Below are 230,686 nucleotides of genomic sequence, written 5' to 3' on the forward strand. Positions count from 1 at the left end.
GTCGGGGATGTCGTAGAACGTGGGATGGCGGTACACCTTGTCGGCGCTGGGCTCGAAGAAGGGATCCTTCTCGTCGCGGGTGGAGGCGGCGATGTGCTCGGAGCGCACCACCCACAGGGAGACGCCCTCGTTGCGGCGGGTGTAGAGGTCGCGGGCGTGGGTGAGGGCCATCTGGTCGTCGGCGGCGTGCAGCGAGCCGACGTGGACGTGGTTCAGCCCGCGCTTGCCGCGCACGAAGACCTCGTACAGCGGCCAGTCGCCCCTGTCCGCGCGGGCCGTACCCGCGTCGTTCGTGCGGGTCGCACCCGCGTCGTTCGTGCGGACCGTGCCACCGTCGCCCGTACGGGCCGCGCCTTCGCCGCTCGTACCGGTCGTGCCGCCGTTCATGCCGCCGTCCCCTTCCGGGCTCGTTCGCTCTGCCTGGCCGCGTGGGCGGTGGCCGCCTCACGGACCCAGGCACCTTCCTCGTGGGCGGTCCGTCGCCGCTCCATCCGCCGCTCGTTGCACGGTCCGTCGCCGGTGATCACGCGCTTCAGCTCGGCCCAGTCGGGGGTGCCGAAGTCGTGACGGCCGCGCTCCTCGTTCCAGCGCAGCTCGGGGTCGGGCAGTGTCACGCCGAGCTTCTCCGCCTGCGGGACGGTCATGTCGACGAAGCGCTGCCGCAGCTCGTCGTTGCTGTGCCGCTTGATCTTCCAGGCCATGGACTGCGCGGAGTTGGGCGAGGCGTCGTCGGGCGGCCCGAACATCATCAGCGAGGGCCACCACCAGCGGTTGACCGCGTCCTGGACCATCTCGCGCTGGGCGTCGGTGCCGCGCATCATCGTCAGCAACATCTCGTAGCCCTGCCGCTGGTGGAAGGACTCCTCCTTGCAGATCCGCACCATGGCGCGCGCGTACGGCCCGTAGGAACTGCGGCACAGCGGCACCTGGTTGCAGATCGCCGCGCCGTCCACGAACCAGCCGATCACCCCCACGTCGGCGAAGCTCGCCGTCGGGTAGTTGAAGATCGACGAGTACTTCTGGCGGCCCTCGATCAGCCGCCGGGTCAGGTCGCCACGGTCCGCGCCCAGGGTCTCGGCGGCCGAGTACAGGTACAGCCCGTGCCCCGCCTCGTCCTGGACCTTGGCGAAGAGGATCGCCTTGCGGCGCAGCGAGGGTGCGCGGGTGATCCACTCGCCCTCCGGCTGCATGCCGATGATCTCCGAGTGCGCGTGCTGGGCGATCTGCCGGACGAGTGTCTTCCGGTAGCCCTCGGGCATCCAGTCGCGCGGCTCGATCCGCTGGTCCCGCGCGATCGTCGCCTCGAAGTGCTCCAGCAACGCGTCCCGGGTGTCCGGGTCCGCTTCGGCGCCCTGGGGCGTCGCCCCGGTGGAGTCTGTCGTCGTCATCGATACCAGCTTCCCAACCGACCATTCGTTCGGGACCAGTGTGACGTGATTCGAGCGGGCAGGCAAGACCCGCTCGACCCCTTCCCGCGATCAACGCGTTCTTGACAGGCCGGGACCACGCTGGATTTGATGGCGGTGACACACAGCAACCGAATGGTCGGTCGGCTCACGGGGCGGTGGGCACGAAGGAGTCGTGATGAGCAGCAGCCTGGGCGAACCACTCCCCCGCGACCTGCTGGACGAGGGCGAACGGCTCATCCCCGAGCGACTGCGGGAGCTGCAGCTCGACCGGCTGCGGGCGACTCTGCGGCACGCGTACGACCACGTCGAGCTGTACCGGAGGAAGTTCGACGCGGCCGGGGTCGGCCCCGACGACTGCCGCTCGCTCGACGACCTCGCCCGCTTCCCCTTCACCACGAAGGCCGATCTGCGGGACACCTACCCCTTCGGCATGTTCGCGGTGCCCATGTCCGAGGTGCGACGCGTGCACGCCTCCAGCGGCACCACCGGGCGCCCCACGGTCGTCGGCTACACGGAGAACGACCTCTCCCGCTGGGCGGACGTGGTCGCCCGCTCGATCCGGGCCGCCGGGGGCCGCCCGGGGCACAAGGTGCACATCTCCTACGGCTACGGCTTGTTCACCGGGGGCCTCGGCGCGCACTACGGGGCCGAGCGCGCCGGCTGCACGGTGATCCCGGCCTCCGGCGGCATGACCGCCCGCCAGGTCCAGCTCATCCAGGACTTCCGCCCCGAGATCATCATGGTGACCCCGTCCTACATGCTCACGTTGCTGGACGAGTTCGAGAAGCAGGGCGTCGACCCGCGCTCCACCTCCCTGGAGGTGGGCGTCTTCGGGGCCGAGCCGTGGACGGAGGAGATGCGCCGGGAGATCGAGGAGCGGGCGGGCCTCCACGCGGTCGACATATACGGGCTGTCGGAGGTGATGGGCCCGGGTGTCGCTCAGGAGTGCGTGGAGACCAAGGACGGCCTGCACATCTGGGAGGACCACTTCTACCCCGAGGTGGTCGACCCGCTCACCGACGCCGTCCTGCCCGAGGGTGAGGAGGGCGAGATCGTCTTCACCTCGCTCACCAAGGAGGCCCTGCCGATCATCCGATACCGCACCCGGGACCTGACCCGACTGCTGCCCGGCACCGCCCGCCCCGCGTTCCGCCGGATGCGCAAGGTCACCGGCCGCTGCGACGACATGATCATCCTGCGGGGGGTGAACGTGTTCCCCAGCCAGATCGAGGAGATCGTGCTGCGCACGCCCGATGTCGCCCCGCACTTCCAGGTCCTGCTGACCCGACGGGGCCGCATGGACCAGATGACGGTCCGGGTCGAGGCCCGGCCGGGCACGGGCGCCGACCGCCGGGAGGGGGCGGCCGCGGCGATCGCCCGGGCGGTCAAGGACGGGGTGGGCGTCACGGTGGAGGTGACGATCGTCGACCCGGAGACGCTGGAGCGCTCGGTCGGCAAGCTCAAGCGGGTGAAGGACCTCCGCGAGGCCGGCGACTCACCGGGCTGACGGCTCCGGGCCGGGGGCGGCCTCGTCCCCGCCGGGGTGAGGGGCGGCCGGGTTGTGCGTTCGGGAGCGGGTCCGGTGGGCGCTGGTCGCGCAGTTCCCCGCGCCCCTGAAAAGCAGGGGCTGCGCCCCGTGCTTCTCGGGCCCGCAGGGCCGTCGTCCTCGGGCCCGCAGGGCCTGGGCTTCCCGGCCCGCTGGGCCTGGTGCTTTCAGGCCCAGCGGGGCCTGGGCTTTCAGGGGCGCGGGGAACTGCGCGACCAGCCCCCACCGGACCCGCACCCGACCCACGACCGAACCCACCCCCGCCCCGCCCGACCCCCTCACTCAAAGCCCCCGGTGCACCACATGACCGCCCGTCACGGTCAACCGCACCGGTGCCTCGGCGACCTCGTCGGCCGGTGCTTCGACGGGGTCGACCCCCAGCGCGGTGAGGTCGGCCCGGAAGCCCACCGCGATACGACCCGAGACGTCCGCCTCCCCCGCGGCCAGCGCCGCGTGACTCGTGCAACCCTCCAGCGCCTGCGTCCCGGTGAGCCCCGCCCCACAGGACGCCGCGCCCCGCGGCGCGCGGGCCGTGGCCAGCACGGCCCGCGCGTCGAAGTGGGCGATGGGCCAGTCCGACCCGAGGGCGACGACCGCGCCGGCGTCCCGCAGATCGCGCAGCCGCCAGGCCCGGACCGCTCGCTCCGCGCCGAGCCGCAACGACCACTCGTCGGACAGGTCGGCCCGGGTGTAGTCGGTGTGCGGGGGCTGCATGGAGGCGATGACCCCCACCTCCGCGAACCGCGCCACCAGCTCGTCCGGCACCGACTCGATGTGCTCCACCCGGTGTGCGAGCCGCCCGCCGGGCCCCAGCGAGGCGACGGTGTCGAGGACGTGCCGCACGGCGGCGTCGCCGATCGCGTGGGTCGCCGTACGCACCCCCGCGCGGTGCAGGTGCCGTAGCGCGTCGCTGTAGGCGGCGGGGTCGGGCCAGAACGCGTCGGTGCCCTGGCCGTGGCAGTCGGGGTGGTCCAGCCAGGCGGTGCCGCCCTCCACGGTGCCGTCCATGAAGAACTTCACGCCGCCGACCCGCCAGTGCCGTCCGCCCCTGCCCTGGAGCCCGACGAGTTCCGCGAGGTCGTCCGCGTCGGCGCCGGGCATGCACCAGGGGGCGAAGCGCAGCCGGAGCGGCAGTACCGACTCCTCGGCGACCGCGCCCACCAGGTCGAGGTCGCCGAGGTCCATCACATGGGCGCCGGTGAGGCCGGTGGCGGCCATCGCGCCGAGCAACTCGGCCAGCCGGGCGCGTCGTTCGGCGTACGAGGGCCGGGGCATGACGAGCTGGACGAGTTCCATCGCGGCGTGCTCGACGAGGTGGCCGGTGAGCCGTCCGTCGGCGTCGACGGCGATGTGCGAGCGCTGCGTGAAGGCGCGCGGTCCGGTGATGCCGGCGGCCTTGAGGGCCGCCTCGCTGACGAGGGCCGAGTGGCCATCGTACAGGCGCAGGAACGCGGGGGCGCCGCCCAGGACGTCCTCGACGAGGGCACGGTCGACGGTCCGGCCGGCGAAGACGTTGTGGTCCAGGCCGTAGCCGACGACCCAGCCGTCCACGCGCTCCCCCTCGGTGAGCGCGGCGCGCAGTCCGTCGAGGTCGGTCACGGCGGTGAGGTCGACGCCGGTGGCCATGTCCAGGCCCCACACGGGGTGGCTGTGGCTGTCCACCAGGCCCGGCACCAGTGGGCCGCCGCCCAGATCCACGGTCTCGGTGCCCGGTCCGCGCCAGTCCCGGACGTCCGCGTCCTCGCCGACGGCGGCGATCAGGCCGTCGCGGACGGCCACCGCGGTGGCGTAGGGCCGCCGTGGGTCGAGGGTGCGGACGTGGGCGCCGGTGATGACGAGGTCGGCGGTGGGCATGGAGAGGTCTCCTGGCGGTGGTGGCGGTGGTGGTGAGGGGCGGCGGTCGGCTGGGGCGGCGGGGTCAGTCGCCGGCGGCTGCCGGGGGCTCGGCGGCGAAGTTCGCGTAGACCTCGGGCCGGGCCCGGCGCAGCCACCGGGCGAGAACGAGGCCGATGACGAGGACCGTCGGGACGAGGGCCGCCAGCAAGGTGTTGACCGTGGTGGAGGCGCCGGTGAACTGGTCGAGGTGGCTGACGACCAGGGTGAGGGCACCGGCCAGGAGTACCGCCGCGACCACGGGGGCCACGACCGTGCGCAGGACGCCCTCGGAGTGGGTGACCCGCCGGAAGTAGAAGGGCACGGCGAGCGCGGCGAGCAGTTGCAGCAGCATCAGGGCGAGCATGCCGGGGGTGTTCACCCACAGGAGCAGCTGCATGTAGGGATCGGCGCCGGCCGCGGCGAAGGCCAGGACGACGAGGGCGCCGAGCACGGTCTGGGCGATCCCCGCGACGTACGGGGAGCGGTGGCGCGGGTGGACGCGGGCCAGGGCCTTGGGGAGGATCCCCTCCTCGGCGAGGGCGAGGCCGTAGCGGTTGATGGCGTTGTGGAAGGCGAGCAGCGAGGCGAGGACGCTGGTGACGATGAGGACGCGCATCAGGTCGGCCGCCCAGGGGCCGACGTAGGTCGTGATGGCGGAGAAGAACAGGGCCGCCGGGTCGGCGCCGGCCGCCGCCATGACCTGGGCGTCGCCGAAGGCCTGGATGACGGTCCACACGATGAAGGCGTAGAACAGACCGAGGAAGCCGATGGCGAGGTAGGTGGCGCGAGGTACCGTGCGGGCCGGGTCGCGGGCCTCGCGGCGGTAGATGACCGTGGACTCGAAGCCGGTGAACGCGGCGAACGCGAAGGCCAGGACGGCCACCATGCCGGAGACCATGACGTTGTCCGGGGCGAAGGAGGCGACGGAGAGGCCGTCGGCGCCGCCCTTGATCAGCACTCCCCCGGCGAGCAGCACCAGGATGCCGGTCTCGGCGACGAGCAGGACGCCGAGGAGTTTGGCGCCGAAGTCGATGGACCGGTAGCCGGCCCAGCCGATGAGCAGCAGGCCTACGAGGGAGACGGGGAGCCACGGGATGCGCGTGCCGAACAGGGCGTCGGCGGTGTCCCGGGTGGCGGTGCCGAGGAGACCGTAGACGCCGATCTCCATCCCGTTGTAGCCGACGAGCGCCAGGAGCGCGGCGCCGATGCCGGCCCGGCGGCCGAGCCCCCGGGTGATGTACGCGTAGAAGGCACCGGCGCTGCGGACGTGGCGGCTCATGGTCGTGAAGCCGACGGCGAAGACGGCGAGCGTGAGCCCCGCGAGGAGATAGCCGACGGGGGCGCCGATGCCGCCCATCAGGATGGCGAGCGGGGCGACGCCCGCCATCACCGTGAGCGGGGCGGCGGCCGAGACGACGAAGAAGGCGATGTCGGTGGTGCCGAGGGTGCCGGAGCGCAGGGACGGCGCGGGAGTGGAGGACGTGCTTCCGGCCGGGACGGCGGCGGTCGCGTCGGGGGTGACGGTCATGGGGGAAAGCCCTTCTGCTGCGGGCGGGGAGACGGGGGTGGCGGGCCGTGCGGGATGACCGGGGGCCGCAAACCTAAAGGCTTTCGGTTTTCGCAATGTAGCCTTCACTCGGACTGCTGGGAAGACCCCGGAGGGGACGGACAAGATGGGTAGGCCGCGCACACCCCTGCTAGACAGGGAGCGCATCACCACCACCGCGCTGGAACTTCTCGACGCGCAGGGTGAGTTCAGCGTGCCGCAGATCGCCCGGCGACTGGGGGTGCAGACCGGTTCGGTGTACCACCATGTGGACGGCCGGGACGGCATCGTGGAACTGCTGCGCGAGCGCGTCGCGGCGGGCATCGACGCGAGTGCCCTCGACCTCCGGCCCTGGGACGAGGCCCTGGAGGCGTGGGCCCGCTCCTACCGCGCCGCCTTCGCGGCCCACCCCCGGGCCATCCCGCTGCTGACGACCTCACCGGTACGCGCCCCCCGCGTCCTCGAACAGTACGAGCGCGCCGTCACGCTGCTCCTCGACGCGGGATTCCCCCTCCCGGACGTGATGCCGGTGCTGGTCGCGCTGGAGAACGTCGTCCTGGGCTCGGCGATGGACCTCGCCGCACCCGTGGCCATGTGGGAGATCACCGACGAGTCGACCGCTCCGCGCCTGGCCCGGGCCCTGGACGCGGTGGGCGACGGTCGCGCCGACGCCGCCTTCGAGTTCGCCCTGGACGGGTTCCTCGCACACGCCCGGCGCAGGCTGCGGGCGGCCGCCGAGGTGTGACGGGACGTGTTCCGGGCCGGGCGCCGTACGGCGAAACTCCCGTGCGCCGCCTCGCACACCTCTGCGATCATCCCGCAATGACGCAGAGCCTCGCATCGCTGGTCATCCGGCACACCCACCGCGTTCCCGCCCCCGACGGGTCCGCCGGCGACGGCGCCGCGGCCGCGCGGCAGTTCGACGCCGTCCTCATGGACGTGGGCTTCAAGCTCTCGGCCGAGCTGCTGGAGCGGCTGTCGGGGCTGTCCGGGGCCGCCGTGCTGCACACCGCCCGGCGGACGCTGCGCACCGTGCGCGAGATGGTGGGCGACCACGTCCGCCACAACTCCTACTTCATCGACTTCCCGGCGAACGTGCCGGACACCGAGGAGTTCTGGACACGGTGCGTGGTGCGGGCCCTCGGCGACGAGAAGTCCCGCGAGAGTGTGCTGACGCAGCTGGCGAACGGGGTGCTGGACCTGCTGAGCCTGCCCACGTACGGCCGCTACCAGCACTCCTACGAGGAGATGCTGGCGGCCCAGGACGAGCTGATCGCCGCGGCCGGCGACCGGGTGACCGTCCTGCACGCCGGCCGCGACCTGGACGCCGAACTCACCGACCTGTACCTGGCCCTCGCGGGCAGCACCACCCCGCTGGGCGAGGAGCACCTGGGTGACCTCGCGCTGCTCGCCGGGCGGTGCGCGCTCGGCCCCCAGCCGGAGCGGATCCCCGTGCGGGAGAACCGGGCGGTCGTCAACGAGGCACGACTCGGCGCCGGCGCGGACCTCCTCCTGGACACCGTCACCGATGTGCTGCGGCTGGCCTGCGCGTTGTCGGGCGGCGATGTGACGCTGCAGGAGCCGACCCGGTTCCGGGCCCTGTCCCGTCCGGCGCGCCGGGCCCTGCTCGCCGGCCTGGACGCCGTGGTCGCGGCGAACCCCGCCAAGCTCGCCGATGTGCACGCGCACCGCGAGCCGTTCAAGCGGCTCGGTGAGCGCCTCCACCCGCACGAGTACCCGCGCTGGCCGCACGCCGCCGACGTGTTCGCCGTCGCGCGGGGCGAGAAGGAGGCACGGTCCTTCGGCAGCCGTGCCGAGCAGCTGCTCGGCGCGGGTGACGTGCCCGGCGCGGTGAAGCTGCTGGAGTCCGCGCCCGGCAGGCTGTTCCGCGCCCTGGACCTGCTGCTGCGCGCCGCCGCCGACCAGACGGAGCGGGACGCGGTGGTGGCCGCCGCGGTGCGCGGCGCGCCCGCGGTCTCCGGCCGGGTCGTGCTGTCGGTGCGCGAGCACTTCCACAACCGGGAGCGGGAGAGCGAGAAGCCGCGCATCTTCGTCAACCGCCGGGGCCGCGCCTGGGTGACCCCGGACCGGCGGCCACCCGTACCGGCCGCCGACCGCGACCGGCTCATCGCCGCCCTCGACGCCGAGATACGCCGCCGCCTCCCGGCGCCCGGCCGGCTGCTGGTCGACCCCGACATCCTCGACGTGGCGCTGCCGCTCAGCGGCCGGGCGACCTCCGCCGGGCTCGGAGTGCTGCCCCGGGGGTCGGTCTCGGCGGTCGAGGGCGAGCTGCTGCGGTTCTTCGTGTACTGGAAGGAGACCGAGCGGCGGACCGACTACGACCTGTCGGCACTGCTTCTCCGGTCCGACTACGACGTGGACGAGTGGCTGTCCTACACCTCCCTCACGGCCGTCGGGGGCGAGCACTCGGGCGATGTCACCGAAGCGCCCGAGGGGGCCTCGGAGTTCATCAACCTGTCCCTGGACCGGGTCCGGGCCGCCTACGTCGTGCCGCAGGTCAACATCTACGCGGGCGAGGGCTTCGAGGAGGTCGAGGAGTCGTTCTTCGGGTTCATGCTGCGGGACGGCGAGCAGAAGGGCCGGCCCTTCGAGCCGCGCACGGTGCGGATGAAGTCGGAACTGCGCGGAGTCGGCCGGGTGGCGCTGCCGCTGGTGTTCCGGCGCGGGGACGACGGCCGGTGGGGCGCGAAGTGGCTGCACCTGTATCTGAAGGGCATCTCGGAGGCCAACAGGGTCGAGGAGAACCAGGTGTCGGTGTCCAAGGTGGTGCGTGCCGTCGTGGAGCGCGAGCAGCTGACGGTGGGCTATCTGATCGACCTGATGTCCGACGGTGACACGGTGATGGACCTGTGGGACGGCCGGTCGGTCCCGGAGGAGCCCGTGACCTACCTCGGCCTCGAACGGCCCGAGGGGCTGCACCCGGACTCCCGGGTCGTCACCCTCGGAAATCTGCGCGACCTGATCCCGGGCTGAGTGCTAGCGTTGGCCGCGGCGAGGCCATGGAGGGGCTTCCTTCTCATTCACTCCAAATGATTCAAGTCCCTTCGCTCTCCTCGCCACCGACCTCGAACCGGGGGGCGCCCGCGCGGCGCCTCCCGGTTTTCGTGTGTCCGCGGCTCGCCCTGTCGAAAATCGGCACGACCTGGGCCCGGTCCCGCTGGTAGCGTCGCTCGCGGCGAGGCCATGAACGGGCTTCCTTCTCCTCCGCCGTGCGAGCGGCTTACATGTGATGAGTCCTTTCGCCCTCCTCGCCCTCGACGACGCTCCGGTCGGCGCCCACGCTCATCGCGCGTGCGCCGACCGAGCCGTTGTCAGGGCCTGTCCCGCGTAGAGGTCGGCGGTAGGGGATCCCACCCTGGCCACGAGGCCCGGAATTGCCGCTCCGGTGGTCCGGGCGCACGCTGGAACGAGGAGGGGGTGGCGGACAGTGGGCGCCGGAAGAAGGGCGCGTGGTCATGCCCTCGCTCAAGCATCTCGTCCGGGAGACCGGTCGCGTCGTGTGGTCGTGGCCACCGACGGGAGCGCGTCGGTGGCGGCGCGTCGCACGGCTTCTCAGGGCCGCGCTCAGTGCCGGCGCGGCCTTCGTGCCGATCGCCGCCGCACTGGTCGCGCTCGCCGTGACGGGGGTGGTCCACGACCTGTCCGGGAAGTGGTCCCTGGCGGAGTGGGTCACGCTCGTCCTGGCCCTCCTGCTCGTCATGCTGGCGGTCAGCAGGCGGCCGTCGCGTCCCGTGCGGATCCTGTCGTTCAAGAACCTGGTCGCCGGGGACGACGTCGGCGAGCTGGACAAGGTGGCGGCGGGCTTCGCCGAACTGCTGCACAGCGAGATCGAGCGGATCTCCGAGCTGGTCAGACAGGAACCGTTCATCACACCCGCCGATGTGCTCAACCCGGCCGGTGAGCGGGGCGAGATGGTGCTGCGGTCGTCGACGCGGGTGCCGTTCAAGTCCGGTGTCGCGGCCACCGGACTGCACGGGGACATCAAGGAGACGGAGATCGGCACCGTCGCCCTGGGCCCGCTCCAGCTCCAGGTCGGCACGCTGCTCACGCTCGTGGAGCGCACCTTCGGCCGCACCCTCCAGGGCTCGCTGGTGGAGGCCGACGGGGTCCTGCGGGTCGTCGCCTCGCAGTCCGGGCACGGCGGCCGCACCTGGTCCGCGCAGACGGACATCGCCTCCGGTGACGTACGCCGGGCCAGTGCCTCGCTCGCCCGTGAACTGGCCCACCGCATCGAACTGGAGCGGCCGGGGGCCGGGGAGTCGGGGGCGGACGTAGACAGTTTCCAGCGGCTGGTGGACGGGCTGGAGAGCTATCAGCGGTTCCAGCGGGAGGGGCTGCTGCATCATCTCGACGCGGCGGAGGAACACTTCCGCGCGGCCCTCTCGCACAGCCCCGGCTACGCGGCCGCCTATCACAACCTGGGCCTGGTCTACCGTGAGCAGCGCCGGATCCGCACCGACATCGGGCTCCGGGCGTCCACGGTGGTGCGCAGCGCGGCCACGCTGATGTGGCAGAAGGCGGTCGCCCTCGACCCGGCCCTCGCTCCCGCCCGGGTCCAACTCGCCCGGGCGGCCCTCGAACAGGCGGAGCATCCGGACGTCGACGCGGCCAAGCGCGCCGAACTCCTCGACCAGGCCGCCCAGTCGGCCCGCAGTGCTCTGCGGCAGTCCTGCGGCGGCCATCCCATGGACGGCGCCCTCGCCGCGTACTGGCTCGGCGTGGCGCTGCTGCAGCAGGAGGCGGACCTGGGCCGGGCGGACGCGGCGCGGGCCTCGGAGCCGACGGGCATGCCGGAGCCCGGACGGGAGGCCGGGCCGTCGCCCAGCGGGGAGGCGGGACGGACGGACGCGCGGAGCCGGGCCGACACCAGGGTTCGGGAGGCCCTCCGCCTCTTCCACCGCACCGAGCGGGACCTCGTCGACGAACGGGCCCGCCGACTGGTCCTGGACGGCGACGAGGCGGCGGTGCGGCCGTTGACGGAGCGGATCGCCCATGTGGTCGCCATGCGGTCCGAGTGCTGGTTCCGGCTGGCCCGTGACGCGGACGACCGGGCGGGACGCCGCGCCCGCGGGAGGGCGGACCGATGCCTGCGTACGGCCATCCGCTGGGCCCCCGACATGGCCGAACTGCACGCGCTGCGGGGCCGCATGCTGCAGAAGCACAACCGCGAGGGTGCGCTCTTCGCCTGTCTGGAGGCCATCCAGCGGGACCCGCAGAACCATCACGTGGCCGTCCGCGACGTCGGCCTGTTCGCGGCCGGCTCACCGGACGCCGGAGACACGCACGAGCTGGCCACCGCCCTGTTCACCGTCGCCGCGCACCAGCATCCCGACGACGCGGAGGCCTGGCTCCTGCTGGCCGTCAACCAGATGTTCTGGCGGGGCGACAGCGCGGCCGCCCGGGCTCTCGCGGGCATGGCGCTGGCCCTTGAGCCCTGCCGGGAGGACGTACGCCGGATCGTGAACGCGTACTGGCCCTCGACCGACGGATCCGGCGGCGCCGACCGCAAGCCGTTCGTCCTGCGCTGGGCACGGGCCTGGGCCCACGCCCGGGAGGCCCAGCAGCACTTCGACGAGGCCGGCCTGCGGGAGGCGCTGTCGGAGATCGAGTCGCTGCGGGGCGCGCCGGGGTCGTCCGCGCCCGAAGTGTCCCTGGCCGCACGGGAGATCGGGCTGCTGCACTGCGCGCTCGCGGGTCTGATCCGGCCCTCGGACCGGCAGCGCCGTCACTGGGCGGCGGCGGTGGCGGAGCTGACCCGGGCGGTCCGGGAGGGGCTGCCCGCCGGGCTGGAGACCCCGCCGCAGTGGAACGTCGAGCTGGGCGACGCGCACGCGGCCCTCGGCGACTCCCTGGCCGACGCGGAGCACCGCGCTCCAGCCGCCGGTCCGAGCTACCGGGACGCGGTCGGGCAGTACGACCTCGTTCTCGACCGGCCGCCGAAAACGGTCTGTCCTCGGTACCGTTCGGGCCGCCGCGGCCAGGAGAGGCTGACCGTGCTGTCCGCCGAGCCGCCGGACCTGCCCACCAGGGCCCGGGCCCTGGCGGGGCGCGCTGCGGTGTTCGTACGGCAGCGGCGGACGAGCGAGGCGGTGCGGGACTGCCGGGACGCGTTGAAGCTGGCGCCCCTGTACGCGTATCCCCGCTTCACCCTGGCACGGCTGTACCGCGACCACCGGGCGCAGTACGACCTCGCCGAGGAGACGCTGTTGCGGCTGATCGAGCTGCTCCCGGCCGGGGAGCAGCGGGACCAGGCGCGTCTGGAACTGGCCGTCACCCATCGGGGGCAGGCGGAGACCTCGCAGGACGACGAGCGCGTGGAGCTGCTGGAGCGGGCTCGGGAGGAGTTGGTGGACGCGACGCGGGAGGCCTCGCTGAGCGCGGACCTGGAGGCGCGGATGCACGAGGAGCTGGCCAACGTCCTGGATCTGCTGGGCCGTTCGGACGACGCGATCGTCGCCCTGCGCTCGATCGGCGGCTCGGTCCGGCAGCCGGGCGCCGGCCGGCACCATGAGTGGATCGCCCATCTGATCGCCGGCCGTGAGCAGCCGTGGGAGGTGGAGCAGGAGCTTCTGGAGGCCCAGGACGCCTGCGCGGCCCGGCTGACCGCGTACCGCGGCACGGACGAGGAGGCTCCACTGCGGGCCGCACTGGTCATCCTCACGGCACGGCTCGCCATGTTCTACGCGGAGCAGGGCATCCGGCTCGACGAGGCGCGTCTGCTGGCGGAGGGGGCGCTGAAGAGTGCGCGCCGGGTGCTGGAGCCGAGCCGGATGGCCGTGTGCGAGGACGCCTGCGGCTGGGTCGCGTTCCGGCAGGGACGCCTCGACGAGGCCGTCGACCTTCTGGAGGACGCCGTCGAACACTCCGGCGGCCACGCCCAGCAGTGGGCCCACCTCGCCCAGGCCCTGGAGGCCCGCGACGATCCCGAGGGCACCGACCACGCCCGCGACATCTGGCAGCAGATCGCCGAGCAGTTCCCCCACAGCGAGACGGCCGAACAGGCCCACCGCCACCTCGACCTGCTCGCCCAGGGCTGAGCGACCTCGCCGCGTAGGAGGCGTCAGGGTTCCGAGGTCTCGGACTCCAGTGCGGCCCGGGTCGTCTCGCCGTACACCCCCGACTCGTCCTCCAGGAGGACGCGGGTCAGCTGGTAGCCGCGGACCACGCTCTGGACCTCGCGGTCGTAGTCGCCGTCCGCCTCGCCGTCGTAGAGGCCGAGCTGGCCCAGACGGAGCTGGAGTTCGGTGACCTCCGCTCCCTGGTCGCCGAGGCCGAGGACGGGCGGCTTTCCGGCGGACGCGGTGGGTGCGGGGACGCCGGTGGCGGTGGCGTCGCTGTCGGACGGGGTTCTGCTGGGGGTGCCGGAGCCGGTGGGGGTGGCCGGACTCTCGGTCGGGGTCGCTTCCGGCGAGGCGGACGAACTCGCGGACGGGGACGCGGACGGGGACGCCGAGGACACCGTGGGGGACGGGGGCGCCGAGGACGAGGGCTCCGCGCCCGCCGCCGCCTCCGGGAGGTCGGCCCTGATGTCGCCGGGGCCCGAGCCGTCCCGCGAGGGGGCCTCGTAGGAGAAGAGGCCGCCGATGGTTCCCGCCGTCATGAGGACGGCGGCCGCCGCGACGCCCACCCCGGCGGCCGGCAGCGCGCGGCGGCGCCGCCGTTTGCCCCGGGCGGGGGCGACCGGAGGCTCCTCCTCGGCGGCCGGCACGAGGTGGGGCTCGGTGGGAGTGGTCGGCGCCTGGGGCGGCTCGGTGGGGGTGGTCGGTGCCGGCGTGTCGTCGGCCGCCGGGGCGTCCGGCCGCGGTTCGTCCTCGCCGACCTTCACGAACGGTCGTATGCGGACCGGGTCGAAATCCTCGGCGGCCTCCGCCTGTGCCGTCCGGATGTCGCGGTGGGCTTCCGACGCGAGCCGGCCGCAGGAGCAGGCCGGGGTGCCGTCCGTCGCGCGGGGCGTACCGCACTGCGGGCAGGCAGGGGCTGTCGGTTCACTCACGCGTGGTCCTCTTCGAGCGGCTTCCAGAGTTTAAACAGATCTTCTGCACAGAATCCCCAAGACTTGCTTGAATCACAAACTTCTCGCCGGCCAAGTGCCGTTACGTGGCCGCGAGTTCACGTAGGTCTTCCTGTGCCAGGACTGGTGCGCGACCCGGTGCTCGGTGTGTCATGCCTCTGACATCAACCCGGCGTGCCGGAGCGGAAGGAACCCCGTGAGTCTGTCCCGTCCCCAACCCCGTCCTCGTTCGCGCCCCCGCGCGCACGCCCGCGCCCTGTGCGCGGCCGCCGCACTCGCCCTGGGCGTGCCCATGGCGCTCCCGGGCCCCGCCGCAGCCGCGGTTCCCGCGTACTCGGTCTATCTGCAGAACTCCGTCACCGGTCTCAACGCGGCGGACAGCGACGGTACGGTCGTCGCGCACAACCCCAAGGGCAACGAGGACCACCAGCAGTGGACACCGGTCGCCGTCGGCGGCGGCCACCAGTTGCGCAACGCCGACGAGTCGGGGATCTGCCTCGGCCGCGACGGCACCTCGGCGGTGACGGCCGCCTGTGGCGCGGACGGCACCACCTGGACCGTCACCGAGGCCGCGAGCGGCACGTACACGATCGGCGTGCCCGGCACCTCGCAGTACCTGACGGGCGTGTCCTCGGACTCCTCCCTGGTCCGGGTCGGGTCGAACGGGGACCAGGCCCGCTGGTACCTCACGCCGGTCGCCCCCGCCACGTCGGCCATGCCGTCCCCCGGCACCCGGACCCTCGACCAGGTCACGTTCCTCACCTCCCACAACGCCTTCGCCAACGGCGCCGACGGCAACTTCGCCTCGTTCCCGGTCAGCCTCTTCCCCAACCAGTCGCGCGGAGTGAGCCGTCAACTCACGGACGGGGTGCGGGGGTTCATGCTGGACGCGTACACCGTGTCGGGGCAGGCCGTGCTCTGCCACAACAGCTGCGACGGCGTCGGCAGTCCGGTTCCGCTCGCCACCGACCTCCGGCGCACGGTCGACTTCCTCAAGGCCAACCCGGGCCAGTTCGCCACCGTCTTCCTGGAGGACTACACCTCCTCCGACGTGCTGAAGGCGTCGCTGGCCTCCGTCGGCGGTCTGTCCGACGTGCTGTACCGGCCGGACCAGGAGGGCGTGGCGACCAGCGGCTGGCCGACCATGGCGGACCTCGCCGCGCGGGGCAAGCAGCTGTTGATCTTCAGCGACCGCACCCGCGCGAGCGACGTCTCCGCCGGATACGCCACCCGCGACACCTTCGGGGTGATGTACCAGCGGGAGTGGACCGTGGAGAACTACTGGTCCATGGGCGGCGGGCTCGGCGGCTCCGACTGGTCCTGCTACAGCCGCTGGGGCACGAGCAGGCCCCTCACCACGGACTCGGCCGCCTTCCACCCACTGTTCGTCATGAACCACTTCCGCGACTACACCATCAGCGGCACGGCCGAGACGGACAACGCCAAGCTGGGCAACCGCGCGCAGAACTTCTGCACCCCGGCCGCGCGCAAGAAGCCCAACTACCTCGCCGTCGACCGCTACGAGCTGGGCTCGCCGTCACCGCTCACTACGGTCGGGAACCTCAACACGTACGTCCTCGCGGCGGGCCAGTAGCCGTCGTCCCGGCAGACGGCGGTGCATCTGCGGACGGTCCTCCGCCGACCGTCGCCGGGACAGGTGCCGGACCGTCCTGCGGGGCATCGTGCGGATGCCCCGCAGGACGGGCAGGTGGCTCCGGGACAGCTTCGCCCGCTCCCCGCCGCCCGCGATCAGGGCGTTGACCGACGCCATCGGGTCACCGCCGGCCGACCGCGCCACCAGCGCGCCGACCACGAGAGGAACGAGCACCACCGCGAGGGCCGAACCGGTGGCGGCGGCCGTGGCGGTGACGTTGCGGAGGGGGCGAGGGCGCGAGGGGGGCGTGTCCATGCAGACAGTGCACCAGCGGCCGGTGGTCCGGGGCATCGGGCCTCGTACTCAGTCGCCCCGGCCGACGTACTCAGGACCGCGTGTCCTCGGACGTCCTCGGGCCCGCGTGTCCTCAGGCGTACTCGGGCCCGTGCCTTCTCAGGCCGCCGCCACGTCACCTCTCTCCGCCGCCTCATGGTGGATCGGCGTCCCCGACCCGGTCAGCGGGACGCCCGTCCCGCCGCGCCGGGCCGCGACGATCTCCGCCGCGATGGACAGGGCCGTCTCCTCGGGCGTACGGGCGCCGAGGTCGAGCCCGATCGGGGACCTGAGCCGGGCCAGCTCCCGTTCGGTGAGGCCGGCTTCGCGCAGGCGCCGTTCACGGTCGGCGTGTGTGCGGCGGGAGCCCATCGCCCCCACGAACGCGACCGGCATCCGCAGGGCCGCCGTGAGCAGCGGGATGTCGAACTTGGCGTCGTGGGTGAGCACGCACAGGACCGTGCGCCGGTCGGTGGCGGTGCGCCGCAGGTAGCGGTGCGGCCAGTCCACCACGATGTCGTCGGCCTCGGGGAAACGGGCCCGCGTGGCGAAGACGGGGCGGGCGTCGCACACGGTGACGTGGTGGCCGAGGAACTTGCCCGCGCGCACCAGCGCCGCCGCGAAGTCGATCGCCCCGAACACGATCATGCGGGGCGGCGGCACCCGTGTCTCGACGAGGAGGGTGAGGCCGCCGGGGCAGTGCGATCCGTCCGCCGACAGCTCGACGGTGCCGGAGCGTCCGCCGTCCAGCATGGCCCGTGCCTCGGCGGCGGCCGTCCGGTCCAGCTCGGGGTGCCCGCCGAGACCGCCCTCGGCCGCCCCGTCGTACGCCCGGTCGCCGGCCCCGTCGGCCCGTACGAGCAGGGCCTGTCCGAGGAGTTCGGCCGGGCCCCGGACGACGCGGGCGAGAGCCGTCCGCTCACCCCGGGCGGCGGCCGAGAGGGCGGCGCGCAGCACGGCTCGGACCGGCGACCCGGCGGTGACGGGGGTGACCAGGATGTCGATGACGCCGCCGCAGGTCAGGCCGACGGCGAACGCGTCCTCGTCGCTGTAGCCGAAGCGCCGCAGGACGGTCCCGCCGTCCGCCAGGGCCTGGCGGCACAGCTCGTACACCTCGCCCTCGACACAGCCGCCGGAGACCGAGCCGACGGCCGTGCCCCGGCTGTCGACGGCGAGGGCCGCGCCGGGGCCGCGCGGGGCGCTGCCGCTCACCGCCACGACGGTGGCGACGGCGAAGTCGCGGCCCTCCTCGGCCCACGTGCTCAGCTCGGTGGCCGCGTCAAGCATCCCGGCCCGCCGTCAGGACGCGGTCGGGCCGGATGGGCAGATGGCGGTGGCGTACGCCCGTGGCGTGCCGGACGGCGTTGGCGACGGCGGCGGCCGCGCCCACGATGCCGATCTCGCCGATGCCCTTGATGCCCACGGGATCGTCGGGGTCGAGGTCCTCCACCCAGTCGGCCTCGACGGCGGGTACGTCGGCGTGCGCGGCCACGTGGTATCCGGCGAGGTCGGCGCCGTAGTGGCCGCCGGACGCCCGGTCGCGTACCGCCTCCTCGTGCAGGGCCATGGAGATGCCCCAGATCATGCCGCCGACGAGCTGGCCGCGGGCGGTGAGCGGGTTGACGATCCTTCCGGCCGCGAAGATGCCGAGCATGCGGCGCACGCGGACCTCGCCGGTGGCGGGGTCCACGGCCACCTCGGCGAACTGGGCGCCGTAGGAGTGGCGTTCCTTCTGGGCGAGGGCGCCGATGGCGGCGGTGGTGTCGGAGCGGACGGTGATGCCCTCCGGCGGGATGTCGGCGCCGAGGGCGAGGCGTTCCCTGACGTCACGGGCCGCAAGGGTGACGGCCCAGGCCCAGGAGCGGGTTCCCATGGAGCCGCCGGCGATCATGGCGGGTCCGAAGTCGCTGTCGCCGATCCGTACCCGGACCTGCTCCGGCGCGACCTCCAGCGCGTCGGCGGCGACCAGGGTGAGCGCGGTGCGGGCGCCGGTCCCGATGTCCGCCGCGTTGACCCGCACGGTGAAGGTGCCGTCGGCCTCGGCGGTCACAGCCGCCGTGGACGGTGCGGCGCCCGCGCCGAAGGAGGCCGCCGCCGTGCCGGTGCCGAGCAGCCAGCGGCCCTCGCGGCGCATCCCGGGACGCGGGTCGCGGTCGGCCCAGCCGAACCGGCGGGCGCCCTCGCGGAAGCAGGCGCGCAGGTTGCGGCCGGCGAACGGCAGCCCGGAGACGGGGCCGCGCTCGGGTTCGTTGCGGATCCGCAGTTCGATCGGGTCGATGCCCAGCTTCTCGGCGAGTTCGTCGATCGCCGACTCCAGCGCGAACGAGCCCGGTGCCTCGCCGGGCGCGCGCATCCAGGTCGGGGTCGGCACGTCGAGCCGTACCACCTTGCTGGTCGTGTGGTGGGCGTCGGCGGCGTACATGACGCGGGCCGGTCCGGCGGCCGGCTCGATGAACTCGTGCACGGTCGAGGTGAGGCTCTGCGAGCGGTGCTCCAGGGCGCGCAGCCGTCCGTCGGCGTCGGCGCCGAGCCGGACGCGCTGGGCGGTGGGACTGCGGTAGCCGGCGAGGGAGAACATCTGACGCCGGGTCATGACCACCCGGACCGGGCGCTGCAGGACGGTCGTGGCCATGACGGCGGCGACCTGGTGCGCGCGGACGCCCTTGCTGCCGAAGCCGCCGCCGACGTGCTCGGAGCGCACCCGTACCGAGGCCGGGTCGAGGGAGAACAGGTTGGCGAGTTCGCCCGCGACCCACATGGTGCCCTGGTTGGAGTCGAGGACGTCGAGCCGGCCGCCGTCCCAGCGGGCCGTCACCGCGTGCGGCTCCATCGGGTTGTGGTGTTCCTCGGGGGTGGTGTACTCGGCGTCCACGACCACGGCGGAGGCCGCGAGTTCGCCCTCCAGGTCACCCTTCTCGATCACCGCGGGGCCGAAGGCGTCCAGCGCGTAGGCGTCCGGGTGGTCGGCGGCGAACGCGATGTCGTGCGTCTGCCGGTCGTAGTGCACGACCAGCGCCTCGGCGGCCTCCCTGGCCTGCTCGGAGGTCTCGGCGACGACGAGCGCCACCGGCCAGCCACGGTGCGGCACCCTGTCGTGCTGGAAGACGGCGGTGGTCGGGTCGGGCTTCGACCCCATGAGACCCGCGTAGTCGGTGTCGAGACGCGGGGCGTTCTCGTGCGTCAGGACGGCGAGCACGCCGGGCATGCCGAGCGCGTCGGCGGTCTCGATCGAGCGGATCCGGCCGCGGGCCACGGTGGACAGCGCGAGCCAGCCGTGGACGAGTCCGGTGAAGGGGATCTCCCCCGCGTAGCGGGCGGCGCCGGTGACCTTGTCGCGGCCTTCGACGCGGGTGTGCGCGGTGCCGACGGCGCCCTGGTGCGCCGTGGGGGCGGTGGTCATCGGGAGGCCTCCTCGGTGAGTTCGGACAGGACGGCCACGACGAGGTTGCGCATGAGCGTCACCTTGTACCCGTTGTGCGGCAGCGGTGCGGCCGCGGCCAGTTCGGCGTCGGCGGCGGCCGCGAAGGACTCGGCGGTGGCCGGGGTCCCGGTCAGCACATGCTCGGCCGTGCGGGCCCGCCACGGCCGGGACGCGACCGCCCCGAAAGCCAGCCGCACCTCGTGCACGAGGCCGTCGCGGACGTCGAGCGCGGCGGCGATCGAGCCGATGGCGAAAGCGTACGAGGCGCGTTCACGGACCTTGCGGTAGCGGGAGTGCGCGGCGACGGGGGCGGGCGGCAGGACGACGCCGGTGATCAGTGCTCCCGGCGGCAGGGCCGTCTCGATGTGCGGGGTGTCGCCCACCGGGAGGTAGAAGTCGGCGAGCGGCGACTCGCCGGGCCCGTCGGCCGTCTCGTACGTCACCACGGCGTCGAAGGCGGCCAGGGCCACCCCCATGTCGGAGGGATGCGTGGCCACGCAGTGCCCGGAGGCGCCGAGGACCGCGTGGTTGTGGTGCTCGCCCTCGATCGCGGGGCAGCCGCTGCCGGGCAGGCGCTTGTTGCAGGGCTGGGTCACGTCGGCGAAGTAGCCGCAGCGGGTGCGCTGCAGGAGGTTGCCGCCGACGGTGGCCATGTTGCGCAGCTGACCGGACGCGCCGGCCAGCACCGCCTGGGCCAACGCCGGGTAGCGGCGGCGGACTTCGGGGTGCGCGGCGAGGTCGCTGTTGGTGACGGTCGCGCCGATCCGCAGTCCGCCGTCCTCGGTGGACTCGATCCCGTCGAGGGGGAGTTCGCGGACGTCGACGAGCCGGGCGGGCCGCTCGACGCCGGTCTTCATCAGGTCGACGAGGTTGGTGCCGCCGCCGAGGAAGCGGGCCTCGGGGTCGGCGCCGAGCAGGGCGACCGCGCCGGAGACGTCGTACGCCCGCTGGTAGTCGAACTCCTTCACGCCACGGTCTCCTTGGTGTTCGCGGTGCTGTCGGCGGCGGCGCGGGCGACGGCCTCGACGATCGACACGTAGGCGCCGCAGCGGCACAGGTTGCCGCTCATCCGCTCGCGGATCTCCGCGGGGGTGAGCGGTGGCGCTCCCGCCTCGGGGCGGACGTCGTCGGTGACGGCGCTGGGCCAGCCCGCGGCGTGTTCCTCGATGACCGCGATGGCCGAGCAGATCTGGCCCGGGGTGCAGTAGCCGCACTGGAAGCCGTCGAGATCGAGGAACGCCTGCTGCACGGGGTGCAGTTCGTCCCCGTCGGCGACGCCCTCGATGGTGGTGATCTCGCGGCCCTCGGCCGCGACCGCCAGCTGCAGGCAGGAGACGCTCCGGCGTCCGTCGACGAGGAGGGTGCAGGCACCGCACTGTCCCTGGTCGCAGCCCTTCTTGGTGCCGGTCATGTCGAGGCGCTCGCGCAGGGCGTCGAGCAGGGTGGTGCGGTGGTCGACGGAGAGCGTGTGCTTCTCGCCGTTGATGTTCAGGGTGATGGCGCTGTACGTCGAGGAGGTGGCTGGGGACATGGTCAGCCTTCTTTCGCGTATCCGGAGCATGTCGGAGGGACTCGCTCCGGCAGGCGGTCGAGTCATGGAGAGGGACAGCGGGGGTGCCCACGCCGGCCTCGCCGACGCTACGATGACACAAACGGACAGCTGTCCTCTCCGAAAAAACCTAATGGACAGTTGTCCGCTTAACAAGAACGGGTTTCGGCCAGGACCCGCGAGGAGGTGCTGTGGAGCGGAAGAGGGATGCTCCCCTGCGCTCGGACGCCCAGCGCAACCGTGAGCGCATCCTGGCGGTCGCCCTGACCGAACTGACGCGCAGCGCGGACGCGCCGTTGAGCGGGATCGCCAGAAAGGCGTGCGTCGGACAGGGCACGTTCTACCGGCACTTCCCCACCCGGGAGGCCCTGGTCCTGGAGATCTACCGACACGAGATGCGGCTGGTCGCCGACTCCGCCGTCGAACTGCTCGCCACGCGCGCGCCGGACCGGGCGCTGCGCGAGTGGATGGACCGGTTCGCCCGGTTCGCCATGACCAAGGCCGGCCTCGCGGACGCGATCCGCCAGGCCACCAGCCGCCCCGACGGCCCTGACCGGCCGGCCCACACGCCGGTGACCGACGCCGCCGAACTCCTGCTTCGCGCGGGCGAGAAGGCCGGGACCGTCCGCCCCGGAGTCACCGCGGACGATTTCTTCCTGGCGATCGCCGGCCTCTGGCAGCTCGACCCCCAGACCGACTGGCAGCCACGCGCCGCCCGCCTCCTCGACCTCGTCATGGACGGGCTGCGCACGGGGGCCGCGAGCCCGGAGCGTCGAGCACGGCCCGGTTCACCCGGACGACGCACGCGACCGTGACGCCGGCGGACCTCCGCCGGGTCACGGGCCAGCGGCTCACGGGTGGGGGAACGTGCGGTACGGCGCCGGTGGCGAACATGTGGTGCCCGCACGGTCACGCACGGGCCGGTGATGGCGATGGTGGCGCCGACCGGCGATGACGCCTAGGGGCGAGGACGAGCTGTCCGCTGCGCCGGCTACGGCTCCGGGTGGCCGCGCATGTGCGCGCGAAAGGACCAGGCACGGCTCCGGGTGACAGCGCATGTGCGCGCGAAGGACCGGGCACTGCCGAGCGCGCGCCCCGTCAGAGCGGCGCCGCACCGCTCGCGGACCGCAGGAACACGGGCGCCGCAACCCGGGCACCGGCTCCGGCCCCCTTGCCTACGACGGCGAGGGGACAGCCACGTCGGCACTCGCGAAGGACGGGCGCCCCCCGAAGCACCGTGCTCCGTCGCAACCGCGCCGCTCGCGGGCCGCAGCAACACGGACGCCGCAACCCGGCCGCCGGCCACCCCGCCTGCGACGGCGACGGCGACGACGCCTGCGACGGCGACGACGACGGACAGACACGTCGGTGCTCGCGGATCGCAGGACACCGCGCCGGAATCCGGCCGTTCACCGCCGAGCCCGCAGGAAGCGAGACCGCGTGCGCGCTCACGAACGAAGTCGGCGTCCGCCGACGTGCGGAATCCCTCAGAACCGCGCCGCGCCCCCACCGCCCCCGGACCGCAGGAACACCGAACCCCGGCAGCAACCCGCCCGCCACCTCCGCCCGGCGAACCCGCCCGCCACCTCCGCCCCGACAGTCGACACCGCGTCGGCGCTCACGAACGGACCGGCGCCGCCACCGCGCCACCCTCCCTCAGAACCGCGCCCCCACATCCGCACCACCCGCCGGTCGCAGGAACGGTGACGTCGGGATCGAGCCGTCCGCCGTCCGGGGGCCGGTGATCGTCGTCGCGTCCGTGCTCGTGAAGGACCAGGTGCCGCCAAGGTTCCAGGAGTTGCCGCTGCCGCCGGAGTTCGAGCCCAGCGAGACGTTCGTGCCGTTGGCGACCGCGAGGTTCTTGGTCAGTGTGCCGTCGGCGTCGGCGAAGTCGAACCCGGTGCCCTTGTTGCGCCACGCCGTGCAGCGCTCGGCCAGCAGCGCACCGGGGTTGGCGTTGTCGATGAACCCCCCGGCGGAGTTGTCCCACGCCGCGCTGTTGCGCACGACATGCCCCGCGGGCGGGTCTTCGTCACCGCCGCCGCCGAGCTTGAAGCCGTTTCCGTCACCGGTGTAGTTCGGCAGGCTCCAGCGGTTGTAGCCGTTGCCGTGGGTGACGCTCGCCTCGACCGTCACCGGCGAGAGGAACTCCCAGAAGTCCAGCCCGTCGTCGGCGTTGTTCCACAGCCGGGCCCCGCGCACGACGTTGCCCGTCCCGGAACCCTCCTTGATCGCCAGGCCGTCGGCGCTCTCACCGTTCTTGCGCGGATCCCGGTTGCCGTAACTGTCCAGGTTGATGATCTGGTTGGCACTCGACGCACCCTGGAGGTGCAGGCCGGACTCGTAGTTGTCGCGCGTGACCAGCCGCTCGAAGACGTTGCCACTGGTGTCCACGCCGAAGATCCCGTACGGCCCGTTGGCGATCTCCAGTCCGCTCAGCCGCCAGTACTCCCCCTCGATGTGGATCGCGCCCCGCTGGGCCCGGGGGATGCTGGAGCCGACCGCGCCGGGGGTGTACGGCATCCCCTCACCGTCGATGACGACCCGCTCGCCGTTGTAGTTGCCGAGCCGGATGGGCTGGCTCGCCGTGCCGCTCTTGAGCAACTGGATGCTCGCCGTCGGCGCGTAGGTTCCGCCCCGGATCAGGATCGAGTCGCCCGCCTGCGCCAGGTCCACCGCCCGCTGGACGGTCCGCAACGGGGCCGCCAGGGTGCCGGCGTTGCTGTCGTTGCCGTTGGTCGCCACGTAGATGTTGCCGACGGCGTGCGCGGCCGGGGCGGACAGGGCGAGCAGGCCGCCGGCCAGGACGCTCAACAGGCTTACGCACGCGGTGAATCGCTGTGGACGCATGGGTCGTCTCCCGGGCAACCGAAGGGGAAAGCGCTTTCCGAGCCCGGACGCTAAAGCCGTTGCCCCGAGCACGTCAATAACCATGCACATGATCGACGTTCGCATTCTTGAACAGACCGAGAGCGAGAAAGCGGCATCACGATCGACGCGAACCCCGGCGGAAGATGTGCACGCAGCCGTCTTGACGCGTAAATGACAACGATGGCATGTTCACCTGGGAGCGCTCCCATCTCACGTCAGGGAAGGGACCATCCATGCGCAGCACCCCTCACTCCCCCTTACGGCACTTACCGCTTCTCGGCCTGCTGGCCGCCCTGCTCGCCTCCCTCGCACTGACCCTCGCGCCACCTGCCGCGGCCGGGCCGGCGACCGCCGAGACCCTCGCGGCCCCGGTACGCGTCATGCCGCTCGGCGACTCGATCACGGGTTCGCCCGGCTGCTGGCGGGCGGTGCTGTGGAACCGTCTGCGGAGCGCCGGCTACACGGACCTCGACTTCGTCGGCACACTCGGCACACAGGGCTGCGGGCAGGAGCACGACGGCGACAACGAGGGCCACGGCGGCGAGCTGGTGACCAACGTGGCCGACCAGAACCTGCTGCCCGCCCGACTGTCGGCGACGCGCCCGGACATCGTTGTCATGCATTTCGGCACGAACGACGTGTGGAGCAGCATCGCCCCGGACCGCATCCTCTCCGCGTACACCAAGCTCGTCGGCCAGATGCGGGCCTCCAACCCGCACATGCGGATCCTCGTCGCGCAGCTCATCCCCATGAACCCCGACAGCTGCCCGGGCTGCGCGCAGCGTGTCGTGGACTTCGACGCCCGGATCCCCGCCTGGGCCCGGGCGACGAGCACCGTCGACTCACCCGTGACCGTGGTCGACCAGTGGACCGGGTTCAGCACGGCCACCGACACCTACGACGGGGTCCACCCGAACTCCGCCGGCGACGACAAGATCGCCGCTCGCTGGTATCCGGCGCTGAGCGCGGTGCTGGACGCGGGGGTGCCGGGTGATCCGGGCGATCCCGGTGACCCCGGCGATCCGGGCGGCGGCCGGCCCACGTGCGGCGCGGTCTTCCGGGCCACCAACGTCTGGCAGGGCGGCTACCAGGGCGAGGTGACGGTGACGAACACCTCCACGTCCACCGTGACGGGCTGGACCGTGACGGTCGTGCCGGCCGGCGGGGCCCGTCTCACCCAGGTCTGGAACGGGACCTCGGCCACGGCGGCCGACGGCACGGTCACGGTCACCAACGCCTCGTGGAACGGCACGCTCGCACCGGGCGCGAGCGCCACGTTCGGGTTCGTCGCCACGACGCCCACGACGGCCGGGACGCCGTCGGCGACGGTCGGCTGCACGGCACGGGCGACGGCCACCTCGTAACCATCGGCCGGTCGGCGACACCACCGGCGGACCGCCGACCGACCACCGGCCGACCGCCCCGGACCACCGGCCGACCACTGCCCCACGACCGGCACCGGCACCGGCACCAGCCCCCAGGCGCTCTCCCCTGCCCCACCTCCCCCCACCTCCCCTCCCTGGAGCCGCCATGAGATCCCGTAAGCGCACGACCGCCCCCGCCCGGGTCCCCCGTGCGGCCACCCTCGCCGCCGCCCTCCTCGGCCTGCTGCTCCCCCTGTTCGTCCTCGGCACGCCGGCGCACGCGGCGCCGCCCGGATTCCGTATCGAGAACGGCCGGCTGCTGGAGCGCTCCGGCAACGACTTCGTGATGCGTGGCGTGAACCACGCCCACACCTGGTACGCCGACCGGATCGGCTCGCTCGCCCACATCAAGGCCAAGGGCGCCAACACCGTTCGCGTGGTCCTCTCCAGCGGGGACCGGTGGACCCGCAACGACACGGCCGACGTGGCGAACGTCGTGACGCAGTGCAAGCGGAACCGGCTCATCTGCGTCCTGGAGGTGCACGACACCACGGGCTACGGCGAGCAGAGCGGGGCGGTCACGCTCTCCCGGGCCGCCGACTACTGGATCGGGGTGCGGAGCGCGCTGACGGGTCAGGAGGACCACGTCATCGTCAACATCGGCAACGAGCCGTACGGCAACGACAACTACGCGGGCTGGACCGCCGACACCAAGGCCGCGATCCAGAAGTTGCGCGCCGCCGGGTTCGGCCACACGATCATGGTCGACGCCCCCAACTGGGGCCAGGACTGGGCGTTCACGATGCGCGACAACGCGGCCTCCGTCTTCGCCGCCGACCCGGACGCCAACACGATCTTCTCCATCCACATGTACGGCGTCTTCGACACGGCGGCGGAGGTGAACGACTACCTCAACCGGTTCGTGGCGGCCAGACTGCCCATCGTGGTGGGCGAGTTCGGGCACGACCACTCGGACGGCAACCCCGACGAGGACGCCATCCTCGCCACCGCCCAGCGACTCGGCCTCGGTTACCTCGGCTGGTCCTGGAGCGGCAACGGCGGCGGTGTCGAGTACCTGGACATGGTCACCGGCTTCGACCCGAACCGGCTGACCAGCTGGGGTCAGCGCCTCTTCAACGGCGCGAACGGCATCGCCGCCACGTCCAAGGAGGCCGCGATCTACGCCTCCTCCGGCGGCGACACCACTCCCCCGACGGCCCCGGGCACCCCGACCGCCTCCGTGGTGACCTCCTCGTCCGCCACCCTGACCTGGTCCGCCGCCACCGACGCGAGCGGTGTCACCGGCTACGACGTGGTCCGGGTCAACGGCGCCACCGAGACCGCCGCGACCACCACGACCGGCACCTCCGCCACGCTCACCGGGCTGGCCCCCGCCACGTCCCACACCTTCGCCGTGTACGCGCGCGACGCGGCCGGCAACCGCTCGGCGCGCTCGGGAACGGTGAACGTCACGACCGCCTCCGGCGGTTCCCCGGCGGCCTGTGCCGTCGGCTACCGGGTGACGGGCGAGTGGTCCGGCGGCTTCCAGGGCGAGATCGTCATCCGCAACACCGGCGCCTCGGCCGTCAACGGCTGGACCCTGCGCTGGACCTTCCCCGACAGCCAGCGCGTATCGAGCCTGTGGGGCGGTACGGCGGCCCAGTCCGGCGCGGCCGTCACCGTCACCGCCGCCTCCTACACCGCGACCGTCCCGGCCGCCGGATCGGTCACCCTCGGCTTCACCGCGAGCCGTGGCAGCACCAACCCGGCGCCCACCGCGTTCACGCTCAACGGGGCTGCCTGCTCGACGACTTGACCCCAGTGCCCACTGCCCTGCCGGGCCCGGCCGCTCAACCCGGGCCCGGCCCGACCCCGCCCTTCAGCCGCTCCAGGTCGGAGGGCCGCACCTGGATGGCCAGGACGGCGATCAGCGCCGCGACGACGGTGAAGATCGCGGCCATGACGAAGGCGGCCGAGACGCCCGCGGTGAGCACCTCGTCGGACCAGGGCTGCGGAAGCTGCCCGGTCTGTTCGAACCGCAGGCGCTCGGCCGGCGTCGCCTGCGACAGGAAGTCCGGGATCTGCTCGGCCGCCTCGTTGGTGCTGGCCGTGCCGTACATCGTGACGAGGATGGACAGGCCGAGCGAACCCCCCACCTGCTGGGTGGCGTTGAGGAGTCCGGAGGCCGCGCCGGTCTCGGCGTTCGGGACGTCGGAGAGCGCCATCAGGGTCAGTGAGACGAACTCCATGCCCATGCCGAGGCTGAAGACGAGCATCGGGCCGAGGACGCTGCCGGCGTAGGTGGAGTGGACATCGGTCAGGGTCAGCCAGCCGAGACCGGCCGCCGCGAGGATCGCGCCCCCCACCATGAACGGTTTGGGTCCGTACACGGGCAGGAACCGCGAGGCCAGCCCGGCGCCGACCGCGATGACGGCACTGACCGGCAGGAACGCGAGGCCGGTGGCCAACGGGCTGAAGCCCAGCACGTTCTGGGTGAACAGCGTGAGGAAGAAGAACATGCCGAAGATCGCGGCCGCCAGGCACAGCATGATGCCGTACGTTCCCGCGCGGTTGCGGTCGGCGAACATGTGCAGGGGCGTGATCGGCTGCCGGGAGCGCTTCTCCACCAGCACGAACGCCACGAGGAGCACGACGGCACCGGCGAACGAGGCCAGGGTGAGCGGGTCCCGCCAGCCCTCCTGCGCGGCCCGGATGAAGCCGTACACCAGGCACACCATGCCCAGGGTGGAGGTCAGGGCTCCGGTGATGTCGAAGTGCCCGGGGGTGCGCTCGGACTCCTTGATCCAGCGCGGTGTCGCCAGCACGATCAGCAGTCCGATAGGCACGTTGACGAACAGCACCCACCGCCAGTTCAGCCACTCCACGAGCACGCCGCCGGCGAGCAGCCCGATCGCGCCGCCGCCCGCCGAGACCGCCGCGAACACCCCGAACGCCCGGTTGCGTTCCGGCCCTTCACGGAAGGTCGTACTGATCAGGGCGAGGGAGGTCGGGGACGCGATGGCGCCGCCGACACCCTGGAGGGCGCGGGCGGCGAGGAGTTGGAACTCGTTCTGGGCGAGGCCGCCGAGGAGCGAGGCCAGCACGAACAACAGCACGCCGAAGATGAAGACCCGGCGCCGGCCGAGGATGTCACCGGCCCGGCCGCCGAGCAGCAACAGTCCGCCGAAGGTCAGCGTGTACGCGTTGACCACCCAGGCGAGGCTCGTCGTCGAGAAGTCCAGCGAACGCTGGATGTCCGGCAGGGCGATGTTCACGATGGTGATGTCCAGCACCACCATCAGCTGACACGAGGCGATGACGAACAGTGCCATCGCACTCCCGCCACCACCCTTTTCCTGGGTGGTGGTGCGAGCTGGGGAAGTCGGCTGAGGATTGCTCATGGCGTTTCGCAAAGGCAGGGTCCGGTGAACGGTTCCGTCCACCGCCGCGTTCACTGTTCGACCGTACGCCGGTGCCCCGGGGGTCACCACTCGGACGTCCGCGGCTGCTCGGACGCGGCGGACCCGGAAAAACAGATGCGGGATCGGGCCGGGTGGCGTTACGGTCCCCGCGATGACTACTCACTCCATCGACAGAACGGGGGTCCCGTCCGAGCAAGGTGAGTGCTGATGCTCACTGATGCTTCGCACGGGGATTCCCGCCTTTCCCTCTGGTTGCGCGTGCGCGAGTTCGCCGTGCCACCCTCCATGGTCGAGACCGCGACCGCTCGCCGTGCCGTCGGCGACTGGGCCGGTGCGTGCGCCGCCGCGGGCGTCGACGTCGACCTCGACCTGCGTGCCCTGGCGCGCGGCCACGGCCGGGAGTTGGCGTCCCGCGTACGGGCCGATCTCCGCCACCTGGCTCCGGACCTGCTGCGCTGGCACATGCCGAGGATCGCTCCCGACGGGCTGCTGCGGCCGGGCCTGACCCTGACGCTGGCCCGGTACCCGGTGGCCGGGCGTGACTGCCCGTCCTCCGTGCACCTCGTGGCCCGGACTCCGCCCGCCTGGGCGGACGCCGGGCAGCGGATCAGTCTCGCGGTGTGGGACGGGTCCCGCTCCGACCCCGGTGCCCGCGCTCATCCGCATCCGCGCCCCAGTCGCCGGTACCGGCTCGATCTGCACCGCCACCTGTGGGACGCGCGCAGGGTGGCCGAGCTGCGCGCTCGTTCCGCAGCGGATCGGCCGCCTGGGCCGCGCCCGCCGGGGCCGGATGTGGGGGGAACGCCCGCCGCGGAACTCGGCTGCGCCGTCGAACGGTGGGCGGAGGAGGCGGCGATCGTGCTGCGCGCCGAGGGGCGGTCCGCGGGGACCGTTCTCGTACGGTGCGGCGCCCGGCGCCGGCTGCTCCTGGACCTTGCCGTGGACCCGGACCCGGACCTTGTCCTGGGCCGGGGCTCGGGAGTGGGCGAGGGGCCGGACGTGGACGCCCGCGCGGGGCTCGGCGACGGCGGCGGGTCGCCCTCGTACTCGCTGCGGATCACGGCCGCGTCCGGCGACGACGGAGCCTTCACCTCGTTGCCGGTCCTGCCCGACGCCGCGACCTGGACGCCGCCCGACCTGGAGCTGCTCCGTGCGGGCGCGCTCGACGCCGGGCGGCTGCATCCGCTGGTCGCGTCGGCGCTCGTACCGGATCACGTACGGTCCGGGCCCGGCGAGGCTCCGGACCTTGCCGGCCGGCCGCGCATCGTGGAGTGCCGGGGAGAGCGGCACCGGATCGGGCTGGTCGGCGGGTCGCTGGTGGCCCTGGACCATGACCCGGCCGAGCTTCGGCGGGAGGAACTGCTGGTCCGGCTGACCGGTACTCCCCTCCCCTGTCTCCGGGCCATCGACGAGGCGCACCGTCGCCCGGACTGTCTGTCCGGCGTACGCGAACGCCTGGACCACGGGGACATCGCCGGTGCGCTGGCCGTCGTCGAGGGGCTCCTCGGCCCCGAGGCGGTACTGCGCGACGGACCGTTGCGGGACGAGCTGGAGTCGGCCGCGCGACGGCGGATCGTCTACGGCCTGTACCGGTCCGGTCTCGCCGATCCCCTCCCCCGAGGCGCACGCGCCGAGACCGGCCGCCGCCCTCCCCGCCACCGCCGCCCCCGCACCGCGTCCTTCTTCTGACCGGGACCCGTGGCCCACTCCCGCTCCCTGGCCGCACCCACCGAAGCCTTCGTGCCCCCTACACCCCCAAGGTGACCCCCTATGCCCACATGCACGCCGTTCGCCCTGCCCACCACCGTCTCCGAGCCCTCCGCCCCCGGTCACCTCACTCAACTCGACGTCGCGGCTGACCTGTTGAGCCTGTTGCGGACCACGACCACCGAACCGCGCCCCGACGCCCAGCTGGAGGCACTGACACTGGCCGTCGCCGCCGACCTGCCCGTACTGCTGTGGGGCGAGCCGGGGATCGGCAAGACCGCGGCGCTGACACAGCTCGCCGCCGCCCTGGACCTTCCGCTGACGACCGTGATCGCCAGCGTGCACGAGCCGTCCGACTTCTCGGGCCTGCCGATCGTGGGGGACGACCCGGCCGAGCAGGGAGTGCCGATGGCCCCGCCGGACTGGGCGGTGCGGCTGGTGCGCGCGGGCCGGGGGCTGCTGTTCCTGGACGAGCTGTCGACGGCGCCGCCCGCCGTCCAGGCCGCGCTGCTGCGCCTGGTGCTGGAGCGGAGGATCGGCGCGCTGCGACTGCCGCCCGGCGTACGGATCGTGGCCGCCGCCAACCCCCGGTCGTCGGCGGCCGACGGGTGGGAGCTGAGCCCGCCGCTGGCCAACCGGTTCGTGCATCTGCAGTGGACGCACGACCACGAGGTCGTCGTCCGGGGTCTCGGGGGGACCTGGCCGCGGGCCACGCTGCCGCGGCTCGCACCGGAGCGGCTGGCGGAGGCGGTGGACTTCGCCCGGCGCGCGGTGTGCGCGCTGCTGGCCGCCCGGCCCAAGCTCGTGCATCAGTTGCCCTCCAGCGAGAGCCGCCGGGGCGGGGCGTGGCCGTCGCCCCGGAGCTGGGAGATGACGCTGCATCTGATCGCCTTCGCGACCGCCGCCGATGTGTCGCGCGATGTGCTCTCCCAACTGGTGCGGGGCACCGTGGGCGACGGTCCGGGTCTGGAACTGCTGGCCTCTCTGGACCGGCTGGACCTGCCGGATCCGGAGACGCTGCTCGCCGACCCGGCGGGGGCGGACCTGCCCGAGCGGGGGGATCTGCGGCAGGCGGTGCTCGACGGCGTGGTGGCGGCGGTCCGTTCCCGCCCGGAGAAGGACCGCTGGGACGCGGCGTGGGCGCTGCTGGTGCGGGCGCTGGAGACCGGGGCCCCGGATCTGGTGGTCGTTCCCGCGACCACCCTCGCGTCACTGCGCCGCGACGACTGGGACGTGCCGTCCGCGATCGAGAACCTGGCCGGCGTGGTCACCCTGTCCCGGCGCGCGGACGAGGCAGCCGCCCGCGCCAAGAAGGCGAACGGGGCGCGCCGTTGAGCGCCGACACGGGTGAGGGGGCGACCACGGGCGTGGGTGCGGTGGCCGGCGACACGGGTGCGGGCGACGGTGGCGCTGGGGCGGGGACGAGCACCGGCGCCGATGCGACAGATACCGGCACGGGGATGCGGACAACCACCCCCACCGGTGCGACGAACACGAGCACGCGGACAACCACCCCCACCGGTGCGACGAACACGAGCACGCGGGCAACCACCCCCACCGGTGCGACGAACACGGGCGTCCCCACGCCCCCGCGTTCCGCGCCGAGCCCCCGCGCAGCCGGCCCGCGGGGGCTCGACTTCGACAAGCTCTACGCCGCCCGGCTGCAGGCGGCCCGGGCCCGCCCCTATCTGGCGTCGGCGTTGTTCGCGCTGCACGTCGTCGAGTGCCGGCGGGTGCCCACCATGGGGGTCGACCGGTACTGGCGGTGTTACGTCTCCCCGGACTTCGTGGACCGCAGGCCGGTCGAGGAGCTGGCCGGGGTGTGGGTGCACGAGGTGTCGCATCTTCTGCGGGACCATCACGGGCGCAGCGACCGGGTCGCCAAGGAGCGGGGGCTGTCCGGCCCCGGGGAGCGGCTGCGGATGAACATCGCCGCCGACTGCGAGATCAACGACGACGCGTTCGGCGACGGACTGGTCAAGCCCGAGGGCGCCGTCGATCCGGCGTCCCTCAGGCTGCCCGAGGGACAGCTGATGGAGGACTACCTGCGCCGGTTCCAACTGGGCCCGCGGACGGGCGAGTTCGCGTGGCTGGACTGCGGCAGTGGCGCCGACGGTCTGGAACGGGAGTGGGAGCTGGGGGCGGACGGGGCGCACGGCCTGAGCGAGCAGGAACGGGACGCGGTCCGGTTCCGGGTGGCGCGGGGCATCACCGGCCGGCCGGGGTCGGCGTCGGCGGGCTGGAAGCGCTGGGCGGAGGAGGCGTTCCATCCGCCCCAGCCGTGGCGGGAGTTGCTGGGCGCGGCGGTCCGGTCCGCGGCGTCCGCGCCCGGCGCGGGTGAGGACTACAGCTACGGCCGGCCGTCGCGGCGCTCGGCCGGCGTGCCCGGCACCGTGCTGCCGAGCCTGCGTCGCCGGCCGCCCCATGTCTCGGTGATCATCGACACCTCGGGGTCGGTGAGCGACGCGGAACTGGGCAGCGCGCTCCTGGAGGTCGCGGCGATCTCCCGTGCGGTGGGCGGCCGACGGGACCTCGTCACCGTCGTCCCGTGCGACGCGGCGGCCCGGATCGCCCATCCGCTGTGCAAGGCGGAGGGCATTCCCCTGCTGGGCGGCGGCGGTACGAACCTGCGTGCGGGATTCACCAGGGCGCTCCGCAGCCACCCGAGGCCCGACGTCATCGTGGCCCTCACCGACGGGCAGACCCCCTGGCCGGCCTCCCGGCCACCGTGCCGGACCGTGGTCGGTCTGTTCCCCCGGCATTCCCGACGCACCACGTGGAGCGAGGACGACCCCGACTACGTACCGCACTCGCCCCCGGCCTGGGCCCGCGTGGTCGAGATCGGATGATCCCTGGCCCCGACCGCCACCCGTCGCACCGCACCGACCTCACACATGACAATGAAAACGGTTATCGATAAGGTGGGCATGTCAAGCCGGGCGCCTCCTCTGCCGGAGGCGTCGTCGGGCTGCCCTCACGCCTGAACGCACCGCACGAAAAGGGGAGCCGTGGCTCATCTGTTGGTGGTCGAGAGCTGGGTCGGATCGATGAGCAGACTGCTGCCACGGGCCATCCGTGAAGGCGGACACGAGTTCACGTTCCTCACCCGCGACCTGCACCACTACCTGCGCTCGGCCCCCGAGGGCACGGCCCATCCGCTGCTCGGCGCGCGGAACGTGGTCACGGCCGACACCAACGACCTCGACGCCCTCCTCCCGGAGGCGGCGCGTCTGCACGCGGTGTTCGGCTTCGACGGGGTGATCTCCTCCTGCGACTACTACCTGCCGACGGTCGCCCGGATCGCCGGCCATCTCGGACTCCCGGGGCCCGACCCGCGGGCCGTCGCGGACGCCTGCCGCAAGGACGCCACCCGCCGCGTCCTCGCCGACGCCGACGTGCCCGGCCCCCGGTTCGCCCTCCACGAGGAGTGGGGCGATCTCGCCCGCGCGGCACGGGAGATCGGCTATCCGCTGGTCGTGAAGCCGGTCGACCTGTGCGCGGGCATGTACGTGCGGCGCGTGGACGACGAGAGCGAACTGGCCGCCGCGGTGGCCGCGTTGGCGGACTTTCCACTGAACGCGCGCGGGCAGCGCCGGGTGCCCGCCGTCCTCCTCGAAGAGCTGCTGACCGGTCCCGAGGTGAGCGTCGAGACCGTGTCGCACGCGGGGGCCGTGCACGTCGTGGGCGTGACCGACAAGAGCGTCGGCGGGGCGCCCGCGTTCATCGAGACCGGGCACATGTTCCCCGCCGCCCTGACGGGCGCCGACGCCGAGGCCGCCGAGCAGACCGCGCTGAACGCCCTCAAGGCACTCGGGCTGACCGACGGCGTCGTGGCCCACACCGAGATCAAGCTGACCCCGGCCGGCCCGCGCGTGGTCGAGGTCAACCCCCGGCCCGCCGGGAACCGCATCACCGAACTGATCCGCCATGTCACCGGCATCGACCTCGCCGCGGCCGCCGTGGAGGTCGCCCTCGGCCGTGCGCCCGATCTGCGGCGCCGGGAGACCGGACTGCGCAGCGCCGCCGTCGGCTTCCTCGTACCGGACACGTCGGGCACCCTCGAAGCACTGGACGGCGGCCCGCTCGCCGACCGGGCCGGTGTGCTGGAGGTGCGGCTCGCCGAGCCCGGCCGACAGGTCCGATCGGCCGGCAGCAACAACGAGTATCTCGGCCATGTCATGGTGGGCGACCCGGCCGGGTCCGGCGCCCGCGATCAGGTCGAGGCGCTGTTGGCCGAGCTGCGCGACGGGCTGGTGATCCGGTGACCGCCGTCGCGCCGGCGGCCGGCGCCGCCACGACGAACGAGAACCTGCTGGAGCGTGCTCTCGCGGGTGAACTCGGCCCGGATCCACGGACGTTGCGTGTCTCGGTGGCGTTCGTGACGCGGCAGGCGGCGCGGCACGACGGACGGGGCACCGGCTACCGGAACGAGGTGCTCAGTCTGCGGCTCGGCGGCGCCGTGGGGTCCTGCGCGGTCGAACCCGGCGCCCTGCCCGACGCGGCGGTCGACGACTGCGCCGGCGCCGATGTCGCCCGGCTCCTCGCGCATCCCCTGCTTCCGGTGCGGGTCGCCGCGCTGGACGCCTATCTGATGCACGTCCGCCCGCACACACCGGAGCACGGGGCACACCCCTACCCCCTGCCGGCCGGTACCTCGCTGGAGAAGTCACGGGCGCGGGCGCGGGCCGTCGTCGAACTGATCGATCTGCCGGCGGGCGCCACCGTGCTCGTGGTCGGGGTCGTCAACTCCCTTCTGGAGGCCCTGCGTTCGCGCGGACTCCGCTCTGTGCCGTGCGACCTCAAGGGCGGCGTCACGGAGTGGGGGGAGCCGGTCGTCACCGACGCGCTCGCGGCCGCCGGCTCCTGTGACGCGCTGCTGGTCTCCGGGATGACCCTGGGCAACGGAAGCTTCGAGCCGCTGCGGCGGCACGCCCTGTCGCGGGGCAAGCAGTTGGTGATGTTCGCGCAGACCGGCAGTGCGGTGCTGCCCCGGTTCCTCGGTCACGGCGTGAGCGCGGTGTGCGCGGAGCCGTACCCCTTCTTCTGGCTGGACGCGGGACCGGGCACCCTGCACCGCTACCGCCCGGACGCGGCGGGCCCCGTCCGGGGTACCTGTCCGCAGGCCGGAGACCGCCCATGACGTCGACGACCGTCCTGCGTACCGTCGCCCGCCCGGAGTTGCTGTCCCTCGTCGGGCGGACGCCCCTGGCGCGCATCACCGCCGACCTGCCCGGCCCGCAGCCGGGGTTCTGGGCCAAGCTGGAAGGACTCGCCGCCGGCGGTATGAAGGCGCGGGCCGCCGTGTCCATGCTCCTGGGCGCCCGGGAGCGCGGTGCACTGCGGCCCGGCGCCCCCGTGGTGGAATCGACCTCCGGCACGCTGGGCATCGGGCTGGCCTTCGCCGGACAGGCGCTCGGCCATCCGGTCGTCCTGGTCGGCGACAGCGAACTGGAGCCGTCCATGCGGCAGTTGCTGCGCTCCCACGGCGTCCGGCTGGAGCTGGTGGACCGCCCGGCGGCCATCGGCGGCTGGCAGGCGGCCCGCCTCGCGCGGCTGCGGGAACTGCTCGCCGTACTGCCCGGGGCGTACTGGCCCGACCAGTACAACAACCCCGACAACACCGCCGGATACGCCTCGCTCGCCGCCGAGATCGCCGTCCAGCTCGACCACGTGGACGTCCTGGTGTGCAGCGTCGGCACCGGCGGCCACAGCGCGGGCATCATCGGCCCGCTGCGGCGGCACTGGCCCGCGCTGCGCCTCGTCGGCGTCGACTCCACCGGCTCGACGATCTTCGGCCAGCCGGCCCGGCCGAGGCTGATGCGCGGCCTGGGCAGCAGCATCCACCCGCGCAACGTCGCCTACGACGCCTTCGACGAGGTGCACTGGGTCGGCCCGGCCGAGGCCGTCGACAGCTGCCGCCGCCTCGCGCGGGGCAGCTTCGTCAGCGGCGGCTGGAGCACCGGCGCGGTCGCGCTGGTCGCCGCCTGGGCGGCCCGCGTCCACCCGGGCGCCGTCGTCGCCACCGTCTTCCCGGACGGCCCGCACCGCTACCTCGGCAGCGTCTACGACGACGACTTCGCCACCGCCCACGGCATCGACCCGGCCTCCGCCGCCGTCCGCCCCGTCGAGATCCCGCATCCCGGCGCGGCCGAGGCCGTCGGCTGGGTCCGGTGCGGCAGGGTCCGCGACCCCCTTGAGGTCCCCCGTCCGGAGGAGAGACTGTGAAGGTCACCCGGCGCACCGTGCGCCTCGCACTCGCCGAGCCGTTGCGCATCTCCCGCTCCACCATGTCCGCACGCGACGCGGTGTGGCTGACCGTCGAGGACGACGACGGGCGGCACGGCCACGGCGAGGCCGTCACCAGCGTCTACCACGGCCTCGACGCCGACACCCTGGGACGGCTGTTCGCGGACGCCGCCGCCGGCCTCGGCCGCTTCCGCGATCCGGAGAGCGCGCTGGAGGCGCTGCGCGCCGGTGAGTGGGCCGCTCCCCCGGAGACCGCGCCGGCCGTGACCGCCGCCGTCGGCGCCGCACTCCTCGATCTGGTCGGCAGGCGGGCGGACAGCCCCGTCCACCGTCTGCTGGGCGCCCCGTCCGCTCCGGTGGCCGCGACCGCCCGGACCATCGGCATCACCTCGCCGTCACGCGCCGGGGCCGCGGCACGCCGACTGGCCGCGAGCGGCTTCGAGATCGTCAAGGTGAAGGCCGGCGCCCCGGACCCGGAGGAGGACATCGAGCGCGTCCGGGCCGTCCGGACCGCCGCGCCCCGGGCCCGGCTGCTCCTGGACCCCAACGGCGCCTGGACGTCGGCACAGGCCGAGGCCCTGCTGCCGCGCTTCGCGGACCTCGGGGTGGAGGCCGTCGAACAGCCCCTCGTGCCCGGCGATCCGGAGGCGCTGGCCGCCCTCGCGGAGCGCTCGCCGCTGCCCGTCATCGCCGACGAGGACGCCGTGGGGCTCCAGGACGTGCGGCGGCTGGCGGGACGGGTGCACGGCGTCAACGTCAAGCTCGCCCAGTGCGGCGGCGTCCACGCGGCCCTGCGGATCGCCGAGGCGATCGAGGGCAGCGGCACCGAGCTGATGCTCGGCTGCCTCACCGCCAGCACCCTCGGTCTCGCCCCCGCCGTCCACCTCGCCGACCGGGCCCGCTGGGTGGACCTCGACGGACACCTCCTGCTCGCCGCCGACCCCTGGACCGGAATCGGCGGCACCGACGGCTGCGTACGCACAACCGGCCTGCCGGGGCTGGGAGTTCGGCTTCGCGCCACCGACAAGGGCGCCGAAGCGGACGGACGACGCGACGGAACGGGGGAGATACGCCGTGCAGACGTGGCATGAGATACGCCGCTTCCCCTTCGCCGTCCGACTCCTCCTGGTCAACCAGCTCGGCGTGAACATCGGCTTCTACCTCCTGATCCCCTACCTCGCCACCCACCTCACCGAGAACCTGGGCATGTCGGCGGCCGTCGTCGGGATCGTCCTGGGGGTCCGCAACCTCAGCCAGCAGGGCCTGTTCCTCATCGGCGGCTCCGCCTCGGACCGGCTCGGCGCACGGGGTGTGATCATCGCCGGCTGTGCGCTGCGGACCGTCGGCTTCGCGCTGTTCGCCCTCGGTGACGGACTGCCCGTACTGCTCGCCGCCTCAGTGCTCAGCGGGCTCGCCGGGGCGCTGTTCAACCCTGCGGTGCGGACGTATCTGTCGCAGGAGTCCGGGAAGCGCAAGGCGGAGGCGTTCGCGCTGTTCAACGTCTTCGCGACGACGGGCGCCCTGATCGGGCCACTGCTGGGCAGCGCGCTGCTGCTCGTGGACTTCCGCACGTCCGCGCTGACCGCCGCCGGGATCTTCGCGGCCCTCACCGTCGCGCAGGCCCTCGTCCTGCCCGCGCGGAAGGTCGAGCCGAGCGGCGGCGGAGTCCTCGGGGACTGGCGGGAGGTGCTCGGCAACCGCGCCTTCCTGGCGTTCGCGCTCGCCATGGTCGGCATGTTCACCCTGGAGAACCAGCTGTACCTGCTGCTGCCCGCCGGGGCGCGGGAGGCCACCGGCTGGGACGGTGCGGCCGGGCTCGTCCTCCTCGTCGGCACGCTCGCCAACCTCGCGCTCCAGCTGCGCATCACCCGATCGCTCACATCGCGCGGAGACAGGGCGCGTTGGATCGGTGTGGGACTCGTCGTGACGGGCCTGGCGTTCCTGCCGCCGGCCGTGGCGACCGGTCTCGGGGCCTCGGGACGGCTCGCCGCCGTGCCCGTCCTGCTCGCAGCGCTGCTCCTCCACCTCGGCCTCATGGTCGCCTCGCCGTTCGTGATGGAGCTGATCCCCCGCTTCGGACGCCCGGAACTGACCGGAACGTACTTCGGCGTCTTCTACGTCGTCTCCGGCATCGCCGCGGCCGTCGGCAACGCCGCCGTCGGGTGGGCCATGGACGCCGGCAGACACGGCGGCCACGCCTGGCTGCCCTGGGCGTGCTGCGCCGTGTTCGGTCTCGTCTCGGCGGCCGGCGTCGGTTGGCTGCACCGGCAGGGGGCCTTGCCCGCGCCCCCGGTCGCCGCCCCCGCTCCGGTCGGTGAGAGGAGCAGCGCATGACGCACGCCAACCTCCTCACCGACAACCCCGAGCTGTACGAGGCCCGCTTCCCCGATCCCGGGCGGCTGGCCGGGCGCTGGGCCGAGGACTGTCTGCGGCGCCACGGGGCCGGGCCGCGCGTCCTGGACATGGGCTGTGGCACCGGGCGCGACGCGGCCCACCTGCACCACGCCGGCCGTAAGGTGACCGCGGCCGACCTGTCCGAGGCGATGCTCGCCCACGCCCGGGCCCGACACCCCGGGCCGGCGTACGTGCGGGCCGATCTGCGCGGCTTCGACCTGGGCCGGGCCGCCTTCGACGCGGTGGTGTGCCTGGACAGCTCGCTCCTGTACTGCCACACCGCCGACCAGCTCGACGGCTTCCTCTCCTCCTGCCGCCGGGCGCTGTCGGCCGGTGGACTGCTGGTCGCGGAGATGCGCAACGGCGCCTACTTCCTGGGCCGCACCGATCTGCTCGACACCCCGGCCGTCCACGCCTTCACCTGGCAGGGCACCGCCTACCGGTCCACCACCACCCTCACCGTGGACCGCACCGCCCAGCTGCTGTGCCGTACCCGCGTCTGGACTTCGGACGGCGGCGCTCCGCCGTCCGAACAGCGGTCCGCCTGGCGGCTGTTGTTCCCGCAGGAGCTGCGCCACGTCCTCGCCACGCACGGCTTCGAGGTGCTCGAACTGCACGACGGGCCGGGCCCGCGCACCGAACCACCGTGGCAGGACGGCCGGTTGCCCGGCAGCACGGCGGACGCCGACCGGCTGCACGTCGTCGCCCGGCTCTCCGCCGCCCGCTGACCCCTCCTCCCCCTCACACCCAAGGAACCCTCATGCACGACGAACGCTTCCCCGGCCTGCGCCGACGCGGCTTCCTCGCCGCCACAGGAGCCGCGACAGGTGCCGTCGCACTCGGCGCGCTCGCCCTGACGGGATGCGGCGCCGGCGACGGTACGGACGCCGGGGCGGGCGGCGGTGACGGCAGACCGAAGCGCGGCGGGCGGCTGCGCGCCGCGTTCGCGGGCGGCGGCGCCGGTGAGACCCTCGACCCGCACAGGGCCAACCTCTTCGCCGATGTCGCCAGAGCCAAGGCCCTGTTCGACAAGCTCGCCGACTACGGCGCCGACCTGTCGGCGCGGCCGCGCCTCGCGGTGAGGTGGGAGTCGAACAAGGCCCTGGACCGCTGGCGGGTCACCCTGCGCGAGGCAGCCTTCCACGACGGACGGCCGGTCACCGCGAAGGACGTGCTGTTCAGCTACCGCCGTATCGCCGATCCCGGGAAGGCGTTCCGCGCGAAGGCGTCCCTGGAGCCCATCGACCTCGACGCGAGCCGGGCGACCGGTGAACGGGCCGTCGAGTTCGTGCTGAAGCGGCCGACCGCCGAATTCCCCAACGTGCTGGCGGCGTTCGGCGCGTACATCGTCCCCGAGAACACCGCCGACGCCGACTTCGACCGGAAGCCGGTCGGCTCCGGCCCCTTCCGCTTCGTGTCCTTCGCCCCCGGCCGCTCGGCCGTCTTCCGCCGCCACGACGGCTACTGGGAGGGTGCCCCGCACCTCGACGAACTCGAATTCGTCGTCGCCAACGAGGAGTCGGCCCGGGTCAACGCGCTCCTGGGCGGCCAGGTCGAGTACGCCCACGAACTGAACCCCGCCACCGCCCGCGCCCACGAGGGGAAGGGACAGATCGAGATCGTCCGGCTGCGCAACAGCGCCATGCAGGCGTTCTGCATGAAGACCGACCGGGCACCGTTCGACGACAAACGGGTGCGGGAGGCGTTCTTCCTGATCGCCGACCGTCAGGAGCTCGTCGACGGCGCCCTGTCGGGCGCGGGCGTCGTCGGCAACGACCTTTTCGGCAAGGGCTACGAGTACTACGCCGCCGGCCTCCCGCAGCGCGAGCAGGACCTCGACCGGGCCCGCGCACTGCTGAAGCGGGCCGGCGCCGAGAAGCTGAGGGTCACGCTGGACACCTCGGCCGTGGCCGCCGGATTCACCGAGGCGGCCGGCATCTTCCGCGACCAGGCCGCGAAGGCGGGCGTCACCGTCGACGTCAGGATGGGCAGCAAGGACTCGTACTGGAGCGACATCCTCGACTCCGGCACCCTCTCCTGCTACCGCTCCGGCGCCATGCCCATCGAGGCGCACATCTCGCAGCGGCTGCTCACCGACTCCACCACCAACGCCACCCACTGGCGCCACAAGGACTTCGACGCGCTGTACCGGCAGGCGCAGTCCACCCGGGACAGGACGGAGCGAACGGCGCTCTTCGAGCGGATGCAGCGCCGACTGTACGCCGAGGGCGGCTTCCTGATCTGGGGGTTCGCCGACTGGATCATCGGAACGGGCAGGACCGTCAAGGGGGTTGAGACCAAGGCCCCCGCCAACACCCTCGACTGGGCACGCTTCGACAGGGTGTGGCTGGCGTGACGACGAGCGCCACGAAGGGGCGCGGGGAACCGCGCGACCAGCCACGACGGCGCAGCACCCGCCCGGCGCTCCCTCTCCCCTTCGTGGCCCGGCGCCTCCTGCTCGGCGCAGCCCAGACCGTGGCCGTCGTGCTGCTGGTCTTCACGCTCACCGAGGCGTTGCCGGGCGACGCCTCGGTCGCCCTGGCCGGCGACCAGCCCGACCCGGCGCGCATCGCCGCCATCCGCGAGGCGATGCACCTGGACCGGCCGGTGCACGAGCGGCTGGCCGACTGGGCGCTCGGCCTGGTGCACGGCGACTTCGGTACCTCCCTCACCTCCGGCCGCCCGGTCGGCCGGTACATCGCCGACGGCTTCGGCCCGACCCTGCTGCTCGCCGCGCTCACCGTGGCTCTGCTCGTGCCGATCGGCTTCGGGCTGGGCGTGCTGGCCGCCCGGCACGAGGGCGGGCCCGTCGACCGGGTGGTCAGCTCCGTGACGCTCGCCGTGTACGCGGTCCCCGAGTTCGCCCTCGGAGTGCTGCTGGTGACGCTCTTCGCCCTGCGGCTGGACTGGCTGCCGCCGACCGCCGTCGGCTACGGCACCGACCTGCTCGGCCATCCGGCCGCGCTGGTCCTGCCCGTCCTCGTCCTGCTATCCCGGCCGGTCTGCTCCCTGGCCCGCCTGGTCCGCGCCGGCATGGTGGACGCCCTCGCCTCCCCGTTCGTCGCCCACGCCCGCCGGTACGGCGTCCCGGGCGCCCGGGTCCGCTACGCCCACGCCCTCCCCCATGCCCTCGCCCCCGCCGCCCAGCAACTCGCCCGTACGGTCGACTGGTTGCTGTGCGGTGTCATCGTCGTGGAGGCCCTCTACGTGATCCCCGGACTCGGCACCGTCCTCCTCAACGCCGTCGCCGAACGCGATGTCCCCGTCGTCCAGGGCCTCGCGGTGGTCTTCGGCGTCCTGACCGTCGTGCTCAACCTGGGCGCGGACGTGGTCGCCCGCCGGCTGGCCCCCCGGGCGGGGGTGGCGGCATGACACCGGGCACGGACCCCGGCACGGGCGTCGTCGCCCGCGCCCGGCGGCGTACGGGCCGGTTCGCGCTCGGCGTCGCGGTCATCGCCGTCCCTCTCGTGCTCGCCCTCCTGGGACCGGTGTTCGCGGGAGAGCCGGGGGCACGGGCCACGTCCTTCACGCTCGGCGGCGGACACCGGCTCGGCACGGACTTCGTGGGCCGGGACGTGTGGCGGCAGGTGCTGCACGGAGGCCGGCCGGTCGTGCTGACCGCGCTCGGCGCCGGAGCGCTCGCCTATCTCGTCGCCCTGCCGGTCGGTCTGCTCGCGGCGCTGACGCACCGCCGCCGGCTGGAGGAGCTGCTGATGCGGCCCCTGGACGTCCTGATCGCCGTGCCGTCGCTGCTGCTGATCCTGCTGGTCGCGTCCGTGCTCACCCCCGGAGCCGTCGGCCTCGCGCTCCTCGTCGCGCTGGTCAACGTGCCGGACGCCGCCCGCCTCGTGCGCGCCGCCGCCACCGAGGCCGCCGCCCGGCCGGTCGTCGAGGCGCTCCGCCTCCAGGGCGAGACCTGGTGGCGTACCGCTGTCGGCTATGTGGGCCGCAGCATCCTGCGCACCCTCGGAGCCGACGCCGGCACCCGGCTCACCGGTGTTCTGTACCTGGTCGCCACGGCCGCGTTCCTCGGTGTCGGGGCGGCCCCGGACGCCGCCGACTGGGCGGTCATGGTCGACCGCAACCGTACGGGTCTGTTCGTGCAGCCGTGGGCCGTGGTCGTCCCCGCCCTGCTGATCGTCGCGCTGACCACGGGCACGAACCTCCTCGTCGACGCGGCGCTGGAGAAGCCGGGTGGGCGCGCCGGGCGCCGTGAGCGCGCCCGGGTTCCGGCACCGGTTCACGTACGGAAGGAGCGACGGTCGTGAACCGGCACGCCGACGGAACCAGCCGGGTCGCCCCGGACCCCCTCGCCGAGATCACCGGCCTACGGGTCGAGGTGGGCGGCCGGGCGATCGTCGACGGGGTGGATCTGCGGGTGCTGCCCGGGCGGATCACCGCGCTGGTGGGCGCCTCGGGCAGCGGGAAGACGACCACCGGACTGGCGCTGCTCGGCGAGTACCCGCCCGGCGCGCGCGTCGCCGGCGAGGTCCGCCTGGCGACCGCAGGCCCGGTCGGATACGTGCCCCAGCATCCGGCGGCCGTGCTCAACCCCGCCCGCAGGATCAGTGCCCTGCTCACCGACATCGCCCGTGCCCAGGTGCGCCGACTCCCCCGGCGCGCCCGCCGGGCAGCCGCCCGGGAGCGCGTCCTGCGCGCCCTGGCGGATGCGCAACTCCCCGACGGTGCCGTCCTGTTGCGCCGCTACCCGCACCAGCTCTCCGGCGGCCAGCAGCAACGCGTCGTCCTCGCCCAGGCCCTCCTGCTCGGGGCCCGGGTCGTGGTAGCCGACGAACCGACCACCGGCCAGGACACGTTGACCAAGCGCCTGGTCGTCGCACAACTGGCGGCGGTCGCGGCGCGCGGCATCGCGATCGTCCTGCTGAGCCATGACCTCGACGTCGTACGCGCGCTGGCCGACGAGGTCCACGTCATGCGTGCGGGACGGGTCGTGGAGTCGGGTCCCACCGCGCGGGTGTGGGCGGCGCCCCGGCACGAGTGGACCCGGCAACTCCTGTCCGTGCGAGCGTGGTTCCCGGAGACAGGGCAGGCGCCCCGGGCGGGCGAAAGCACGGCCCCGCGCGCGGGCTCCCACGCCCCGAACGCCCGGACAGCCGACGCGCCCGTGCTGCGGGTACGCGATCTCACCGCCCGCCACCGCGACGGCTCGCGAGGCACGGCGGCGACCGTGCATGTCAACGAACTCGCCCTGTACTCAGGAGAGTTGATGGCTGTCGTGGGCCGGTCGGGCAGCGGCAAGACCACGCTCGCCCGCTGTCTCGCCGGGCTCCACCGGGACCTCGACGGCGAACTCCTCCTCGACGGCACCCCGCTGCCGCGCAGCCTGCGCGATCGCGGCCGGGGACAGCTGGCGGCGGTGCAGTACGTCTTCCAGGACGCCCGCGCCGCCTTCGACGAGCACCGGCCGGTACTGCCCCAGATCGCCCGCACGGCGGTCCGGCTGCGCGCGGTGGACGCCGGGGCCGCCGAAACGCAGGCGCTGACGACCACGGCAGGTCTGGGTCTCCCCCCGGAGCTGGTGCGCCGTCGCCCCGCCCGGCTCTCGGGCGGCGAACTCCAGCGAGCGGCCCTGGCCCGCGCCCTCCTCGCCCGTCCTCGCGTCCTGATCTGCGACGAGATCACCTCGGGCCTGGACGCCGTCACCCGGCGCGACATCCTCGACGTCCTCATGGGCCTGCTCGGCGACGGCGAACGTGCCGGCCCGGCTCTCGTCCTGATCACCCACGACCTGGACACCGCCGCCGTCGCCCACCGCATCGCGGTCATGGACGCCGGACACCTGGTCGAACAGGGCCCCGCCCGACAGCTCCTCACCACCCCGCAACACGCCTTCACGGCCCGACTGGTGGCCGCGGCACGCTGGGAGGCCGGTGCCGCGCGCTGACACCCGGCAGGCGCGGACGCGCGCCGTGCCGAGGGCTCACCCGCGACAGACCACCGCACACCGCCGCCCCGCTCCGGCCCCGTTCGCCCCGGGACAAAGGGGTCGGCTTCGTTCGCGGCATCGCGCCCGGCCGGCCGCCGAACCTCCACCCCGCCCCTGAGCCGCGAGCCGTCACCCCGCCCCTGAGCCGCGTCACGGCCCGCACTCGGCCTGCCACGTCGGCGGGTTCCGGCGGGGCGCCCGCCGTTCCGGTCGGGGCCGGGGTTCCGGTCGACCGGGACGGCACCCGCCCCCGCGGGGTTCAGACGATCTCGACCAGCAGGTCTCCGCCCTCCACCTGCTGGATCTTGTTGATGGCCAGCCGGGACACCCGTCCCGCCTTCGGGACGGTGATGGTGGCCTCCATCTTCATCGCCTCGATGGTGGCGACCGTCGCGCCCGCCGCGACCTCGTCGCCCTCGGCGACGGCGAGGGTGACCACGCCGGCGAACGGGGCGGCGACATGGCCGGGGTTCGAACGATCGGCCTTCTCGGTGGCGGGGATGTCGGAGGAGGCGGCCCTGTCTCGGATCTGGATCGGCCGGAGCTGGCCGTTCAGGGTGGACATCACCGTGCGCATCCCGCGTTCGTCCGCCTCGCCGACGGCCTCCAGACCGATGAGGAGCCGCACACCGGGCTCCAGGTCGACCGCGTACTCCTTGCCGGGGCCGAGACCGTAGAAGAAGTCCTTGCTGTCGAGGACGCTGGTGTCGCCGTAGGTCTGGCGGTGGGTCTCGAACTCGCGGGTCGGGCCGGGGAACAGCAGCCGGTTGAGGGTCGCGCGGCGGTCCTTCTCCAGTCCGGCGCGGTCCTCGGCGTCCAGGTCCTGGACGGGCTTGGCGTCGGCGCGGCCCTGGAGGGCCTTGCTGCGGAAGGGCTCGGGCCAGCCTCCGGGCGGGGTGCCCAGCTCGCCGCGGAGGAAGCCGATGACGGAGTCGGGGATGTCGAACCGGTCCGGCGTGGCCTCGAAGTCGGCCGGGGTCACTCCGGCGCCGACGAGGTGCAGGGCGAGGTCGCCGACCACCTTGGAGGAGGGGGTGACCTTCACCAGGTGGCCGAGGATGCGGTCGGCGGCGGTGTACATCGCCTCGATGTCCTCGAAGCGGTCGCCGAGGCCGAGCGCGACGGCCTGGGTGCGCAGGTTGGAGAGCTGGCCGCCGGGGATCTCGTGGTCGTAGACCCGGCCGGTCGGGGAGGCGAGGCCGGCCTCGAAGGGGGCGTAGATACGGCGGACGCTCTCCCAGTAGGGCTCCAGGTCGCCGACGGCCCGGAGGTCGAGGCCGGTGGGGCGGTCGGAGTAGTCGGTCGCGGCGACGATCGCCGACAGCGACGGTTGCGAGGTGGTGCCCGCCATGGACGCCACGGCCCCGTCGACGGCGTCGGCGCCGGCCTGGATCGCGGCGAGGTAGGTGGCGAGCTGGCCGCCCGCGGTGTCGTGGGTGTGGATGTGCACCGGCAGGTCGAACTCGCGGCGCAGTGCGGTCACGAGCTTGGTGGCGGCGGGGGCGCGCAGCAGGCCCGCCATGTCCTTGACGGCCAGGACGTGGGCGCCCGCCTCGACGATCTGCTCGGCCAGCCGGAGGTAGTAGTCGAGGGTGTAGAGCTGCTCGGCGGGGTTCGATAGGTCGGAGGTGTAACAGAGGGCGACCTCGGCGACGGCTGTTCCGGTGGCCCGTACGGCGTCGATGGCGGGCCGCATCTGGCCCACGTCGTTGAGCGCGTCGAAGATCCGGAAGATGTCGATGCCGGTCTCGGTGGCCTCCTGGACGAAGGCGTCGGTCACCTCGGTGGGGTACGGCGTGTAGCCGACGGTGTTGCGGCCGCGCAGCAGCATCTGGAGGCAGATGTTGGGGGCGGCGGCGCGGAAGGCGGCCAGGCGCTCCCAGGGGTCCTCGGCGAGGAAGCGCAGGGCGACGTCGTAGGTGGCGCCGCCCCAGCACTCCAGGGAGAGCAGTTGCGGGAGGGTCCGGGCCACGACGGGGGCGACGGCGAGCATGTCCTTGGTACGGACCCGGGTGGCGAGCAGCGACTGGTGGGCGTCCCGGAAGGTGGTGTCGGTGACGCCGATGGTCGGCGACTCGCGCAGCCAGCGGGCGAAGCCCTCCGGGCCGAGTTCGACGAGCTTCTGCTTCGAGCCGGCCGGAGGCTCGGCCGCGGCGGGCGTGGGCCTCGGCAGCTTGGTCGCCGGGTCGACGAGGTCGGGGCGGGGGCCGTTCGGCTTGTTCACGGTCACGTCGGCCAGATAGGTGAGCAGCTTCGTGCCACGGTCGGCCGAGTGGCGGGAGGTGAGCAGGTGCGGGCGCTGCTCGATGAACGACGTGGTGACGTTGCCGGACTGGAAGTCGGGGTCGTCGAGGACGGCCTGGAGGAACGGGATGTTGGTGGAGACGCCCCGGATGCGGAACTCCGCGACCGCGCGGCGGGCCCGGTTGACGGCGGTGGTGAAGTCCCGGCCCCGGCAGGTCAGCTTGACCAGCATGGAGTCGAAGTGGGCGCTGATCTCCGTACCGGCGTGGGTGGTGCCGCCGTCGAGGCGGATGCCGGAGCCGCCGGGCGAGCGGTAGGCGCTGATGCGGCCGGTGTCGGGCCGGAAGCCGTTGGCGGGGTCCTCGGTGGTGATACGGCACTGGAGGGCGGCGCCGCGCAGGGTGACGGTCTCCTGGGACAGCCCGAGGTCGGCCAGGGTGGCCCCGGCGGCGATCCGCAGCTGGGACTGGACGAGGTCGACGTCGGTGACCTCCTCGGTGACCGTGTGCTCGACCTGGATGCGCGGGTTCATCTCGATGAAGACGTGGTTGCCGTCGCGGTCGAGGAGGAACTCGACGGTGCCCGCGTTGCGGTAGCCGATCTCGCGGGCGAACCGGACGGCATCGGCGCAGATGCGGTCGCGCAGGGCCGGGTCGAGGTTCGGGGCGGGCGCCAGCTCGATGACCTTCTGGTGGCGGCGCTGCACCGAACAGTCGCGTTCGAAGAGGTGGATGACGTCGCCGTGGCCGTCGGCGAGGATCTGCACCTCGATGTGGCGTGGCTCGACGACGGCCTTCTCCAGGAAGACGGTGGGGTCGCCGAACGCGGAGGCGGCCTCGCGGGACGCCGCCTCGATGGACTCGCGCAGCGTGGCGGGGTCCTCGACACGGCGCATGCCGCGTCCGCCGCCGCCGGCGACGGCCTTGACGAAGACGGGGAAGCCGATGCCGTCGGCGGCGCGGACCAGTTCGTCGACGTCGGTGGAGGGCTCGGAGGAGCCGAGGACCGGTACGCCGGCGGCGCGGGCGGCGGCCACCGCGCGCGCCTTGTTGCCCGTCAGCTCCAGGATGTGCGCGCTGGGGCCGACGAACGTGATGCCGGCCTCCTCGCACGCCCGGGCCAGTTCGGGGTTCTCGGACAGGAACCCGTAGCCCGGGTAGACGGCGTCGGCTCCGGCCAGGCGGGCGGCGCGCATGATCTCCTCGACGGAGAGATAGGCCCGCACGGGGTGGCCCGGTTCGCCGATCTCGTAGGCCTCGTCGGCCTTGAGCCGGTGCAGCGAGTTGCGATCCTCGTGGGGGAAGACGGCGACCGTCCGCGCGCCCACTTCATAGCCTGCGCGGAACGCGCGGATCGCGATCTCGCCGCGGTTGGCGACCAGTACCTTGCGGAGCATTCCGGATCCCTTCGGCCTGCCTGGTGAGGAACACCATGGTCGCGGCTATGCGGCCGACGTGCCATGAGAGTCCCGTCACGGACAGGTGATCGGAGGTCTGGCCCATGTGACAGGGCCATGGTCAGCCGGCCACCGTGAACTGGCTGCCCGTCTTCTCGCCGTCGTCGGTGACCGCCGCGGCCACACAGCGAAAGACGCGCACTCCCTCGTCCCACTGCGCGGCCGACGGCGGGATGATGTCGACGTTCCAGTCCTTCGCGACATCACGGCCGCCGGCGGTCATCGTCGCGGCCATGACCTTCTGCGAGCACAGCGCCTTGACGTCCGGGTGCTTGATCAGGTCACGCGCGTTGTTCGTCATGCCGTCCTTCGGCAGCGGGGCGATCGCGAAGGTCTCCCAGACGTGCTTGGTCCGGCAGTCGGCACGGCTGACGGTGACGATGCCGGAGATGTCGACGATGCCGCTCCAGCACTCCGGGCCGGCGACGCATCGGCCGCCCACCCCGCCGACGTCCGTGGCGGGGCAGTTCTCCGCCGTGGTCGCCACGCCGAACCCCGAGGCCCCCGCGCCCTCGGCGGTGGCGTCGGCGGACGGCGGGGCGGTGGCGGAGGAGCCGCCCGCCCCGGCGTCGGGCTCGTCGTCGTTCTGGTACGTCACCACGGTGACCGAGACGCTCACGGAGACGGCCACGGCCGCGAGCACGGCGATCACCGCCGGCCGGCGCCGCGCCGCCTTCCGCCCGCCGTCACCGTCACCACCGTCGGGTCCGGGTACCACGGTCGTACCGCCACCGCCGGGCGGCGCGACCCCGTACGGCGGCATCGTCGTGGGCGGGGCGCCCCGGTACGGGGGCGCGGTCGTGGGCGGCGCGCCCGGGTGCGACGGCGCCGTCGTCATACCGGGCGCCGGGCCGAACCCACCACCACCGCCCGCTCCTCCGCCACCGCGCAGGTCCACGGTGTCGAGGTCGACCGCGGCCAGCGCGTCGCGGAAGGCGCCCGCGTCGGACAGACGGCCGGCTGGGTCGGGCGCGAGGGCGTGCCGGAGTGCGGCGTTGAGGGCGGGCGGCAGTCCGGGCAGGTCGGCGTAGGGCCAGGTGTGGCGCACGATCAGTTCGGCGAGGCTGAGCTGGGTGCCGTCCTCCGGGTGGTGCGGCGGGCGGCCGCACAGCAGGGCGTGGACGGTCGCGGCCAGGGAGTACACGTCGCCGGCCGGGCTGGGTTCCGCCATGCGGAAGGCCTCGGGCGGCGCGTACGCGGGGGTCAACGCCTCGCGGGTGACGGACAGTTCACGTCCCGGGCGCGGCATGGCGGCGAGACCGAAGTCGGTGAGGGCGACGCCTCCGTACCGGTTGACCATGACGTTGCCGGGCTTGATGTCCCGGTGCAGCACTCCGGCGGCGTGGGCGGCGGCCACCGCGTCGGCGAGGCCCACGCCGATGTCGCGGGCCTCCTTGAGCGGGAACGCGCCCTGCCGGTGCAGCCGGTCGCCGAGGGAGCCGCCGGGGCACAGTTCCAGCACCATGTAGGGGCGGTTGTCGGGGAGGACCCCGGCGTCGTACACCGGGACCACGTGGGGGTGTCCGGACAGCTGCCCGGCGGCCGTGACCTCGCGCAGGAAGCGCTGTCGGTCGCGTGGTGTGGACAGCACCCTGCTGTCCACCTTCAGCGCGACCTCCCGGCCCACCGCCAGTTGCCGGGCCCGGTACACCGTGGCGAATCCGCCCCGGCCCAGGGTGTCCTGGATCTCGTAACCGGGCAGGTCCGTTCGTTCGGGCCCCATGGTGCCGTACCCCCAGCGCACAGCCCCGGTCAGGACGTCCGACCGAGGTGAGCCGAGACTCTAGCCGAGCCCGGTGGCACCGGGACGCGGGGTTCGTCCACGGGCGCGGAGAGCCGGCTGAACGAGCTGTTCGACCTTATTAAAACGTTTCATTCCTCAGGTATTCACTGCCGCCCCACCTATTGACCGGATTCGACGCGGAACTCTAACCTCCGGGCAATCGCGTTGAAACCTTTCACGACTCCTCCTCTCAGCAACCGGCCCCTCGACCGAAGGTATGCACCATGGCGCAGGACTTCTCCCGGCGAAGACTCCTCCGGTTCAGCGGCGCCGCGGCGGCCTCCGTCGTCCTGGCCGGCCCCCGGGCCTTCGCCGCCGACGGCCCGGTGGACATGGCCCTGACCGCGGAGGAGGCGCTCGTGCCGACCGGGATGCTCACCGACCTGCTGCCGCGGGCGCTCGCCACGGACGCCGGGCGCGACCCCCGCTTCAGCTGGCAGGTGCCGGACTTCCGCGAGGGCACCGTGCAGCGCGCCTACCAGCTCCAGGTGGCGACCACCCCGGGCGGGTTCGAGGACGACGAGCTGCTGCTGTGGGACTCCGGCAAGCGGGACTCCGCCGACTCCACGGCCGTGCCGTACGGCGGACCGGCGCTGAAGCCCCGTACGGCCTACTGGTGGCGGGTCAGAAGCTGGAGCAACAAGCGCTCCGCGTGGTCGGAGCCCGTCCTGCTGGCCACGTCGGTCGAGGACGAGTGGGAGGCGAAGCCCCTCTGGGCGCCCGCCGGGCCGGTGATGACCGACGGCACGCTCACCGTCCGCGTGAAGATCACCGCCGTGGCGGCCGGGCTGTGGTTCCGGGCCGCGAACACGTCCGACAACTACATGTGGCAGCTGCGCGCGGGCACGACCGGGCTGCTGCGCAAACACGTCTGCGTGAACGGCACCTACACCGTGCTCGGCGAGGTGCGGCTGCCGTTCGCGGTCACCGCCGGGGAATGGGTGGACCTGGGCGTCACCATGACGGGCGCCACCTTCACCACCACCGTGAACGGCACCGTCGTGGACACCACCACCGACAGCCGCTACGCCTCCGGCAACGTCGGCCTGCGCAACGGCGGCACCGAGTCGCAGACCTACGACCGGGTCACCTTCACCGCCGCCGACGGCACGGTCCTCCTCGACGACGACTTCGCCTCCGACAGGGGCACCTTCGCCACCGGCACGGTCTCCGGCGGTGTCCTCACCTTCCCCACGGGCGCGTCCTCGCTGTCCTCCTACGGCACCGACGACACCTGGGCGCTGCTGCGCCACGAGTACGACACGAAGGCCGGCAAGGAGATAGCCGCCGCGATCCTCTACGTCGCGGCCACCTCCCCCGACCCGGCCCGGCAGTACGTCGCCAAGGTCTGGAGCAACGGCACGACCGTCGGGTACGCCTCCGTCCGCTCCGGCACCGGCACCGCCTACCAGGCCTTCGACGTGACCTCCACCCTGCGGGCGGACGGGAAGGCCAACGCGCTGGCCGCGCTGTGCTGGACCACCTCGCAGCAGAAGTTCCTGGCCCAGCTGGAGATCACGTACACGGACGGCAGCCGGTCCACCGTCGCCTCCGGGGCCCACTGGAAGGCCCGCCGCCAGGCCGGTCTGCTGCCCTCCAGGGGGAGCGCGGGCAGCAGCTACTACACCGTTCCGCAGGAGTACTGGGACCTGCGCCGCGAGCCGGTGGGATGGACGAAGCCCGGCTTCGACGACGGCGACTGGCTGAGGCCGGCGGTCCGCCCCGCGATCGGTGATCTCGTGCCCGCGCTGATCGAGGCGATCCGCCCGCACGAGGTCACCCCCGCCTCGGTCACCCGCGTCGCGGACGGCCGCTGGCTGGTCGACCTCGGCCGGGAGATCGTCGGCGGACTCGCCCTGCAGATCACGGGCAGCGCGGGCGACACCGTCGAGGTGCGGCTCGGCGAGGAGTTGAACACCGACGGCACGGTCAGGTACCAGCTGCGCGCCACCAACACCTACCGCGAGGTGTGGACCCTGCGCGACGGCGAGCAGCGCTTCGAGCACTGGGGCTACCGCGGCTTCCGCTGGGCCGAACTGCGCACCACACTCGACCTGTCGAAGGCGGTCGTCACCGGTCGCGCCTGGAAGCTCGACTGGGACGACTCGCACGCCTCGTTCCGCAGCTCGGACGCCGGTCTGGACCGGGTCTGGGAGCTGTGCCGCTACTCCATCGAGGCCACCCGCGGCGATCTCTACACCGACACACCCACCCGCGAACGGGGCCCCTACGAGGGCGACGCGCTGATCAACCAGCTCTCCGAGTACGGCGTCCAGCGCTCCTACGCTCTCGCCCGCTGGTCGAACGACTACCTGGTCCGCAAGGGCACCTGGCCCACCGAGTACCGGCTGATGTGCGCGATCTCCGCCTGGGAGGACTATCTCGCCACCGGCGACGACCGGCAGCTCGCGAAGGACTACGACCTGCTGACCGCGAAGAACCTCACCTCCCACCTGGACTCCGAGGGGCTGGTCCGCAAGGCGCCCGGCAACACCAGCCAGGACCTCGGCGACCTGGTCGACTGGCCCGCCGCCAGCCGGGACGGCTATGTGTTCACCCACGTCAACACGGTCGTCAACGCCTTCCAGTACGCGGCCTTCACGGCTCTCGCGCAGTGCGCGGCGGCCCTGGGCAAGAACGCCGACGCGACCACCCTGCGCGGCCGGGCCGACACCCTCGCCACCACGATGCGCGCCACCCTCCTCGACCGTGCGGGCGGGCGCTTCCTCGACGGCGTCGGCACCACCCACAGCGCCCAGCACGCGACCGCCTTCCCGGTGGCCCTCGGTGTCGCGGACGGACTGGACGAGGCGGTGCTGGCCAGGCTGGGCGACACCCTCGCGGCCGGCGGCACGAAGGTGAGCGTGTACGGGGCGCAGTTCCTGCTCGACGCGCTGTTCCGGCTGGGCCGCTCCGACGCCGCCCTCGCCCTGCTCACCTCCACGGCGACCAACTCGTGGCTGCACATGCTGGACGTGCTCAGGGCCACCGTCGTCACGGAGGCGTGGGACCCCGCGCTGAAGTCCAACATGACGCTCTCCCACGCCTGGGCGTCCGCGCCCGCCAATGCCGTGGCCCGCCACATCCTCGGCGTGCAGGTCAGCGAGCCCGGCGCGGCGGGGTTCCGGATCCGGCCGAGGACGGGGTCGCTGACCGAGGTCGACGGCACGGTGCCCTCGCTGCGCGGGCCGGTGTCGGTCCGGGTGCGGCGTTCCGCGGACACGCACACCACCCTGGTGACGCTGCCGCCCAACTCCCGGGCCGTACTGGAGGTGGAGATCGGGGACGCCTCCCCCAAGGCGTACCGGGTGAGGGCGGCCACCCCGCGCGGCGAGGGCAGCGCGAACGTCGAGTCGTTCACCGACCTCACGGGCACGGTGCTGCGGATCGGCCTGATCGGTTCGGGGACGACCGAGGTGCGGCGGAAGACCTCCTGAGCAGGGCTCGTGAGCGTTTTCACTGGGTGGAAGTGACCGATTACCCGGAACGCGAGCCCCCGCTGAGCTAGCCTCAGCATTCTTGGGGGCGAACTGACGTACGCCAAAAGTCATTTCGGGGGTGTTGTGTCAGACCAGCGGCCGGTTCCGCCATCATCGACGGCGGACAGGGCTCCGGCGCTGCGGCAGGCGGGTGCCCTGCCGCTGCGCCCCGGCGACCCGGACCGTATCGGTCCCTATGTGCCGCTCGGGCTGCTCGGCAGCGGCGGCATGGGGCGCGTCTATCTGGCACGCCCCGCCGACGCCGGGCCCGACCTCGTCGCGGTGAAGGTGATCAGGCCCGAGTACGCGGAGGACGTCCGGTTCCGCCGCCGCTTCGAGCAGGAGGCGGCGGTGCACAGCCGGGTGCGCACGCCGCGCATGCCGCGCCTGGCCGGCACCGGCTTCCGGGACGAACTGCTGTGGATGGCCACGGAGTACCTGCCGGGACTCGATCTGTCGGCCGCCGTGGACGAGGACGGCCCCCTGTCGGCCGCCGCAGTGCGGCGGCTGGTGGCGGAGCTGGGGCAGGCGCTCGCCGACCTCTCCGCCGCGGGGATCGTGCACCGGGACCTCAAGCCGTCCAACGTCCTGCTGTCCGCCCAGGGCGCGCACGTCATCGACTTCGGCATCGCGAAGGCCGCCGACGCCAGCGCGATCACCGGCACGGGCAACCGCGTCGGCACACCGGCCTACATGTCGCCGGAGTATCTGCGGACCGGCGAGTGCGACACGGCCTCGGACGTGTTCTCCCTGGCCTGCACCCTGGTCTTCGCGACGACCGGCCGCGCCCCGTTCGGCGACGGTACCGGCGTGGACGTCATGCACCGGGTGGCGTTCGAGGAACCCAATCCGGACGTGCTCGCCGAGATCGCGACCGCCGATCCCTCGCTCGCCTCCCTGCTCGCCGCCTGCCTGGCCAAGGAGCCCGGCCGGCGGCCGACGCCGGGGCAGCTGATCGAGGCGGCCGCCTCCGAGTCCTGGGGCGCGGAAGCGGTCGCGTACGACTTCCCCGACGCCGGGGCGACCGGTGAGGCCGAGCCGTCCGGGACGTTCGACTGGCCCGAGCCGCTGGCCGCCCGCGTGCTCGCCCGGCAGCGGGCGTGCGAGACGTTGCGCCGGGTCCCCCTCGAACAGCCCGGTCCCGGACCGGTGGCGAAGCCGTCGGCGGCGGTCGCGGCCGACGCCTCGCCGGGTCCGTCCCCCGAGGACGCCTCGGCCCAGCCGTTACGGCCCGCTCCGTCCCGCGGCCGGGCCCGCCACAGGCGGGTGCTGATCGGCGCCGCCGGTCTGGCCGCGTGCCTGGCGGCCGCCGGGGCCGTCCTCACCCTGCTGAGCCCCGCCACGACCGAGGCCTCGCCGCGCAGGGGCACGACGACGTCCGCCGACGCCCGGCCCGGCGACTCCGTGTCGCTGCCGCCGTCCAAGGGCTCCGGCCGTGCGGGCGCCGCCCCGGACGGCGGATCGGGGGCCTCGGAGGTGTCCGGCAGGTCCGGCGAGGACGAGCGGACCCCTGCCGACGGCACGCCGCGCGCCGACTCGTCCGCCCCCGGTTCCGGGAACGGCTCCGGGACCGGCGCCGACGACGACCCGGGAACCGGTGCCTCCGCGCCCGCCCCGAACAGCAGCGCGCCCACCGAGACATCGCCGTCCCCGAGCGAGGTGGCCACCGAACCCGGGTCCCCGGCCTGGCTCACGGACTGCACGTACTACTACGGCAACGGACGCACGAAACTGGGAGACAGCAACAAGCGTGTCCGACAGGCACAGTGCATGCTCTCCAAGCGGGGCTACGGCCTCGGACCCGGCGGCGTCAGCGGCACGTTCGACGACGGGACGAAGGCCGCCGTGGAGAGCTTCCAGCGGGAGAAGGGTTTGCTGGTCGTCGACGGCGTCGTACGACCGCGGGTCTGGAAGGCGCTGCGCTCGACGGAGTGAGCCGACGAGTGGAGTGGGCGGAGCCGCGAGACCGGGCCGCTCAGTCGACGAACAGGCCGCGTTCAGCGGCCCGCGCGTCGAACTCCTCCAGCCGGGCCTGGGCCTGCGGGAGGGCGTCGCACATCGCTTCCAGGAGCACCTGGCCCAACAGCATGGGCGCGCCGACGGTGTCGAACACCAGGCCGGTGCCCACGGCGGCGGGGAGCAGTACGTCGCTGTGGGCGGCGACGGGGGCGAAGGTGCCGTCGGCGACGGTGACCACCGTGAGCCCGGCGGCACGGGCGTGGGCGAGGGCGTCGAGGAGTTCGCGCGGATGGCGGGGCAGCGCGAAGCACAGCAGCGCGCTCGCCCCGGCCTGCCGGGCCGCGTCGATGCGGTCCGCGAGCAGGGAGCCGCCCTCGTCGAGCAGCCGTACGTCGGTGTGGACCTTCGCCGCGAAGTAGGCGAAGCTCCGTGCCTGCGCGGCGGAGGCACGCAGCCCGAGCACCGGCAGCGGCCGGGAGACGGCCAGCAGACGGCCCGCGCGCTGCACGGGCCCGGGGTCCGTGAGCAGGGACGCCAACTGCCGCAGGTTGTCGATCTCGGCCTGCACGGCCCGTTGGTAGGGATTGGCGGGCCGGCCGTCGACGTCGTGCCCGGCGGGTGCGACCGCCCGCAGCCGGTCGCGCAGGGCCGGATAGCCGTCGAAGCCCAGGGCGACCGCGAAGCGGGTCACCGAGGGCTGGCTGACGCCGGCCAGCCGGGCCAGCTCCACGCTCGACAGGTAGGGGGCGTCCGCCGCCTGCCGGACCAGGCAGTGCGCGATACGGCGCTGCGTCGGGGTGAGCCGGCGTCCCTCGAACAGCTGCTGCAGCCGCGCCGCCGCGCCGGTTCCGCCGTGTTCGCCGGTGCCGGTTGCGCCGGGTCCCTCGGTGTCGACAGCGTCCGTCATCGGGTCTCCCGGCCGGTCGTCGTGTGCGGAGCCCTCCCCTGCCCGGCGGGGACGTCGATGCGTGGTGCCGGGCAGGGGCGGGGGCGGACGGTGTGGGTGCGGCCGAGGATCCTCAGCCCGCGAGACCGGCGGAGGTCAGCCAGTCCTTGGCGACGGTGTCGGAGTCCTCCTTGTCGTTGCTGAGCCTCTTCATCATCTCCAGCAGGTCCCCGGTGGTGAGCTTGGCGGAGACCGCGTTGAGCGCGTCCTTGGCCTTGTCGTTCACCGCGTCCTTGTAGACGAGGGGCGTGACGTTCTGCGAGGCGAAGAGGTTCTTCGGGTCCTCCAGGACCACCAGCTTGTCCGCGACGATGGCGGGGTCGGTGGTGTAGAGGTTGGCGGCCTGCACCTTGCCGTCCTTGAGCAGCTTCACCAGGGTGGTCTGGGCGCCCGCGTCGAGCGGCTGGAACTTCCCGAACTCGACGCCGTAGACCTTCTTCAGGCCCACGCCGCCCTGGACGCGGGTCTTGAACTCCGACCCGGCCCCGAGGGTCATGTCCCCGGCGACCGGCTTGAGGTCGGCGAGGGTCTTGAGCTTGTACTTGGCCGCGGTCTCGGCGGTGACCGTCACCGAGTCCTTGTCCTCGGCCGCCGCGGAGTCGAGGATCTCCACCGACGAGGGGAGCTTCTCCTCCAGTTCGGCGTTGATGTCCTCGGTGCTGGTCGCGGTGCTGTTCTTGTCGACCGCGACCGTCAGCAGGGCGCCGTTGTACTCGGGCAGGACGCCTATGCCGCCCTTGACCACCTGGTCGTAGTAGACCTCGCGGGCGCCGATGTCGAACTTCCGGGTCACCTTCAGGCCCTTGTCCTCCAGGGCCTGCGCGTAGATCTCGGCGAGCAGCTGGTTCTCGGGGAAGTTGGCCGAGCCGACGACGATGGCGTTGCCCCCGCCACCACCGCTGTCGCCCGCCAGCGGGTTGTCGTCGCTGTCACCGCCACCGCCGCAGGCGGTCAGTGTGAGCGCGGTGATGAGGCCGAAGGCGGCGCCTCTGTACATGCCTCGCATGGGTCGTTCCTCTCTCGGAGCCCGGAAGCTCGAAAACTCAAGATCAGGTTCTGGATCAGGGTCAGGATCAGGGGTCAGGATTCGGTATGCGGTGTCGGGGTTCAGGACCTGCTCGCCGTGGTCCTCAGCCCCGGTGAGACGACCACGCGTCGCAGCGCGGTGAACCCTAGCTGCACGACGAGCGCGAGGGCGACGACGACCGTGGAGCCGCCGATGACCAACTCGTAGTCGTTGCGGGAGAGTCCGTCGACGATGTAGCGGCCCAGGCCGCCGAGGCCCGGGTAGGCGGCGACGGTCGCGGTGGCCACGACCTGGATCGCGGCGACCCGCAGTCCGAGGAGGATCAGCGGCAGCGCCATCGGCACCTCGACCCGCGTCAGGATCTCCCACTCGGTCATGCCGACCCCGCGCGCGGCGTCCCGGGTGGCGGGGTCCACGCCCCGTACCCCTTCGAAGGTGTTGATGAGGATCGGCGGCACCGCGAGCGCGATCAGGGCGACCAGGACGGGTGCGGTGCTCAGCCCGGCGAGGGTGACCACGAGGACGACCAGGCCGAAGGTCGGGATCGCGCGGGCGAGGTTCGCCACGGTGGCCACGGCGAAGGCGCCACGGCCGGTGTGCCCGACGAGCAGACCGAACGCCAGCCCGACGACGGCGGCGAACAGCAACGACAGCCCGCTGTAGGTGAGATGCTCCAGCAGCCGCCGCGGGATGCCCTCGTCTCCGTGCCACTGTGCCGAGGACGTCAGCCAGTCCCCCACGAGCCGCATCTGGTTCAGGAAGTCGTTCATGCCGACGTCACCTTGTTCCGGGACCACGGGGTGAGCAGCCGCTGCGCGAGGACCAGCAACGCGTCGGTGGCGAGTGCGAGCAGCATGATCAGGACGATCGCGGTGACGATCGGGGTGGGGAAGTCGAGCTGGAGGCCGCGGGTGATGTAGTAGCCGAGGCCGCCCTGCCCGATCAGCTGGCCGACGGCGACGAGGCTGATGGAGGAGACGGCGGCGACGCGTACGCCGGCGATGACGACGGGGACGGCGATCGGCAGCTCGACCTGGACGACGCGGCGCACGGCGCCGAACCCCATCGCGGTGGCCGCGAGCCGTACCGGTTCGGGGACCGAGGCGAGGCCGTCGACCACGTTGGGGACCAGGACGGACAGGGTGTAGAGCGTCAGCGGGATCATCACCGTCCGTTCGGTCAGCCCGGTGTAGCGGACGAAGACCATGAACAGGGCGAGGGACGGGATCGAGTACAGGATGTTGGACACGGTCAGCACGGGTGGGTAGAGCCAGCGGAAACGGTGGCACAGGATGCCGAGCGGCACGGAGACGAGCAGCCCGAACAGCACCGGCAGCAGGCCCAGTCTGAGGTGGATGCCGGTGTATTCGGCGAGTTCGGCGGTGTGATCGGCGATCCACCCCCACCGGACCAGCGGTTCGCCGTCACTCATCGCTCACCGCCGCGCGGGCGTCGGCGGGGGCCGTCCTGCCGGCGGACGCCGTGGACGCGGTCTCGGCCGCCTCCGCGGCGGTGACCGCGCCGGCGGACAGTTCGTAGGCGTCCGCGACGCCGACGACCACGCCCCGCGCGTCGACCGCCACCGCGAGGCGGGCGGGTGACAGGAGGGCGGAGTCGAGGGCGGCGCGGGCCGAGTCGCCGTCGAGGCCGAAGGTGTGGCCGAGGGGGGCCAGGGACACGTCCGCGAGGGTGCCGGTGGCCGGCAGCGCGTCGGTCGCGGCCCAGCCGAGCGGCCGTCGGGCCTCGTCGACGACGAGCACCCAGGGGGCGTCCGCCCTCCGGGCCTCGGCCACGGACGAGCCGACCGGCAGCACCGGGCCGTCGCGCAGCGGCAGTTCGGCCGCGTCGACGAAGGAGAGCCTGCGGATGCCCCGGTCCTGGCCCACGAAGTCGGCCACGAACTCGTCGGCGGGACGGGCGAGCAGCCGCTCGGGGCTGTCGAACTGGGCGAGTTTGCCGCCGGTGCGGAACACGGCGATGTTGTCGCCGAGTCTGATCGCCTCGTCGATGTCATGGGTGACGAACACGATGGTCTTGTGCAGCTCCTTCTGCAGCCGGATGAACTCGGCCTGCAGCTCCGCCCGCACGATCGGGTCGACCGCGCTGAACGGTTCGTCCATCAGCAGCACCGGCGGGTCGGCGCCCAGCGCCCTGGCCACCCCGACCCGCTGCTGCTGCCCGCCGGAGAGCTGGTTCGGGTAGCGCTTGGCCATCTCGGCGGGCAGGCCGACCAGTTCGAGCAGTTCCGCCGCCCTGGCCCGCGCCTTCTTCCGGCCCCACCCCAGCAGCAGCGGAACGGTGGCTATGTTGTCCAGGATGGTGCGGTGCGGGAACAGTCCCGCGTGCTGGATCACGTAGCCGATGCCCCGGCGCAGCTCGGGCGCGTTGACCTCCCGGATGTCGCGGCCGCGCAGGCTGACCGTGCCGGCGGTCGGCTCCACCATGCGGTTGATCATGCGCAGGGTGGTGGTCTTGCCGCAGCCGGAAGGACCGACCAGGACCGTGATGCCACCTTCGGCCAGCTCCAGGGACAGATCGTCCACCGCTGTCGTGCCGTTCGGATACTTCTTGCTCACCGCGTCGAATCTGATCAAGACTGCCCCTTACCCGACTGCATATGGTCATGCAGAGTTGTCGGTGACTGAATGACAGTCAATGGAATTCCGTGAACGGCACGTTACGTTCACACCAAGCCATCCCCAAGGCGCCCGAGTTATCGCTATATGTGAACTTTGGCCCTCTTGATAATGAGGCGGGCGAGTGAGGGGAGACACCCGATGCGGGGCGTGACGGGGGCACGGGACGGCGAGCGGGCGGCCTCCGGCGCGCGTAGGGTCCGGGACGAGGTCCTGCGTTCCTGCGGCGCGCGATCAGGGAAGTTCTCTCCCGCCCGGACGACGACCGGCCGTGCGGGATGGACGTGGAGACGGTGTGCCGCGCCATCCTGGACTCCGACGGCGTCCGGAGCGGACCGCGCGCCCTGACCGGGGAGGCGTCGACCATGGCGGAAGGAGCGGCATGACCAACTGCGACGTGCACCAGCACCTGTGGACCCCCTCGCTGGTGACGGCCCTGCGGTCCCGCCGCGAGCCGCCGTACCTGGACGGCTGGACCCTGTTCCTCGACGGCGAGCCGCCCTACGGCATCCCGCCCGCCGACCACGACATCGCCCTGCGTACGGAACTCGCCGGAACCGACGGCCTCGGCCGGGCCCTGGTCTCGCTCTCCTCGCCGATCGGCGTGGAGTGGCTGCCCGCGACCGAGGCGCGCCCCCTGCTCGACGCCTACCACGAGGGCTCGGCCGCGCTCCCCGAACCGTTCGGCGCGTGGGCCGCCGCCTGCGTGCGGGACATCGACGCCAAGGTGACGGCCCAGGACCTCGACCGGGGCTTCGTCGGCCTCCAGCTCCCGGCGGACGCCCTCGGGGACGCGGCCGGTTACGCGCGCTGCGCCCCGCTCCTGGACCTCCTCGAAGAACGCGGCCTCCCGCTGTTCGTGCACCCCGGACCCGCGCCCGGCGGCGCCGAGGGGCCCGGCTGGTGGCCCGCCATGGTCCCCTACGTCCAGCAGATGCACTCCGCCTGGTTCGCCTTCCGCGCCTACGGCCGTCCCCGCCACCCCCGGCTGCGGGTGTGCTTCGCCCTGCTGGCCGGGCTGGCCCCGCTGCACGGCGAGCGCTTCACCGCGCGGAGCGGCGGGGCGGACGCCGGGGCGGACCCGGACGTCTTCGTCGAGACGTCCTCCTACGGTCCGACGGCCGTCGAGGCCGTGGTCCGCGCCCTCGGCGTGCGGGCCGTCGTCCAGGGCTCCGACCGCCCCTACGCCGAACTTCCGCAGCAGCCCGGCTTCGGGCTGGGCGGGGCCGCGGCGTACGCGTTCCGTATCGCCAATCCCCGGCGGCTGCTCACCGGGGAGGGCGGCTGACCCGGTGGGCGTCCGTCAGCGGCCGGAGCGGATCAGTCCCCTGAGATAGCGCCACAGCGAGGAGCGCTGCCGGGCGGACACGTCCGGCGTCACCGTCCCCGCCGTGTCCCCCTCGCCGGCCCCGGCCGCCGCCGGGTACACCGCCGGCGGCTGCTCCTGCGGCGGCACCAGTTCGTAGCGCACGGGCAGCGAGCGCAGACCCCGCATGAAGGGCGAGGAACGCCAGGGCAGTTGGTCGACGGGCAGCGCGAGGTCCAGGTGGGCGAACCGCTCGAACAGCCGGCCCACCCCGACCGCGGCGACCGTGGAGGCGAGTTCGCGAGCCGGGCACTGGCGCGGGCCCGCGCCCCAGGACAGATGGGCCCGGGTGCTGACGGTGGCGCCGCGTCCGACGTTGCCGGCGAAGAGCGGGTCGGCGTGCGCCGCGGCGGAGGACACCCAGACCGGGTCGCCCGCGCGGATCGTGTAGTTGCCGAGCCGGGTGTCCGCGGCCGCGAACCTCGGCACGAAGTTCACCAGCGGCGGCTTGCGCATGACCACCCGGTTCATGGCCTCCCGGACCATGCCGGCGGACAGGCTCGCCCGCACGCTGTCCTCGCCCGAGAGGACCTCGACGACCGTGTTGGAGATGAGGATGCCGACGTGGTCGGACGTCATGCCCAGCAGCATGAACAGCTCACGGGCCAGCTGGTCGAGCGAGAGGTCGGGGTGGGCGGCCAGCAGGTAGGAGGGGAAGTCCTCGCCCGGCGTCTTCAGCTTCAGCTCCGCCAGCTCCGCCAGCGCGCCCAGCAGCCGGTCCAGGGCGGGCCCCGCGTCGGGTCCGGCGTCCAGGACCCGCCACATGTCCATCAGGGCGTCGTCGCCCTGGGAGCCGGGGAAGCCGAGCAGATGGCTGGCCACCATCAGGGGCAGGGGCCGTGCGAACTGCGCGGACAGGTCCGCCAGTCCCGTGCCGCCCGCCTCGCCCATCAGGGTGATCAGCTCGTCGGCGTAGGCGGTCACGGCCGTCTTCAGCCGCTTCGTCTGGGGGTTGCGCGGGTCCTGGAAGGGCTTGAGCGCCTGGTCCCACGCCGTCCGCAGCGACCGGTAGCCGGGGCCGCCCTGGATCAGCACGTGGTTGACCTCCAGGGAGGGTCCGAGCGGCCAGTCGGCCGGAACCCTGCCCTCGGTCCTGGCCCGCCAGTTCTCCAGCCCCTTGGGCCAGCCCGCGTCGTCCTGGAGCACCTGGAGCGACTCCCGGTAGCCGAGCACCAGCCAGGCGGGTACGCCCAGCAGGTCGACCGGCGCGACCGCGCCGTGCCGCTGCCGCAGCCGCTCGTACACCAGGGAGGGGCGCGTCTCGTAGTCCCGGGTCAGCAGCGGTTCGGCGGACATCGCCTCCAGCCCCGCGCCGTCCAGTTCCACGGACACACCCTCGCCCGACCGGATTTCCCTCATCATGCCGCCCGCCCCTCCGACACTCCCCGTACCGGCCCACCTTCAGCCGGTAGCCGGAACGTGGGGACCCTACCCCAGGGTCACTTCCGGGGGAACGCCGGGCATCACCACTCACAGCTTCACACCGGTGACGCACCGCCCCGCGGCCGGCGGCGCCACGGCCACCCGTCACCTCCCGGCACGGGCCGCCTCGACGAACTCCCTGATCAGAGCGGGGTCCTTGACGCCTCGGCGCTGTTCCACGCCGCTGGAGACGTCGACGCCGAAGGGGTCGGTCGCGGCGACGGCGTCGCGCACGTTCTCCGGGGTGAGACCGCCGGCGAGGAGCCACCTCTCCCCGGCGGTCGCCTGCGGTCCGCGCGCCCAGTCCCAGGCGATGCCCGAGCCGGGGACGGGCGCGTCGAGGAGGAGCATGTCCTCGCCGAACTCCCCGCAGCGCGGCACCGAGTCGCCGAACGCGGCGGCGCGGATCAGGGTCCGGCCGTCGGCCGCCAGGGCCTCGTAGTAGGCGCGGTCGTCGGGGCCGTGCAGCTGGATCGCCCGGATGCCGGACTCCTCGGCCAGGGCCCGCACGTCGTCGAGGGGTTCCTGGCGGAAGACGCCGACCGTCAGGACGTGCTCCGGTACGCGGCGGCCCAGCCGGGCGGCGGTGGCGGCGTCGATCCGGCGGGGGCTGGCCGAGAAGACGAAGCCGATGGCGTCGGCGCCCGCCTCCACGGCGGTGTCGACGTCCTGCTCGGTCCTCAGGCCGCAGATCTTGACGAAGAGGGAGTCACTGGAGTTGCTCACGCCCCCAGCCTGCCGCATCGGCGGCGCCGCGGGCACGGCGACCACCCCGTGCCGCACCTCGCGCTCGGTCAGCGCCAGGCTCCCGACAGGCGCCGGGTGACGACCGCGCTGAGCGTGCGTACGCCCCGCGTGGAGCCCGGGTCGATGCCGGTGAGCTCCCGCACCCGGCGCAACCGGTAGTCCAGGGTGCGGGAGTGGACGTTGAGGGCGGTCGCCGTGGTGCCGCGGTGCATGTCGTGGCGGTAGTACGCGTCGAGCGTGATCAGCAGGTCCGGACCGGAGTCCAGTCGGCGGGCCAGTGCGCGCAGCCACGCGTCGACGAACGGCATGTCCGCGACGGCGAGTTCGACGAAGACGTCGGCCAGGGTGTACGGCCGCGGCCGGGCGGAGGCGGGCCGCGGCGGGGCCGTCCGGCTGATCCGCCGTGCCCTGTCCAGGGCGTCGCCCGGCTCGGCAGACGGGGCGACGGCGGTGCCGACGGCGCAGGGGCGGCCGAGGGCGAGGGCGAAGTCCCGCACGACATCCGGCAGATGGTCGGGGACGAGGTCGGGCAGGAGGCCGGGCACGGTGGGCGGCGGCACGCCCTCCTTCGCCGCCGCGTCCGTGGGCAGGGGCACCAGCGCGATCAGCTCACCGCCGCCGTCGTCGGCCCTCGGGCCCCACATGACGGGCGTGCGGTGAGCCTTCACGAGGGTCTCGATCCCGTTTTCCAGGAATCGGTCGACAAGGGGGGCTTCGGCCAGCCGGAACACCGTCACCACACAGTATTCGGGCAGTTCCATGTCCACGGCGACAGCGAGTTCCGCCGCTATCGGATCGCCGTTCAGTAATGACCGGGCCAGCAGGGCGACCTGCTCGGTGTACGGCATTCGGCGGCGCAGTACGCGTACGAATCCCTCGCGGTAGGCGCCGATGCCCCGCTCGCCCTGCGGGGCGAACCAGGTCATCATCCGCATGAGTTCGTCGACGCCGCCGCCGCGCTGGGCCTCGGTCGCCTCGTTGATCTCGCGCAGCATGAGCGCGGTGTGCACCCGCAGCACCTGCTGCCGCGCGTCCAGCGACATCCCGGCGCCCGCCCGCGACTCCCCCATCGACGCGATGCAATCAAGATCGCCTTCGGTCAACTCGCTTTTGTGCGGCGAGAGTTCGACCGTGCGCTGCCGCAGCCACAGCGCGTGTTCCAGCGTCTCGTCCCGGGCCCGGGGGTCCCTTTCCAGGAACCCCAGCTCCGGTATCTCGCGCGTGTACGTCTCTACCTCGCGGCGGGCGTTGGTCGACGCCCGGCGGGCCAGTTCGGCGAAGAGGCTCCCCATGCAGGCGAGCATGTCAGGCAGGGCGAACGGGCCGACAGACGACTTCCGGACGGCGTTCGTCACTCCTCATAAAACAGCGGCAAGTATGCCCACAGGGTTTTTGTCACTGTGCGCAAATTTCCCGGATCGGGGCGTTCCCCTCCCGGCTTCCGCTTGTGGAGGAGTCGTAAAGCGGCCTTAATGAGAACCGCGTACGGGCCCGTGGGGGAAGCGCGGGGCAACTATTCCGGGGCGGCTCCGGAAGCTCGGCTATCGGTACGGGCCCGGGTACGAAATTCCTCAGCCGGGCGCCCCGCAACGGCGCCCGCTCGAACGGGAGGGCAACCCGATGAAAGCAGGCACGAGAAAGAGAATCACGGCTGCGCTGGCGGTCGTGGTCACGTCGACGGCGCTCATGCTCGGCATGCCGGGCACCGCTTCGGCCGCCCCCGCCGCCGTCCCCAGCCTGCGCGCGTTCGGGATCAGCGGCGACGGCACCCTCATGGCCACGTTCACCACGGACCGGCCGGACGTGCTCAACTGGGTGCGGGTCATCACCGGCCTCAGCGGCGACACGGCCCTGGTCGGCATCGACTTCCGGGTGCAGGACGGCCTGCTGTACGGCGTCGGCAACAAGGGCGGCATCTACACCATCAAGACCCCGCCGGCCACCCAGGACGTCGTGGTGACCAAGGTGTCCCAGCTCCAGTACGCCCTGCACGGCACGCAGTTCGGCGTCGACTTCAACCCGGCCGCCGACCGCCTCCGCGTGATCAGCGACAACGGCCAGAACCTGCGCCACAACCTGGGCGACCACACGACCATCCAGGACGTGAACCTCACCACCCCGCCGGTCGAGGGCACGACGAAGGGTGTCACCGCCGCCGCGTACACGAACAACGACCTCAACGGGGCTACGGCGACCACGCTGTTCGACATCAACACCAACAGCGACCAGGTCGTCATCCAGTCCCCGGCCAACAACGGCACGCTCGCCCCGACCGGCAGCCTCGGCCTCGACGCCCAGCTCAAGGCCGGCATGGACATCTACAGCACCCTGAGCGGCGGCAGGACGGTCGACAACGCCGCCTTCGCCTCCCTCACCCCGAGCGGGGCCAGTACCCCCTCGCTGTACAGCGTCAACGTCTTCACCGGCGAGGCCGCCTTCATCAAGCAGTTCCCGCTGAACATCACGGACCTGGCCATCAGCCTCACCGGCTCCTGACCTCCCGCACGATCCCACCCTCGCCGCGGCCCGGCCGACACCGGACCGCGGCGCGTCCGCGTCCCGGTCTCCCCTGTGCTTCTACACGTCCGTGGAGGGCGATCATCGCCCTCCACGGCGCATGTACGTACGGAAGTCAAGGAGTTGACGCCACGATGGTGTTCAAACGACTGCTCGGTTCGCTCGGTGTGGGCGGCCCCACGGTCGACACGGTTGTCGAACCCGGGGGCGGTCCGCCCGGGGGCCACGCCGACCGGGCGGGTCCAGCTGCGGGGCGGTGACACCGACTTCGAGATCGAGCACCTGGCCCTGGAGCTGGTGGCGCGCGTCGAGGCCGAGCACGAGGAGGGCGAGAGCGAGGGCGCCGTCGTCTTCGACCGGACCGCTGACGAAGGGCTGACCGGTCTACTGACCGGTCACCGCATCTTCTCCAGGTCGAGGTCCGAGCCGACGACCAGGGTCACCACTCCCGCGGCGGCGTCCGCGGACCGGGTGGCCCTGGTGTCGGGCAGCCGGGAGGCGAGCACCTTCGCCTGCTTGGTGAGACCGTCCGGGTAGGCGACCGTGGTGGCGTCGGTGTTCTCGGGCGCGTTGCCCGTGCCGACGACGGTGAACCCGGCCACACGCAGCTTCTCGGCGACGGCGGCCGCGCGGCCGGAGACCCCGGTGCCGTTGAGGACGCGCACGCGCACGGTGGACGCGTAGATCAGGTCGTTCCTGGCCTGGGCCTGCAACCGCTTCTTGTCCACCTCCTTGTCGTTGGCGAGGGAGGTGAACAGGTCGGCGGCCTGCGGGTACTGCCAGACGACGTTGGCCCTGTCGGCGGGGACGTCGGCCTCGCGCGGGTAGTTGGGGACGGTCAGGAAGCTCAGCCGGTCGCTCGGGATGCCCTTCAGTTCGGAGGCGAGATCGTAGATGGGGTCGATGCCGTCGAGATCCTCGTCCGTGGTCAGGGACTTGGTGGCGGACTGCAGGAAGTCGTAGAGCGCCGTGGGGCTCGTCAGCTTGGACTTGGCCTTCGCGGCCAGGGTCTCCATGAACTCCTGCTGGCGGCCGATGCGTCCGATGTCGGAGCCGTCGCCCACGGCGTAGCGGGTCCGCACATAGCCGAGCGCCTTCTCGCCCCCGACGGTCTGGCAGCCCGCGTCCATGTCGAGGAGGGCGTCCTCGTCGTGGATGGCCCGCTCGGGACAGACCTCTATGCCGTCCAGGGCGTCGACCATCCCCTTGAAGCCCTGGAAGTCGATGGACATGAAGTTGTCGATCCGCAGGCCGGTGTTGTCCTCGACCGTCTTGATCGAGCAGGCTGCGGCGCCGGCCACCTCACCGCCCGAACCGCCGATCGCGAACGCCTCGTTGATCTTCGCCAGATGCGGACCGGAGGTGCCGCCGTCACCCTTCTCGCACGCCGATATCTCGACCCATGAGTCACGCGGGAACGACACCACGGTGGCCCATTCGCGGTTCGCGGGCAGGTGCAGCACCATCAGCGTGTCCGACTGCATGGTCGTCAGGTCCTTGCCGTACTTCGCGTTCGCCCCGTCACGGCTGTCCGAGCCGACGACCATGATGTTCTTCGAGCCCGGACTGAGGTTGGCCGGCCGGTCCCCGCCGAGCTTGCCGTCGATGTCGGCGCCCTTGATGTTGTTGTCGAGGTCGTTGTAGACCCAGGCACCGACGCCTCCGGCACCGAGGACGAGCACGGCCGTGGTGCCCGCGAACCAGCTCACCGCCCGGCCCCGCCGCGTCAGCCGCGTCCCCCCGCCTCCGGCACCCGCGCGCCGCCTTCCCGTACCGCTCACCGGCCTTCCCCCGCCTCGGCCGCATCCGGCCGGTCGACTGCCCCCTGGACGTCCGGACTGTGTGATCACCGAACCCGCAGGACTCTACATGCATGTAGATATACGGATCGGTGCCGCACACGTCTCATCACGCCCCGCGGTCACGAACGTCACAGAGGCGTCGCAGCGTACAGAATGAGGGTCATCGACACGGCCGAGTTGGCCGATGACGTCGCCGAGAGCGCCGCCCCGACGGCCGCGCCCCACGCGGCCAGCCCCACCGAGGTGAACACCGGCGGCCGGCTGCGGGCCACGGGTGCGGGGCCCAGCAGCGCCGCCACCCGGCGCGGCACCGGCCCCGACGCGGCGAAGCCGGCGAGCGTCACCACCGGTGAACCGGCCGACACGAGCGCGGTCTTGCGATCGCGCGCGCCACCACCCGGCGGCTGCCGACCGTGTGCGCCGCGTCCTCGTCCGCCCAGCGCTCCGCCGTGTACGACACGGCCGTCCGCAGGGGCCGCAGGAACGGGTTGGCGCGCGCCAGCCGGACGGCCACCAGCAACCGGTGGTGAAGGGCGGCGAGATGGGCCCGCTCGTGGGCGAACAGCGCCCGCCGCTCGGCCGGTTCGAGGCAGGCCGGCAGGGCCGGGGTCACCACCACCCGGTCGCGGTCGCCCCCGGGCAGCGCGTACGCGTAGGGCGCCGTGTCGGGCACTACGGCCACCTCGGTGTCCGGCAGTCCGGCCAGGGCCCGGTGGGCGCGGCGGCGTGTCCGCCGGTGCCGCCACAGCGTGCGGGCGCAGGCCGGCAGGACGGCGAGGAGCGCCGGGATGGCCAGCCGCCCGGCGACCTCGTCGTAGCGACCGCCGCGCGCACCTCGGGGTCGGACCAGCCGCCGGGCAGCGGGTTGCCGGGCAGTCGGGCCGTGCCGACGACCATCAGCAGGCCGAGGCGGACGGTGCTGCACACCGCCGTGACCACGGCCACGCCGGTCAGCAGCCGGGTGGCGGTGCGCGGATGCAGCCGCTGCTCGGCCAGCAGCGCGATGGGCCACGCGATCAGCGGCAGGACCCGTGGCAGGATGACGAAGACCCCCATGCGGCCTCAGTCGTCCCCTTCGGCCCTCGCCCGCCCGAGCAGCTCGCGCAGCAGGCGCTCGTCGTCCGGCTCCAGGGAGGTGACGAAGCTGGCCAGTACGGCCTCGCGGTCGCTCTCGCCGTCGAGGACCCTGCGCATCCGGTGCGCGGCCAGGCCCGCCTGGTCGGAGGCCGGGGTCCACACGAAGGAACGGCCGGAGCGCTCCCGGGTCACCGCGCCCTTGGCCAGCAGCCGGGTCAGGATCGTGATCACCGTCGTGTAGGCGAGGTCGCCGCCGAGGCGTTCCTGCACCCACCCCGCGCTCTCGGGGGCGCGCGCCTCGCGCAGCGCGGACAGGACGAGCGCCTCCAGCTCACCCTGCCCCCGCCGCCGGGGACGCTGCTGGTCCGTCACGCCCTGCCTCCTCGCCGCCGGCCGATCGATCCGCGTCGCGTTCTCTACAGAATTGTAGAAGGAGGATTGCCGAAACACCTCCACTCTCCTTCTACAGTGCTGTAGATTTCGAGTCGCGGCAGTCCGCCGGGGCATCGGGCGGTGCCGCAGGATCCGCAAGGTCTTCAAGACCCCCGAGTTCTCAAGAAGGAGTCCACCGTGGGAGTTTCCCTGTCCAAGGGCGGCAACGTCTCGCTCAGCAAGGCCGCACCGGGCCTGACGGCCGTCCTGGTCGGCCTGGGCTGGGACGTGCGCACGACCACCGGCACCGACTACGACCTCGACGCGTCGGCGCTGCTGCTCGACGCCTCCGGCAAGGTGCTCTCCGACGGGCACTTCGTCTTCTACAACAACCTGACCAGCCCGGACGGTTCGGTCGAGCACACCGGGGACAACCTCACCGGCGAGGGCGAGGGCGACGACGAGTCGGTCAAGGTGAACCTCGCGGCCGTGCCGGCCGAGGTCGACCGGATCGTCTTCCCGGTCTCGATCCACGACGCCGCGAACCGGGGCCAGAGCTTCGGCCAGGTCCGCAACGCCTTCATCCGCGTGGTCAACCAGGCGGGTGGCACCGAGATCGCCCGCTACGACCTGTCCGAGGACGCCTCCACCGAGACGGCGATGGTCTTCGGCGAGCTGTACCGCAACGGCGCCGAGTGGAAGTTCCGCGCCGTCGGCCAGGGGTACGCCTCCGGGCTGGCCGGGATCGCCGCCGACTTCGGCGTCAACGTCTGAGGAGGCCGGGGTGACGGGGCCGTATCCCCCGACCGGCCTCCGCCCCGAGGACCGGGCGGACTTCGAGGCCGTGCTGTGCCGGGCGCTGGACACCCCGCAGATCCGGGACGCGCTGCGCGCCGACCCGAGCGGTCTGGCCGAACGGCGGCTGCGGGTGCGGACGTCGGCGGACGCGGACGCGATCGTGGCGGCGGCGCGCGGCGAGTACCGCGCGTATCTCACCGCACTCGTCTCCGCCGCCGACGAGGACGCGAACGGGGCCGGGCGGTGCGAACAGCGGTCCGCAGACGCCGGGTTGCTGCCGCTGCTGGCGGTGCTCACGCCGTCCCTGGCCGCCTGCTCCGCCGCGGTCGTCCTCGTCCTCGGCTGCCTCCTGCGACTGATCGGAGTGCGGGGCACGCTGCCCGGCTCGCTCCTCGCCGCCGGATGGACACTCGCGCTCTTCGCGGCCACGAGTGCCCTCGTCGCCCTCGCCGCGCTGCTCCGCACGGCGCTGCGCGGCCCCGGCGGCCCGGCCGAACCCGCCCGGCCGGAACAGGCGCGACTGGTGTGGCAGCAGGCCCTGTTGCACCGCGGCATGCTGCCACACCTGCGTCGCTGCCTGCGGGAGGACCCCTCCCTCAGCGAGGCGAGTCCTCCTAGTCGTCCCGCTTGACCACGCACAGGGCCCAGATGATGAACGCCGAGAAGGCGATCATCACGATGGACCAGACGGGGTAGTACGGCAGGGACAGGAAGTTGGCGATGATGATGAGCCCGGCGATGGCGACGCCGGCGACGCGGGCCCACAGCGACGCCTGGAACAGGCCCAGGCTGACGAGGACGGCCACGACACCGAGGGCGAGGTGGACCCAGCCCCAGCCGGTGAGGTCGAACTCGAAGACGTAGTTGCGGGTCGAGACGAAGACCTCGTCCTCGGCGATGGCCATGATGCCCCGGCAGATGCCGAGGACACCCGCGATCATCAGCATGATGGCCGCGAAGACCGTCAGTCCCTCCGCGAAGGGATGTGACCGCTTGGTCGCGTGCATGTGCCCGGAGTGTGTGGCGGTCATACCGCTGCCTCCATTCGGTTTCGTGCGGTTGCGTGCGGTGTCGTCGGGGCCTCAGCGCGCGGCGGCGGACGGGCCGACGCCCGTTCCCGCCGAGGCGCCGTGACCGCTGAGGACCAGTTCCTTGGCGCGGCGGAACTCGTCGTCCGAGATGTCGCCGCGCGAGCGGATCTCGGACAGCCTGGCGAGTTCGTCGACGCTGCTGGGCTGTCCGCCGCCGCCCTTGGCCGTCTCCCGGATGTAGGAGTCGAAGGCGGCCTGTTGCGCACGTGCCTGGGCCACCTCGCGACTGCCCATGTTCTTGCCGCGGGCGATCACGTAGACGAACACACCCAGGAACGGCAGGAGGATCGTGAGAACCAGCCAGCCCGTCTTGGCCCACCCGCTCATGTCGTCGTCGCGGAAGATGTCGACCACGACCCGGAAGAGCAGCACGAACCACATGATCCACAGGAACAGCAGCAGCATGGACCAGAAGACGCTCAGCAGCGGATAGTCGTACGCGAGGTACGTCTGACCACTCATGTCTCTCCTCCGTTCCGGACGTTCGCCCGGCAGGTCTGCCCCGCCGTCCTCGGCGCGCCCACGGCACCGCACTCGGCGCCGATCTCAGGGTGCCCGGTGCGAGGGCGGGCGGCCTCACCCCGGGAGGGTGAGACCGGCTTCCTCGGGGGCCGGGTCCGCCGCCGCGGCGACCATCGCCACCAGCGCCAGCACGACCACGACCAGGACGGCGACGAGGACGACCGCGCCGACCGTCGGGTGGTTCCACAGGATGAGGGCCAGGGCGCCGGCCCCGAGGACGATGCCGTTGGTCCACCGGGGATGGGCGGCCAGCAGGCGTCCGGCCCGCCCGGTGCTCAGCCCGGCACCGCGCAGCGCCCGCCCGGCCTCCGTGGTGCCGTGCCCGGCCAGGGTCCGCACCCGGCGGGCGACCCGTCCGGGGCCGTAGAGATAGGCGGCGAGGGCCGTGGCCAGGAAGACCACGAGGAGCGTGCGGGCGCTGTCGCGCAGGAAGCGCAGGAAGGTGTCGAAGATGGCTCCGGCGGCGTCCGGTGGCAGCGTCGCGGACGGCACGGCGTCCAGATAGACGCGCCGGACGACGGCCAGCGCGACGAGCAGGACCGCCATCATCACACTGATGCCGAGTGCCGTGATCAGCACCATCACCCGGTGGCCGGGCGCGGTCCACACCGCCAGGGCGGCGAGTGCGACGGTGATGACGGGCAGCCAGGTGCCGAGGATGTTCAGCAGCCTCATGGCGTCCTGCGCCTTGCCCAGTTCGTCCGTGTGGAACAGCGTGACCGTCCGGTTGCTGTCGGGGATGGCGGCGGCCTTGTCGAAGCCCGCGTCGACGAGCCGCCGGCGTACGTCGTCCACGACGGCGCCGACGTCGAGCTGGATCGTGTCGCCGGTGGCCCGCAGGGCGCCCTCCCGCTCGCCGGTGAGCATGTGCACCACCGCCGCGTGCGCCTGCCGGTTCGAGGCCTCCCAGGTCCGCCGGAAGATCTCGCTCTCCACGACCCGGGTGACGTTGCGGTCGACGACCGTACGGACCACGGACCGCAGCGGGCCGTCGAGGGACCCGGCCCCCGCCACGACCTGCGCCGGCGCGCCGTTGTCGGAGAGCACCTTGGTGAGGGCGTCCGTCACCGCCTTGACGTCCACCTTCTTGACCACCTCGTCGGTCAGCCGGTCGATCACGACCTGCTGGACGGCCGGGTCGGACGCCAGTGGGGCGACCGTCTCGACATAGCGGTCGGTGTCGGCGACCGTCTCGTTCACCCAGGCCGCGACGACGGCGAGGGGAGCGAGGAGCAGGGTCACCACCAGCAGCACGGCTGCGCCGGCCTTGCGCAGCCGCCGGTGCCGTACGCCCGCGTGCCGGCGCAGCCGCTCGTACTCGGCGCGCTCCTCGGCGCTCAGCACATGACCGGTTCCGTCTGTGCTCCCGCCTCCCGAAGGCGCCGGTACGGAATCCTTGCCCATGGTCATGACTCCACCTCCTCCTCGGTCACGCGGGGGGTCCGGCGGTCGCCTCGTGCGCGCTCGTCAGGCCCGCCCGGTGCAGGGCGGCCCGCCAGGCGAGGGCGACCGCCGCCTCGGCCAGGCCGAGCAGCACGAGCCACAGGCCGAGCAGCCGGGTCAGCGCCGTAGCCGACTCGGTCGGCAGGGCCAGCACCACGATCCCCGCGACGATGCCGAGCACCGCGGCGACGAGGACGAACCCGCGGTGGGGAAGGTCCTTGGCCGCGAGGGCGGTGTGCAGGGTGAGAATGCCGCTCGCCAGCCAGACGATCCCGACGATCAGGGAGAGCGCGGCGATGGTCTGCAGCGGGTTCCGCAGACAGAGCACTCCGGCCAGGACGCACAGCAGCGCCAGCAGCAGTCCGGAAAGCCGCTCACCCGCTTCGTCCCGGGCGAAGACGCCGACGAATCGGAACACGCCGATCGCCAGCAGGTACAGGCCGATGAGGACCGCGAGGACGTGCAGGGTCTCGTCCGGCCAGACCAGGACGATGACGCCCGGGACCAGCGTGGCCAGTGCCGCGCCGAGGATCCAGGTCCAGGACCGGCCGACCCGCCCCAGTGTCTCCGCCGGGTCGCCCGGGGCGCCGGGCGCCCCACGGGGTGGGGCGGCCGTTCCGCCGGGCCGGTCGGCGCTTCCGCCGGGCCCGGAGCCCGTCCCGGTACGCGGTGCCGGGCCAGATGACTCGGTCATGGCTCCTCCTCGCGGCCGAGCGGCCGTTTCGGCACCGTCGGCGCGCGACGGTGTGCGGTGACCTCAGAGGGTCAGCGTCCCCGCGCCCGCACCCCGGCCGGATCACCCTCGGCGGGTGATCCCCGCGAATCGGATGCAGGATGAGGAGGGAACTACGCCCGTCCGGCGGTGCAGGAGGTGTGGGTCATGACCGTATCGAGCGCATTCACGGCATCACTGTCCGTGACCGAGCGGGCGGAGTACGGCCGGAACGCGCGCAAGCGCGCCTCGCGGTCCTGCCATGGCTGGTTCGAGGCGGACGCGGACGCGGGACGGACCGACCCGATCGAGGTGATCGAGCGTCAGTCGGCCACGCGGCTCCAGGAGTTGGTCCCGATCCGCTACGGCCGCATGCTCGAATCCCCGTTCCGCTTCTACCGGGGCGCGGCCGCCATCATGGCGTCGGACCTCGGCTCCCTGCCGAACAGCGGCCTCATGGTGCAGCTCTGCGGTGACGCCCATCTGCTCAACTTCCGGCTGCTCGCCTCACCCGAACGCCATCTCGTGTTCGACATCAACGACTTCGACGAGACGCTGGCCGGGCCGTTCGAGTGGGACGTGAAACGGCTGGCGGCCAGCTTCGTGATCGCGGGCCGGGCCAACGGCTTCTCCACCCACGAGCAGAACAAGGCGGTGCGGACCTGTGTGAAGGCGTACCGGCGGCGGATGCGCGACTTCGCCGGCATGCCCACGCTGGACATCTGGTACGCGCAGGACGACGCCGACCGGCTGCGGGAGCTGATGGCCTCCTTGATGGACAAGCGGAGCCGACGCCGGACCGCCGAGGCGGCCACGAAGGCGCGGACGCGCACCCACCTCCAGGCCTTCGAGAAGCTCACCCGGATCACGGCCGAGGGACGGCTGATCACCCCCGACCCGCCGCTGATCACCCCGCTGCGGGACCTGTTGGCGGACCCCTCCGGGGACGGGCAGGAGAAGGAGCTGCGGAACGTCCTGGACCAGTACGTCCGGACCCTGTCGTCGGAACGACGGCATCTGCTGCGCCACTACCGCGTCGTCGACATGGCCCGGAAGGTGGTGGGCGTCGGCAGCGTCGGGACGCGCTGCTGGATCATTCTCCTGCTCGGCCGGGACGACACCGACCCGCTGCTGCTCCAGGCGAAGGAGGCGCAGCAGTCCGTCCTCTCCGCCCAGCTCGGCGGCGACCGCTGGGACAACCAGGGCCGCCGGGTGGTGTCGGGGCAGCGGCTGATCCAGACGACCAGTGACATCTTCCTGGGCTGGACCCACGTCGTCGGTCTCGACGGGCGCGAACGGGACTTCTACGTACGGCAGTTGCGCGACTGGAAGGGTATCGCGCGGCCCGAGACCTGGGATCCCGGCATGCTGCGGCTCTTCGCGCGGGTGTGCGGGGCCAGCCTGGCGCGGGCCCACGCCCGCTCCGGCGACCCGGTCGCCATCGCCGCCTACCTGGGCGGCAGCGACCGCTTCGACCGCGCGCTCGCCGAGTTCGCGCAGTCCTACGCCGACCGCAACGAGCGGGACTTCGACGTGCTCCGCGTCGCCGCGCACACGGGCAGGGTCCACGCGGAGAGCCTTTGACGGTCACTCCTCACTCCGGGTCTCGGCTCACTCCGGGTCGCGTCTCACTCCGGTTCGCTCCGGCTCACTCCGGCTCACTCCGGCAGTTGGCGCATCTCCAGGACCCGTAGGCCGAGGGACTGGCAGCGGGCCAGCAGGCCGTAGAGATGCGCCTCGTCGACGACGTGTCCGAACAGGACGGTGTGGCCGGACATCTCGACATGGTCCAGCTCGGGGAAGGCGCCGGTCAGCGCCTTCGACAACCTTCCGTCGACGCGTATCTCATAGCGCATGAGCGGTCGTCCTCATGGCCGGTGTCGGGCGGGCTGCGCCCCTTCTCCTGCGATCGTGCGTCCCGGAGCGTCGGCCGGGCCTCACCCCGGGAAGGTGAGAGTCGGTGGGTCGGTGAGTGTCGGTGGGACGGTGAAAGTCGGTGGGACGGTGAAAGTCAGTGGGTCAGATAGAGCTTGAACGCGATGATCAGAAGACCGAGCACCAGATTGACCGAGGCCGTCACGGCGACCAGCCCCCATGAGGCGTCGGCCCGGCGGGCAGCCGCCGCGGACCAGCCGACCTGTCCCGCCACCGCCACCGCGATCGCCAGCCACAGTGCGCCCGGCACGTCGAGGCCGAGGACGGGACTGAGGGCCACGGCGGCGGCCGGTGGAACGGCGGCGTTGACGATCGGCCACTCGTCGCGGCACACCTCCAGCACGATCCGGCGATCCAGCCCCCGCCGCGACAGCCGGGCTCCGAACAGCTGGGCGTGCACGTGCGCGATCCAGAACACGAGACCGGTGAGCAGCAGCAGGAGGACGATCTCCAGGCGGGGATAGGACCCCAGGGTGCCGACGCCGATGAGCACGGAGGACGCGAGCATGGATCCGTAGACCCCACCGGTGTAGTCGGTGCGGGCCCGGCGCGTGGCGCCGCGCTCGTCACGGGTCGTGGCGGATGCGGGCCCGGTCGCGGACATCGTCCCGGTCTCCTCTCGGTGGCGGGTGCTTCGTCGCGCGTGGGAGTCGCCGTCCTCGGTGGCGGTCTCAGTCGTCCTGGTGGCGGTCCCAGTCGTCCGGTGGCGGTCTCAGTCGCCGTCCCGGCGGGTCGAGCCGGGTGCCGCCGCCGGGGTGCGTCCGGAGCCGCCGCCCGTGCCCGGCGGTGGCGTACGGTCCTTGCGTCCGGTCGGCAGCCGTGGCGTGACCAGGAACGCGGCGAGGGTGATGCCGCCGGTGGCGAGGATGGCCGCCTTGAGGCCGTTCAGCTGGGCGGACGCGTAGGAGTCGGCGAGCGCGTCGACCTCGGACGGCGGCAGCCCGGCGCGCTCGGCCGCCGTGCGCACCTGCTCGGTGGGGACGAAACTGATCCCGGCCTGGAGCGCGACACTCGTCTGCTGCCGGGCCTCCTGCGACAGCCTCGGGTCGTCCTCCACCTGCGCGGTGAAGGCATGGGCGAGGGACCCGATGAGCAGCGATCCGATGAGCGCGGTGCCCAGCGCGGACCCCAGGTTCTGCGCCGTGAACTGCAGCCCGCCGACCTCGCTGCGCTCCTCCTCCCCCGCGCTGGACTGCACGACGTTGCCCAGCTGCGAGGCGAGCAGCCCCATGCCCACGCCGAGCAGACCCATGGCCAGGGCGAACTGCGTGTCGTCGATGACGGGGTCGATGGTGGCCAGCAGCCACACGATGGCCACCGCCAGGGTCGCCAGGGCCAGCCGCACCACCCGGCGCGGGCCCGCCCTGCGCCCCAGCCGGGAGGCGACCAGGGACGCGGCCAGCATGGTGATGGACACCGGGAGCAGCCGCAGCCCGGTCTGGAAGGCGTCGAATCCCTGCACGACCTGCAGATAGAGCGGGATGGTGAAGAACAGCCCGAGCAGGATGAGGTTCTGGCACAGCAGGGCCGACAGCCCGCTGCGCAGCGCGGGCCTGCGCAGCAGGGGCAGGTGGACCAGGGGGTCGGTGCCGTGGGCGGTCCGCCGGTGCTCCCAGTGCACGAAGGCGACCAGGACGAGCGCTCCGGCGCCGATGACGAACAGGGTCGGGGCGAAGCCCATGACGGTGAAGGGCGGGTTGCGGGGCTGCACCCAGCCCCAGGTGCTGCTCTGCAGCACGCCGAGCACGCCCAGCGCGAGTCCGGCCGCCGACAGCGCGGCGCCCACGCCGTCCATCGCGGGACGCGGGCCGGTCCGGGGTGCCTCGGTGATCGCGCGGCGGAAGCACAGGACGGCGACGACGACCACGACCTCGCCGGCGAAGACCAGCCGCCAGGTGAGGTACGTCGTCACCCAGCCGCCGAGCAGCGGGCCGACGGCGATGCCCGCGCCCGCCAGTCCGCCGATGACGCCGTAGGCGACGGCCCGGTCCCGCCCTCGGTAGGACTCGGCGACGAGCGCGGCCATGGCCGGCAGCACCATGGCCGCGCCGAGTCCCTCGATGACCGACCAGCCGAGCCCGAGGACCCACAGCGTGGGCGCGACGGCGGTCACGGCCGAGCCGATGCCGTAGACCACGAGGCCGAGGAAGAAGAGCCGTCTGCGGCCGAGGATGTCGCCGAACCTCCCCCCGATGAGCATGAAGGCGGCCATGACCAGCGCGTACAGCGTGATCACGCCCTGGATGGCGGTGACCTCGGTGTCGAAGTCCTCGACGAGTTGGCTGATGGAGACGTTCATGACGGACGTGTCCAGAACCATCAGGAACTGGGCCGTCCCGAGGACGATCAGAGCCCGCCAGTGCGCCACGGTGTCCTCCACGCCGAGTTGTCCCGGAACCCCGGTGGGGGCGATCCGGAGGCGACAGGCCGTCGGCCGGCCACCCCCTCCATCCCAGCTCAGAAGCCCTTCCAGCGCCTCACCCGCCGCGGGGGAGGCAGCCACCCCGGCGGGCCGGTGATCACGGTCCCCGAAATCGCGAGCCGGTCACGCCATCAGCAGCCCGCGCGCTCGGCGGACCGCCGCGGAACCGGCCGCGATCAGCCCCGGGGAGAATCTGGGGGAGTTCCGACGGCAGTCCCATCCCCCGCTTCCCAGCGGATCGCGTGGTCAGCACCAGGGAGTACGGAAGCTGACCCCGAGAGCGGGATGATGTGGAGCCTCACCGGCCGCTCCCGGTTGCTCACCCTTGCCGTGGCGAGTGGTTCGCAGCCTCTTCCCGGTAACCGGATCCTGCTGCGGGTCTCCGGCACCGCCGTCGACGTGGTGATGTCCGAGGGCGACGCGGTGCACTTCACCGCCGACGCGGCGAAGACCGGCCGGGTGCCCGAGCCCGGTGCCGCACCCACAGGGGCGGAGTCACCGGGTCGTTCACCCTGTCGGACACCGACGGCTGGGTGACCGGGCGGCCAGACGGCGTTCGACACCGTCACCGACGGCGCGGTCCACCTCGGACCCCGACGCGGCACCCGTCGTCCACAGGTGAGAAGCAGCCGGTGCACGGGGCGGCCCGCGAGAGCCTCCTCGCGGGCCGCCCCGCACCACGGTGATCTGGCACGGTGGCGGCGCCACGCCACATCGCGGCGTCAGAGCAGATGGAGTTCGCGGGCGCGGCGTACGGCCTCGTTGCGGCGGTTGACCGCCAGTTTCCGGAAGACGCTCTTGAGGTGGGTCTTGACGGTGTTCACCGACACGCACAGGTCGGCGGCGATCTCGTCGGTCGACATCATCCGCTCCAGCCGCCGCAGTACGTCGCGCTCGCGTCCGCTCAGGTCCTCCACCACCGGTGGCCGGTCCTCGGGACCGGGTGCCCCGGTGGGCGGGGCGGGTCCCGGGGTGAGCCAGCCTGCCGCGAGACCCTTCAGGGCAGGGGTGTCGAGGACGGGCCGGAGCCATCCGCCGGCTTCGGCGAAGGGACGGCGCAGCCGTTCGCGCCGGGCCTCGTGGAGGGCCTGGGCGACGAGCCGGCGCACGGCGGCCCGGTCTCCCGCCGCGTGCGCGGCCTCCGCGCGGACCAGCAGGGCCCGTACGGTCACCGCGGGCCCGGTACGGCTCTCGGGCAGCACCCCGTCCAGCAGGTCGAGCGCGGCGAGGGGCGTGCCCGCGGCCAGCCGGGCCCGTGCCTCCCCCACGGCGCAGACCGGCTGGCGGCCGGGTACGGCGTGCAGCAGTGCGGCGGCCTCCTCGGGCCGGCCCCGGGCGAGGTGGGCGGCGGAGACGACCAGGGCGGTGTGGCCCCGCGCCCAGGGCGAGGCCACGTCGGCGGCCACGCCCGGTTCGGCGGCGGCCAGGGCGCCGCGCGTGTCCCCGCGGGCCAGCCGCAGACGGGCGGTGGCGATGGCCCGGCCGGCCTCGGTCACCGGATCCCGCATGGTGGGCGGGGCGTCCGCCACGGCGTCGAGGTGGGCGCGGGCCAGCAGCAGTTCGTCGCGGTCGACGGCGACGGCGGCCAGGACCAGCCGTGCGATGCCGAAGCCGGAGGGCTGCGGCAGGCTGTACCGCTCGGAGAGGGTCAGCGCCGCCGTGGCCTTGCGTTCGGCTCTGCCGAGCCAGCCGTTCAGATAGTCGATGAGGGCCAGCCGCCCGAGACAGTCCTCGCGCGGCAGTGCCGTCGACGCGTCCCCGGAACCGTCGGCGACCAGGGCCAGCGCGGCGCGTGCCTCCTCGAAGCGCCCGGCCCACAGTCGCGTCGAGCCCAGGTGGGCCAGGAGCAGCGCGGTGAGTTCGGGGTGCGCGTCCAGAAGGTGGTCGGGGACCTGTTCCCGCAGCCTTTCGGCCGTCCCGGCCACCAGCTCCGCCCGGCCCGGTGAGCCGGTCAGCCGGGCGGCCAGCGCCTCCAGCAGCAGACAGCTCAGCCGGGCCGCCGCCGGACCGGGCTCGTCCCCGGCCCCGTCCTCCTCCCCCGCCAGACCGCGCTCCGCGTGCCGCAGGTGGCTCAGGCCCCGGTCGAGTTCGCACCGGGAGAGTTCGCGGGCCGCCCGTACGAGGTGCGCGGCGGGGCTCGTCGCCTCGGGGCCCATGTGGGAGAACAGTTCGGCCAGGTCGTCGGAGCGCAGCCCCGTGAACAGCTGGCCGATGGCGAGGTCGTCGACGAGGGCTCCGGCGGTGAACTCCCAGTCGCCCGCGGCGGCGCCGTGCCCGAGCGCCTCGGCGAGCAGTCCCGAGCGGCGCAGCCATTCAGCGGCGCGCCGGTGGAGCACGGGTTCCAGGCCGGGCCGGCGCATCCGCAGATGGGCGCGGAGGATCTCCCCGAACAGCGGGTGGAGCCGGTACCAGGCGTGCCCGAGGTCCTCGACGAACGCGTTCCCGCGGTGCAGCTCCGCCAGGATGGCGGCGGCGTCGCCGCGTTCCGTCAGCGCGTCCGCCAGCTCGGGGCGGATCCGCTCCAGGACGCTGACCCGCAGGAGGAGATCCTGTGTCTCGGGGGTCTGCCGCTGGAGCACCTCCGCGAGCAGGAAGTCCGCGACGGCGGTGCGTTCGACCTCGAACCGCTTCAGATACGTCTCCGGGTCCGGGCTCTCCCGCGCGGCGAGCGCGCTCAGTCGCAGACCGGCCGCCCAGCCCCGGGTGCGCTCCACGAGCGCCCGCGCGACCGGCACCGTGAGCCGCAGGCCGTGCAGGTCCAGCAGGACGGACGCCTCCTCGGGCGTGAAGGCCAGCTCGGCGTTCCTGATCTCCGTCAGGTCGCCTGCGGTCCGGTGGCGGTGCAGGGGCAGCAACGGTTCGGTGCGGGTGACGAGGATCAGCCGCAGGCCGCGCGCCGCGTGGTGGAGCACGAACTCCAGCTGGTCCGCGATCTCCGGGTCGGTCACCCGGTCGAACTCGTCGAGCACCATGATCACGGGCCGCTCCCGGCCGCCCAGCTCCGCGGCGAGCCGCGTCAGCAGCGTACGGTCGACGCGGCCGGCGTCGGCCGGGCAGCCGATCTCGGGCGGCAGGGGCACACCTGCGGCGCGCAGTGCCTGGAGGGCGTAGGCCCAGAACATGCCGGGACCCTGGTCCCCGGCCTCGGTGGTGAGCCAGGCGACCGGCGGCTCCCGCCGCGCGGCCCAGTCGGCGACCAGCAGGGTCTTGCCGGCGCCGGCGGCACCGTTGACCACGGTCAGCGGCGTGGTCAGGGCCCGGTCGAGGTGGTCGACCAGGCGGCCCCGCCGGAGGAAGGTGGCGGGGCGGGCCGGTACGGCGAACCGGGTGCGCAGGAAGGGGTCGCCCCGGGGGTCGGCGCACGGGGGCACGAACCCCGAACCGCTCTCCCCGGACCTTGCCATGGTTTCCACCACCACCGGCCGTCGGAACTTGGGCCGCGCTTTTTGTCCAGCAACAGCATCCCAGTGTTCCCTCGCGACCGCGCGCCACGTCGTATGAGCCGCCTCGCGGCCCCCGCCTCCCACCGACGACGCCACGGTGGCCACCCCGAGGCGTACGGCCGCGGACGGTCTCCCGTCAGTGCGACTCCCGGCTCACCTCGGAGCCGCTGGAGCCGATGAGGAAGTCGAGGTCGGCACCGGTGTCGGCCTGCAGGACATGGTCGACGTAGAGGCGTTCCCAGCCGCGCCGGGGTGCGGCGAAGCCGTCGACCGTGGCCCGGCTCGGCTCGCGGCGGGCGAGTTCTTCGGCGGGTACGTCGACGTCGATGCGGCGGGCCTCGACGTCGAGGGTGATGAGGTCGCCGGTGCGGACGAGGGCGAGGGGGCCACCGGCTGCGGCCTCCGGGGCGACGTGCAGGACGACCGTGCCGTACGCGGTGCCGCTCATCCGGCCGTCGCAGACCCGGACCATGTCCCGGACGCCCTGTTCGAGGAGCTTCTTCGGCAGTGGCATGTTGGAGACCTCGGGCATGCCCGGATAGCCCTTGGGGCCGCAGCCGCGCAGGACGAGGACGGAGTCGGCGTCGACGTCCAGGCCGGGGTCGTCGATGCGGGCGTGGAAGTCCTCGACGGAGTCGAAGACGACGGCCCGGCCCCGGTGGCGGAGCAGGTGCGGGGAGGCGGCGGCCGGTTTGACGAGGGCGCCGTCGGGGGCGAGGTTGCCGCGCAGGACGGCGATGCCGCCCTCGGCGACCAGCGGTTCGGCGCGCGGGCGGATGACCTCGGCGTCCCAGACGGGGGCCTCGTCGAGGAAGTCGACCAGCGGTTCGCCGGTGACGGTCAGCGCCTCGGGGTCGAGCAGGTCACGGACCTCCCGCAGAACGGCGAGCAGCCCGCCGGCCCGGTGGAGGTCCTCCATCAGGAAGCGGCCGGCCGGCTGGAGGTCCACCAGGACCGGCACCCGGGAGCCGATCCGGTCGAAGTCGTCGAGCGACAGCTCGACGCCCAGTCGGCCGGCGATGGCGAGGAGATGGACGACGGCGTTGGTGGAACCCCCGATCGCGGCCAGCGCCACGATGGCGTTGTGGAAGGACGCCCTGGTCAGGAAGGTGCCCGGCCGCCGGTCGGCGCCCACCATGTCCACGGCCAGCCGGCCGGTTCGGTGCGCGGCCGCCAACAGCCTGCTGTCGGGTGCGGGCGTCCCCGCCACGCCGGGGAGCACCGTGCCCAGCGCCTCGGCGACCAGCGCCATCGTCGACGCCGTCCCCATCGTGTTGCAGTGCCCTCGGCTGCGGATCATCGACGACTCGGAGCGGGTGAACTGCTCCTGGGAGAGCGTGCCCGCCCGCACCTCCTCCGACAGCTGCCACACCCCGGTGCCGCAGCCCAGCAGGCCACCGCGGAAGGTGCCGTTGAGCATCGGCCCGCCGGGGACCACGACCGCCGGGAGGTCCACCGACGCGGCGGCCATCAGCAGCGACGGGATCGTCTTGTCACAGCCGCCGAGCAGCACCACGCCGTCGATGGGGTTGGCCCGCAGCATCTCCTCCGTGGCCATCGCGGCCATGTTCCGCCAGAGCATCGCGGTGGGCCGCACGTTCGTCTCGCCCAGCGACACCACAGGCAGGTCCAGCGGGATGCCTCCCGCCTCGTACACACCGTTGCGCACCGAGGCCGCGACCTCGTCCAGATGGGCGTTGCAGGGCGTCAGATCGGAGGCGGTGTTGGCGATGGCGATCTGCGGCCGGCCGGTGAAGGCGTCGTCCGGCACGCCCCGGCGCATCCACGCCCGGTGGATGTAGGCGTTGCGGTCCTGTCCCCCGTACCACTGCGCACTGCGGAGCGTCACGCCGAGCCCCTTCCGATAATCGGTACGGCGGTCTACAGTCCGGAACGCGATGAAGCATACGCAGCCGTACGAAGGATCGACAGACCTCGGCGAGGACGACCCGAAGGGCGCCGTGAGCAGCCGACTCGTGGGGTCGGACCGGGTGCTGGCGGTCCTCAGGGAACTGGCCCGGTACCCCGACGGGGTCGGTCTCGACGAGCTGACACGGGTGATCGGCAGCCCCAAGCCGACCGTGCACCGGGCGCTCGGCGCGCTGCGCCGGGCCGGGCTCGCGGACCAGGACGCGCGCGGCCGCTACGGGCTCGGCGACGAGTTCCTGCGCATGGCCTTCGCCCATCACGAGGCGCGGCCCGAGCACATCCGCGTCCGGCCGGTGCTCGAAGCGCTGGCGCACCGGTTCGGCGAGACCGCGCACTACGCGGTGCTCGACGGTCACGAGGTCGTGTACCGGGCCAAGGTCGATCCGCCCGCGGGCGCCGTCCGGCTGACGTCGACGATCGGCGGGCGCAACCCCGCCCACAGCACCGCCGTCGGAAAAGTGCTGCTCAGCGGGAGGTTGGGCACCCTGGAGGAGGTCGAGACGTGGATCGGCGGCGCGCCCCCGGAACGTCGTACGCCCTGGGCGCCGTGCGCGGCGGCCGAACTGCACCGCGCACTGGACGCCACCCGTGCACGCGGCTACGGCGTGGACGACCAAGAGACCGATCCCGGGGTCAACTGCCTCGCCCTGCCCGTGTTCCTCACCTCGCCGACGGCCCCGTCCGGAGCGGTGAGCGTCAGCGCGCTGGCCTACCGCACGCCCCTGACGGCCCTGGTCGACGCACTGGACGAGATCCGCGCGCTCCTCGGTCGCCTCGGCGCGTCGCACCGGTGACCCACGCGCCGCGTCAGCACCCCGCCCCGGTCCTGGAGACAGAGCTGTGAACCTCATGCGCGCGTTCGTCCTCACCGCCCCCGGCGCGTACGAGGTCCAGGAGCTCCCGGCACCGATGGCCGGAGCGGGCGAGGTCGTGGTCGACGTCGAGCGGGTCGGGGTGTGCGGCACCGACATGGAGTTCTTCACCGGCACGATGGCCTACCTCCACCAGGGGCACGCCGCGTACCCGATGCGGCTCGGGCATGAGTGGGCGGGGCGGGTGTCGGCGGCCGGTGACGGTGTCGACCCGGGCTGGGTCGGCCGACGCGTCATGGGCGACACGATGCTCGGCTGCGGCGGCTGCCGCCGCTGTCTGCGGGGCGACCAGCATGTGTGCGAGCGGCGCCGGGAGGTCGGCATCCGCGGAGGCCGTGCGGGAGCGCTGGCCGAGCGGCTGGCCGTACCGGCCTCCTCCCTGCACGCCCTGCCCGACTCGGTGGACGCCGTGCTCGGCGCGCTCGTGGAGCCGGGCGGCAACGCCCTGCGCGCCGCCCAGGCCGCCGCGACCCGGCCGGGTGACCGCGCGCTGGTCCTCGGGCCGGGGACGATCGGGCTGCTGGTCGCGCTGTTCCTGCGGGCCGCCGGTACGGAGGTGCACCTCATGGGACGGACCGAGGACTCGCTCGCCTTCGCCCGGAGTCTGGGCTTCCCGCACACCTGGACGGAGGACTCCGTCCCGGACCTGCCCTTCGACGCGGTCCTCGATGCTACCAACGCGGCCCAACTGCCCGAGATCGCAGTGGAGTTGGTGGAGCCCGGTGGACGGGTCGTGTACATCGGGCTGGCCGCCGGACCCAGCCGGATCGACACCCGGGCGCTCGTCCTCAAGGACGTCACGGCCGTCGGCGTCCTCTCCGCCTCTCCCGGTCTGGACGCGACGATCCGCGCCTACGCCACCGGCACGGTCGACCCCCGCCCGCTCGTCGCCGCCACGGTGGGCCTCGACGAGGCCGGCCCGGTCCTCGCCGGTCAACGCCCGGCCGGGGCGGGCCCCGGCCCGAAGATCCACGTCGACCCCGCTCCACGAGCGCGCTGATCCCGCCGGGCTCCCCCTTCGAGACCGGGCGCGGTGGCCTCGGCAGAGCCCCTGCGCACCGGCGCCGCCTCCCCGGACGCTCGTGCCGGGCGCACGCGCCCGTGTCATCGGCTCGCCGGGCGCTCGGCACGGTTGATCGGCGGCCCTGCCTCTCCGGATCGGCGGGGCGCCTGCCGTCCCGGACCGGGCCCGGCTTACCGTACGGGGAGATCACGATCTGCCCGGGAGTCCGCATGGCCGGTAGTCGCCGGAAGAGGTCCGCCGAGGCCGTCGATGCCTTCGAGGCCATCGAGCCGCCCCGCAACGCCGAACTGATCCTCGGCGTGCTGGCGGTGACGGCCCTGGTGGAGGCGCTCGGTGTGCTGTCGCGGTCCGAGGTGTGGCTCCTCGGGCTGCTGGTGTTCCTGCCGGGGACGGCGTCGGCGCTGTGCACGGTCCGGCAGACGGCGTTCGTCGCCGCGTGGACCACGCTGGTCGTCACCACCACGGCCGTGGTGCGCAATGTCGACGCGGACCGCTGGCTCGACCGTCTCCTGCTGGTGCTGCTGACCCTCACCCTGGGCGTCGCCTCGGTGTACGCCTGTCACCGGCGGATCAGGCGCGAGGCGGAGATGTTCCGGCTGCGCTCCACGGCCGCGGCCATGCAGCGGCACATCCTGCACCCCCTCCCCCTGCTCACCGACGACGTCCTGGTCAACGGCGTGTACGAGCCCCTCCAGGAGGACCGCCTCGTCGGCGGCGACATCTACGACGTCGTCGCCTCGTCCTGGGGGACCCGGGTGCTGATCGGCGACGTGCAGGGCAAGGGCCTGGCCGCCGTGGGCGCCGCGTTCGCCGTCATCGGAGCTTTCCGTGAGGCGGCCCACCGCGAGCCCACCCTCACCGCGCTCGCCGACGCCCTGGACGCGGCCGTGGTCCGCCACAACTCCTACGCCGAGAACACCGGCGACGACGAGCGCTTCGTCACCGCCCTCGTGATCGGCGTCGACGCGCTCACCGAGGAGGCGCAGGCCGTCAACTGCGGGCACATCCCCCCGCACGTGCTGCACGAGGGCACGGTCACCGCGACCGAGCTGGACTCCGGCGTCCCGCTCGGTCTGGCCGAGCTGGCGCTCGAACCCACCACCGTGGGCTGGTTCCCGTTCCCGGAGGGCGCCACGCTGGTGCTGAGCACCGACGGCCTCACCGAGACCCGCGCCGCCGACGGCACGTTCTATCCGGTCGACGAGCGCCTCGCGGAGCACCTCGATCTCTCCCCCACCGCCCTGCCCCGGGCCCTGTACGAGGACGCCCGCGCGTACGCGGGCAGCGGCGGCCCGCACGACGACGTCGCCGTCCTGACCGTCCGCCGGTCACCGCGTCCCTGAACGCGCACCGAACAGGATTTCCGCGGCAGGAGACGGGCGCGAGTGGCGTCCGCGTGTCCTGAACCGGTCGGTCCCGGAACTCACCTCGCTCCCTGCTCCCTTGACACGTCAACAGCGCGCTCCTACGTCGCGAAAACGTTTCAGGTCGTTTTCCGCCCCCCGGTTCATCGTCTGCTCGGCCAGCCACTGCTCGACGCCCGACTACAAGCTCGGCATGCTCACCTGCAACGGCGGCGACCCGCCCAGCTCCTCCTCGTGGGTCAGGTCGCCGAACCCGGTGTTCCAGCGGTCCAACGCGAGCGGCGTCTACGGCCCCGGCCACAACGGGTTCTTCAAGTCGCCCGACGGGACGGAGGACTGGATGGTCTACCACGCCAACAGCTCCGCCTCCGGGGGCTGCGACATGAACCGGTCGACCCGGGCGCAGAAGGTCACCTGGAACGCCGACGGCACCCCGGACCTCGGCACCCCGGCCTCCCTCGGCGCCACCTTGACCGCACCATCGGGCGAACAATCGTACCGTTTCCCCTCGATCGTCCCAAACCGCTTGCCCGGTGCGGGACCCCTGCCCATCCTTGAGCGGTGATTGATGAGCAGGCGCACACCGGACCCGACCTCGCGACGACACTGCGCAAGCTGGTCGACGAACTGGGCCGGGTCCGGGCGCTCGGGCTGCTGCGGCTGCACGAGGCGGAGCTGGAGACGCTCTCCGCGTGCGTCGCGGGCCGGTCCCCCGGCACGGATGTCGCGGCCGCTCCGGAGGACCGCGCGCAGCCGGAGGCCGTCGAACGCCTGCTGCACGCCGTACTGCTGGGCCTCGACGGGGAGTTGCTGCGCGACGCGGCCCTGCACTCGTTCGGTTTCGCCCCCGGTACCCGCGATCTGTCGGGCAAGGAGCGCCGGGAGCGGGCGGCCCATGTCTACCGGGTGGGGGCGGAGCGGTTCCGCAAGCACCAGGAGAAGCTGATGCTCCAGCAGGTGGCCCGCGCCGTACTGAACTACGGGGGTCACGAGCCGGCACCCGTCCCCCCGGACTCCCGGGAGGGTTCCGGGGACGGTGTCCGGGGGAGCGCCGTCGCCCCCGTCCGCGCGGGACGGCATGTGTTACGGACCGCGTTCTCCCACGGGGACGTCCTGCTCACCCTGCATGTGGCACCCATCGAGCTGGTGACGGGGGTGGACGTCCTGGTCTCCTCGGAGAACATCTACTTCGAGATGTCGAAGACGTTCCGGCGCACGGTCTCCGGCAGCCTGCGGCGGGCGGGGGCCACGAAGGATGCCGTCGGACGGATCACGGACGATGTGATAGCCCGACAACTCGCGGACTGGGTACGGAATTTCGGGGTTCCCGGGCTCCCGGTGGCGGCGGGCACGGTCGCCGCCACCTCGCCCGGGGCCCTGGCGGCGCAGGGGGTGCGGCGGATCCTGCACGCGGCGGTCGCCACCCCCTCGGCGACGGGCGACGGGTACGAGACCGCGCCCGCGGCCGTCGCGGCGGCCGTGCGGCGCGTCTTCCAGCTGGCGGCGGCCGAGCGGCGTTCGGGCCGCGTGCCCCTGCGGTCCGTCGCGCTCCCCCTGCTCGGTGCGGGCCGGGGCGGTCTCGACGCGCGGACCAGTGCCGAGACCGTCGTCGGAACGCTGGAGCAGGTGCTCAGGGACGACCCCGACTGGTCGGTGCATCTGGTGACGCGCAATCCGCTCAGTGCCCGTGCGGTGCTCGACGTGCTGAGCGACCGGCGGCCCTGACATTCCGGCGCTGCGCCGGACGACACGGAAGAGCACGGTATTCGAATTCGCTCGCCCCGTGGAACTCGAATACCGTGCTGTATTCCTGCCGCATTCCCCCGTCTTTCCCCGCGGCCTTTCGAGCAGAAGCATGCACGAGCGACGGCCTGCATCGGAACCCGTTCCACCGAATCCCCGGAGGAAATCCGGAAAGCTACCGGTTCCCGCCCGGAAAACTCCCCGGACGGGTTCCTGCGAGGGTGGGCGCGGGCGGTGTCAGGACCCGATGCCCGGCAGGTGTTCCACCGATCCGATCTCGACGTGGTACTCCCGCAGGGTCTCGGCCAGCCAGCGCAGACCGTCCTCGTCGTCGAGGGCCCTCGGCGGCTCGTCCGTCACCGTGAGCAGGTCGCTCTCGGCGGCGGCGCCGAACAGGACCAGGGACTCGTTGGGGCCGTCCAGGCGCGAGCGCCAGACGAAGCCGTCCGCCCAGTCGGCCTCGGCCCGCAGCCAGTGCCCCCAGCGCCGGGTGAAGGCGTACTCCGTCGGATCGGACTCCACCAGCCACCAGTCGCTCTGCTGCACGGCGTTGAGGTGGAGGATGCTGCACAGGGAGACCAGTTCGACGTCGCGGGTGAGCCGCACCTGGGACAGCAGCCTGCCCTCCAGTTCCTTCCGTGGCAGCACCCGGGAGTTGCCGAGGCCGTCGAAGCGCAGGGTGCGGACGAACTTCTCGATGATCGCGGTCTCGGGCCTGGGGGCGGCGTACAGATAGGCGTAGGCGTCGTTCGGGGTGCTGTCGAAGCGGCCGCCGCCGAAGTGGTGGTCCTGCGGCTTCGGGTTGAAGCGGTCCGCCGCTCGGTGCCGCGCGTGCACCCGGTAGAACACCTCGCCCGCCCTGCGGACCACCTTGCGGGCGTCGGCCGTGCCCTTCTCGGGGAGTTTCGCTCCACGGGCCATGTCAGTCGTCCTCCCCCACCACGCTCGCGGCGGCGAGCAGTTGTTCGTCCAGCCCCGCGCCGAGCAGCGTCGCCGGCACGGCGTCCAGCCACAGATTGGGCCCCAGCCACCAGTCGGCCACTCCCCAGGGATCGGCCGCCGCGCCCAGCATCGCGTTGATGGCGAGCACCAGGGACCGGGGGCGGCCCTCCCCGTCGAACTGGAACGCGGGCAGCACCTCGGGCCCCTGGGCCGCGCGGAGCCGGATGAGTTCAGGCTGTTCGGGCGCGACGCCGAAGATCTCCGTCAGTTCCGTGTCCGTCAGGGCGGGTTCGGCCAGCAGCCGGTCACGGGCCGAGGCCCACCGCGCCTCGGTCCGCGGCGGGCCGCCCGGGGTGGCCGCGGGTCCGGCCGCAGAGCCCGGGGTGCGGGCCTCGCCGGACGGGGCGCTCGCGACGCCTGGGGTACCCGGGCCGCCTGGCGCGAAGCGTTCCAGCAGGACGTCGTGCGGCGGTCGACGGGTGAGCGACGAGGAGGTGTAGCGCCGGCCCACCGCGGTCCCCTCGTCGTCCGGCAGGGCCGCGCGCAGATGGGCGGCGACGGCGCGCGCGATCCCCCGCGCCCGCTGCTCGCCGCCGCCCTCGGCGACGAGGTCGAGCAGAACGTCGAGCTGTTCCCGGTCCGCCGGGGAGAGCTTTTCCCGGATCGACTGCGGTTCCGACACGAGCGCCGCGATTAGTTGCTGCTCGTACTCGTCCATGTTCCCCTCCTGCGATCCGGAATCCGGATTACGGCCGTACGCTAGTGAGCTACGATCCGATTGGCAATTCAGGGGCCGGGACGGGGACATTCCCGGGCGCGGGCGGGGGGATTTCGTGTACACCGAGAATCAGGGTTTCGATGATCGCTCCGATGAATCCGGGATGACGGATCGTTTCGCACGGATCGACGCCGTCGTACAACTCCTCGAAGCCGCCGAGGACGCCCTGGACCAGGAGGACGGCGGACACCTCGTGGATCTCGTCGACGAGGTGGAGCGGATGCTGGCGGAGCTGTCCGGCACCCCCACCGGCCCGGCCGAACGGCGTCTGCTGCTGGGCATGTCCGCCGACGCGGCCCGGCTCCGCTACGCCCACGGGCAGGCACCGCAGGACCTCGACGACACGATCGCGCGGGTGGAGACCGTCCACTCTCTGACGGTCGAGGCGTTCACGTCCCCGGGGCCTCAGACGCCGCCCGACCACGACGACCTGGTCCTGGTCCGCCGCGAACTCGCCCTCGACCTCGCGGAACGGTGGCGCACGAGCGAGGACGGCCCCCGGCGGTCGGCCGACGCCGACCGGGTCGTCGACCTGCTCGGCCCGATCCTCGACGGACCGGACGCCCGGTGTCTGCCGGATCCCGCGCAGTGCCGCGCGGTGCTGGGCCTGGTCCTCTCCGACCGTTGCAGGTGCGCCGAACACGACACCCCCGAACGGCTCGCGGACCGCCACGCGGCCGTCGGACATCTGCGGACGGCGCACGACAGCGACGATCTCGACCCGGACCTGCGCCCCGCCGTGGCCTTCGACCTCGCGTTACTGTCCTACCTCGAACTGGGCGACCGCTACCGGAAATCCGCCCACCCGGCCAAGTCCCCGGACCCCGCCTCGGAGTTCGGCGCCCTGCTGACCGTCCTGCGGCCGCTCCTGGCCGATCACGGCCCGGCCGGCGCCGACGCGGCCGAGCTGGGCGCGGACGTGTGCGACGCGCTCACGCGGTACGGCACCGGTCGGCGGGGCCTGTCAACGGCCGTGGAGTGGTACCGGACGGCCCTCGCCCATCCCGCACTGTCCGAGGAGGCCGCCCACCGGATCGCGACGAATCTGGGGCTCGCCCTCGCGGAGCGCTCCGAACTCAACCGTGCGACCCCTCATCCCGACGCCCCCGCACCGGCCGTCGACCGCGCCGAGGCGCTGGCCCTGTGGGAGAAGGCACGGACCCGGCTCTCCTCCGCCGCGGACCCCGGCCGTCCCGGGGCGGACCCGGAGGCCGCCGCCGAGGCCCGGGCGGACCTGGTGGCCTGTTCGGCGGGGATCGTCGACCTGCTCTGGATCGACCTGGGGGACGGACTGCTGGACGAGGACGGCATCGGCCGCCTCACCGTCCGGGCCCGTGAACTCGCCGCCCTCATCGGCCCGGACGACACCGACCGGGCCGAGCTGGTGCTGAGGACCGCGATCGTCCTGACCCGGCGGGTGATCGACCGCGGCACGCCCAACGCGTACGACCTCAGCAACAACGCCCTCCTCACGGGCGCGGCCGATCCGTCCCTGGCCCTGGACCGTACGGTGCCGCGCATCGTGACGGACCTCCGCGAGGCCATCGACCTCCTGCGCACCGGCACGGGTCTCTACCACCACCAGGACGAACTCCACCTGGGCGCCCAGTGCCTGCTGGGCGTCGCACTGCTCCTCGACTTCGCCTGCGCGCTGCCCCAGGTCCGGCACGCGTCCCTGCGCGAGGCCCTGCGCCTTCTGCGCGTGGTGCTGGAACGCGCGCCCGCCGACAGCGAGTTCCGCGACGAGAACCTCAACGGGTCGTTCCTGACCGCCATGCTGTACCGCGTCTGGTACACCGACCCGTTCGCCGTTCCCCAGGGACCGGGCGGGCCGCCCCTTCCGGACGTCAGCGGGTTCCCCACCGTCGAGGACGATCTGCACCTGCTGGCCGGGCTGCTGGACCCGGCCACGCTGGAACGGGAACCGCACTTCGTCTTCGTGTCCGTCATGGTGGACTTCCTGCGGTCACCGGACGGGACGCCCTCCGCGGCCGACTGCCGTTCGTGGACGGGCCAGTTGCTGCGGGCCGCCCCGCTGCTGGAACCCGAGGCGTGGGCGCTCCGGGCGATGATGCTGGCCGTCGCCGGCACGCTGGGACTCGTCCTCGTCACGCGGGGCGAGGCGACCGGCGCGGAGCGGACCGCCGCCCTGGGGGCGCTGCGGCAGGCCCAGGCCTCGCTGCCGCCCGGCTCCGCGATGCGCCGGCACATCGACGAGGCGCTGCGGCAGGGCGCGGTGGCCGACTTCCGGGCCCTGCTGGGCACCCTCTTCCCGGCCGCCGCACACCGACAGCGGCCGGCCGAGCCGCCGGGGCCCCGGCCGCAGGAACCCGCCCCCGCCGACCCGCCGGACGGCGAGGGCCCGCTCGCCCCGCCCACGATCGACCCGTCCGCGACGATCCTGCTCGGGGACGGCTCCCCGGACCCCTTCGCCGTGCCCCTCGGCAGGGTCACCGAGATCCTGTCCGGCGACCCCGGGACGACGAGTCCGGCCGAGGCCGCCGCGCGCTCCCTGGCGCACCACCGCCGCTGGCTGCGGGAACGGGACGGGCATGACCTGACGCGGGCCATCACCCTCGTACGACACGCCCTCGATGTTCTCGGCAATCCGGCGCCGGACGACGCACCGCCGGCGGGGACCGCCTCACCGGCCCTCGCCGACCGGTGCGCCGAGTTCCTGGCCCGACTCCTGCTCGACCGGCACGTCCTGCTCGGCGACCACGCCGATCTCGACGCCGCCGTCCACGAGTACGACCTCCTGCTCGGCCGCACGCCGGACCACCTCGTCCGGCCGCCGATGCACACCCTGCTGGCGGAGGCGGGCGATCCGCGGGTTCCGCCGCACCTGTTCCGGGCCGGGGAGCCGGCGGAGTCCGCCCCCTTCCGGGCGGAGCTGCTGGCGGCCGCCGGGTCGGCGTGGCTGCTGCTCGCGCACTCCCGGCGACGCCACTCCACGACGCTGGCCGGCGACGCCGTGCGTGCCTGGGAGGAGGCCGGGCGCACCTTGCCCCCGGACCATCCGAGGGTGCCGGCCGTCCGTGCCGAACTGGCGGCCCACGCCCTGCGGGAGGCCCGCGAGGCGGGTGACGCGGCCGCCGCTCGGGCCTCGGTCGACGCGCTCGTCGAGGCCGCCACCACCTGCCCGGCCGGGAGTCCGCACCGCCCCGCGCTGTGCCTGCGCGCGGCGGCGGCCCTCGCGCGGCCGGACGGCGCCGAGGCAGAACCGGCCGCCGCCGACGCGCTCGGCCAGGGCATCACCCTGCTGAGGCACGCGGCGGAGCGGGGCCCGCACGAGTTCCACGGGTCGCGCGGGCGGTGCCTGTACGGACTGGGCAGTCTGCTGCTGGCCCGGTACCTGGCCACGGGGCGGGGTGAGGACCTGACGGAGTCGGTCGCCGTGCTGCGGGAGGCGTGGGTGGTGCTCAACGCGAGCCCCGGCGACCCCTTCGCCATCGCGCTGATCCGGACCATCGCCCTCGCCCACCGCGCCTTCGGCCCGCAGGACGCCGGGCACCGGCGGCAGTCACGGGAGACGGCCCGCTCGGCGCTGACCGCCTACGGCCGCTCCGTCCTGCTGCAGTCGGGCGCGGACCACGGGCTGGAGGCCGCGCGGGCCATCGCGCCCGACATGCTGCGGCTGGTCCGCTGGAGTCTCGCCGACGGCCTGCCCGAGTCGGCCTTCGAAGCGCTCGAACTCGGCCGCGGACTGGTGCTGAACGCCGCGACGATGAACGTCACCGTTCCCGATCTGCTCCGGGACGCCGGCCGGCACGCGCTCGCCGACGAGTGGGTGCGGGCCGCCGCCGAGGGCAGCCGGCCCAGTGACGTACCGGACGACCTGCGGGGGCGGGTGCTGGAGGCGCTGGCGGGCAGCGCCGCCGAGAAGCGGCTCCTGTCCGCGCCCGCCCCGGCCGGGCTCGGACGGACCCTGCGCCGTCTGGGGACCGATGTGCTGGCCTACCTCGTCCCCGGTGAGGACGGGGCGCCCGGCCACGCGGTCCTCGTCACGGCGACGGGGACGGTCGACTCCCTGCGGCTGCCGGGGCTGACCTCCGTGTCCGCCGGCCCCGTCGGCGCGTACGCAGCCTCCCTGGAGGCGTTCCAGAGGGCGGGCCGGCTGGAGCCGCCGGCCCCGCACCACCCGCTGGTCATGCACGAGCTGCACCGCAAGCGGCTGTTGCGCCTGGAGAAGGAGTGGCGGCAGGCGCTGGAGCGGCTGTGCGCGTGGGCGGGTGAGGCCGCGATGGGGCCGCTGCTGGCCGCCGCCGAGTCCAGGTGGCCGGGCCGGCCTCCCCGGATCGTCCTCGCGCCCGTGGGTCCCCTCGGCATCGTCCCCTGGCACGCGGCACGCTGCCCGGCACCCGGCGGGGCGGACACGGAGAACGGCGGGCACGCGTGCGAGCGGGCCGTCATCTCCTCCTGTGCCAGCGCCCGTCAGCTCATCGAGGTGGCCGCCCGCCCCACGACCGTCCTGGGCCGGGGCGCCGTGGCCGTCGTCGTGGACCCGGACGGTTCGGCGACGATGCACCGGGAGGCGGCGCTCGTCGCGTCCCTCCATCCGGAGGTCACCGTGATCGGCGGCATGGGAGGGGACGAGGACACCCCGGCGGGCCCCGGGGGCGGGCGGGCGGCGCCGCTGCCGCCCGAACCCCGGTCGCTGGAACCCTTCCTGCCGGGCCGGGGACCCGCGCCGACGGCGCTCCTGCACGTCAACTGTCACGCGGACACCGGCCCGACCTCCACCGACTCCGTCCTCAAACTGGACGCCACGCACACGGTGTCGGTGCAGGATCTGCTGACCGGCGCCGCCGGCCGCGATCCCCGGATGCCCGGCGGCACGGTCCTGCTCGCCAACTGCACCAGCGACCTGACCCTCAGCGACCACGACGAGGCGCTCACCCTGGCCACGGCCTTCCTGGGCGCGGGCGCCACGGCGGTGGTCGGTTCCCGCTGGGCCGTCGCCGACGACCCCCGGACCACGGTGCTGGTGCTGCTCGTCCACCACCACATGAAACGGGGGGTGCCGCCACGGGACGCCCTGCGCGCGGCCCAGTTGTGGATGCTGGACCCGGGCCGGGTCCTGCCGGCCGAGCTGGCGCGGTGGGCGCCGCTGCTCGGGGACACCGCGCACGGCCCGCTGGACGAGCTGGAGGTCTGGGCGTCCTTCACCCATCACGGCCAGTGAGCCCGCCGCCGGGCCCCGGCCGGGCGTCCTGCCCCCCGGGGGCCTGTCATGGGCCGAGGTCGTCGACCCCCAGGTCGCGGCGCATGGTGTGGCGCATGTCCGCGAGCAGCGTCCACGCCGACCGCAACTCCGGTTCGAAGGCGTCCAGCGCCGTGCCGTCGACCGACGGACCGGCCAGTGCCTTCTTGAGTACGCCGTAACCGCTGTTGAGCCGACGGCTGACGGTGCCGGCGGCGGCGAGCACGGCCGCCGGCACGACCATCTGGGCCTCGGCGTAGCTCTCCCGGTGGGCTGAGCGGCGCTCCTCCAGCTCCTGCAGACAGGCGTCGACGCCGGCGCCCTCCTGGAGGGCGTGCCAGAGGTTGACCTGGGCGGTCTGGTACTGACGGGCGGCGGTGTTGAGCGCGATGTAGCAGGCGCGGCGCAGGTCGAGCAGCTCGCGTCCGCGGGCGGCGGACAGCTCGGCGCGGCGCACGCGCTCGGCGTGCGCGCGTTCCTCGCACTGCTGCCGGGCCAGGGCGTGGAGTTCCAGGCGCTTGGTGCGGTCGGCGCGGCTCTGCGTCAGGAGCGCGGCACCCAGGGTGCCCACGACGCCGACCGAGGCGACCGCCAGAGCCACCCACGCGTCCCCCACCCCGTGCCCCCTCCACTGTCCGTGACGGTCAGGTGTCCCCGAGGACGACGACCCTGCGGGGCGTGCCCGCGCCGGCCGTGGCGGTCGGGGCGGCGGACCGTCCGGCGGGTACCGCGCGTTCGCGGCCCCAGGCACGGATCTCCTCGATCTGCTCGGGGTTGCTGCGGCTGAGGGGTGCGGTGTTGGCGAAGGTGTCCTCGACGAACGCGGGGTCCAGACGGTCTGCCCCGCCCCCCAGCAGGACCTCGGCGCCGACGTCGTGGAGGGCCGACTCGATGTCGGAGCCGGCGAAGCCCTCGGAGAGTTCCACCAGGCGGTCGAGCTGGTCCGGGTGGGGCTCGGCCTTGACATAGCGCCGGTAGTAGAGGGTGATGATCTCCCGGCGGTCATGGTCGTCCGGCAGGTCCACGAAGAACAGCTCGTCGAAGCGCCCCTTGCGCAGCAGTTCGGGCGGCAGGCTGCGTACGTCGTTGGCGGTGGCGACCACGAAGACCCGGGAGTCCGATTCCTGGAGCCAGAACAGGAACTGTCCGATGATGCGCTGCTGGACGCCGGAGCTGTCGTGGGCGCCGGCCAGTCCCTTCTCGATCTCGTCGATCCACAGGATGCACGGCGCGACCCGGTCGGCGGCGTCGAGCGCCTCCCGCATCCGCCCCTCGGACTCGCCCAGGTAGCGGCCGTGGATGCTGGCCATGTCCAGCCGGTAGAGGGGCAGTTGCCACTGCTGGGCGATGGCCTTGGCCGACAGGGACTTGCCGCAGCCGGGCACACCGACGAGCAGGACACCGCGGGGCGGGCGCAGTTGGGTGCCGCGCAGGTCGGTGTGGATGAGCCGGTGTTTGCGCTCCAGCCAGCCGCGCAGGTTGGTGAGTCCGCCGACGGAGTAGTCGACGTCCTTGCGGGCGACCCGTTCCAGACCGGCGAGGTTGTTGAAGATGCGGTCCTTGGAACTGGCCAGGGCCAGCACGTCGGCGGCTTCCACCGATCCCTTGGCGATGAGGGTGGCCAGGAGGTTCACCGCCTCACCCTCGGTCACTCCCTGGAGGAACTCGGCGGCCCGGCGGGCGTCGTGCTCGGTCCAGGCGATGGCGACCATGCCCCGGTGGTCGCCGAGGAACCCGCTGATGGTCGCGTACATCTCGTCGGCGTTCGGCAGGTCCAGCTGCAGGCTCATGCCCAGGCGTTGCAGGCCGCTCCAGATGGGGTTGTCCGTGATGAGGACGACGCATCCGGAATGGGTGTCGGCGATCCTGGCGAGTTCGGCGACGTTACGGGTGAAGGGGGTGTCGGACTCCAGCTCCCCGGGGTCGACCAGGACGAGCGTGGCGTGCGGGCGGGCGGCGAACTGGGCGGCGGCGAAGTCCATGGCACCGGTCAGCGAACGGTCGTCGAGGACGGCCGCTCCCGACCGCAGGTCGCGCAGGCCGGTGGCTCGGGTGTGGATCCAGAACTGCTGACCGGAGCGCCGGGGCTGGGTCGCGACCTCCTTGAGCATGCGCAGGGCGCGGGCCTGTTCGATGGTGCGCAGCCCGACGACGGGCACCCGCGCGGTGAGGTAGTTGTCCAGGTCACGCTTGCTGTCGGAGTAGTTCGACATGTGGGTTCTCCGTGGTGCCGTCAGTCGGGGGTGACGATGCGACGTCCGCCGGTCGGCTCGTACCAGCCGACGGGGGGCGGGCCGGACGGCTCGGACAGCACCGCGGTGAGGGGGTTGTCGCGCAGGGTGCGGCGCCGGGTCTCGACGGCGTGGGGGTCCGCGCCCTCCGCGAGCAGGGACCGCACGCCCCGTTCGAGTTCTTCCTGCAGGCGGCGGGTGTGCTCGTCCATGAGGCCGGCCATGCGTTGTCGGAAGTCGGCGGGCAGGCTGGTGTGGGTGATGACGGCGCGGACGGAGCGCAGGACGTCGCGGCCCCGGGTGAGGGCGCGCCCGACGGAGAACTCGTCGGTGGCGTCGTTCACCTCGCGGACCATCAGATCGAGTCCGCTCTGCAGTCGCCGGTCGACCGCGGCGGCGATGCGTGTCAGCAGCCGCTGCCAGGTGTCGGCCGGCAGGCTGTCGGCGGCGAGCGGCGGCAGGTGCAGGGGGTCGGTCCGGTCGCCGTCGGCCCACCGGTCCAGGGTGCGGGCCCAGATCTGGTAGTCGCTGTCGCCGCCCCACCGGGCGCGGTTCACAGGTCCCTCGACGGTCGGCGTACGAGCTGTTCCCCGGGCGGCAGCGGGTCCCAGGCCGGGAGGTCGCTCACGGTCTGCCGCAGCCGTCGGGTGACGGGGTCGGGCGCGGGCCGCCCCGGCGGATGCGGCGTGGCCGTGGCCCAGGGGGCGGGCGCGGCGGGCGGTGTCGCCGGTACGGGCCCCGGGGCGCTGTCGGCGTCTCGCTGAGCGGGTACGGCGGGGGGCTCCTGCGGGCGGGGAGGCGCCGCGAACGGCCGCAGGTGCTCCGGGATCTCGGGCCTGAGCCAGGGGGGCGTCGAGTCCGGGGCGAAGGGAAGGTCGTCGCTCATGGTCGTTGTTTCCTCTCGGCCGTCTCAGTCGCCGGCGCCGACGACGCGGCCCTCGAAGGGGGAGGGCGCGTGGGCGGCGGTGTTCAGGGAGGCGATGAACTGGCGGGCCTCGGCCTCCACGAAGTCGGCCGCCCAGTACTGCTGTTGCCAGTCGGTGAGTTCGGCGTGCGCGCCCCTGAGCCGGTCGAGGGTCTCCCGCATGTGCCGCCCGAGCAGTTCGCGGGCCTGTTCCTGTGCGGTGCGCGCGGCGTCGGCGCGGTTGTACAGCACGACCCCCCAGGTCCCTCCGACGGCGATGGCCGCGATGACGGCGAACCCGACGTGCACCCCGAGGAAGATCACGAGGATCGCGGTGACCGCGGCGCCGAGGAGGGCGAGGGAGGATCTGTAGTCGTAGGCGAGGGACTTGACGTACATCTCGACATAGCCGCTCCAGTGCCGGGTCAGGGACGCCTCCAGGTCCGGCAGGTCGTCGGTGAGCGGCTTGGTCCAGGTGGTGAGCTTGAAGCGCTGGGTGCCGTGGCTGACGCCGAAGGTGTTGGCGAGGGAGATCTCGATCTTGGGTGGGACGGCGGCCCGGTAGTCGCGGCTGAACCCGGCGTGCGCCTGCGCGAACCACTCCTGGCACGACGCGACGGCGAGGCGCTGCGCCGCGGGCGAGGCGCCCACGGCCGCGGGGTCGAGGGCCGCGACCGACTGCACACTCAGGTAGTTGCGGGTCTCCTCCAGCGCCTCGGACCGCATGTCCGCTTCCTTGCGCGCGGCCTCCTCGTCCCCCTCGTGACGCACGATGGCCTCGTTGAGCATCAGTTCGCGCTGGAGGGGGAGTTCCTCCTCGTCCGAGTTGCGGACCAGGTTGTCGAGGATGTCGTCGACGGTGTCCTCCAGGTTGTGGGCCGGGAGGATCTCGCTCTCCATGAGGGTGCGGAACCGGTTCAGGAGGGCCTCGTGCGCGCGGGCGCGGGCGAGGACGTCGTCGAGCGCCGCCCACTGGGGGCACACCTCGGCCAGGCGCGGGAAGTCGTCGGTGGCCGACGGGGCGCGCAGGGAGTCGATCTCCTGCCGCCAGCGTCCCGCCTGGGCCGCGCGTACGGTGTCGTCGTCGAGCAGGCGCTGCCGCCACTCCTCCAGGGTCCGGGCGAGGAGCTGACGTCCCGGGGGTCCGAAGGCGCCCTGGGAGACACACTCCAGGATGACCTGGAACTCGCGGCCGAGCGCGCGGGGGTCCTGTTCCTCCAGATAGTGCCGCAGCCAGCGTACGGAGGCCTCCTGGCGCCCCTGCCGGCGGAGGATCAGCGCGTAGAAGAGGGAGGTCTTCGACGTCGAGCGCCGGAAGGCCTCCTCCACCGCCCGCGCGCACAGCGCCTCGTCGTCACCGGCCCAGGCCGCCAGCCCGACCAGGGCGGGGGCCAGCCAGTAGCGCGGCGTCTGGATCATCAGCTCCTCGCTGACCTGGCGGACCGTCTCCTCCTGCACGAGGCCGGTGTCGAACGCCTGGAGGATGCCGGTCGCGGTACGGCGGACCACCTTGTGGTGCCCGTAACCGTGCTCCAGCTCGTCGTTGATCCGGACGATCCGCACCTCCGCGCGCTGGGCGGCGGCGATGCGCTCGGTTCTCCCGACGAACTCCAGGAACTTGTCGTAGAGGACCTCCAGGCGGTCCTTGGTCTGCGCCTGGACGGCCTTGACGTCGCGGACCTCACCGTCCACCTGCTCGATCTGGCCGCCGAGCGTGCGGACGGAGCGTTGCAGCTGGCGCTCCAGGTTGTCGATGCTCCTGACGATCGGGCCGAGGTTGATCTCGCTCACGCGTGTCTCCGTTCCGTGCCGTGCGGTGCCCTGTGCCGTGCGTGCCGTGCTGGTCCCGTGGGTCGTCGTCGTGTCAGGGCCTGACCACACTGCCGTCGGGCAGCACGGGCAGGACCAGCCCGTCCGCGTACACCTCGACGAACGCGTACGCGCCCGAGCGGGCCAGCATCCGGGCGGCGTCGAAGGGCGGCGGCATCACGTCGTGTGCCGAGCAGTGGCCCAGAATGCGTCCGTCGAGGCCGAGTCGGTGGTCCACGTAGGGGGAGCCGAGCAGACACTGCGCGACGAAGCCCACCGGGATCGGCGCTCCGCGGGAGGCGTACTGCTCGTGCAGCCAGGAGGCGATGTCCTGGAGTGCGGCGTCGTCCACCGCGGCGTCCAACCGGCGCAGCCGTCCCAGGAGTTCGGGCGTCCGGGGGGCGAACAGCTGTCGGGCGGCGACGGGTCCGGTCGCCTGCGGCGCGGCGGTCCGTACGGCGTCGGGCGGGACGGAGGTGCCCGGAGGCACGACGATGCGGCGAGGCCGCTCAACGGATCCCATGAATGCCCCCTGCTGACATGGACCGACCTACGTCTCGTCGGTGACGCGCTGTATCCGAAGGGTATTGACGCCCCAGCAACAGCGCCCAAGTTGAGCGATATCTATCGACAATGACCGTTTACTACCCGGATAAGTACCGGATAACTACCGGTTGCCGCCCCGGCCTTCGTCTCTGGCGCCGCCCGGCAGATGCCCGGGGCGTCAGTCCTGGACGAGCTGGTCGGCCAGGCGATGGGCCTGGGCCAGCAGCGTTCCGTAGGTCACGAGCGCGTCGGGGTCGTCGGCGACGGCGCCGGGCAGCCGTCGGCGGAACTCGTCGAGCGAGCGGTGGAGTTCCCCGACCGCCTCGCGCAGCGCCACCGCGGCGGAGTCGTCGTGCTCGTCCGGGGCGAAGCGGGTCCGGTCGTAGAGCCGGACGGCGTGGGCGGTGCGGCGCAGGAAGTCCGCGTAGGGGCGGGCGATCGCCTCGGCGGGCCGGGCCGCCTGCCCGCCGTCCACGGCCTCCCACACGATCCGGGTCACGCCCGCGGTGTGCACGGCGACGTGGTCGAGCACGACCAGCGCGTCGGTGTACGCCTCGCCGGGGGGAGCGACGCCGTGCCCGCGTCGGCCCCGGGGGTTGACGCGCATGCTCTCCCGGTTCCAGTCGATCGCCGACCTCGCCTGATCGACCAGTCGGCCCAGGCGCAGCGCGCGTTCGTGCCACTCCCCCGCCTGACGCCCGTCCCACTCCCCGGCGGCCAGCCCCTCCGCCACGGCGTCCAGGATCTCCTCGGCCTCGCGCGCTGCGTCCCGCAGCGCGGCGCGGGTGTCGCGCAGATACACGGGCGGCCGGATCAGCGCGTTGACCGCGACGCCGACCACCGCGCCGAAGACCGCCTCCGCGATCCGGGCCGCCGAGGCGGCGACCGTGACCTGACCGCCGGTCAGCACGAAGAGCGCGCCGGAGGCGGCGTAGACGCCCTGGCTGCCCAGCCGTTGCCACTGTCCCAGCAGCAGCACGGTCGGCAGGACCAGGGCCATCGTGACCAGCGTGGTGTCCAGCACCAGGGCCACCCCCGTGGCCACCACCGTGCCCGCCGCGATCGCCGCGAGCTGCTGCAGCCCGTGCGCGAGCGACCGGTAGACCGTCGACTCCACCAGGACGACCGCCACCCAGGGCGCCACGAACGCCATCGGGGCCGCGAGCCACCAGCCCGCCACCGCCCACGCCACCCAGGCGGCCAGCGCCGCCTTTCCGGCCTGCATGACCAGATCCCGTTCACGCCCCGGCTCCGCCCACGCCCGCCGCAACGTCTGAACGGCGGCCGCAGCGCGCCGCCGTACCTCCCGTACCGCCCCGTCAGTGCACTTCATGGCTCACCAAGTGCCACGGCAGCGGCGGGACGCACCTCCCGACCGGGACTTCTCACCGGCCGGACACCGCACGGCCGTCGGCCGTGCGGTGTCCGGCCCGGCTCTCGACGTGGCATGGCCGCCGCCAAGGTGGGCACGCGAGACGTGCAAGCACGGCGCGGCAGGCAATCGGTACCCGCCGTGACAGCACAGGGGAGAGGCACATCGAGCAGCCCCAGCCCGAACAGCCCGCACCGCAGGTCGTCGCAAGTCCATCGCCCTGCATCCGGCCCGCCGCGGTGTCCGCGCCAACGTGGTGGCGCCGGTCCGACCTGGACACCGCTCGACGAGGCCGACCAGCACATGCCGCCCGACGGCCTGGGCCCCATCGGCAGCCAGGCACCCCTGGGCCGCGCGGCCCAGCCGGAGGAGATCGCGCCGACCTACGTCCATCTGGCCTCCGACGCCGGCTCCGGCTACACGGTCGGAGAGGTCATCGCCGTGACCGGCGGCGTCGTCGACACCCCGGTGACCGGTGCCTCGCGGCGTGGACCCCGTGCCGCGACAGTGCCGGCAGGCATCCGCCCCGGCCCCGTCGGAGCGCTGCCGCGGCGGCCCTCCGCGCGGCTCGCGTGCGAGGCTGGACCTGAAGGCGGTCCCGACAGGGTGACGATCGAACGGAGGACGGTGTGGACTGGGATCGGTTCGCACGGCAGATGGCGTCGATGGCCCGGGATCTCCTGGCGCAGCATTCGGTGGATGCCACGCTGGAGCGGATCACCGCCTCGGCCACCGAACTGGTGGAGGGCTGTGACGCGGCCGGCGTACTCGTACTGCACGGCACGACGGTGGAGTCGCTCGCCCCCACCGAGCAGCTGGTCGTCGACAGCGACCGTCTGCAGGAACGGCTGAGGGAAGGGCCGTGTTTCGACGCCGCCCACACCTCCGAGGGCGAGCGGGTCTTCCGCATCTTCGACCTCTCCGCCGAGCAGCCGCGCTGGCCCGACTACGCCCCGCAAGCCCGTCGGCTCGGCGTGGGCAGCATGATGGGCTTCCTGCTGTTCACCGAGGACGAGAACCTCGGCGCGCTGAACCTCTACTCCCGCGAGCCCGGTGCCTTCAACGAGACCAGCGAGGTGGCGGGCTGGCTGCTGGCCTCGCACGCGGCGGTCGCCTTCTCCAGTGCCCGCACCAACGCGCAGATGGAGCAGGCCGTCGCCACCCGCCATCTGATCGGCGAGGCCATGGGCATCCTCATGGGCAGTCTCCATGTCAGCGAGCAGGAGGCGTTCGACGTCCTGCGCCGCTTCTCCCAGGAGAACAACATCAAGCTCCGTGAGGTGGCCCGGCGCATCTGCGAGCGGGGCACGCTCTGATGCCCGCGCAGGGGGACGGCTCCTCCGGCACGTTGTCTGAACCAGAGAAGCCTGACCGAACCGGCCCCCAGGGGAACGTCGCCGTATCCGGTCTTCCCCTCAAGTCCCCCCGCCGCGCCTCCCCACACCTGTGCGGCGCCACGGGCCCGCCGTGAAAGGACCCGGTCAGGTCCGTGTCGGTCCTCGGGGACGGTACGGAGATGGGTGTGGTGCTGTGCGCGAGCGACGACGTCGCCGCGCGGCTGGCGGAGGTGCAGTACACCCTCGGCGAGGGCCCCTGCATGGAGGCGGTCCGGTTGCGCGCACCCGTGTTCGCGACGCTCGGCGCCTACGCCGCCCTCCGCCGCGCCCGTCTCACCGAGACCGTCCATGCCCTGGTCACCCGTGGCATCGCCCCGGCCACCTTCGTCGAGGCGAGGACGCCGCACTGAGGTCCGCGGCGCACGGACGGACCCGCGGCCTCAGGCCTCTCCCTCCACGGGGCGGCCGCCGCCGAACGGTCCGGCGCGGTGCGGGTCGACCCGGGCGAGCAGCGCCAGCAGGGAGGCCACCGTCAGCCCGGCCTCCGCGGGGTGGCGCAGTTCCCTGCCCGTCTGGATCTGGTAGGTGTTGCCGCGCCCCTCGCGGGTGTGGGAGAGGAAGCCGCTCCGTTCGAGGTCGGCGATGATCTTCTGGACCGCGCGCTCCGTGAGCCTGCACCGCGCGGCGATGTCACGGACACGCATGGTCTGGTCCTCGGCGATGGCGGCCAGCACCCGTGCGTGGTTCGTGACGAACGTCCACCCCGCGTGCGCTTCCGGTACTCCTGCCATGGTCCTCATCTTACGCCCTCAGATTCACGCTTCTGAATACCTGAATCCAAGTTCCTGTATCTCTTGACGTGTGTTCGCGGGTGGAGTGAGTCTGGTACCGGGAGAACCCGCAGGAGCGTCCCTAAGGAGAGAGGGCCATGTCGGAGCCCGCGCACCCGGTGCGGCCCGCGAGCGCCGCCGTCGTCGGCTGCGCGACGACGGCCGGACCCGCCGACGGGCGGCGGACTCCTACACTCAGTCTGCACAGCCACCACGACGGCGACCGGGTGGTCGTCACGGTCCGCGGTGACCTGGAACTCGCCACGGACGAGCAGTTGCGGCGCGGTCTGCGTGACTCGCTCGCCCGTTCCGCCCATGGCATCGACCTGGACCTCGGCGAGGTCGGGTTCTGCGACTGCTCCGGGCTCAACGCCCTGCTCAGCATCCGCCAGGAGGCGCTGAACCACGCGAAGACGACCACCATCCGCACCATCAGCCGGGCGGCCCAGCGGGTGTTCTCGCTCACCGACACTCTGTCCCTGTTCGTCCCTCCGGCCGCCCCGGACCACGTCGATCACGTCGATCACCTGGGCGACGGCCTGCTCACGGCGGCCACGGCACCTCCGGCCGCGCGGGGAGGGCCGGACCCCAGGGTGGAGGTCGTGCAGTTGCGGCGGGCACTGGAGACCCGCGACACCATCGACCTGGCCCGCGGCATCCTCATGGCCGCCTTCGCCCTGAGCCCCGAGGAGGCCTGGAACGCCCTGGTCCGGACCTCCCAGAACACCAACACCAAGCTGCACCGGACCGCCCGGCAACTCGTGGACTCCTGCACGGGCGCCCCCGTGCCCCCGTGCACACGGGAACGGCTGTCCGCCGCCGTCGCACAGGTCACCGCCGAACGCGCCGAGCGGGCCCTCCCCCCGGACTGACCCGGGCGGGTCGCCCTCTCTTACACCCGGCGACGTCGGGTACCCGGACGGCGCAGACAGCGCGCACCCCACGCCCGGAGACACCGTGAAGGCACTGGTCATCAGCGAGATCTCCGTGCGCCGATCTGCGTCGGCCCACCAACCCGCGTCGGTCGCACGAGCCAGGGCCGCCCCATGCCCGTCCACGCCGTGCCCGTCCACGCCGTGCCCGTCCACGTCATGCCCGTCCACGTCAGGGGCATCCGCCCAGGCCCTCACGGCCCGGCCTCCGCCCCGCCGGGCTCATGACATCTCCGCGGCCGACGCCCCGCACCACGACACGAGCCACGCACACGCGCCCACACACCCACGACGCGAAGAAAGGCCGTCCCGATGAGCGACGACGAGCGATCGTCACGTTCACCCAGGGGCTCGCGCAGATGGTCGCGGCGGACGGGGCCCGGGTGAACGCGGTGGCGCCGGGGCCCGTGTGGACGCCGCTGATCCCGGCGACGCTCCCCGACACCCAGGAGTTCGGCAAGCAGGCCCCGCTGGGACGGCCCGCCCAGCCCGCCGAGATGGCGCCCGCCTACGTCTTCCTCGCCTCCGAGCGGGCGAGCTTCATCACGGCGGAGATCCTGAACGCCACCGGCGGCACTCCCCTGCCCTGACGCATGGGGCGGCGCGCCCGGCCCCGCCGTTTGGGCACCCGGGTGCCGGGAACCCGGGGACGCGAAAAAAGAAGCGAGAAGCAGCGATACGGGTTCGGAAAGAAGATGAGGCGTCGTGAGCACGCACACCGTCGAGAAGCTCGTCGTCCGGGAGAGCGGCTGGGCCAAGGCCCGGCGTCGGCGCGGGAAGGGTGTGCGGATGTGTCTTCCCGCCCTCCCCGACAGGGAGGGCACCCGCGTGCCGGAGACCGGTGCGGACGCGCACATCGTCCGGGGTGACGACTGACCGGCGGGCACGAGCGAGGGGCCGGTGGGAAACGGCTGGAACCGTTCCCACCGGCCCCTCGCGGTTCCGGTACCGCGGCCGCCGGGGCGGTACGGCCCTCAGTCGTCCTTGCCGCGGCCGGTGAGCGCGTCGCGCAGGCGGTCCACGAGGCCCATGCCGGGGGCGAGCAGCTTGTTGGCCGGCGGGGTGTCGGGGGCCGACGGGTGGGGGCGGGTCGGCGCCGTCTTCTTGGCCTTGCGGACCTTCTCGCCGAGGCTGTTCAGCGCCTCCTCGGAGCAGGACGCGCGCAGCCGGGGGAAGAGGTTGTTCTCCTCGTCCTGGATGTGCGACCTGATCTCGGTCATCAGCTGGGTGATCAGCAGGTCGAAGTCCGCGTCGTCGGCCTCGCACCCCTCCAGGGCCTTCATGGTGCGCTCGGCCTCGGCGTGCTCCTCCAGTTCCCGGTCGGCGATCGTGTCGCCGTCCGGGACGTGCTCCCGGACGGCCGGGTAGAGGTAGGCCTCCTCGGCGACCGAGTGACGCACCAGTTCGATGGTGACCTTGTCCGCGTACTCCTTGCGCCGGGGGTCCCCGGACGGCAGTGCCTCGATCTCGCCGAACATCTCCTCCACTTCCCCGTGGTCCGTGGTCAGTTCGGCGATGACGTCTCCACCGTGTCCCATGTCCTGTCGCTCCTGTCCTGAGTACGACGCATCCGCAACCGCATGCGCATGCGTACCCGTCGGCCCGGTCGGTCTTTCGGTGCGGCGCCGAGTACCCGCGAACGGCGCAGCCACGCGGTTCCGAGCCGAGGATGATCGCGGGGTACGAGAGGCGGACGCCGGACGCGGGGCCGCCGGGCCGTGTTCGAGACCCCGTGGGGGCCCGCGACGGGTCCGGCACAGACACCCGCGAGCGGTCCCGTGAGCGGCCGCTCGATCATCCCCGGACCGGTCCTGCTAGCCTCCGGGCGCACCCCGGGCCTGGGCCGGACGACCACCGGCACGGCTTCGCCCGCACTCTGGAAGGGCTTCCTCACCGCGATGCTGCACGGCACCCGTTCGACGACGGCGTCCCTCGGCCGGAACGACCGTCTGCGCCGGTTCGGCTACACCGGACGCCCCCGGAGCGACACCCGTGACCGCCTGGTCCCGCCCTTCCCGGAACCGGCCGGCGGGCCCTGGGAGCGGGTGGGGCTGGACTCGGCGCAGGCGCACCGCGTCGCGAAGGCGATGGAGTGGCTGGGGCCGCTGTTCGTCGCCCTGCTGGCCGGAGCGATGCGCTTCTGGCGTCTCGACCGGCCGCACGAACTCGCCTTCGACGAGACCTACTACGCCAAGGACGCCTGGTCCCTGCTGCGGCTCGGCTACGAGGGCACCTGGCCGGACCGCAAGGTCGCCGACCCGCAGATCCTGGCCGACCCCCAGGTGATCACGCTCTCGGACACGGGGAGCTTCGTCGCGCATCCGCCGACGGGCAAGTGGGTCATCGCGGTCGGCGAGTGGATGTTCGGTCTCGACCCGTTCGGCTGGCGTTTCATGACGGCCGTCCTCGGCACGCTGTCGGTCCTGATGCTGTGCCGGATCGGACGCCGCCTGTTCCGTTCGACGTTCCTGGGCTGTCTGGCCGGCGCGCTGATGGCGGTGGACGGTCTGCACTACGTGATGAGCCGTACCGCCCTGCTGGACCTGGTCGTCATGTTCTTCGTCCTGGCGGCCTTCGGGTGTCTGCTGATCGACCGGGACCGCTCCCGCGCCCGGCTCGCCGCGGCGCTGCCCCTCGACGAGGACGGGCACGCCGGCCCGGACGCGGACACCGGCGACCGCGCCGGGACGGGACGGCGTCCGTGGCGGCTCGCGGCCGGCCTCTGCCTGGGTCTGGCCGCCTCCACCAAGTGGAACGGCCTGTACTTCCTGGCCTTCTTCATGGTCCTGACCCTGCTGTGGGACGTCGGCGCCCGCCGGGTCGCGGGGGCCCGCCGTCCCTACCGGGCGGTGCTGCGCAGGGATCTCGGCCGGTCGGTCCTCTCCCTCGCCCCGGTCGCCGTGGTGACCTATGTGGCGACGTGGACGGGCTGGTTCCTGTCCGACGGTGGGTACGGGCGGCACTGGGCGGACGGCCGCGGCGGCGTCTGGTCGTGGATACCGGCGCCGCTGCGCGGCCTGTGGCACTACGAGTCGGCTGTGTACCGGTTCAACGTGGATCTGGACGCGTTCCACAAGTACGAGTCCAATCCCTGGAGTTGGCTGGTCCTCGGCCGACCCGTGCTGTTCTCCTACCAGTCCCCCGAACCCGGGGAGGCGGGCTGCCACGCGCTCACCGGCTGCTCCCAGGCCGTCGTCGCCCTGGGGACGCCGATGCTGTGGTGGTCGGCGGTCTGCGCGCTGGTGTACCTGCTCTTCCGGTGGGCCCTGCGCCGCGACTGGCGCGCGGGCGCCGTCCTGTGCGCCGTGGGCGCGGGCTATCTGCCGTGGTTCCTGTACCAGGACCGCACGACCTTCTCGTTCTACGCCGTGGTGTTCGTGCCCTATCTGTGTCTGGCGGTGGCGATGACGCTGGGCGCCCTGCTGGGCCCGCCGGGCGCCGGCGCCGACCGCCGCCACCGGGGCGCGGTGGCGGCGGGCACGCTGGTCCTGCTGATCGTCTGGAACTTCATCTACTTCTTCCCGATCTACACGGGAAGCACGATCCCGTATCCCGACTGGCAGACCCGCATGTGGCTCCCCACGTGGATCTGACCGGGCGTGCGGGACCCGCTACCGCCTCGGCCCCGCGAAGGCGTACGCCGCCGTGCCGGTGAGCGCGAGGGTCAGGGCCGTCCAGGTGGCCGCCGGGGTGCCGGGCGGGAGGAGCATCCAGCTCGCCACCCTCGTCGGCAGGCCGGTCGGGGCGGGGGCGAGGACCGCGTAGGACAGCCAGGCGAGGGGTGGGGTCCACGCGTAGTGCGCCCCCCACAGCACCGCGCCGAGGGCGGCCAGGCCCGCCAGACCGGCGCTGTCGCGGACGACGAACGCGGTGGTGACCCAGGAGTCCTCGCCCGTCGTCCGCGCCGTGAGGAGCGCGGCGCCCGCGACCACGGCGATGAGCAGGACGTGCGCCGCCCTGCGGAACCGCCAGGGGATCGCGGCCGTGCGGTCCAGCGCGAGGTCCTGGCCGCCGAGCCCGATCGAGGCGGCCACCACCCCGGCGACGAGGACGAACACGGGCACCTTCGGGTCGCCCGGCCCTCCGCCGCCGTCCCGGGCGAAGGTCCACACGAGCACGGTGGCGATCACCACCGCGGCGAGGGAGACCGGCACCTGCCGGGAGCGGGCGTACAGCGTCAGCCACCTCACCGGGACGTACCGCCGTCCAGGAGGTCGAGCGGGTCGCCCGCGCAGGAGGCGGCGGCGGTGTGCGCCGCCTTGACGCGTGCGACCTGTTCGGACCACGGCAGCGCCTTGAGTTCCCGCAACACCGGGCGGGCCTCCTTGAGTTGGTCGCTCGCCGCGTGCATGGCTCCGTCGAACGGCCTCAGGTCCCCGAGGACCCAGCCCGCCGCGACGCCCTGTGCGACGATCTCGTCGAGCGTGCCGCTCTCGTTGGCGCTGCGGGCGAAGCAGATCGGGATCATGCCCTGACCGAGCAGGGCCCGGGTCAGCTCCTCGCCCTCGGCGTCGGCGAACACGCTGTCGTCGAAGTCGACGAGCACGGCCGTGCGGGACCGCTCCGGCGGGTCGAAGAGCGACCGCGGGGCGGTGCTCTCCCGCACCGACGTCGGTGCCTCGCCGCCGAGGGTGCGTCGCAGCAGGGTGAGCGACTTCTTCCCGGGCCCCGCGAGAGCGGCGAGGTGGTCCTCGTGCGCCTTCGCCACACACACCGGGCCGTCGCACACGGAGGCGACGGCGGCCTCGTCGACGACGTACGCCCGGCGCGGGTCCGCGGGAAACAGCAGCAGGGCGATCACCGCGCCCGCGAGGACGGGTGCCAGGGCGAACAGGCGGGTGCGCCGGGTCGCGGCGAGCAACAGCGCGAAGCCGGTCGCGGCCATGCCGAGCAGCCAGATCGTCTGACCCAGGTGCACGGGGGCGGAGAGCGTGAGGAAGACGTCGCGCACGTCCTCCACCGCCGGTGACAGCAGTGTGGCCCGGTTCGGTGTCGCGGCGCCCGGTTCCATCGTGTCGGTCGAGATCCGCAGGAGGTTGAGGAACACGAACGCGGCCACGGCCAGGGCGGGCGGGGTCAGCGGGGAGGGAAGGCTGCGCCCGATCCCCATGCCGAGGAAGGCCCCCGCGAGGAGGGCGAGTGCGGCGACGAGCGAGATCGGCAGCCAGCCGAGGTGCGTGTACGAGGTGTCGCCGACCAACTGGACCGCGCCCTGGAGGACGACGAGCGTGAAGGCCGAGGTCAGCGTGATCGCCGTCGCGCCCGCGGTCGTCGCCGCCCGGTGCCGGGCGGGGCGCGGTGTGCTGGTCAGCAGCTCAACCATCTTCGAACGGTGGTCGCGCAGCCCCTGGAGCGCGCCGAGCGCCAGGGCGAGCGGCCACAGCAGGATCAGCAGGGAGCGGGTCCACAGGGCCATGGAGGTCCACTGGGCCGTCCACGTCGCCGTGCCCTTCCACCACGGGCCGCTCAGCAGGTACAGGAACGCCAGGGCGACGATCAGGATCACGGCGCCGGCCCAGGGGGCGACGGAACGTCTCAACTCGATGCGCAGGACACGGGTGTTCACCAGGTGCCCCTTTCCTGCCGGGGGTCGAGCAGCAGCGCCGAGTAGCCACGCTCCAGGGGGCTGTCCCCCACGTGCTCGGGTCCGCCGGCCGCGGCCAGTTCGTCCGGGGTGCCCTGGAAGACCAGCCGGCCCTCGGCGAAGAGCACCACGTCGGTGCAGGCGGCGGCGACGTCCTCCACCAGATGGGTCGAGACGACCACACAGGTGTCCGTGCCCAGTTCCTGCAAGAGCTGGCGGAAGCGCAGCCGTTGGGCCGGGTCCAGGCCGGCCGTCGGCTCGTCGAGGAGCAGGACCGCCGGCTCGTTGACGATGGCCTGGGCGATCCCGACGCGCCGCACCATGCCGCCCGACAGGGCCTTCATCCGCTCGTCGGCGCGGTCCGCGAGGCCGACCCGTTCGATCGCCCGCTGCACCGCCGCGGGGGTGTCCGCCTTGGGGACCTCCTTCAACCAGGCCATGTACTCGACGAACTCGCGTACCGTGAAGCGTTTGTAGTACCCGAACTCCTGCGGCAGATAGCCGATCCGGCGGCGCAGGGCCCGGTGTTCGCCGAGGCCGCCGACGGACTCGCCGAACAGTTCCAGGGTGCCCCCGGCGGGGCGCAGCACGGTCGCCAGCGCCCGGATGAGGGTGGTCTTGCCGGCCCCGTTGGGTCCGAGCAGGCCGTGCACGCCGGTGCCGAGCGACAGGTCGAGCCCGTCGACGGCCATCCGCTTCCGGCCGGCCCGCACCTTCAGCCCCGTGGCCCGGATCTCCCAGGCGTAGGCGGTCGGTGCGAGATCGGCCGCGCTCACCGCGGACATCATGTGCTGTTCCTTCCGGTCGGTCATCGATGGGCTCCCAGTACGGAGTACGCGCCCCTACGGGCGATCACGACACCGATACCGAGGGCGAGGAGCAGTCCCCACACGGGCAGACCGGCGCTCTGCAGAGTTGCGGGTGTACGGCTGGTGGCCAGGGCCGGTGCCACGACCACGGCCGCCCACACCGCGACCAGCGCCGCGGCGGCCCGGGTCACGCCGACGACTCCGCCGAGCGCCAGGGTCGTCGAGGTGAACGCCAGTGAGGGCAGCAGCCACTGGGCCGCCGACACCCCCGTCAGGCCGCCGCCCGCCAACAGTGCGGGGATGACGACGGCGAGCACGGACGTGGTGCGCCGCAGCACCAGCGGGAGCCCGGCCCTGGGCACGGAGGCCGTCAGCTCGTACGCCGGGTCCAGACCGCGCGACCACGACGCCGCGACGCCCAGCACGGGCAGCACGGGGGCGAGCAGCAGGAGCGGCGACACCTGGCTCGGGCCGAAGCCGGGGTCGGCGATGTCGAGCAGCAACGCGAGCAGGGTCACGGTCATGACCATGGCCAGCCACGGCACCGTCGTGGGCGTCAGCCACCTCGACAGCCGCGCCGGCCAGCGACGGCGGGCAGGCATGGGGGCCGTGGCGGCCAGCCGGGGTTCGAGGTCGGCCCAGACGGTGCCGACCAGCGCCGTCACGGCGGGCGCGGTCGTCGAGACGGCGGCCGACAGCCGGTCACGGCAGTTCCGGCACTTCTCCAGATGGGCCTCCAGGGCCCACACCTCGTCGGCGGCGATGTCCGTGTCGCCGCGTGCGTAACCGTCGATGATCCGCTTCGACGCGTGTTCCACGCTCATGCCAGGGCCCTCCGCATCTCGGTCCGGGCCCGGCGGGCGCGGGTCTTGACCGTGCCCTCGGGCACGCCGAGCAGGACCGAGGTCTCCCGGACGGACAGCCCGTCGAGCACCATGGCCTGCAGTACTTGTCTGAGTTCGGGCGCGAGGCGCCGCAGCGCGTCCCCGACGTCACCGCCGACGGTCGCCGCGAGCGCCTCCTCCTCGGCGGCGGGCGCCACGGGCTGCCCGGCGGCCGCGGGCGGCGGCTCGGCGTGATGGGCCCGGCGGCGGAACGCGTCGACGAGACGGCGTGCGGCGATGGTCCACAACCAGCCGACGGCGGTCCCGCCGACCGCGGCCCCGGCGAACGCGCCGGCCGCACGCCACACCGCCAGGTACGTCTCCTGCATGACCTCGGCGACGATCTGCTCGTCCGCGCAACGGCGCCGCAGACGCACCGCGAGCCATGGCGCGGTGCGCCGGTACAACTCCTCGAACGCCGCGCGGTCGCCTCTGGCCACCAGCCGGACGAGGCGCTCCTCGTCCGGCTCACCCGGTGTCTTCCTGACTGATCTCACACCCGCTAGACGCGGGGCCCGCGCGGCGGGTTTTCCGTCGGACGTGATCCCCGTCACAGCCCGACGCCCGCGCGTCCGCCCACCGGTGGCGGGGTGTTCACCTCGTGAAGCGGTATTTCAGGTGCGTGGCGAGGGGCGTGGCGACCACCCCGACCGGTTCGAGGTCGCGCCGCACCGCGCCGAGGTCGTCGAACAGCCGTAGTCCCGCGCCGAGGAGTACGGGCACCACGTGCAGGTGCAGTTCGTCGACGAGTCCCTCCCGGAGGTACTGCCGGACCGTGCTCGCCCCGCCCGCGATGTCGACGTTGCGGTCCCCGGCCGCGGCCCTCGCCCGTTCGAGGGCGCTGTGGACGCCGTCGGTGACGAAGGTGAAGGTGGTGCCGCCCTCCTTCACCAGGGTGGGGCGGGGCCGGTGGGTGAGCACGAAGACCGGGGCCCGGAACGGCGGGTTGTCGCCCCAGAACTTCTCACCCGTGTCGTACATCGTGCGGCCCATGACCACGGCCCCGGTGGCGTCGAACCACGCACGCATCAGCTCGGAGTCGCGGTTCTCCACGCCGCCGGTCATGCCCTGGCGTTCCCGCCAGCTCGCCAGCTCGTGGATCCACTCGAACAGCGGCTCGGCGCCGTCGCCCCCGGGGTTGTCGAGGGTGACGTCGGTGCCGGCGACGTATCCGTCGAGGGAGATGGCCATGTCCACGGTCACGGTCATGAGGGTGCTCCTGGGGTCGTGGGGCGTACCGACTACACCCTCACGTCGAGCGGGAGCCGCCGTATTCGACAGGGGCGCCGCACGCGGTCCGGGGTTTCTCGGCCGACCTCCCGATCACCCGGTCAGGGCAGCCGGTCGTCCGGGACGACGCGCATCGCCGCCTCCTCCGCGGCGGCCGCGCCACCGTCGATGCCCTCGTCCTCGGCGACGAGTTCCTTGGTGGCGTCCGTCCGCACGCCCTCGTCCGGAGCGACCAGGCGGCCGGCCCGGTCCGCGCCGGCCTCCGGGTCCACGGGTTCGCCCTCGCCGCCCGTCAGGTCGCCGATCCCGTCGCCGGGCGGCACCTCCACGTCGGGGACCTCCTGCCGCAGCCGGTCGTCCAGGGACTCCCCCTCGTGCTGCTCGGCCGCCGTGGTGCCGCTCCTGTCGACGCCCAGGGGCTTCTCCGGCGGCGAGTAGCCCTCGTCCAGGATGTCGTCGTAGGTGCGCTCGTCGAGCGCGTCCTGGAGATCCAGCGGGGAGGCGTCCTCCTGCTCCTCGTTGCCGCCCGTGGGCTGGTAGGCGTCGTCCGCCATGTTCTCGTCAGTCATGATCGCCTCCGGGGGGGGGTCGGCTGGTCCGTACTCCCTGCGGAGTACCGAGTTCCCCCGGTGTGACACCTCCGCGCCGCGATCACCGGGGCCGGCCCGCTCTCCACGCCGGTCCCCCACGCGGGCGTGGGCCCCGCGTTACCGGGGGAGTCGGACGGGCACTCGGGCGGGCATGAATCAGAGTCGTCGCACCCCGCTCGTCGACAGTTCGCTCGCGGTCCTCGTCCGGGGCTACACCTGGCTGCCCGACCGCTGGCGCCGTACGACCGGCCCCCTGGTCCGTGCCCGGCTGATGGGACAGCACGCCGTCGCCCTCCAGGGCCCGGAGGCGGTGCGGTTCTTCTACGACGAAGGGCACGTGGAACGCGCCACGGCGCTGCCCGGCCCGGTGCTGAGCACGCTGTTCGGCCACGGTGCCGTGCACACGCTGGACGGACCGCCCCACCGCGTGCGCAAGCAGATGTTCCTCTCCCTGCTCACCGGTCCCCAGGCGGTCACCGGCCTGGTGGACCATGTCGCCGCGGCCTGGGACACGGCCGAGGCGTCGTGGCCCGGCCGGCCGTCGGTCGTCCTCTTCGACGAGGCGAGCCGGGTGCTCACCCTGGGGGTCTGCCGATGGGCCGGGATCCCCCTGGGCGACGACCCCGACGGCGAGGCCACGGCCCGGGACCTGGTCGCCATGGTCGACGGCTTCGCCTCCCCGGGGCCCCGGCTCTTCCGGGCCCGCCGCGCCCGGAAGAGCGCCGAGGAGTGGCTGGCGGGTCTGGTGTCGGACGTCCGCGAGGGTGCCGCGACCGCGCCGGCCGGGTCGCCGCTGGACGTGGTGGTCCGGCACGAGGACGCCGACGGCCTGCCCCTGGACCCGCACACCGCCGCGGTCGAACTGCTCAACGTCATCCGCCCCACCGTCGCGGTGTGCTGGTTCGTCGCCTACGCCGGGCACGCGCTGCGCCTGAGGCCCGACGTGCGGGAACGGCTGGCCGAGGACGATCCCGAGTACGCGGTGGCGTTCGCCCACGAGCTGCGGCGCTTCTACCCGTTCGCCCCCTTCGTCGGCGGGCGGGCCGTCACCGACCTGGAGTGGCGGGGCGAACCGATCCCGGCGGGCGCCATGGTCCTGCTCGACCTGTACGGACAGAACCACGACCCCGAGCTCTGGGACCTCCCCTACACCTTCGAACCCCAGCGGTTCCTGGAGCGACCGCCCCGCCGCGACGACCTCGTACCGCAGGGCGGCGGCGACCGCGCGACCGGTCATCGCTGCCCCGGCGAGGACGTCACCGTCGCGCTGCTGCGGGCTCTGGGGCCGCGGCTGGCCCGGCTGGAGTACGACGTGCCCGCGCAGGACCTGCGGATCCCGCTGACGCGGATGCCGGCGCGGGTGCGCAGCGGGTTCGTCATGGAGTCCGTCCGGGTACCGGCGCGGGCCCGTGCCGCGGGGCGGGCGGCGGGGTGACGGCCCTGAGGAACGCCGACGGCTGACGCCGACATCGACGGCTGACCGAGACTCGGCGACCGGCGACCGGCGACCGGCGACCGGCGACTGAGCGACGACTGGGCGACTGGGCGACTGGGCGACTGGGCGGGGTGTACGAGCCTGGTTCGGGCCCGTACACCCCGCCGTCCTCGTACACCCCGCCGTCCTCGTACACCGGGCCGTCCTCGTACGCCGGGCCGCGCGCCGTCCTCACCCACGCGCTCCGGCGCGCCGCGCGCCGGCGGCCCGGTCAGGCGGCGGACGTCAGGCGGCGGACAGCTCGCGCCCGATCCGGCGCCCGGCGGCCGCCACACCCGCTCCCACCAGCCCGTGGACGGCCACCCTGCGCAGCGCCGTGCGCGTGCACGTAGCCCATCACGTTGACGTCCAGGACCTTGCGGAAGTCCTCCAGGGGCTGGCACGTCCTCGAAGCGGCCGAAGGCGTTGACGGCCGCGTTGTTGACCCACACGTCGATCCGGCCGAACTCCTCCACGGCCCGCCTCGCCAGGTCGTCGACCGCCTTGGCGTCCGTCGTGTCGGTCGGCACGACCAGCGTCCGGGCCCCGCGATGCCGCTCGCGCTCCCGCGCGGTCGCCTCCAGCGCCTCCTCGCGGCGGGCCGCCGGCACCACGGCGCACCCCTTCTGCGCGAAGGCCTCGGCCGTGGCCCTGCCGATCCTGCTGGACGCTGTCCGGTGCTGCGCCGCCCGGGTACCCCGAACCCGGTCGGGCGCGCATCACCCGGGCCGTGGCGCCCGCGCAGGAGGTGACCGAGCGCCCGCGCCGGGGGCGTCGCTTGCCCGCGCCGCGCGACCGGCGCACCCTGGTCCTATGGCTGTGCACGACGGCCCCGGCCCCACCCTCATCGCGTCCGTCCAGCGCGCCTTCCGGCTGCTGGAGGCGGTGAGCGCGCACGAGAACGGCGCTCCCGCGAAGCAGCTGGCCCGCGAGACGGGGCTGCCCCTGGCCACCGCCTACCACCTGCTGCGGACCCTGGTCCACGACGGATACCTGCGCAAACTGGCCGACGGCGGCTTCGTCCTGGGCGACAAGGTGGGAGCGCTGCACACCACCGGGCGGGGCCAGGCGCTGCTCAGCCGGGTCCGTCCGACGCTCGCCGCGCTTCGGGACGAGCTGGCCGGCGCCGCCTACCTCACCTTCTACGAGGACGGGGAGATCCGGGTCGCCGAGATCGTGGACAGCCCCCGGGCACCCCGGGTCGATCTGTGGGTGGGCTTCGAGGACGCCGGGCACGCCACGGCGCTGGGCAAGTCGGTGCTGCGCGAACTGGACGCGGAGTCCCGCAGGGAGTACCTCTCCCGGCACCACCTGGCCGATCTCACCCCGAGGACCATCACCGACGCCCCGGAGCTGCTCCGGCGGCTGGACTCCTCGCCCGTGGCGCCGGCCGTCACGGACCTGGAGGAGTACTCCCTCGGCACGGTCTGCATCGCGGTGCCCGTGTACAGCGGGGACACGCTCGGCTCGCTCGGCGTCTCGCTGCGCTCGGACCGGCTCTCCCGGCTGCCGGAGGTCCGGGAACGGCTTCTGCCGATCGCGAGCCGCGTGACCAGGGGCCTGTCGCTCACTATCTGAAATCCATGTCCTTGTGGCACTCGGACCGATCCCCTTTCCTGGATGAAACGGACAATTACGGAGCGCTGGCTCCCCGGACGAGTGAGGATCGCGGGCGATACATGAGCCATACCCGAGAGCTTTGTGGCGACCACAGGCCGACGCCGAACCGGCCGTCCCGGGCGCGGACGTCGGCCCCGGGAAGGCCGGCCCCCAACCGGGTCGCCGCGCAACTGGCCTCCGGTACCCCCGCATTGCCCGTGCTGATCGTCTCCGTGATCGTGTTCGTCGGCCTCCTCGGCGGACCCGGACTGACCTGGCTGCCGCTGCTCGCCGCGGGGCCCGCGCTGGCCGCCACCACCAGCGGGCCGCGCGGCGTCCTCTGTGTCGGTCTCCTCGCCGGGGTGCTGGGCACGATGCTCGGCGTCCGGGACGGCGCGCCGGGCCGTGAGCTGGCCGCCGTCCTGTCCGCACTGGTGGCCGTCACCCTGGCCGGCGGCCTGGCCAGCGCCCTGCGCGGGCGCCGCGAGCGGGTGCTCGCGGCCGTGCGCTCGGTCGCCGAGGCCGCCCAGCACGCCCTGCTCCAGCCGGTACCGGCGACCGTCGGCCCGTTCCAGGTGGCCGTCCGCTACAGCGCCGCCGCGGCCGAGGCCCGGATCGGCGGAGATCTCTACGCCCTCGTACCCACCCCGTACGGGGTCCGGCTGATCGTCGGCGATGTGCGCGGCAAGGGGCTGCCGGCGGTCGGGATAGCCGCCCTGGTGCTCGGCGTCTTCCGCGAGGCGGCGTACGAGGAGCCCGACCTCCTCGCCGTCGTCGACCGGATCGAGCGGAGTCTGGCGCGCAATCTCCGCAGCGACGACTTCGTCACCGCGGTCGTCGCCGGACACCCCGGGCCGGGCCGCCTGGAGCTGGTCAACTGCGGACACGCGCCGCCGCTGCTGGTGCGCGGCTCCGGGGTCGTGCCGGTGGAGCCCGCCTGCCCGGCCCCGCCGCTGGGGCTGCGCGCCCTGACGGGCGAGAAGCCCGGTCTGCAGATCCTGCCGTTCGGCGACGAGGATCAGCTGCTGCTCTACACCGACGGTGTCACGGAGGCCCGGGACCGCGACCGCGATTTCTACCCCCTCGCCGAGCGCCTGGCCCACCACCTGTCCGACGAGCCGGCCCACACCCTCTCGGCACTCCACGACGAACTGCTCACGCACGTGGGAGGCCGGCTCCACGACGACGCGGCCCTGCTACTGCTCCGCAAGCCGACCGCGCACGCCGCCGGCGTGGCCGGGTAGCCACAGGCAAAGCGCGGCGATCAGCGGCCGGCGATGACGTCACGAGTCCTCACCTGCGAGAGCCGATCCCCCGCGGGAGGTCGTACATGGCGAAGTCGGTGACCGGGACGTATCCGCTACGCCGGTAGAGGGCGTTGCCGGTGGGGTTGACAAGGTCCGCGAACAGCAGGACCTCCCGCGCGCCCGCGTCGAGCGCGGCACGGCTCGCCTCGGCCGTCGCGGCACTCGCGTCACCACGACCACGGCCGCGCAGGTGGGCCCGGTGCCGTTCGCGCGGGGCGGGTGCCACGCCGGTGTGGCGCTGCCAGGCCCGGACAAAGAGCGGCGGCGGTGACGTCGTCCGCGCTCACGCCGGGGAGGGGGTGGCCGAGCCCGGCCAGCCGGGCGGCCAGGGCGTCGGCCTCCTCGGACGTGAACGGGGTGAGGCTCCGCCGGTGGGGCGGCATACGGAAGAAGGTCGCACGCCCCTCGCCCGCTGCCTCCTGCCGGCCGAGGACGGGGGCCCCGCCGCAGTACGCGTCCGCCCCCTCGGTGCGCGACGTCTCGGTGACCGTCAGCTGCACGGTGTGCGCGGCGGGGCGCGAGCGCAGGAAGTCTCCGGCTCGGGCGAGGAAGGCGTCCCCATCGTGGGTGACCTGCCAGTCGTGCACGTCGTGATCGAGGTGCGAGTTGTCCGGGCTCATGCCCGGTGACGTCAGGCCACCCAACTCGAAGATCGGTGCGTGGTCCAGGCGCCCATCGCCCTCCGGCGCGGGTGAGGAGAGTGCGACCCACGCCCCGTCGACGACCGACGCTCAGAAACGCACCGGCAGGTCGAGCAGCCCACGGGCGCGCATGGACGGCCGCCGACGTACCGCGTCCGGCGCGATGTCGAGGGCCAGGCCGGGGAACCGGTCGAGGAGCGCGGTGAGGGCGATCTCGGTCTCCATCCGGGCCAGCGGCGCGCCGAGACAGTAGTGGATGCCGTGCCCCAGGGCGAGATGACCGGTGGCGTCACGGTCCAGGTCGAGCCGGTCCGGTTCGACGAAGCGGCGTGGGTCCCGGTGCGCGGCGGCCAGGGAGAGCAGGACGGTCTCCCCGGCCGGGACACGGACGCCGCCGATGGTGACGTCCTCGACGGGAAAGCGCCGGATGGCCAGCGGCACCGGCCCGTCGAAGCGGGCCAACTCCTCTACCGCTCCTGCCAGTCGGCCGGGGTCGGCGCGCAGCGCGCTCAGCTGGTCGGGGTTGCTGAGCAGAGCGAGGGTGGAGTTGCCGATCAGATGCACGGTGTTCTCGTATCCGGCGATCAGGATCAGGAACGCGAGCGACATCAACTCGTCCTCGCTCAACCGGTCCTCGTCGTCGCGTACGGCGATCAACGCGGAGAGCAGGTCGTCCGCGGGCTGGGCGCGCTTGTCGTCGATGAGCTGGGTGAAGAACGCCAGGATGCTGCGCACGGCTTCCTTCGCCCCGCCCGGCCGGGCGGGGTCCGGCGCGATCAGGGTGTCGGTCCAGGCGCGGAAGTCGTGCCGGTCGTGCGGGGCCACGCCGAGCAGGTCACAGATCACGGTGATCGGCAGGGGCGCCGCGTACGAGGCGATCAGGTCGGCCCGGCCGTACGGTGCGACGGCGTCGAGCAGCGCGTCGGCGGTCCTTCTGATGGGGTCGCGCACTCGGGCCGTCTGACGTGGGGTGAACGCCCGGGACACCAGGCGCCGGATGCGGGTGTGGTCCGGCGGGTCCATGTTCAGGAGGTTCGCGTCCAGCGCCGGCGGCAGCGCGAGCCCGTGGTAGCCACCGGGTGCCGCGTTGCGCTTGTCGAGAGAGAGCCGGGGGTCGGCAAGGGCCTCGCGCACGTCGTCGTAGCGCGTGACCAGCCAGGCGGGCAGCCCGTCCGTTCCGGCGATGCGATGCACGGGCCCCGCCTCGCGAAGCCGCCCGTAGACCGCGTACGGGTCCGCGACCAGCTCGGCGGGATCAACGACGGGCGGCTGAGCCGGAGTTGTGGGGGACATGGCCCCCACCTTAGTAGGGCGGGACCTCTCGCCCCGGGCACCCACCCTCCGCCGCACCCCTCCAGGGCACCCACCCTCCGCCGCACCCCGCCCTCCACGGCACCCTCGCTCCCCGATCCGCCCCGGTGCCCACGGGTCCGCACCCGTACCCACGAATCCGCATCCCCCGCGGAGCCCACCTCGGCTCAGGCCAGGCCGAACCTCTCGGCGTGCACCTGCCGTCGGGGGACCTTCAGCGCGCGCAGGCCGCTGAGCACGGCCGAGGTCATCGCGGGCGGACCGCACACGTACACGTCACGCTCGGCGATGTCGGGGACCAGGGCGCTCAGGCTCTCCGGCTCGAACGGCGGCCTGCCCTCCCCGCGGCGGCCGGTGAGCAGGTACAGCCGACCGCCGCGCGCCGCGACCAGGGCGCGTATCTCGCCGAGCAGCACCGCGTCCCTCTCGCTGCGCACCCGGTAGAGCACGACGACATCGCCGGCCGGTTCCTCCTCCAGCAGGGCCCGGACGGGTGTGATCCCCACCCCGCCGGCGATCAGTAGGGCGCCGGGCCGGGTGCGATGCAGTGAGGTGAACGCCCCGTACGGCCCCTCGACGAAGACCCGGCTCCCGACCGGGAGATGCCGAAGTCCGGCACTGGCGCCGCCCGCCGCCTTCGCGGTCAGGCGCAGCGCACGGCCGTCGGGTGCCGTCGACAGTGAGAACGGATTCGCCAGCCACCAGTGGTTGTGCCCGGGGAAGCGCCAGAAACAGAATTGACCGGCTCTGGCCGGCAGCCTGTCGAGGTGACGGCCGGAGACGTGGACCGACACGACGTCGTCCGACTCCGGCACCACCGCCACGACCCGGAACCGGTGATAGAGGTTCCGCCACACGGGCACGACGAGGCGCGCGGTCACCAGGGATCCGAACGCGAACAGCCACAGCGCCCACCAGTAGATCCCGGCCGCCGCCGACGAGTTGAACGTCGTGGTCTCCTGCAGCTGGTGGACGAAGGCCAGCCCCAACGCCAGGTAGAGCAGCAGGTGCAGACCGTGCCAGGTCTCGTACGGCAGCCGCCTACGCACCCGACGGACGGAGACGGCCGCTGCCACGACCACGAACGCCGCGGCCCACATGCCGAGCAGGGAAGCGGGCACCCCGGCCAGCGCGAAGAACGTCTTCGTCATCGACGTGTCCTCGAGGTGCGCGTATCCGAGCACCACCAGCACCGCGTGGGTGAGGATCGTCCACAGCAGGGTGAAGCCGACCCACCGGTGCCACACCGTCAGCCGGTCCATGCCGATGCGGCGGTCGAGCCACGGCAGCCGGGCCACCAGCAGCAACTGGAACATCATCAGCACGGCGGCGTGCAGACCGAAGAAATTGGCGACCGTGAGCACACTGTTCTTCCCCGTGCCGGCGGTGACGAACAGGATCTCGACGATCACCAGGTTGACGAGGACGAACGTCCACAGCGCCCATCGCGCCGCCACCACCGGCGGCACACCGCCCCGCCGCACACCCGGTGAGACCGCAGCCCCCATGAATCCCCCTCACCCATCGAGGCCGGGACACACGGCTGAGTGCGCACGCGCCGACCGTCGAAAAGCGCACCGGCCGACGCCCGACGGCACCGGACCCGCGCGCTGGAAGGGCTACCCGGGGATCCGTCGCTTCACGCTCGGACGGAGCGGGGCGGGCGAGGCACCGACATCGCGGGGCGCGCGCGGCCACGCCGGTCTCCGGTTCCGGCTCCTAGGGGGGCGGCGACGACGGTCGTACCGGCTCGCCCTTACCAGCGGCGGGTTCCGCCCGTCCAGGAGGTCTGCTCCCGTTTTCCGCTCGGGCTGGCGTCATCCCGGAAGCACCTGCCTGCCGGAGTGATCACAGGACGGCCCGTGCCTACCGTCTGACGACATGCCAACCTTCTTACCCACCTCGACGACCGGCAGGCGCGTCGGCCTCGCGGCGCTGATGACGGCCGTCGTCCTGGCCGCCACCGGTACGACGGCGACCGCACGGACGCCGGGCCCGCGCTCCACCGTGGACTGCGGCACGCACGACCGGACCCGCCAGGTGCTGCGCGACCTCACCGCCCGGCACGGCATCACCGGTGCCGCGGTCCTGGTGACCGACCCCACCGCGGGCAGGTCCTGCGGGCGCTGGGCCGCGTCGGCCGGAACGGCGGATCTGCGCACCGGACGCCCGATGAACACCACCGACCGGCTGCGCGTCGGCAGCGTGACCAAGACGTTCACCGCGGCGCTCGTCCTGCGACTCGTCGCCGAGCACCGCCTGTCGCTGGACGCCCCCGTCGACCGCTATCTGCCCGGTCTGATCCAGGACGACGGCCAGGACCGCCGTCCGATCACCGTACGCCGGCTCCTGCGGCACACCAGCGGGTTGCCCGACTATCTCGACGCCCCCGAATGGGAGCTTCCCGAGCGGCAGCGGTATCGCCACTTCGCACCCCGCGACCTCGTCGCACGCGCTCTCGAACTGCCGCGCCCGCAGGGCGGCTGGCACTACGCCACCACCAACTACCTCGTCCTCGGCATGATCGTCCGCGAGGTCACCGGCCGTCCTCCCGAGGCGGAGATCACCCGCCGCATCATCGAGCCCCTCGGGCTGCGCGACACCTACTGGCCCGGCGACGACACGCGCGTGCAGGGAGCGCACTCCCGCAGCTACTTCACCGACGGCGACGGGCGGCACGTCGACGGCACCGCCTGGAACATGACCTTCGGCGGGGTCGGCGGCGCCCTCGTCTCCACACCGGGCGACCTGACACGGTTCGCCACCGCCCTGTTCGACGGGCGCCTGCTGCCCGCCGCCCAGCTCGCGGAGATGCGGCGGACGGTGGAGGCCGACGCCGACCGGCTCTGGCCGGGCGCCCGCTACGGGCTGGGCCTGATCTCGACACCGCTGTCCTGCGGCGGCACGTGGTGGGGACACGCGGGGACGGTGCCCGGCGGGCACCGGGCGCTGGTCGCCGTCGGTCCCGGCGGCCGGAGCGTCGCCGTCGCCCTCAACGAGGTGCCCGCCTCGCTCCAGGCCGAGTCCGCCTTCCTTGACCTCGTCGACAAGTCCCTCTGCGAGGGCGCGCCTTCCGAAAGGACCACCGCATGACCGGCTCTCCCTCCCCCGCCGCCACGCGCACGGCCGGCCCACGCGACGCACCGACCGGCGGTCCGCGCCGGCTCGTGTCGCGCACCGCGGCAGGGGCTGTCCTGTGCCTGGTCGGGGCCCTCGCCGTCCCCGCCGCGCCCGCCGCGGCAGAACCCGCCCCCACCGGTCCCCTCACCCGCTACCACGACCAACACCTGGACTGGAAGAGCTGCCTGCTGGGACCCGACGACGAGACCGGCGAGGAACTCCAGCGGGCCGGCGCCCGGTGTGCCGACGTCACCGTCCCGTTGGACTACGCGGATCCGGGCGGCCGTACGATCACCGTCGCGATCTCGCGCATCCGGGCCACCGACACGGCCCATCGCGTAGGCGCTCTGCTGCTCAACGGAGGCGGCCCCGGCGGGCAGAGCATCGGCGACCCGCCGTGGGTGCACACGGCGATGAAGCAGGCCGGTGAACGCTTCGACGTGGTGGGCGTCGACCCCCGTTTCGTCGGCCGCAGCACGCCCCTGGACTGCCACTGGCCCACCGGCTCCTTCATACGCGGCGCGGGGAAGGACCGGGCGGCGTTCGACCGCTCGGTGGGGTTGGCCAGGGAACTCGCCGACCGCTGCAGGACGTCCCAGGGCGACGTCCTGCCGTACGCCACCACCCGGAACACCGCGCGCGACATGGACGTCGTCCGCGCCGCACTCGGCGAGCGCCGGATCTCCTACCTCGGCTATTCGTACGGCACCTACCTCGGCCAGGTGTACGCCACGATGTTCCCCGGCCGCACCGACCGCGTCGTCCTGGACGGTCTCGTCGCCCCCGACAGCTACAACCCCCGGCTGCTGCGCGGCACGGAGCCGGCCAACCGGCATGCCCTGGAGGGCTGGGCCGCCTGGGCGGCCGCCCGCGACACCGCCTACGGTCTGGGCAGGACCGGGAGCGAGGTGCTGGCGGTCGTGAACGGCATCCGGACGGCGGCCGAACGCGCTCCCCTGACGATCGGGGACCACCGGGTGGACGAGCATGTCGTCCCCGTCGTCGCCCTCACCGGCCTCTCGCAGGACAACGACGCCGCCTACGCCGATCTCGCCCTGGCCGTACGGGACATGCGCCGCGCCGTCGCCGGCCGCACGGTCACCCCGTCGCCGTGGCTGGCCGAGACCCTCGACTTCCTGCTGACCGGATCCGGCTCCGCGTACGGCAGCGTCCAGACGGCGATCCTGTGCGGGGACGCGTCCGCGCCGCGTTCCCCCGAGACGTACTGGCGCGACGTCCGACGCGCCCGCGCGAAGGACCCGTTGTTCGGTCCCGTCACCCACAACATCAATCCGTGCGCGTTCTGGGCCCCGCCGCGCGAACACCCGACCACGATCCGCCGCGACCTCCCGGCCCTCCTCGTCAACGCGACCGGCGACCCGCGGACCATCTACCGCAACGCGCGGACGGTACGGCGCATGTGGCCCTCCTCCCGCTTGCTCACCCTCCGGGGCGCGGACCAGCACGCCGTGTACGGCGTGTTCGGCAACTCCTGCGCCGACACGACGGTCAACACCTACCTGTCCACCGGCCACCTCCCGGACACGGACGTCGCCTGCGCCCGGTCGGCCGGCTGAGCCGGGCCTCGCGATCAGCGCGCCCGAGCGGGCCGACCGCTGTCAGTGTCGAGTGGCAGCATCGGGCCCATGACGGACACCACGGCATTCGACTGGCGGACGTTCCTGCTCAGGTGGAGCGGGGAGTGGGCGGATTCCCTGCCGGAGGGCGAGACCCGGGACGAGGCCGACGAAGCCGCGCACCGGGCGCGATGGCTGGGGTTTCCCCCCGCGTCGCGGGAGCGGATCGCGGCCATGGAGGACCGCCTCGGCCGGCGGATGCCCCCGTCGTACCGGGAGTTCCTCGCGGTCAGCGACGGGTGGCGGCACGCGGGCGGGTTCGTGTGGCTGTTGGCGGGGACCGCGGACGCGCGCTGGCACGACGACGCGTCGGGGCTCGCGGCCATGTACGAGGAGTATCTGGACGAGGACGCCGGGCCGGAGGAACGGCTGGAGGTGGACATCTGGCGGCGCGGGCTGCAACTCGACGTCGAGTCCGACGTCACCCACGTCCTCATGGACCCCGAGGACGTGGACGAGAACGGCGAGTGGGCCGTGTACACCTGGGCGAGCTGGCGGGCCGCGCCGCCCGAACGGCACGCGAACTTCCTGGAGTTCATGCGGGAGATGTACCGCGAGTTCCACCGTCTGCGGGCACACGCGGGCGACGGGGAGCCGGTGTTCGCCAACGACACGACGCTCAGGCTGGACGCCGCGATGGACGAGGCCCGGCAGGAGGCGCTGCGCGGCGGCTGGGAACGGGCCGGGGAGGCGCTCGACGAGGCCAAGGAGTACGGCAGACCGCGGGCCGCCGGACTGGGCGACCAGATACGCCGCCTGCTCGGACAGACCTCCATGGTGTACTTCGACGGCTTGGTGACCGACCCGCGGTACGCCCCCGAGCTGCTGCCCGCGCTGGTCGCCGAGCACGCGGCGCACTCGTACCGGGACGACTCCACGCTGACCTACCATCTGCGGGGCGCGAGCGACGACCTGCTGTCACTGGCCTACGCGACCCTGGAGGCGGTGCGGAACGGCACGTACCGGTACACCGCGATCGGGCCGTTCGGCGAAGCGGTCGGGCGGGCACGGGAGTTGGCGCGATGGGGTGACACGGACGGCGCCTGGCGGACACTGATGGACGCGCTGCCCCTGTGGGAGCCGCTGGGGCCGGACCATCTTGCTCCGCTGGGGTGGGTGGCCGATCCCGTGCTCGGTCCGCTGCTGACCCCGGAGCGGGGTCGCGAGTTGCTGTCGACTCCCCGGGGAGGGCACGCGGGTGAGGCTCCGGGGCCGGCGCCCACCGCGCTGGACCCGGGTGACCTGACGTGGCTGGCGGAGCCGGACCCGGGCAACAACCGCACGTCCTACCGGTTCGTTCTGGTGGAGGGGGTGGAGCCGGAAGAGTTGCCCGGACGTCTCGCGGGCGGGGAAGGGGACGGGGGCCGGGACAGCGCCGTGCTGAACGCCCCCATGACTCTGTGGGAGGCGCGCCGCAGGTCGCTGCGGGACCGGAATGAGTTCTCGTCCTACGCCGACCGGGCTCTCGTGGCGGTCGGCCGGGCCGGCACCGGCTGGAGCTTCGCCTTCGACCCCGACGCCCCCCGGTTCGACCCACAGCGGTTCGTCTCCCCGGCCGTGGCCGCCGGTGAGGGCACTCGCGCGGTGGTGGTGTGGAGCGGCTTGAGGAGGGCGCACGGGGAGCCCTTCTTCCACCTCTCGGTGGCGCGGGACGATGCCGAGCAGTACGCGTTCACGTACGCGGGCGGCGAGGTCCGGTCGAGCGGGGAGATACCCCGGGCTCTGGATCCGAGCCGGTTCTTCGGTGACCTGGAGGACCACACCGAGACGGAACGGGCCCTGCTGGAAGCCGTGACCCGCGAATTCGGTGTCTGCCTGCCCCGTCACGCCATCGTGCACGGGCGGCTGCACACGTTCGTCACCCGCTCCTGGACACGGCCGCCCAGGGACGGTGAGACGTTCTCGGTGATCCGCGTGGGCTAGAGGCCGCGCGTCCGGCGGACGGACGGACGACGGACGGACGGCCGACGGACGGACGGCCGACGGACGGACGGCCGACGGACGGACGGCCGACGGACGGACAGCGAACGACCGCACCCAAGCCGGAGCCGGAGCCGGAGCCGGAGCCGGAGCCGCGGAGATGATGCCGCTCCCGCCGAGATGATGCCGCATCAAGCCAAAGTGTCCCCAGCCCCGTCGGTCGCCTTCCGGGATCGGTGGGTCGCTCATATCCTCGTGCGCCAACAGTTACCGAAGGTAAGGGGTAGCGATGGGCGGCACCACGCGCAGAGGGTTCCTGGGCACGGCCACCGCCGCGGCCGCCGGCGGCGGGGTCACCCTCGCCGGCCCCCAGCGGGCCGCCGCCCGGGACGGCGCGGCCCCGCGGACCGTGGCCGTGCTGGGCGGGGGCGTCGCCGGGCTCACGGCCGCGCACGAGCTCGCCGAACGCGGCTTCCGGGTGACGGTCTACGAACGCAAGGCGCTGGGCGGCAAGGCCCGCAGCATGGACGTGCCCGACAGCGCCAAGGGCGGCCGCGACCCCCTGCCCGGGGAGCACGGCTTCCGCTTCATCCCCGGGATCTACCACAACCTCCCCGACACCATGCGGCGCATCCCCTTCCCCGGCAACCCCCACGGCGTCCACGACAACCTCGTGGCCCCCAAGGAGATGCTGTTCGCCCGGTCCGGCGGCCGTGAGGACATCCGGATCCCGCTCCCCTGGCCCGGCAACACCCCGGCCGACCTCACCCCCGACGAGATCCGCCGCGCCCTCACCTCGTTCCTGGACACCGCCCTCAGCCTCCCCCTCCACGAGGCCCTCTACTTCGCCGAACGCTTCCTGGTCTTCCTCACCAGCTGCGACGAACGCCGCGACAACACCTGGGAGCAGATGCCTTGGTGGGAGTTCGTGCGCGCCGAACGCATGTCGTACGACTACCAGCGGATCCTCGCCGTCGGCATCACCCGCAACATCGTGGCCACCAAGGCGGAGGAGGCCAGCACCCGCACGGTCGGCACGCTGCTGGAGGCGTTCGCGTTCAACGTCCTCGGGCGGGGCGCGGACGGCCCCCTGGACCGGATCCTCAACGCGCCCACGAACGAGGCCTGGATCGACCCCTGGGTGACGTACCTGAGGTCGCTCGGGGTCGAGTTCCGCATCGGCTGGACCGTGCAGGACCTGCCCATGGACGCGGGCCGCGTCGCCGGCGCCGTCGTACAGGACCCCGATGGCACTCGCCGGACCGTCACCGCCGACCACTACATCTCGGCCATGCCCGTCGAGCACGCCCGCCGCACCTGGAACTCCGCCGCGCGCGCGGCCGATCCCCAACTGGCCGCGTGCGACGGGCTGGAGACGGACTGGATGACCGGCATCCAGTTCTATCTGACGGAACGTACGCCGATCCTGCACGGCCATCTCGACCTCATCGACTCCCCCTGGTCGCTGACCGCGATCGCCCAGGCCCAGCACTGGCCGGGCCACGACTTCCCCGCCGACTTCGGCGACGGCACGGTCGCGGACTGTCTGTCCGTGGACGTCTCCGAGTGGGACCGGCCGGGCATCCTGTACGGCAGAACCGCCAAGCAGTGCACGCGCGCCGAAGTCGCCCGCGAGGTGTGGGCCCAGCTGAAGGCCGCCCTCAACGACAGCGGTCGTACGGTCCTGAAGGACTCCGTACTGCACTCCTGGTTCCTCGACCCGGCCGTGGACGGACTCGGCACCCCGACCCCGGTCAACGAGGAACAGCTGCTCATCCACCCCGTGGGGACCTTCCACCTCCGCCCGCGGTCGGCCACGAGGATCCCCAACCTCTTCCTGTCCGGCGACTACGTGTCCGTGCCCATCGACCTGGCCACCATGGAAGGCGCCAACACCTCGGCCCGACAGGCTGTCAACGCCCTGCTGGACAGCATCGGTTCGACCGCCGAGAGATGCACGGTCACCCCGCTGTACCGGGCGCCGGAGTTCGAGGCACTCAAACGCCACGACCGCACGCGCTACCGTCTGCGCCTGCCGAACCTCTTCGACGTCGGCTGACAGCCACCCGCGGGGGTGCCGGGCACCGGGGGGCGGTGGTCGGGCGGCGCCAGTTGCCGACACGTCGGCGGCTCGGAACGGATCAGGCGGACGGCAGGGACACCGGCGGGGTGTCACCGGGCACGGTGTCGTCGTACGCCTGCGGGTCGAACGCCGGACGGCCCTGCCGAGAGAGCGCCGGCAGCGCGAACAGGGACGGTGCGTGCGTCCCGCCCGCCACGGCGGCGACCGACGCCCCCGGCCAGTCCGGCTCGGCGACCGCCACGCCGCGCCCGCCATACGCCGCCAGGCCGACCTACCAGGTCCCGGACCCCGGCACCCCACCGATCGGCCCCGCCATCCGCCCCGCGAACGCCACCGCCACCACGCCCGACAACGGCACCGCCCACACGCCCCCGCGCACAGTCACACTCCATGCTGGGGCGGCCCGACCCGGACGCACAGCCCGTCCGTGGCGGCATTGTCTCGGGTGGTCGCGCGATGTGATGGGGAAGCGGGCACGGCGATGGGTTCCGCCGCCCTCTTTCGACTTCGCGCGAGACGTCCCGGCCGGAATCGGTCCGCGCGGCGATGAGTCTGCCGGTTCGGACCGGTCTACCTTTTGACCGCGACGACCATCTCTTCGGGAGTAAGCCATGGGCCTCATCCACATGGAACTGTTCGCCACCCTCGACCTCGTCGGGCAGGCGCCCGGCGGCCCCGACGAGGACCCGGCAGGGTTCCCGTTCGGCGGCTGGCAGGCACCCCTGCTGGACGAGGTGTCGGGGGGCCAGGTCGGTGCCGCGTACGAGGACACGGACGCCCTCCTGCTCGGTCGACGGACGTACGACATCTTCGCCGCGTACTGGCCGCACCAGAAGGGCGGCGAGGACGGCGCGATCGCCGCCCTCTTCAACCGTGTCCCCAAGTACGTGGCCTCCCGCGGCAAGCCCGACCTCTCGTGGGCCGGATCCACGCAGCTCGGCCCGGATCTGGCCGCCGCTGTGCGCGAGATCCGTGACCGGCACGAGCACGTGAAGGTCGTCGGGAGCCTGGATCTGGTGCAGAGCCTTCTGCGGGAGAAGCTCTTCGACCGCCTCGACCTCTGGGTGCACCCGATCGTGCTCGGCGTGGGGAAGAAGGTGTTCGACGGTGGCCAGGTGCCCACGAACCTCACGCTCCTCGAACCACCGGCAGCCGGCCCCAAGGGCACCGTGTACCTGCGCTACGGTCTCGCCGACGGCACCCCCGGCACAGGGGACATGAGCGCACCCGATCGCGGCGTCGGGCACGCCGACTGAGACCGGCTCCCCAGCCGCGGCCGGGTCGCGCCGGCGCTCCGGGTGCTCAGCCCAGGAAGCTCAGACGGACCTGTCGGTCCGGATTGTCCCGGTTGGTGTCCACCAGGCACACCGACTGCCACGTCCCCAGCTCCAGCCGCCCGTCGATGACCGGCAGGGTGGCGTGGGGTGGGACGAGGGCGGGGAGGACGTGGTCGCGGCCGTGGCCGGGGGTGCCGTGGCGGTGTTGCCAGCGGTCGTCGGCGGGGAGAAGCGTGCGGAGGGCGGCGAGGAGGTCGTCGTCGCTGCCGGCGCCCGTCTCGATGACGGCGATGCCGGCCGTGGCATGCGGGACGAAGACGTTGAGCAGGCCGTCCCGTCCGGCCGCCGCCTCGCGCAGGAACGCCTCGCAGTCGCGGGTGAGGTCGACGACCCGCTCACGGGATCCGGAGGCGACGTTCAGGACTCGGGTGGTGAAGGGATCGGACATGCCTCCATCCTCGCGCACCCCCTGGACACGGCGCGGGAGTGACCCCTCGCGCGGCCCCGCCCACCCGGCGCCGGTCGCACCCTGTGCCCGATCGCACCCTGACGCAGGGAAGATCCGCACCCCCTCCCCTGTTGGTGGAAACGTGAACAACACGCACGAGGTCGAGGTAGTCGTCATAGGCGCCGGCCAGGCAGGTCTGGCGGGCGCCTATCACCTGCGCCGGACCGGCTTCGAGCCGGAGCGCGACTTCGTGGTGCTGGACCACTCGCCCGGCCCGGGCGGCGCCTGGCAGTTCCGGTGGCCGTCGTTGACGTACGGCAAGGTGCACGGGATGCACGCGCTGCCCGGCATGGAGCTGACGGGAGCCGATCCGGCGCGGCCGTCCGCCGAGGTCGTCAGCGAGTACTTCGACGCGTACGAAAACGCCTTCGACCTGCGGGTACGGCGCCCGGTGGACGTCCACGCGGTGCGGGAGGGCGAGGGCGGGCGGCTGCTGGTGGAGACCTCGGACGGTACGTGGTCGACGCGGGCGCTGATCAACGCGACGGGCACCTGGGACCGGCCGTTCTGGCCGCGCTATCCCGGTCAGGAGACCTTCCGGGGGCGGCAGTTGCACACCGCCCAGTACCCGGGGCCCGAGGAGTTCGCGGGACTGCGGGTGGTCGTGGCGGGCGGGGGCGCGTCCGGCACGCAGCACCTGCTGGAGATCGCCCCCTACGCCGCCGCGACGACCTGGGTGACGAGGCGCCCGCCCGTCTTCCGCGAGGGGCCGTTCGACGAGGGCGCCGGACGGGCGGCCGTGGCCATGGTGGAGGAGCGGGTCCGGCAGGGGCTGCCGCCGAAGAGCGTGGTGTCGGTGACGGGCCTCCCGCTCGACGACGCCGTCCGGCAGGGCCTCGCGGACGGCGTCCTGGACCGGCTGCCGATGTTCGACCGGATCACGCCCGACGGCGTGGAGTGGGACGACGGCCGCCGCGTGGACGCCGATGTCATCCTCTGGGCGACCGGCTTCCGCGCCGCCGTGGACCATCTGGCACCCCTGCGGCTGCGCGAGCCGGGCGGCGGCATCCGCGTCGACGGCACCCGCGCGATCGCCGACCCCCGCGTCCATCTGGTCGGCTACGGCCCCTCGGCGAGCACCATCGGCGCCAACCGCGCCGGCCGGGCTGCGGTACGGGACATCAGGCGGCTGCTGGCGAGCGAACCGGTCGCCGCCGTCTGACGCCCCGAGCCGACTCGACGGGATCTCAGCCGGCCGCCTGCGAGGGAGAGGACGGGACACCCGCCTCGACGGACGGCGACGGCTTCTTCCGGTTCTGGTTGAACTCGGCGACGTTGCGCAGGTGTTCCTGGTAGTCCGCCGTGAACCGGGTGTCGCCCGGCTTGACCGTGACGAAGTACAGCCAGGCGCCCGACGCCGGATTGACCGCCGCGCGCATCGCCGCCTCACCCGGGTTGGCGATCGGCGTGGGCGGCAGCCCCATGCGCCGGTACGAGTTGTACGGGCTGTCGATCTTCGTGTCGTCGACTCTGGTGTCCAGCGTCGAGCGGTTGAGCGCGTAGTTGATGGTGGAGTCCATCTGCAGCGGCATCCCGCGCTCCAGCCGGTTGAAGACGACCCGGGACACCCGGCCCATGTCCTGCTCGGTGGCCGCCTCGGCCTGGATGATGCTCGCGATCGTGACCGCCTGGTAGACGTTCATCGCGTTGCGCTGGGCCCCGGCCGTGACCTGACCGCCGTTGAACTTCTTGTTCGCGGTCTCGACCATGGACGTCAGCAGGGACTCGGGGGTCGACTTCTCCTTCAAGGGATACGTCGCCGGGAAGAGGTAGCCCTCCGGGTTGCCCTCGGCGTCGGCCGGCAGCATCAGCTCGGCCTTGTGCAGGGACTTCCTGGTCGATCCGGCGGGCAGGGCGAGGGCCTTGTCGACGGCCGCGTAGACCTGGCCGGAGCGCCAGCCCTCGGGGATCACCAGTGACGCCGGGCGTTCGGCCGCGCCGCCACCGCCCTCCACGCTCAGCAGCGGCACCGCCACGGCGGTGGCCGCCACGACGGCTCCGGTCGCGATGAGGGCGGCCTGGCCCCGACGCGTCAGTCGAATCGTGCTCCGTGGCGGAGTGTTCATCTGCATGCGGGCACGGTAACCCGCATATCACCCTAAATCCGGCATATCTTCATCTTGTCGGCTCCAGTTTCGGCACCTTCGCCGACTCGTGGGCCGGCGTCAGCCGCGCGTCGCGCCGTACGAGCGCCGCGTACCGCCCTCCCCTCTCCATCAGCTCCTCGTGCGTACCGCGCTCCACCGCCCGGCCGGAGTCGAGCACCACGATCTGGTCGGCGTCCCGGACGGTGGAGAGGCGGTGGGCGATGGTGACGGTGGTGCGGTTGGCGGAGAGCGCGTCGATGGCCTGCTGCACCGCCTGTTCGGTGCGGGTGTCGAGGGCGCTGGTCGCCTCGTCGAGGATGAGGACCGGCGGGTCGCGCAGGATGGTGCGGGCGATGGCGAGCCGCTGCTTCTCACCGCCGGAGAAGCGGTGCCCACGTTCGCCGACGACCGTGTCGTAGCCGTCGGGCAGCGCCGCGATGTGGTCGTGGATCTGGGCCGCCCGTGCCGCCGCGTGCAGTTCCTCGTCGGTGGCGTCCGGCTTGGCGAAGCGCAGGTTGTCGGCGACCGAGGCGTGGAAGAGGTACGTCTCCTGGGAGACGACCCCGATGCCACGGGCCAGCGTGTCGAAGTCGAGGTCCCGTACGTCGACCCCGTCGAGGGTGACCCGGCCGCCGGTGACGTCGTACAGCCTCGGCACCAGGCAGCCGAGCGTGGACTTGCCGGCGCCGGTCGGCCCCACCACGGCGAGACTGCCTCCGGCCGGGACGGTGAGGTCGATGCCGTCGAGGATCGGGCGCCGACGGTCCTGGTCGCCCCGCCTGCCGTCGTCGCCGTCCTCGCCGCTCTTGCCGTTCCTACCGCCGTCGCCGTTCTTGCCGTCGTAGCGGAACTCGACGCTCTCGAAGCGGACCTCGCCCTTGACCTGGTCGAGGTGGACGGGGTTCTCGGGCTCGGTGATGTCGATGGGCAGGTCGAGGTACTCGAAGATGCGCTGGAAGAGGGCGAGCGAGGCCTGGATCTGGACGCCGGTGGACAGCAGACTCACGGTCGGCCGGAACAGGTTCTGCTGGAGCGAGACGAAGGCCACGAGCGTGCCGACCGAGACGGACGGGCCGCCCAGTTGCAGTGCGATCCCGGCGGTCCAGTAGATGACGGCGGGCATCGCGGACATGACGACGGTGATGACGGCCATCCGCCACCGCCCGGCCATGTTGGACCTGACCTCCAGGTCGACGAGCCCCTCGGACTCCTCGGCGAAGGACTTGGTGAGCGAGTCGGCGCGGCCCATCGTGCGGCCGAGCAGGATGCCACTGACGGACAGGGACTCGGTGACCGTCGCGGCCATGGCGGCCATCTGGTTCTGACGCTGGGTGGTGATCTTCTTGCGCTCGTTGCCGACACGGCGGCTTATCCACACGAACAGCGGCAGCAGGAGCAGGGTGACCACGGTGAGCCGCCAGTCCAGGGCGACCATCGCGACGACGGTGGCGACCACGCTGGTGGTGTTGGAGACCAGGGAGGTGGCCGTGGAGGTGACGGTCGCCTGCATGCCGCCGATGTCGTTGGCGATGCGGGACTGGACCTCACCGGTGCGGGTGCGGGTGAAGAAGGCGAGCGACATGCGCTGCAGCCGGCCGTAGACGGCCGTGCGCAGATCATGCATGACGCGCTGGCCGACGGTCGTGGAGATCAGCGTCTGCAGGACACCGAAGATGCTGGTGAGGACCGCGCTCAGGATCATGCCCAGCGCGAGCAGGCTCAGCAGGCCGGTACGGCCCTCGGGGATCGCGGTGTCGAGTATCTCCTTGAGGAGAAAGGGCGTGGCGACCGACGCGAGCGAGGCGGCGCCGACGAGCAGACCGACGATCGCGAGCCGGCCGCGATAGGGGCGGAAGAGTTTCAGGATCCGGCGTACCTGGCGGGGCTGTTCCGACGAGTGGCCGGACGGTCCCCAGGCGGGTTCATGGTCGGGATGCATGGGCTCCTACGGGAGGTGAGACGGAGGATGGGCGCGCGTGGAGCGGAGGGCAGAGTGCGCTGCGGGACGGATTTACGGAGCCTAGCTCATTGTTACCTATACTCACAATGAACATGGTCCTGATATTGTTCCCGTATGACCACCCCCGACGCCGACGGGCCGCTCGCCGAGCAGTTGCTGCGGCTCACCCGCCGTGTGCACCGCATCCAGAAGCGCCACCTCCAGCAGAGCGGGTTGGAGATCACACCGGCACAGTCCCGGCTGCTGCGCACCCTCGCGCACTACGACACGCCCCCGCGCATGGCCGATCTGGCGGAGCGTCTGGAGGTCGTTCCCCGCGCCGTGACGACTCTGGTCGACGCGCTGGAGGAGAGCGGCCGGGTGCGCCGGGTGCCTGATCCGACCAACCGGCGGGTGATCCGGATAGAGGTCACGGACGAGGGCCGCGACGTCCTGCGGGAGCTGCACCACGCACGACGGTCGGCGGCGGAGGAGATCCTGGCGCCGCTGTCGGACGATCAGCGGGGGCTGCTCGGCGGGCTGCTCGACACGCTGATCGACGGGGCGCCGGTGGCGGAGCGGCGCTGCTGAGCCGAGGTCGCAGGAAGGGCCCGGCGCGGGATTCCGCGCCGGGCCCTTCCTGTACGGGAGTTCGCAGGACGAGCGGTCAACTCGCCTCGGGGGCCGGTTTTTTCGTCTCGATCTTGGAGAGCACGGGAACCGCCGCGGTCGCGAGGGCTTCGGCAGGCTTCGCGGGGGTTCCGGCAGGCTTCGCGCTCCCGTCGCCGGCGGACTCGTCGTCCTCCTCCACGAACTGGATCTCCCCGTCGAGCATCTTCTTCGCCCGTTCGGTGTCCAGCGCGCCCTCCCACTTCGACACCGCGAAGACGGCGACGCAGTTGCCGAGGAGGTTGGTGACGACACGCATCGAGTCCATGATGCGGTCGACACCGAGCAGCAGGGCGACGGCCCCGGCGGGGATGGCGCCGAGCGAGGACGCCGTCGCCGACAGGGCGAGGAAGGCCGAACCGGGAATGCCGGCCATCCCCTTGCTGGTGAGCATCAGGACCAGGATGACGGTGATCTGCTGACTGAGGCTGAGGTCCACACCGACGGCCTGCGCGATGAACAGCGTGCCGATGGAGAGGTAGATGGACGCGCCGTCGAGGTTGAAGGAGTACCCGGTGGGCAGCACCAGACCCACGGCGTCGTCGCGGGCGCCGGCCTGCCGCAGCTTCTGCATCATGCGCGGCATGACGCTCTCGCTGGAGGCGGTGCCCAGCGCCAGCAGCATCTCCGCCCGGGTGTAGCGGACGAACTTCCACAGGCTCAGCCCGGTCACCAGCTTCAGCGCGACGCCGAGCAGTACGAGGAAGACGAGCGCGACGGCGTAGCAGAGGATGATCAGCTTGGCGTAGGTCTTCATGACGCCGAGGCCGTACTCGCCGACCAGATGAACCATCGCGCCGAACACCGCGAGCGGGGCCAGCTTCATGACGAAGCCGACGATCGCGAAGATGACCTCCTGCGCCTGCTCGATGGCGGGCAGGATCTTGGGCACCTTGGTGTGGCCGAGGTGCAGCAGCGCCGCGCCGACGAGGCAGGCGAGCACGAGAACCTGGAGCAGCGAGTTCTCGGCGAACGCGCCGATCGCGCTCTGCGGCAGCGCGTTCAGGATGAACTCGCCGGTCGTCGGCAGTTCGCCGCCGGCGGTCTTCGCGTCGACCGCCGAGGTGTCGAGCTTCGAGGGGTCGACGTTCATGCCCGAGCCGGGGCCGACGAGGTTGGCGGCGATCAGACCGATGAGCAGCGCGGCCGTCGAGGCCACCTCGAACCAGATCAGGGCCTTGAGCCCGATCCGCCCGAAGGCCTTGAGGTTGCCGGCCTTGGCGATGCCGACGACGACCACGCAGAACACCAGGGGCGAGATGACCGTCTTGATGAGGCGGATGAAACCGTCACCGAGTGGCTGGAAGGTCGTGGCCGTGTCCGGCCACAGCCTTCCGACGACGATTCCGAGCACAAGCGCTACTCCGACTTGTGCGAACAGTGAGGTACGCAGCATGCGTGCGACGCGTCGCGGCAGGGACGGTACGGACTGCGGCACGGGCACTCCTCCGAAGGGACTTTCTGTCATGCGGAAAAGAGCTTCCGCGCCGATCACTATCGGGGAGCTGTCGCTCGTGGAGAAGACCACTGTGTTTCGCCGCTGTAAAACGTCGAACAGACGTCACATCGCACGCATTCGGCGTCAACAGCCCATCCGGTCCTCCGTCAGCACTCCCTGTACGGAGACCAGCGAACGGTCGTGGCACCCGTCCGAGCCGTGCACCCGGTAGCGCTCGCGCGTCGTCCCGACCGCGTGCCGCTGGTCACGGGGCACGTTCGCCGTGTACGTGGCGTCCCCCGTGTAGGTGTCGTCGAGCCGGGACCACGCCGTGCGCCGCCCGCCCCGCGTCTCGGTGACCGTCGCCCGGTCGCCGAGCGTGAGCACGGTCCGCAGGCGGTCGCCCGCGCCGAGCGTCGTCGTTCCGTCCATCGTGTACGACCGCTGGACGCGCGTCGTCCGGGCCGGTCCGCGCCCCTCGACGGTGGCCGTCTCGTCGTCGCTCCACCTCGCGTCGAGCGCGTCGGGGTTCTCCCCCTCGGACCAGGTGTGCGTGGAGGTGTTGGCGAGACTGCGACGGACGGTCGTCGTCACCCGGCCGTGCGAGGTGTCCACATACCCGGCGACGGTCAGCCGGTGGCGGCCCTCGGTGTCGAGGCGGTGCTCCGCGCCGGGCGTGTACGTGGACTCGGCGGCGAGACCGCCCGCCTGGGCCTTCGTCAGGGCGCCGGTGACGCGCTCGCTCCTCGCGTCCTGCCAGACAAGGACGTTGACCGGGGTGCTCCAGCCGCTCTGCCCCTCGGGCACACCGACGACGGAGACCTCGATCCGGTGCGGGCGGCCGTCGTTGAGGAGGCCCGCGAAGGGGGTGAGGTCGTAGCGCAGGGGCTGGACGTCGAAGGCACGGGGTCCGGGGACGACGTACCAGAGGAAGGGGTTGGACCAGCCGCCCGTCCATACGTTCGGGAAGGGTGCGGCGATTCCGGCCAGTTGCCCGTCCACCGTGATCTGCACCTCGCGGTACGGCCCCTCGTCCGCCTTGCAGGAGTACGGCGCCTGCGCGGGGACCGTCAGGTACCAGTACTCCTCGCAGCCGCCGCCGGACCCGGTCGCGTACACCTCGGCGACGACGCGCTCGCTGTTGCGCGGGGTGGTCAGAGTGCTGCCGTCCTGAAGGGTGAGGACGCGGTCGGGGATCGTCGCCGCCGTCCTCGCGTCGGGCCGCCCGGCGTAGAACGTCAGTGTGACCTTGACGTCGAGGACGCCGGTGTAGGTGTCGTCGACGACATTGCCGATGAGCATCTCCACGGGCCGCGTGGTGCGCAGAGTGGGGGCATAGCGCGTGACGTCCTTCTCCACGGACCACTCGATGCCGTCGGGCGAGGGCTGCGGGGTGGACGTCCGCAGCACCTCGACTCCGCCGATGTGCAGATACCCGAGGCGGTCGAACTGACGGCCCTTCACCTTGCCGTCCAGCCGCAGGACGACCTTGCTCCACCTCGTCCCGCAGTCACCGGGCGGTGTGTAGGTCCCCCGGTACGGCGTGAAGTCCTTGAACCGGGCCTCGGCAACGGTCACCTCGCACGACGTGCTGTGCGCGGGCCCGGTGACGGGCGGGGCGGCGGTGACCGGGTCGTGCCAGTCGGTACCGAACTCGGCGGGGACGTCGGCGGATCGGGCCGTCCCGACCCCTAGGAGGGTGCCCGCCACAAGGGTCACCCCGGCGAGCATGGACATGATGATCCGGCTTCTCATGGCCGGAGTTCTACGGGCAGTCGGCGCCCCGCCGCAACGCGATCTCCGGCCACAAGCGGGGTGCGCGAGTGAGCGGGGCGAGCGGGGACGCGGCGACGCCCGGGGCCTCAGGCCTTCAGCGCCGCCTTGTCCCCCATGACGATCACCGGGTGCTGGGCCGGGTCGAGGGTGCGCAGCAGGTACTCCATCCCCGACTTGGACAGACTGACGCAGGCCGAGGTGCCGCTGCCGTGGTCCATGTGCAGCCAGATGCTGCCGCCCTTCGACTGGCCCTCGGGACGCGTCGGATCGATCGGCGAGGTGCCCTTGACGCGGTTGTAGTCGATGGCGATCACATAGTCGAAGTCGTGCCAGTGCGACTTGGCCCAGTAGTGCGGTGCCTGGAACGACGCCGACCGGCTGTACGGGAGCTTGGCTCCCGGATCGGCGAGGACGCCTCCCGCGTCGCTGAGCGTGAACACACCCACGGGGCTGCGTTTGTCACCTTCCCGATGGTCGGTGGTCCACCCCTTCTTGCCATTGTGGCCCTCCCAGCTTCGCGTCTTCTTCCAGAGGGAACCGCTCTTCGTGTAGAGCACGACCGAAGCGTCGGCGTCGTCCTCGCCCTCCCCGTACACCGCCACGACCTGGCGGGACTCGGCGGGGATCTGCTTCTGCAGACGGTCGCCTACGTCCGGGACACGGGTCGGGTCCACGCTCTGCGCCTCGGCACGACCGGTCCTGTCGCCGGACTTCGTGGCGTCCGTGTCCGGCTTGCCCCCGTCGTTCGTGCCGCCCGAACCGCCGCACGCCACCAGGGACATCACCAGCGCACCACAGACCACCGCCGCGAGCGGGAGCCGACTCGCGCCCCTCGTCGCACCCTCGTTGTCAGCCCGTCCCGCATCCGCATCGCTCGTCACGCCGGTTCGTCCCCGCCTCGTACCGCCTATTCGCATGCCGTCCATCGTCGCACCGCTCACCGGACGGATGCGTCCGCCGTCCCGCGCGCCGCGCCTCGGCCGGGTGGTCCAGGCCGAAACTTTGCCCGGCCCCGGAAAACCGTTTGCTTCCGACCGCGCCGCGACGCGAACCTTTCACGGCCGGTCGTCGGATCCACGACCCCTTTCTCCCCACTTCGCCCTACCTCTCCCCCACCCTGACACGAGCCTCTGGGACGTCATGCAGATTCAAGACCTTCCGTACGCAGACCCCGGCGTGCCGGACGCACGCTCGGGTCCACGGTTCCTGTGGTGGCTCGGCCGGAATCAGCTCGGCGGACAGTTCAAGGCGCTGGCATGGGGACTGCTGCACTTCACCTCCGTGGCAGGGCTGCCGTTCTGTGTCGGCTTCGCCGTCCAGGCCGTGGTCGACCGCTCCGGCGCCCGGCTCGCCCTCGCGGGCGTGGTGCTGGTGCTGTGCGGGTTCACCATCGCGCTGGGCGACACCTTCCTGCACCGCTCCGCGGTCACCAACTGGATCACCGCCGCCGCGCGTGTCCAGCAGCTGCTGGCCCGCAAGACGGCCCAGCTCGGCTCGGCGCTGACGCGGCGGGTGGCGGCCGGCGAGATCGTCGCCGTCTCCACGGGCGACGTCGAGAGGATCGGCTGGTTCGTCGAGGGCGTCTCCCGGTTCACGGCCGCGGCCCTCACCGTGGTGCTCGTCTGTGTCGGCCTGGTCGTCTACCAGCCCGCGCTCGGCATCGTCGTCGCCGTGGGCGTCCCCGTCCTCGCTCTCTCCGTGCTGCCGTTGCTGCCCCGCGCGACCCGGAGGGCCGACTTCCAGCGCGAGAAGGCGGGTCGCGCCACCGAGCTGGCCTCCGACACCGTCGCGGGCCTGCGCGTCCTGCGCGGCATCGGCGGGGAGGACCTCTTCCTCGACCGCTACCGCCGGGCCTCCCAGGAAGTCCGCCACGCCGCCGTCCGCAGCGCCCGTATGTGGGCCCTCATCTCCGGTCTGCAGGTGCTGCTGCCGGGGCTGCTGATGATCGCGGTCGTCTGGCACGGCGTGGGTCTCGCCCGTGAGGGCCGGATCACGGTCGGCGAGCTGGTCACCGTGTACAGCGCGGTCATGCTGCTCACGTATCCGCTCCGGCACTTCGAGGAGATCGCGATGGCGTACTCCTTCTCCCGTCCGTCCGCCGAACGGGCCGCCGGGGTGCTGTCGCTGGAACGGGCCACGGACACCGAAGGGGCCCGCGAGGCCGCCGTGCCCACCGGCGACCTGTACGACCCGGCGACCGGACTGCTCGCGCCCGCCGGGTGTCTCACCGCCGTGGTGTGCGGCGACCCCGACGCGGCCGGACGCCTGGCCGAACGGCTCGGCGGCCATGCCACCGAGGAGGGCACCTCCGCGCTGCTCGGCGGCGTGCCGCTCGACGAGCTGCCCCTCGACTCCGCCCGCACCGCCGTCCTCGTCCAGGACAAGGACCCGGTGCTGCTCTCCGGCACGCTGCGTGAACTCCTCGACGTCCCCGCCTCCGGCGAGGTCACCGCCGAGGAGGCGCTGGCCGCCGCCCAGTGCGGTGACGTTCTGGAGGCTTTGATCCAGGGGTCGCTCGACACCGAGGACCCGCTGGACGCCCGGATCACCGAGCGCGGCCGGTCCCTGTCCGGCGGCCAGCGCCAGCGCCTCGCGCTGGCCCGGTCCCTCGTCACGGACCCGGGCGTCCTGGTCCTGGACGAACCGACCTCCGCCGTCGACTCGCACACCGAGGCCCGGGTCGCCGACGGCATCCGGTCGCTGCGGGCGGGCAGCACCACGGTCGTCTTCACCTCCTCGCCCCTGCTCCTGGACCTCGCCGAACGCGTCGTCCTCGTGCACGAGGGCAAGGTCACGGCGGTGGGCCCGCACCGCGACCTCCTGCACGACGAACCCCGGTACCGGGCGGTCGTCACCCGCGAAACCGACGAGGAGGCCGCCCCGGCCGACGGGTCCGGGGAGAAAACCCTGCGGGCCGCCGGGCCCGGCTTCGCGGACCGGCCGGCGGACCGCAGGACCGCCCTGAGCGACGTGTTGGACGAACTGGAAGAAATCGAGGAGACCGCATGATCGGCGTGGCGCCCCCGGCCTACGACCCGGCCGCCCCGACGACGGCGAACACCCTGCCCGTCGGCGCCCCCGCGACCGTACGCGCCTACGTGGCCGAACTGTTCCGCCGGCACCGCCGGGCCTTCGTCCTGCTCATCAGCGTCAACACGGTCGCCGTGGTCGCCTCGATGGCGGGCCCCTACCTGCTCGGCGCCCTCGTCGAACGCGTCTCGGACGGGGCCCGTGAACTCCATCTGGAGCTCACGGCGACGGTCTTCGTCGTCGCCCTCCTCGTCCAGGCCACCTTCGTACGGGAGGTGCGGCTGCGCGGCGCCGTGCTCGGCGAGCGGATGCTGGCCGACCTCCGCGAGGACTTCCTCGTCCGGTCGGTCGGACTGCCGCCGGGTGTCCTGGAACGCGCCGGCACCGGTGACCTGCTCTCCCGCATCACCACGGACATCGACCGGCTCGGCAACGCCATGCGCGAGGCCGTGCCGCAGCTGGCGATCGGCGTGGTGTGGGTGGCCCTCCTCATCGGCGGGCTCGCCGTCACCGCGCCCCCACTGGCCCTGACCGTGTTGCTCGCCCTGCCGCTGCTGGTGCTCGGCTGCCGCTGGTACTTCAAGCGGGCTCCCTCCGCCTACCGCTCGGAGTCCGCCGGGTACGCCGCCGTCGCCGCCGTGCTCGCGGAGACCGTCGACGCCGGCCGTACGGTGGAGGCCCACCGCCTCGGCACGCGCCGGATCGACCTGTCGAACCAGCGCATCGAGGAGTGGACCGCGTGGGAGCGGTACACGCTGTGGCTGCGGTCGGTGCTCTTCCCCGTCATCAATTTCACGCACACCACGGTCCTCGGCTCGGTGCTGATCGTCGGCGGGGTGTTCGTCCTGCAGGGCTGGATCGGGCTCGGCCAGCTGACCACGGGCGCGCTCATCGCCCAGATGCTCGTCGACCCGGTCAACCTGATCCTTCGCTGGTACGACGAACTGCAGGTCGCCGAGGTGTCGCTGGCCCGCCTGGTGGGCGTGCGGGACATCGAGCCCGACGGGGGCGACCCGGCCGTGGCCCCCGACGGACGCCATGTCCACGCCGACCAGGTGCGCTTCGGGTACCGCGAAGGCGTCGACGTCCTGCGCAAGGTGTCCCTGGAGGTCGCGCCGGGTACCCGGCTCGCCCTCGTCGGTCCGTCCGGCGCGGGCAAGTCGACCCTGGGCAGGCTCCTCGCCGGGATCTACGCCCCCCGCGACGGCCGTATCACCCTGGGTGGGGCCGAGCTGTCCCGTATGCCCGCCGAGGACGTCCGCTCCCATGTGGCGCTGGTCAACCAGGAGCACCACGTGTTCGTCGGCTCGCTGCGCGACAACCTGCTCCTCGCCCGCACGGGTGCGCGGGACACCGAGCTGTGGTCGGCGCTGGGCGCGGTCGACGCCGACACCTGGGCGCGGGCCCTGGAGGAGGGGCTGGACACCGAGGTCGGTTCCGGCGGGTTCGCCCTCACTCCCGCGCAGGCCCAGCAGATCGCGCTGGCCCGGCTGGTCCTCGCCGACCCGCACACGCTGGTCCTGGACGAGGCGACCTCGCTCCTCGACCCGCGTGCGGCCCGCCACCTGGAACGCTCCCTGGCCCGTGTCCTCGACGGCCGCACCGTCGTCGCCATCGCCCATCGCCTGCACACCGCCCACGACGCCGACGTCATCGCCGTCGTCGAGAACGGCCGCATCAGCGAGCTGGGCAGCCACGATCAACTGGTCGAGGCGGACGGCGCGTACGCCGCCCTGTGGAGGTCGTGGCACGGCTGACCGTCGGCAGGGCGCGAGCGTCAGGGGTGCGGTGTGCCGGGGCGGGGAGGAGTCCCCGCCCCAGCCCGTGACCCCGGGTGGTCGCAGGGCTGCGTGAGTCCCCGCATCCTGCCGCTCTGCCCAGAAGGCGAGGGGCCGGGAGGGGCGGCAGCCCGGTGGTCCGGCGGCCTCCGGCCCCCTGCCGTTGCGCGGTGCCGAACGCGAGTGGAAGGCTGGTGGTGGGCACTGATTCGGGGGACGTCCGTGAACCGCCCGGTTCACGGGGTCCGGGCCGTCGCCCAGCGGTCCGCGCGCCCACCGCCGCCGAGCGGTGGCACCGGGCCCGTCCCACCACTGGAGGTACCCGTGGACAGAGTCGGCGGCTGGGGAGACGACGTCTACCAGCCAGACGGATCCGAGATCCAGGACGACGCGGGGCTGCTGGACGCCGAGGACACCCTGCTCGCCGACGGTGTGCCCGACCCGCTCGACCGGGGCTGGTCCCCGCCGGAGCGGCCGTGGGCGGTGGAGCACACCGGTGTGACGGCGGCGGAGCGGCTGCGCGGCGAGACTCTGGAGCAGCGCCTCGCCGAGGAGCTTCCGGACATCGCCTACCCCGACGGGGACGGTATCGGCGACTCGCAGGACACCGACGGTGAGCCCCTGGACAACGAGGTGGGTGATGTGCGCTCCGGGCGTCTCGTCGCTCCCGACGAGGGCGCGCACGAGGACGAGGAGAGCGGGCTGATCGCCAGCGACGTGGGCATCGACGGGGCGGCCGCCTCCGCCGAGGAGGCGGCGATGCACGTCGTGGACGAGGACTCCCTGTCCGGCTGACCCGCTTCCCGGGAGCCCGGCCGGGGCCGGGCCGCACCTCAGATGACGTTCAGCGCCGCCGCCGCGCCCACTCCCCCGAGCACCATGAACACCGGCATCAGCACCCGCAGCTCCACCCAGCTGCCGGCCCGGAACCGCATGGCCTTCGGCGGGCCCAGCGGGTACCAGCGCTTGCGCCCGATCGGTATGGGCCACAGGACCGGGCAGCCCGACACGGTCAACGAGTCCCCGATGTCGTGCACCAGCGCGCCGAGCACGATCGGCAGCCCGAGCCACAGATACTCCTGGCCCGGCTGGGTGAACAGCCAGTCCGCCCCGTTGCCCGGCTTGTCCAGGACACCCGCGATGATCCAGGCACTGGTCGCGGCCAGCAGCCACACCAGCACATCGCTGCTCGAACCCCGCGCCGCCCGCCACAGCAGACCCTCGATGGCCAGCACCATGTGCACGAACAGGATGGCCAGCACGGCCCAGCGGCCGCCCGTGATGGCGATGCCGGAGGCGCCGGCGCCGAGCAGTACCGCCCACAGCCAGGTGTGCGTGAGCGTGCGGTGCCCGCCCGAGCGCCGCGGGTCGCCCTGCTTCTTCGTCGCCTTGTAGACGGCGTACGAGAGCTTGTCGACGATCTCGCACACCCAGCGCGACAGCGGACCGAAGGATCGCGAGATCGTGGCGGCCTTGTGATCCAGGTCCGGGGCGAGCGCGGCGCCCGCGCAGATCAGCGCACCGGTCAGAAGGACCGGCCAGGGCATGGTGTGCCCGGTGGCCGCCGCTGCCGCCCCTACGCCGAGCCAGGCCGCGGCTCCCGACAGTGAGTGTGCTGGTCCCATCATGGCCGTGCCCCGTCCCATTCCGTTCGTGCCGCTGTCCAGGCGCGTTGTGCCGCTGTCCAGTTGTCCAGGTGCGCTGACGTTCCGTCGGCGCCACAGCGTAGCGTTCGCGATCTTCGGTCCGGCATCCGATTCCCCCATCGGCCGCGCGGGCAGGCAAGATGGGGGCGTGACCCTCATCGATCAGCTGCCGCGGACCGCCGACCCCGACGCCCTCTACGAAGCCTTCGAGTCGTGGGCCCAGGAACGCGGTCTCACCCTCTACCCGCATCAGGAGGAGGCGCTCATCGAGGTGGTCTCCGGCGCGAACGTGATCGTGTCGACGCCCACCGGTTCCGGCAAGAGCATGATCGCGGCGGGTGCGCACTTCGCGGCCCTCGCCCGCGACGAGGTCACCTTCTACACGGCTCCGATCAAGGCACTCGTCTCGGAGAAGTTCTTCGAGCTGTGCAAGATCTTCGGTACCGAGAACGTCGGCATGCTCACCGGCGACGCCTCCGTGAACGCCGACGCCCCCGTCATCTGCTGCACCGCCGAGGTGCTGGCATCCATCGCCCTGCGCGACGGCAAGCACGCCGACGTGGGCCAGGTCGTGATGGACGAGTTCCACTTCTACGCGGAGGCAGATCGCGGCTGGGCCTGGCAGATCCCGATCCTGGAGCTGCCACAGGCGCAGTTCATCCTGATGTCGGCGACGCTCGGTGACGTCTCGATGTTCGAGAAGGACCTGACCCGGCGCACCGGCCGTCCCACCTCGGTGGTCCGCTCGGCGACCCGCCCGGTGCCCCTCTCCTACGAGTACGTGCTGACTCCGCTGACGGAGACGATCACGGAACTGCTCGCCACCAAACAGGCTCCCGTCTACATCGTGCACTTCACCCAGGCTCAGGCCGTGGAACGCGCACAGGCGCTGATGAGCATCAACATGTGCAGCCGGGAGGAGAAGGACCGGATCGCCGAGCTGATCGGCAACTTCCGCTTCACCACCAAGTTCGGCCGCAACCTCTCCCGTTACGTGCGGCACGGCATCGGTGTGCACCATGCCGGCATGCTGCCCAAGTACCGGCGGCTGGTGGAGAAGCTGGCCCAGGCCGGTCTGCTGAAGGTCATCTGCGGCACGGACACGCTCGGCGTCGGTGTCAACGTCCCCATTCGCACCGTACTGTTCACCGCGCTGACCAAGTACGACGGCAACCGGGTGCGGACGCTGCGGGCCCGTGAGTTCCACCAGATCGCGGGCCGCGCCGGGCGGGCCGGCTTCGACACGGCGGGTTACGTGGTGGGGCAGGCGCCCGAGCACGTCATCGAGAACGAGAAGGCGCTCGCCAAGGCCGGCGACGACCCGAAGAAGCGCCGCAAGGTCGTCCGCAAGAAGGCGCCCGAGGGCTTCGTCGGCTGGAGCGACGGCACCTTCGAGAAGCTCATCGCCTCCGACCCGGAACCGCTCACCTCCCGCTTCCGCGTCACTCACACGATGCTGCTGTCGGTGATCGCCCGGCCGGGCAACGCCTTCGACGCGATGCGCCATCTGCTGGAGGACAACCACGAACCGCGCAAGCAGCAGCTGCGGCACATCCGCCGCGCGATCGCGATCTACCGCTCGCTCCTGGACGGCGGCATCGTCGAGAAGCTCGACGAGCCGGACGCCGAGGGCCGCATCGTCCGGCTGACGGTCGATCTCCAGCAGGACTTCGCGCTCAACCAGCCGCTGTCCACCTTCGCGCTGGCCGCGTTCGAACTTCTGGACCCGGAGTCCCCGTCGTACGCCCTCGACATGGTCTCCGTCGTGGAGTCGACGCTGGACGATCCGCGGCAGATCCTCGCCGCCCAGCAGAACAAGGCGCGCGGCGAGGCCGTGGCCGCGATGAAGGCGGACGGGGTCGAGTACGAGGAGCGCATGGAGCGCCTTCAGGACGTCAGTTACCCCAAGCCGCTGGAGGAGCTGCTCTTCCACGCGTACAACGTCTACCGCAAGAGCCACCCCTGGGTGGGCGACCATCCGCTGTCGCCGAAGTCGGTGATTCGGGACATGTACGAACGTGCCATGTCCTTCACGGAGTTGACGTCCCACTACGAGCTGGCCCGCACCGAGGGCATCGTCCTGCGCTACCTCGCCGGCGCCTTCAAGGCGCTCGACCACACCGTCCCGGACGACCTCAAGTCGGACGACCTGGAGGATCTGATCGCCTGGCTCGGGGAGATGGTGCGCCAGGTCGACTCCAGCCTCCTCGACGAGTGGGAGAAGCTCGCCAACCCCGAGGAGATGACGGCCGAGGAGGCCCAGGAGAAGGCCGACCAGGTCAAGCCGGTCACCGCCAACGCGCGCGCCTTCCGTGTCCTCGTCCGCAACGCCCTGTTCCGCCGTGTCGAGCTCGCCGCTCTCGATCAGGTGGGCGAACTGGGCGAGATGGACGCCGAGTCCGGCTGGGACGCCGAGCGGTGGGGCGAGGCGATGGACAAGTACTGGGACGAGTACGAGGAGCTCGGCACGGGCCCCGACGCCCGTGGCCCCCGGCTGTTGATGATCGAGGAGGAGCCGCAGAACGGGCTGTGGCGCGTCCGGCAGACCTTCGCCGACCCGAACGGCGATCATGACTGGGGCATCAGCGCGGAGATCGACCTCGCGGCCTCCGACGCCGAGGGACGCGCCGTCGTCAAGGTCACCGCCGTCGGTCAGCTGTGAGCACAGGAGAGGCCAGTACATGACGTCCAACCCCGCCGAGCGGCTCGTCGACCTGCTCGACCTGGAGCAGATCGAGGTCAACATCTTCCGTGGGCGCAGCCCGCAGGAGTCCCTGCAACGGGTCTTCGGCGGCCAGGTCGCCGGCCAGGCGCTGGTCGCCGCCGGTCGCACCACGGAGGGCGACCGGCCGGTGCACTCGCTGCACGCGTACTTCCTTCGCCCCGGTCGGCCAGGGGTGCCGATCGTGTACCAGGTCGAGCGGGTCCGCGACGGGCGGTCGTTCACCACACGCCGGGTCACCGCCGTGCAGCAGGGCCGCACGATCTTCAATCTGACCGCCTCCTTCCACAAGCCTGAAGAGGGGAGCTTCGAGCACCAGTTGCCGCCCGCCCGGAAGGTGCCGGACCCCGAGTCGCTGCCGACGGTGTCGCAGGAGATCACCGAGCATCTGGGCGCGCTCCCCGAGCAGTTGGAACGCATGGCCCGGCGTCAGCCCTTCGACATCCGCTATGTCGACCGGCTGCGCTGGACCCCCGAGGAGGTCGAGAACGCCGAGCCGCGCAGCGCGGTGTGGATGCGGGCCGTGGGACCTCTGGGGGACGATCCGCTCGTGCACACCTGCGCGCTGACGTACGCCAGTGACATGACCCTGTTGGACGCGGTCCGTATCCCGGTCGAGCCTCTGTGGGGGCCTCGCGGCTTCGACATGGCGTCGCTGGACCACGCCATGTGGTTCCACCGGCCGTTCCGCGCCGACGAGTGGTTCCTGTACGACCAGGAGTCACCGATCGCGGTGGGCGGCCGCGGACTGGCCCGCGGCCGCATCTACGATCTGGAAGGACGTCTGCTCGTGTCGGTCGTGCAGGAGGGGCTGTTCCGCAAGCTCGGCGCCTGACCGGCGGATCAGTGGGGGTTTGCGTCGGAGCCGCCCCAGCAGGCCACGTCGCCCCTGGGGAGCCGTGCCGGCCGTCGGCTGCGAGTCGGGACGCCTCCCTCCCCTGGACGGACTCGATACCGGCCCCGCCACCGTCGGTGTTCCGCGCTGCGAGGCGACGGTGGGCGCGGGCACGTTCTGGCGGGGCCGTGGCGCGAGGCGATGGGCGCGGGCCTCGGCGAGGGCGCGCTGGAGGTCGGTACGCAGCCACGCGATCTCATCGGGATCGTCCGCCGTCATGATCCGCGCGATGAGCTGCGCGGTGGGCGACTCGGGCGAGGGCTGGTCGGCCCGTACGGGCCGGTGGCGGTCCAGATGGGCGCGTTCACAGGGGTCCTGGACGATCTCCGCGACCTGGACCGGACCGAGCAGGGCGGCCGGGGCGGCGGCGCGTCGCCAGGGGTCGTCGGACTCGCGCAGCAGGAATCCGAGATGGCGCCCTCGCCAGTTCCGGGGGCGCAGATCCAGCCCCGCTTCCAGCCGACGCCGCATGTCCTCCGGCATCCGGCCCGTCAGCCATCGGGCGTTGTTCCCGTCGGCCGCGAACTGTCGTAGTTCGGTTGCCAGATAGAGCCAGACCACGGCTCGGTAGCGGTTCAGGTAGAACTTGACCGGCGTGACCAGCCCCAGCCGCGCGAGTCGCGTGAAGCGCGAGGCGGGCACACCCAGGATCTGGGCGGCCGGACCGGTACTGACGGCGTCGATCCGTTCCCGCAGCGTCTGTGGGAAGCCCTTCTCGGCACGGAACCGGTCGATCTCCGTCCGTGCGATCCGGCGGCCTCCGCCCACGTCGTCGACGATCGTGCGCAGACATCCCAGACGGACGGCGAGGTCGAGTTCGCTTCGTTTCAGGCCCAGTTCACGGGCGGCACGACTCGGTGTGAGGGTGTGGCCGGCCGCCCGGGCCGGTGCCGTGGCGGCGCCCGGCACCACGGGCCTGCCGGACCCGGTGGTCGTGACGGGCACGGCGGTCGTGACGGGCATGGAGGATCGCGTGATCGTGTCGCCGGACATGGTGGTTCTCCCCGTGTGGTGCGGTGCTCGCGCCGGTCTCGCGCTCGCCTCGGGAAAAACCGTAGCCCGTTCGCCGAACGTCGTGGCGGGCCTGTGGATAACTCTGCCCGGATCACCGAAAAGGCCAGGTCAGCGGTCCATCGCGGCCGAGCGTTCGGGCTGGCGGGCGTCCACGCGAAGGTGTTCGCCGACACGGTTCACCAACAGCGTCATCTCGTAGCCGATCTGACCGATGTCGGCCTCCGCGGCACTGAGTACGCACAGGCAGCTGCCCGGCCCGGCGGCGGTGACCAAGAGCACCGCGTCGTCGAACTCGATCATGGTCTGCCGGACGTCACCGGCGCCGAAGTGGCGGCCCGAGCCCTTGGCGAGGCTCTGCAGTCCCGAGGTGACCGCGGCGAGGTGTTCGGAGTCCTCGCGGCGCAGGCCGGTGCTGGCCGCGGTGACGAGTCCGTCGTTGGACAGCACCAAGGCGTGCCGTATGGGTTCGACGCGCTCGGTCAGGTCGTCCAGCAGCCAACCGAGTCCCGCGTTCCGCACCATCGTCCCTACTCCCCGTTTCGTCGCTCCCCCCTGGCAAGGAGGATCCGACGATTCAGCCTTCCCCACCGCCGCCGTCGGAGCAAGGAGGACGGGGACATGGCAAGGAAGATGACCGACAAGTCATGGCGAGGCTTCCGCCCGACCAGCGACAACGGACGTCTCCCTGCCCGAAACAGCGGTGTCAAGGGACAAGAACCGGCCAGGACGGGGCGCGTTGCCGCCGGTTCAGCCCACGGAGTCGAGCAGTCGGGCGGTGTGCATCCGTCCGGCGTACTCGACGAGCCGTATCAGCACTTCCTTCCCGGAGTCACGGTCCCGGGCGTCACAGAGGACCACGGGGGTGCCCTGGTCGAGATCGAGGGCGCGCGAGACGTCGGGGGCGGCGTACGAACGGGCTCCGGAGAAACAGTTGACGGCGACGACGAACGGGATGTGGCGGTGCTCGAAGTAGTCGACGGCCGGAAAGCAGTCCTGGAGCCGCCGGGTGTCCGCGAGGACCACGGCGCCCAGCGCTCCCTGTGCCAGCTCGTCCCACAGGAACCAGAACCGGTCCTGTCCCGGTGTGCCGAACAGGTAGAGCGAGAGTCCCGATCTGATGGTGATGCGCCCGAAGTCCATGGCGACGGTGGTGGTGGTCTTCTGATCCACCCCCTCGGTGTCGTCCACCGACTGGCCCGCCTCGCTCAGGAGTTCCTCGGTGCGCAGCGGTCTGATCTCGCTGACCGCGCCGACCAGAGTCGTCTTGCCCACGCCGAATCCACCGGCGACGAGGATCTTCAGTGCCAGGGCGCCCGTGTCGCCCTCTGTCTCGTCCACGTGCTCGGAGACCATCGATCACTTCTCTCGGGAGTGTCGGCCGTGGTCGACATCGGTACGGCTGTGAGAAGTCAGCATCATGACAACTGCCGCTCCTTCATGGGGCGTTGGACCGGTTTTTCATGTCACCGACCACATTCGTGCGTGTTCGGTGACCGGTTCGGTGCACAAGTCGGTCCGGGCTGGACCTATGTGCCTGTGCGTCTACAGCGCCTTGAGCCCTTCGATCACCTCGCGCAGGATCCGCTCGTCCGGAAGCTGCGCGGGGGGAACGGGACGGCTGACGGTGACCCTGCGCAGCTCCAGGAGGTCGCCGAGGAGGACCCGCACCACACCGACGGGCAGGTCGGTGCCCGCGGCGAGTTCGGCGACCGACTGGGTCTCGGTACGGCACAGTTCGACGAGTGCGCGGTGCTCGGGGCCGAGCAGGTCGTCGTCGGCGCCGGGTGCGTCCGCGTCGAGCGTGACCAGCGCGATGAGGTCGAAACGGGCCCCGCTCGGGCCGGACTTGGTGCGGCCGCCCGTCATGGCGTAGGGGCGGACGAGCGGCCCGGCCTCGTTGTCGAACCACCGGCTGCCCGACGGCTCCTGCGAAGCGTCTGTGCTGCCCTCGGTCATGAGCACGGCCCGTTCCTTGTTCATCCGGCCGCGGGCCGGGCGCCGGCACGGGTCGGTGTGCGGAGGTGCTCTCCGACGCGTTTCACCAGCCGCGCCATCTCGTAGCCCACCAGCCCGATGTCGGCGGTGACCGAGGTGAGGACGGCGAGACAGGAACCGTCGCCGGCGGCCGCCACGAAGAGGAAGCCGTCGTCCATCTCCACCATGGTCTGGCGTACGCCACCGGCGCCGAAGTGGCGGCCCGTGCCCTTGGCGAGGCTGTGGAAGCCGGAGGCGACGGCGGCGAGGTGTTCGGCGTCCTCGCGGGTGAGGTCGCCGGAGGCGCCGACGGCGAGCCCGTCGTTGGACAGGACCACGGCGTGCCGTACCTCGTGCACGCGCAGCACCAGGTCGTCCAGCAGCCAGTCGAGTTCACCGGACCGCTCGGTGGCCCTGGTGCTCGGGTCGTGGATCATGCGGGGTCTCCTTCGCTGCTGTCACTGCCCGTCGCGGGGCTGTGGGTGACGCCCCTGCCGGGTGCTCTGCCGCCGCCTCGCGCCCAGCCGTCGCGGTAGGCCGCCATGCGGTCCCGTACGAGCTCCGGCGTGCGTGTGTCGTCCGGCAGGGAGGTCGTCGTCGGAGTGGGTTGCCCGTCGCGCTGTCGACGGAGTTGGGGTGCGAGGTGCGCCTGACGCACACGGCGCGGCAGTTCGCCGGCACTGTCCGGTTCCGGTGCGGGGCGGTGGGGCCGCAGGGCGGTGACGCCGGGCGGCGGCTCGGGCGGGCCGTCCGCACCGCCGCGAGCCGCGGCCGGCCCGGCGGAGGCGAGGGGGGCCATGAGGGCGCGCCGGTCCGCGGCCTGTTCGACGGGTTCCTGGTGCGGGGCGGCGGCCACGCGCGCGTACTCGCGTTCCGTGGGCCGCGGCCGCGCCTCGGCGGCGGCGCGAGGGGAACGTTCCGGCACGCCGTCGTGGAGCAGGGTGGTGGGGAGGAGGACCACCGCGGTGGTGCCGCCGTAGGGCGAGGTGCGCAGGTGGACCTTGATGTCGTGGCGGGCGGAGAGACGGCTCACCACGAAGAGGCCGAGGCGGTCGCTGTCGAACAGGTCCAGGGCCTCGGACTGTTCGATGCGGCGGTTGGCCTCGAGCAGGGTCTCCTTGCCCATGCCGAGGCCCCGGTCCTCGACCTCGACGGCGTATCCGTTGCCGACCGGTTCGCCGGTGATCCGCACGCGCGTGTGGGGCGGTGAGAACTGGGCGGCGTTCTCCACGAGTTCCGCCAGGAGGTGGGTGAGGTCGGCCACCGCGGCGCCGGCGATCTTCGCTTCGGGGAGCTGCCGTACCTCCACGCGCGCGTAGTCCTCGATCTCGGAGACGGCGGCGCGGACCACGTTGGTCAGCGAGACGGGCAGACGCCAGGCGCGCCCCGGAGCGGCCCCGGAGAGGATGATCAGGCTTTCAGCGTGGCGTCGCATGCGGGTGGTGAGGTGGTCGAGGCGGAAGAGGTCGCTGAGTTCGTCGGGGTCGTCGGAGCGGCGTTCCATGCTGTCGAGCAGGCTCAGTTGGCGGTGGACGAGGATCTGACTGCGACGGGCGAGGTTGACGAAGACGCCCGAGATGCCGCCGGCGAGTTCGGCGCGCTCGACGGCGGCGTGGAGGGCCGCTCGGTGGACGGTGCCGAGTGCTTCCGCGACCTGACCGGTCTCGTCCTCCGCGGGCGGTCCGGGCGGGGCCTCGGTGTCGACGTCGATCTCCTCCCCGGCGCGCAGTCTCCGCATGGCGTGGGGCAGTTTGCGGCGGGCGATCTCCAGGGCGTCGTTGCGCAGCCTGACCAGCTCGACGACCAGGCCGCGTCCGATGCGTACGGAGATGACGAGCGACGCGGCGACGGCGGCGAGGCCGAGGAGTACGGCGGCTCCCGCCGGGGTGAGCAGGGCGCGGGTGAACGGGCCGGCGGAATCGTCGGTTTCGCGTCCGGCGTCGGACTCGATGCCGCGCATGCCGTCGCGCACGCGCGCGTGGGCGGACTTCCAGGCCGCTTCGGGGGCGGCGCCGAGCGCCTGGGCTCCGGGGCGTCTCGCGGCCACCTCGTCCTCGACGGCGCGCAGGTCGGCGTAGGCGCGTGCACCGGAGAGTTCCTGCCAGGCGGCCCGTTCGGGGCCGCGCAGGTCGGCACCGGCGGCCTCGGTCAGGGTGCGGCGGGTGTCGACGGCGCCGGTGAACAGGCGCAGCCGCTCACGGTCGAGGGTTCCGGCCAGGCGGGCGCCGGCCAGGACCGTGTCCTCCTGGGCCAGTGCCTCCGCGGCGCGGGAGAACTCCAGCAGCACGCGCGCGTCGGAGCCGACTTCGGCGTCCTGGATGCCGGTGAGCGCGCCGCCCACGCCGAAGGCGGTGGCGATGGTCGTGGTGTAGCGCTCGTACGTCTCGGTCCAGCCGGTCCGGCGGTCGAGCACCGACGTGCGCAGCGCGCTCAGCCGGTCGGCGCCGGTCACGAACCCGGCGAGCCGTTCGGCGACTCCTGGCGGCAGGTCGGCGCCGTCGGCGACGGTGTGGCGGTCCCCCAGGCGCAGTGCGTCGAGCGCCCGGCCGGTGTGTCTCGCCGTGGTCCGCAGCTCGTTCTCGCCCTGCGTGGTGGGTCTGGTGGCGTAGCGCACGGCGGCCACGCGCTCGGCCTGGAGCGCCGCGACGGCGTCGGCGACGGGGCCGCGTACGGAGGCGTCGACGCGCTGCGACTGCCTGATGCGGGCGATGTCCTGGGCGGTGGTGACGGTGGCGTACGCCCACAGGGCGAGCAGGGAGACGACGGGCACCATCAGCAGGCAGACGATCTTGGCCCGGACGGTGCGGGGGCGTATGTGCCGGCGTCCCGCGCGCAGCGGCGGCCCGGTCGTCGGGGCGCCGGTCTCGTCGGGGTCGAAGCGCTCGTCGGCGGGAGGTCCGGCGTGGGCGCGGCGGCCGCGGACGGCGGGCCGGGGCGGCGGCTCGGCGCCGGCTGTCGGGGTGGTGCGGGGTGTACGCATGGCCTCCTCGATCGGAGTGGTTCGGGGGCGGGAACGGAAGGCCGGCGCGCGGCTAGTGGGCGGCGGCGTTCTCGACCGGCCGTTGGGCCGACGCGGACGCCTCCCGCTCCCCTGCCGTGGGCGACAGCGCGACGAACGCCGAGGTGAGGAAGAGGTAGGACCCGAGGCCGACGGCGAGGGGGAAGATGAACTGCATCGCCGTGGCCCCGGGCAGGACCGCCCCGGACGGAGTGACCTCCACCCGCACCGCCCACATCGCGGTGTAGTGCATGCTGCTCACCGCCGCACCCATGACCAGGGACGCGACGGTGACAGCGAGGGGCGACTCGATGTTGAGCGCCGCCCAGAGGGCGGCCGTCGCGGCGACCACGGCGATCCCGACGGAGAGCGCGACCAGTGCCGGGTCGTAGGTCACGTCGCCGTGCAGCCGGACGGCGGCCATGCCCAGGTAGTGCATGCTCGCGACGCCGAGGCCGGTGGCGAGCCCGCCCAGGAGGAGGGCCCGGCCCCGGTCGCGGCTGTGGCCGACGGCGAACACTCCGCCGCAGACCACGGTCATGGCGACGAGGAGGCTCAGGATGGTCAGCGGCACGTCGTAACGGATCTCGGTGCCGCTGACGCCGAAGCCGAGCATCGCCACGAAGTGCATGGTCCAGATACCGGTGCCGATCGCCGACGCCGCGGTGACGAGCCAGTTGCGGCGGGAGCTGCCGGTGGTGCCGAGTGCGCGGACCGTGCAGCGCAGGCCGAGCGCGGCGCCGATGGAGGCCATGACGTACGACAGCGCGGGGGTAAGCCAGCCGAAGGTGGCGTGGTCCAGGTGTCCCATGGCTCCGGGACGCTAGTGGGGGCACGGGAGCACGGAGGGGGCGCATTTCGAAAGGTGGTGGAATGTGGCGCATATATGCACTGGAACGATCGCCTGCCGCCTGAACGTGTGCGTCGTCTTCTGAGCTGTTCCGGTGCGGGATCATGCGGGGCATGAGTGACGACCACACACATGTCCAGGAGTTCTTCACGGCACGGGCGGCGCACTGGGACACCCGGTTCCCCGACGACGGCCCCGCCTACGCCGCCGCGGTCGCCGACCTCGGTCTGCGCGCGGGCGACCGGGTGCTGGACGCGGGGTGCGGCACGGGTCGGGCCCTGACGCCGTTGCGCGACGCCGTGGGGCCCTCCGGAGTGGTGCTCGGGGCGGATCTGACACCCGCCATGCTGGAGGCCGCCGCACGGGCCGGACGGGACCGCGACGGGCAGTTGCTGCTCGCCGACGTGGCCGCGCTGCCGCTGCGCACGGAGTCATTGGACGCGGTGTTCGCTGCGGGCCTCGTCGCACACCTTCCGCATCCGGCCGAGAACCTGCGGGAGCTGGCGAGGGTGGTCCGGCCGGGCGGCACGCTCGCGCTCTTCCACCCCATCGGCCGGGCGGCGCTCGCGGCGCGGCAGGGGCGGCGGATCACCCCTGAGGACCTGCGGGCCGAGGACAACCTCGAACCGCTGCTGGCCGCCGCGGGCTGGCGCATGACGTCGTACGCCGACGAGGACACCCGATTCCTCGCACTCGCCGCGCGCGTGGACTGAGCCCCGGGACGGCCCGGGTGGGCCCGATCCGCCCGGCGTCCCGCACGTGCCGGTCGCACGTGCGTCGGCCCGCCCTCCCCCTTCTGCGACCGCGACCCCGTCTCTACGTCGTCGAGGACGGCTGTGACACCGACGCAGCGGGTATGTAGCCCATATGTTCGAGAGTGTTCGCAAGTCCTTCGGCAGATTCTTCGACTCGTTGCGCACCGAGAACACCGCGCAGGAGGCGAAACGCACGCACAACCTGTTCGAGGCGGCCGCCGTCTACATCTCCGCGTCCGCCGAGGACGACCAGGAGCAGGTCGACGAGGCAGTGACCTGGGTGTCCCCCGAGGCCCTGTCGTTCGGGGTCAGCGAACTGGCGTGCCGGGCGGTCATCGCACTCGCGCGGGAGCGGGACGAGTCCCCACAGGCGGTGGCGCGGTCGCTTCTGGGGCTGCCCGCCGCCTGAACGAGTGGGGTCTCGGTCGATTCGCCCCGTCCACCCGGACACCTGCGGCTCCGCACCGGGTACCCGCTCGTGACAAGGGCACGTCGGGCGCATTAGGGTGCGCCGACGGACGAGCGAGAGCAATGGGAGGCCGGCATGGCCGGGACGGACGACGACGCCGTCACCGCCGGGGACGACGACGCACTGTACGTGCTGACGGCGGTACTGCTCACGCCCGCGAACTTTCCCAGCGTGCTGGGCGACGACTATCCGGAGGCCTGCGCGGCCCTCGGTCTCGCCCCGCTCGCCGACGGGTACGGAATCGTCCTGGGGCAGGACGGCGAAGGTGCCCGGTGGACGGTGGCGGTGGACGACGTGTCGCTGGTAGCCGTGGCCATCGCCTCATGGGACTGCGGCATGGAGTACGACCTCTCACCCGATGAGCACTCGGTCGTGGCGGCGCTGCCCGGCTGGCCCCTCGCCGTGGCGGTGGCGGCTCCAGGGGTGCCCGCCCCGCACGATCCCGACCCGGAGGTATCGGACCTGCCCCCGCTGAGTCCGCCGGACACCGGCACCTGGGGGCCCGCCCAGCGACGCCTGGGAGCCGACGAGATAGCGCTGCAGTGGTCCACGTGGCGGGAGCAGATCGACGACGCCGCGTTCGCCGGGCAGGACGGCGCGGACCGGGCGGCAACGGGTGACGCGACGGCGTCAGGTGACGCGACCGCGGGCGGGGCTCCGACAGACTTTGGCAAGGACCAGGGCATCCCTCGCACGGGCATCCGTCGCGTCCTCGCCGAGGCTCGCGCGTACGTGGAGTCCCCGCCGCCCCTCGGGCGCGTCCGCTCCTCCTTCGCGCCGGGCGACGCCCGGACGCTCCGCGCCGACGGTCCCGGCTGGTCGATGGTGGCCAGGACCGACGACATCGCGTTCGTCCTTCTCGACGAGGAGCCCGGCGAGGTCCTGCCGGTGGGACGGGGACCGGAACTGCCCGGCCTCCTGGAATCCCTCGACAAGATCGCCGTACGCCCCAACTGAGCCGGACGTGCCGCCGGCCCGCGTGCGGGCCGGCGGGAACTCAGCGGCCGAGCTCCTTGCGGCCCACCCGACGCAGCCTGCGACGCTGCGAGGGATCCAGCGCGAGGTACGCGGCCGTGGGGATCCCCAGGACTATCAGGAGATTGGCCCAGAACGGGAAGGGCAACAGGATCAGCAGGACGATCCCGATGGTCGCACCCCCCGCGACGATCTTCGTACTCTTCGACATCTCGGTCGCCTCCTTCGCGGCCATTGCCGCTCTCTGTCCTGAAAACGGGAGCGGAGTCCCCGCGGTTCCGGACCACGACCCTGACACGCCCCTGAGTCGAACCCCCGTACAACCCTGAGATGCCCTCACCGCTGACGGGCAAAAGTGACCCACGTCACTTCTTTGCGGACCCGTCCAGGGTTTGAAGCGAGGTAACCTCGGCGATTCTGGCTAGGTAGTCAAATTTGAGGAGTTCAGTATCCCTGTGCCGACGAACCCCGTGGCATCTCCTTCCGACATCGACGAGCTGACCCGCTGCCACGCCGTCTTCGTCGCGGCGGACCCCGCCCGTACCGGCCGCGTGTCCTTCTGGCGGACGGACGGCTCGGCGCCGCCCCCGGTGGCCCACAGCACCACCGGGGAGATGACCGTCGTCCTGCCCGGCGGTGGCGGCGTCCGGCAGGTGACGGTGCCCGCCGTGTCGCTCCCGGTACGTACCGCGCTGCCGGTGCTCACGCGCGCGCGTGCCGCCACGGAGTCCGACCGGGCGACCGCGTTCTGGGGCGCGGCCTCTGTGCTGGCACTCCAGTTCGCCGCGCGCGGGCTGCTGTTGCCCGGTGTGACCGCGAGCGGCCATGACGCCTGGCGGGCCGGTCCGCTGCGCGCGCAGGACGTGGACCGGGTGAGGGAGCTGGCCGCCGCGATGCCGCCCGAGGCACACGCGGTGCCCGTCGACCACGGCGAGCCGTTGCGGCTGCCCGATCCGGAGCGGCTGCTGCGCGAGTTCCTCGACGCCGTCATCGACACACTGCCCCGCTCCCCCGCCGCCGGCATCGCGGCGGCCGGCCCTGCCTTCGCCGCACGTGAGCCCCAGTACGTCCCCGAGCAACGTGCCTGGGCCGCGGACGTGGCCTCCGGGCACGACTCGGGGGTCCGCGTCTCGCTGCGCGTCGAGGTCCTGGGGCTCACCTCGGTCCGCGCCGACGGGGCGGGCGGGGCCGCGCCGACGTTCCGCGCCGTCCCGCAGCTGCACAGCCTGAGCGACCCGGCGCTCGTCGCGGACGCCTCCGCCGTGTGGGCCGCCACCGGGCCCTTCGGCCCCCGCGCGCGGATGGACGCCCTGTCGGCGCTGCGCCGCGCGGTCCGCGCCTGGCCGCCACTCACCCCGTTGCTGTCGGCAGCCGTGCCGGACGCGGTGGAACTCGCCGACGAGGAGGTCGCCGAGCTGCTCGGTGAGGGCGCCGAGCTGCTGGCAACGGCAGGCGTCGACGTGCACTGGCCGAAGGAACTGGCGCGCGGGCTGACAGCCCGCGCGGTCATCGGCCCACCGGACGGCGACGAGCAGCACGGCCCCGCGACCGCGCCGTCGGCCACCCCGTCGTACCTGTCCTCCGACGCACTGCTCACCTTCGACTGGTGGTTCGCCCTGGGCGACCAGCGGCTCACCCGGCAGGAGTTGGACCAGCTGGCGGAGGCGAACCGGCCCATGGTGCGGCTGCGCGACCGGTGGGTCCTGGTGGACCCGGCGGAGATCCGCCACGCGCGTGCGCGACGGGACCACAAGGTGTCGCCTCTCGACGCGCTCGGCGCCGCTCTGACGGGCTCCACGGAGGTCGACGGCCGGATGGTCGACGTGCGGCCCACGGGGTGGCTGGCGACACTCCGGGAGCGGCTGTCGGACCCCGAGGGGCAGGTGCCGGTCGGGCAGCCGTCCGGGCTGGCCGCGACACTGCGGGACTACCAGCTGCGTGGCCTCGACTGGCTGGCCCGGATGACCTCCCTCGGCCTCGGCGGCTGTCTCGCCGACGACATGGGCCTGGGCAAGACGATCACCCTGATCGCGCTCCATCTGCACCGACAGGCGGACACCGCGTCGGCCGGGCCCACTCTCGTGGTCTGTCCGGCCTCGCTCATGGGCAACTGGCAGCGGGAGATCGAGAAGTTCGCGCCGGGCGTCCCGGTGCGCCGCTTCCACGGATCCGTGCGTGGCCTGGACGGGCTCGGCGACGGTGAGTTCGTCCTCACCACGTACGGCACGATGCGACTCGACGCTCCGAGCCTGGCCGACGTGTCCTGGGGCATGGTCGTGGCGGACGAGGCCCAGCACATGAAGAACCCCTACTCGGCCACGGCGAAGGAACTGCGCACGATCGGGGCCCGCGCGCGCGTGGCGCTCACCGGCACGCCGGTGGAGAACAACCTCTCCGAACTGTGGGCGATCCTCGACTGGACCACTCCAGGCCTCCTCGGCTCGCTCGGCACCTTCCGCACCCGGTACGCGCAGGCCGTGGAAGGAGGCCGGGATCCCGTCGCGGCGGAGCGGCTCACCCGCCTCGTACGGCCGTTCCTGCTGCGCCGACGCAAGTCGGACCCGGGCATCGCGCCGGAGCTCCCACCGAAGACCGAGACCGATCGGACCGTGTCGCTCACCAGGGAACAGGTCGGGCTGTACGAGGCGTTGGTCCGCGAGACGACGGCGGAGATCGCCGACGCCGACGGCATGGAGCGCCGCGGACTGATCGTGAAGCTGCTGACCGGGCTGAAGCAGATCTGCAACCATCCGGCCCAGTACCTCAAGGAGGAACGACCACGCATCGCGGGCAGATCCGGGAAGACGGAGTTGCTGGACGAACTGCTGGACACGATCCTCGCCGAAGGGGCGGGCGTGCTGGTGTTCACACAGTACGTCCGGATGGCACGGCTCCTGGAACGTCATCTGGCGGCACGAGGTGTGCCCACGCTGTTCCTGCACGGCGGGACACCGGTCACCGAGCGCGAGACGATGGTCGAGCGCTTCCAGGAGGGCGAAGTGCCCGTCTTCCTGCTGTCGTTGAAGGCCGCCGGCACGGGGCTGAACCTGACCCGTGCCGAACATGTCGTGCACTACGACCGCTGGTGGAACCCTGCCGTCGAGGCGCAGGCCACGGACCGGGCGTACCGCATCGGCCAGACCCGTCCGGTGCAGGTGCACCGACTGGTCACGGAAGGGACGATCGAGGACCGCATCGCGGAGATGCTCCTGCGCAAGCGGGAGTTGGCCGACGCGGTGCTGGGCGGCGGCGACACGGCGCTCACCGAGTTGTCCGACGTCGAACTGGCCGACCTGGTCGAGCTGCGAGGGGACGCACGATGACGGAACGCACGGGACACGACGACGAGCGCACGTTCACGGTGCCCGCTCCCACGCCCGGGCGAGGTACGGCGCGGACGTGGTGGGGCCAGGCCTGGTTGAACGCGCTGGAGGAGTCGGCCCTGGACGGCCAACAGGTCAAGGCGGGGCGCAGGCTCGCGCGCGCGGGAGCCGTGGGCGCGGTGTCGGTGCGCCCGGGGCGCGTCACCGCGGTCGTCCAGGACCGCGACGGCACCGCCCACCGCGCCGACGTGCTGCTGCAGGAGCTCTCCGAGGACCACTGGGACCGTTTCGTGGGCATGGCGGTCGAGCGGGCCGGACACATCGCCGCTCTGCTCGACCGTGAGATGCCACCGCATCTGGTCGAGGACGCCGCTGCCGCGGGGGTCGAGCTGTTGCCCGGCCTCGGTGATCTGGAGGCGCAGTGCGACTGCGGTGCCTGGGACCACTGCGGCCACACCGCGGCCCTCTGCCACCAGGTGGCCCGGCTGCTGGACCAGGACCCGTTCGTCCTGCTGCTGATGCGGGGGCGCGCCGAGCGCGCGCTCCTGGCCGAGCTGCAGGTGCGCAGCGTCGCCCCGGTCGCGGACGGACAGCCGGCTCCGGAAGGTCTCCGGGGCAGCCACCAGGACGGGCCGGACGCCGCCGAGGCGTTCGCGGCGGGCGGGATTCTTCCACCGCTGCCCGAGCCGCCCCCGCTGCCGGCGGAGCCCGGTCTGCCGGCCTCCCTGCACACCGAAACCCCGCCCGCGCCCGGGGTGGACCCGGCCGCGCTGGAGTTCCTGGCGGCGCGGACGGCCCGGGAAGCCCATCGGATGCTGGCCGAGGCCCTCCGTCCCGGCCACGAGCGACAGCCCCCGGACGTGGAGCCGACCGTCCCTCAGGACGCGGTGCGGCTGGCCTCCGGCGATCCGGGGCCGAGCATCATGGCACGGCTTCGTCAGGGCTCCGGGCGCGGCCGGGAAGGGCTTGAGCCGGCCGTGCGGGCCTGGCGCTACGGCGGGGCGGCCGGGCTCGCCGTCCTGGACGAGGAGTGGCACCCACCGGCGGACTCGCTCGCACGCGCGCGTGCCGCTCTGGCGACGGCCTGGGACGAGGACGAACGGCCCGAGCTGCGCGCCGCGCACAACCGCTGGACCGTGGTCGGCGCCCCGGCCCAGCTGCGGCTGGGCCGGGACGGCCGCTGGTGGCCCTATCGCACGGAGCGGGGGCGGTGGGTGCCCGCGGGCCCGGCGGCGCGGGATCCGGCGACGGCACTGGCATCCGTCGGCGCCGAGGCCGACGCCTGAGGCCGTTCCGGGTGAGCGGGCCGGGCGGCCCGAGCTGGGTCGGGCGGGGTGGGCCGGCGAGCCTGTCCGGGTCGCAACGTCATCCGCGCGCGTGAGCCGCTGTCGGTCGTCCGTCGTGCACGCTGCGGGCAGCCACCGCTCCGGCCCTGCGACCCGGCGGTTCTCCCTCACTCGGCGTCCCCGACCGGGTCGGGAAGGAGCGAGCCGAGGTCGCTCGGAATCTCGCTCGGGAACGCGCTGGGCAGGTTGCTCGGGAAGCCCGAGGGAAGGGCCGGAAGGTCGCTGGGCAGTCCGGAGGGAAGGCTCAGCGACGGGGTGGGGACGGGCGAAGGGCCCGTACCGCCGTGGGTTCCGCCCGACGGCAGGTCGTCCGGCGATTCCTCGCCCCCGAGGAGGACCAGCACCAAGCCGACGACGGCGCCCACGGCGATGATCACGGCCGACACGAGGAGTGGGACGTTACGTCGGCGACCGGGAGGAGGTCCGCCGTGCGGATCGGGTGGCTGCCGGCCCCCGCCCTGACCCGGGGGCCGGCAGCCACCGCCCTGCCCCGATGGGGGCAGGGAACCACCCTGTGCATACGGCCCGAAGGCCCCGGGTGGTGGTGTGTGTCCCCGGGCCGGATCCCCCGGCGGCGGCCCGAAGCCACCTGCCGGCGGCCCGAACCCTCCCCCGTGGGGCGGCGGTGTGCCCTCCGGCGGCCGGCGCGGCTCGGACGGTGTCGGCGGCATGCCCATACCGACCACAGTCGCCGCAGAACGGCCAAGGCGCGAGCCCTGCTCGGAAGTTGATACGACTCACGCCAAGAAGCGCATGATCTCCAAGAATTCCGTGCAGGGATCGACCGAGGGAGGCACAGAAGGACACCGCCGCGGACCCCGACCGGGGTGGCGGGAGACCTCTGCCGCGTCAGCGGAAAAGGCCTCCCACGCGCGCGTGATCAGCCGCGCGCGCCCAGCAGGTGGTCCATGGCCAGCTGGTCGAGCTGCTCGAAAGCCATACCGCGCGCGGCCGCGGCCTCGGCGTCGAACTCCTCGAAGGCCGTACGGTCCCCGAGCAGGGCCTGCAGACCGTCGGCGGCCGTGGGCTGGGCCAGCTGGTCCAGGCGCGCGGCGCGCAGGGCCTCCTGGACCGCCGGGTCCGCGCGGAAGGCCGCCGCACGCTCCTTGAGGATCAGGTAGTTGCGCATGCAGCCGGCCGCCGACGCCCACACGCCGTCGAAGTCCTCGGTACGCGGCGGCTTGAAGTCGAAGTGCTTGGGGCCCGCGTATCCGGCGCTCTCCAGCAGATCGACCAGCCAGAAGGCGGAGCGCAGGTCGCCCGCGCCGAAGCGGAGGTCCTGGTCGTACTTGATGCCGGACTGGCCGTTGAGGTCGATGTGGAAGAGCTTGCCCGCCCAGAGGGCCTGCGCGATGCCGTGCGGGAAGTTCAGCCCGGCCATCTGCTCGTGACCGACCTCGGGGTTCACGCCGTACAGCTCCGGGCGCTCCAGGCGCTCGATGAACGCGAGGGCGTGGCCGACCGTGGGGAGCAGGATGTCGCCGCGCGGCTCGTTCGGCTTGGGCTCGATAGCGAACTTCAGGTCGTAGCCCTGGGAGACCACGTACTCGCCGAGGAGGTCGAAGGCCTCCTTCATGCGGTCGAGCGCGTCCCGGACGTCCTTGGCGGCGCCGGACTCGGCACCCTCGCGGCCACCCCAGGCGACGTAGATCTCGGCACCCAGCTCGACCGCCAGGTCGATGTTGCGGATGGTCTTGCGCAGGGCGTACCGGCGGACGTCACGGTCGTTGGCGGTGAACGCTCCGTCCTTGAAGACCGGGTGCGTGAAGAGGTTGGTGGTCGCCATCGGCACGGTCATGCCGGTGGTGTCCAGGGCCGCGCGGAAGCGCTTGATGTGCTCCTCGCGCTCGGTGTCCGAGGACCCGAAGGGGATCAGGTCGTCGTCGTGGAAGGTCACACCGTGGGCGCCGAGCTCGGCCAGGCGCTGCACCGTCTCGACCGGGTCGAGGGCGCGCCGGGTGGCGTCGCCGAACGGGTCCCGTCCCTGCCAGCCGACGGTCCACAGGCCGAAGGTGAACCTGTCGTCGGGGGTGGGCTGGTAGTTCATGCCGCGGCTCCTTGCGCTCCGACTATTTCGTCATGGCGATTTACAAATTAGTATGCGGACACGTCTCCGGGAAGGCAAGATGTCGCCGGACAGAGGCGCCGGCCGCGTCAGCGGCACGTCACGAGCCGTGTGAGAGGGAGAAGCCCGATGTCAGCAGCCGAGGGTCCGCTCGTCGTCGGTGTGGACTCGTCCACACAGTCCACCAAGGCCCTGGTCGTCGACGCGTCGACCGGACGGGTGGTGGCGAGCGGGCAAGCGCCGCACACCGTCTCCTCCGGTGCGGGCCGGGAGAGCGATCCGCGCCAGTGGTGGGACGCGCTGCGCGAGGCACTGCACCAGTGCGGTGAGCCGGCGCGGGAAGCCTCCGCGGTGTCGATCGGCGGCCAGCAGCACGGCCTCGTCACCCTCGACGCCCGGGGCGAACCGGTCCGTCCGGCGCTGCTGTGGAACGACGTCCGCTCGGCGCCCCAGGCCGCCCGTCTGGTGGAGGAACTGGGCGGTGCGAAGGCCTGGGCGGAGCGCGCCGGCAGCGTGCCGGGCCCGTCATTCACGGTCACGAAGTGGGCCTGGCTGGTCGAGAACGAGCCCGAGGCGATCCGCGCGACGACCGCCGTACGTCTGCCGCACGACTACCTCACCGAGCGTCTCACCGGTCAGGGCACGACCGACCGCGGTGACGCCTCCGGCACGGGATGGTGGGCGTCGGCGACGGAGACGTACGACGCGGAGGTCCTCGACCGGGTGGGGCTGGACCCGGCGCTGCTGCCCCGCGTGGTCCGGCCGGGCGAGGTCGCCGGGACCGTACGGGACGCGCACGATCTGCCGTTCGCCAGGGGCACCCTGGTCGCCGCCGGTACGGGCGACAACGCGGCCGCCGCGCTGGGGCTCGGGCTGCGCCCGGGCACCCCGGTGCTGAGCCTCGGCACCTCCGGCACGGTGTACGCCGTCTCCCGGCACCGCCCCGCCGACCCGACCGGCACGGTGGCGGGCTTCGCCGACGCGCACGGTGACTGGCTTCCCCTGGCCTGCACCCTGAACTGCACCCAGGCCGTCGACCGGATCGCCGCCCTGCTGCATCTGGACCGCGAGGCCGTGGAGCCGAACACCGGCGCCACTCTCCTGCCCTATCTGGACGGCGAGCGCACCCCGGCCCTGCCGCACGCCTCGGGCCTGCTGCACGGACTGCGTCACGACACGACGGGCGGCCAGCTGCTGCAGGCCGCGTACGACGGTGCCGTCCACTCGCTGCTCGGCGCCCTCGACCTGGTGCTCGACTCGGACGCGGACACCTCCGCGCCGCTGCTGCTCATCGGCGGGGGCGCGCGGGGCACGGCCTGGCAGCAGACCGTGCGCCGTCTGTCGGGGCGCGCCGTGCAGGTCCCCGAGGCCAAGGAACTGGTCGCCCTGGGCGCCGCCGCGCAGGCCGCCGGACTGCTCACCGGCGAGGACCCGGCCGCGGTCGCCCGCCGCTGGGACACGGCACGGGGGCCGGTGCTGGAGGCCGTGGAGCGGGACGAGGAGACGCTGGCCAGGATCTCCGGGGTCCTGTCCGACGCCGCGCCACTGCTGGAGCGCGAGACGGGCGGCAGCTGACCGGACCCGGGTGTCCGACGTGGGAAAATACGATTCCTGCATGATCTACAGGACACCCACCAGGACACACCGACCGGAGCCGGGGGAGGCATGACCGCACCACTGCACGAAACCCGCGCGGGTGACTCCGGGCGTCGCCTGCCCGACAACCAGCAGGGCATGCGCCGCCGCAATCTCTCCCGGGTCATGCATTCCGTCAACGCCGAGGGACCGCTGTCCCGGGCCGCGGTCGCCTCCCGCATCGGTCTGACCCGGGCCGCCGTCTCGACCCTGGTGGACGAGCTGATCCGCTCGGGACTCCTGGAAGAGCTGGGCCCCGAGCGTCCCGGCCGGGTCGGGCGGCCCGGCTCGGCGCTCGCCCTCAGCGGACGCGGGCCCGCCGGGATCGGGGCGGAGATCGGGGTCGACCACCTCGCGGTCTGCGCCGTGGACCTGCGCGGGCAGGTGCGGGCACGGGCGGTACGGCACGGCACCAACCGCGGCCGGTCGCCCGAACCGGTCATCGACGACCTCACCCGGCTGGTCCGGCAGGTGGTCGCCGAGGCGGAGGGCGGGGGCCTGTGGCCGGCGGGACTCGCGGTCGCCGTGCCCGGGCTGGTGGCGAGCGACGCCCGGACCGTGGTCCGCGCGCCCAACCTCGACTGGCACGACACGGACCTGGGCGCCCTGCTGCCCCGCGGCCTGCCGGTGACCGTGGACAACGAGGCGAACTTCGGCGGCCTCGCGGAACTCTGGCTCGGCGAGGGCACCCCGCGGGACTTCCTGCACGTCTCCGCCGAGATCGGCATCGGCGGTGCGGTCGTCGTGGACGGCCGGCTGCTGCGGGGAACGCGCGGTTTCGCGGGCGAGCTGGGGCATGTCCCGGTCCGCCCGGAAGGCCCCGGCTGCGCCTGCGGTGGACGCGGTTGTCTGGAGCAGTACGCCGGTGAGGAGGCCGTGCTGCGGGCCGCGGGCCTGGAACCGGGAGAGCGTCGTGTCGAGTTCCTCGCGGAGCGGGCCGCGGCCGGTGACAAGGATGTGCGCCGGGCCCTGCGCGGCGCCGGTACGGCACTCGGTATCGCGCTGACCGGCGCGGTCAATCTGCTGGACCCCGAGACCGTGGTGCTCGGCGGCGCTCTGGCCGCACTCGCGCCCTGGTTGCTGCCGTCGCTGGAGCGGGAGTTGGCCCGCCGGACGGCCGGCCCGGCATGCGCCGTCACCGTGTCCCGCCTGGGCTCCGAGGGGCCTCTGCTGGGCGCGGCCCACTCGGTCGTACGCGCTGTGCTGGACGATCCGGCGACGGCCGGGGTGCGACCGTGACGCGGCCCGGGAACGCCGCGTTTCACGGACTCGGGCTGGTGCATCCCCCTTCCGGGTGACGCGGTTATCCACAATCGGCTCTCTGTCCACCGTTTTCCACACGCCCGGACGGGCCGACCGGCGATCGCCGTACCGTGATTCACGTGAGGCGCAGCCATTCGACCTGCGGATGCGCCTTCGACTGCGAAGTCAGAGCGCGATCCCCCTGAAAGGCGGACCCAGATGGAGCGAGCCAGGCCGACGCCGAGCAGGCGCCGGCTCCTGCGGGGCACCGCCTTCGGCGCGATCCCCTACGTCCTGCTCCCGAGCCCGCGGGCCGACACCCAGCCCCCTCCCGTCGACCGCGCGCCGGCCCTGTGGGAACCGGCGAGCGCCGCCAACTACACCTCGGCCGACCGACCGGCCGACCGGCCCATCGACCTCGTGATCATCCACGTGACGCAGACCACGTACAAGAACACCATGCCCGTCTTCTGGAACCCGGCGAAACAGGTCTCCGCGCACTATGTGCTGCGCTCGGGCGACGGGCGAGTCACCCAGTGCGTCCGTGAGCGCGACATCGCCTGGCACGCGGGCGACTGGGACTACAACGCCCGCAGCATAGGCATCGAGCACGAGGGCTGGGTGGACCGGCCCGAATACTTCACCGCCGCCCTGTACGAGCAGTCGGCGAAGCTCACTTCGGCGATCTGCGACACGTACGGCATACCGAAGGACCGCGCCCACATCATCGGTCACCACGAGGTGCCGGGCACCGACCACACCGATCCGGGGCCGCACTGGGACTGGGACCGCTATATACGCCTGGTCACATCCGCCTGACCTCGACTGATCACATCCGCCTGAATTCGTCTGGCCGACGCCGTCCGACCTCGTCGGGTCGACTCTGTCCGGCATCGCCGGGACCGGCGCGGTCGGACGTCCGGGAAGCCGCGGTCCGGGCGCGGCGCCGACCGGGTTCCGCATCCGCGGTGACCGGGTTCGCCGTCCGAGGCGAGCGGGTTCGCCCTCCGAAGCGAGCGGGTTCGCCCTCCGAAGCGAGCGGGTTCGGCGTCCGAGGCGAGCGGCGGGGTCGCGTGGCTTGTCGGGCGGGTGTTCGGCGGTGACGATGGTTCCGGCGGTGCATGCTCTCCGGGGAGGCCGAGTTGAGCGATCCATGGGTGGCCCTGGAGCCGGGAACCGACCCCGTCGAGCGGGTGCGGGTGCTGCGCCGCGCACACGAGGTGTTCACGCTGCAGGGCACGGTGGCACGGCCGGTGCGTTCGGTGGTGGCGGACTCGTGGCGGCGTTCGGCGAGAGCGGGAGTCGGGCCGGAGGGCACCGCACGGGTGGAACTGACGGACGGCGACCTCGGCTCCTACCGTGCGGAACATCCACTGGCCCGGGTCATGCCGTTGATCCGGGAGTTGTTGGGCACGTTCGCGTCGGACGGCGAGCATCTGCTGGCCGTGTGCGACGCGCAGGGCCGGCTGCTGTGGGTGGAGGGGGATGCCGCGACCAGACGGCGGGCGGACGGGATGAACTTCGTGCCGGGCGCGCGCTGGGCGGAGTCCGTGGTCGGCACGAACGCGCCGGGCACCGCGGTCGCCCTGGACCGGCCGGTGCAGGTGTTCGCGGCCGAGCACTTCATACGGCGGGTGCAGCCGTGGACGTGTGCGGCGGCGCCGGTGCACGATCCGCGCACCGGCCGGGTGCTCGGCGCGGTCGACATCACCGGCGGGGACGGCCTGGCACACCCGCACAGCCTCGGCTTCGTCCAGGCGGTGGCCAGGGCAGCCGAGTCCCAGCTCGCGCTGCTCGCCCCTCCCGGGGCGCCCGCCGACGCGCTCGAACTGGCGGCACTGGGGCGGGACGAGGCGCAACTCGTCGTCGGCGGACGGAAGATCAGGCTCAGCCGTCGGCACAGCGAGATCCTGGTGCTGCTCGCACGGCACCCGGAGGGCCTGTCCGGAGACGAGCTGCTCTGCGCGCTGTACGAGGACGAGTCGGTGACGCCGGTGACCCTGCGGGCCGAACTGGCCCGGCTGCGGCGGCTGCTCGGGCCGGGGTTGCTGGGGTCGCGGCCGTACCGGCTCATGGTGCCGGTCGAGACCGATGTGGCGATCGTGGAACGGAGGTTGGAGACGGGCGCGGTGACGGCTGCGGCGTCGGCGTACGCAGGGCCGGTACTGCCGGGTTCACAGGCGCCGGCCGTCGTGCGGCTGCGGCACCGACTCGCCGACGGGTTGCGCACCGCCCTGATAGCCCGCCGTGATCCCGACCTGCTGGCGGACTGGGCGCACGCCCCCTGGGGCGAGGACGACCTGGAGGTGTGGCGGGCGCTGGCAACCGTACGACCGAGCCCGGCGGTCCGGTCCAGGCTGCGCGAGCTGGAGTCTGAGCTGTCGGCACCATCCGGGTGGGGACACCTTCGGCGTACCTGAGAGGTGCGCGGAGGGCGGCCGGGGGGAACTGAGGTGACGGCTGGCGTACCCCGTGCGGCGGCCACGGCTGTCGACGGGCGCGGGGCGGGGCGGGGCGGGGCGGGGCGGGGCGGGGCGGGGCGGGGCGGGGCGGGGCGGGGCGGGGCGGGGCGGGGCGGGGCGGGGCGGGGCGGGGCGGGGCGGGGCGGGGCGGGGCGGGGCGGGGCGGGGCGGGGCGGGGCGGGGGCGCAACGTCGTTGCAACATTCCAGTTCCTAGCCTCCTCGCGAGAGCCGCCCAACGGCGGGTGGCGCTTCTCGGGAGGCAGGTACTCATGACCCGTTTCGCAGCGCCCGGTACGGACGGCGCGGTCGTCTCCTTCGAGGCGCGTTACGACCATTTCATCGGGGGTGAGTACGTGCCGCCGGCGCGCGGGCAGTACTTCGAGAACCCGAGTCCGGTGAACGGGCTGCCGTTCACCGAGATCGCGCGGGGCACGAGCGAGGACGTGGAGCGCGCGTTGGACGCGGCGCACGCGGCGGCGCCCGGCTGGGGGCGTGCGTCCGTGACAGAGCGTTCGAACGTCCTGCGCAGGATCGCCGACCGGATGGAGGCGAACCTGGAGCTGCTGGCGGTCGCGGAGAGCTGGGAGAACGGCAAGCCGGTGCGGGAGACGCTGGCCGCCGACATCCCGCTCGCGATCGACCACTTCCGGTACTTCGCGGGGGCGGTCCGCGCGCAGGAGGGTTCGCTGGCGGAGCTGGACGACGACACGGTTGCGTACCACTTCCATGAGCCGCTGGGTGTGGTCGCACAGATCATTCCGTGGAACTTCCCGATCCTGATGGCGACCTGGAAGCTTGCTCCCGCGCTGGCGGCGGGCAACGCGGTCGTGCTGAAGCCGGCCGAGCAGACCCCGGCGTCCATCCATGTCTGGCTGAGTCTGGTGGCGGATCTGCTGCCCCCGGGTGTGCTGAACATCGTCAACGGGTTCGGGGTCGAGGCGGGCAAGCCGTTGGCGTCGAGTCCCCGGGTGGCGAAGGTGGCGTTCACGGGCGAGACGACGACCGGGCGCCTGATCATGCAGTACGCCTCGGAGAACATCACGCCGGTGACGCTCGAACTCGGTGGCAAGTCGCCGAACATCTTCTTCGACGACGTGTGGTCGGCGAACGACGACTTCCGTGACAAGGCGCTCGAAGGCTTCACGATGTTCGCGCTCAACCAGGGCGAGGTGTGCACCTGTCCCTCGCGTGCGCTGGTCCAGCGCGGCAACTACGCCGAGTTCATGGAGGCGGCCGTCGCCCGCACGGAGCAGATCAGGACGGGGCATCCGCTGGACACCGACACCATGATCGGTGCTCAGGCCTCCAACGATCAGCTGGAGAAGATCCTGTCCTATCTGGACATCGGTCGGCAGGAGGGCGCGAAGGTCCTCACCGGTGGTGAACGCATCGAGCACGAGGGCGAGTTGAAGGGGGGCTACTACGTCCAGCCGACGATCTTCGAGGGCCACAACCGTATGCGGATCTTCCAGGAGGAGATCTTCGGCCCGGTCGTCTCCGTGACGTCGTTCGACGACTTCGACGACGCCATCAAGATCGCGAACGAGACGTTGTACGGCCTGGGGGCGGGGGTCTGGACGCGGGACACCAACACGGCGTACCGCGCGGGCCGTGCCATCCAGGCGGGCCGCGTCTGGACCAACTGCTACCACGCCTACCCGGCCCACGCCGCTTTCGGCGGGTACAAGGGTTCGGGCATCGGCCGTGAGACGCACAAGATGATGCTGGACCACTACCAGCAGACGAAGAACGTTCTAGTTTCATACAGTCCAAAGAAACTTGGGTTCTTCTAGAGTCTGACGTCGGTTGCCTGGAGGTGTCGTTACGCTCCAGGCAACCCAATACGGCGTCCACCGTACGAGTGACCGATGCCGCTGACCAAGACGTTCCTCAGAGCATGGTCAGCCTTCGGGCTGACCGTCCTTCAAGTCACCCACCGTTGTTGGGACGACGCGCTCTCAACGGCAAGTTCCCCCCGCCCCGTGAAATCGTTGCCCCGGTACGGTTCACCACCACACCGTGCGGCCGATGAGCCCGGCGTCTCACAGGATGGTGACCCGGAAGCGCGCCTGGGCCTCGGGGCGGACCGCAGCGGTGCCGTCCTCGGAGAAGTCGGCGACGCCGGCGCGCCGGCAGACCCCGAGGAAGTCCTGCAGATCGAGGAGGGAGAAGTCGGCGCGGACGGCTGCCGGCAGCAGGGCGTGCATCTCTTCCGGGGTGAGCCTGCCCTCCACGACATCAGGGTGGCGGACGAGTTCGGCCAGTACACAGCCCTGGCTTTCGCTCAGGCGAACGCGGCGCACGTCGAAGAGCAGGGGCACGACCGTGGTGACGACGGCAGGCGCGACCTGCGGTGCGCCCAGGAGGACCAGGAGCCCGGCGACGAAGGCCATGGCCACGGCCGTCCGTGCGGCCCCCTGGCTCAGGTCCACCTCCCAGCCCCCGGGACGGATTTCGAGCTCTGTGTCGGGGGCGTCGTGTGCGACGGCATGGGCCACTCCGTCGAGGAAGGCCGCGCAGCCGACCTCCGAGGAGTAGTCGTCAGGAAGCAGGTCGAACCAGAGGGAGCGAAGCTCCTCCTGGGTGACCACGGCTCCCTCGCCACCCTTGCGCATGAGCAGAAACGGGGCGATCTCCTGGCTCATGCGCGGCCGTCCTTCCAGTGGTACGCGGATACATCGAAGTGGTGCTCCTCGGCCAGGAGGTGACTGACCGTCGCCTCCACGATGGTGCTCGCGTCCGTCAGCACGGTGGGATCGAAGCGGGCAGCGGGGTAGTGCGTGGCCAGGTAATTGGCCAGTACGTCGCCCATGGTGTCCGAACAGGGCAGCAGCAGCCGCAGGTTGGTGTCGCCGACCACGCAGGCGAACAGTGCGGCGGGTTCGTCGGTGCCGTCGCGGACGGTGGCCTGTGCGTAGGTGAGCGTCTCACCCGTGTCCCGCCACAGGTCGAACTGAGCCAACGGCGCGAGGTCGACAAGGCCGGTGACTCGGGTGCGCGTGAGCACGTCGGACCACCGGTCACGCCAGGGGATGTCCCCGAGCGAGGACAGCGCCACATTGATCAGTACGGCCTTGCGCCCGGGCATCGCCGAGCACACCATGGCCAGTTCGCCCGGGTCGGCGAGCAGTGTGCACTCGACCTCTCCGTCGTCGTCGATCGTGCGCAGGACCACCACGGTCTCGGCACCCTTGTCTGCGAGGGTGACGCGGTCCCTGGCGGAGAAGGCGAACTGCTGAAGGAGCCGGAAGGCCGGCCGCGCGGTGCCGAACACATGCGCGCGCTCGCCGTCGCCGGAGACCAGAGCAGCTCGGCCGGCGACCGCCAGGTCCCGCAGTGTCCGTATGACGGCCCGCCGTGGTACCTCGCGCACGACAAGACGTTCGCGGCGCCACACTTCGTAGGCCTCGACGTCGACCTCGGCCGAATCCTGTGACGCGAGCAGCCTGCCGGTGTGATGAGGAGCCCGAGCCTGCAATGTGTCGATGGCACGCGCGGTGAACTCGCGGTGTTCGTCGTAGGCCAGCACGGTCGCGTCATATCTACCGAGCAGACCTGCCATCTGGTCGTGCAAGGCGTGAGTGACGGCCTGCCAGACCGCTGGGTCGTCCGGGGCCTCGGCATCCAGCAGGCGCGTCCAGCCGGCGCCTGCTTCGCTTCGGCACCTGTCCCACGCCGCAGTCCAGAAGTCGCCGTCCGCGTGGGCCTGAACGAGCCGAAACCGCTCGTCGGGGCGCTCGAAACGCGGAATACCGCTCGTGGATTCGGGACTCAGACCGGCCTCAAGCACACGCTCCAGCGCGGGGGTCTGCATGCACACACGTGCGGTCGTCTCCACCGCCAGCTCCTGCAGACGCTTGTGCGTGGTGCGCTGGGCGAGGCCGGCCGCGGCCTTGTAGTACCGCTGATACGCGGGATATCCCGCCAGCATCGCGGGGTCGCCGTCAGCCACCAGGGACAGGCTCTGATAGGTGGCGAAGGCTTCATGCACACCGCGGCACCATGTCACCAGTCGCTGGAGTGCCGCGCGCTGCTGGTCGTCGTCCAGCGCCAGGACGGCGTACACGGCCAGCGCGATTCCGTAGGAGGTGCAGTCGTTGAGTGCCGCGTGCTGCGCCTCGTGCACGGTCACGAGGCGTGCGGCGGGGGAGGTCGCGGTGCTGCCCCCCAGGTGCACGGTCCAGGCGTCGTGACTGTTGTAGGCGCCTCGGGCCTCGCCTGCGGCTCCCTGCAGCAGGCTGTCGAAGAGGTGCGTCTCGGGATCGGGCAGCGGTATTGCCGCGGAGTCGGGTCCCTCATCGTCTGATGCGCGTGCAGCCTCGTCCATCGTGCCCACCCCCCAGTGGCTCCGCATCGAGCAGCTCACACCATTTTACGGGGGTCACGCAGTAAAGAGCGAAGGTTCACATGAATTGACCAGGTATGAACGAGTGGCTTTCACCTTGGAAGTCGGCGCGGCAACGCAGAGTGCGGCGTACAGCTCGGTGAGGCAGTCAGACGGCGACTGCGCTCGCCACCAAGGGGAGATGCGCACTGCCCGCCTGAGGTTCGGAGGACGGCCCTGCCTCGGCTCCCAGCGGTTACTCGAACCGGGCCCGCTGTTCACAGCACGCCAGCGGCGCAGCGCCAACTGGCGGGTGCGCCGGTCGTCTCCGACGACGATGATGGCCACTTGACCAGCTTGACGGCCTTGGGGTCGGCCTTGATCGACGGAATGACGGAGTCCAACTCGTCCAGCATGCGCAGCACGGAGTAGGGCATCTTGCCGTAGCTCGCCGGGAAGTCCAGGTAGAGGACCGTGTCGTCGCCTTTGTAGACGCGCAGGATCTCGGCGAACCAGTCGTTGCGGTCCGCGTCCTCTGCGAGGGCGCGGTCCGCGCCGGCCATGGCGGGGCTGCCGGGCACGACGCGCAGGTTCTCGATGGGCTCGAAGTCCTCTTCGGGGTCGTCGCCGGCGCCGATGCGGTAGCGGGCGGGCAGCGCGACCTCGTCCAGGGTGGCCCTGCCGTAGAGCAGGTCGATCGCGGTCTTCTTGCCCTTGAGGGCGGTCTCGTCGTAGCCGAGGACGGTGGTCGCCGACATGTTGCTGTCGAGGTCGAAGACGACGCCCGGGAAGCCGCCCAGGGCGGCAGTGACGGCCATGGACGTAGCGCTGGTGGTCTTGGTGGACCCGCCGCCTTCGATGATGTACGCCCAGATGAGGGGCCAGTTCCGGCCCTTGGGGCGGAAGGCGGAGTCGACTGTGCCGTACCACCACAGAGACGACAGATCCGGGTCCAGGGTGTCCCCGCTGCGGTCCGTGTCGGTGTACGGGACCTCTTCGGGAGCCACTTCGGGCTTGGACTTGGTGCTCTTACGCTTGGGCCGCGGGAGCACGCCTGCCATTGGATCTCCAGGACTGCAGTGGGCACGGGGGGGCAGACTAGCGTTCCCGGCCCCTTCCCCCGCCCAGAATTTGCGCTGGATGCGGCGGGAGGTGGCTCCTGGACGACGGGGTGGATCGACGAACCTCGAAGTCAACCGCTGACGGACGGTCTTCTCCGCAGACTCCCGCCCACGACAAGCACGAGCACCCCGGAACACGGTCACACCAGCCCTACTGACCAGCGATTCTCCAGGTGGGGGTGACGCGCATGTCCTTCAAGATGCAGACGTTGCGCCTCCTGGAAGCGGTGCGCACCGGGGAGCACGCGCCGAAGGCCGTCAGCAGGACGATGGTGAGGAGCATGGCGGCGCCGAGCCGGCGTGGCGTCATCTGCCCTCCGACCACCTCCCGATGTGGGGCTCCCGCACCTGCTGGGACAGCTCACGCACCCATGTAGTCCCTCGCTACCGACGGCGATCAGACCAAGATCCGGACCATCCCCGGGCCAGCGAATCACCTGATGGCCCGCGGAGCACCGTTTCTGCTGGTCAGCACACAGATCCTGTACCACCAGCAGACGGAGAACCTCCTGGTGTCGTACTCGCCGAAGAAGCTGGGCTTCTTCCGGAGCCTGAATTCGGTTGCCTGGAGCCAGGATTGCGCTCCAGGCAACCGAACACGGCAACCGCCCTCCGCTATGCAGAGAGAGCCACTTCGTGCCTCCGACCCAGCTCACGAACACGATCACTCCTCGCGCAGACAACGACGGCCGGCACAGCGAGACCTGGACGACGATGCGCGACGGGCACTCCGAGAAGTCCAGTTGGCTTGTCCGGCGGACCTCACGTAGTGCGGCGACAGTCCCTGTCAGGGTGGGCTCGTTTACGGATCGGGCCCGGGCAGATGCGGCACAGCGGTCGGCCAAGGCAGGTCGGACAAAGGTCCTCACCGGGTAGGACGCGCTCCCCCTCTCCGCCGTCACCGTCAAGGAGAATCAGGACGGGTCAGCGCTGCCGCCGGCGCACGGCGTAGGCCCGCCCGAGGCCTCGGGCCCGTACCCGTGACGAGGGCGACTCGGCCGTCGAGCAAGTCGTCCTCCTGAGCAGGGAGTCGGTAGGGCGTATCCCCGAGCGTAGGTACGCTCCGGGCGCCGAAGGATCTGCCCGATGACTGTTTCGGCGACCGTCCTGTGCCCTGCCGGGTTCGGGACATGTGTCGCGGTCGGAGGCGTCACTCGTCCCGGTGGTCACCCTGGGCGGGGCCGATCCGCGCCGTGCGGCCCTCAGCCGCGTGGCGGGACCAGTCCCTGTCGTACGGCGAACAGCGCCGCCTGGGTCCGTGACGTGAGGCGGAGCTTGCGGAGCACATTGCTCACGTGCGTGCGGGCCGTGCGCTCGCTGATCACCAGTTCGTCGGCGATCTGCTGGTTGGACCGTCCTTCGGCGACGAGGACGAGGACATCACGCTCGCGGCCGGTGAGCGCGCCGAGCCCGGTCGGCGGCGCCACGATCTCCTGGGTGAGCCCTCGGGCCACCGCGGGGTCGAGGAAGACCTCGCCCCGTGCCGCCGCGCGGATCGCGGAGACCACCTCGCCGGCCTCCGCGTCCTTGAGCAGATAACCCGCGGCCCCCTGGGCGAGGGCGGCGTGGACGCGTTCCATCTCACCGAAACTGGTGAGCACCACGACCCGTACACCGGGGTGGTGTTCGCTGATCAGCCCGATCGCGGTGGAGCCGTCCATCCTGGGCATGAGCAGGTCGATCAGCACCACGTCCGGCAGCTCGCCGTGGGCCGCCATCGCGTCCAGCCGGGCGAGCGCCTCCTGCCCGTCGGCCGCTTCCGCGGCGGTCTCCATGTCGTCCATGACTTCCAGGTAGGCGCGGATGCCACGGCGTACGACGGCGTGGTCGTCCACGATCAGCACCCGGATCGGCCGGGGCTCCTCGCCGCTCAGAGCCGCACCGTCAGCGGGATGTTCGCGGAGTTGTCCGGGTCCTCGGGGGACGGGTCCGGCACCCGTACGGGCAGGGGTACGACCACGCGGACGGTCGTGCCCCTCCGAGCGCGCGATCTCATTCTCATGGTGCCACCCCATCGTTCCGCCCTTTCCCGCATGGTCGTCAGTCCGTAGCCCTCCCCGTCTCCCCGCGCACCGACGCTCCGGTCGCCTTCGGGAGGAACCGGGCTCTCGCTCGCGTCCCGCAGTCCGCGGCCGTTGTCGGTGACGCTCGCGGTCAGGGTGTGGCCGTGGACGCCGATGCGGACGGTGGCGAGGGTGGCCTCCGCGTGTTTGACCACGTTGTGGATGGCCTCCGCGACGATCCGGTAGGCGTCCTCGGCGAGTTCGGGGTCGATCGAGTCCAGTCCTCGCCCGAACCGGAGCCGGAAGTCCAGACCGGTCCGGTTCTCGGTGCTCCTGACGAGTGTGTGCACCGTCTCCTCCAGGCCGAGGTCGGCGGTGGAGGACGGGCGCAGTTCGTGCACCATCGCCCTCAGGTCGGCGAGCACGGTCCGCGAGAGCGTTCCGATCTCGTCCGCGAAGTGCCGGACGGCCTCGGCGGGCACCGGTGCGCCGCGCGTCCCGAGCACTCCCACCGCGTTGGCCTGCATGCCGATCGAGAACACCTGCTGGACGATCGAGTCGTGAAGGTCACGGGCCAGGCGCTGGCGTTCGTCCTGCCGGGCTCCGTCGCGTTCGCGCTGCAGCAGCGTGGCGTGGTCGACGGCGAGGGCGGCCTGTTCGGCCATGGCGGCGAGGAACTCCAGCGTGCGTGTGCCGACCTCCTGGCCCGGCGCGAAGTAGGCGTTCAGCACGCCTTCGGCGCGGCCGCGCACGGTCAGCGGCACGCTGACGAAGGAGTCCCAGGCAAGTTCGCCGAGGTAGTCGTGCAGCGGTTCCCAGGCCGGGTCCGAGCGGATCTCCGCCCATCGGTGGGGGACGACGATGGGTTCGCGTTCCTTCAGGGTGTCGAGCATGACCAGCCGGGCGCCCCGGTCGCGGCACTCCAGCAGACGGTCGAGGAACGTGTCCGAGCGCCGCAGCCCGGCGGAGCCCATCAGCCGCAGTTCCCGGCCCGTGCTGTCCAGGATCAGGATCTGCACCCCGGCCAGTCCGTCGGTCCGGACGATCTGCCGGGCGACGGCGTCGAGGGTCGAGCCCAGTGATCCCTCGGAGGCCAGGGAGACGGAGGTCCGGGCGATGGCGGCGACCCTGCGGTAGCGGTGCCCCTCGTCCGTCACGTCGCGGAAGGACACGACCTTCAGGCTCGGGCCGGCCGGCAGGTTGCGGGCCCGGTAGGCGAACTCGCGGCGCGTGCCGGAACCGGTCACCCAGTGGACGACCTGCTCGTCGGGCTGGTCCTCCAGCAGCCCCGGGCAGGCGGTGGGCTCCTGGGTGAGAGCGAACGGAGCGGGGGCCCCGATCAGGTCGGTCTCCCGGCGCGCGCCGCACAGCGCGACCGCCGCGGGGTTCAGCTGGACGAAACGGCCGGCGCCGTCCACCACGGCGAGGCCGTCCGCCGTCGCGGCGGCGACATCGCCCCACTCGACGAGCCGTGCAGCGGGCATGGCCTGTCTCCTCATCGGCTGCGTGCGACGGAGCCCATGGGGGCATGCCCACGGGGGGCGCGCCGGAGGGCGGGGGCGCATGGACTGGCGGAAGGGATCGATGGAGGGTCGGGGTCCGTCCGACGGCAGCATCGTAGCCCGGTGCGCCGACCCCGGTACTACGTCATTTGACCTGTTCATCGCCTGTCGAAGCGCCTGGTGGGGTTCAGTCATTGCTCGCGTTCCCCCTCCGACGGCACCCGCCTAGCCTGGGCATCCGCCTCGCCGGATCCCGCTCTCCCCCGGAAGGGATCCGGCGAGGCCCGTGGGACGGTCTCGGCCGCGTGGTCGGTCCGAGCCCGCGCCGCCTGATGTCCGAGCCCCGAGGACGAGGAGGTCCGAGGAATGGACGTGTCCATCGGCACGATCTGGGAGGCCGTCTCCCGCGCGCTGCCCGATGCCGTCGCCATCGCCGAGCCCGGTCGCGAGCTGACGTACCGGGAGTTCGACGATCGCGCGTCACGGCTGGCCGCCGCGCTGGAGGACGCCGGGGTGCGGGCCGGAGACACGGTGGCCTGCTACCTGTACAACGGCGCCGCGTACCTGGAGACGGTCTTCGCGGCGTTCAAGCTCGGCGCCGTGCCGGCGAACGCCAACTACCGTTACACCGGCGAGGAGTTGTCCGAGCTGCTCACGGACGCGGACGCGGTGGCGCTCGTCTTCAGTGGCGCCCTGGCGGACCGGGTCACGCACGCCGCCGGACACGTACGGACGCTGAAGCTGCTCGTGAGGGCGGGGGATCCGCCCGCCGAAGGCCCGGCCGGGCCCGCGGTGCCCGAGCTGGAGGAGCTGCTCGCCAAGCACGCACCCCGCGCGGCCCGGCCCCGGCCCGGCTCGGACCGGCTCTTCATGTACACCGGCGGCACGACGGGCAAGCCGAAGGGCGTGATGTGGCAGCTCAGCGACCTGCTCCACTCCATCCCGATCCTCCGCCAGGCCGGCGTCACCGAACTGTGGAAAACGCTCGACGAAGCCGCGTCGACCGCCGTCGCCGCCCGCCACGAGGGCAGAGCGCCCACCACCATGCCGGTCGTCCCTCTGATGCACGCCACCGGTCTGTTCAACACCATGGGGACCCTGATGGTGGGCGGCCGGGCGGTCATGGCACGGCGGGGCGGACTGGATCCGGTCCACGTCTGGCAGACGCTCGCCGAGCGCGAGGTCGACACGCTGCTCGTCGCGGGCAACGCCGTCTGCCGGCCGCTCGTCGACGAACTGGTGCGTGCCGAAGGCACCGGCACACCGTACGACCTGCGTACCCTGCGCACGGTCATCAGCTCCGGCACCGCGCTCGACGACCGGCTGAAGAAAGCGCTGCACGAACGCGCCGACGTCACGATCGTCGACGCCATCGCCTCCAGCGAGGGCGGCCCCTTCGCCCTTGGCGTCACCTCGTCGGTACGGGAGTTGCCGACCCGGTTCCGTCCGGTGCCCGCGGCCAGGGTGATCGGCGAAGGGGACCGTTTCGTCGAGCCCGGCAGCGGTGAGACCGGGAACCTCGCCTACTGCGGGCCCATGCCGCTCGGTTACTACAAGGACACCGGGAAGAGCGCCCGGACGTTCCGCACCATCGAGGGAGTGCGGTACGCCATCCCCGGCGATCTCGCCCAGATCGAGGCCGACGGCGCGATCAGGTTCCTCGGACGCGGCTCGGGTGTGATCAACACCGGCGGGGAGAAGGTCCACCCGCAGGAAGTGGAGGATGTGCTGCTGACGCACCCCGAGGTGACGGACTGCGTCGTCGTCGGTGTCCCCGACGAGACATGGGGCGAGCGGGTGGCCGCTGTCGTCGCGGTCGGACCGGCCGCCACCGCCTCCGGCGAGGAACTGCGCGACTGGGTCCGGCGCAGCCTCGCCGGTTACAAGGTCCCCCGGTCCGTCGTGCTGACGGACGTGCTGCCCCGCACGCCGACGGGCAAGCTCGAAATCGCCTGGGCCAGGAGGGCGGTCCAGAACGCCGGTGCGGCGGGAGGCTGACGGCTGTTCCCCGGACGACGGCCCGGGTAGACGAGGGTCCTCTTCGGAGAGAACACCATGGCGGTGGGCCGCCCCTAGGGAGGTGGTCGGACGTGCCGGAGACCTCGGTGACATGCGGAAGCCTCTCAGCCCTCCGCGGTCCTGCTCGTCTCCAGGGCCCTCAGCGCCTCGACCACACTGGCGATATGGGCCCGCATGGCGGCCTCGGCCTCCGCGGGGTCACCGGCGACGATCGCCTCGATGATCCGCTGGTGCTGGGGCAGCGACGCACGGGCCCGGCCGGGCACACGGGAGAGCATGAACCGGTGCCGGACCACCTGGGCCCTCAGTTGCTCGATGAGCCGGTCGGCGGTCTCGTGGCCGGCGATGTCACGTACACAGCGGTGCAGGCGGGCGTTGAGGTCGCTGTAGGCGGCCAGTTCGCCGTCGGCCACCGCCTTGGCCATCTCCGCGCCGATCCCGCGCAAGGTCTCGGCCCCCGCCGGGCTGATCCGCTCCGCCGCGCGGGCGGCGATCAGCCCTTCCAGCACCATGCGGGCCTCGGTGATCTGGACGGCCTCGGCGAAGGTGATCTCCCGGACGCGGGCGCCGCGGTTGCGCTGGATCTCCACCAGCCCCTCCGCCGCCAGTTGCTGGAACGCCGCCCGCACGCCGGCGCGGCGGACGCCGAACTGTTCGCAGAGATCCGCCTCGACCAGGCGCTGACGCGGTACGTACTCGCCGCGCAGCACCGCGTCCCGGATCGCACCGGTGACGTCGATTGCGGCGGGAGTACTGGGGGGAGTAACGGAAGTGCTCATCGTGCCTGGTCACCATCCACCGTGGGTTCTTGAGCGAGGAGGGCCGGTGCGTTCCGCGCGGTCGTGCGGGCTGCGCCGGCCCAAGGCGGGCATCGCGGTCGGCGTTCACTGCCGGAGGTGCCGCTCTCCCGCGGCACCTCCGGAGCGGGGCGAGGGGTCAGTCCTGGTAGGTGACGCCGAGTTCGGCGAGCCGGGCGCGCAGTCCGTAGTGGTCGACGCCCAGCGTCCCCGAACGCAGGACCTCCCGGTTGACGGCTTCCTTCGCGATCCGCTTCTCCGCCAGCTCGGCCGCCTCCTCCGCCTCCGCGCGAGGTACGACGACCACACCGTCGTCGTCGGCGACGACGACGTCCCCGGGCCGGACGGACACCCCGCCGAGCGTCACGGGCACGTTGACCGAGCCCGGGGACGCCTTCACCGTGCCCTGCGCGGACACGGCACGGGCCCAGACGTGGAAGCCCATCTCCCGCAGTTCCACGGTGTCGCGCACCCCGGCCGCCGTGACCAGGCCGATGACGCCGCGGGCGGCGAGGGACGTCGCCAGCAGTTCGCCGAACATGCCGTCCGTGGACGGGGAGGTGGTGGTCACCACGAGGACGTCTCCGGGGCGGCACACCTCGACGGCCGCGTGGATCATCAGGTTGTCCCCGGGATGCGAGCTGACGGTCACCGCCGGGCCCGCCACCCGCACATCGTGCTGGTTCGGTTTCAGGTCGGGGCCCGCGAAGCCACGGCGGCCGATGGCCTCGTGGACGGTGGACGCCCCGGCCTCGGCGAGCCGGGCGACGACGTCCGGGGCCGGTCGGTCGATGGTCCTGACGACGACATGACGGCTGGGCATGTCTCCTCCGGTCTGATCCGGGATTGGTGTCAGGAGATTGCTTGAAGTCAACACTATTGTCAACAAAAACATTCGCGATATGGTGACAACGCGTCGTCGGCTCGTCCCGACCCGCTCGCCTCGTGTCAACGTCGAGCCACTGCGGCCGACTTCGCCGGATGCTCGTCCTCGGACACGGCGTCGCTTCACGGCCGTACCACTCGCCGCACCACTTGCCGAATCTCATGCCGAACCACGTGCCGGGCCTCATGCCGCACCTCGTGCCGAACCCCGTGCAGGACCTGCTTGCGCCAGGTCTGCGGGCACGCGACTCGGCGGCCCGTCACCGGCACTCAAGACCGCCGACATCTCGGCACCCGCCGACCGTCCCGCGGACATGGCGATCCGCCCGGTCCCGTCCGACTCAAGGAGCCCCCATGGCCCTCACCGCACCCCCACCCTCCGACGACGCCCTGCTGGTGATCAGCGCGCACGCCGGCGACTTCGTCTGGCGTGCCGGCGGCGCCATCGCCCTGGCCGCCGAACGCGGTCAGCGCGCCAAGGTGCTGTGCCTGAGCTTCGGCGAACGCGGTGAGTCCGCCAAAGCCTGGCGGGACGGTCTCGGCCTCGACGAGATCAAGCGACTGCGCCGAACGGAGGCCGCCGACGCCGCCGCCACGCTGGGCGCCGAGATCGAGTTCCTGGACGCAGGGGACTACCCCCTGCGGGAGACACCCGAGTTGGTGGACCGCATCGTGCACGTCTACCGGGAGGTGAACCCCGCGGTCGTCCTCACGCACACCCTCACCGACCCCTACAACGGCGACCATCCCGCCGCCGCCCGCATGGCACTCCAGGCGCGTGTGCTCGCTCAGGCGATCGGCTACGACGCGCCCGGAGAGCCCCTGGGTGCTCCCCCGGTGTTCTTCTTCGAACCGCACCAGCCCGAGCAGTGCGACTTCAAGCCGAACGTCCTGCTCGACATCACGAGCGTCTTCGCCAGGAAGCGCAAGGCCATGGAGTGCCTGGCCGCCCAGCAGCACATGTGGGACTACTACACCGATCTCGCCAAGCGGCGCGGGGTCCAGCTCAAGCGCAACGCCGGTCCCAATCTGGGCCTTTCGCACGGCACCATGGGCGAGGCCTACGTACGGCTCTACCCCGAGACCACGGGGACGCTGGCATGACCGCGGCCGCCGCGGCCACGCACATCTGGGTGCCCTTCCGCGGCACCTCCCTGTTCGTGAAGTTCGCGCGGGGAGCGGACGCCCAGGACCGTGCCGCCGGTCACCGGGGGCTGCTGACCGACGCCTTCCCGTCGGACGGCGTCACACGGGACGACCGGTACGGCGAGCCTCTGTGGCGGGTCGACGCGGAGCATCTGCACGCCGTGGTGGAAGCGCTGTGGAGCACGGACCAGCCGCTGCACATCCACCTCGACCAGGCCCCGTGGCACGGCCGGGAGCCCGGCGGGCGCGACGAATGACGTAGTGGGGCCCGGACCTTCCGCCGTCCGGGTCCGGTCATTAGCGCGACGACCTGCGCGTTCCCCCGCGACTAGCGTCGAAGGTGCCACCGCAGCACCGACCGCGCCGAGGAGATGACACGCATGACGAGCCCGTCGACCGCCGCCCCGGACGCGCTCCCGCTCGGGACGGCCGTTGCCACGACGACCCCGGCGCCACGCGGCACCGACTACGACGGCACGGTCACCGTGCTGTCCCGCCAGACGGTGGCGGACGGTGTCACGTCCCTGCTGCTCGCACCGCGCGACGGCGTACCGCTGCCGCGCTGGCAGCCGGGCGCGCACATCGACGTGGTCCTCCCCACGGGCACCGTCCGCCAGTACTCGCTGTGCGGTCCGACGGCCGTCACCGACCGCTGGCGCATCGCGGTGCTGCGGGAGCCCGACGGACGGGGCGGATCGCGGTGGATCCACGACGAGGTCCGCGAGACGAGCGAGCTGCGGATACGGGGTCCGCGGAACAACTTCCCCCTGCGGCAGGCGGCGCGGTACCTGTTCGTCGCCGGCGGCATCGGCATCACCCCGCTGCTGCCGATGATCGCCGAGGTCCACGCGGCCGGAGCGGACTGGTCCCTGCTCTACGGGGGCCGGAGCCGGGCGTCCATGGCGTTCCTGTCCGAGCTGGAGGGCTACGGCGAGCGTGTGACCGTACGGCCGCAGGACGAGTACGGCCTGCTCGACCTCGCCGGCCATCTCGGCGAACCCGACCCCTCCGCAGTGGTGTACTGCTGCGGCCCGGCCGGGCTGATCGACGCTGTCGAGGCCCACTGCGCCACCTGGCCGGCGGGAGCGCTCAACGTGGAGCGGTTCGCCGCGGCCCCCGGGTCGCACTCGGATGAGGGTGGCGGCAAGGGTGACGAGCCGTTCGAGGTGGAGCTGCGCTCGTCCGGAGTGATGCTCACCGTGCGGCCGGGACAGTCGGTGCTCAGGGCCGTGGAAGCGGCGGGCGTGCCGGTCCTGTCCTCCTGCGAGGAGGGCATCTGCGGCTCCTGCGAGACCGCTGTGCTGGCGGGCGACATCGACCACCGGGACGCCCTGCTGACCGAGGACGAGCGGGCGGCCGGCGACACCATGCTGATCTGCGTCTCCCGCGCCCGCGGAGGCCGTCTCGTCCTGGACCTCTGACCTGGCTCCTGGGTCTCGACCCGCCGCCCGAAGAAGACTTCGAAGAGAAAGGCGTTGCCGTCCATGCTCTCCTCACACGTGCGCAACGGCTGGTACCTGGGAGCCTGGTCCGACGAGATCGGCCGGACGCTCACCCGCCGCTGGATCACGGACATCCCGGTCTGCTTCTACCGGTTGCCCGACGGCGGCGTGACCGCCGTCGAGGACCGCTGTCCGCACCGCAAGTACCCGCTGTCCCTGGGCCACTTGGACGACGAGGGCACCCTCCAGTGCGACTACCACGGTTACCGCTTCGACGGTGAGGGCGTGTGTGTCGGCGTCGCCGAGCAGGCCGACCGGCCCAAGGCCGCCCTGCGCCGCTTCCCCCTGGTGGAGAAGGACGGCGTCATCTGGATCTGGCCCGGCGACCCCGACCTGGCCGACGCGCGCCTGCTGCCGGACACCTCGTGGCTGACCGACCCGCACTGGACCCACGTCCACGGCGTCGTACCGCTGAAGGCGCGCCACCTGTTGCTGGTGGAGAACCTGCTCGACCTCACGCACGAGACCTTCCTGCACCCGACGAGCATCGGCAACGCGGCCGTGGCCGCCACCCCGATCGACGTCACCGTGGACGGTGACCGGGTCGGCTTCAGCCGCCGCATGGTCGGCATCGAGGCCCCGCCCTTCTACGAGAGGTCGTGCGGGCTGACCTCACCGGTGGACCGCTGGCAGGACGGCGAGTTCCACCCGCCCGGCATCTTCGTCCTCCACATCCGCGTCGCGGCCACCGGCACCGAGGAACCGGAGGGCTTCCACATGAAGGTGCTGTATGGCATGACGCCCGGGCGGGGCAACGAGACCCACGACTTCTACGCCCTGGCCCGCGACTACCTCATCGACGACGAGCAGCTCACCGAGTTCCAGCACAAGCAGCAGCTGGCGGTGATGCAGGAGGACGTCGACGCCCTGGAGGCCCAGGAGTTGATGTACGCCACCGATCCCGGCGGCACCGCCGAGTCCAGCATCCGCTCCGATCTGGCCGCCCTGCGCGGACGCCGGGCGCTGGCGAAGATGCTGGCCCGCGAGCAGCGGGGAAGCGTGTCGGCATGAGCGTCTTCGTCCTCCTGCACGGCGCCTGGCACGGCGGTTGGGTGTGGCAGCGTGTGGCAGCGCGGTTGCGCGCCGCCGGGCACGACGTGCACGCCCCCACTCTCACCGGAGTGAGCGACCGCGCCCACCTGCTCGGTCCTCAAGTGGGCCTCGCTACGCACGTCCAGGACGTCGTGGCCCTGATCGAGGCCCACGACCTGCGGGACGTGGTGCTCGTCGGACACAGCTACGCCGGTCAGGTCGTCACCGGCGTCGCCGACCGTGTCCCGGAGCGGTTGGCCGGACGGGTCCACCTCGACGCCTTCGTCGGCGACGACGGGGACGCGGCGATCGGCCTGCTGCCCCCCACCGTCGCCGGCCACTACCGGGAGTCCGTGGCCGGGCCGGGCTTCGGCTGGCTCATCCCGGTGCGCTCGCTGAGCGTTCTGGGGGTGCGGGAACAGTCGGACCTGGACTGGCTCGGCCCCCGCCTCACCCCGCACCCGTGGCTGACCTACACCGAGCCGTTGCGGCTGACCGGAAAGGCCGACCACGTGCCCGGCGTCTTCGTCGAATGCACCGACTGGATGCGGGTGTTCACCCCGCACGCCGAGCGCGCCGCCGCCCGGGGTTGGCCGGTCCACGAGATCGCCACCGGTCACGAGGCCATGGTCACCGCCCCCGGCGAACTGGCGGACATGTTGCTGGATGTCGCCGGCTCCGGCCTGTAGCCCTGAAAGGTGGAGACCCGCATGGAATTCCTCGTCCGCACCGAGAACACCCTGCCCCCGGACACCCCTGACGACGTCCGAGCGAGCCTGCGCGAGGGAGAGCGCGCACGGGCGCGGGAACTCCGCGAGGCCGGGATCCTGAAACGGCTGTGGCGGGTACCGGGCCGCAACGCGACCATCGGCCTGTACGAGGCCGCCGACCCGGCGGAGCTGCACGACGCCCTGGTGTCCCTGCCGATGTGGAAGTGGATGGACATCACCGTGGAGGCCCTGGCCACCCATCCGCAGGAGAAGGCACCGTGACCGCGCGGAGCGCTCGGGTCGCGGTGGTCACGGGCGCGGCGGGCGGACTCGGCGGGCCCCTCGTGCGCCGGCTGGCCGCCGACGGGTTCACCGTCGCCGCCCTGGACATCACCGAACCGGACGACACGGCGGGGTTCGACGACAGGGCAGGGATCACCGGCGTACGGGCGTGGCGTTGTGACGTCAGCGACCCGGCCGCCACCCGCCGTACCGTCGAGGAGATCGCGGAGGCCTTCGGCGGCGTGGACGTCCTGGTCAACAACGCGGGCCTGCTGTCCGGCCGGAGCGGTCTGCTGGAGGCCACCCCGCGGGAAATGCACCGCTTCTTCGCCGTCAACGCCGTCGGCCCGCTGCTCATGGTGCAGGCGTGCGTGCCGTGGCTGGTCAGGAGCGCGCACCGCGGACGGGTGATCAACGTCGCCTCCCGCACCTTCTTCACCGGCTCACCGGGCCAACTCGCCTACGTCGCCAGCAAGGGTGCGCTGATCGGCGTGACCCGGGTGATGGCGCGAGAACTGGGCGAGCACGGGATCACCGTCAACGCGGTGGCCCCCGCCCAGGTCGCCACCCCGGGCACCAGGGCCCACTCCGGCGACGAGGTGTTCGCCGCGACCATGCGGCAGCAGGCGATCCAGGAGTACGTCACCCCGGAGCACTTCGCGGGACTCGTCTCGTATCTGGCCTCGCCGGACGGGGCCATGGTCACCGGTCAGACGCTCGTCTGCGACGGCGGTGGGCTGCTGCGCTGAGCGGTTGCCGGACACGACAGCGGAAGAGGAGGGAGAGGAAGGCCATGTCCAGCCGCACACCCCACATCACGGGTACCTACGTCTTCGACACCGCCGACAACCGTCGGGGCCGGGCGCTGAACCGGCTCTGCGGCTCGTTGAAGGAGGCCGGCAACCGCGTGCGGTTCAGCGCGGACGAGGGCGCGTACTGCGAGGCGTACGGACTCACGGCCGAGCAACGGGAGGCGGTCCTGGGCCGGGACTGGACACGGATGCTGGAGCTGGGCGGCTCCATCTTCTACGTGTTCAAGCTCGCGGTACTCGACCAGAAGTCCATGCAGTACCTCGGAGGGGTGTTCACCGGCATGACCACCGAGGAGTTCGCTCAGGCACTGGAAGCGGGAGGGCGGAGCTTTGGCTGAGGTGATTTGGGGTCTGGCCACCTCGCACGTGCCGTCGATCGGTGCGGCGATGGACCGCGGGAAGACCGAGGACCCGTACTGGAGACCACTGTTCGACGGGTACGCGCCGGCCCGTGCGTGGATGGCCCGGCACACGCCGGACGTGGCCGTGGTCGTCTACAACGACCACGCCAACGCCGTCGACATGTCCGTCACACCGACCTTCGCGGTCGGCGCGGCGGCCTCGTACGAGGTGGCGGACGAAGGATGGGGCAGCCGTCCGGTCCCGACCGTCGTCGGCGCCCCGGAGTTCTCCGACCATCTCATCGAAAGCCTGGTCGACTCCTCCTTCGACATCACGGTGTTCCAGGATCTCGCCGTGGACCACGGTCTGACCGTGCCGTTGTCGGTGTACTGCCCCGACCCCGGGGAGAGCTGGCCGTGTGCCGTCGTCCCCCTCCTGGTCAACGTCATCCAGTACCCGCAGCCCACGGCGGCACGGTGCCTGGCCCTGGGCAGGGCCCTCGGCGAGGCGATCCGCTCCTACCCCGAGGACCTCAAGGTCGCCGTCTTCGGTACCGGCGGCATGTCCCACCAACTCGCGGGCGCCCGCGCGGGACTGATCAACCAGGACTTCGACCGGATGTACCTGGACGCCATCGAGCACGACCCGGAGAAGCTGGCGGCGCTGACCCGGGAGGACTACATCCGCGAGGCCGGCTCCGAGGGAATCGAGCTCATCATGTGGCTGATCATGCGCGGCGCCCTCGGGCCACGCATCCGCCGTGTGCACGACGCCTATCACGTGCCCGCCTCCAACACGGCGGCCGGGATGGTGCTGTTCGAGAATCGTCCACTGCCGCGATAGCCGGTCCGGGTGGGTTCCACCGCGTGCTGCGGCCGCTAGGCGTCGAGCTGGTGGTCGGCCCAGACGTAGCCGGCCGGCAGCAGGTCGGCAATGGGCACGGTCCGGGTGTGGTCGCCCACGACGACGATGACCTTCAGGGCGGGGAAGTAGTCGAGGAGGACCTGGCGGCATCGGCCGCAGGGCGGTACGACTCCCCGGTCGCGGTCGCCCACGGCGACGACGGTGTCGAGTTCGTAGGCTCCCTGGGCGGCCGCCGCGCCGATGAGCACCAGTTCGGCGCAGGGGCCTCCGGTGAAGTGGTAGGCGTTCACGGCGGTGATGATGCGGCCGTCCCGGGCGCGGGCCGCGGCTGCCATGGTGTGGTTGTCGCCCCGGCAGCGGGTGCGCGCGGTGTCGGTCGCGGCCCGGATGAGTTCGTGGTCGACGGGGTGAGTATCGGTCGTCTTCGTCATCGTCTCGGCTTGGTGTGCGTCTTGGTGTTCGTCTTCGTGTGATCGGCGCGCGCGACGCCCCGGCGGAGGGTGGGGCAGCTCCGTCGGGGCGTCGATGTCACCTGGCCGGGGTTGTCAGCCGGTCACCGGCTGCAGTTTGGCGCGGAAGTGCCGCAGGATCGGGGACTGCTCCACGATGCGGTAGCCGTGGACGGATTCCGCGTTCTTGACGATCTGTTCCAGGGTCCGGCCGACGTGGTCGTAGTGGCTGCGGGTGTAGACGCGGCGTGGGAGCGCCAGTCGGACCAGTTCGTACGGCGCGCTCTTGGTGGGGTTGCCGTCCTCGTCCTCCTCGCCGAGGTAGAGGGAGCCGAGTTCGGCCGAGCGGATGCCGCCTTCGAGGTAGAGGCGGCAGGCGAGGGCGTGGCCCGGGTAGTGGTGGGGCGGTATGTGCGGGAGCAGGCGTCCGGCGTTGAGGTAGAGGGCGTGCAGGCCCGGGGGTTCGAGGATGTCGACGCCGGCCGAGCGGACGCGGTCGGCGAGGTGGGAGGCGACGTCGGCGCGTTCGGCGAGGTAGGCGGGTTCGGTCACCTCCAGCAGGCCGGTGGCCATCATGTCGAGGTCGCGGCCGGCGAGGCCGCCGTAGGTGGCGAAGCCCTCGGTGGCGATGAGGAGGCGTTCGCACTTCTCGGCGAGTTCGGGGTCGTTGAGGCCGATGAAGCCGCCGATGTGGACGATGCCGTCCTTCTTGGCGCTCATGACGCAGCCGTCGGCGAGACGGAACGCTTCCTCGGCGACCTGGCGGGGTGTGCGGTCGCGGTAGCCCTCTTCGTGGCGCGTGACGAGCCAGGCGTTCTCGGCGAACCGGGCGGCGTCCAGGATCATGGGGACGCCGTGGCGGCGGCAGATCTCGGCGGTCTGCTTGAGGTTCTCCATGGAGACGGGCTGGCCGCCGCCTCCGTTGTTGGTGATCGTCATGATCACCACGCGGACGCGGGAGCCGTCCGGTCCTTCGAGTGTGGTGCGGAGCTTGTCGAGGTCGATGTTGCCCTTGAAGGGGCGTTCGCTGTCGAGGTCGCGGGCCTCGGCGCACGGGATGTCATGGGCCTGACACCCGGAGAGTTCCACGTTCGCCCGGGTGGTGTCGAAGTGGGTGTTGGCCAGGACGATGCCGCCGGGTTCGAGAAGGGTGTTGAACAGGATGCGTTCGGCGGCGCGTCCCTGGTGGGCCGGGAGGATGTGCCGGTAGCCGGTCAGCTCGGTCACGGTCTCGTGGAAGCGGTAGAAGGAGCGTGAGCCCGCGTAGGACTCGTCGCCCTCCATCCCCGCGGCGAGCTGGGCCGCGGAGATGGCGCCGGTGCCCGAGTCGCTGAGCAGGTCGATGGTCACCTCCTCGGCGCGCAGGTCGAAGAGGTTGTAGTGCACCCGCTCCAGCGCCGCCTCGCGCTGTTGCCGGGTGGTGAGCGCGATGGGCTCGACGACCTTGATGCGGTAGGGCTCCATGCTGATCCTTGCTCCTGACGTACTGCTGAATGTCTGGTCGTTGCCGTGCCGGGGGCCGGACTCGTGCCGCCCGGGGGACGGTGCGGTGCGGTCCGCCGAGGGGGTGTTCGGGGGCCGGACCTCGTAGGCCTCCGACGAGATGTACGTGGTCACCCGGGGAGGCTGGTGCTGCTCGTGGGCCAGCGCCACGTAGGCGATGAGTCCGGCGCCGTCCTGCGGCGGCCGGGGGGTGACGGCGGCCAGTGACCGGGCGAGGGTGTCGGTGCCGAGCCCGTGGCGGCCGAGGACGGTTCCGGCCCAGCGCAGTGCCTGCGCGTCGTCCCGGGCGTAGTCCCTGACCGGGACGTGGAGCGTGAAGCCGGTGGGACCGCCGGTGGTCCGGGTGAAGGAGTGGCAGGTCAGGACGGGGCGCCGGTCGAACCGGGCCTCCGCGACCGAGGACTGCCCTGCTCCGTCGCCGAAGCCGCCCGCCGTGCGGAGGAACTCCTCCAGCGTCGCGCTGTCGGGGCCGGAGTCCATCCGGCACAGGCCGCCGACGGCTGCCACCGGCAGCCCGTGGTGGGTGGCGTAGATCTTCACCCGGGGCGCCGCCCAGTCCCCCAGGTCGAGGGCGAAGAACGGGTAGCCGTCGGCCGGGGGCAGCGCGTCGAAGGCGTGCCGGTGGCCGAGCCGGTCCAGCGCTTCCCGGATCGTCCCGGCGGCTCTCGTCGCGCCGGACGCCGCCGGGTTCAGGTACACCTTCATCCTGGGGACGCCGCCGGGGCACAGCTCCAGAGCGATCCACAGAGCCAGCGGGCCGTGCGGGTCGGGGGGCAGGAACAGGTCCTCCAGAGCGTCGAGTTGTGCGGTGCCGAAGCCCCAGCGTCGTGCCATGGACCGGACGACGCGCAGTCCGGTGCGCCCGTCCTCGCGAAGGGTGTCGGCGCCGCATCCCGGCTCCAGCAGCACCCGCAGCCTGGGGGCCGCGTCCGGTGCGAAGGAGAGCGAGAACTCCACGGGGGTGGAGTCGTCGGACAGGAAGCTCCGGGAGGGGGGCGGCAGGTCCAGGGACCGCTCGGCCGCCGCTCCGAGGGAGTCGGTCAGTACGTGCGCGTAGGTGTCCGCGTCGGACGGGCCGAGCCCGGACACCTGGCACAGCCGCCGCAGTTGGCCCGTCACGAGGTCGCCGAGCGTCCGGTCCTCGCGGGTCCCCCCGGTGCCGGACCCGTGGGCGCTCACCGGTGCTCCCACCGCTGCTCGGAGTGGGGGGACGGTGCCGGGGACGCGGGTTTCCCCTGGTCGGCGGCCGGTGTATAGGAGGAGACGCAAAGATACCCGCCGACCTCGGCGGGTATCTCGTCTCGTGGTGACCGGTGGCGGATCTCGCCCTTCGTGGCCTCCACGGGGGTTAATGCGGTGTGCCGTCGGGAGCGGCGGTACATGTCCGGATGTCGAGCAGAAGCGGCGCCGGTGGATATGTGGTCCACGACACCTCCCTTTGTTCGTTGGTCACCACGAATTGCCGCCGCGTTACTACCCCTTTGGTTGAAAGCTCATGCAGTGCCTTCCGTCACAGGCGGTTGCGGGTGTCACCCCTTCAACCAGGACAGGAAGGAGCCCCACACCCCTCGCTCGGTCTTCCGGCCCGCGGGGGCGTTGTCGCCGCGTGCGGCCGTCTCCGCCCGGGGCGGGGCCGGACGCTGCATCACCTGCGGGGTGAAGCGGCAGGGAAGCGCGGCGAGCGCGCGGTGGAAGGGGCCGGGTCGCCAGGTGAGGCTGTCCTCGGGCACCGCGAGTTCGATGTCGTGCAGACGGTTGAGCAGGTTCTCGATGGCCACCATGGTGACGAGGCGGGCGAGTTCCTTGGAGGGGCAGGCGTGCGGGCCCGCGCTCCAGGACAGGTGCGCGCGCCGGCCGCCGGTCTGACGGGCCGTCGCGAGCGCCGGGTCGGTGTTGGCCGCCGTCATGCTGACGAGGACGAGATCGCCGGCCCGCATCTTCGTGCCGCCGAACTCCAGGTCGATGGCGGGGTAGTGGGGCGCGTAGTTCGCCATGGGCGGGTTCTCCCACAGCGTGTCGTCGATGGCCTCCTCGATGAGGCCGCCGTCGGCGTACCGGTCGTGCAGGAGCAGCCGGTGCAGGGTGTTGCCGATGAGGTTGCGCAGCGGTTCGGCACCCGCGCCGAGGAGCAGGATCAGCTGGTGGACGAGTTCCTCGTCGGTCAGCCGTGCCTCGTGCCGCATCAGGTAGGAGGTGACGTCGTCGGCGGGCCTGGCGCGCTTGAGCGCGACCAGTTCGAACACGGCCTGTCCCAGTACCGCGTTGGCCTTCTCGGCGTTGACGCCCTCGAAGACTCCGGAGATGCCGAAGACGACCCGGTCGCCGATGTCCGCCGGGCAGCCGAACAGCTCGTTGAACACGAGCAGCGGCAGCTGCTTGACGTAGTCGTTCATCAGGTCGATGGAGCCGCGGGCGGAGACCTGGGCCAGGAGGTAGTCGGAGGCCCGCTTGGTCATGTCGCTGATGCGGCGGGAGTCGACCTTGGCCAGGCTGTCGGTGATGGCCTGGCGGAGCCGGGCGTGTTCGGCACCGTCGGTGAACATGGCGTTGGGGCGGTACCCCAGCATGGGGACGACGGGGCTGTCCGGGCCGATCTTGCCTTCGGCGACGTCCCGCCAACGGCGCGCGTCCTTGCGGAAGTTGCCGGAGTCCTGGAGGAGCCTCAGCGCGGTCGCGTGGTCGGTGACGAGGGTGGCGTCGACGCCGGGCGCGATCTCGACCGGTGCGGTCTGCCCGTAGTGCCGCATGTAGGCGTAGTACGCCTGCGGGTCGGCGGCGTACTCCGGTCCGTACAGCGGGACCCGCATCCCGCTGTCGTGGGCCGGGCAGCCGGGCGGGGGTGCGGGGAAGGTGGAATCGGAGGTCATGTCTGCTCTGCTCCTAACGGGCGCGGTCCATCAAGTAGCGGACCAGCGTGATCAGTGCTTCGGCCGACGACCGCTCGTCCCGCGCGTCGCAGGTGACGATGGGGGTGTCGTCGAGCAGATCGAGCGCTTCGCGCAGTGCCCTGGCGTCACGTATGGACGTGCCGTCGAAATGGTTGACCGCGATCGCGTAGTCGAGTCCGTACTGCTCGATCAGGTCGATCACGGCGAACGAGTCGGCCAGCCGCTCGGGGTCGACGAGCACGAGCGCCCCGAGGGCGCCGCGTGCCATGTCCTCCCACATCTGTACGAAGCGCTGCTGGCCGGGTGTGCCGAAGAGGTACAGCACGACACGGTCGCTGACGGTGAGGCGACCGAAGTCCATGGCGACCGTGGTGGTGGTCTTGCCCTGGACGCCCTTGAGATCGTCGATCGCCTCGCCAGCCTGGGTCATCGTCTCCTCGGTGGAGAGCGGCGAGATCTCGGAGATCGACCCGATGAACGTGGTCTTGCCCACCGCGAAGTGCCCGACGACCAGGATCTTCACGGCGGTCTGCGTCTCTCCGCCGGGAACGTAGGCCCGCTCATCCAAACTTGGACTGGAGACCATGGAGCACCTCCTCGAGGATCTGCAGGTTGGCGACGGGCGCACGGGTCGCCGGCGGGCGGGTGACGAGGTAGCCGGCCTCGGAGAGGGCCGCCAGCAGGATCTTCACGACCCCCACCGGCAGGTGCAGGTGTCCGGAGATCTCGGCGACGGAGAGGTAACCGCCGACGCACATCCCCAGCAGGTTCTGCTCCTCGGGTGAGAGGCGGGCAGGCCGCTGCTGCTGGTCGACGACCGCCGTGACCAGCGTGATGAGGGAGAACTGACTCTCCCCGGGAAGGCTGCGGCCACCGGTGATGACGTACGGGCGTACTAATTCGGCGGCTTCGTGCTCGTGCCTGTCGGAATCGGTCATGGCCGTACCACGCTGCTCTCCCGGGGCGGGGCGGTCATGACCTTGCCCAGTTGTCCGACGAGTTGCTGCATACGGAAGGTGATGTCGGCCATGTCGACGTCGGAGGAGGCCGACACGGCGAGGTAGGCGCCGTCGCCGGCGGAGATGAGGAAGATCCAGCCGCCGTCGAACTCGACGAGGGTCTGCTGCCAGCGCAGGTCCGAGCGGGAGCAGAAGAACGCCAGGGACCGGCTGAGCGACTGCATGCCGCTCATCGCGGCGGCGGCCTTGTCGGCGTCGTCCTTGTCCACGTCCTTCGAGCGTGCCCTCAGCAGCCCGTCGGAGGAGACCAGAACCGCGTGGAGGGCTCCGGGGATCTCCAAGGCGCTGTCAAGCATCCAGGAAAGATCGTTGTTCATTGGACCTCGTGCCCTTCACTGCTCGCGTCACGGGTTCCGCCCGGCCGCTCCCCCTCCGGATGTGTGGCGCGGCCGGCGTCCGTGCCCTGCTTGAAGGCGGCCATGATGGCTGCCGTCTCCTCACTGCGGCGCTTGGGGGCGGCCGGGGCGGCGGACGGACCGGTCGAGACCAGGGCCATCGGCCGCTTGCGCCGCCGCTTGGGCAGGCCGTCCTCGGTCGTGCCGAGGGGCAGCGCGGGTTCGGGGACCGGCTCGTACGCCGAGGGGCGCGTCTCGACGGCCGACGGCTCCTCCCTCGGCGCGACCGACTCCACCGACGCGGCCGGCTGCTTGGGCACCGGCATGTCGGTGAGCAGGTCGTCGGGCAGCAGCACGACCGCTCGCACGCCTCCGTAGGGGGAGGTGGAGTCCACCGACACGGTGAAGCCGAACCGCTCGCAGAGCACGCCGATCACCGCGAAGCCGAACTGCGGAGGGTTGCCCAGTCCGGAGACGCCCGTGGCCCGCTCGCTCGTCAGGAGCTTCTCGGCCCTGGCCTTCTCCTCCTCGTTCATGCCGACACCGGCGTCGTCGACGATGATGCAGACGCCCTTGGGCACGGAGCGGACGTTGATCTCGACCACGGTGTCCGGGCTGGAGTAGCTGGTCGCGTTGTCGAGCAGTTCCGCGAGGGCCAGTGCCACCGGTTCGACGGCCCGGCTGGTGACGCCGAAGTCGACCTTGGACAGGATGTGCGCCCGCTGGAAGTGGCGGATCCTGCCCTGGGCGCTGCGGACCACGTCGTAGACCGAGGCGACGTCGCGGTGCCGGCCGAGCCAGCCCTCGCACAGGACGGCGATGGACTGGGCCCGCCGGCCGAACTGCGCGTTCATGTGGTCGATCTCCAGGAGGTCCTGGAGCATGACGGAGTCGCCGTACTTGCGCTGCAGTCCGGAGATGATGCGCTGCTGTTCGGCGGCGAGGCCCTGCAGGGTCCGCATGGCGGACTTCAGCGCGGTCCTCGTCTCGCCTTCGGCTTCCTGCTGGGCCGTGCGGACGGACTCCGTGTAGTGGCTCTCCAGCTCACCGTAGTGGTTCTTGAGCCCTGCGATCTCCTGCCGTAATGTCCGCGCCGCCCGTCGCTGACGAACGATGAGGGTGGCGGCGACAAGGGTTACGACAAGGAGTGCCCACAGCGCCGAATTTTGTATGTATTGCGTCATGAGACCCTCTTCAGGCGGCCGATAGCCAGCTACTGAATTCCTGTCAATTCACACATACCGAAGGTCAGCCATTCCAGGGTTGCCACGAGGAATTCACCAAGGACGACGGATGCTCCTTTTGCACCCATCCGTCCACTCGGTAAGTGCCGTGATCGTATCATCACTCAAGCTGATGACGAGGCGTCAACCAGGGCACTTGTCCCGGCAGTTGAGCCCAACCGGAATGTGTTGAACACGGGCACAAGCCGCATTGCCGCAGTCGACTGCCGTACCCGCGAGCGGCGTTGACTCGTGTAGTCGTCCACCGGCCTTGTCTCGGACCGCGGTTGATGATCCGGACCGTCGCGCGGAAAGCCCCCCGGAAGTCATGATGGGCGGTAAGCGGAACGTCAGGGGGAGATCGCTGTGCGTGGGGAGCGCCGGCCCGGCTCCGGGCTCGGTTCGCGCCACGCACCGCGGTGCCCGGCCGTCGGCCGGCACGGCTCGCCCGGCTGATTCCGCTCCGAGAAAAGGACGACGAACCCGCGGCGGCGTGCCGACGATCCGCCGCGTCGACATCACGGAGGCTGTCATGTCGCACAAAGAACACAGTGCCCTCAACAGGCGTCAGTTCCTGGCCCGGTTCGGAGCCGGGACGGTGGCCCTCGTGGCCGGCTTCGACCTGATCGCCCGGCAGTGGGTGCCCGAGGCGGCGGCAGCGGAGAACTCCGCGTTCGCCACCGTGCCCCCGCTCGACGGCACCCTCGTCTTCGACGCCGCGTCCCTCGCGGCCAATGCGCACGACCAGGGCAACATCGTGTTCCTCAGACCGTGCGCGGTACTCCGGCCGGGTTCCGTGCAGGACATCCGGAAGATGGTCGGCTTCTGCGCCGACCACGGCATCGAGGTCGCCCCGGCCGGCGCGCACCACGCGATGTTCGGCCAGCCGCTCGTGAGCGGCGGCCTGGTCATCGAGATGCGGTCGCTGGACACCATCCACTCGATCGGCACGGACGGCGCCGACGTCGACGCCGGTGTGCTGTGGCAGGACCTGATCGCGGCCGCGTACGAGCGGGGCCTCACCCCGGCGTCGATCACCAGCTACCTCGGCACGACGGTCGGCGGGACCCTGTCCATGGGCGGCATCGGGATGATGTCGGCCTACCGGGCCGGTGCCCAGGTCGACCACGCCGATCAGCTGCAGGTGGTCACGGGCGACGGCCGGCTGCGGTGGTGCTCCGACACGCAGAACACCGATCTGTTCGAGGCGGCGCTCGCCGGGCTCGGCCAGTGCGGAGTGATCACGCGGGCCACCGTCGACCTCGTGCCCGCCAAACAGCTGGCCCGCACGTACCGGATCGGGTACCCGGACATCCCGACGTTCTTCCGGGACGTCCGCGTCCTGGCGAACCGGGGCGAGTTCGATTCCCTCGGCAGCATCCCCCAGCCGGGCACCGCGCAGCCCCTGACACTGTGGGCCACCGTCTTCCACAACCCCGGGGACGCACCCGACACGTCCCACCTGCTGCGCGGTCTCAGCCCCGCCGCGGCCACGGCGGCCTTCGAGGACTCCCCCTACCTCGACTACATCTCCCTGGTCACCACCATGTACGACTCCTTCGCGGCGAACCTGGACTGGGACGCGAAGGTCAAGCCCTGGTCGGACCTGTTCCTGCCGGACGACGCCGTCGAGGAGTACGTCGCGTCGGTGTTCTCGTCGCTGACCGCGGAGGACCTGGGCCCGACCGGCTTCGGGCTGGTCTTCCCGATGCTGCGTTCGAGCTACCGCCGACCGCTGCTGCGGCTGCCCAGCGATGCGGGCGGGCCCTGGGTCTGGCTGGTCAGCGTGCTGACCGACGCCGCGCGCTCCGGCCCCGACCCCGACTTCGCGGCACGGATGATGGACCGCAACTACCGCTTCTACCAGGACGCGGCGGCCGTGGGCGGGGTGCGCTACCCGCACGGCGCGTGTGCCTTCACCGCGGCCGACTGGCGGGCGCACTACGGCTCGATGTGGCCGCGGTTCTCCGAGTGGAAGCAGCGCTACGACCCGTTCGGGATCCTGACCCCCGGCCCGGGCATCTTCTGACCCAGGGCACCGTCCGACGCGGTGCGGACTGACCGGCACCGTCCGACGCGGTGCGGACTGACCGGCACCGTCCGACGCGGTGCGGAACGGCGTGGAAGGGCCCGAAGAAGAGCCCGAAGGAGTGGAGCAGACCGGAGAGGGCGGATCAAGCGCTCTTTCCGGGCTTCACTCTTTCGGTCCTTCCCACCCCATCGGATGCGCGTGGCTGGTCGGCGGCCCGGAGGCGGCCGGGACGTGGTGGTGCGGGAGAGACGTGGGACGTCCCTCGTGGCGGGGGCGGCCGAAGCGCGTCGGCGATGCTGCGGATCTGCCGGGTCCCGTGGCCCGTTCACGCCTATCGTGGAACGGCACACCGACGCTCGGCGCCAAGGCAGGCTGGACATGAGGGAACCGCATATCGACTATGCGGAGGTCTTCCGGGCCCTGCCCGGCATGGTGGCGCTGCTCACGCCCGATCTCGTGTACGTCGACGCCAACGACGACTTCCTGCGGCTCGCCGGGCGCTCCCGCGAGCAGCTGCTGGGCCGGTACATCTTCGACGTCTTCCCCGAGAACCCGAACGAACCGGCCGCGGCCGGCATGCGGGAGACCCGGGAGTCGATGCTGCGCGCGGTGGTCACCGGCGAGCGCGACACGATGGCGCTGCTCCGCTACGACATCGAGGACGCCGAGCGCCCCGGCTCCTGGCAGGAGCACTACTGGAGCCCGGTCAACGCGCCCGTGATCGGCCCCGACGGGAAGGTGGCCCTGATCGTCCACCGGGTGGAGGAGGTCACCGAACTCATCCGCGCCCGCGGCGGCCCCGGAGGCGACGGCCGGGCCCAGGTGCTGGAGGCCGAGCTGTACACCCGCGCCCGGGAACTGCAGGAGGTCAACGAACGGCTGCGCACGGCCCACGCCCACGAACGCGAGGTGGCCCTGGCCCTGCAGGCCGCGATGCTGCCCCCGCCCGGCCCGACCGGACAGCACGACGCGGCCGTACGGTACCGGCCGGCCATCGGCGCGCTGAACGTGTGCGGCGACTGGTACGACCTGGTCGGCCTGCCCGGGGAGGGCCTCGCGGTGGCCGTGGGGGACGTCGTCGGCCACGGTCTGGCGGCCGCCTGCGCCATGGGGCAGCTGCGCAGCGCCCTGAGCGGGGCCACCCGTCTCTCCGACGGTCCGGCGCAGGCGCTGGAGGCCCTCGACCTCTACGCCCGCTCCGTCGAGGGCGCCGAGTCGACCACCGTGGTGACGACCTTCATCGACTGGGACAGCCACACCATCACCTACAGCTGCGCGGGCCACCCCCCGCCCGCCCTCATGCACCCCGACGGCACCGTCACCTTCCTCGACCACGCCACCGACCCGCCGCTCGCCGCCCGGCCCACCCACGCCGCCCGGCCCGAGGCCTGCACGTCCTTCGTCGAAAACTCCACCCTGGTCCTCTACACGGACGGGCTGATCGAGCGCCGCACCGAGGCCATCGACACGGGCCTGCGGCGCCTCGCCGACTCCCTGACCCACCACCGCAAGCACGACCCCGAGACCCTGGCCGACGCCCTGCTGGCGGATCTCCTCCCACCCTCCGGCAACACCGACGACACGGCACTGATCGTCCTGCGTCTGTGACCACCGCGGCGGCCGCAGCCGGCACCGCGGTCGCACCCGGCGTGGGCTGTCGGGCGCACGCGCGGGCGAGGTGGCGCGGTCATCTGCCCCAGATCTTCCGGTACCCCTCCCGGTAGCCCGACGGGTCCCAGCTCGTGGCGCCTTCGCTGTTGTCGGCCGTGCTGATGTGGACGGGAGCCACATAGCCGCTGGCCGGGCGGCCCGAGAAGGCGCGGTTGAACTCGTCGACGATCTGCCAGCCCTGCAGGGTGAGCGGTTCGGGGACGGTGGCCGCCTGGTACTGGCCGCTGTCGACGCGCTGGAAGGCGGAGGGGTCGCCGTCCCCGGCGCCGATGTTGAAGGGCGGACCCGAGCCGTCCTTGCCGGCCGCACGGAAGGCGGGCGCGGCATCGGCGAAGTACAGGTCGTTGATGGCGACGGAGTGGGTCCACCGGTCCTGGAAGCGGGACAGGAGCGAGGCCACCTCGCGGGGGGTGCGGCTGCTCGCGTCGGGGATCGGGATGTTCACGTACGACAGGAGCTTCACGCCCGCGCACGTGGCGAGTTCGGCTCTGATCAGGTCGGACTTGTTCTTGGCGAAGGGGATGGAGGCGTCGGTGAGGATCACGACCCCGGCGTCGCCGTCGGAGGTCGAGACGACCCACTGCGCGCTGATCCTGGCGACGTCCTCGACCTGGGTGGTGATGTTGGTGAAGAGGGCGGGACGCCTGCTGGGGCCGGGTGCGGCGACCGCGTGCCAGCCGATGACGGGGATGCCCGCCCGCTCGGCACGGGCGATCTGCTGCGAGGTCGCGCCGGGGTCGAAGCCGCCGACGACGATGCCCGAGGGGCGCAGCGTCACCGCCTCGCTCATCGCCGCCTGGATACCGGCGGGGGTGCCGCCGCCGTCGACGACCCGGACGTTCCAGCCGATGGCCCGCGCGGCCTGCCGGACGCCGTCGGCGGCGCCCGCGACTCCGGGGTTGGTCATGGTCTGGGCGACGTACACGATGGTTCTGCCGGTCACGGCCTCGGGGCCGGAGGTCGGGCCGTTCCAGGGGATATCGGTCCGCTCCGCCCGGCCGACGGCGGCCCGGGCCTCGGCATGGACCTTCGGGCAGCCGTTGGGGCCCGAGGCGGAGGTCTCCGGATCGCTCGACGATCCGCGTTCGCAGCCTGCGAGCAGGACGGTGGTCACCGTCAGCAGCGCGGTGGCCGCACACCGGGCTCCGCGGGCGCCGGCGGCGGTCTTGGTTCTGTGGTGCACGAGGGCTCCTCGCGAAGGGACCAGCGGGAGGGCGCGGCCGGGGGGCGGTGGGGGCGCGGCGGCGGGGCGCGCGACCTGGGTCATGGGGTACCGCCCGGCGGCGGCTCCGCCGGGTCGACGGGTGCGTCGCGGGCCGCGAGGACGCCGGTGTGCATGCGGCGGCGGGCGGCGTATCCGGCGAGGCCGACGGCGAGGAGCAGGGTGCCGCCGTGGAACAGGGGCACCGTCCAGAAGTCGGCGCCCATCTGGGCGATGCCGGTGAGGCCGACGGCGAGGACGGTGACGGCGACGAGGGTGCCCAGGGCGTTGGGGCGGCCGGGTCTGATCGCGGTGGAGCCGAGGAGGGCGCCGACGAAGGCGGGCAGCAGGTAGTCGAGGCCGACGCTGGGGTTGCCGATCTGCTGCTGGGCCGCGAGCAGCACTCCGGCGAGGCCGACGATCAGGCCGGACGCGGCGAAGGCGCAGACGGTGTATCTGCGGACAGGGATGCCGACGAGGTCGGCGGCGCGCGGGTTGGACCCGACGACGTACAGGTAGCGGCCGACCGGGAGCCGTTCCAGCACCAGCCAGAGGACGACGGTGAGCGCCAGCACGTAGAAGGCGGGGACCGGGAGGCCGAGCAACGTGGAGGTGTAGAGGTCGGTGAAGGCGGGTGGGAGGCCCTGGGGGCCGGGGACGATCCGGCTGCCGTCGGTGACCCAGCCGGTCACGGCGTACATCATGCTGCCGGTCCCGAGGGTGGCGATGAAGGAGTCGATGCGGCCGAACTCGACGATGACGCCGTTGAGGACGCCCACGACCGTCCCGCCGACGGTCACGGCGAGGCAGGCGAGCGGCCAGGGCCAGCCGGCGTCGACGATCAGGTACAGCACCATGACGTGCGCCAGGCCGAGACCGTAGCCGATGGACAGGTCGAACGCGCCGGTCACGATGGGGACCATGGCGGCCAGCGCGAGGACGGCCGGGATCGACTGGGTGGAGAGGATCGAGTCGACGGTGTCCAGGGTGGGGAAGGTGCGCGGCAGGGTCAGGGAGAAGAACAGGACCAGCAGGGCGGTCAGGCCCAGGAGGCCGTAGGCGCCGAGGAGTTGCCCGCCCGTACGGGTGCCGGGGGCAGGCCCTTTCGGCGTGCGCGGGCGGCGGGGGCGCGGTGCGGACGGGGAGGGCGGGGCGGTCATGGGGCCGTCGCGGTGCCGGCGGGGGGCATGGCCGAGGCGGCCCGGGTGAGGGCCGCGACCGTGAGGGCCGCCCCGGTCAGTTCGGCGGTCACGGCTCCGCGGACGAGGACCAGGGCCCGCTCGCACACGCCCGCCACCTCCTCGAAGTCGGTGGAGATGAGGAGGACCGCGAGGCCGTCGGCCTGTGCCTCGCCGAGCAGCCGGTGGACGGCCGCCTTGGCGCCGATGTCCACGCTCGCCGTGGGTTCCTCCAGGATCAGCAGACGCAGACCGGTCCGCAGCCAGCGGCCGATCATGACCTTCTGCTGGTTCCCGCCGGACAGGACGGCGATGGGGGCCTCGCTGTCGCGCGGCCGTACCGAGAACCGTTCGACGAGCGCGGCGGCCGTGGCGCGTTCACGGCGGGGGCTGATCCAGCGGGGCGCCGGCCCGTCTCCGGCGCGGGGGTTGGCCAGCAGGTTCTCCCGCACGGTCAGTTCGGGGAGCCAGCCCTCGCGCTGCCGGTCGCCGGGGACGAGGGCGACCCCGCGTCGGACGGCGTCGGCGACGGTGCGGGGGCGGTAGGGGTCGCCGTCGAGGAGGACCTGTCCCCCGAGGAGGGGCCGGGCGCCGGCGAGGGCCCGGCCGAGGTCCATGTGCCCGGCACCCGACAGTCCGACCAGGCCGAGGGCCTCCCCCGCTCTCAGCTCCAGGTCGACCGGTCCCGCGCCGAGGGTGCTCACGCCGTCGAGGGCCAGGACCGGCGGGGCGCCGGGGGCGGGGACACGGCGCGGGTGGGCCCGGGCAGGTGGGGGACGGTGGGCGGGCGGTTCCTCGCCGGTGATGTCCCGCACCAGGCGCAGGGGGCCGTGGTCCGCCGTCGAACCGTGGCTGACGAGGCGGCCGTCGCGCAGGACGGCGAAGGTGTCGGCGACCTCGTAGACCTCGTCGAGGCGGTGGCTGACGTAGAGGATGCCGTGGCCCCGGTCGCGCAGGGTGTGCAGGACGCCGAAGAGGCGGGCGCAGTCCGCGGCGGGCAGGCGGGCGGTCGGTTCGTCGAGGACGATGAGCTTCGCCCGGGTGGCCAGGGCGCGGGCGATGGCGACCAGGGACCGCTCGGCGGGGGCGAGCCGGGCGATCGGCGCGTCGGGGTCGAGATGTCCGCCGACGAGGGCGAGCGCCTCGGTGCAGCCCTCCCGGGTGCGTCGCCAGGAGATCAGTCCGGCGCGGCGCGCGTATCCGGTGCCCAGGGCGATGTTCTCGGCGACCGTCATCCACTCGACGAGGCCGAGGTCCTGGTGGATGAAGGCGAGGTGGGGGGAGGCGGTGCGGCTCGCGAGCGGGTGTCCGTCCACGGTGACGTGGCCCGCGTCGGCGCGGTGGACGCCGGCGAGGATCTTGATGAGGGTGGACTTTCCGGCTCCGTTGGGGCCGAGGAGCGCGAGGACGCTGCCGGCGTGCACGTCGAGGTCGACGCCGGCCAGGGCCAGGGTGCCGCCGAAGCGTTTGGTGAGGCCCCGGACGCGGACCAGTGGTTGGGGCCCACCGGGCGGGACCGGCTGCGCAGAGGTGTCGTGAGCGTCGTGCACGGACAGCTCCGGGGGTCGGCCTGGCGAGTTCTTCCGGCTTCTGCTTGCGCCAGCGATACTAACCACCGATATCGCTTCCTTCGCGGCATTTGAGTACCGGTCGACGTCGGTCGCGTCAGCCGCCGTCGAGCCCGCACTGGGCCCAGATGACCTTGCCCTCCGGGGTGTAGCGCGTGCCCCAGCTCTGGGACAGCTGGGCGACGAGGAACAGGCCCCGGCCGCCCTCGTCGGTGGTGGCCGCCCGGCGCAGATGCGGAGCGGTGCTGCTGGTGTCGGAGACCTCGCAGATCAGGGAGCGGTCGCGGAGCAGTCGTACGCGGATGGGTCCGGCGCCGTGGCGGATGGCGTTGGTGACCAGTTCGCTGAGCATCAGCTCGGCGGCGAACGCGGCTTCGTCGAGGCCCCAGTCGGCCATCTGCCGTTGGGCGGCGGCGCGCACCTCGCTGACGCGGGCCGGATCGGCGGGCAGCTCCCAGGTGGCGATCCGCCCCGGGTCGAAGGCGTGGGTGCGGGCGACGAGCAGGGCGATGTCGTCGCCCGGATGGGCGGGTGCCACCGTGTCCAGGACGACCCGGCAGGTCTCCTCCGGGCTCCGCTCGGTGTGGGCCAGCACCCCGCGCAGCTGGTCGAGGACCAGGTCGACGTCACGGTCGCGGTCCTCGATGAGGCCGTCGGTGTAGAGGACGACCTGGCTGCCTTCGGGCAGGTGGATGTCGACGGCTTCGAAGGGCAGCCCTCCGAGGCCGAGGGGAGGTCCGGCGGGCAGTTCGGGGAACGACACGGTGCCGTCGGGGCCGACCAGGGCGGGCGGCGGGTGGCCGGCGCGGGCCAGGCTGCACATCTGCGAGGTCGGGTCGTAGACGGCGTAGAGACAGGTCGCGCCGATGATGCCGCCGCCGTCGGAGACGGGGTCCTCCCGGTCCAGTCGGCCCACGAGGTTGTCGAGGTGGGTGAGGACCTCGTCCGGGGGGAAGTCGAGTTCGGCGAAGCTGCGGGCCGCCGTGCGGACCCGTCCCATGGTCGCGGCGGAGAGCAGGCCGTGGCCGACGACGTCGCCGACGAAGAGTCCGATGCGGGCGCCGGGGAGCGGGATGACGTCGTACCAGTCGCCGCCGACGTCGGATTCGGCGGGCAGGTAGCGGTGGGCGACCTCGACGGTGTCCTGGTCGGGGAGCCCCTGCGGGAGCAGGCTGCGCTGCAGGGCGAGGACCATGGTGCGTTCGCGGGTGTAGCGGCGGGCGTTGTCGATGGACAGGGCGGCGCGGGTGGCGAGTTCCTGGGCCAGCGAGCGGTCGTCGTCGCCGAAGGGGGCGGGGTCCTGGGCCCGGTAGAAGGCGGCCACGCCCAGGACGACGCCCCGGGCGACCAGGGGGACCGCGATGAGGGAGTGGACGTGGCTCAGCAGACTGTCGGTGTGCTCGGGGTCCTGTGCGAGCCAGCCCGCGGCCGTCTTCAGGTCCGGCTCCAGCACCGCTTCCCCCCTGGTCAGGGAGCGCAGCTGCGGGACGGTGGGGCCGTAGTCGACCTGTTTGCCGACCGGGCTGAAGGGGAGGTCGTCGCGGATGCCGTAAACCACCGTGCGGCGCAGGTCGGCGCGCGGGTCCGCGGCCTCCTCGCCGCGCAGCACGGGCTCGGCGAGGTCGATGGTGACGTAGTCGGCGAGGCGCGGGACCGCCGTCTCGGCGAGTTCCTGGGCGGTGCGCCGCACGTCCAGGGTGGTTCCGATACGGGCGCTGGCCTCGGACAGCAGCTCCAGCCGGCGGCGCGCGGCCAGGGCGTAGGTGCCGACGTGGGGCTCCCCCACCAGCAGGAGTCCCCTGCCGGGGGCAGGGGCGCCGTCGGCGGTGAGTTCGTCGGGGGCGAGCTCGTCGGGGGCGAGCTCGTCGGGGGCGACGAGGTCGACGGCCGCGGCGAACCCGGCCGGTGGTGGTGCGGGGGTGTGTGGATGGCCGGGGGCGGGGACGGCGGTGAGCGGGCCGGGCGTCACGGCGAGGGGGGAGCCGTGGAGGCGCCGGACCGTGGCGGCGCCGGTGGGTTCGACGGGCCGCGCGGGCTCGGCGGACAGGCTCGGCACCGGTTCGGTCCGGCGTGGGGTGGCGAGGGCCTCGTGCCGTGAGGCCCCGGGCAGGACCGCCTCGACGGCGACGCCCTGCACTCCGGAGGCGCTGGTCATCGGGCGGCTGACGAGGGTGACCCGGAGGCCGTCCGTCAGGGGTACGTCGACGGCGGCCCGCTGCGCGCGGGAGATCAGCTCGGCGGCCTTCTCCAGGAGGGTGGCCCGGTCGGCGGGGCGCAGCCCGCGGACCAGTTCCTCGACGCCGACGCTGTGCCGCGGGTGCGCGCCCGCCTCGGTCCCGGCGTCCACGTACGCCCGCAGCAGGGAACGTGCGCGCACGGAACTCTGCCACAGCAGCCGCCGTTCGATGGCCGCGGCCGCCTTGCGGATCACACCGTCCAGCGCCGGGTGCTCGAAGCCGCGCGGATATCCGAAACACAGGACGCCCTCGATACGGCCGCTGAGCGGGTCACGCACGGGGAGCGCGCGGCAGGCGCTGGCCTGGGAGCGGTCGGCGAAGTGCTCGGCGCCGTAGACCCGGATGAGCCGCCGTTCGGCCAGGGCGAGGCCGATGCCGTTGGTGCCGGCGAACTGTTCGGCGAAGACGAACCCCGGGACGGTCTGGATGTCCGGGAGTCCTCTGGCCAGCGAGGCCTCGCCGAAGCGGCGCAGCAGGACGGTGCCGTTCGCGTCGGCGACGGAGATGTTCATGGCGCTGCCGGCGAACTTGGACTCCAGCCGGTCGAGCACGGGTACGGCCGCGCGGGCGATCCGGTCGTCCCGGTCGAAGTCGTCCCGGAAAGGGAGGTCGGACCGGTCCGGCGACAGCCCGAGGGTCCGGCACCGCTGCCAGGAGCTGAGGATCGACGCCCGGACACCGGTCGCCGGCGACTCACCCTGCAGAAACCGCTCACGGGACAGGACAGGGCCCCGGTCACGAAAAAGGGAGGGGCCCGTGCCGTCTGTCGCACGTCCCGTGAGGATCGGCTCGCCGTCGGACCGCACCACGCTGGCCTCACTCGCGCCCTGGACAATCCGCTTATCGGAAATATCTGGCATTGACGAGGATACGGGCATCTGCAACACGAGTCACGGTTCGCGCTTCCACTCCCCCGCGGCGACGGACTCGGCGGGCGCCGGGACAAGGGGCGGTCGCTCCAGGTGGGGACCACGCCGGCAACCCCTCGAAGACGGTCACGCCGAGGCGGGAGGCCGGTGAGGGCCCACGCCCCCGTGGGCGCGCAGCGCCGCCGTCACCGCCGCCACCGCGTCGCGCGACGACCCGTTCGACCAGCAGGGACGCACCCTCCGCACCGCTCAGGGCGCACCGACCCGCCACCGACCTCACACCGCTCATGACCCGCCGCCCCGCCGACCCGCCGCCCGGTCTCGCACCCCTCGCGTTCCGCTCGCAGCCCGCCCACGGCCCACCCACGGCCCGCCACTCGTGACGCCGGAAACCCAGCACGGAACCCGTGCCGCGTCCTCCCATTCGAGCACACTGCAAATTTTACCTAGAGCAATGATTCATTCGCCGAACCCGCCCGTACCCCTTGGTGACCCACTCCCCGGCTGCCAGGAGGCACCCCTTCCATGCGACGCACAAGGAGTATCGGAACGATCTTCGTGAGCGGCGGTCTGGTGATGACCGTCGCCGCGCTCGCCTATCCCGCTTTGGTGGGGGTCGGGACGACGACCGCCACCCCGGACCGGATCATCGCCGACACCCGGTACGGCCCCCTCACGGAGGCCGACCGGGACTTCGTCATCAAGGTGCGTTCCGCGGGGCTGTGGGAGTACCCGCTCGGCGAGATGGCCATGCAGCGCGGTACGACGTCGGAGATGAAGGAGGCGGGCGCGCATCTCGTCGCCGGGCACGCGGGGCTCGACGAACTGTGCCGCCGGATCGCGCCCGAGCTGGGCATCACCCTGAACAACCAGGCCAGCCCGCAACAGCAGCAGTTCGTGGCGACGGCCGACGCGGCCACCGGCAAGGAGTTCGACTCCACCGCCGTCACCATCATGCGCGTCACGCACGGCCAGATCTTCCCGGCCATCGCCAAGATCCGCGCCAGTACCAGGAACACCATGGTGCGCCAACTCGCCGACCTGGCCAACGACACCGTGCTCGACCACATCACCGTGCTGGAGAAGACCGGCCTGGTCAACCACGACCAGGTCAACTACCAGCAGACCAACCCGCCGAAGCTCCCCAAGGAGCAGGTCACCCCGCCCGTGCCCCAGCCTGGGGCGCCGATGGTCGTCCTGGCCCCCCGCCCCGATCTGAACGTGCGGACGTCCGCACCGACGGCCACCCCCACGGACGGATCGACGGCCGGCTCCGGGGGCGGGTCGACGTCCGGCTCCACGGACGGGGCGACGGCCACCCCCACCGACGGGTCGACGGCCGGCTCCGGGGGCGGTGGTGCCACGCAGTGACGCGCCTCCCGTGGCGCTGGGGCGCGGGCCGGCCGGGAGCCTCAGGCGCCTCGGCCCACCCAGGTGTCGACCCAGCCGAGCGGATACGTCTCCGTGTCGTCCGACGCCGGAGCCGAGGGCTCCCCGCCCGCCGTGTTGAACGCGGTCAACGCGCCGATGAGCGCCTCCCGTTGGTCCGGGGCGAGGCGCTCGACGACCGTGGCGAGTTCGGTGCGCCGACGGGCCATGACGTCCTCGACGGCACGTCGGCCCTCGTCGGTGAGCTGCAGCAGGGTCTCGCGGCGGTTGCCGGGGTTGGTCCGGCGGTCGGCGAGTCCGGCCGCGATCAGCCGGTCGACCATCCGCATGGCCGTGGAGGGGGCGACCTGGAGCTGGTCGGCGAGTACGACGAGCTTGGTCGCGCCCCGCATGGACAGCACCACCAGCATGCGGAACTGCGGCAGCGTCACCCGCTCCTCGACGGCGGCGAGTGACCGTGCGGAGATCGCGACCAACAGCCGCGACGCGGTGAGCACCGCTCGCGTCACCTCATCGACGTCGTCCACGCCACCTGCCGGACCATCGCGTTCAGTCATGGTCCCTTTCTATCCCGCCCCGTGACATGCCGGAGCGCGCGGTGGGCGTCGAGACCCCGTACGCCGGGCGCGCCTCGTTCCACCGGTGCGTGTACGGCCCGTACCTGATCGCCATGAACACCACCGACGACCGCCGCTACACCCTGACCACGAAGGGATTCGGCGCGTCGACGAACCTGGTGAACGGCGCGAGGGTGGGCGCGAACGCCAGGCTGCGGGTGGAACCCGGCACGATCGTGGTGCTGCGCGGACGTTGACCCACGCCGCTGCTCCCGTGACGCGAAGGGCCCCCGCCTATTGAATGAATGATTCAGCAGCCCTAGCCTTTCTCGATGGCTTCAATCACCTGGCTCCCCCCACGCCCCGAACGCCCCCACGGACCACGGCGGTTGCGCTGGGTCCTGCTCCTGGCCCTGAGCCTCAGCCTCCCCTCGCTGCCGTCGGCCGCCGCCACCTCGTCCGCCACCTCGTCCGCCCCCTCCTCTCCGTCCGCGTCGAAGCGCCGGGCGGTCCCGGAGGTGTGGCCCACGCCCCGGCACATCGAGGCGGGCGGGCGCCGGTTCGCCGTTCCCGACCGGGTGGTGGAGGTCGTCGGCCCCGGCACCGATCCTTCCGCGCGCAGGGTCGTCGAGGCCGCGCTGCGGGCGGCCGGGGCCGCACGGATCGTCACCGTGCCGGCCGGTGAGCGGCCACCCGCCGCCGGGCTCACCGTGTTCGTCGGCGGGCCGGACGAGAACCCGGCCACCCGGGGCGCGTTGCGGCGGCTGGGCGTCAGGTCACCGGCCGGGCTGCCCGCGGAGGGATACGTCCTGGCCTCCGGCCGCCACGCCGGGCGCGGGCTGCTCGCCCTCTCCGGCACCGACACCGCCGGCACCTTCTACGCCGCCCAGACCCTCCGCCAGCTTCTCACCGGCGGCCAGCTGCCCGAGGTCACGGTCCGCGACTGGCCCACGGCGAAGCTGCGCGGTGTCGTCGAGGGCTTCTACGGCACGCCGTGGACCCACGCCGAACGGCTGAGCCAGCTCGACTTCTACGGCCGCACCAAGCAGAACGTGTACGTCTACTCCCCCAAGGACGACCCGTACCTGCGGGAGCGCTGGCGCGACGCGTACCCGGACGCCCGACTGGACCGGTTGCGCGAGCTGGTCGACCGGGCCGGCGCCGACCACGTCCGCTTCACCTACGCCCTCTCCCCCGGCCTGTCGGTCTGCTACTCCTCCGCCGACGACATCACCGCGCTGGTCCGCAAGTTCGCCTCGCTGTACGACATCGGCGTGCGCTCGTTCGCGATCCCGCTGGACGACATCAGCTACACGAAGTGGAACTGCGCGGCGGACCAGGAGGAGTTCGGCAGCGGGGGCGGCGCGGCCGGTACCGCGCAGGCGCGTCTGCTGAACCGGGTGTGGGAGGAGTTCTCCGCCGGCCGTACCGGGCTCGATCCGCTGGAGATGGTCCCCACCGAGTACTCCGACCTCGCCGACAGCCCGTACAAGACGGCGTTGCGCGAGCGGTTGGACCCGGGCGTGGTCGTGGAGTGGACCGGCGTGGGCGTGATCGCCCCGACCGTCACCGCCGCACAGGTGCGGCAGGCCCGCGAGGTCTACGGGCATCCGATCCTGCTCTGGGACAACTACCCGGTCAACGACTACGTCACCAGCCGCCTCCTGCTCGGCCCCTACACCGGCCGGGAGCCCGGCGTGGCCCGGGCCTCCGCCGGGGTCACCGCCAATCCCATGGTGCAGGCGGAGGCGAGCAAGCTCGCGCTGTTCACGTCCGCGGCGTATCTGTGGAACCCGGACTCCTACGATCCTCGGGCCGCGTTCATGGCCTCCGTGCGGGATCTGGCGGGGCCGGGCGCCGCCGCATGGCTGCGGATCTTCGCCGAGAACACCTACTCCTCCCAGCTCGACCCCACCGAGTCCCCGACGCTGACCCGGCTCGTCGCCGCGTTCCGCACCGCGTACGAGGAGGACAGCGGCCTCGACCGGGCGGCCGCCGCGCTGCGGTCCTACTTCACCGGCATGGCCGCCACGCCCGCCGAGCTGCGCTCGCGCCTGGCCAACCCCGGCTTCCTGACGGAGACCTCGCCCTGGCTCGACAAGCTCGGCTCCTACGGCACCGCCGGGCTGACGGCCGTGGATCTGCTGCTGGCGGGCAGGCGTGGTGACACCGAGGCCGTGTCGGCGTACTGGAAGCGGCTGCGCGGTGAGCGCAAGGCGCTCGACGCGATCCCGCAGCAGATGTCGCCGGGGGTGATGGACCAGTTCCTCTACTCGGCGATGCTCCGGTACGCCCCCGACCCCGGCGTCGACGCCTCCTTCGCCCCCGGCTCGCTCTCCCTGCGGCCCGGCGCCTCCGGGTCCGTGACCCTCCGCTTCTCGTCCGCCGAGACACGGACCGTCACCTGGGAACTGGCCGTACCCGACGGACTCACCGCCTCTCCCGCCAGGGGCACCGTGGCGGTCCCGGCCCGGGGCAGCGCCTCGGTCACCGTCACCCTGAGCGGGGTCACCGAGGGCGTGCACTCCGTCGTGGTGTCCGGCTCGGGCGTCCTCGACCGGGCGATCCCGGTCCGGGTCACCGACGGCGAGGGGGCGCCCAGAGCGCTGACGGCCAACTTCAGCGGGGCGTCGGTCAGTTCGATCGACCTGTCCTCCGGGAGGAGCACGGACATCGCCGTGGGCGACAACCCGGGCGAGGTGGTCGTGAGCGCGGACGGCCGTACCGCCTACGCCGCGAACCAGGGTTCGAACTCGGTCAGCGTCATCGACGTGGCGCGCGGCGAGGTCACCGCCACGGTCGGCGTGGGCCGGGTTCCGGCCGGGCTCGCGCTCACACCGGACGGCGGCACCCTGTGGGTCGCCAACTACACGGACGGCACGGTCCAGCCCGTGGACACCGGCACACTGAAGGCGGGCGCGGCCGTCGCGGTCGGGGCGGGGCCGGAGAACATGGCGATCACCCCCGACGGACGGACGCTGTACGTGGCGAACATCCACGACAACACCGTCACACCGGTCGGCCTCGACAGCGATGAGGCCGGGGCGGCGATCCCCGTCGGCCCGCGCCCCTTCAACGTCGTGGCGGCGCCGGACGGGAAGCGGGTGTACGTGTCCAACTCCGGTGGCTCGACCGTCACTCCGATCGACACGGCGACCCACGACACCGAGCCGACGTTCCTGGTCTCCGGTCAGGCGTACGGCCTCGGCCTGTCACCGGACGGGCGGACCCTGTGGGTGAGCCCCAGCACCGGGGACGAGATCACGCCCGTCGACACGGTGACCGGTGCTCCCGGCGCGAAGATCACCGTCGGCAGGTCCGCCTTCGACGTCGGCCTGGACTGGGACGGCGGCACGGCCTACGTCACGACGGCCGACGGGAACCGGCTGGTGCCCGTCGACACCGCGTCCGGCACCGCCGGGGCGCCGCTGCCGACCGGCGCCTATCCCCTGGCGGTCGCGCTGACGCCCGTCCCGGTGCCCTAGGGGGTGATCAACCGGCGGTGCGCCGGATCCGTCCGGCGTACCGCCGCTCCAGCTCCAGGTTGCTCTCGAAACCGCCGGGCACGTTGGCGGAGACATAGACCGGGGGGCGGTCGCCGGTGGCGAGGAGCTGGGCGGCCGCCTCGGCGACCGTCATCTGCACGAGCATGACGCCGGTCAGGGTGGAGAGGGCGCAGACGGCGCCACCGCCCGGCAGCTCCAGCAGGGCGTCGCCGCGCGGAGCCGCGTTGTCGAGGACGACGTCGGCGAGGTCGGCGAGCTTCCTGCCGCTCGGGTGGGTGGCGGGGACGGCGTGGGTGTGGGCGAGGGAGGTGAGGGCGAGGATGCGGTGGCCGCGCTCCTTGGCGTGCAGGGCCATCTCGACGATGACGTTGTTGACGCCGGAGTTGGAGACGATGACGAAGAGGTCCTGGGGGCGGGGGTCGGCCAGTTCGTAGAGGCGGACCGCTATGCCGGGCTCGCGTTCGAGGAGCGGGTCGTCGAGACCGCTGGGGTGGTCGCCACCGAAGAGGACGAGGTCGGCCATCTGGATCCGGTTGGTGGGCACGAGGCCGCCGGCGCGACCGGCGAGTTCGAGGACCATGGCCTGGGAGTGGCCGGTGCCGAAGGCCTGGACGACGCCGTCCGCGCGGACGCAGTCGGCGATCAGCGTGGCGGCGGCGCTCACCCCGGCGCGGGCGGATTCGGTGAGGCGGTTCAGGACGGCCAGGCCCTCGCGCGCGAAGCGGTCGGCGCCCACCGGCTCGGTCACGGACTCGGCCACGGGCTCGGGCTCGGTCACGGACTCGTGCGCGGACTCGTTCGTGGACTCGACGGACACCTGGGACTCCCCACTGATGGATTGAACCACCCCATACGTACCATTCAGTGAATCACTGAATCACAGGCCCGGCATCCGGGGCAATGGCGCAGTTCACGCACGCACTCGGACGCGAAGTCCGGTCCTGGTATTCAGCCGTCGCGCCAACGGGTGGCTGATACCTTCTGTGCATGCCCTCGACCGATGTCACGACCCTGATCCGCACCGAGCTGCCCCGACTGGCCGGCTCCCTGCGGAAGGTCGGCGAGCTGATCCTGGAGGATCCGGCCGCCGTCACCCACTGCTCGGCCGCGGAGCTGGGCCGCCGCACCGGCACCTCCCAGGCCACCGTGACCCGGTTCTGCCGGGCCATCGGCCTCGACTCGTACCAGCACCTGCTGATCGAGCTGGCCCAGGAGCGGGGCCGGGGCGAGTCCTCCGAGTGGGGCAGCGCGGAGATCGGTCCGGACATCTCCCCCGACGACAGCCTGGAGCGGGTCGTCCAGGTGGTCGGCACCGCCGACCTGCGGGCCATCCAGCAGACCATCGACCGGATCGACCTGGACTCCGTCGAGCGCGCCGCGCAGGCCGTGGCCCGTGCCCGGCGTGTGGACGTGTACGGCGTCGGCGGCAGCGGCGCGGTCGCCCAGGAGACGGAGACCCGGCTGTTCCGCATCGGGTGCGCGGTGCGCGGCTGGACCGAGGTGCACGCCGCGACCACCTCCGCCGCCCTGCTCACCCCCGCGGACGTGGCGATCGGCATCTCCCACTCCGGCGCCACCCGTGAGGCCATCGAGCCCTTCGAGCTGGCCAGGGAGCGCGGCGCCACCACGATCGCACTGACGGCCGACCCGCGCTCGCCGCTGGCCCGCGCCGCCGACATCCGGCTGATCTCCTCCTCCTCGGAGACCAGCTTCCGCACCGGCAGCATCGGCGCCCGCCACTCGGTGCTCATGCTCATCGACTGCCTGTACGTCCGTGTCGGCCAGCTCTCCTACCAACGGGCGAGCGCCTCCCTGGCCCTGACCGACCACATCGCGGGAGCACACGCCGTGAAGTCCCGGCGCCCTCGCTGAACCGTCGGGGGGAGCGCGACCAGCCCGACCCTGCATGGATGAATCAACCAATATTCCGACGCATGGTTGATTGAACCACCCTGCGCTGCCAGGATGAGGCTCCGCCGAGCACTCGTAGGAGCCTCATGCGCGTCATCTCTGCCGAGTCGACCGAGCTCTACGTCGGGACGGAGGACCAGCCGCTCCAGGTGGTCGCCGTGGAGGTCGAGCACACCCCGGGCCGGCCGGTCCGGCTGAGCGTGGAGGGTCCCGACGTCCGCACCCCCGGGGAGCCCGTCGTCATGGTCGGCGAGGACGGCACCGTACGCGCCGAGATACCCGTGGCCACCGACGGCCTCGCGGCAGGCGAGCGCCGCGAGATCACCGTCACCGCCGCCGACGGGGACGAGGTCACCCGGCGGACGGCCGGGTTCACGGCCGCCGAGCCCGGCTGGACCATGTTCATGGTCAGCCACTTCCACTACGACCCCGTCTGGTGGAACACCCAGGCCGCCTACACCGAGACCTGGGACGTCGCCGACGACCCGGCCGTCACGGGCCTGCCCGCCCGGACCTTCGACTCGCGCGGGCAGAGCGGCATGAGCCTGGTGCGGGCCCACTGCGACCTGGCCCGGCGCGACCCCGCGTACACCTTCGTGCTCGCCGAGGTGGACTACCTCAAGCCCTACTGGGACTCCTTCCCCGAGGAGCGGGCCTTCCTGCGGCAGCTGATCCGCACCGGCCGCGTCGAGATCATGGGCGGCACCTACAACGAGCCCAACACCAACCTCACCGGCGCCGAGGCGACCGTACGCAACGCCCTGTACGGCGACGGCTTCCAGCGCGGGATCATGGGGGCCGCGCCGGAGACCGCCTGGCAGCTGGACGCGTTCGGGCACGACCCGCAGTTCCCCGGGCTGATGGCGGACGCGGGGCTCACGTCGAGTTCCTGGGCGCGCGGTCCGTACCACCAGTGGGGGCCGACCCTGTCGGTGTTCGGCGAGGAGCCGCGCGATCCGGAGCGGATGCAGTTCCCGGCCGAGTTCAGCTGGATCGCCCCGAGCGGGCGCGGCCTGCTCACCGCGTACATGGTCAACCACTACGGCGCCGGCTGGGCCATCGACAACGCGCCCACGCTCCCCGAGGCAGAGGCCGCCGCGCTCAAGCTCTTCCGGGGCCTGAAGAAGGTCGCGCTCACCCGGAACGTCCTGCTGCCGGTCGGCGGCGACTACGCCCCGCCGTGCCGCTGGGTGATGGGCATCCACCGGGACTGGAACGAGCGATACGTCTGGCCCCGGTTCGTCAGCGGCGTCCCCCGGGACTTCTTCGCCGCCGTACGGGCCGAGCTGGAGCGGGAGGGGCGCACGGCGTCCCCGCAGACCCGGGACATGAACCCGGTGTACACCGGCAAGGACGTCTCCTACATCGACACCAAGCAGGCCCAGCGGTACGGCGAGGCGCTGCTCGCCGACGCCGAGGCCTGGGCGACCCTCGCCTCCCTCATCACCGGGCACCCCTACCCGGACGCGGCCCTCGACAAGGCGTGGCGGCAGCTGGTCTACGGTGCCCACCACGACGCCATCACCGGCTCCGAGTCCGACCAGGTGTACATCGACCTGCTCACCGGCTGGCGGGAACTGTACGACCTGGCCGGAGAGGTGCACGCCGACGCGACCCAGGCTCTCGCCGACCGCGTCGTGCCCCTTCCCGGCGACGGCGCCGACCTGGTCGTCCTCAACCCCGCGACCTGGCGGCGCCGGGACGTGCTGACCGTCGCCGACCCCGGCCGCGTCCCGCTGGACCACACCGGACTGCCGCTGCCGGCCGTGACCGAGGACGGCGAACTCACGGTCGTCGTGCCGGAGGTGCCCGGCATGGGCCTCAAGGCGCTGGCGTTGGCGGAGGGTTCGGTGGCCGGCTGGACGCCCGGCGAGGGCTTGACGATCCGCAACGAGTTCTACGAGGTGACCGTCGACCCCGCGCGAGGCGGCGGCGTCAGCGGTCTGCGGGCGCTCTCCGAGGCGGGGCCCGACGGCGAGCGCGGCCGGGAACTGCTGCGCGCCGGGGACATCGGCAACGAGCTGGTCGTGCAGGAGGAGTACCCGAGGCACCCGCGCTTCGGCGAGGGCCCCTGGCACCTCACGCCGACCGGGACCACCGCCGCCCGCAGCCGGGACGTGCCGGCCGACATCGATGTCGAGCACTCGGCGGCCGGCTCCCGCATCACCGTCCGCGCCGACCTGGGCCTGTTCCGCTACACCCAGCGGCTCACGCTCTGGGCGGGCGTCGACCGGCTGGACGTGACGACGACCGTCGACGGCTACGACGGCGCCGACCGGCTGATCCGGGTGCGCTGGCCCTCGGACGTGCGCGGCGGGCTGCCGGTGCACGAGGTCGCGGACGCGGTGATCGGGCGCGGTTTCGGCTTCGTGGACGTGGACAGCGAGCGGTTCCCGTGGACTTTGGACAACCCCGCGAACACCTGGTTCGGGCTGGGGTCCACGGCCCGGGTCGCCGTCCACGACGACACCGGCGCCCTGCTGGGCCACCGGTCCATCGGCGTCGCCGAGCTGATCTTCGGCGACTGGGACAGCGCCGGTGAACTGGGCACCCCGCTCGCGGCGGCCCTGGTGCGCACGGGTGTCACGGCCACCTCGACGATCGCGGGCGGCCCCCGCTACGGCGATCTGGAGGTCGACTCCAACCTGCCGGACCTCCGCATCGCGGTCGGCGGACCCGAGCGCAACCCCCTGGTCGCCGAGGCCCTCGGCTGGGACCCGGCCGCCGCCCGCGAACTGCGCCGGCAACTGGCCGCGGACGGCCTGGCGTCGGTGTGGGTGGCCCCCCGCGCCTCCCTGCGCGAGGAGTGGGTGCCGGGCGCCGATCTGCGCGACCTGGAGCGGCTGCCGCTGCTGGTGGTGGCGGGGGCCCGCCCCGAGGACGACGCGAAGGCCGTCGACGCGCTCGTCGCCGACCTGGACGACGCGACCGTACGGGCCACGGCGGCCGGGGGCGGCGAGGCGCTGCCGCCGGGCGACGCCTGGGACGGGCGGGGCTTCGCGGTCCTCAACCGGGGCACGCCGGGGTGTGTCGTCACCACCTCGGGCGACCTGTACATGTCGTTGATGCGCTCCTGCACGGGCTGGCCCTCCGGCATCTGGGTCGACCCGCCGCGCCGCACCGCCCCCGACGGCTCCGGCTTCCAGCTCCAGCGCTGGTCGCACACCTTCGCCTACGCGGTCGTCGCGGGCGAGGGCGACTGGCGCGACCTGGGCTGGCCGCGCGCGGGGCACGCCTTCAACCATCCGTTCACCGGGCGGCTGCGGGAGCCCGACCACCCGCTCACGGCCCGGCTGCGGGAGCCCGCCGGAGCGCCGGACGGCCTGCCGAGGACCGTGGCCCTGCTGGCCCTGGAACCCGAAGGCCGGGTGCTGCTGGACGCGTTGAAGCCGGCCGGGTCGCCGCTGGCCCGGGGCGGTACGGCGCCCGCGGACCCGGCGCGCGGGGTCGTCGTACGGGCGCACGAGGTGGACGGGCGGCCGGTGCGGGCGCGGGTGACGGGGCCGAGGGCGTGGGCCGGGGGCGGCCGGGCGGACGTGCTGGAGCGGCCCGGCGAGGCTCTGGACCCCGGCGCCGACGGGGCGTTGGAGCTGGACCTGGCAGGGTTCGAGGTGGCCACGGTGCTGGCCACGCCGGTCGCCGCGGACCAGGAGACCCGGCCCGGCAGCGCCACGCAGGCCACGCGGTCCGGTGGGCCCGGTGTCGGCGCGCGGGAGCCCGCCCAGCCCGTGCACACCCGGTACTGGCTGCACAACTCCGGTCCGGCGCCCCGGGGGAACATGCCCGTGGCCGTCCACCTCTCGCCGCACGCGCTGAGCGCCGACGGGCCGGTGACCGCGACGGTCCGTGTCTCCACCGAGCTGACCGACGCACCCGTGTCGGGGGCGGTGGCCCTGGCGGGGCCGCCCGGCTGGAGCGTGGAGCCGGCCCAACTGCCGTACGCGCTCGGCCCCGGCGGTTTCTCGCTCGGCGAGGTCACCGTGACGCCCCCGCCGGACCCGGTGCCCGGCCGCTACGCGCTCGCCGCCCGGCTGACGTACGGCGGGCAGACCTTCGAGGACGTGGTCGCGCTCGACGTGCCCGGCCAGGCGGCACCGGGCGAACCCGACGGGCGGACCGGGCCGGGGGTCGTGATGGAACTGGGCGTGGACCGGGTCGAGGTGCGCCGGGGTGAGCGGGCGCGGGTCCGGGTGGGCGTGCGCAACACGACCCGGGGCCCGGTGAGCGGCGCCCTGTGGGCGGTCTCGTCCTGGGGCACCTGGGCGGGCGTCGGACCGGGCCTGCAGGGTTTCGCCCTGGCGCCCGGGGAGCACGCGGACCGCTTCGTCGAGGTGGACGGCTCGGCGGTGCCCCCGGGGTCGTACTGGCTGATGGTGAAGGCCGGCTGGCACGGGTGCGTGGCGTATTCGGAGGCGGTCGCACTGGAGGTGGGGCCGTGAGCGCGCACCGGGCGCACGACGTCCCCGCGCCCCCGGACGGGCCCACGGGAGCGGGACACGGCGGGCACGCGCCGCCTGGCGGACCCGCCGCGCTCGTCGGTGGTGAGGCCGTCTCCCGGGACCGGGTCGACGCCGTGCTGGAGGCCGTCCCCGCGCGGGACCGGGAGGGCGGGCCCCAGGGGCGGGCGCGGGCGGAGCGGCAGCGGCGGCGGTGGGCGACGCAGGTCGTCGTGGCGGACGAGTTGGCCCGGCGGGCCTGTGCCGCGCGGGGGCTCGCGCCGCCCGCCGCGGCGCCGGCGCTCGCGGTGGCCGGGACCGAGGTCGCCGACCTGGGCAGCATCATCGCGGTGGCGCTCGCCCACTCCCCCGCCGCGCGCACCCTGCTGGCGGCGCTGGAGGCCGAGCAGAGGGTGCCGGAGCAGACCGTGCGGGGCTACTACGACCGCAATCCGGACCGCTTCCTCACCGCGGACGCGCTGCGGCGCGGAGTCGACCCGTACGGCGGGGCGGGGCCGGAGGACTTCCTGCCGTACGACGAGGTCCGCGACGGCGTCGCAGGGGAGCTGCGGCGGGCGAGCGGCCGGCAGGCCCTCTTCGACTGGCTGGACCGGGCGCGGGCCGGGGTGGAGTACGCGCCGGGGCACGAGCATCCGGGCGACCCGGCCCACCCCGACCACGAGCACCGGCACTGAGCGGGCCGGTAACGGGTCGCCCTCGTCCCGGAACCGAAAAGCAACACGGTCACCCATTGACCTCCGATGAATTCTGGTCCACCTTTTCATCAAACGGAGTCCAAGTTGGTGATTCAAACCAGCAGCCGACTGATCGCAGGAGGCAACATGCGCGCGAGACGACTGACCGGATGCGTGGTGGGCGTCGTCGCCCTCACCCTCACCGCCGCCGGCTGCGGCCTGTCGGGCGGCGGCTCCGACAGCGGGGACGCCACCGCCGGCGGCTGCAAGGTGGACAAGGGCAACGTCGGCTCCGGCAAGCTCACCGGTGACGTCAAGGGCACGATCACCTTCCAGACGACGAACCTGAAGAAGGACTTCGGCGACTACTTCAACGGCGTCATCAAGGCCTTCGAGAAGGCCCACCCGGACACCACCGTGAAGTGGGTCGACGACCCGGGCGACGCCACGTTCACCCAGCGCCTGGTCGCGGACGCGCAGGGCTGCACGCTGCCGGACGTGGTGAACATCAACGTGAACACGGCGATCGCGCTCACCAAGAACGGCTACCTGCTCGACCTGGACAAGAAGGCCCCGGACGCCGGCGAGCCGTTCGTGCCCAACCTGTGGAAGTCGAGCAGGTACGCCGACTCCACGGGGACGAAGGTGCACAGCGTCCTGCCCTGGTACTCCGGCGGCATCGTGCAGACCTTCAACACCGAGCTGATGAAAAAGGCGGGCCTCGATCCGGCCGAACCTCCGACGACCGTGCTCGGTCTGTTCGAGGACGCCCAGAAGATCGCCGAGGTCTCGGACGGCAAGTACTACGCGTTCCTCGCCAACCCGCAGCTGCGCATCCCGGCCGACTGGCAGCAGATGGGCATCGAGATCCTGTCCCCCGACGGCAAGAAGTTCACCTTCGCCGACGACCCGAAGACCGTGCGGTGGGTCGAGGCCATGACCAAGCTGTACAAGGCCGGCGGCATGCCCCGGGACTCCCTGTCCTCCACCCAGGACCCGGCCAACGTCTACGGCCAGGGCAAGCTGGTCTACGGCCCGACGAACCCCAACTTCCTGCGCTTCATCCAGCAGAACAACCCCAGCGTCTACAAGAAGACCGGTGTCGCCCGCTTCATGCTGGACGACCTGGGCCACACCGTCGGCGCCCCGCAGTACATCGGCGTCGCGTCCACCGGCAAGAACGCGGCGACCGCGCTGTCCTTCGCGCGGTTCCTGACCGATGCGCGCAACCAGCTGGAGTGGGCCAAGGACCCCAACGTCGTCATCTTCCCCTCCACCACGGCCTCCCTGGACGACCCGTTCTTCCAGTCGGTCAAGGGCGACGACCCGTTCGCCGAGGCCCGCAAGATCGTCGCGAGCGACCGCAAGACCTCCACCGCCGACGAGATCGCCCTCACCCCCGGTGAGCTGAACGCCATCACGGCCCAGATACAGCTGGCCATGCAGGGCAAGAAGAGCGCCCAGGACGCCCTCGACGAGGCCCAGAAGAAGGCCGACGAGCTGATCGAGCAGGGCAGCTGAGCATGACCACCCTCTCTCCCCCCACCGAGGAACCGGGGGTCGTGGCCTCCCACGACCCCCGGCCCGGGGAACCGCGCGGCCGGCGCCGCCTGTCGCGGGCCCTCAGGCCGGGCCCCACCGCCGATGCGGGCGGCGCCGCGCTGTACCGCCGCTGGTGGCTGCCGTGGCTGTGGATGTCACCGGCGATCATCGGCATCACCGTCTTCGGTCTGTACCCGTTCCTGAACACGCTCCTGCTGTCGTTCACGAACGCCAAACCGCTCGGCGGCGCCGCCTCGTTCGTGGGCCTGGACAACTACACGCGGATGCTCGGCGACTCCGACTTCTGGCTCGCCACCCGCAACAGCGTGCTGTACGCGCTGATCGTCGTCCCGCTCATGGTGCTGCTCCCGCTGATGCTGGCCGTACTGGTGGAGAAGAACCTGCCCGGCATCGGCTTCTTCCGCTCCGCCTTCTACACCCCGGTCCTCGCCTCCAGCGTGGTCGTCGGACTGAGCTGGCAGTGGCTGCTCAGCGACCAGGGCCTGGTCAACACCTGGCTGCAGAAGGCCCACATCATCCGGTCGGCGATCCCGTTCCTGTCCGACTCCTGGCTGATCCTGCTGTGCGCGATGGGGCTCACGCTGTGGAAGGGCCTCGGCTGGTACATGATCTTCTACCTGGCCGCCCTGGGGAACGTCCCGAAGGAACTGCACGAGGCCGCCGCAGTGGACGGCGCGGGCGCGATCCGACGCTTCTGGCACGTCACCATGCCCGGCGTGCGCACCTCGATGATGCTGGTCGGCACCCTCACCGGCATCGGCTCGCTGCGGGTGTTCACCGAGATCTACATGCTCGGCGGCGCGACCGGCGGTCCCGGCGGCGCCGACCGCACCCTCCCCTTCTACATCCGGGACGTCGCCCTCGACCCGCTCACCGGCAACGCCGGCTACGGCTCGGCGGTCAGCGTCGCCCTCTTCGTCCTCACCCTGGGCCTGACCCTGCTCGCACAGCGCCTGACGAAGGAGGAGGAGTCATGACGACGGCCGTGACGTCCGTGGAACCCTCTGCGGGGAGACGACGGCGCCTGATGCCGCGGTGGCGGGACTACGGCCGGCCGCGCGAACTGATCGTCCGCTACCTGCTGTTGCTGTTCGTCCTCGGCATCACCGTCGGTCCGCTGCTGTGGCAGCTGCTGTCGTCGCTGAAGGGCGTCGGCGAGGACGTGTTCGGCGCCGACGCCTCCCTCTTCCCCCGCGACCCGACCCTGCGCGCCTACCGCGAGGTGTTCGACCAGGTCCCCGTGTGGTCGTACATCCGCAACAGCATGGTGATCGTCGCCCTGTCCGTCACCAGCCAGCTCGTCTTCTCCACGCTCGCCGGGTACATGCTCTCCAAGCCCAGCTGGAAGGGCCGCAAGCTGGTGTGGGTGCTGCTGATGGCGTCCATGATGTTCCCCTTCGAGTCGATCATGGTCTCGCTGTTCCTCAGCGTCCGCGACCTCGGCCTCGTCGACAACCTGGTGGGGGTCTGGCTGCCCGGCTTCGTCGCCGCCATCAACGTCCTGATCATGCGGGCCGCGTTCCTCGCCGTGCCGCGCGAGATCGAGGACGCGGCGATGCTGGACGGGGCGGGCGAGTGGAAGCGGTTCCGGTATCTGTATCTGCCGTCCGCGTGGGGCGCGATCCTCGTCGTCACCATCAACACCTTCATCAGCGCCTGGGACGACTTCCTCTGGCCGCTGATCGTGCTGCGCACCGAGGACCACTTCACGCTGACCCTGGGCCTCGCCCGGCTGCAGTCCTCGTCCTTCGGCTACGACCAGCGGATGGTCATGGCGGGCTCGGTGATCTCCGTGGTCCCGGTGCTGGTGCTGTTCGTGATCACGCAACGGTGGTTCTACAAGGGGGTGTCCTCGGGAGCCGTCAAACTCTGAGGCCGCCCTCCCAGGTCCAGGACCAGCGGTTCGACGGTGAGCGCCGCCCGCGCCGACTCGGCGACGCGGACCTCGACGGCACCGGTGCGCGGGGGCGCCTCGAAGGGCAGCGACACCGTACGGCGTTCACCCGGAGCCAGGTCGACACCCTCGAACGCGCACAGTTCGAGGGTGCGCGGCCATACGGGGGTGATCAGCCGCCGGAGATAGACCTGGACGACCGTACGCCCGTGCCGACCCCCCGTGTTGGTGACGTCGACCTCGACGCCGGCCCCCGCGAGGCGCGGTGTGCCGTACGCGAAGCTCGTGTACGACAGGCCGTGTCCGAAGGAGTGGAGCGGCTCGGCGCTCTCGTCCGCGTAGGTGCCGTACTCGGTGTCCTTGTGGTTGTAGTGGACCGGGAGCTGGGCCGCCGAGCGGGGCAGGGAGACCGGCAGACGACCGGCGGGTTCGGCGAGTCCGAGCAGTACCTCGGCGATCGCCTCGCCGCCCCACGGGCCCGGGTACCAGGCGGTGAGCAGCGCGCCCGCCGTCTCGGGCACCACGTGCGGGCGCCCCTGGATCAGGACCACCGCGGTGGGCGTGCCCGTCGCGACGACCGCGTCCAGCAGCGCGTACTGGGCCTCCCCGAGCCGCAGTCCGGCGAGGTCGACGCCCTCTCCGCAGGTCATCTCGGACACGACGGTCCGCGCGGCCCCGTTGGCGTCGAACTCCGTGTCCGGTGTGCGGGCGCTGCTGCCGCCCAGCACGAGTACGGCCAGGTCGGCCGCGGCGGCCTCGGCGGTCGCGGCCGGGATGCCGGTGCGGTCGGCGCCGGTGAGGGCCGCGCCCCGCGCGTGGCGGACGAGCGTGCCGGGCGGGGCGAGGCGGCGCAGGGCGTCGAGGACGCTCACGCCGGTGCCGGGGCGCTGCGGGGCGGTGTAGTCGCCCAGTTGATGGGCGGTGGTCGCGGCGTGCGGGCCGAGCACGGCGATACGGCGTACCGAGGGACTGACGGGCAGGGTGTGCGCGGGGTTGTGGAGGAGGGTGACGCAGGCCCGCGCCAGGTCGGTGCTGAGGGCGCGCCCGGTGTGCGCGGGGATCGGGGCGCGGCGGGTCCAGGGGTTCTCGAACAGGCCGAGGCGGAACTTCAGGCGCAGGACGCGGGCGACGGCGGCGTCCAGGGCGGCCTCGCCCACCAGGCCCCGTTCCACAGCCTCCGCCAGGTGGGTGAAGCCCTCGTCCCAGAGGCTGAGGTCGATCCCGGCGTCCAGGGCGAGAGCACCCGCGGAGACCTTGTCGCCGGTGATGCGGGCGAGGCGGTCCACGGCCAGGCCGTCCGCCATGACCAGGCCCCCGAAGCCCCAGCGGTCGCGGAGCAGCCCGGTGAGGAGGGCGCGGTTGCCCGAGCAGGGCAGACCGTCGACCTCGTTGTAGGCGGCCATCACGGCGGCCGCGCCGGCACGGACTCCGGCGCGGGCGGCGGGGAGGTGGATGTCGTGCAGTTCACGCGGGCCGACGTCGGACTCGGCGGAGTTGCGGCCGCCGACGGTGGCGCCCTGGCCGGCGAAGTGCTTGAGGACGACGGGAGCGCGGTCGGGGGCGAAGGGCCCGTCCGCGTCCGGGGTGCCCTGCATCCCCCGCACCAGCGCCGCGGTGAGACGCGCCGCGAGGTGAGGGTCCTCGCCGAAGCACTCCTCGGTACGGCCCCAGCGCGGGTCCCGGGCGATGTCCAGCGCGGAGACGAGGGCCAGGTGGCCGCCCCGGGCACGGAGTTCGGCGGCGGCGTGCGCGGCGGCCCGCTCGTACAGGCCGGGGTCCCAGGTGGCGCCGACGGCCAGATTGACGGGGAGAACCGTGCCGTCGAGGGCCATGTGCCCGTGCGGGACCTCCTCGACGAACAGGGCGGGGATGCGCAGGCGGCTGCGTTCGAGCACGTGCCGCTGGACCAGGTCGGCGAGGTCGGCGCTGTCGTCGGCCCCGGGCCCGTGCCCGTGCCCGACCCCGGACCAGGCGTCGGCGCGCATCAGCCCGTAGAGCGCGCCGAGCCCGGCGAACCGCTCGGTCTCCGCGTGCAGGGCGTCGGTGGGTTCGAAGTCCCCTCCCGGGGTGCGCCGGTAGGCGTCCCAGCCGTACATCCGCTGGTTGAGCTGACCGACCTTCTCCCGCCGGGTCATACGGGAGAGAAGGTCGGCGACGCGGGTGTCGAGCGGGGCGGCGGGGTCGAGGTAGCGGGGCTGCGCGGGGGTGACGGCCGGGGCGACCGAAGGGTCCTGCGGGGGCATGGGGCGTCCTTGTCGGCGTCGGGGAGGCTGCGGAGCCGGGGGCTTCTCGGTGGCGGTCGGGGGCTTCTCGGGGACGGTTCAGGTGCCGGAGGCGTGGGCGAGGCGGGCCAGGGCCACCGCGCCCGGGGAACCGTCCGAGACCGGGGTGACGACGAGCCCGTGCGGGGCCAGGCGTTCGGTCAGTGGAGGGAGCAGGGGGCCGTGCGGGGCGAGGAGACCGCCGGTGGCGACCAGGGGTTCGCCCGGGTGGGGGGTCAGGGCGGCGACGGTCTCGGCCAGGTGGTCGGCGGCCTCCCGGAGGATGCGCGCCGCCACGGCGTCCCCGTCGTCGGCGGTCCGCACCACCCCGGGCGCGTGGTCGGCCAGACGGACGGGTGACCGGTCCATGACGGCGGGCAGCAGCTTGGCGCGGAAGGCCGTGCGCAGCTCCGCGCTCCACGGGACGGTGTCGTCGGCGGTTCCGTAGCTCCCCGGGGGCAGGACCTCCGCGGGCAGTCCGAGGTCCCGGCCGACGGAGAGGACGAGGGCGGTGGCCGCGCCGCGGCCGTCGGCCGCGCGCAGGGCGGCCCGAACGGCCTCGCGGCCGATCCAGAAGCCCCCGCCGTCGTCCCCGAGGAGCCAGCCGTCGCCGCCGGAGGTCGCGGTCGGCACCCGTCCGGCGATCCGGGCCGCGACCGCGCCGGTGCCGGCCACCAGGACCAGCCCGTCGGCGGGGTGGCCGGGTGCCGCGGCGAACGTCGTCTCGATGTCGCTGTGGACGCCGACCGTGGCGGTGGTGATGCCGAGCCGGCCGAGCGCGGCGGACAGGGCGGCCCCGGCCCGCGCCCGGCCGGGCTCCTGGGCGCCCTGGGCCCGGTGGCCGGCCCCCGCGAAACCGCCCGCCACCGCCACCACGCGCTCCCGCAGCGCGGCGGGCACGGCCCGCGCGACGGCCTCGGCGAGATGGTCGGCGAGGACCGGCCCGGGCACGGTGAGCGCGTTGCCGGGCCCGGCGGTGCCCTCGCCCCGTACCCGCGCGTCCCCCAGGCCGGCGAGGACGGCACGGGTGCGGGTGCCGCCGGCGTCGAGACCCACCACGAACATCGGAGCTGTCCCAGAAGCTTGGTTGAAATCACTATTCATTGGTCCCCATGGTGGTTGATACATTCGCCCCGGACAAGGTCCGGCAGGGCCGGGATCCGACGGAATCCGACGGGATCCGTCTCGCGAGGAGGACACCATCGACACGCCCACGCGCACGCCCGCCACGCCCGGCCGCCGGTTCGGCGTCAACTACACCCCACGCCGGGGCTGGTTCCACGCCTGGCACGACTTCGATCCCGGGCTCGCCCGCGAGGATCTGGCACAGATCGCGGACCTGGGCCTGGACCACGTCCGGGTCTTCCACCTCTGGCCCCTGCTCCAGCCCAACCGCGCCCTCGTGCGGGCGACGGCCGTGGACCAGCTCGTCCGGCTGGTGGACCTGGCGGGAGAGTGCGGTCTGGACGTCCTCGTGGACGGCGTTCAGGGCCATCTGTCCAGCTTCGACTTCTACCCCGAGTGGACCCGCAGCTGGCACCACCGCAACGTCTTCACCGACCCCGGGGCGATCGAGGCCCAGGCACTGCTGCTGCGCACCCTGGGCCGTGCCCTCTCCGGCCACCCCCACCTCATCGGCCTGCAGCTCGGCAACGAACTGAACAACATGGTCGAGCACAACCCGGTGTCCGTGGCCGAGGTCGACCACTACCTGGACACCCTGCTGGCCGCCGCGCGCGACGGGCTCGGCGAGGGCCGCGGCCTGGTCACGCACTCGGCGTACGACGCCGCCTGGTACGGCGACGACCACCCCTTCACCCCCGAGGCCTCGGCCCGCAAGGGCGACCTCACCACCGTCCACCCCTGGGTCTTCTCCGCCGACTGCGCCCGTCGCTACGGCCCCCGCTCACCCCAGGTGCGCCACCTCGCCGAGTACGGCACCGAGCTGGCGGCCGCGTACGCCACCGACCCGGCCCGCCCGGTCTGGGTCCAGGAGACCGGCGCCCCCGAGCCGCACATCCCGGCCGCCGACGCCCCCGACTTCGCCCGCGCGACCCTCCTGAACGCGGCCGGGTGCGCCCGCCTGTGGGGCGTCACCTGGTGGTGCTCGCACGACGTGGACCGCTCCCTGGCCGACTTCCCCGAACTGGAGTACACGCTCGGCCTGTTCGACTCCAGGGGCCGCCCAAAGCCGATCGCGGACGCCCTGTCCGCGACGGTCGCGGAGATCCGTGCCACCACCGTCCCACCGGCTCCGCGCACGACGGCGCTGGTGCTCGACTGCACGCCGTCCACCCGCTCGGTCTCGGGCCCCGGCGGCGCCTTCTTCGACGCCTGGATGCGCGCACGGCAGGAGGGCGCCGACCCGGCGATCGTCCTGGCGGAGCACGCGCGGGACACGGCGTACCTCGCGGCGAGGGGGATCACGGAACTGATCGACGCGGGAGAGTGAGAGCACGTCGTAGGCTCAAGCCCTCATGGAGACCTTACGGAACCGGCTGCTGCCGCCGGCCGTGGCGGCCGGAACGGCCACCGCGCCGAGTCTGCGACGGCGGGCCCCGCTGGTGGCGCTGGCAGGGGTGGCCGTCTGCTACGGCGCCGTCCTGATCGCAGGAGCCTCGGACACGGTCCAACTGCTCGTCCTCGTGGGCGACTTGGTGGTCGTGTACGCGGTGGCCGCCCGCACCACCCTGCGGGTGACGCTACGGGCGGTCGGCGCGCTCGTCTGCTACCAGGCCCTGTTCGACTTCGCCGTCGAGGGCGTGAACCCCGTGACCGCCGCCGGCCTCACCGTCTCCGTCGCGTTCCACTCGGCCGTCGTCGGACTCGGCCGGGGCAGCGCCCACCGGTCGGCGGCACGGGCCCGTGCGGCCGACCGGCTGGCTGCGGCCCGGGCCGAGGAGCGGCAAGCGGGGGTGCGCGAACGGCACAGGCTGGCACGGGAGTTGCACGACGTGGGCGCCCACCACCTCACCTCCGTGGTCGTCACCGCCGAGGCCGCCCGGCACCTTGCCACCAGCCGTCCCGAACTGGCCACCGAGGCGCTGGACTTCGCCGCCCGGACCGGCCGCGAGACCCTGGCCACCGTGCGGAGTCTGGTCACCTCCCTGGGTGTCGCCGAGGAGAGCGAGGACGTATCACTGGACGCCCGGATCGAGGAACTCGCCAGTGGCTTCGTCCGCCTCGGCCAGCGAGTGGAGATCACGAGCGACGCGGGCGTCACGGCCGTCGGCACCAAGGTGACGGAGGCCGTGTTCGGGATCGCCAGGGAGGCCCTCACGAACACGCTGCGCTACGCGCCGGGGGCGGTCGTACGGGTCGGCCTCCGGGACCTGGGAGACGGGTGGCTGGCGCTCACCGTCGACGACGACGGAGGGGCGCGTCCCGAGCCGTCGGCCCGCGTGCCCGGCGCCGGCGTCCGGGGTCTGGGCTCGGGACGGGGCATGACCGGTATGCGCGAGCGCGCCGGGGAGGTCGGCGGCACGGTGACCGCCGGGCCGGGGGCGGGCCCGTCCGGCGGCTGGTCGGTGCGGGCCGAGCTGCCGGTCCGTCCGGGGCGGACGGCCCGCCCCTCGAACGGGCGGGGTCGGGCGCTGGACTGGCGCCTGGCCTCGCACGGCGTGCTG

General features: G+C 72.6%; 180 protein-coding genes and 7 pseudogenes (2 of these 187 cut by a window edge). 90 read left to right on the plus strand and 97 right to left on the minus strand.

Annotated features, from left to right (window positions below):
• A protein-coding gene (gene paaB, locus H4687_RS06010) for a 1,2-phenylacetyl-CoA epoxidase subunit PaaB (RefSeq protein WP_028796737.1) crosses the window boundary here: on the minus strand, positions 1–249 show its 5' portion. It extends 18 nt beyond the left edge of the window; only the first 249 of its 267 coding nucleotides appear in the window; its start codon is at positions 247–249; its stop codon lies off the left edge, out of view.
• A 134-nt stretch (positions 250–383) separates the two neighbouring features.
• Positions 384–1,388 carry a 1,2-phenylacetyl-CoA epoxidase subunit PaaA gene (paaA, locus tag H4687_RS06015; RefSeq protein WP_046920191.1) on the minus strand — a complete coding sequence of 335 codons (1,005 nt, stop codon included), beginning with the start codon at positions 1,386–1,388 and terminating at the stop codon, positions 384–386.
• A 196-nt stretch (positions 1,389–1,584) separates the two neighbouring features.
• Here paaA and paaK point away from each other — a divergent pair, with 196 nt between their 5' ends.
• Entirely contained in the window at positions 1,585–2,916 is a 1,332-nt protein-coding gene (gene paaK, locus H4687_RS06020) for a phenylacetate--CoA ligase PaaK (RefSeq protein ID WP_046920192.1), read from the plus strand.
• 321 nt (positions 2,917–3,237) lie between these two features.
• Here paaK and H4687_RS06025 read toward each other — a convergent pair whose 3' ends face one another.
• Together H4687_RS06025 and H4687_RS06030 are read right to left on the minus strand one after the other, a co-directional pair.
• The gene (locus H4687_RS06025) at positions 3,238–4,809 is read right to left on the minus strand and encodes an amidohydrolase (protein WP_050398041.1); all 1,572 of its coding nucleotides are present in this window, start codon (positions 4,807–4,809) and stop codon (positions 3,238–3,240) included.
• Positions 4,810–4,873: 64 nt separating this feature from the next.
• Entirely contained in the window at positions 4,874–6,358 is a 1,485-nt protein-coding gene (locus H4687_RS06030; RefSeq protein ID WP_046920413.1) for an APC family permease, read from the minus strand.
• 145 nt (positions 6,359–6,503) lie between these two features.
• Between H4687_RS06030 and H4687_RS06035 the strand changes: the two genes are divergently transcribed.
• The 3 genes from H4687_RS06035 (at position 6,504) to H4687_RS06045 (ending at position 13,434) form a co-directional block, all read left to right on the plus strand.
• Positions 6,504–7,121: a TetR/AcrR family transcriptional regulator C-terminal domain-containing protein gene (locus H4687_RS06035; protein ID WP_046916522.1), complete on the plus strand. Its 618-nt coding sequence runs from the start codon at positions 6,504–6,506 to the stop codon at positions 7,119–7,121.
• 77 nt (positions 7,122–7,198) lie between these two features.
• On the plus strand, positions 7,199–9,370 hold the full coding sequence (locus H4687_RS06040; protein WP_046916521.1) for a TerD family protein: 2,172 nt from the start codon (positions 7,199–7,201) through the stop codon (positions 9,368–9,370).
• 482 nt (positions 9,371–9,852) lie between these two features.
• Positions 9,853–13,434 carry a tetratricopeptide repeat protein gene (locus H4687_RS06045; protein WP_046916525.1) on the plus strand — a complete coding sequence of 1,194 codons (3,582 nt, stop codon included), beginning with the start codon at positions 9,853–9,855 and terminating at the stop codon, positions 13,432–13,434.
• Positions 13,435–13,457: 23 nt separating this feature from the next.
• Here H4687_RS06045 and H4687_RS47435 read toward each other — a convergent pair whose 3' ends face one another.
• The gene (locus H4687_RS47435; protein ID WP_046916520.1) at positions 13,458–14,390 is read right to left on the minus strand and encodes a peptidoglycan-binding domain-containing protein; all 933 of its coding nucleotides are present in this window, start codon (positions 14,388–14,390) and stop codon (positions 13,458–13,460) included.
• A gap of 214 nt (positions 14,391–14,604) precedes the next feature.
• Here H4687_RS47435 and H4687_RS06055 point away from each other — a divergent pair, with 214 nt between their 5' ends.
• Complete coding sequence (locus H4687_RS06055; RefSeq protein ID WP_107082355.1) at positions 14,605–16,002, plus strand: RICIN domain-containing protein; 1,398 nt, start codon at positions 14,605–14,607, stop codon at positions 16,000–16,002.
• Here the strand turns inward: H4687_RS06055 and H4687_RS06060 are convergent.
• From H4687_RS06060 to H4687_RS06080, 5 genes are all read right to left on the minus strand, one after another.
• A complete protein-coding gene (locus tag H4687_RS06060) occupies positions 15,946–16,317 on the minus strand; it encodes a hypothetical protein (protein WP_179860198.1) in 372 nt (123 codons plus the stop codon). The genes H4687_RS06055 and H4687_RS06060 overlap by 57 nt on opposite strands.
• Before the next feature lie 138 nt (positions 16,318–16,455).
• Positions 16,456–17,622: an XdhC family protein gene (locus H4687_RS06065; protein ID WP_046916519.1), complete on the minus strand. Its 1,167-nt coding sequence runs from the start codon at positions 17,620–17,622 to the stop codon at positions 16,456–16,458.
• The gene (locus H4687_RS06070) at positions 17,615–19,735 is read right to left on the minus strand and encodes a xanthine dehydrogenase family protein molybdopterin-binding subunit (RefSeq protein ID WP_046916518.1); all 2,121 of its coding nucleotides are present in this window, start codon (positions 19,733–19,735) and stop codon (positions 17,615–17,617) included. Before H4687_RS06070 ends, H4687_RS06065 begins: the two co-directional genes overlap by 8 nt.
• Positions 19,732–20,724, minus strand: coding sequence for an FAD binding domain-containing protein (locus tag H4687_RS06075; protein WP_046916517.1), 993 nt, complete (start codon positions 20,722–20,724; stop codon positions 19,732–19,734). Before H4687_RS06075 ends, H4687_RS06070 begins: the two co-directional genes overlap by 4 nt.
• The gene (locus tag H4687_RS06080; RefSeq protein WP_005474916.1) at positions 20,721–21,287 is read right to left on the minus strand and encodes a (2Fe-2S)-binding protein; all 567 of its coding nucleotides are present in this window, start codon (positions 21,285–21,287) and stop codon (positions 20,721–20,723) included. Before H4687_RS06080 ends, H4687_RS06075 begins: the two co-directional genes overlap by 4 nt.
• A 209-nt stretch (positions 21,288–21,496) precedes the next feature.
• Here H4687_RS06080 and H4687_RS06085 point away from each other — a divergent pair, with 209 nt between their 5' ends.
• On the plus strand, positions 21,497–22,120 hold the full coding sequence (locus H4687_RS06085; RefSeq protein WP_046916516.1) for a TetR/AcrR family transcriptional regulator: 624 nt from the start codon (positions 21,497–21,499) through the stop codon (positions 22,118–22,120).
• A gap of 841 nt (positions 22,121–22,961) precedes the next feature.
• On the opposite strand, the gene H4687_RS06090 is transcribed toward H4687_RS06085, so the two are convergent.
• Complete coding sequence (locus H4687_RS06090; RefSeq protein WP_046915018.1) at positions 22,962–24,155, minus strand: right-handed parallel beta-helix repeat-containing protein; 1,194 nt, start codon at positions 24,153–24,155, stop codon at positions 22,962–22,964.
• Positions 24,156–24,409: 254 nt separating this feature from the next.
• On the opposite strand from H4687_RS06090, the gene H4687_RS06095 reads away from it, so the two are divergent.
• On the plus strand, positions 24,410–25,540 hold the full coding sequence (locus tag H4687_RS06095; RefSeq protein WP_046915017.1) for a GDSL-type esterase/lipase family protein: 1,131 nt from the start codon (positions 24,410–24,412) through the stop codon (positions 25,538–25,540).
• Between the two features lie 166 nt (positions 25,541–25,706).
• On the plus strand, positions 25,707–27,356 hold the full coding sequence (locus H4687_RS06100; protein WP_050398042.1) for a cellulase family glycosylhydrolase: 1,650 nt from the start codon (positions 25,707–25,709) through the stop codon (positions 27,354–27,356).
• A gap of 34 nt (positions 27,357–27,390) precedes the next feature.
• On the opposite strand, the gene H4687_RS06105 is transcribed toward H4687_RS06100, so the two are convergent.
• Positions 27,391–28,872: an MFS transporter gene (locus H4687_RS06105; protein WP_046920387.1), complete on the minus strand. Its 1,482-nt coding sequence runs from the start codon at positions 28,870–28,872 to the stop codon at positions 27,391–27,393.
• A gap of 297 nt (positions 28,873–29,169) precedes the next feature.
• On the opposite strand from H4687_RS06105, the gene H4687_RS06110 reads away from it, so the two are divergent.
• The 13 genes from H4687_RS06110 to H4687_RS06170 all read left to right on the plus strand — a co-directional run bounded on the left by H4687_RS06110 (position 29,170) and on the right by H4687_RS06170 (position 45,214).
• Positions 29,170–30,651: a hypothetical protein gene (locus H4687_RS06110; protein WP_192781653.1), complete on the plus strand. Its 1,482-nt coding sequence runs from the start codon at positions 29,170–29,172 to the stop codon at positions 30,649–30,651.
• Positions 30,652–30,732: 81 nt separating this feature from the next.
• A complete protein-coding gene (locus H4687_RS06115) occupies positions 30,733–32,004 on the plus strand; it encodes an AAA family ATPase (protein WP_046915982.1) in 1,272 nt (423 codons plus the stop codon).
• Positions 32,001–33,518: a vWA domain-containing protein gene (locus tag H4687_RS06120; RefSeq protein ID WP_046915983.1), complete on the plus strand. Its 1,518-nt coding sequence runs from the start codon at positions 32,001–32,003 to the stop codon at positions 33,516–33,518. Before H4687_RS06115 ends, H4687_RS06120 begins: the two co-directional genes overlap by 4 nt.
• Positions 33,519–33,677: 159 nt before the next feature.
• Complete coding sequence (locus tag H4687_RS06125; protein WP_179860196.1) at positions 33,678–34,934, plus strand: ATP-grasp domain-containing protein; 1,257 nt, start codon at positions 33,678–33,680, stop codon at positions 34,932–34,934.
• Positions 34,931–35,809, plus strand: a complete 879-nt coding sequence (locus H4687_RS06130; RefSeq protein ID WP_046915984.1) for a Rossmann-like domain-containing protein — start codon at positions 34,931–34,933, stop codon at positions 35,807–35,809. The genes H4687_RS06125 and H4687_RS06130 overlap by 4 nt, the downstream gene beginning before the upstream one ends.
• Entirely contained in the window at positions 35,806–36,894 is a 1,089-nt protein-coding gene (locus H4687_RS06135) for a PLP-dependent cysteine synthase family protein (protein ID WP_046915985.1), read from the plus strand. Before H4687_RS06130 ends, H4687_RS06135 begins: the two co-directional genes overlap by 4 nt.
• Positions 36,891–38,006 (plus strand): mandelate racemase/muconate lactonizing enzyme family protein, encoded by a 1,116-nt coding sequence (locus tag H4687_RS06140; RefSeq protein WP_046915986.1) that lies wholly within the window; start codon positions 36,891–36,893, stop codon positions 38,004–38,006. Before H4687_RS06135 ends, H4687_RS06140 begins: the two co-directional genes overlap by 4 nt.
• The gene (locus H4687_RS06145) at positions 37,990–39,249 is read left to right on the plus strand and encodes an MFS transporter (protein ID WP_046915987.1); all 1,260 of its coding nucleotides are present in this window, start codon (positions 37,990–37,992) and stop codon (positions 39,247–39,249) included. Before H4687_RS06140 ends, H4687_RS06145 begins: the two co-directional genes overlap by 17 nt.
• Positions 39,246–40,037 (plus strand): class I SAM-dependent DNA methyltransferase, encoded by a 792-nt coding sequence (locus tag H4687_RS06150; protein ID WP_046915988.1) that lies wholly within the window; start codon positions 39,246–39,248, stop codon positions 40,035–40,037. Before H4687_RS06145 ends, H4687_RS06150 begins: the two co-directional genes overlap by 4 nt.
• Before the next feature lie 32 nt (positions 40,038–40,069).
• The gene (locus H4687_RS06155; RefSeq protein ID WP_046915989.1) at positions 40,070–41,665 is read left to right on the plus strand and encodes an ABC transporter substrate-binding protein; all 1,596 of its coding nucleotides are present in this window, start codon (positions 40,070–40,072) and stop codon (positions 41,663–41,665) included.
• A gap of 83 nt (positions 41,666–41,748) precedes the next feature.
• A complete protein-coding gene (locus H4687_RS06160; protein WP_050398056.1) occupies positions 41,749–42,681 on the plus strand; it encodes an ABC transporter permease in 933 nt (310 codons plus the stop codon).
• Positions 42,678–43,577 carry an ABC transporter permease gene (locus tag H4687_RS06165; protein WP_046918491.1) on the plus strand — a complete coding sequence of 300 codons (900 nt, stop codon included), beginning with the start codon at positions 42,678–42,680 and terminating at the stop codon, positions 43,575–43,577. The genes H4687_RS06160 and H4687_RS06165 overlap by 4 nt, the downstream gene beginning before the upstream one ends.
• On the plus strand, positions 43,574–45,214 hold the full coding sequence (locus H4687_RS06170; RefSeq protein WP_050398044.1) for an ABC transporter ATP-binding protein: 1,641 nt from the start codon (positions 43,574–43,576) through the stop codon (positions 45,212–45,214). The genes H4687_RS06165 and H4687_RS06170 overlap by 4 nt, the downstream gene beginning before the upstream one ends.
• Before the next feature lie 301 nt (positions 45,215–45,515).
• On the opposite strand, the gene H4687_RS06175 is transcribed toward H4687_RS06170, so the two are convergent.
• Complete coding sequence (locus H4687_RS06175) at positions 45,516–48,896, minus strand: pyruvate carboxylase (protein WP_046913729.1); 3,381 nt, start codon at positions 48,894–48,896, stop codon at positions 45,516–45,518.
• Between the two features lie 121 nt (positions 48,897–49,017).
• Positions 49,018–50,679 (minus strand): serine/threonine-protein kinase, encoded by a 1,662-nt coding sequence (locus H4687_RS06180; RefSeq protein ID WP_192781654.1) that lies wholly within the window; start codon positions 50,677–50,679, stop codon positions 49,018–49,020.
• 284 nt (positions 50,680–50,963) lie between these two features.
• Here H4687_RS06180 and H4687_RS06185 point away from each other — a divergent pair, with 284 nt between their 5' ends.
• On the plus strand, positions 50,964–54,176 hold the full coding sequence (locus H4687_RS06185) for a family 78 glycoside hydrolase catalytic domain (protein ID WP_046913731.1): 3,213 nt from the start codon (positions 50,964–50,966) through the stop codon (positions 54,174–54,176).
• 126 nt (positions 54,177–54,302) lie between these two features.
• Positions 54,303–56,153 carry a serine/threonine-protein kinase gene (locus H4687_RS06190; RefSeq protein WP_046913732.1) on the plus strand — a complete coding sequence of 617 codons (1,851 nt, stop codon included), beginning with the start codon at positions 54,303–54,305 and terminating at the stop codon, positions 56,151–56,153.
• A gap of 40 nt (positions 56,154–56,193) precedes the next feature.
• Here H4687_RS06190 and H4687_RS06195 read toward each other — a convergent pair whose 3' ends face one another.
• From H4687_RS06195 to H4687_RS06215, 5 genes are all read right to left on the minus strand, one after another.
• Positions 56,194–57,084, minus strand: coding sequence for a MurR/RpiR family transcriptional regulator (locus tag H4687_RS06195; protein ID WP_046913733.1), 891 nt, complete (start codon positions 57,082–57,084; stop codon positions 56,194–56,196).
• Positions 57,085–57,196: 112 nt separating this feature from the next.
• On the minus strand, positions 57,197–58,120 hold the full coding sequence (locus tag H4687_RS06200; RefSeq protein ID WP_046913741.1) for an ABC transporter substrate-binding protein: 924 nt from the start codon (positions 58,118–58,120) through the stop codon (positions 57,197–57,199).
• A 110-nt stretch (positions 58,121–58,230) separates the two neighbouring features.
• On the minus strand, positions 58,231–58,920 hold the full coding sequence (locus H4687_RS06205) for an ABC transporter permease (protein WP_046913734.1): 690 nt from the start codon (positions 58,918–58,920) through the stop codon (positions 58,231–58,233).
• On the minus strand, positions 58,917–59,582 hold the full coding sequence (locus H4687_RS06210; RefSeq protein WP_005474952.1) for an ABC transporter permease: 666 nt from the start codon (positions 59,580–59,582) through the stop codon (positions 58,917–58,919). Before H4687_RS06210 ends, H4687_RS06205 begins: the two co-directional genes overlap by 4 nt.
• Positions 59,575–60,744, minus strand: coding sequence for an ABC transporter ATP-binding protein (locus H4687_RS06215; protein ID WP_046913735.1), 1,170 nt, complete (start codon positions 60,742–60,744; stop codon positions 59,575–59,577). The genes H4687_RS06210 and H4687_RS06215 overlap by 8 nt, the downstream gene beginning before the upstream one ends.
• Before the next feature lie 424 nt (positions 60,745–61,168).
• Here H4687_RS06215 and H4687_RS06220 point away from each other — a divergent pair, with 424 nt between their 5' ends.
• Complete coding sequence (locus H4687_RS06220) at positions 61,169–62,074, plus strand: amidohydrolase family protein (RefSeq protein WP_046913736.1); 906 nt, start codon at positions 61,169–61,171, stop codon at positions 62,072–62,074.
• 15 nt (positions 62,075–62,089) lie between these two features.
• Here the strand turns inward: H4687_RS06220 and H4687_RS06225 are convergent, their stop codons facing one another.
• The 3 genes from H4687_RS06225 to H4687_RS06235 form a co-directional block, all read right to left on the minus strand.
• Positions 62,090–63,514, minus strand: a complete 1,425-nt coding sequence (locus H4687_RS06225; RefSeq protein WP_046913737.1) for a cytochrome P450 — start codon at positions 63,512–63,514, stop codon at positions 62,090–62,092.
• A gap of 165 nt (positions 63,515–63,679) precedes the next feature.
• Positions 63,680–64,318, minus strand: coding sequence for a phosphoribosylanthranilate isomerase (locus H4687_RS06230; RefSeq protein ID WP_179860320.1), 639 nt, complete (start codon positions 64,316–64,318; stop codon positions 63,680–63,682).
• Between the two features lie 50 nt (positions 64,319–64,368).
• Positions 64,369–65,613: a PucR family transcriptional regulator gene (locus tag H4687_RS06235; protein ID WP_179860194.1), complete on the minus strand. Its 1,245-nt coding sequence runs from the start codon at positions 65,611–65,613 to the stop codon at positions 64,369–64,371.
• Positions 65,614–65,941: 328 nt separating this feature from the next.
• Here H4687_RS06235 and H4687_RS06240 point away from each other — a divergent pair, with 328 nt between their 5' ends.
• Positions 65,942–66,817: a DUF4394 domain-containing protein gene (locus H4687_RS06240; protein WP_046913740.1), complete on the plus strand. Its 876-nt coding sequence runs from the start codon at positions 65,942–65,944 to the stop codon at positions 66,815–66,817.
• Between the two features lie 155 nt (positions 66,818–66,972).
• Positions 66,973–67,240 (plus strand): annotated as a pseudogene (locus H4687_RS06245) (sporulation protein); the annotation flags it as partial.
• On the opposite strand, the gene H4687_RS06250 reads toward H4687_RS06245, so the two are convergent.
• From H4687_RS06250 to H4687_RS06260, 3 genes and pseudogenes are all read right to left on the minus strand, one after another.
• Complete coding sequence (locus tag H4687_RS06250) at positions 67,234–68,619, minus strand: LCP family protein (protein ID WP_434977159.1); 1,386 nt, start codon at positions 68,617–68,619, stop codon at positions 67,234–67,236. The pseudogene H4687_RS06245 and the gene H4687_RS06250 sit on opposite strands and share 7 nt — an antisense overlap.
• Before the next feature lie 149 nt (positions 68,620–68,768).
• A pseudogene (locus tag H4687_RS06255) lies at positions 68,769–69,696 on the minus strand (M56 family metallopeptidase).
• Between the two features lie 6 nt (positions 69,697–69,702).
• A complete protein-coding gene (locus tag H4687_RS06260) occupies positions 69,703–70,089 on the minus strand; it encodes a BlaI/MecI/CopY family transcriptional regulator (RefSeq protein WP_046913910.1) in 387 nt (128 codons plus the stop codon).
• A 198-nt stretch (positions 70,090–70,287) separates the two neighbouring features.
• Between H4687_RS06260 and H4687_RS06265 the strand changes: the two genes are divergently transcribed.
• Entirely contained in the window at positions 70,288–70,863 is a 576-nt protein-coding gene (locus H4687_RS06265; protein WP_020114594.1) for a TerD family protein, read from the plus strand.
• 10 nt (positions 70,864–70,873) lie between these two features.
• Positions 70,874–71,518 carry a hypothetical protein gene (locus tag H4687_RS06270; protein WP_046913909.1) on the plus strand — a complete coding sequence of 215 codons (645 nt, stop codon included), beginning with the start codon at positions 70,874–70,876 and terminating at the stop codon, positions 71,516–71,518.
• On the opposite strand, the gene H4687_RS06275 is transcribed toward H4687_RS06270, so the two are convergent.
• From H4687_RS06275 to H4687_RS06290, 4 genes are all read right to left on the minus strand, one after another.
• Positions 71,502–71,918 carry a DUF7144 family membrane protein gene (locus H4687_RS06275; RefSeq protein ID WP_046913908.1) on the minus strand — a complete coding sequence of 139 codons (417 nt, stop codon included), beginning with the start codon at positions 71,916–71,918 and terminating at the stop codon, positions 71,502–71,504. The two genes, H4687_RS06270 and H4687_RS06275, sit on opposite strands and share 17 nt — an antisense overlap.
• A gap of 51 nt (positions 71,919–71,969) precedes the next feature.
• Complete coding sequence (locus tag H4687_RS06280; protein WP_046913907.1) at positions 71,970–72,440, minus strand: SHOCT domain-containing protein; 471 nt, start codon at positions 72,438–72,440, stop codon at positions 71,970–71,972.
• A gap of 114 nt (positions 72,441–72,554) precedes the next feature.
• Positions 72,555–73,904, minus strand: a complete 1,350-nt coding sequence (locus H4687_RS06285; protein WP_046913914.1) for a hypothetical protein — start codon at positions 73,902–73,904, stop codon at positions 72,555–72,557.
• Between the two features lie 25 nt (positions 73,905–73,929).
• On the minus strand, positions 73,930–74,637 hold the full coding sequence (locus tag H4687_RS06290; protein WP_046913906.1) for an HdeD family acid-resistance protein: 708 nt from the start codon (positions 74,635–74,637) through the stop codon (positions 73,930–73,932).
• A gap of 186 nt (positions 74,638–74,823) precedes the next feature.
• Here H4687_RS06290 and H4687_RS06295 point away from each other — a divergent pair, with 186 nt between their 5' ends.
• Complete coding sequence (locus H4687_RS06295) at positions 74,824–76,239, plus strand: DUF2252 domain-containing protein (RefSeq protein ID WP_046913913.1); 1,416 nt, start codon at positions 74,824–74,826, stop codon at positions 76,237–76,239.
• Positions 76,240–76,313: 74 nt separating this feature from the next.
• Here the strand turns inward: H4687_RS06295 and H4687_RS06300 are convergent, their stop codons facing one another.
• The 5 genes from H4687_RS06300 to H4687_RS06320 form a co-directional block, all read right to left on the minus strand.
• Entirely contained in the window at positions 76,314–76,511 is a 198-nt protein-coding gene (locus H4687_RS06300) for a hypothetical protein (protein WP_005474987.1), read from the minus strand.
• Positions 76,512–76,666: 155 nt separating this feature from the next.
• Positions 76,667–77,194, minus strand: a complete 528-nt coding sequence (locus H4687_RS06305; RefSeq protein ID WP_046913905.1) for a hypothetical protein — start codon at positions 77,192–77,194, stop codon at positions 76,667–76,669.
• Between the two features lie 108 nt (positions 77,195–77,302).
• Complete coding sequence (locus H4687_RS06310; RefSeq protein WP_097251474.1) at positions 77,303–78,958, minus strand: MFS transporter; 1,656 nt, start codon at positions 78,956–78,958, stop codon at positions 77,303–77,305.
• A 776-nt stretch (positions 78,959–79,734) separates the two neighbouring features.
• Positions 79,735–82,416, minus strand: a complete 2,682-nt coding sequence (locus H4687_RS06315; protein ID WP_046913903.1) for a LuxR C-terminal-related transcriptional regulator — start codon at positions 82,414–82,416, stop codon at positions 79,735–79,737.
• Between the two features lie 175 nt (positions 82,417–82,591).
• Positions 82,592–84,304 carry an IlvD/Edd family dehydratase gene (locus tag H4687_RS06320; protein WP_046913902.1) on the minus strand — a complete coding sequence of 571 codons (1,713 nt, stop codon included), beginning with the start codon at positions 84,302–84,304 and terminating at the stop codon, positions 82,592–82,594.
• Positions 84,305–84,353: 49 nt separating this feature from the next.
• Between H4687_RS06320 and H4687_RS06325 the strand changes: the two genes are divergently transcribed.
• The 5 genes and pseudogenes from H4687_RS06325 (at position 84,354) to H4687_RS06345 (ending at position 89,369) form a co-directional block, all read left to right on the plus strand.
• A complete protein-coding gene (locus H4687_RS06325; RefSeq protein ID WP_046913901.1) occupies positions 84,354–85,178 on the plus strand; it encodes an IclR family transcriptional regulator in 825 nt (274 codons plus the stop codon).
• Between the two features lie 55 nt (positions 85,179–85,233).
• Entirely contained in the window at positions 85,234–86,256 is a 1,023-nt protein-coding gene (locus H4687_RS06330) for a zinc-dependent alcohol dehydrogenase (RefSeq protein WP_192781805.1), read from the plus strand.
• 233 nt (positions 86,257–86,489) lie between these two features.
• Entirely contained in the window at positions 86,490–87,623 is a 1,134-nt protein-coding gene (locus H4687_RS06335) for a PP2C family protein-serine/threonine phosphatase (RefSeq protein ID WP_046913899.1), read from the plus strand.
• Between the two features lie 163 nt (positions 87,624–87,786).
• A pseudogene (locus tag H4687_RS06340) lies at positions 87,787–88,209 on the plus strand (family 43 glycosylhydrolase); the annotation flags it as partial.
• Entirely contained in the window at positions 88,206–89,369 is a 1,164-nt protein-coding gene (locus tag H4687_RS06345) for a macro domain-containing protein (RefSeq protein ID WP_046913897.1), read from the plus strand. The pseudogene H4687_RS06340 and the gene H4687_RS06345, both read left to right, overlap by 4 nt.
• Before the next feature lie 255 nt (positions 89,370–89,624).
• On the opposite strand, the gene H4687_RS06350 is transcribed toward H4687_RS06345, so the two are convergent.
• Positions 89,625–90,308 carry an RES family NAD+ phosphorylase gene (locus H4687_RS06350; protein ID WP_046913896.1) on the minus strand — a complete coding sequence of 228 codons (684 nt, stop codon included), beginning with the start codon at positions 90,306–90,308 and terminating at the stop codon, positions 89,625–89,627.
• Position 90,309: 1 nt separating this feature from the next.
• Complete coding sequence (locus tag H4687_RS06355; RefSeq protein WP_046913895.1) at positions 90,310–91,047, minus strand: DUF3168 domain-containing protein; 738 nt, start codon at positions 91,045–91,047, stop codon at positions 90,310–90,312.
• A 163-nt stretch (positions 91,048–91,210) separates the two neighbouring features.
• Here H4687_RS06355 and H4687_RS06360 point away from each other — a divergent pair, with 163 nt between their 5' ends.
• Positions 91,211–96,292: a CHAT domain-containing protein gene (locus H4687_RS06360; RefSeq protein WP_192781655.1), complete on the plus strand. Its 5,082-nt coding sequence runs from the start codon at positions 91,211–91,213 to the stop codon at positions 96,290–96,292.
• A 46-nt stretch (positions 96,293–96,338) separates the two neighbouring features.
• On the opposite strand, the gene H4687_RS06365 is transcribed toward H4687_RS06360, so the two are convergent.
• The 7 genes from H4687_RS06365 to H4687_RS06395 all read right to left on the minus strand — a co-directional run bounded on the left by H4687_RS06365 (position 96,339) and on the right by H4687_RS06395 (position 103,133).
• A complete protein-coding gene (locus H4687_RS06365; protein ID WP_046920280.1) occupies positions 96,339–96,926 on the minus strand; it encodes a hypothetical protein in 588 nt (195 codons plus the stop codon).
• A gap of 28 nt (positions 96,927–96,954) precedes the next feature.
• Positions 96,955–98,523: an AAA family ATPase gene (locus H4687_RS06370; RefSeq protein WP_046920279.1), complete on the minus strand. Its 1,569-nt coding sequence runs from the start codon at positions 98,521–98,523 to the stop codon at positions 96,955–96,957.
• A 20-nt stretch (positions 98,524–98,543) separates the two neighbouring features.
• The gene (locus tag H4687_RS06375) at positions 98,544–99,098 is read right to left on the minus strand and encodes a hypothetical protein (RefSeq protein ID WP_046920278.1); all 555 of its coding nucleotides are present in this window, start codon (positions 99,096–99,098) and stop codon (positions 98,544–98,546) included.
• The gene (locus H4687_RS06380) at positions 99,095–99,427 is read right to left on the minus strand and encodes a hypothetical protein (RefSeq protein WP_046920277.1); all 333 of its coding nucleotides are present in this window, start codon (positions 99,425–99,427) and stop codon (positions 99,095–99,097) included. The genes H4687_RS06375 and H4687_RS06380 overlap by 4 nt, the downstream gene beginning before the upstream one ends.
• Positions 99,428–99,451: 24 nt before the next feature.
• A complete protein-coding gene (locus tag H4687_RS06385) occupies positions 99,452–101,236 on the minus strand; it encodes a hypothetical protein (RefSeq protein ID WP_046920276.1) in 1,785 nt (594 codons plus the stop codon).
• Positions 101,237–101,309: 73 nt separating this feature from the next.
• Positions 101,310–101,777 (minus strand): hypothetical protein, encoded by a 468-nt coding sequence (locus H4687_RS06390; protein WP_046920275.1) that lies wholly within the window; start codon positions 101,775–101,777, stop codon positions 101,310–101,312.
• A gap of 201 nt (positions 101,778–101,978) precedes the next feature.
• Positions 101,979–103,133 (minus strand): aromatic acid exporter family protein, encoded by a 1,155-nt coding sequence (locus H4687_RS06395; RefSeq protein ID WP_046920274.1) that lies wholly within the window; start codon positions 103,131–103,133, stop codon positions 101,979–101,981.
• Positions 103,134–103,475: 342 nt separating this feature from the next.
• On the opposite strand from H4687_RS06395, the pseudogene H4687_RS47440 reads away from it, so the two are divergent.
• The 3 genes and pseudogenes from H4687_RS47440 to H4687_RS06410 form a co-directional block, all read left to right on the plus strand.
• Positions 103,476–103,568: pseudogene (locus tag H4687_RS47440) on the plus strand (SDR family oxidoreductase); the annotation flags it as partial.
• Between the two features lie 260 nt (positions 103,569–103,828).
• Positions 103,829–104,488: a GAF and ANTAR domain-containing protein gene (locus H4687_RS06405; RefSeq protein WP_046918637.1), complete on the plus strand. Its 660-nt coding sequence runs from the start codon at positions 103,829–103,831 to the stop codon at positions 104,486–104,488.
• 173 nt (positions 104,489–104,661) lie between these two features.
• Positions 104,662–104,919, plus strand: a complete 258-nt coding sequence (locus H4687_RS06410) for a hypothetical protein (RefSeq protein ID WP_050398045.1) — start codon at positions 104,662–104,664, stop codon at positions 104,917–104,919.
• A gap of 30 nt (positions 104,920–104,949) precedes the next feature.
• On the opposite strand, the gene H4687_RS06415 is transcribed toward H4687_RS06410, so the two are convergent.
• The gene (locus H4687_RS06415; RefSeq protein WP_046918635.1) at positions 104,950–105,300 is read right to left on the minus strand and encodes a helix-turn-helix transcriptional regulator; all 351 of its coding nucleotides are present in this window, start codon (positions 105,298–105,300) and stop codon (positions 104,950–104,952) included.
• 137 nt (positions 105,301–105,437) lie between these two features.
• Here H4687_RS06415 and H4687_RS06420 point away from each other — a divergent pair, with 137 nt between their 5' ends.
• The 3 genes and pseudogenes from H4687_RS06420 (at position 105,438) to H4687_RS06430 (ending at position 107,147) form a co-directional block, all read left to right on the plus strand.
• Positions 105,438–106,211: an ANTAR domain-containing protein gene (locus tag H4687_RS06420; RefSeq protein WP_050398046.1), complete on the plus strand. Its 774-nt coding sequence runs from the start codon at positions 105,438–105,440 to the stop codon at positions 106,209–106,211.
• Between the two features lie 383 nt (positions 106,212–106,594).
• Positions 106,595–106,861, plus strand: a pseudogene (locus tag H4687_RS06425) (SDR family oxidoreductase); the annotation flags it as partial.
• A 115-nt stretch (positions 106,862–106,976) separates the two neighbouring features.
• Positions 106,977–107,147: a hypothetical protein gene (locus H4687_RS06430; protein ID WP_167358608.1), complete on the plus strand. Its 171-nt coding sequence runs from the start codon at positions 106,977–106,979 to the stop codon at positions 107,145–107,147.
• Positions 107,148–107,245: 98 nt separating this feature from the next.
• Here the strand turns inward: H4687_RS06430 and H4687_RS06435 are convergent, their stop codons facing one another.
• Positions 107,246–107,809 carry a hemerythrin domain-containing protein gene (locus tag H4687_RS06435; protein ID WP_046915153.1) on the minus strand — a complete coding sequence of 188 codons (564 nt, stop codon included), beginning with the start codon at positions 107,807–107,809 and terminating at the stop codon, positions 107,246–107,248.
• Positions 107,810–108,169: 360 nt separating this feature from the next.
• On the opposite strand from H4687_RS06435, the gene H4687_RS06440 reads away from it, so the two are divergent.
• A complete protein-coding gene (locus H4687_RS06440) occupies positions 108,170–109,864 on the plus strand; it encodes a dolichyl-phosphate-mannose--protein mannosyltransferase (RefSeq protein ID WP_225967225.1) in 1,695 nt (564 codons plus the stop codon).
• An 18-nt stretch (positions 109,865–109,882) separates the two neighbouring features.
• On the opposite strand, the gene H4687_RS06445 is transcribed toward H4687_RS06440, so the two are convergent.
• From H4687_RS06445 to H4687_RS06475, 7 genes are all read right to left on the minus strand, one after another.
• A complete protein-coding gene (locus tag H4687_RS06445; protein ID WP_050398047.1) occupies positions 109,883–110,461 on the minus strand; it encodes a hypothetical protein in 579 nt (192 codons plus the stop codon).
• Positions 110,458–111,837: a hypothetical protein gene (locus H4687_RS06450; RefSeq protein WP_046918596.1), complete on the minus strand. Its 1,380-nt coding sequence runs from the start codon at positions 111,835–111,837 to the stop codon at positions 110,458–110,460. Before H4687_RS06450 ends, H4687_RS06445 begins: the two co-directional genes overlap by 4 nt.
• Positions 111,834–112,667, minus strand: coding sequence for an ABC transporter ATP-binding protein (locus H4687_RS06455; RefSeq protein ID WP_046918595.1), 834 nt, complete (start codon positions 112,665–112,667; stop codon positions 111,834–111,836). Before H4687_RS06455 ends, H4687_RS06450 begins: the two co-directional genes overlap by 4 nt.
• Positions 112,664–113,488, minus strand: coding sequence for a hypothetical protein (locus tag H4687_RS06460; protein WP_046918594.1), 825 nt, complete (start codon positions 113,486–113,488; stop codon positions 112,664–112,666). Before H4687_RS06460 ends, H4687_RS06455 begins: the two co-directional genes overlap by 4 nt.
• Positions 113,485–114,045, minus strand: a complete 561-nt coding sequence (locus H4687_RS06465) for an RNA polymerase sigma factor (RefSeq protein ID WP_046918593.1) — start codon at positions 114,043–114,045, stop codon at positions 113,485–113,487. The genes H4687_RS06460 and H4687_RS06465 overlap by 4 nt, the downstream gene beginning before the upstream one ends.
• Before the next feature lie 97 nt (positions 114,046–114,142).
• Positions 114,143–114,757 (minus strand): dihydrofolate reductase family protein, encoded by a 615-nt coding sequence (locus H4687_RS06470; protein ID WP_046918592.1) that lies wholly within the window; start codon positions 114,755–114,757, stop codon positions 114,143–114,145.
• A gap of 122 nt (positions 114,758–114,879) precedes the next feature.
• Positions 114,880–115,347, minus strand: coding sequence for a DUF5709 domain-containing protein (locus tag H4687_RS06475; protein ID WP_046918591.1), 468 nt, complete (start codon positions 115,345–115,347; stop codon positions 114,880–114,882).
• Between the two features lie 172 nt (positions 115,348–115,519).
• Between H4687_RS06475 and H4687_RS06480 the strand changes: the two genes are divergently transcribed.
• The gene (locus H4687_RS06480; protein WP_046918590.1) at positions 115,520–116,803 is read left to right on the plus strand and encodes a cytochrome P450; all 1,284 of its coding nucleotides are present in this window, start codon (positions 115,520–115,522) and stop codon (positions 116,801–116,803) included.
• Between the two features lie 497 nt (positions 116,804–117,300).
• Here H4687_RS06480 and H4687_RS47445 read toward each other — a convergent pair.
• Positions 117,301–117,456, minus strand: a pseudogene (locus H4687_RS47445) (SDR family oxidoreductase); the annotation flags it as partial.
• Positions 117,457–117,655: 199 nt separating this feature from the next.
• On the opposite strand from H4687_RS47445, the gene H4687_RS06490 reads away from it, so the two are divergent.
• A complete protein-coding gene (locus H4687_RS06490) occupies positions 117,656–118,420 on the plus strand; it encodes an IclR family transcriptional regulator (RefSeq protein WP_046918589.1) in 765 nt (254 codons plus the stop codon).
• Positions 118,421–118,659: 239 nt separating this feature from the next.
• Positions 118,660–119,685, plus strand: a complete 1,026-nt coding sequence (locus tag H4687_RS06495; protein WP_046918588.1) for a PP2C family protein-serine/threonine phosphatase — start codon at positions 118,660–118,662, stop codon at positions 119,683–119,685.
• Between the two features lie 49 nt (positions 119,686–119,734).
• On the opposite strand, the pseudogene H4687_RS06500 reads toward H4687_RS06495, so the two are convergent.
• The 3 genes and pseudogenes from H4687_RS06500 to H4687_RS06510 all read right to left on the minus strand — a co-directional run bounded on the left by H4687_RS06500 (position 119,735) and on the right by H4687_RS06510 (position 123,208).
• A pseudogene (locus tag H4687_RS06500) lies at positions 119,735–120,368 on the minus strand (GNAT family N-acetyltransferase).
• A gap of 111 nt (positions 120,369–120,479) precedes the next feature.
• A complete protein-coding gene (locus tag H4687_RS06505) occupies positions 120,480–121,682 on the minus strand; it encodes a cytochrome P450 family protein (protein WP_050398050.1) in 1,203 nt (400 codons plus the stop codon).
• Between the two features lie 185 nt (positions 121,683–121,867).
• Positions 121,868–123,208, minus strand: coding sequence for a ferredoxin reductase family protein (locus H4687_RS06510; protein WP_078907077.1), 1,341 nt, complete (start codon positions 123,206–123,208; stop codon positions 121,868–121,870).
• Between the two features lie 373 nt (positions 123,209–123,581).
• On the opposite strand from H4687_RS06510, the gene H4687_RS06515 reads away from it, so the two are divergent.
• The 4 genes from H4687_RS06515 to H4687_RS06530 all read left to right on the plus strand — a co-directional run bounded on the left by H4687_RS06515 (position 123,582) and on the right by H4687_RS06530 (position 130,436).
• Positions 123,582–124,793 (plus strand): serine hydrolase domain-containing protein, encoded by a 1,212-nt coding sequence (locus H4687_RS06515; protein WP_046919638.1) that lies wholly within the window; start codon positions 123,582–123,584, stop codon positions 124,791–124,793.
• Positions 124,790–126,397 (plus strand): alpha/beta fold hydrolase, encoded by a 1,608-nt coding sequence (locus H4687_RS06520; protein WP_225966619.1) that lies wholly within the window; start codon positions 124,790–124,792, stop codon positions 126,395–126,397. Before H4687_RS06515 ends, H4687_RS06520 begins: the two co-directional genes overlap by 4 nt.
• A gap of 69 nt (positions 126,398–126,466) precedes the next feature.
• Complete coding sequence (locus H4687_RS06525; RefSeq protein WP_050398052.1) at positions 126,467–128,380, plus strand: SMI1/KNR4 family protein; 1,914 nt, start codon at positions 126,467–126,469, stop codon at positions 128,378–128,380.
• Positions 128,381–128,666: 286 nt separating this feature from the next.
• Entirely contained in the window at positions 128,667–130,436 is a 1,770-nt protein-coding gene (locus H4687_RS06530; protein WP_046919131.1) for a hydroxysqualene dehydroxylase, read from the plus strand.
• Between the two features lie 82 nt (positions 130,437–130,518).
• On the opposite strand, the gene H4687_RS06535 is transcribed toward H4687_RS06530, so the two are convergent.
• Positions 130,519–130,701 (minus strand): hypothetical protein, encoded by a 183-nt coding sequence (locus H4687_RS06535; RefSeq protein WP_046919130.1) that lies wholly within the window; start codon positions 130,699–130,701, stop codon positions 130,519–130,521.
• A gap of 370 nt (positions 130,702–131,071) precedes the next feature.
• Between H4687_RS06535 and H4687_RS06540 the strand changes: the two genes are divergently transcribed.
• A complete protein-coding gene (locus H4687_RS06540) occupies positions 131,072–131,716 on the plus strand; it encodes a dihydrofolate reductase family protein (protein ID WP_046919129.1) in 645 nt (214 codons plus the stop codon).
• A 46-nt stretch (positions 131,717–131,762) separates the two neighbouring features.
• On the opposite strand, the gene H4687_RS06545 is transcribed toward H4687_RS06540, so the two are convergent.
• Complete coding sequence (locus H4687_RS06545) at positions 131,763–132,185, minus strand: secondary thiamine-phosphate synthase enzyme YjbQ (RefSeq protein ID WP_050398053.1); 423 nt, start codon at positions 132,183–132,185, stop codon at positions 131,763–131,765.
• A 142-nt stretch (positions 132,186–132,327) separates the two neighbouring features.
• Between H4687_RS06545 and H4687_RS06550 the strand changes: the two genes are divergently transcribed.
• The gene (locus H4687_RS06550; protein ID WP_046912603.1) at positions 132,328–133,407 is read left to right on the plus strand and encodes an NAD(P)-binding domain-containing protein; all 1,080 of its coding nucleotides are present in this window, start codon (positions 132,328–132,330) and stop codon (positions 133,405–133,407) included.
• Positions 133,408–133,432: 25 nt separating this feature from the next.
• Here H4687_RS06550 and mltG read toward each other — a convergent pair whose 3' ends face one another.
• Positions 133,433–134,317 (minus strand): endolytic transglycosylase MltG, encoded by an 885-nt coding sequence (gene mltG / locus H4687_RS06555; RefSeq protein ID WP_046912602.1) that lies wholly within the window; start codon positions 134,315–134,317, stop codon positions 133,433–133,435.
• Positions 134,318–134,360: 43 nt separating this feature from the next.
• The gene (locus H4687_RS06560) at positions 134,361–136,271 is read right to left on the minus strand and encodes an ABC transporter ATP-binding protein (RefSeq protein WP_046912601.1); all 1,911 of its coding nucleotides are present in this window, start codon (positions 136,269–136,271) and stop codon (positions 134,361–134,363) included.
• Between the two features lie 135 nt (positions 136,272–136,406).
• Here H4687_RS06560 and H4687_RS06565 point away from each other — a divergent pair, with 135 nt between their 5' ends.
• On the plus strand, positions 136,407–136,862 hold the full coding sequence (locus tag H4687_RS06565) for a MarR family winged helix-turn-helix transcriptional regulator (protein ID WP_005475108.1): 456 nt from the start codon (positions 136,407–136,409) through the stop codon (positions 136,860–136,862).
• Positions 136,863–136,938: 76 nt separating this feature from the next.
• Here the strand turns inward: H4687_RS06565 and H4687_RS06570 are convergent, their stop codons facing one another.
• The 3 genes from H4687_RS06570 to H4687_RS06580 all read right to left on the minus strand — a co-directional run bounded on the left by H4687_RS06570 (position 136,939) and on the right by H4687_RS06580 (position 140,936).
• Positions 136,939–138,378, minus strand: a complete 1,440-nt coding sequence (locus H4687_RS06570; RefSeq protein ID WP_046912600.1) for a cation:dicarboxylate symporter family transporter — start codon at positions 138,376–138,378, stop codon at positions 136,939–136,941.
• A 144-nt stretch (positions 138,379–138,522) separates the two neighbouring features.
• Positions 138,523–140,133: a peptide-N4-asparagine amidase gene (locus tag H4687_RS06575; RefSeq protein ID WP_046912599.1), complete on the minus strand. Its 1,611-nt coding sequence runs from the start codon at positions 140,131–140,133 to the stop codon at positions 138,523–138,525.
• Positions 140,134–140,240: 107 nt separating this feature from the next.
• Positions 140,241–140,936, minus strand: a complete 696-nt coding sequence (locus H4687_RS06580; RefSeq protein ID WP_179860192.1) for a hypothetical protein — start codon at positions 140,934–140,936, stop codon at positions 140,241–140,243.
• 358 nt (positions 140,937–141,294) lie between these two features.
• On the opposite strand from H4687_RS06580, the gene H4687_RS06585 reads away from it, so the two are divergent.
• The 3 genes from H4687_RS06585 to H4687_RS06595 all read left to right on the plus strand — a co-directional run bounded on the left by H4687_RS06585 (position 141,295) and on the right by H4687_RS06595 (position 145,757).
• On the plus strand, positions 141,295–143,163 hold the full coding sequence (locus tag H4687_RS06585) for an ABC transporter transmembrane domain-containing protein (RefSeq protein WP_046912597.1): 1,869 nt from the start codon (positions 141,295–141,297) through the stop codon (positions 143,161–143,163).
• Positions 143,160–144,941 (plus strand): ABC transporter ATP-binding protein, encoded by a 1,782-nt coding sequence (locus H4687_RS06590; RefSeq protein ID WP_046912596.1) that lies wholly within the window; start codon positions 143,160–143,162, stop codon positions 144,939–144,941. The genes H4687_RS06585 and H4687_RS06590 overlap by 4 nt, the downstream gene beginning before the upstream one ends.
• A 345-nt stretch (positions 144,942–145,286) precedes the next feature.
• Positions 145,287–145,757: a DUF5709 domain-containing protein gene (locus H4687_RS06595; RefSeq protein WP_046912595.1), complete on the plus strand. Its 471-nt coding sequence runs from the start codon at positions 145,287–145,289 to the stop codon at positions 145,755–145,757.
• Positions 145,758–145,795: 38 nt separating this feature from the next.
• Here H4687_RS06595 and H4687_RS06600 read toward each other — a convergent pair whose 3' ends face one another.
• Positions 145,796–146,590 carry a metal-dependent hydrolase gene (locus H4687_RS06600; RefSeq protein WP_046912607.1) on the minus strand — a complete coding sequence of 265 codons (795 nt, stop codon included), beginning with the start codon at positions 146,588–146,590 and terminating at the stop codon, positions 145,796–145,798.
• 166 nt (positions 146,591–146,756) lie between these two features.
• On the opposite strand from H4687_RS06600, the gene H4687_RS06605 reads away from it, so the two are divergent.
• The gene (locus H4687_RS06605) at positions 146,757–149,270 is read left to right on the plus strand and encodes a DEAD/DEAH box helicase (RefSeq protein ID WP_046912594.1); all 2,514 of its coding nucleotides are present in this window, start codon (positions 146,757–146,759) and stop codon (positions 149,268–149,270) included.
• A gap of 19 nt (positions 149,271–149,289) precedes the next feature.
• The gene (locus H4687_RS06610; RefSeq protein WP_046912593.1) at positions 149,290–150,165 is read left to right on the plus strand and encodes an acyl-CoA thioesterase; all 876 of its coding nucleotides are present in this window, start codon (positions 149,290–149,292) and stop codon (positions 150,163–150,165) included.
• Here H4687_RS06610 and H4687_RS06615 read toward each other — a convergent pair.
• The 7 genes from H4687_RS06615 to H4687_RS06645 all read right to left on the minus strand — a co-directional run bounded on the left by H4687_RS06615 (position 150,052) and on the right by H4687_RS06645 (position 157,022).
• Complete coding sequence (locus H4687_RS06615; protein ID WP_192781656.1) at positions 150,052–151,218, minus strand: DUF6397 family protein; 1,167 nt, start codon at positions 151,216–151,218, stop codon at positions 150,052–150,054. The two genes, H4687_RS06610 and H4687_RS06615, sit on opposite strands and share 114 nt — an antisense overlap.
• 129 nt (positions 151,219–151,347) lie before the next feature.
• Entirely contained in the window at positions 151,348–151,761 is a 414-nt protein-coding gene (locus H4687_RS06620) for a roadblock/LC7 domain-containing protein (protein ID WP_046912592.1), read from the minus strand.
• Positions 151,762–151,986: 225 nt separating this feature from the next.
• Positions 151,987–152,592: a GTP-binding protein gene (locus H4687_RS06625; protein ID WP_046912591.1), complete on the minus strand. Its 606-nt coding sequence runs from the start codon at positions 152,590–152,592 to the stop codon at positions 151,987–151,989.
• A gap of 189 nt (positions 152,593–152,781) precedes the next feature.
• Positions 152,782–153,195: a DUF742 domain-containing protein gene (locus tag H4687_RS06630; protein ID WP_046912606.1), complete on the minus strand. Its 414-nt coding sequence runs from the start codon at positions 153,193–153,195 to the stop codon at positions 152,782–152,784.
• A 20-nt stretch (positions 153,196–153,215) separates the two neighbouring features.
• Entirely contained in the window at positions 153,216–153,650 is a 435-nt protein-coding gene (locus tag H4687_RS06635) for a roadblock/LC7 domain-containing protein (RefSeq protein WP_046912590.1), read from the minus strand.
• Entirely contained in the window at positions 153,647–156,193 is a 2,547-nt protein-coding gene (locus tag H4687_RS06640) for a sensor histidine kinase (RefSeq protein ID WP_046912589.1), read from the minus strand. Before H4687_RS06640 ends, H4687_RS06635 begins: the two co-directional genes overlap by 4 nt.
• Before the next feature lie 52 nt (positions 156,194–156,245).
• Entirely contained in the window at positions 156,246–157,022 is a 777-nt protein-coding gene (locus H4687_RS06645) for an MHYT domain-containing protein (protein WP_046912588.1), read from the minus strand.
• Between the two features lie 152 nt (positions 157,023–157,174).
• Here H4687_RS06645 and H4687_RS06650 point away from each other — a divergent pair, with 152 nt between their 5' ends.
• From H4687_RS06650 to H4687_RS06660, 3 genes are all read left to right on the plus strand, one after another.
• Positions 157,175–157,774: a class I SAM-dependent methyltransferase gene (locus H4687_RS06650; RefSeq protein ID WP_046912587.1), complete on the plus strand. Its 600-nt coding sequence runs from the start codon at positions 157,175–157,177 to the stop codon at positions 157,772–157,774.
• 154 nt (positions 157,775–157,928) lie between these two features.
• Positions 157,929–158,225, plus strand: coding sequence for a hypothetical protein (locus tag H4687_RS06655; RefSeq protein WP_046912586.1), 297 nt, complete (start codon positions 157,929–157,931; stop codon positions 158,223–158,225).
• A gap of 135 nt (positions 158,226–158,360) precedes the next feature.
• Positions 158,361–159,242 (plus strand): hypothetical protein, encoded by an 882-nt coding sequence (locus H4687_RS06660; RefSeq protein WP_046912585.1) that lies wholly within the window; start codon positions 158,361–158,363, stop codon positions 159,240–159,242.
• 40 nt (positions 159,243–159,282) lie between these two features.
• Here the strand turns inward: H4687_RS06660 and H4687_RS06665 are convergent, their stop codons facing one another.
• Positions 159,283–159,471: a hypothetical protein gene (locus H4687_RS06665; protein WP_046912605.1), complete on the minus strand. Its 189-nt coding sequence runs from the start codon at positions 159,469–159,471 to the stop codon at positions 159,283–159,285.
• Between the two features lie 244 nt (positions 159,472–159,715).
• On the opposite strand from H4687_RS06665, the gene H4687_RS06670 reads away from it, so the two are divergent.
• The gene (locus H4687_RS06670; protein ID WP_046912584.1) at positions 159,716–162,583 is read left to right on the plus strand and encodes a DEAD/DEAH box helicase; all 2,868 of its coding nucleotides are present in this window, start codon (positions 159,716–159,718) and stop codon (positions 162,581–162,583) included.
• A complete protein-coding gene (locus tag H4687_RS06675; RefSeq protein WP_046912583.1) occupies positions 162,580–163,869 on the plus strand; it encodes an SWIM zinc finger family protein in 1,290 nt (429 codons plus the stop codon). Before H4687_RS06670 ends, H4687_RS06675 begins: the two co-directional genes overlap by 4 nt.
• Positions 163,870–164,036: 167 nt before the next feature.
• Here the strand turns inward: H4687_RS06675 and H4687_RS06680 are convergent, their stop codons facing one another.
• The gene (locus H4687_RS06680) at positions 164,037–164,315 is read right to left on the minus strand and encodes a hypothetical protein (protein WP_046912582.1); all 279 of its coding nucleotides are present in this window, start codon (positions 164,313–164,315) and stop codon (positions 164,037–164,039) included.
• 494 nt (positions 164,316–164,809) lie between these two features.
• Positions 164,810–165,976: a xylose isomerase gene (gene xylA / locus H4687_RS06685; protein ID WP_046912581.1), complete on the minus strand. Its 1,167-nt coding sequence runs from the start codon at positions 165,974–165,976 to the stop codon at positions 164,810–164,812.
• A gap of 147 nt (positions 165,977–166,123) precedes the next feature.
• Here xylA and xylB point away from each other — a divergent pair, with 147 nt between their 5' ends.
• The 5 genes from xylB to adh all read left to right on the plus strand — a co-directional run bounded on the left by xylB (position 166,124) and on the right by adh (position 173,127).
• Complete coding sequence (gene xylB / locus H4687_RS06690) at positions 166,124–167,569, plus strand: xylulokinase (protein ID WP_046912580.1); 1,446 nt, start codon at positions 166,124–166,126, stop codon at positions 167,567–167,569.
• Between the two features lie 90 nt (positions 167,570–167,659).
• Positions 167,660–168,868 (plus strand): ROK family transcriptional regulator, encoded by a 1,209-nt coding sequence (locus H4687_RS06695; RefSeq protein ID WP_046912579.1) that lies wholly within the window; start codon positions 167,660–167,662, stop codon positions 168,866–168,868.
• 222 nt (positions 168,869–169,090) lie between these two features.
• Positions 169,091–169,690 (plus strand): N-acetylmuramoyl-L-alanine amidase, encoded by a 600-nt coding sequence (locus H4687_RS06700; RefSeq protein WP_046912578.1) that lies wholly within the window; start codon positions 169,091–169,093, stop codon positions 169,688–169,690.
• A gap of 302 nt (positions 169,691–169,992) precedes the next feature.
• Entirely contained in the window at positions 169,993–171,291 is a 1,299-nt protein-coding gene (locus H4687_RS06705) for a GAF domain-containing protein (protein ID WP_046912577.1), read from the plus strand.
• 312 nt (positions 171,292–171,603) lie between these two features.
• The gene (gene adh, locus H4687_RS06710) at positions 171,604–173,127 is read left to right on the plus strand and encodes an aldehyde dehydrogenase (RefSeq protein ID WP_050398137.1); all 1,524 of its coding nucleotides are present in this window, start codon (positions 171,604–171,606) and stop codon (positions 173,125–173,127) included.
• A gap of 249 nt (positions 173,128–173,376) precedes the next feature.
• Here adh and H4687_RS06715 read toward each other — a convergent pair whose 3' ends face one another.
• From H4687_RS06715 to H4687_RS06740, 6 genes are all read right to left on the minus strand, one after another.
• Positions 173,377–173,979, minus strand: coding sequence for a BTB/POZ domain-containing protein (locus H4687_RS06715; RefSeq protein ID WP_046912895.1), 603 nt, complete (start codon positions 173,977–173,979; stop codon positions 173,377–173,379).
• A complete protein-coding gene (locus H4687_RS06720) occupies positions 173,976–175,661 on the minus strand; it encodes a hypothetical protein (protein ID WP_159026061.1) in 1,686 nt (561 codons plus the stop codon). Before H4687_RS06720 ends, H4687_RS06715 begins: the two co-directional genes overlap by 4 nt.
• 275 nt (positions 175,662–175,936) lie before the next feature.
• On the minus strand, positions 175,937–176,719 hold the full coding sequence (locus H4687_RS06725) for a ParA family protein (RefSeq protein ID WP_225966622.1): 783 nt from the start codon (positions 176,717–176,719) through the stop codon (positions 175,937–175,939).
• A gap of 211 nt (positions 176,720–176,930) precedes the next feature.
• Positions 176,931–177,089, minus strand: coding sequence for a hypothetical protein (locus H4687_RS06730; RefSeq protein WP_159026062.1), 159 nt, complete (start codon positions 177,087–177,089; stop codon positions 176,931–176,933).
• 892 nt (positions 177,090–177,981) lie between these two features.
• Positions 177,982–178,623: a response regulator gene (locus H4687_RS06735; protein ID WP_046912897.1), complete on the minus strand. Its 642-nt coding sequence runs from the start codon at positions 178,621–178,623 to the stop codon at positions 177,982–177,984.
• Between the two features lie 26 nt (positions 178,624–178,649).
• On the minus strand, positions 178,650–180,266 hold the full coding sequence (locus H4687_RS06740) for a sensor histidine kinase (RefSeq protein ID WP_046912898.1): 1,617 nt from the start codon (positions 180,264–180,266) through the stop codon (positions 178,650–178,652).
• 384 nt (positions 180,267–180,650) lie between these two features.
• Between H4687_RS06740 and H4687_RS06745 the strand changes: the two genes are divergently transcribed.
• Positions 180,651–182,282: an AMP-binding protein gene (locus H4687_RS06745; protein ID WP_046912899.1), complete on the plus strand. Its 1,632-nt coding sequence runs from the start codon at positions 180,651–180,653 to the stop codon at positions 182,280–182,282.
• A 125-nt stretch (positions 182,283–182,407) separates the two neighbouring features.
• Here the strand turns inward: H4687_RS06745 and H4687_RS06750 are convergent, their stop codons facing one another.
• On the minus strand, positions 182,408–183,082 hold the full coding sequence (locus H4687_RS06750) for a GntR family transcriptional regulator (RefSeq protein WP_046912900.1): 675 nt from the start codon (positions 183,080–183,082) through the stop codon (positions 182,408–182,410).
• 157 nt (positions 183,083–183,239) lie between these two features.
• Positions 183,240–183,923 (minus strand): 4-carboxy-4-hydroxy-2-oxoadipate aldolase/oxaloacetate decarboxylase, encoded by a 684-nt coding sequence (locus H4687_RS06755; protein WP_046912901.1) that lies wholly within the window; start codon positions 183,921–183,923, stop codon positions 183,240–183,242.
• A 416-nt stretch (positions 183,924–184,339) separates the two neighbouring features.
• Here H4687_RS06755 and H4687_RS06760 point away from each other — a divergent pair, with 416 nt between their 5' ends.
• The 9 genes from H4687_RS06760 (at position 184,340) to H4687_RS06800 (ending at position 190,654) form a co-directional block, all read left to right on the plus strand.
• Positions 184,340–185,089, plus strand: a complete 750-nt coding sequence (locus H4687_RS06760) for a PIG-L deacetylase family protein (RefSeq protein ID WP_046912902.1) — start codon at positions 184,340–184,342, stop codon at positions 185,087–185,089.
• A complete protein-coding gene (locus H4687_RS06765; RefSeq protein ID WP_046912903.1) occupies positions 185,086–185,388 on the plus strand; it encodes a hypothetical protein in 303 nt (100 codons plus the stop codon). Before H4687_RS06760 ends, H4687_RS06765 begins: the two co-directional genes overlap by 4 nt.
• Positions 185,389–185,511: 123 nt before the next feature.
• Positions 185,512–186,552 carry a PDR/VanB family oxidoreductase gene (locus tag H4687_RS06770; RefSeq protein ID WP_046912904.1) on the plus strand — a complete coding sequence of 347 codons (1,041 nt, stop codon included), beginning with the start codon at positions 185,512–185,514 and terminating at the stop codon, positions 186,550–186,552.
• 63 nt (positions 186,553–186,615) lie between these two features.
• A complete protein-coding gene (locus H4687_RS06775) occupies positions 186,616–187,644 on the plus strand; it encodes an aromatic ring-hydroxylating dioxygenase subunit alpha (RefSeq protein WP_046912905.1) in 1,029 nt (342 codons plus the stop codon).
• Entirely contained in the window at positions 187,641–188,354 is a 714-nt protein-coding gene (locus H4687_RS06780) for an alpha/beta hydrolase (RefSeq protein WP_046912906.1), read from the plus strand. Before H4687_RS06775 ends, H4687_RS06780 begins: the two co-directional genes overlap by 4 nt.
• A gap of 21 nt (positions 188,355–188,375) precedes the next feature.
• Complete coding sequence (locus H4687_RS06785) at positions 188,376–188,657, plus strand: muconolactone Delta-isomerase family protein (protein WP_020114550.1); 282 nt, start codon at positions 188,376–188,378, stop codon at positions 188,655–188,657.
• Positions 188,654–189,406, plus strand: coding sequence for an SDR family NAD(P)-dependent oxidoreductase (locus H4687_RS06790; protein WP_046912907.1), 753 nt, complete (start codon positions 188,654–188,656; stop codon positions 189,404–189,406). The genes H4687_RS06785 and H4687_RS06790 overlap by 4 nt, the downstream gene beginning before the upstream one ends.
• Positions 189,407–189,450: 44 nt before the next feature.
• Entirely contained in the window at positions 189,451–189,807 is a 357-nt protein-coding gene (locus H4687_RS06795) for a protocatechuate 4,5-dioxygenase subunit alpha (protein WP_005475218.1), read from the plus strand.
• A 1-nt stretch (position 189,808) separates the two neighbouring features.
• Entirely contained in the window at positions 189,809–190,654 is an 846-nt protein-coding gene (locus tag H4687_RS06800; RefSeq protein WP_199813382.1) for a class III extradiol dioxygenase subunit beta, read from the plus strand.
• Positions 190,655–190,689: 35 nt separating this feature from the next.
• Here the strand turns inward: H4687_RS06800 and H4687_RS06805 are convergent, their stop codons facing one another.
• From H4687_RS06805 to H4687_RS06835, 7 genes are all read right to left on the minus strand, one after another.
• Positions 190,690–191,106, minus strand: a complete 417-nt coding sequence (locus H4687_RS06805) for a cytidine deaminase family protein (protein WP_046912909.1) — start codon at positions 191,104–191,106, stop codon at positions 190,690–190,692.
• A 114-nt stretch (positions 191,107–191,220) separates the two neighbouring features.
• A complete protein-coding gene (locus H4687_RS06810) occupies positions 191,221–193,806 on the minus strand; it encodes a tryptophanase (RefSeq protein WP_050398136.1) in 2,586 nt (861 codons plus the stop codon).
• Between the two features lie 350 nt (positions 193,807–194,156).
• Positions 194,157–195,494: a cytochrome P450 gene (locus H4687_RS06815; RefSeq protein ID WP_046912910.1), complete on the minus strand. Its 1,338-nt coding sequence runs from the start codon at positions 195,492–195,494 to the stop codon at positions 194,157–194,159.
• 13 nt (positions 195,495–195,507) lie between these two features.
• Positions 195,508–196,101, minus strand: a complete 594-nt coding sequence (locus H4687_RS06820; protein ID WP_013005331.1) for a GTP-binding protein — start codon at positions 196,099–196,101, stop codon at positions 195,508–195,510.
• Positions 196,076–196,453, minus strand: a complete 378-nt coding sequence (locus H4687_RS06825; protein WP_005475232.1) for a DUF742 domain-containing protein — start codon at positions 196,451–196,453, stop codon at positions 196,076–196,078. The genes H4687_RS06820 and H4687_RS06825 overlap by 26 nt, the downstream gene beginning before the upstream one ends.
• Positions 196,450–196,851 (minus strand): roadblock/LC7 domain-containing protein, encoded by a 402-nt coding sequence (locus H4687_RS06830; protein ID WP_005475236.1) that lies wholly within the window; start codon positions 196,849–196,851, stop codon positions 196,450–196,452. The genes H4687_RS06825 and H4687_RS06830 overlap by 4 nt, the downstream gene beginning before the upstream one ends.
• Entirely contained in the window at positions 196,848–198,053 is a 1,206-nt protein-coding gene (locus tag H4687_RS06835) for a sensor histidine kinase (RefSeq protein ID WP_046912911.1), read from the minus strand. The genes H4687_RS06830 and H4687_RS06835 overlap by 4 nt, the downstream gene beginning before the upstream one ends.
• A 571-nt stretch (positions 198,054–198,624) precedes the next feature.
• On the opposite strand from H4687_RS06835, the gene H4687_RS06840 reads away from it, so the two are divergent.
• Positions 198,625–200,121, plus strand: a complete 1,497-nt coding sequence (locus tag H4687_RS06840; protein WP_046912915.1) for an FAD-binding protein — start codon at positions 198,625–198,627, stop codon at positions 200,119–200,121.
• Between the two features lie 381 nt (positions 200,122–200,502).
• The gene (locus H4687_RS06845; RefSeq protein ID WP_046912912.1) at positions 200,503–201,732 is read left to right on the plus strand and encodes a PP2C family protein-serine/threonine phosphatase; all 1,230 of its coding nucleotides are present in this window, start codon (positions 200,503–200,505) and stop codon (positions 201,730–201,732) included.
• A 79-nt stretch (positions 201,733–201,811) separates the two neighbouring features.
• Here the strand turns inward: H4687_RS06845 and H4687_RS06850 are convergent, their stop codons facing one another.
• From H4687_RS06850 to H4687_RS06865, 4 genes are all read right to left on the minus strand, one after another.
• Positions 201,812–202,978: a substrate-binding domain-containing protein gene (locus H4687_RS06850; protein WP_050398135.1), complete on the minus strand. Its 1,167-nt coding sequence runs from the start codon at positions 202,976–202,978 to the stop codon at positions 201,812–201,814.
• A gap of 80 nt (positions 202,979–203,058) precedes the next feature.
• Positions 203,059–204,156, minus strand: coding sequence for an ABC transporter permease (locus H4687_RS06855; protein WP_050398134.1), 1,098 nt, complete (start codon positions 204,154–204,156; stop codon positions 203,059–203,061).
• Complete coding sequence (locus H4687_RS06860) at positions 204,153–205,724, minus strand: sugar ABC transporter ATP-binding protein (RefSeq protein WP_050398133.1); 1,572 nt, start codon at positions 205,722–205,724, stop codon at positions 204,153–204,155. Before H4687_RS06860 ends, H4687_RS06855 begins: the two co-directional genes overlap by 4 nt.
• A gap of 115 nt (positions 205,725–205,839) precedes the next feature.
• Positions 205,840–208,788, minus strand: coding sequence for a SpoIIE family protein phosphatase (locus H4687_RS06865; RefSeq protein WP_050398132.1), 2,949 nt, complete (start codon positions 208,786–208,788; stop codon positions 205,840–205,842).
• A gap of 585 nt (positions 208,789–209,373) precedes the next feature.
• On the opposite strand from H4687_RS06865, the gene H4687_RS06870 reads away from it, so the two are divergent.
• A complete protein-coding gene (locus H4687_RS06870; RefSeq protein WP_078907110.1) occupies positions 209,374–210,219 on the plus strand; it encodes a DUF4142 domain-containing protein in 846 nt (281 codons plus the stop codon).
• Between the two features lie 41 nt (positions 210,220–210,260).
• Here the strand turns inward: H4687_RS06870 and H4687_RS06875 are convergent, their stop codons facing one another.
• Positions 210,261–210,794, minus strand: coding sequence for a MarR family winged helix-turn-helix transcriptional regulator (locus H4687_RS06875; protein ID WP_046915300.1), 534 nt, complete (start codon positions 210,792–210,794; stop codon positions 210,261–210,263).
• 26 nt (positions 210,795–210,820) lie between these two features.
• On the opposite strand from H4687_RS06875, the gene H4687_RS06880 reads away from it, so the two are divergent.
• Together H4687_RS06880 and H4687_RS06885 are read left to right on the plus strand one after the other, a co-directional pair.
• Positions 210,821–211,051 (plus strand): hypothetical protein, encoded by a 231-nt coding sequence (locus tag H4687_RS06880; protein WP_179860189.1) that lies wholly within the window; start codon positions 210,821–210,823, stop codon positions 211,049–211,051.
• Positions 211,052–211,126: 75 nt separating this feature from the next.
• A complete protein-coding gene (locus H4687_RS06885) occupies positions 211,127–214,279 on the plus strand; it encodes a beta-N-acetylglucosaminidase domain-containing protein (RefSeq protein ID WP_078907109.1) in 3,153 nt (1,050 codons plus the stop codon).
• Positions 214,280–214,286: 7 nt separating this feature from the next.
• On the opposite strand, the gene H4687_RS06890 is transcribed toward H4687_RS06885, so the two are convergent.
• Entirely contained in the window at positions 214,287–215,060 is a 774-nt protein-coding gene (locus tag H4687_RS06890; protein ID WP_179860318.1) for a sugar isomerase domain-containing protein, read from the minus strand.
• Between the two features lie 227 nt (positions 215,061–215,287).
• Here H4687_RS06890 and H4687_RS06895 point away from each other — a divergent pair, with 227 nt between their 5' ends.
• From H4687_RS06895 to H4687_RS06920, 6 genes are all read left to right on the plus strand, one after another.
• Entirely contained in the window at positions 215,288–216,172 is an 885-nt protein-coding gene (locus tag H4687_RS06895; RefSeq protein WP_046915302.1) for a MurR/RpiR family transcriptional regulator, read from the plus strand.
• Positions 216,173–216,297: 125 nt separating this feature from the next.
• Positions 216,298–220,650 carry a glycoside hydrolase family 38 N-terminal domain-containing protein gene (locus H4687_RS06900; protein ID WP_046915303.1) on the plus strand — a complete coding sequence of 1,451 codons (4,353 nt, stop codon included), beginning with the start codon at positions 216,298–216,300 and terminating at the stop codon, positions 220,648–220,650.
• Positions 220,647–221,342 carry a hypothetical protein gene (locus tag H4687_RS06905; protein ID WP_046915304.1) on the plus strand — a complete coding sequence of 232 codons (696 nt, stop codon included), beginning with the start codon at positions 220,647–220,649 and terminating at the stop codon, positions 221,340–221,342. Before H4687_RS06900 ends, H4687_RS06905 begins: the two co-directional genes overlap by 4 nt.
• Before the next feature lie 147 nt (positions 221,343–221,489).
• Positions 221,490–222,863 carry an extracellular solute-binding protein gene (locus H4687_RS06910; protein ID WP_046915305.1) on the plus strand — a complete coding sequence of 458 codons (1,374 nt, stop codon included), beginning with the start codon at positions 221,490–221,492 and terminating at the stop codon, positions 222,861–222,863.
• Between the two features lie 2 nt (positions 222,864–222,865).
• On the plus strand, positions 222,866–223,882 hold the full coding sequence (locus H4687_RS06915) for a carbohydrate ABC transporter permease (protein WP_046915306.1): 1,017 nt from the start codon (positions 222,866–222,868) through the stop codon (positions 223,880–223,882).
• Complete coding sequence (locus H4687_RS06920) at positions 223,879–224,778, plus strand: carbohydrate ABC transporter permease (protein ID WP_046915307.1); 900 nt, start codon at positions 223,879–223,881, stop codon at positions 224,776–224,778. The genes H4687_RS06915 and H4687_RS06920 overlap by 4 nt, the downstream gene beginning before the upstream one ends.
• Here H4687_RS06920 and H4687_RS06925 read toward each other — a convergent pair.
• Positions 224,742–227,042, minus strand: a complete 2,301-nt coding sequence (locus tag H4687_RS06925; protein ID WP_050398131.1) for a glycoside hydrolase family 3 N-terminal domain-containing protein — start codon at positions 227,040–227,042, stop codon at positions 224,742–224,744. The two genes, H4687_RS06920 and H4687_RS06925, sit on opposite strands and share 37 nt — an antisense overlap.
• 78 nt (positions 227,043–227,120) lie before the next feature.
• On the minus strand, positions 227,121–228,125 hold the full coding sequence (locus tag H4687_RS06930; protein WP_050398130.1) for a BadF/BadG/BcrA/BcrD ATPase family protein: 1,005 nt from the start codon (positions 228,123–228,125) through the stop codon (positions 227,121–227,123).
• Positions 228,126–228,261: 136 nt separating this feature from the next.
• Between H4687_RS06930 and H4687_RS06935 the strand changes: the two genes are divergently transcribed.
• Both H4687_RS06935 and H4687_RS06940 read left to right on the plus strand, forming a co-directional pair.
• Positions 228,262–229,512 carry a glycoside hydrolase 5 family protein gene (locus H4687_RS06935; RefSeq protein WP_046919327.1) on the plus strand — a complete coding sequence of 417 codons (1,251 nt, stop codon included), beginning with the start codon at positions 228,262–228,264 and terminating at the stop codon, positions 229,510–229,512.
• Positions 229,513–229,537: 25 nt separating this feature from the next.
• Positions 229,538–230,686: the 5' portion of a histidine kinase gene (locus tag H4687_RS06940; RefSeq protein ID WP_050398129.1), read on the plus strand. 813 nt of this gene lie beyond the right edge of the window; 1,149 of the gene's 1,962 nt are visible here — the first part of the coding sequence; the start codon lies at positions 229,538–229,540; its stop codon lies beyond the right edge, outside the window.

The organism is Streptomyces stelliscabiei, from assembly GCF_014873495.1.
GTDB classification, from domain to species: domain Bacteria; phylum Actinomycetota; class Actinomycetes; order Streptomycetales; family Streptomycetaceae; genus Streptomyces; species Streptomyces bottropensis.

What these genes read in the sequence shown, in the direction of transcription:
- paaA (WP_046920191.1), bottom strand. Translation starts at nt 1,388, where the DNA reads ATGACGACGACAGACTCCACCGGGGCGACGCCCCAGGGCGCCGAAGCG.
- paaK (WP_046920192.1), top strand. Translation starts at nt 1,585, where the DNA reads ATGAGCAGCAGCCTGGGCGAACCACTCCCCCGCGACCTGCTGGACGAG.
- H4687_RS06025 (WP_050398041.1), bottom strand. Translation starts at nt 4,809, where the DNA reads ATGCCCACCGCCGACCTCGTCATCACCGGCGCCCACGTCCGCACCCTC.
- H4687_RS06030 (WP_046920413.1), bottom strand. Translation starts at nt 6,358, where the DNA reads ATGACCGTCACCCCCGACGCGACCGCCGCCGTCCCGGCCGGAAGCACG.
- H4687_RS06035 (WP_046916522.1), top strand. Translation starts at nt 6,504, where the DNA reads ATGGGTAGGCCGCGCACACCCCTGCTAGACAGGGAGCGCATCACCACC.
- H4687_RS06040 (WP_046916521.1), top strand. Translation starts at nt 7,199, where the DNA reads ATGACGCAGAGCCTCGCATCGCTGGTCATCCGGCACACCCACCGCGTT.
- H4687_RS06045 (WP_046916525.1), top strand. Translation starts at nt 9,853, where the DNA reads ATGCCCTCGCTCAAGCATCTCGTCCGGGAGACCGGTCGCGTCGTGTGG.
- H4687_RS06060 (WP_179860198.1), bottom strand. Translation starts at nt 16,317, where the DNA reads ATGGACACGCCCCCCTCGCGCCCTCGCCCCCTCCGCAACGTCACCGCC.
- H4687_RS06065 (WP_046916519.1), bottom strand. Translation starts at nt 17,622, where the DNA reads ATGCTTGACGCGGCCACCGAGCTGAGCACGTGGGCCGAGGAGGGCCGC.
- H4687_RS06070 (WP_046916518.1), bottom strand. Translation starts at nt 19,735, where the DNA reads ATGACCACCGCCCCCACGGCGCACCAGGGCGCCGTCGGCACCGCGCAC.
- H4687_RS06080 (WP_005474916.1), bottom strand. Translation starts at nt 21,287, where the DNA reads ATGTCCCCAGCCACCTCCTCGACGTACAGCGCCATCACCCTGAACATC.
- H4687_RS06090 (WP_046915018.1), bottom strand. Translation starts at nt 24,155, where the DNA reads ATGCGTCCACAGCGATTCACCGCGTGCGTAAGCCTGTTGAGCGTCCTG.
- H4687_RS06095 (WP_046915017.1), top strand. Translation starts at nt 24,410, where the DNA reads ATGCGCAGCACCCCTCACTCCCCCTTACGGCACTTACCGCTTCTCGGC.
- H4687_RS06100 (WP_050398042.1), top strand. Translation starts at nt 25,707, where the DNA reads ATGAGATCCCGTAAGCGCACGACCGCCCCCGCCCGGGTCCCCCGTGCG.
- H4687_RS06105 (WP_046920387.1), bottom strand. Translation starts at nt 28,872, where the DNA reads ATGGCACTGTTCGTCATCGCCTCGTGTCAGCTGATGGTGGTGCTGGAC.
- H4687_RS06110 (WP_192781653.1), top strand. Translation starts at nt 29,170, where the DNA reads ATGCTCACTGATGCTTCGCACGGGGATTCCCGCCTTTCCCTCTGGTTG.
- H4687_RS06115 (WP_046915982.1), top strand. Translation starts at nt 30,733, where the DNA reads ATGCCCACATGCACGCCGTTCGCCCTGCCCACCACCGTCTCCGAGCCC.
- H4687_RS06135 (WP_046915985.1), top strand. Translation starts at nt 35,806, where the DNA reads ATGACGTCGACGACCGTCCTGCGTACCGTCGCCCGCCCGGAGTTGCTG.
- H4687_RS06150 (WP_046915988.1), top strand. Translation starts at nt 39,246, where the DNA reads ATGACGCACGCCAACCTCCTCACCGACAACCCCGAGCTGTACGAGGCC.
- H4687_RS06155 (WP_046915989.1), top strand. Translation starts at nt 40,070, where the DNA reads ATGCACGACGAACGCTTCCCCGGCCTGCGCCGACGCGGCTTCCTCGCC.
- H4687_RS06165 (WP_046918491.1), top strand. Translation starts at nt 42,678, where the DNA reads ATGACACCGGGCACGGACCCCGGCACGGGCGTCGTCGCCCGCGCCCGG.
- H4687_RS06175 (WP_046913729.1), bottom strand. Translation starts at nt 48,896, where the DNA reads ATGCTCCGCAAGGTACTGGTCGCCAACCGCGGCGAGATCGCGATCCGC.
- H4687_RS06180 (WP_192781654.1), bottom strand. Translation starts at nt 50,679, where the DNA reads ATGGGGCCCGAACGAACGGACCTGCCCGGTTACGAGATCCAGGACACC.
- H4687_RS06185 (WP_046913731.1), top strand. Translation starts at nt 50,964, where the DNA reads ATGGCGCAGGACTTCTCCCGGCGAAGACTCCTCCGGTTCAGCGGCGCC.
- H4687_RS06195 (WP_046913733.1), bottom strand. Translation starts at nt 57,084, where the DNA reads ATGACGGACGCTGTCGACACCGAGGGACCCGGCGCAACCGGCACCGGC.
- H4687_RS06200 (WP_046913741.1), bottom strand. Translation starts at nt 58,120, where the DNA reads ATGTACAGAGGCGCCGCCTTCGGCCTCATCACCGCGCTCACACTGACC.
- H4687_RS06205 (WP_046913734.1), bottom strand. Translation starts at nt 58,920, where the DNA reads ATGAACGACTTCCTGAACCAGATGCGGCTCGTGGGGGACTGGCTGACG.
- H4687_RS06210 (WP_005474952.1), bottom strand. Translation starts at nt 59,582, where the DNA reads ATGAGTGACGGCGAACCGCTGGTCCGGTGGGGGTGGATCGCCGATCAC.
- H4687_RS06220 (WP_046913736.1), top strand. Translation starts at nt 61,169, where the DNA reads ATGACCAACTGCGACGTGCACCAGCACCTGTGGACCCCCTCGCTGGTG.
- H4687_RS06225 (WP_046913737.1), bottom strand. Translation starts at nt 63,514, where the DNA reads ATGATGAGGGAAATCCGGTCGGGCGAGGGTGTGTCCGTGGAACTGGAC.
- H4687_RS06230 (WP_179860320.1), bottom strand. Translation starts at nt 64,318, where the DNA reads ATGCGGCAGGCTGGGGGCGTGAGCAACTCCAGTGACTCCCTCTTCGTC.
- H4687_RS06235 (WP_179860194.1), bottom strand. Translation starts at nt 65,613, where the DNA reads ATGGGGAGCCTCTTCGCCGAACTGGCCCGCCGGGCGTCGACCAACGCC.
- H4687_RS06240 (WP_046913740.1), top strand. Translation starts at nt 65,942, where the DNA reads ATGAAAGCAGGCACGAGAAAGAGAATCACGGCTGCGCTGGCGGTCGTG.
- H4687_RS06275 (WP_046913908.1), bottom strand. Translation starts at nt 71,918, where the DNA reads ATGACCGCCACACACTCCGGGCACATGCACGCGACCAAGCGGTCACAT.
- H4687_RS06280 (WP_046913907.1), bottom strand. Translation starts at nt 72,440, where the DNA reads ATGAGTGGTCAGACGTACCTCGCGTACGACTATCCGCTGCTGAGCGTC.
- H4687_RS06285 (WP_046913914.1), bottom strand. Translation starts at nt 73,904, where the DNA reads ATGGGCAAGGATTCCGTACCGGCGCCTTCGGGAGGCGGGAGCACAGAC.
- H4687_RS06290 (WP_046913906.1), bottom strand. Translation starts at nt 74,637, where the DNA reads ATGACCGAGTCATCTGGCCCGGCACCGCGTACCGGGACGGGCTCCGGG.
- H4687_RS06295 (WP_046913913.1), top strand. Translation starts at nt 74,824, where the DNA reads ATGACCGTATCGAGCGCATTCACGGCATCACTGTCCGTGACCGAGCGG.
- H4687_RS06300 (WP_005474987.1), bottom strand. Translation starts at nt 76,511, where the DNA reads ATGCGCTATGAGATACGCGTCGACGGAAGGTTGTCGAAGGCGCTGACC.
- H4687_RS06305 (WP_046913905.1), bottom strand. Translation starts at nt 77,194, where the DNA reads ATGTCCGCGACCGGGCCCGCATCCGCCACGACCCGTGACGAGCGCGGC.
- H4687_RS06315 (WP_046913903.1), bottom strand. Translation starts at nt 82,416, where the DNA reads ATGGCAAGGTCCGGGGAGAGCGGTTCGGGGTTCGTGCCCCCGTGCGCC.
- H4687_RS06325 (WP_046913901.1), top strand. Translation starts at nt 84,354, where the DNA reads ATGAAGCATACGCAGCCGTACGAAGGATCGACAGACCTCGGCGAGGAC.
- H4687_RS06330 (WP_192781805.1), top strand. Translation starts at nt 85,234, where the DNA reads ATGCGCGCGTTCGTCCTCACCGCCCCCGGCGCGTACGAGGTCCAGGAG.
- H4687_RS06335 (WP_046913899.1), top strand. Translation starts at nt 86,490, where the DNA reads ATGGCCGGTAGTCGCCGGAAGAGGTCCGCCGAGGCCGTCGATGCCTTC.
- H4687_RS06350 (WP_046913896.1), bottom strand. Translation starts at nt 90,308, where the DNA reads ATGGCCCGTGGAGCGAAACTCCCCGAGAAGGGCACGGCCGACGCCCGC.
- H4687_RS06355 (WP_046913895.1), bottom strand. Translation starts at nt 91,047, where the DNA reads ATGGACGAGTACGAGCAGCAACTAATCGCGGCGCTCGTGTCGGAACCG.
- H4687_RS06360 (WP_192781655.1), top strand. Translation starts at nt 91,211, where the DNA reads ATGACGGATCGTTTCGCACGGATCGACGCCGTCGTACAACTCCTCGAA.
- H4687_RS06370 (WP_046920279.1), bottom strand. Translation starts at nt 98,523, where the DNA reads ATGTCGAACTACTCCGACAGCAAGCGTGACCTGGACAACTACCTCACC.
- H4687_RS06380 (WP_046920277.1), bottom strand. Translation starts at nt 99,427, where the DNA reads ATGAGCGACGACCTTCCCTTCGCCCCGGACTCGACGCCCCCCTGGCTC.
- H4687_RS06390 (WP_046920275.1), bottom strand. Translation starts at nt 101,777, where the DNA reads ATGGGATCCGTTGAGCGGCCTCGCCGCATCGTCGTGCCTCCGGGCACC.
- H4687_RS06395 (WP_046920274.1), bottom strand. Translation starts at nt 103,133, where the DNA reads ATGAAGTGCACTGACGGGGCGGTACGGGAGGTACGGCGGCGCGCTGCG.
- H4687_RS06405 (WP_046918637.1), top strand. Translation starts at nt 103,829, where the DNA reads ATGGCGTCGATGGCCCGGGATCTCCTGGCGCAGCATTCGGTGGATGCC.
- H4687_RS06415 (WP_046918635.1), bottom strand. Translation starts at nt 105,300, where the DNA reads ATGGCAGGAGTACCGGAAGCGCACGCGGGGTGGACGTTCGTCACGAAC.
- H4687_RS06420 (WP_050398046.1), top strand. Translation starts at nt 105,438, where the DNA reads ATGTCGGAGCCCGCGCACCCGGTGCGGCCCGCGAGCGCCGCCGTCGTC.
- H4687_RS06435 (WP_046915153.1), bottom strand. Translation starts at nt 107,809, where the DNA reads ATGGGACACGGTGGAGACGTCATCGCCGAACTGACCACGGACCACGGG.
- H4687_RS06440 (WP_225967225.1), top strand. Translation starts at nt 108,170, where the DNA reads ATGCTGCACGGCACCCGTTCGACGACGGCGTCCCTCGGCCGGAACGAC.
- H4687_RS06455 (WP_046918595.1), bottom strand. Translation starts at nt 112,667, where the DNA reads ATGACCGACCGGAAGGAACAGCACATGATGTCCGCGGTGAGCGCGGCC.
- H4687_RS06460 (WP_046918594.1), bottom strand. Translation starts at nt 113,488, where the DNA reads ATGAGCGTGGAACACGCGTCGAAGCGGATCATCGACGGTTACGCACGC.
- H4687_RS06470 (WP_046918592.1), bottom strand. Translation starts at nt 114,757, where the DNA reads ATGACCGTGACCGTGGACATGGCCATCTCCCTCGACGGATACGTCGCC.
- H4687_RS06475 (WP_046918591.1), bottom strand. Translation starts at nt 115,347, where the DNA reads ATGACTGACGAGAACATGGCGGACGACGCCTACCAGCCCACGGGCGGC.
- H4687_RS06480 (WP_046918590.1), top strand. Translation starts at nt 115,520, where the DNA reads ATGAATCAGAGTCGTCGCACCCCGCTCGTCGACAGTTCGCTCGCGGTC.
- H4687_RS06490 (WP_046918589.1), top strand. Translation starts at nt 117,656, where the DNA reads ATGGCTGTGCACGACGGCCCCGGCCCCACCCTCATCGCGTCCGTCCAG.
- H4687_RS06505 (WP_050398050.1), bottom strand. Translation starts at nt 121,682, where the DNA reads ATGTCCCCCACAACTCCGGCTCAGCCGCCCGTCGTTGATCCCGCCGAG.
- H4687_RS06510 (WP_078907077.1), bottom strand. Translation starts at nt 123,208, where the DNA reads ATGGGGGCTGCGGTCTCACCGGGTGTGCGGCGGGGCGGTGTGCCGCCG.
- H4687_RS06515 (WP_046919638.1), top strand. Translation starts at nt 123,582, where the DNA reads ATGCCAACCTTCTTACCCACCTCGACGACCGGCAGGCGCGTCGGCCTC.
- H4687_RS06520 (WP_225966619.1), top strand. Translation starts at nt 124,790, where the DNA reads ATGACCGGCTCTCCCTCCCCCGCCGCCACGCGCACGGCCGGCCCACGC.
- H4687_RS06525 (WP_050398052.1), top strand. Translation starts at nt 126,467, where the DNA reads ATGACGGACACCACGGCATTCGACTGGCGGACGTTCCTGCTCAGGTGG.
- H4687_RS06530 (WP_046919131.1), top strand. Translation starts at nt 128,667, where the DNA reads ATGGGCGGCACCACGCGCAGAGGGTTCCTGGGCACGGCCACCGCCGCG.
- H4687_RS06540 (WP_046919129.1), top strand. Translation starts at nt 131,072, where the DNA reads ATGGGCCTCATCCACATGGAACTGTTCGCCACCCTCGACCTCGTCGGG.
- H4687_RS06545 (WP_050398053.1), bottom strand. Translation starts at nt 132,185, where the DNA reads ATGTCCGATCCCTTCACCACCCGAGTCCTGAACGTCGCCTCCGGATCC.
- mltG (WP_046912602.1), bottom strand. Translation starts at nt 134,317, where the DNA reads ATGCAGATGAACACTCCGCCACGGAGCACGATTCGACTGACGCGTCGG.
- H4687_RS06560 (WP_046912601.1), bottom strand. Translation starts at nt 136,271, where the DNA reads ATGCATCCCGACCATGAACCCGCCTGGGGACCGTCCGGCCACTCGTCG.
- H4687_RS06565 (WP_005475108.1), top strand. Translation starts at nt 136,407, where the DNA reads ATGACCACCCCCGACGCCGACGGGCCGCTCGCCGAGCAGTTGCTGCGG.
- H4687_RS06575 (WP_046912599.1), bottom strand. Translation starts at nt 140,133, where the DNA reads ATGAGAAGCCGGATCATCATGTCCATGCTCGCCGGGGTGACCCTTGTG.
- H4687_RS06580 (WP_179860192.1), bottom strand. Translation starts at nt 140,936, where the DNA reads ATGTCCCTGGTGGCGTGCGGCGGTTCGGGCGGCACGAACGACGGGGGC.
- H4687_RS06585 (WP_046912597.1), top strand. Translation starts at nt 141,295, where the DNA reads ATGCAGATTCAAGACCTTCCGTACGCAGACCCCGGCGTGCCGGACGCA.
- H4687_RS06590 (WP_046912596.1), top strand. Translation starts at nt 143,160, where the DNA reads ATGATCGGCGTGGCGCCCCCGGCCTACGACCCGGCCGCCCCGACGACG.
- H4687_RS06600 (WP_046912607.1), bottom strand. Translation starts at nt 146,590, where the DNA reads ATGATGGGACCAGCACACTCACTGTCGGGAGCCGCGGCCTGGCTCGGC.
- H4687_RS06610 (WP_046912593.1), top strand. Translation starts at nt 149,290, where the DNA reads ATGACGTCCAACCCCGCCGAGCGGCTCGTCGACCTGCTCGACCTGGAG.
- H4687_RS06615 (WP_192781656.1), bottom strand. Translation starts at nt 151,218, where the DNA reads ATGTCCGGCGACACGATCACGCGATCCTCCATGCCCGTCACGACCGCC.
- H4687_RS06620 (WP_046912592.1), bottom strand. Translation starts at nt 151,761, where the DNA reads ATGGTGCGGAACGCGGGACTCGGTTGGCTGCTGGACGACCTGACCGAG.
- H4687_RS06625 (WP_046912591.1), bottom strand. Translation starts at nt 152,592, where the DNA reads ATGGTCTCCGAGCACGTGGACGAGACAGAGGGCGACACGGGCGCCCTG.
- H4687_RS06630 (WP_046912606.1), bottom strand. Translation starts at nt 153,195, where the DNA reads ATGACCGAGGGCAGCACAGACGCTTCGCAGGAGCCGTCGGGCAGCCGG.
- H4687_RS06635 (WP_046912590.1), bottom strand. Translation starts at nt 153,650, where the DNA reads ATGATCCACGACCCGAGCACCAGGGCCACCGAGCGGTCCGGTGAACTC.
- H4687_RS06640 (WP_046912589.1), bottom strand. Translation starts at nt 156,193, where the DNA reads ATGCGTACACCCCGCACCACCCCGACAGCCGGCGCCGAGCCGCCGCCC.
- H4687_RS06645 (WP_046912588.1), bottom strand. Translation starts at nt 157,022, where the DNA reads ATGGGACACCTGGACCACGCCACCTTCGGCTGGCTTACCCCCGCGCTG.
- H4687_RS06650 (WP_046912587.1), top strand. Translation starts at nt 157,175, where the DNA reads ATGAGTGACGACCACACACATGTCCAGGAGTTCTTCACGGCACGGGCG.
- H4687_RS06655 (WP_046912586.1), top strand. Translation starts at nt 157,929, where the DNA reads ATGTTCGAGAGTGTTCGCAAGTCCTTCGGCAGATTCTTCGACTCGTTG.
- H4687_RS06660 (WP_046912585.1), top strand. Translation starts at nt 158,361, where the DNA reads ATGGCCGGGACGGACGACGACGCCGTCACCGCCGGGGACGACGACGCA.
- H4687_RS06665 (WP_046912605.1), bottom strand. Translation starts at nt 159,471, where the DNA reads ATGTCGAAGAGTACGAAGATCGTCGCGGGGGGTGCGACCATCGGGATC.
- H4687_RS06675 (WP_046912583.1), top strand. Translation starts at nt 162,580, where the DNA reads ATGACGGAACGCACGGGACACGACGACGAGCGCACGTTCACGGTGCCC.
- xylA (WP_046912581.1), bottom strand. Translation starts at nt 165,976, where the DNA reads ATGAACTACCAGCCCACCCCCGACGACAGGTTCACCTTCGGCCTGTGG.
- xylB (WP_046912580.1), top strand. Translation starts at nt 166,124, where the DNA reads ATGTCAGCAGCCGAGGGTCCGCTCGTCGTCGGTGTGGACTCGTCCACA.
- H4687_RS06695 (WP_046912579.1), top strand. Translation starts at nt 167,660, where the DNA reads ATGACCGCACCACTGCACGAAACCCGCGCGGGTGACTCCGGGCGTCGC.
- H4687_RS06700 (WP_046912578.1), top strand. Translation starts at nt 169,091, where the DNA reads ATGGAGCGAGCCAGGCCGACGCCGAGCAGGCGCCGGCTCCTGCGGGGC.
- H4687_RS06705 (WP_046912577.1), top strand. Translation starts at nt 169,993, where the DNA reads ATGCTCTCCGGGGAGGCCGAGTTGAGCGATCCATGGGTGGCCCTGGAG.
- adh (WP_050398137.1), top strand. Translation starts at nt 171,604, where the DNA reads ATGACCCGTTTCGCAGCGCCCGGTACGGACGGCGCGGTCGTCTCCTTC.
- H4687_RS06715 (WP_046912895.1), bottom strand. Translation starts at nt 173,979, where the DNA reads ATGAGCCAGGAGATCGCCCCGTTTCTGCTCATGCGCAAGGGTGGCGAG.
- H4687_RS06720 (WP_159026061.1), bottom strand. Translation starts at nt 175,661, where the DNA reads ATGGACGAGGCTGCACGCGCATCAGACGATGAGGGACCCGACTCCGCG.
- H4687_RS06725 (WP_225966622.1), bottom strand. Translation starts at nt 176,719, where the DNA reads ATGGCAGGCGTGCTCCCGCGGCCCAAGCGTAAGAGCACCAAGTCCAAG.
- H4687_RS06730 (WP_159026062.1), bottom strand. Translation starts at nt 177,089, where the DNA reads ATGACGCCACGCCGGCTCGGCGCCGCCATGCTCCTCACCATCGTCCTG.
- H4687_RS06740 (WP_046912898.1), bottom strand. Translation starts at nt 180,266, where the DNA reads ATGCCCGCTGCACGGCTCGTCGAGTGGGGCGATGTCGCCGCCGCGACG.
- H4687_RS06745 (WP_046912899.1), top strand. Translation starts at nt 180,651, where the DNA reads ATGGACGTGTCCATCGGCACGATCTGGGAGGCCGTCTCCCGCGCGCTG.
- H4687_RS06750 (WP_046912900.1), bottom strand. Translation starts at nt 183,082, where the DNA reads ATGAGCACTTCCGTTACTCCCCCCAGTACTCCCGCCGCAATCGACGTC.
- H4687_RS06755 (WP_046912901.1), bottom strand. Translation starts at nt 183,923, where the DNA reads ATGCCCAGCCGTCATGTCGTCGTCAGGACCATCGACCGACCGGCCCCG.
- H4687_RS06760 (WP_046912902.1), top strand. Translation starts at nt 184,340, where the DNA reads ATGGCCCTCACCGCACCCCCACCCTCCGACGACGCCCTGCTGGTGATC.
- H4687_RS06765 (WP_046912903.1), top strand. Translation starts at nt 185,086, where the DNA reads ATGACCGCGGCCGCCGCGGCCACGCACATCTGGGTGCCCTTCCGCGGC.
- H4687_RS06770 (WP_046912904.1), top strand. Translation starts at nt 185,512, where the DNA reads ATGACGAGCCCGTCGACCGCCGCCCCGGACGCGCTCCCGCTCGGGACG.
- H4687_RS06775 (WP_046912905.1), top strand. Translation starts at nt 186,616, where the DNA reads ATGCTCTCCTCACACGTGCGCAACGGCTGGTACCTGGGAGCCTGGTCC.
- H4687_RS06780 (WP_046912906.1), top strand. Translation starts at nt 187,641, where the DNA reads ATGAGCGTCTTCGTCCTCCTGCACGGCGCCTGGCACGGCGGTTGGGTG.
- H4687_RS06785 (WP_020114550.1), top strand. Translation starts at nt 188,376, where the DNA reads ATGGAATTCCTCGTCCGCACCGAGAACACCCTGCCCCCGGACACCCCT.
- H4687_RS06795 (WP_005475218.1), top strand. Translation starts at nt 189,451, where the DNA reads ATGTCCAGCCGCACACCCCACATCACGGGTACCTACGTCTTCGACACC.
- H4687_RS06805 (WP_046912909.1), bottom strand. Translation starts at nt 191,106, where the DNA reads ATGACGAAGACGACCGATACTCACCCCGTCGACCACGAACTCATCCGG.
- H4687_RS06815 (WP_046912910.1), bottom strand. Translation starts at nt 195,494, where the DNA reads ATGACCTCCGATTCCACCTTCCCCGCACCCCCGCCCGGCTGCCCGGCC.
- H4687_RS06820 (WP_013005331.1), bottom strand. Translation starts at nt 196,101, where the DNA reads ATGGTCTCCAGTCCAAGTTTGGATGAGCGGGCCTACGTTCCCGGCGGA.
- H4687_RS06825 (WP_005475232.1), bottom strand. Translation starts at nt 196,453, where the DNA reads ATGACCGATTCCGACAGGCACGAGCACGAAGCCGCCGAATTAGTACGC.
- H4687_RS06830 (WP_005475236.1), bottom strand. Translation starts at nt 196,851, where the DNA reads ATGAACAACGATCTTTCCTGGATGCTTGACAGCGCCTTGGAGATCCCC.
- H4687_RS06835 (WP_046912911.1), bottom strand. Translation starts at nt 198,053, where the DNA reads ATGACGCAATACATACAAAATTCGGCGCTGTGGGCACTCCTTGTCGTA.
- H4687_RS06840 (WP_046912915.1), top strand. Translation starts at nt 198,625, where the DNA reads ATGTCGCACAAAGAACACAGTGCCCTCAACAGGCGTCAGTTCCTGGCC.
- H4687_RS06845 (WP_046912912.1), top strand. Translation starts at nt 200,503, where the DNA reads ATGAGGGAACCGCATATCGACTATGCGGAGGTCTTCCGGGCCCTGCCC.
- H4687_RS06855 (WP_050398134.1), bottom strand. Translation starts at nt 204,156, where the DNA reads ATGACCGCCCCGCCCTCCCCGTCCGCACCGCGCCCCCGCCGCCCGCGC.
- H4687_RS06870 (WP_078907110.1), top strand. Translation starts at nt 209,374, where the DNA reads ATGCGACGCACAAGGAGTATCGGAACGATCTTCGTGAGCGGCGGTCTG.
- H4687_RS06875 (WP_046915300.1), bottom strand. Translation starts at nt 210,794, where the DNA reads ATGACTGAACGCGATGGTCCGGCAGGTGGCGTGGACGACGTCGATGAG.
- H4687_RS06880 (WP_179860189.1), top strand. Translation starts at nt 210,821, where the DNA reads ATGCCGGAGCGCGCGGTGGGCGTCGAGACCCCGTACGCCGGGCGCGCC.
- H4687_RS06885 (WP_078907109.1), top strand. Translation starts at nt 211,127, where the DNA reads ATGGCTTCAATCACCTGGCTCCCCCCACGCCCCGAACGCCCCCACGGA.
- H4687_RS06895 (WP_046915302.1), top strand. Translation starts at nt 215,288, where the DNA reads ATGCCCTCGACCGATGTCACGACCCTGATCCGCACCGAGCTGCCCCGA.
- H4687_RS06900 (WP_046915303.1), top strand. Translation starts at nt 216,298, where the DNA reads ATGCGCGTCATCTCTGCCGAGTCGACCGAGCTCTACGTCGGGACGGAG.
- H4687_RS06910 (WP_046915305.1), top strand. Translation starts at nt 221,490, where the DNA reads ATGCGCGCGAGACGACTGACCGGATGCGTGGTGGGCGTCGTCGCCCTC.
- H4687_RS06915 (WP_046915306.1), top strand. Translation starts at nt 222,866, where the DNA reads ATGACCACCCTCTCTCCCCCCACCGAGGAACCGGGGGTCGTGGCCTCC.
- H4687_RS06920 (WP_046915307.1), top strand. Translation starts at nt 223,879, where the DNA reads ATGACGACGGCCGTGACGTCCGTGGAACCCTCTGCGGGGAGACGACGG.
- H4687_RS06925 (WP_050398131.1), bottom strand. Translation starts at nt 227,042, where the DNA reads ATGCCCCCGCAGGACCCTTCGGTCGCCCCGGCCGTCACCCCCGCGCAG.
- H4687_RS06930 (WP_050398130.1), bottom strand. Translation starts at nt 228,125, where the DNA reads ATGTTCGTGGTGGGTCTCGACGCCGGCGGCACCCGCACCCGTGCCGTC.